Source organism: Janthinobacterium sp. PSPC1-1, assembly GCF_049897625.1.
GTDB classification, from domain to species: Bacteria; Pseudomonadota; Gammaproteobacteria; order Burkholderiales; family Burkholderiaceae_D; genus Janthinobacterium; species Janthinobacterium tructae.
On sequence record NZ_JAFCWP010000005.1, the window covers coordinates 228619 to 459304 of the forward strand.

At 60.6% G+C, this 230686-nt stretch carries 196 protein-coding genes and 2 tRNA genes (1 of these 198 cut by a window edge); 84 read left to right on the plus strand and 114 right to left on the minus strand.

Features of this window, described 5'->3' with window-relative positions:
• Positions 1-35: 35 nt before the first annotated feature.
• Both ACP7EG_RS17705 and ACP7EG_RS17710 read right to left on the minus strand, forming a co-directional pair.
• A complete protein-coding gene (locus tag ACP7EG_RS17705; RefSeq protein WP_426088675.1) occupies positions 36-686 on the minus strand; it encodes a class I SAM-dependent methyltransferase in 651 nt (216 codons plus the stop codon).
• Between the two features lie 69 nt (positions 687-755).
• On the minus strand, positions 756-2819 hold the full coding sequence (locus ACP7EG_RS17710) for a M13 family metallopeptidase (protein ID WP_426088676.1): 2064 nt from the start codon (positions 2817-2819) through the stop codon (positions 756-758).
• A gap of 151 nt (positions 2820-2970) precedes the next feature.
• On the opposite strand from ACP7EG_RS17710, the gene ACP7EG_RS17715 reads away from it, so the two are divergent.
• The 3 genes from ACP7EG_RS17715 to ACP7EG_RS17725 all read left to right on the plus strand — a co-directional run bounded on the left by ACP7EG_RS17715 (position 2971) and on the right by ACP7EG_RS17725 (position 4547).
• Positions 2971-3798: an HDOD domain-containing protein gene (locus ACP7EG_RS17715; RefSeq protein WP_426088677.1), complete on the plus strand. Its 828-nt coding sequence runs from the start codon at positions 2971-2973 to the stop codon at positions 3796-3798.
• 236 nt (positions 3799-4034) lie between these two features.
• A complete protein-coding gene (locus tag ACP7EG_RS17720) occupies positions 4035-4274 on the plus strand; it encodes a flagellar protein FliT (RefSeq protein WP_426088678.1) in 240 nt (79 codons plus the stop codon).
• 120 nt (positions 4275-4394) lie between these two features.
• Entirely contained in the window at positions 4395-4547 is a 153-nt protein-coding gene (locus tag ACP7EG_RS17725; RefSeq protein ID WP_426088679.1) for a hypothetical protein, read from the plus strand.
• A gap of 156 nt (positions 4548-4703) precedes the next feature.
• Here ACP7EG_RS17725 and ACP7EG_RS17730 read toward each other — a convergent pair whose 3' ends face one another.
• Positions 4704-5837, minus strand: coding sequence for a type IV pilus assembly protein FimV (locus tag ACP7EG_RS17730; protein ID WP_426088680.1), 1134 nt, complete (start codon positions 5835-5837; stop codon positions 4704-4706).
• A gap of 172 nt (positions 5838-6009) precedes the next feature.
• Between ACP7EG_RS17730 and fumC the strand changes: the two genes are divergently transcribed.
• The 3 genes from fumC to ACP7EG_RS17745 all read left to right on the plus strand — a co-directional run bounded on the left by fumC (position 6010) and on the right by ACP7EG_RS17745 (position 8132).
• Complete coding sequence (gene fumC / locus ACP7EG_RS17735; RefSeq protein ID WP_426088681.1) at positions 6010-7404, plus strand: class II fumarate hydratase; 1395 nt, start codon at positions 6010-6012, stop codon at positions 7402-7404.
• Positions 7405-7500: 96 nt separating this feature from the next.
• Positions 7501-7722 (plus strand): RNA-binding S4 domain-containing protein, encoded by a 222-nt coding sequence (locus ACP7EG_RS17740; RefSeq protein ID WP_071079051.1) that lies wholly within the window; start codon positions 7501-7503, stop codon positions 7720-7722.
• A gap of 125 nt (positions 7723-7847) precedes the next feature.
• Positions 7848-8132 (plus strand): hypothetical protein, encoded by a 285-nt coding sequence (locus ACP7EG_RS17745; protein ID WP_426088682.1) that lies wholly within the window; start codon positions 7848-7850, stop codon positions 8130-8132.
• A 4-nt stretch (positions 8133-8136) separates the two neighbouring features.
• On the opposite strand, the gene ACP7EG_RS17750 is transcribed toward ACP7EG_RS17745, so the two are convergent.
• The 9 genes from ACP7EG_RS17750 to ACP7EG_RS17790 form a co-directional block, all read right to left on the minus strand.
• Positions 8137-9762 (minus strand): DUF692 family multinuclear iron-containing protein, encoded by a 1626-nt coding sequence (locus ACP7EG_RS17750; protein ID WP_426088683.1) that lies wholly within the window; start codon positions 9760-9762, stop codon positions 8137-8139.
• A 17-nt stretch (positions 9763-9779) separates the two neighbouring features.
• Positions 9780-10082: a BufA1 family periplasmic bufferin-type metallophore gene (locus ACP7EG_RS17755; protein WP_131690123.1), complete on the minus strand. Its 303-nt coding sequence runs from the start codon at positions 10080-10082 to the stop codon at positions 9780-9782.
• A gap of 308 nt (positions 10083-10390) precedes the next feature.
• Positions 10391-10591 (minus strand): YjfB family protein, encoded by a 201-nt coding sequence (locus ACP7EG_RS17760; protein WP_096234204.1) that lies wholly within the window; start codon positions 10589-10591, stop codon positions 10391-10393.
• A gap of 57 nt (positions 10592-10648) precedes the next feature.
• Positions 10649-11185, minus strand: coding sequence for a molybdopterin-guanine dinucleotide biosynthesis protein B (mobB, locus tag ACP7EG_RS17765; protein WP_116743428.1), 537 nt, complete (start codon positions 11183-11185; stop codon positions 10649-10651).
• Between the two features lie 83 nt (positions 11186-11268).
• Entirely contained in the window at positions 11269-12663 is a 1395-nt protein-coding gene (locus ACP7EG_RS17770; protein WP_426088684.1) for an alkaline phosphatase family protein, read from the minus strand.
• Between the two features lie 100 nt (positions 12664-12763).
• Positions 12764-13459: a general secretion pathway protein GspB gene (locus tag ACP7EG_RS17775; RefSeq protein WP_426088685.1), complete on the minus strand. Its 696-nt coding sequence runs from the start codon at positions 13457-13459 to the stop codon at positions 12764-12766.
• Position 13460: 1 nt separating this feature from the next.
• Complete coding sequence (locus ACP7EG_RS17780; protein ID WP_426088686.1) at positions 13461-15098, minus strand: AAA family ATPase; 1638 nt, start codon at positions 15096-15098, stop codon at positions 13461-13463.
• 51 nt (positions 15099-15149) lie between these two features.
• Complete coding sequence (locus ACP7EG_RS17785) at positions 15150-15674, minus strand: hypothetical protein (RefSeq protein WP_426088687.1); 525 nt, start codon at positions 15672-15674, stop codon at positions 15150-15152.
• Positions 15675-15904: 230 nt separating this feature from the next.
• Entirely contained in the window at positions 15905-16192 is a 288-nt protein-coding gene (locus ACP7EG_RS17790; RefSeq protein WP_426088688.1) for a hypothetical protein, read from the minus strand.
• A gap of 345 nt (positions 16193-16537) precedes the next feature.
• Between ACP7EG_RS17790 and ACP7EG_RS17795 the strand changes: the two genes are divergently transcribed.
• The 12 genes from ACP7EG_RS17795 (at position 16538) to ACP7EG_RS17850 (ending at position 29722) form a co-directional block, all read left to right on the plus strand.
• Positions 16538-17410, plus strand: a complete 873-nt coding sequence (locus ACP7EG_RS17795) for a BadF/BadG/BcrA/BcrD ATPase family protein (RefSeq protein ID WP_426088689.1) — start codon at positions 16538-16540, stop codon at positions 17408-17410.
• A gap of 2 nt (positions 17411-17412) precedes the next feature.
• Positions 17413-18147 (plus strand): GntR family transcriptional regulator, encoded by a 735-nt coding sequence (locus ACP7EG_RS17800; RefSeq protein WP_071079320.1) that lies wholly within the window; start codon positions 17413-17415, stop codon positions 18145-18147.
• On the plus strand, positions 18144-19256 hold the full coding sequence (gene nagA, locus ACP7EG_RS17805) for an N-acetylglucosamine-6-phosphate deacetylase (protein ID WP_426088690.1): 1113 nt from the start codon (positions 18144-18146) through the stop codon (positions 19254-19256). The genes ACP7EG_RS17800 and nagA overlap by 4 nt, the downstream gene beginning before the upstream one ends.
• Positions 19246-20259, plus strand: coding sequence for an SIS domain-containing protein (locus tag ACP7EG_RS17810; RefSeq protein WP_096234196.1), 1014 nt, complete (start codon positions 19246-19248; stop codon positions 20257-20259). Before nagA ends, ACP7EG_RS17810 begins: the two co-directional genes overlap by 11 nt.
• Before the next feature lie 137 nt (positions 20260-20396).
• Positions 20397-21656, plus strand: coding sequence for an ABC transporter substrate-binding protein (locus ACP7EG_RS17815; RefSeq protein WP_426088691.1), 1260 nt, complete (start codon positions 20397-20399; stop codon positions 21654-21656).
• Between the two features lie 7 nt (positions 21657-21663).
• Positions 21664-22533, plus strand: coding sequence for a carbohydrate ABC transporter permease (locus ACP7EG_RS17820; protein ID WP_096234194.1), 870 nt, complete (start codon positions 21664-21666; stop codon positions 22531-22533).
• Between the two features lie 12 nt (positions 22534-22545).
• Complete coding sequence (locus ACP7EG_RS17825) at positions 22546-23394, plus strand: carbohydrate ABC transporter permease (RefSeq protein WP_426088692.1); 849 nt, start codon at positions 22546-22548, stop codon at positions 23392-23394.
• On the plus strand, positions 23391-24419 hold the full coding sequence (locus tag ACP7EG_RS17830; protein WP_426088693.1) for a glycoside hydrolase family 3 N-terminal domain-containing protein: 1029 nt from the start codon (positions 23391-23393) through the stop codon (positions 24417-24419). The genes ACP7EG_RS17825 and ACP7EG_RS17830 overlap by 4 nt, the downstream gene beginning before the upstream one ends.
• 57 nt (positions 24420-24476) lie before the next feature.
• Positions 24477-25820: an MFS transporter gene (locus tag ACP7EG_RS17835; protein WP_426088694.1), complete on the plus strand. Its 1344-nt coding sequence runs from the start codon at positions 24477-24479 to the stop codon at positions 25818-25820.
• A 14-nt stretch (positions 25821-25834) separates the two neighbouring features.
• Positions 25835-26968 carry an ABC transporter ATP-binding protein gene (locus ACP7EG_RS17840; protein WP_426088695.1) on the plus strand — a complete coding sequence of 378 codons (1134 nt, stop codon included), beginning with the start codon at positions 25835-25837 and terminating at the stop codon, positions 26966-26968.
• 158 nt (positions 26969-27126) lie between these two features.
• Positions 27127-28443: a tetratricopeptide repeat protein gene (locus ACP7EG_RS17845; protein ID WP_096234191.1), complete on the plus strand. Its 1317-nt coding sequence runs from the start codon at positions 27127-27129 to the stop codon at positions 28441-28443.
• Between the two features lie 79 nt (positions 28444-28522).
• Positions 28523-29722: a DUF5009 domain-containing protein gene (locus tag ACP7EG_RS17850; RefSeq protein ID WP_426088696.1), complete on the plus strand. Its 1200-nt coding sequence runs from the start codon at positions 28523-28525 to the stop codon at positions 29720-29722.
• Between the two features lie 2 nt (positions 29723-29724).
• Here ACP7EG_RS17850 and ACP7EG_RS17855 read toward each other — a convergent pair whose 3' ends face one another.
• The 3 genes from ACP7EG_RS17855 to ACP7EG_RS17865 form a co-directional block, all read right to left on the minus strand.
• Complete coding sequence (locus ACP7EG_RS17855) at positions 29725-30837, minus strand: acyltransferase family protein (protein WP_426088697.1); 1113 nt, start codon at positions 30835-30837, stop codon at positions 29725-29727.
• Positions 30834-32147 carry a glycoside hydrolase family 18 protein gene (locus ACP7EG_RS17860; RefSeq protein WP_426088698.1) on the minus strand — a complete coding sequence of 438 codons (1314 nt, stop codon included), beginning with the start codon at positions 32145-32147 and terminating at the stop codon, positions 30834-30836. Before ACP7EG_RS17860 ends, ACP7EG_RS17855 begins: the two co-directional genes overlap by 4 nt.
• Before the next feature lie 123 nt (positions 32148-32270).
• Positions 32271-34922: a TonB-dependent receptor gene (locus tag ACP7EG_RS17865; protein WP_426088699.1), complete on the minus strand. Its 2652-nt coding sequence runs from the start codon at positions 34920-34922 to the stop codon at positions 32271-32273.
• A gap of 460 nt (positions 34923-35382) precedes the next feature.
• Here ACP7EG_RS17865 and ACP7EG_RS17870 point away from each other — a divergent pair, with 460 nt between their 5' ends.
• Positions 35383-36123, plus strand: coding sequence for a GntR family transcriptional regulator (locus tag ACP7EG_RS17870; RefSeq protein WP_071079073.1), 741 nt, complete (start codon positions 35383-35385; stop codon positions 36121-36123).
• A gap of 191 nt (positions 36124-36314) precedes the next feature.
• On the opposite strand, the gene ACP7EG_RS17875 is transcribed toward ACP7EG_RS17870, so the two are convergent.
• The 9 genes from ACP7EG_RS17875 to rpsP all read right to left on the minus strand — a co-directional run bounded on the left by ACP7EG_RS17875 (position 36315) and on the right by rpsP (position 43410).
• A complete protein-coding gene (locus ACP7EG_RS17875; RefSeq protein WP_426088700.1) occupies positions 36315-37781 on the minus strand; it encodes a nitrilase-related carbon-nitrogen hydrolase in 1467 nt (488 codons plus the stop codon).
• A gap of 2 nt (positions 37782-37783) precedes the next feature.
• Positions 37784-38602 (minus strand): AraC family transcriptional regulator, encoded by an 819-nt coding sequence (locus ACP7EG_RS17880; protein ID WP_426088701.1) that lies wholly within the window; start codon positions 38600-38602, stop codon positions 37784-37786.
• 319 nt (positions 38603-38921) lie between these two features.
• Positions 38922-39257 (minus strand): DUF3579 domain-containing protein, encoded by a 336-nt coding sequence (locus ACP7EG_RS17885; protein ID WP_029496213.1) that lies wholly within the window; start codon positions 39255-39257, stop codon positions 38922-38924.
• 225 nt (positions 39258-39482) lie between these two features.
• Complete coding sequence (locus ACP7EG_RS17890) at positions 39483-40442, minus strand: CobD/CbiB family protein (RefSeq protein WP_141172012.1); 960 nt, start codon at positions 40440-40442, stop codon at positions 39483-39485.
• A 97-nt stretch (positions 40443-40539) separates the two neighbouring features.
• Positions 40540-41199: a CoA pyrophosphatase gene (locus tag ACP7EG_RS17895; protein ID WP_426088702.1), complete on the minus strand. Its 660-nt coding sequence runs from the start codon at positions 41197-41199 to the stop codon at positions 40540-40542.
• 77 nt (positions 41200-41276) lie between these two features.
• Positions 41277-41660 carry a 50S ribosomal protein L19 gene (gene rplS / locus ACP7EG_RS17900; RefSeq protein WP_071079077.1) on the minus strand — a complete coding sequence of 128 codons (384 nt, stop codon included), beginning with the start codon at positions 41658-41660 and terminating at the stop codon, positions 41277-41279.
• Positions 41661-41790: 130 nt separating this feature from the next.
• Positions 41791-42537 (minus strand): tRNA (guanosine(37)-N1)-methyltransferase TrmD, encoded by a 747-nt coding sequence (gene trmD / locus ACP7EG_RS17905; protein ID WP_426088703.1) that lies wholly within the window; start codon positions 42535-42537, stop codon positions 41791-41793.
• 50 nt (positions 42538-42587) lie between these two features.
• Positions 42588-43145 carry a ribosome maturation factor RimM gene (gene rimM, locus ACP7EG_RS17910; protein WP_257571985.1) on the minus strand — a complete coding sequence of 186 codons (558 nt, stop codon included), beginning with the start codon at positions 43143-43145 and terminating at the stop codon, positions 42588-42590.
• Between the two features lie 13 nt (positions 43146-43158).
• Positions 43159-43410 carry a 30S ribosomal protein S16 gene (rpsP, locus tag ACP7EG_RS17915; protein ID WP_010395524.1) on the minus strand — a complete coding sequence of 84 codons (252 nt, stop codon included), beginning with the start codon at positions 43408-43410 and terminating at the stop codon, positions 43159-43161.
• Between the two features lie 277 nt (positions 43411-43687).
• On the opposite strand from rpsP, the gene ACP7EG_RS17920 reads away from it, so the two are divergent.
• Positions 43688-44122, plus strand: coding sequence for an NINE protein (locus ACP7EG_RS17920; protein WP_426088704.1), 435 nt, complete (start codon positions 43688-43690; stop codon positions 44120-44122).
• 136 nt (positions 44123-44258) lie between these two features.
• Positions 44259-44885 (plus strand): glycine zipper 2TM domain-containing protein, encoded by a 627-nt coding sequence (locus ACP7EG_RS17925; RefSeq protein ID WP_426088705.1) that lies wholly within the window; start codon positions 44259-44261, stop codon positions 44883-44885.
• A 75-nt stretch (positions 44886-44960) separates the two neighbouring features.
• On the opposite strand, the gene ACP7EG_RS17930 is transcribed toward ACP7EG_RS17925, so the two are convergent.
• The 6 genes from ACP7EG_RS17930 to ACP7EG_RS17955 all read right to left on the minus strand — a co-directional run bounded on the left by ACP7EG_RS17930 (position 44961) and on the right by ACP7EG_RS17955 (position 52522).
• A complete protein-coding gene (locus tag ACP7EG_RS17930; protein WP_426088706.1) occupies positions 44961-46751 on the minus strand; it encodes an acyl-CoA dehydrogenase in 1791 nt (596 codons plus the stop codon).
• Positions 46752-46840: 89 nt separating this feature from the next.
• Positions 46841-47773, minus strand: coding sequence for an electron transfer flavoprotein subunit alpha/FixB family protein (locus ACP7EG_RS17935; RefSeq protein ID WP_034759881.1), 933 nt, complete (start codon positions 47771-47773; stop codon positions 46841-46843).
• Positions 47774-47849: 76 nt separating this feature from the next.
• Positions 47850-48599, minus strand: a complete 750-nt coding sequence (locus tag ACP7EG_RS17940) for an electron transfer flavoprotein subunit beta/FixA family protein (protein WP_099379460.1) — start codon at positions 48597-48599, stop codon at positions 47850-47852.
• Between the two features lie 267 nt (positions 48600-48866).
• On the minus strand, positions 48867-49094 hold the full coding sequence (locus ACP7EG_RS17945) for a sulfurtransferase TusA family protein (RefSeq protein ID WP_010395510.1): 228 nt from the start codon (positions 49092-49094) through the stop codon (positions 48867-48869).
• Between the two features lie 237 nt (positions 49095-49331).
• The gene (alaS, locus tag ACP7EG_RS17950) at positions 49332-51944 is read right to left on the minus strand and encodes an alanine--tRNA ligase (RefSeq protein WP_426088707.1); all 2613 of its coding nucleotides are present in this window, start codon (positions 51942-51944) and stop codon (positions 49332-49334) included.
• A 119-nt stretch (positions 51945-52063) separates the two neighbouring features.
• A complete protein-coding gene (locus ACP7EG_RS17955; protein WP_426088708.1) occupies positions 52064-52522 on the minus strand; it encodes a Fur family transcriptional regulator in 459 nt (152 codons plus the stop codon).
• 160 nt (positions 52523-52682) lie between these two features.
• On the opposite strand from ACP7EG_RS17955, the gene ACP7EG_RS17960 reads away from it, so the two are divergent.
• On the plus strand, positions 52683-54734 hold the full coding sequence (locus ACP7EG_RS17960) for a TonB-dependent receptor domain-containing protein (protein WP_426088709.1): 2052 nt from the start codon (positions 52683-52685) through the stop codon (positions 54732-54734).
• A 107-nt stretch (positions 54735-54841) separates the two neighbouring features.
• On the opposite strand, the gene ugpQ is transcribed toward ACP7EG_RS17960, so the two are convergent.
• Positions 54842-55585: a glycerophosphodiester phosphodiesterase gene (gene ugpQ / locus ACP7EG_RS17965; protein WP_426088710.1), complete on the minus strand. Its 744-nt coding sequence runs from the start codon at positions 55583-55585 to the stop codon at positions 54842-54844.
• A gap of 198 nt (positions 55586-55783) precedes the next feature.
• Between ugpQ and ACP7EG_RS17970 the strand changes: the two genes are divergently transcribed.
• The gene (locus ACP7EG_RS17970; protein WP_426088711.1) at positions 55784-56887 is read left to right on the plus strand and encodes a sensor histidine kinase; all 1104 of its coding nucleotides are present in this window, start codon (positions 55784-55786) and stop codon (positions 56885-56887) included.
• Positions 56884-57756 (plus strand): LytR/AlgR family response regulator transcription factor, encoded by an 873-nt coding sequence (locus tag ACP7EG_RS17975; protein WP_426088712.1) that lies wholly within the window; start codon positions 56884-56886, stop codon positions 57754-57756. The genes ACP7EG_RS17970 and ACP7EG_RS17975 overlap by 4 nt, the downstream gene beginning before the upstream one ends.
• A gap of 1 nt (position 57757) precedes the next feature.
• Here the strand turns inward: ACP7EG_RS17975 and ACP7EG_RS17980 are convergent, their stop codons facing one another.
• Positions 57758-58084, minus strand: coding sequence for a hypothetical protein (locus tag ACP7EG_RS17980; protein WP_426088713.1), 327 nt, complete (start codon positions 58082-58084; stop codon positions 57758-57760).
• A 173-nt stretch (positions 58085-58257) separates the two neighbouring features.
• Between ACP7EG_RS17980 and ACP7EG_RS17985 the strand changes: the two genes are divergently transcribed.
• Positions 58258-58896, plus strand: a complete 639-nt coding sequence (locus ACP7EG_RS17985; RefSeq protein ID WP_426088714.1) for a hypothetical protein — start codon at positions 58258-58260, stop codon at positions 58894-58896.
• Positions 58897-58900: 4 nt separating this feature from the next.
• Here ACP7EG_RS17985 and ACP7EG_RS17990 read toward each other — a convergent pair whose 3' ends face one another.
• Entirely contained in the window at positions 58901-60184 is a 1284-nt protein-coding gene (locus ACP7EG_RS17990) for an MFS transporter (protein ID WP_426088715.1), read from the minus strand.
• 108 nt (positions 60185-60292) lie between these two features.
• Between ACP7EG_RS17990 and ACP7EG_RS17995 the strand changes: the two genes are divergently transcribed.
• A complete protein-coding gene (locus tag ACP7EG_RS17995) occupies positions 60293-61195 on the plus strand; it encodes a LysR family transcriptional regulator (RefSeq protein WP_426088716.1) in 903 nt (300 codons plus the stop codon).
• A gap of 46 nt (positions 61196-61241) precedes the next feature.
• Here ACP7EG_RS17995 and ACP7EG_RS18000 read toward each other — a convergent pair whose 3' ends face one another.
• From ACP7EG_RS18000 to ACP7EG_RS18015, 4 genes are all read right to left on the minus strand, one after another.
• Complete coding sequence (locus ACP7EG_RS18000) at positions 61242-62114, minus strand: hypothetical protein (protein WP_426088717.1); 873 nt, start codon at positions 62112-62114, stop codon at positions 61242-61244.
• A gap of 19 nt (positions 62115-62133) precedes the next feature.
• Entirely contained in the window at positions 62134-62925 is a 792-nt protein-coding gene (locus ACP7EG_RS18005; protein WP_096234168.1) for a hypothetical protein, read from the minus strand.
• The gene (locus ACP7EG_RS18010) at positions 62915-63427 is read right to left on the minus strand and encodes a hypothetical protein (protein WP_219133177.1); all 513 of its coding nucleotides are present in this window, start codon (positions 63425-63427) and stop codon (positions 62915-62917) included. The genes ACP7EG_RS18005 and ACP7EG_RS18010 overlap by 11 nt, the downstream gene beginning before the upstream one ends.
• A gap of 105 nt (positions 63428-63532) precedes the next feature.
• Positions 63533-63826, minus strand: coding sequence for a DnaJ domain-containing protein (locus ACP7EG_RS18015; protein ID WP_096234166.1), 294 nt, complete (start codon positions 63824-63826; stop codon positions 63533-63535).
• A gap of 161 nt (positions 63827-63987) precedes the next feature.
• On the opposite strand from ACP7EG_RS18015, the gene ACP7EG_RS18020 reads away from it, so the two are divergent.
• From ACP7EG_RS18020 to ACP7EG_RS18030, 3 genes are all read left to right on the plus strand, one after another.
• Complete coding sequence (locus ACP7EG_RS18020; RefSeq protein WP_426088718.1) at positions 63988-65754, plus strand: glutamine--tRNA ligase/YqeY domain fusion protein; 1767 nt, start codon at positions 63988-63990, stop codon at positions 65752-65754.
• A gap of 215 nt (positions 65755-65969) precedes the next feature.
• Positions 65970-67814, plus strand: coding sequence for a CHASE domain-containing protein (locus ACP7EG_RS18025; RefSeq protein ID WP_426088719.1), 1845 nt, complete (start codon positions 65970-65972; stop codon positions 67812-67814).
• A 188-nt stretch (positions 67815-68002) separates the two neighbouring features.
• Positions 68003-68746 carry a glycine-rich domain-containing protein gene (locus tag ACP7EG_RS18030; RefSeq protein WP_426088720.1) on the plus strand — a complete coding sequence of 248 codons (744 nt, stop codon included), beginning with the start codon at positions 68003-68005 and terminating at the stop codon, positions 68744-68746.
• Between the two features lie 87 nt (positions 68747-68833).
• On the opposite strand, the gene ACP7EG_RS18035 is transcribed toward ACP7EG_RS18030, so the two are convergent.
• From ACP7EG_RS18035 to ACP7EG_RS18050, 4 genes are all read right to left on the minus strand, one after another.
• A complete protein-coding gene (locus ACP7EG_RS18035; protein WP_029496207.1) occupies positions 68834-69073 on the minus strand; it encodes a hypothetical protein in 240 nt (79 codons plus the stop codon).
• Between the two features lie 242 nt (positions 69074-69315).
• Positions 69316-69585, minus strand: coding sequence for a hypothetical protein (locus ACP7EG_RS18040; RefSeq protein WP_426088721.1), 270 nt, complete (start codon positions 69583-69585; stop codon positions 69316-69318).
• Positions 69586-69783: 198 nt separating this feature from the next.
• Positions 69784-70044: a hypothetical protein gene (locus tag ACP7EG_RS18045; RefSeq protein ID WP_426088722.1), complete on the minus strand. Its 261-nt coding sequence runs from the start codon at positions 70042-70044 to the stop codon at positions 69784-69786.
• 83 nt (positions 70045-70127) lie between these two features.
• The gene (locus tag ACP7EG_RS18050; RefSeq protein WP_426088723.1) at positions 70128-71045 is read right to left on the minus strand and encodes an SDR family oxidoreductase; all 918 of its coding nucleotides are present in this window, start codon (positions 71043-71045) and stop codon (positions 70128-70130) included.
• A 12-nt stretch (positions 71046-71057) separates the two neighbouring features.
• On the opposite strand from ACP7EG_RS18050, the gene ACP7EG_RS18055 reads away from it, so the two are divergent.
• From ACP7EG_RS18055 to ACP7EG_RS18075, 5 genes are all read left to right on the plus strand, one after another.
• The gene (locus ACP7EG_RS18055) at positions 71058-72083 is read left to right on the plus strand and encodes a CDP-6-deoxy-delta-3,4-glucoseen reductase (RefSeq protein WP_426088724.1); all 1026 of its coding nucleotides are present in this window, start codon (positions 71058-71060) and stop codon (positions 72081-72083) included.
• A 76-nt stretch (positions 72084-72159) separates the two neighbouring features.
• Entirely contained in the window at positions 72160-73431 is a 1272-nt protein-coding gene (locus ACP7EG_RS18060) for an MFS transporter (protein ID WP_426088725.1), read from the plus strand.
• A gap of 38 nt (positions 73432-73469) precedes the next feature.
• Positions 73470-74135, plus strand: a complete 666-nt coding sequence (locus ACP7EG_RS18065) for a DUF1345 domain-containing protein (RefSeq protein WP_426088726.1) — start codon at positions 73470-73472, stop codon at positions 74133-74135.
• A 200-nt stretch (positions 74136-74335) separates the two neighbouring features.
• A complete protein-coding gene (locus tag ACP7EG_RS18070; RefSeq protein WP_034781728.1) occupies positions 74336-74713 on the plus strand; it encodes an HPF/RaiA family ribosome-associated protein in 378 nt (125 codons plus the stop codon).
• Positions 74714-74976: 263 nt separating this feature from the next.
• Complete coding sequence (locus tag ACP7EG_RS18075) at positions 74977-75942, plus strand: GGDEF domain-containing protein (RefSeq protein WP_071079324.1); 966 nt, start codon at positions 74977-74979, stop codon at positions 75940-75942.
• Between the two features lies 1 nt (position 75943).
• Here ACP7EG_RS18075 and ACP7EG_RS18080 read toward each other — a convergent pair whose 3' ends face one another.
• Positions 75944-76573 (minus strand): DUF5610 domain-containing protein, encoded by a 630-nt coding sequence (locus tag ACP7EG_RS18080; protein ID WP_426088727.1) that lies wholly within the window; start codon positions 76571-76573, stop codon positions 75944-75946.
• A 146-nt stretch (positions 76574-76719) separates the two neighbouring features.
• On the opposite strand from ACP7EG_RS18080, the gene sbcB reads away from it, so the two are divergent.
• Positions 76720-78168 carry an exodeoxyribonuclease I gene (gene sbcB / locus ACP7EG_RS18085; protein ID WP_426088728.1) on the plus strand — a complete coding sequence of 483 codons (1449 nt, stop codon included), beginning with the start codon at positions 76720-76722 and terminating at the stop codon, positions 78166-78168.
• A 66-nt stretch (positions 78169-78234) separates the two neighbouring features.
• Here the strand turns inward: sbcB and pyrF are convergent, their stop codons facing one another.
• Positions 78235-79059 (minus strand): orotidine-5'-phosphate decarboxylase, encoded by an 825-nt coding sequence (pyrF, locus tag ACP7EG_RS18090; protein WP_426088729.1) that lies wholly within the window; start codon positions 79057-79059, stop codon positions 78235-78237.
• 157 nt (positions 79060-79216) lie between these two features.
• Between pyrF and ACP7EG_RS18095 the strand changes: the two genes are divergently transcribed.
• From ACP7EG_RS18095 to ACP7EG_RS18115, 5 genes are all read left to right on the plus strand, one after another.
• Complete coding sequence (locus ACP7EG_RS18095; protein ID WP_244199061.1) at positions 79217-79831, plus strand: LemA family protein; 615 nt, start codon at positions 79217-79219, stop codon at positions 79829-79831.
• Between the two features lies 1 nt (position 79832).
• Positions 79833-80669, plus strand: a complete 837-nt coding sequence (locus ACP7EG_RS18100; protein WP_096234154.1) for a TPM domain-containing protein — start codon at positions 79833-79835, stop codon at positions 80667-80669.
• The gene (locus ACP7EG_RS18105) at positions 80669-81190 is read left to right on the plus strand and encodes a TPM domain-containing protein (RefSeq protein ID WP_426088730.1); all 522 of its coding nucleotides are present in this window, start codon (positions 80669-80671) and stop codon (positions 81188-81190) included. Before ACP7EG_RS18100 ends, ACP7EG_RS18105 begins: the two co-directional genes overlap by 1 nt.
• Positions 81191-81213: 23 nt before the next feature.
• Complete coding sequence (locus tag ACP7EG_RS18110; protein ID WP_426088731.1) at positions 81214-81978, plus strand: SDR family NAD(P)-dependent oxidoreductase; 765 nt, start codon at positions 81214-81216, stop codon at positions 81976-81978.
• A 540-nt stretch (positions 81979-82518) separates the two neighbouring features.
• Positions 82519-82944 (plus strand): VanZ family protein, encoded by a 426-nt coding sequence (locus ACP7EG_RS18115; protein ID WP_426088732.1) that lies wholly within the window; start codon positions 82519-82521, stop codon positions 82942-82944.
• Positions 82945-82962: 18 nt separating this feature from the next.
• On the opposite strand, the gene ACP7EG_RS18120 is transcribed toward ACP7EG_RS18115, so the two are convergent.
• A complete protein-coding gene (locus ACP7EG_RS18120; protein WP_426088733.1) occupies positions 82963-83241 on the minus strand; it encodes a hypothetical protein in 279 nt (92 codons plus the stop codon).
• Positions 83242-83461: 220 nt separating this feature from the next.
• Here ACP7EG_RS18120 and ACP7EG_RS18125 point away from each other — a divergent pair, with 220 nt between their 5' ends.
• Positions 83462-83899: a hypothetical protein gene (locus ACP7EG_RS18125; RefSeq protein WP_426088734.1), complete on the plus strand. Its 438-nt coding sequence runs from the start codon at positions 83462-83464 to the stop codon at positions 83897-83899.
• 61 nt (positions 83900-83960) lie between these two features.
• Here ACP7EG_RS18125 and ACP7EG_RS18130 read toward each other — a convergent pair whose 3' ends face one another.
• Positions 83961-85088 carry a M24 family metallopeptidase gene (locus ACP7EG_RS18130; protein ID WP_426088735.1) on the minus strand — a complete coding sequence of 376 codons (1128 nt, stop codon included), beginning with the start codon at positions 85086-85088 and terminating at the stop codon, positions 83961-83963.
• Positions 85089-85714: 626 nt separating this feature from the next.
• On the opposite strand from ACP7EG_RS18130, the gene ACP7EG_RS18135 reads away from it, so the two are divergent.
• Complete coding sequence (locus ACP7EG_RS18135; RefSeq protein WP_426088736.1) at positions 85715-86725, plus strand: LLM class flavin-dependent oxidoreductase; 1011 nt, start codon at positions 85715-85717, stop codon at positions 86723-86725.
• 302 nt (positions 86726-87027) lie between these two features.
• Complete coding sequence (locus ACP7EG_RS18140) at positions 87028-88242, plus strand: MFS transporter (protein ID WP_426088737.1); 1215 nt, start codon at positions 87028-87030, stop codon at positions 88240-88242.
• 148 nt (positions 88243-88390) lie between these two features.
• On the opposite strand, the gene ACP7EG_RS18145 is transcribed toward ACP7EG_RS18140, so the two are convergent.
• The 6 genes from ACP7EG_RS18145 to ACP7EG_RS18170 form a co-directional block, all read right to left on the minus strand.
• Positions 88391-90004, minus strand: coding sequence for a M28 family peptidase (locus tag ACP7EG_RS18145; protein WP_426088738.1), 1614 nt, complete (start codon positions 90002-90004; stop codon positions 88391-88393).
• A 138-nt stretch (positions 90005-90142) separates the two neighbouring features.
• On the minus strand, positions 90143-90979 hold the full coding sequence (locus tag ACP7EG_RS18150) for an HDOD domain-containing protein (protein ID WP_071079117.1): 837 nt from the start codon (positions 90977-90979) through the stop codon (positions 90143-90145).
• Between the two features lie 121 nt (positions 90980-91100).
• On the minus strand, positions 91101-92186 hold the full coding sequence (locus ACP7EG_RS18155; protein ID WP_426088739.1) for a BMP family ABC transporter substrate-binding protein: 1086 nt from the start codon (positions 92184-92186) through the stop codon (positions 91101-91103).
• A gap of 21 nt (positions 92187-92207) precedes the next feature.
• On the minus strand, positions 92208-93137 hold the full coding sequence (locus ACP7EG_RS18160) for an ABC transporter permease (protein ID WP_289950314.1): 930 nt from the start codon (positions 93135-93137) through the stop codon (positions 92208-92210).
• On the minus strand, positions 93130-94206 hold the full coding sequence (locus tag ACP7EG_RS18165; RefSeq protein WP_426088740.1) for an ABC transporter permease: 1077 nt from the start codon (positions 94204-94206) through the stop codon (positions 93130-93132). The genes ACP7EG_RS18160 and ACP7EG_RS18165 overlap by 8 nt, the downstream gene beginning before the upstream one ends.
• A gap of 50 nt (positions 94207-94256) precedes the next feature.
• Positions 94257-95771: an ABC transporter ATP-binding protein gene (locus tag ACP7EG_RS18170; RefSeq protein WP_426088741.1), complete on the minus strand. Its 1515-nt coding sequence runs from the start codon at positions 95769-95771 to the stop codon at positions 94257-94259.
• 446 nt (positions 95772-96217) lie between these two features.
• On the opposite strand from ACP7EG_RS18170, the gene ACP7EG_RS18175 reads away from it, so the two are divergent.
• From ACP7EG_RS18175 to gluQRS, 6 genes are all read left to right on the plus strand, one after another.
• On the plus strand, positions 96218-97030 hold the full coding sequence (locus tag ACP7EG_RS18175; protein ID WP_426088828.1) for an outer envelope protein: 813 nt from the start codon (positions 96218-96220) through the stop codon (positions 97028-97030).
• 78 nt (positions 97031-97108) lie between these two features.
• A complete protein-coding gene (tssF, locus tag ACP7EG_RS18180) occupies positions 97109-98962 on the plus strand; it encodes a type VI secretion system baseplate subunit TssF (RefSeq protein ID WP_426088742.1) in 1854 nt (617 codons plus the stop codon).
• Positions 98926-99972 carry a type VI secretion system baseplate subunit TssG gene (tssG, locus tag ACP7EG_RS18185; protein ID WP_426088743.1) on the plus strand — a complete coding sequence of 349 codons (1047 nt, stop codon included), beginning with the start codon at positions 98926-98928 and terminating at the stop codon, positions 99970-99972. Before tssF ends, tssG begins: the two co-directional genes overlap by 37 nt.
• A gap of 77 nt (positions 99973-100049) precedes the next feature.
• Entirely contained in the window at positions 100050-100415 is a 366-nt protein-coding gene (locus tag ACP7EG_RS18190; RefSeq protein WP_426088744.1) for a hypothetical protein, read from the plus strand.
• Positions 100416-101323: 908 nt separating this feature from the next.
• The gene (locus ACP7EG_RS18195) at positions 101324-101713 is read left to right on the plus strand and encodes a VOC family protein (protein ID WP_426088745.1); all 390 of its coding nucleotides are present in this window, start codon (positions 101324-101326) and stop codon (positions 101711-101713) included.
• A 913-nt stretch (positions 101714-102626) separates the two neighbouring features.
• Positions 102627-103556, plus strand: coding sequence for a tRNA glutamyl-Q(34) synthetase GluQRS (gene gluQRS / locus ACP7EG_RS18200; protein WP_426088746.1), 930 nt, complete (start codon positions 102627-102629; stop codon positions 103554-103556).
• A 76-nt stretch (positions 103557-103632) separates the two neighbouring features.
• Here gluQRS and ACP7EG_RS18205 read toward each other — a convergent pair whose 3' ends face one another.
• Positions 103633-105858 carry a TonB-dependent receptor gene (locus ACP7EG_RS18205; RefSeq protein ID WP_426088747.1) on the minus strand — a complete coding sequence of 742 codons (2226 nt, stop codon included), beginning with the start codon at positions 105856-105858 and terminating at the stop codon, positions 103633-103635.
• 518 nt (positions 105859-106376) lie between these two features.
• Here ACP7EG_RS18205 and ACP7EG_RS18210 point away from each other — a divergent pair.
• Both ACP7EG_RS18210 and bla read left to right on the plus strand, forming a co-directional pair.
• Positions 106377-109052, plus strand: a complete 2676-nt coding sequence (locus tag ACP7EG_RS18210; RefSeq protein WP_426088748.1) for a hybrid sensor histidine kinase/response regulator — start codon at positions 106377-106379, stop codon at positions 109050-109052.
• Positions 109045-109938 (plus strand): class A beta-lactamase, encoded by an 894-nt coding sequence (gene bla, locus ACP7EG_RS18215; RefSeq protein WP_426088749.1) that lies wholly within the window; start codon positions 109045-109047, stop codon positions 109936-109938. Before ACP7EG_RS18210 ends, bla begins: the two co-directional genes overlap by 8 nt.
• Here bla and ACP7EG_RS18220 read toward each other — a convergent pair whose 3' ends face one another.
• The 15 genes from ACP7EG_RS18220 to ACP7EG_RS18290 all read right to left on the minus strand — a co-directional run bounded on the left by ACP7EG_RS18220 (position 109939) and on the right by ACP7EG_RS18290 (position 128272).
• On the minus strand, positions 109939-110373 hold the full coding sequence (locus ACP7EG_RS18220) for a DUF695 domain-containing protein (protein WP_282405984.1): 435 nt from the start codon (positions 110371-110373) through the stop codon (positions 109939-109941). It lies immediately after the preceding gene.
• Positions 110374-110412: 39 nt separating this feature from the next.
• Complete coding sequence (locus ACP7EG_RS18225; RefSeq protein WP_426088750.1) at positions 110413-111060, minus strand: hypothetical protein; 648 nt, start codon at positions 111058-111060, stop codon at positions 110413-110415.
• Positions 111061-111160: 100 nt separating this feature from the next.
• Complete coding sequence (locus tag ACP7EG_RS18230) at positions 111161-111427, minus strand: PAAR domain-containing protein (protein ID WP_426088751.1); 267 nt, start codon at positions 111425-111427, stop codon at positions 111161-111163.
• Between the two features lie 13 nt (positions 111428-111440).
• Positions 111441-113057 (minus strand): type VI lipase adapter Tla3 domain-containing protein, encoded by a 1617-nt coding sequence (locus ACP7EG_RS18235; RefSeq protein WP_426088752.1) that lies wholly within the window; start codon positions 113055-113057, stop codon positions 111441-111443.
• Between the two features lie 58 nt (positions 113058-113115).
• The gene (locus ACP7EG_RS18240; protein ID WP_426088753.1) at positions 113116-115407 is read right to left on the minus strand and encodes a T6SS effector phospholipase Tle3 domain-containing protein; all 2292 of its coding nucleotides are present in this window, start codon (positions 115405-115407) and stop codon (positions 113116-113118) included.
• An 18-nt stretch (positions 115408-115425) separates the two neighbouring features.
• Positions 115426-118221 carry a type VI secretion system Vgr family protein gene (locus ACP7EG_RS18245; RefSeq protein ID WP_426088754.1) on the minus strand — a complete coding sequence of 932 codons (2796 nt, stop codon included), beginning with the start codon at positions 118219-118221 and terminating at the stop codon, positions 115426-115428.
• 72 nt (positions 118222-118293) lie between these two features.
• Complete coding sequence (locus ACP7EG_RS18250; RefSeq protein WP_426088755.1) at positions 118294-119142, minus strand: hypothetical protein; 849 nt, start codon at positions 119140-119142, stop codon at positions 118294-118296.
• 87 nt (positions 119143-119229) lie between these two features.
• Positions 119230-120225 (minus strand): extracellular catalytic domain type 1 short-chain-length polyhydroxyalkanoate depolymerase, encoded by a 996-nt coding sequence (locus ACP7EG_RS18255; protein ID WP_426088756.1) that lies wholly within the window; start codon positions 120223-120225, stop codon positions 119230-119232.
• Positions 120226-120309: 84 nt separating this feature from the next.
• Entirely contained in the window at positions 120310-122514 is a 2205-nt protein-coding gene (locus ACP7EG_RS18260) for a TonB-dependent receptor (protein ID WP_426088757.1), read from the minus strand.
• 148 nt (positions 122515-122662) lie between these two features.
• Positions 122663-123457, minus strand: coding sequence for an alpha/beta fold hydrolase (locus ACP7EG_RS18265; protein ID WP_426088758.1), 795 nt, complete (start codon positions 123455-123457; stop codon positions 122663-122665).
• Between the two features lie 116 nt (positions 123458-123573).
• Positions 123574-124212 carry a TetR/AcrR family transcriptional regulator gene (locus ACP7EG_RS18270; RefSeq protein ID WP_207780977.1) on the minus strand — a complete coding sequence of 213 codons (639 nt, stop codon included), beginning with the start codon at positions 124210-124212 and terminating at the stop codon, positions 123574-123576.
• Between the two features lie 106 nt (positions 124213-124318).
• Positions 124319-125275 carry a bifunctional helix-turn-helix transcriptional regulator/GNAT family N-acetyltransferase gene (locus ACP7EG_RS18275; RefSeq protein WP_426088759.1) on the minus strand — a complete coding sequence of 319 codons (957 nt, stop codon included), beginning with the start codon at positions 125273-125275 and terminating at the stop codon, positions 124319-124321.
• A gap of 98 nt (positions 125276-125373) precedes the next feature.
• Positions 125374-125799: a hypothetical protein gene (locus ACP7EG_RS18280; protein WP_426088760.1), complete on the minus strand. Its 426-nt coding sequence runs from the start codon at positions 125797-125799 to the stop codon at positions 125374-125376.
• Between the two features lie 27 nt (positions 125800-125826).
• Entirely contained in the window at positions 125827-126252 is a 426-nt protein-coding gene (locus tag ACP7EG_RS18285; RefSeq protein WP_426088761.1) for a hypothetical protein, read from the minus strand.
• Between the two features lie 67 nt (positions 126253-126319).
• A complete protein-coding gene (locus tag ACP7EG_RS18290) occupies positions 126320-128272 on the minus strand; it encodes a PKD domain-containing protein (protein WP_426088762.1) in 1953 nt (650 codons plus the stop codon).
• 330 nt (positions 128273-128602) lie between these two features.
• Between ACP7EG_RS18290 and ACP7EG_RS18295 the strand changes: the two genes are divergently transcribed.
• The 3 genes from ACP7EG_RS18295 to ACP7EG_RS18305 are packed head-to-tail and all read left to right on the plus strand — an operon-like array spanning position 128603 to position 130218.
• Positions 128603-129097 (plus strand): hypothetical protein, encoded by a 495-nt coding sequence (locus ACP7EG_RS18295; protein ID WP_426088763.1) that lies wholly within the window; start codon positions 128603-128605, stop codon positions 129095-129097.
• A 51-nt stretch (positions 129098-129148) separates the two neighbouring features.
• Positions 129149-129670 carry a DUF1993 domain-containing protein gene (locus ACP7EG_RS18300; RefSeq protein ID WP_426088764.1) on the plus strand — a complete coding sequence of 174 codons (522 nt, stop codon included), beginning with the start codon at positions 129149-129151 and terminating at the stop codon, positions 129668-129670.
• Between the two features lie 29 nt (positions 129671-129699).
• Positions 129700-130218 carry a hypothetical protein gene (locus tag ACP7EG_RS18305; RefSeq protein ID WP_426088765.1) on the plus strand — a complete coding sequence of 173 codons (519 nt, stop codon included), beginning with the start codon at positions 129700-129702 and terminating at the stop codon, positions 130216-130218.
• 3 nt (positions 130219-130221) lie between these two features.
• Here the strand turns inward: ACP7EG_RS18305 and ACP7EG_RS18310 are convergent, their stop codons facing one another.
• Entirely contained in the window at positions 130222-130938 is a 717-nt protein-coding gene (locus ACP7EG_RS18310; protein ID WP_426088766.1) for an SDR family oxidoreductase, read from the minus strand.
• A 152-nt stretch (positions 130939-131090) separates the two neighbouring features.
• Between ACP7EG_RS18310 and ACP7EG_RS18315 the strand changes: the two genes are divergently transcribed.
• On the plus strand, positions 131091-132395 hold the full coding sequence (locus tag ACP7EG_RS18315) for an MFS transporter (RefSeq protein WP_071079147.1): 1305 nt from the start codon (positions 131091-131093) through the stop codon (positions 132393-132395).
• Between the two features lie 83 nt (positions 132396-132478).
• Positions 132479-133072: a cysteine hydrolase family protein gene (locus tag ACP7EG_RS18320; RefSeq protein ID WP_426088767.1), complete on the plus strand. Its 594-nt coding sequence runs from the start codon at positions 132479-132481 to the stop codon at positions 133070-133072.
• Between the two features lie 151 nt (positions 133073-133223).
• On the opposite strand, the gene ACP7EG_RS18325 is transcribed toward ACP7EG_RS18320, so the two are convergent.
• A complete protein-coding gene (locus ACP7EG_RS18325) occupies positions 133224-133646 on the minus strand; it encodes an SMI1/KNR4 family protein (protein WP_426088768.1) in 423 nt (140 codons plus the stop codon).
• 376 nt (positions 133647-134022) lie between these two features.
• Between ACP7EG_RS18325 and ACP7EG_RS18330 the strand changes: the two genes are divergently transcribed.
• A complete protein-coding gene (locus ACP7EG_RS18330; RefSeq protein WP_099760425.1) occupies positions 134023-135603 on the plus strand; it encodes an isocitrate lyase in 1581 nt (526 codons plus the stop codon).
• A gap of 248 nt (positions 135604-135851) precedes the next feature.
• Entirely contained in the window at positions 135852-136274 is a 423-nt protein-coding gene (locus tag ACP7EG_RS18335; protein ID WP_426088829.1) for a type II toxin-antitoxin system HicB family antitoxin, read from the plus strand.
• A 12-nt stretch (positions 136275-136286) separates the two neighbouring features.
• On the opposite strand, the gene ACP7EG_RS18340 is transcribed toward ACP7EG_RS18335, so the two are convergent.
• The 3 genes from ACP7EG_RS18340 to ACP7EG_RS18350 form a co-directional block, all read right to left on the minus strand.
• Entirely contained in the window at positions 136287-136721 is a 435-nt protein-coding gene (locus tag ACP7EG_RS18340) for an STY0301 family protein (protein ID WP_426088769.1), read from the minus strand.
• A gap of 10 nt (positions 136722-136731) precedes the next feature.
• Positions 136732-137118: a BPSL0067 family protein gene (locus ACP7EG_RS18345; RefSeq protein ID WP_426088770.1), complete on the minus strand. Its 387-nt coding sequence runs from the start codon at positions 137116-137118 to the stop codon at positions 136732-136734.
• Between the two features lie 390 nt (positions 137119-137508).
• Complete coding sequence (locus ACP7EG_RS18350; RefSeq protein ID WP_426088771.1) at positions 137509-140694, minus strand: metallophosphoesterase; 3186 nt, start codon at positions 140692-140694, stop codon at positions 137509-137511.
• Positions 140695-141791: 1097 nt separating this feature from the next.
• Here ACP7EG_RS18350 and hsdR point away from each other — a divergent pair.
• The 5 genes from hsdR to ACP7EG_RS18375 are packed head-to-tail and all read left to right on the plus strand — an operon-like array spanning position 141792 to position 149674.
• Complete coding sequence (hsdR, locus tag ACP7EG_RS18355; RefSeq protein ID WP_426088772.1) at positions 141792-144182, plus strand: EcoAI/FtnUII family type I restriction enzme subunit R; 2391 nt, start codon at positions 141792-141794, stop codon at positions 144180-144182.
• Positions 144183-144211: 29 nt separating this feature from the next.
• Positions 144212-145687, plus strand: coding sequence for an N-6 DNA methylase (locus ACP7EG_RS18360; RefSeq protein WP_426088773.1), 1476 nt, complete (start codon positions 144212-144214; stop codon positions 145685-145687).
• Complete coding sequence (locus ACP7EG_RS18365) at positions 145684-147450, plus strand: restriction endonuclease subunit S (protein WP_426088774.1); 1767 nt, start codon at positions 145684-145686, stop codon at positions 147448-147450. Before ACP7EG_RS18360 ends, ACP7EG_RS18365 begins: the two co-directional genes overlap by 4 nt.
• Before the next feature lie 19 nt (positions 147451-147469).
• Positions 147470-149308, plus strand: coding sequence for a hypothetical protein (locus tag ACP7EG_RS18370; protein WP_426088775.1), 1839 nt, complete (start codon positions 147470-147472; stop codon positions 149306-149308).
• Between the two features lie 18 nt (positions 149309-149326).
• The gene (locus tag ACP7EG_RS18375; protein ID WP_426088834.1) at positions 149327-149674 is read left to right on the plus strand and encodes a hypothetical protein; all 348 of its coding nucleotides are present in this window, start codon (positions 149327-149329) and stop codon (positions 149672-149674) included.
• On the opposite strand, the gene ACP7EG_RS18380 is transcribed toward ACP7EG_RS18375, so the two are convergent.
• Both ACP7EG_RS18380 and ACP7EG_RS18385 read right to left on the minus strand, forming a co-directional pair.
• Complete coding sequence (locus ACP7EG_RS18380) at positions 149558-149800, minus strand: helix-turn-helix domain-containing protein (protein ID WP_426088776.1); 243 nt, start codon at positions 149798-149800, stop codon at positions 149558-149560. The genes ACP7EG_RS18375 and ACP7EG_RS18380 overlap by 117 nt on opposite strands.
• 141 nt (positions 149801-149941) lie before the next feature.
• Entirely contained in the window at positions 149942-150640 is a 699-nt protein-coding gene (locus ACP7EG_RS18385) for a hypothetical protein (RefSeq protein WP_426088777.1), read from the minus strand.
• A gap of 281 nt (positions 150641-150921) precedes the next feature.
• Here ACP7EG_RS18385 and ACP7EG_RS18390 point away from each other — a divergent pair, with 281 nt between their 5' ends.
• Complete coding sequence (locus ACP7EG_RS18390; RefSeq protein ID WP_426088778.1) at positions 150922-151716, plus strand: hypothetical protein; 795 nt, start codon at positions 150922-150924, stop codon at positions 151714-151716.
• Between the two features lie 119 nt (positions 151717-151835).
• Here the strand turns inward: ACP7EG_RS18390 and ACP7EG_RS18395 are convergent, their stop codons facing one another.
• From ACP7EG_RS18395 to acs, 6 genes are all read right to left on the minus strand, one after another.
• Positions 151836-152036 (minus strand): helix-turn-helix transcriptional regulator, encoded by a 201-nt coding sequence (locus tag ACP7EG_RS18395; protein ID WP_426088779.1) that lies wholly within the window; start codon positions 152034-152036, stop codon positions 151836-151838.
• Between the two features lie 136 nt (positions 152037-152172).
• Positions 152173-153039 carry a phage integrase N-terminal domain-containing protein gene (locus tag ACP7EG_RS18400; RefSeq protein ID WP_426088830.1) on the minus strand — a complete coding sequence of 289 codons (867 nt, stop codon included), beginning with the start codon at positions 153037-153039 and terminating at the stop codon, positions 152173-152175.
• Positions 153040-154037: 998 nt separating this feature from the next.
• Complete coding sequence (locus ACP7EG_RS18405; RefSeq protein ID WP_426088780.1) at positions 154038-154676, minus strand: Arm DNA-binding domain-containing protein; 639 nt, start codon at positions 154674-154676, stop codon at positions 154038-154040.
• Positions 154669-155979: a tyrosine-type recombinase/integrase gene (locus tag ACP7EG_RS18410; RefSeq protein WP_426088781.1), complete on the minus strand. Its 1311-nt coding sequence runs from the start codon at positions 155977-155979 to the stop codon at positions 154669-154671. The genes ACP7EG_RS18405 and ACP7EG_RS18410 overlap by 8 nt, the downstream gene beginning before the upstream one ends.
• Positions 155980-156210: 231 nt before the next feature.
• A tRNA-Ser gene (locus ACP7EG_RS18415) sits at positions 156211-156301 on the minus strand.
• A gap of 190 nt (positions 156302-156491) precedes the next feature.
• A complete protein-coding gene (gene acs / locus ACP7EG_RS18420) occupies positions 156492-158498 on the minus strand; it encodes an acetate--CoA ligase (RefSeq protein ID WP_426088782.1) in 2007 nt (668 codons plus the stop codon).
• Between the two features lie 294 nt (positions 158499-158792).
• On the opposite strand from acs, the gene ACP7EG_RS18425 reads away from it, so the two are divergent.
• The 5 genes from ACP7EG_RS18425 to ACP7EG_RS18445 all read left to right on the plus strand — a co-directional run bounded on the left by ACP7EG_RS18425 (position 158793) and on the right by ACP7EG_RS18445 (position 162900).
• The gene (locus tag ACP7EG_RS18425; protein ID WP_071079162.1) at positions 158793-159407 is read left to right on the plus strand and encodes a YqhA family protein; all 615 of its coding nucleotides are present in this window, start codon (positions 158793-158795) and stop codon (positions 159405-159407) included.
• Between the two features lie 82 nt (positions 159408-159489).
• Entirely contained in the window at positions 159490-161031 is a 1542-nt protein-coding gene (locus tag ACP7EG_RS18430) for a fumarate hydratase (RefSeq protein ID WP_426088783.1), read from the plus strand.
• A 72-nt stretch (positions 161032-161103) separates the two neighbouring features.
• On the plus strand, positions 161104-161985 hold the full coding sequence (gene murI / locus ACP7EG_RS18435) for a glutamate racemase (RefSeq protein ID WP_426088784.1): 882 nt from the start codon (positions 161104-161106) through the stop codon (positions 161983-161985).
• A 142-nt stretch (positions 161986-162127) separates the two neighbouring features.
• Positions 162128-162203, plus strand: a tRNA-His gene (locus ACP7EG_RS18440).
• 115 nt (positions 162204-162318) lie between these two features.
• The gene (locus ACP7EG_RS18445) at positions 162319-162900 is read left to right on the plus strand and encodes a hypothetical protein (RefSeq protein ID WP_426088785.1); all 582 of its coding nucleotides are present in this window, start codon (positions 162319-162321) and stop codon (positions 162898-162900) included.
• A 14-nt stretch (positions 162901-162914) separates the two neighbouring features.
• Here the strand turns inward: ACP7EG_RS18445 and ACP7EG_RS18450 are convergent, their stop codons facing one another.
• Positions 162915-163481 (minus strand): recombinase family protein, encoded by a 567-nt coding sequence (locus ACP7EG_RS18450; RefSeq protein WP_426088786.1) that lies wholly within the window; start codon positions 163479-163481, stop codon positions 162915-162917.
• A gap of 115 nt (positions 163482-163596) precedes the next feature.
• On the opposite strand from ACP7EG_RS18450, the gene ACP7EG_RS18455 reads away from it, so the two are divergent.
• Positions 163597-164295 (plus strand): DUF4145 domain-containing protein, encoded by a 699-nt coding sequence (locus tag ACP7EG_RS18455; protein WP_426088787.1) that lies wholly within the window; start codon positions 163597-163599, stop codon positions 164293-164295.
• 189 nt (positions 164296-164484) lie between these two features.
• On the opposite strand, the gene ACP7EG_RS18460 is transcribed toward ACP7EG_RS18455, so the two are convergent.
• Positions 164485-164733: a hypothetical protein gene (locus ACP7EG_RS18460; protein WP_426088788.1), complete on the minus strand. Its 249-nt coding sequence runs from the start codon at positions 164731-164733 to the stop codon at positions 164485-164487.
• 107 nt (positions 164734-164840) lie between these two features.
• On the opposite strand from ACP7EG_RS18460, the gene ACP7EG_RS18465 reads away from it, so the two are divergent.
• The gene (locus ACP7EG_RS18465) at positions 164841-165197 is read left to right on the plus strand and encodes a hypothetical protein (protein WP_076567848.1); all 357 of its coding nucleotides are present in this window, start codon (positions 164841-164843) and stop codon (positions 165195-165197) included.
• Between the two features lie 95 nt (positions 165198-165292).
• Here ACP7EG_RS18465 and tnpC read toward each other — a convergent pair whose 3' ends face one another.
• The 4 genes from tnpC to ACP7EG_RS18485 form a co-directional block, all read right to left on the minus strand.
• Positions 165293-166804, minus strand: coding sequence for an IS66 family transposase (tnpC, locus tag ACP7EG_RS18470; RefSeq protein ID WP_426088789.1), 1512 nt, complete (start codon positions 166802-166804; stop codon positions 165293-165295).
• A 29-nt stretch (positions 166805-166833) separates the two neighbouring features.
• Positions 166834-167181 carry an IS66 family insertion sequence element accessory protein TnpB gene (gene tnpB / locus ACP7EG_RS18475; protein WP_076567847.1) on the minus strand — a complete coding sequence of 116 codons (348 nt, stop codon included), beginning with the start codon at positions 167179-167181 and terminating at the stop codon, positions 166834-166836.
• Complete coding sequence (gene tnpA, locus ACP7EG_RS18480; protein ID WP_244556237.1) at positions 167178-167603, minus strand: IS66-like element accessory protein TnpA; 426 nt, start codon at positions 167601-167603, stop codon at positions 167178-167180. The genes tnpB and tnpA overlap by 4 nt, the downstream gene beginning before the upstream one ends.
• 87 nt (positions 167604-167690) lie before the next feature.
• The gene (locus tag ACP7EG_RS18485) at positions 167691-168098 is read right to left on the minus strand and encodes a hypothetical protein (protein WP_426088790.1); all 408 of its coding nucleotides are present in this window, start codon (positions 168096-168098) and stop codon (positions 167691-167693) included.
• Between the two features lie 538 nt (positions 168099-168636).
• On the opposite strand from ACP7EG_RS18485, the gene ACP7EG_RS18490 reads away from it, so the two are divergent.
• A complete protein-coding gene (locus tag ACP7EG_RS18490) occupies positions 168637-169851 on the plus strand; it encodes a hypothetical protein (RefSeq protein ID WP_426088791.1) in 1215 nt (404 codons plus the stop codon).
• Positions 169852-169858: 7 nt separating this feature from the next.
• On the opposite strand, the gene ACP7EG_RS18495 is transcribed toward ACP7EG_RS18490, so the two are convergent.
• Positions 169859-170308, minus strand: a complete 450-nt coding sequence (locus ACP7EG_RS18495) for a response regulator (RefSeq protein ID WP_426088792.1) — start codon at positions 170306-170308, stop codon at positions 169859-169861.
• Positions 170309-170595: 287 nt separating this feature from the next.
• On the opposite strand from ACP7EG_RS18495, the gene ACP7EG_RS18500 reads away from it, so the two are divergent.
• The 3 genes from ACP7EG_RS18500 to ACP7EG_RS18510 all read left to right on the plus strand — a co-directional run bounded on the left by ACP7EG_RS18500 (position 170596) and on the right by ACP7EG_RS18510 (position 173824).
• Positions 170596-172710: a TonB-dependent receptor family protein gene (locus ACP7EG_RS18500; RefSeq protein ID WP_426088793.1), complete on the plus strand. Its 2115-nt coding sequence runs from the start codon at positions 170596-170598 to the stop codon at positions 172708-172710.
• 256 nt (positions 172711-172966) lie between these two features.
• On the plus strand, positions 172967-173119 hold the full coding sequence (locus ACP7EG_RS18505) for an FxDxF family PEP-CTERM protein (protein ID WP_426088794.1): 153 nt from the start codon (positions 172967-172969) through the stop codon (positions 173117-173119).
• Positions 173120-173374: 255 nt separating this feature from the next.
• Positions 173375-173824 carry a hypothetical protein gene (locus tag ACP7EG_RS18510; protein WP_071079168.1) on the plus strand — a complete coding sequence of 150 codons (450 nt, stop codon included), beginning with the start codon at positions 173375-173377 and terminating at the stop codon, positions 173822-173824.
• A 327-nt stretch (positions 173825-174151) separates the two neighbouring features.
• Here the strand turns inward: ACP7EG_RS18510 and ACP7EG_RS18515 are convergent, their stop codons facing one another.
• The 20 genes from ACP7EG_RS18515 to ACP7EG_RS18610 form a co-directional block, all read right to left on the minus strand.
• On the minus strand, positions 174152-174535 hold the full coding sequence (locus tag ACP7EG_RS18515; RefSeq protein WP_426088795.1) for a hypothetical protein: 384 nt from the start codon (positions 174533-174535) through the stop codon (positions 174152-174154).
• A gap of 143 nt (positions 174536-174678) precedes the next feature.
• Entirely contained in the window at positions 174679-175251 is a 573-nt protein-coding gene (locus ACP7EG_RS18520) for a hypothetical protein (RefSeq protein ID WP_426088796.1), read from the minus strand.
• Between the two features lie 167 nt (positions 175252-175418).
• Complete coding sequence (locus ACP7EG_RS18525) at positions 175419-175766, minus strand: energy transducer TonB (RefSeq protein WP_426088797.1); 348 nt, start codon at positions 175764-175766, stop codon at positions 175419-175421.
• Between the two features lie 60 nt (positions 175767-175826).
• On the minus strand, positions 175827-177566 hold the full coding sequence (locus ACP7EG_RS18530; protein ID WP_426088831.1) for a methyl-accepting chemotaxis protein: 1740 nt from the start codon (positions 177564-177566) through the stop codon (positions 175827-175829).
• 534 nt (positions 177567-178100) lie between these two features.
• Complete coding sequence (locus ACP7EG_RS18535) at positions 178101-178565, minus strand: hypothetical protein (RefSeq protein ID WP_426088798.1); 465 nt, start codon at positions 178563-178565, stop codon at positions 178101-178103.
• Positions 178565-179515, minus strand: a complete 951-nt coding sequence (gene dusA, locus ACP7EG_RS18540) for a tRNA dihydrouridine(20/20a) synthase DusA (RefSeq protein ID WP_426088832.1) — start codon at positions 179513-179515, stop codon at positions 178565-178567. Before dusA ends, ACP7EG_RS18535 begins: the two co-directional genes overlap by 1 nt.
• A gap of 176 nt (positions 179516-179691) precedes the next feature.
• On the minus strand, positions 179692-181524 hold the full coding sequence (gene typA, locus ACP7EG_RS18545; RefSeq protein ID WP_116743332.1) for a translational GTPase TypA: 1833 nt from the start codon (positions 181522-181524) through the stop codon (positions 179692-179694).
• A gap of 207 nt (positions 181525-181731) precedes the next feature.
• Positions 181732-182667: a tRNA pseudouridine(55) synthase TruB gene (gene truB, locus ACP7EG_RS18550; protein WP_282405926.1), complete on the minus strand. Its 936-nt coding sequence runs from the start codon at positions 182665-182667 to the stop codon at positions 181732-181734.
• Between the two features lie 2 nt (positions 182668-182669).
• Complete coding sequence (gene rbfA / locus ACP7EG_RS18555; protein ID WP_034782531.1) at positions 182670-183092, minus strand: 30S ribosome-binding factor RbfA; 423 nt, start codon at positions 183090-183092, stop codon at positions 182670-182672.
• A 117-nt stretch (positions 183093-183209) separates the two neighbouring features.
• A complete protein-coding gene (infB, locus tag ACP7EG_RS18560; RefSeq protein ID WP_099760444.1) occupies positions 183210-186068 on the minus strand; it encodes a translation initiation factor IF-2 in 2859 nt (952 codons plus the stop codon).
• A gap of 46 nt (positions 186069-186114) precedes the next feature.
• The gene (gene nusA, locus ACP7EG_RS18565) at positions 186115-187680 is read right to left on the minus strand and encodes a transcription termination factor NusA (protein ID WP_071079176.1); all 1566 of its coding nucleotides are present in this window, start codon (positions 187678-187680) and stop codon (positions 186115-186117) included.
• Positions 187677-188165 (minus strand): ribosome maturation factor RimP, encoded by a 489-nt coding sequence (rimP, locus tag ACP7EG_RS18570; RefSeq protein WP_071079329.1) that lies wholly within the window; start codon positions 188163-188165, stop codon positions 187677-187679. Before rimP ends, nusA begins: the two co-directional genes overlap by 4 nt.
• 341 nt (positions 188166-188506) lie before the next feature.
• Complete coding sequence (gene rluB, locus ACP7EG_RS18575) at positions 188507-190618, minus strand: 23S rRNA pseudouridine(2605) synthase RluB (RefSeq protein ID WP_426088799.1); 2112 nt, start codon at positions 190616-190618, stop codon at positions 188507-188509.
• The gene (scpB, locus tag ACP7EG_RS18580) at positions 190611-191405 is read right to left on the minus strand and encodes an SMC-Scp complex subunit ScpB (RefSeq protein ID WP_071079178.1); all 795 of its coding nucleotides are present in this window, start codon (positions 191403-191405) and stop codon (positions 190611-190613) included. The genes rluB and scpB overlap by 8 nt, the downstream gene beginning before the upstream one ends.
• A gap of 409 nt (positions 191406-191814) precedes the next feature.
• Entirely contained in the window at positions 191815-192834 is a 1020-nt protein-coding gene (locus tag ACP7EG_RS18585; RefSeq protein ID WP_426088800.1) for a glucokinase, read from the minus strand.
• Positions 192835-193183: 349 nt separating this feature from the next.
• Positions 193184-194146 carry a VTT domain-containing protein gene (locus ACP7EG_RS18590; protein WP_096234050.1) on the minus strand — a complete coding sequence of 321 codons (963 nt, stop codon included), beginning with the start codon at positions 194144-194146 and terminating at the stop codon, positions 193184-193186.
• A gap of 27 nt (positions 194147-194173) precedes the next feature.
• Complete coding sequence (locus ACP7EG_RS18595; protein WP_426088801.1) at positions 194174-195880, minus strand: ABC transporter ATP-binding protein; 1707 nt, start codon at positions 195878-195880, stop codon at positions 194174-194176.
• A gap of 9 nt (positions 195881-195889) precedes the next feature.
• On the minus strand, positions 195890-196999 hold the full coding sequence (locus tag ACP7EG_RS18600; RefSeq protein WP_426088802.1) for an ABC transporter permease: 1110 nt from the start codon (positions 196997-196999) through the stop codon (positions 195890-195892).
• A 9-nt stretch (positions 197000-197008) separates the two neighbouring features.
• Positions 197009-197947 carry an ABC transporter permease gene (locus tag ACP7EG_RS18605; protein ID WP_034782513.1) on the minus strand — a complete coding sequence of 313 codons (939 nt, stop codon included), beginning with the start codon at positions 197945-197947 and terminating at the stop codon, positions 197009-197011.
• Positions 197948-197987: 40 nt separating this feature from the next.
• Positions 197988-199820: an ABC transporter substrate-binding protein gene (locus ACP7EG_RS18610; RefSeq protein WP_426088803.1), complete on the minus strand. Its 1833-nt coding sequence runs from the start codon at positions 199818-199820 to the stop codon at positions 197988-197990.
• A 578-nt stretch (positions 199821-200398) separates the two neighbouring features.
• Here ACP7EG_RS18610 and ACP7EG_RS18615 point away from each other — a divergent pair.
• Both ACP7EG_RS18615 and ACP7EG_RS18620 read left to right on the plus strand, forming a co-directional pair.
• Positions 200399-203068: a TonB-dependent receptor gene (locus ACP7EG_RS18615; RefSeq protein ID WP_426088804.1), complete on the plus strand. Its 2670-nt coding sequence runs from the start codon at positions 200399-200401 to the stop codon at positions 203066-203068.
• Positions 203069-203425: 357 nt separating this feature from the next.
• Entirely contained in the window at positions 203426-206077 is a 2652-nt protein-coding gene (locus ACP7EG_RS18620) for a TonB-dependent receptor (RefSeq protein WP_426088805.1), read from the plus strand.
• Positions 206078-206263: 186 nt separating this feature from the next.
• Here ACP7EG_RS18620 and aroG read toward each other — a convergent pair whose 3' ends face one another.
• On the minus strand, positions 206264-207328 hold the full coding sequence (gene aroG / locus ACP7EG_RS18625) for a 3-deoxy-7-phosphoheptulonate synthase AroG (protein ID WP_426088833.1): 1065 nt from the start codon (positions 207326-207328) through the stop codon (positions 206264-206266).
• 499 nt (positions 207329-207827) lie between these two features.
• Between aroG and ACP7EG_RS18630 the strand changes: the two genes are divergently transcribed.
• Positions 207828-210683: a TonB-dependent receptor gene (locus tag ACP7EG_RS18630; RefSeq protein WP_426088806.1), complete on the plus strand. Its 2856-nt coding sequence runs from the start codon at positions 207828-207830 to the stop codon at positions 210681-210683.
• A gap of 189 nt (positions 210684-210872) precedes the next feature.
• On the opposite strand, the gene tldD is transcribed toward ACP7EG_RS18630, so the two are convergent.
• From tldD to ACP7EG_RS18645, 3 genes are all read right to left on the minus strand, one after another.
• Entirely contained in the window at positions 210873-212333 is a 1461-nt protein-coding gene (gene tldD / locus ACP7EG_RS18635) for a metalloprotease TldD (protein ID WP_426088807.1), read from the minus strand.
• Between the two features lie 157 nt (positions 212334-212490).
• Positions 212491-213291 (minus strand): carbon-nitrogen hydrolase family protein, encoded by an 801-nt coding sequence (locus ACP7EG_RS18640; RefSeq protein WP_426088808.1) that lies wholly within the window; start codon positions 213289-213291, stop codon positions 212491-212493.
• Between the two features lie 30 nt (positions 213292-213321).
• Complete coding sequence (locus tag ACP7EG_RS18645; RefSeq protein ID WP_426088809.1) at positions 213322-217485, minus strand: YhdP family protein; 4164 nt, start codon at positions 217483-217485, stop codon at positions 213322-213324.
• A gap of 261 nt (positions 217486-217746) precedes the next feature.
• On the opposite strand from ACP7EG_RS18645, the gene glnE reads away from it, so the two are divergent.
• From glnE to ACP7EG_RS18670, 5 genes are all read left to right on the plus strand, one after another.
• A complete protein-coding gene (gene glnE / locus ACP7EG_RS18650) occupies positions 217747-220500 on the plus strand; it encodes a bifunctional [glutamate--ammonia ligase]-adenylyl-L-tyrosine phosphorylase/[glutamate--ammonia-ligase] adenylyltransferase (protein WP_426088810.1) in 2754 nt (917 codons plus the stop codon).
• 118 nt (positions 220501-220618) lie between these two features.
• Complete coding sequence (locus ACP7EG_RS18655) at positions 220619-220996, plus strand: hypothetical protein (protein ID WP_426088811.1); 378 nt, start codon at positions 220619-220621, stop codon at positions 220994-220996.
• 511 nt (positions 220997-221507) lie between these two features.
• The gene (locus ACP7EG_RS18660) at positions 221508-224357 is read left to right on the plus strand and encodes a TonB-dependent receptor domain-containing protein (protein WP_244199164.1); all 2850 of its coding nucleotides are present in this window, start codon (positions 221508-221510) and stop codon (positions 224355-224357) included.
• A gap of 102 nt (positions 224358-224459) precedes the next feature.
• The gene (locus ACP7EG_RS18665; protein ID WP_096234039.1) at positions 224460-224915 is read left to right on the plus strand and encodes a hypothetical protein; all 456 of its coding nucleotides are present in this window, start codon (positions 224460-224462) and stop codon (positions 224913-224915) included.
• Positions 224916-225011: 96 nt separating this feature from the next.
• Positions 225012-225776, plus strand: coding sequence for a YoaK family protein (locus ACP7EG_RS18670; protein ID WP_426088812.1), 765 nt, complete (start codon positions 225012-225014; stop codon positions 225774-225776).
• Between the two features lie 54 nt (positions 225777-225830).
• Here ACP7EG_RS18670 and gap read toward each other — a convergent pair whose 3' ends face one another.
• Positions 225831-226841 carry a type I glyceraldehyde-3-phosphate dehydrogenase gene (gene gap / locus ACP7EG_RS18675; protein ID WP_096234037.1) on the minus strand — a complete coding sequence of 337 codons (1011 nt, stop codon included), beginning with the start codon at positions 226839-226841 and terminating at the stop codon, positions 225831-225833.
• Between the two features lie 76 nt (positions 226842-226917).
• On the minus strand, positions 226918-228915 hold the full coding sequence (gene tkt, locus ACP7EG_RS18680) for a transketolase (protein WP_426088813.1): 1998 nt from the start codon (positions 228913-228915) through the stop codon (positions 226918-226920).
• 186 nt (positions 228916-229101) lie between these two features.
• Between tkt and ACP7EG_RS18685 the strand changes: the two genes are divergently transcribed.
• The gene (locus ACP7EG_RS18685; protein ID WP_426088814.1) at positions 229102-229827 is read left to right on the plus strand and encodes a 16S rRNA (uracil(1498)-N(3))-methyltransferase; all 726 of its coding nucleotides are present in this window, start codon (positions 229102-229104) and stop codon (positions 229825-229827) included.
• Between the two features lie 189 nt (positions 229828-230016).
• Here the strand turns inward: ACP7EG_RS18685 and ACP7EG_RS18690 are convergent, their stop codons facing one another.
• A protein-coding gene (locus ACP7EG_RS18690; protein WP_426088815.1) for a TonB-dependent receptor domain-containing protein crosses the window boundary here: on the minus strand, positions 230017-230686 show its 3' portion. The gene runs 2204 nt beyond the window's last position; 670 of the gene's 2874 nt are visible here — the last part of the coding sequence; its start codon lies beyond the right edge, outside the window — the gene reads right to left on this strand; the stop codon is at positions 230017-230019.

Genomic DNA, 230686 nt, shown 5'->3' on the forward strand with positions numbered 1-230686 from the left:
CTGTACGGTTCCTAACACAGTGCCAACATCGTCGATCAGGCCGTCAAATCCTTGCGCCAGACGGTAGCCAGCCATGGCTGCTGGTCGCGCGGCAAGCCCGGTGGACGGTAGTACTGCTCGATCAAGGTAAAACCGGCGGCCTGCACGTACGCGGCCCACGTCGCTTCGTCGTGGTAGCTGCCGTAGCGCGCGCCATTCCAGCCTTCCTGGTTCTGCCCGCGCGGATTCGAGCTGAACAGTACTCCACCGGGCTTCAAGCAGGAATACAGGGCGCGCAGCACGCCGGGCAAGGCCGCGCTGGGCACGTGGAACAGCACGGCATTCGCGAACACACCGTCGAAGTGCGCGGCAGGCAGATCGAGGTCGACGAAATCCTGCTGCCACACGGTGCAGCCGCTGTAGGCACGCGCCATCTCGACGAAGCGGGGGCAGCCATCGACGCCCGTGGCGTGATGGCCCATGGCCGTGAACGCCTTCAGGTCGCGGCCGGGGCCGCAGCCCAGATCGAGAATATCCAGGGGCGCGGGCCGGCCGATGGCGGCCAGCAGCGCGGCGATGTTCTGGCTGACGTCATGCTCGCGCGTGCCTTCGAAAAACTGCTCGGCGCTGGCATCGTAATGGGCCAGCGTGCGCCCCGTGATGGCGTGGATGGGGTCTTGCTGATCTTGCTGCGGGGTCGGCTTCATGGCGCTCCTGTCATCGATGGGTGCATTTTAAGCTGCCGGCCCGCTCCCCGGCCGGCAGCGCAAGCGCACTTACCAGACGCGCACCCGTTGTTCCGGCGCCAGGTACAGCTGCTGCCCCGGCTTGACGTCGAAGGCCGGATACCAGGCGTCGAGATTGCGCACGGTGGCGGCGCGGTATTGCGCCGGCGCATGGCCATCGGTGAGGATTTGCTGGCGCGCCGCCGCTTCGCGCGCCTTGCTGCGCCAGCTGACGCCGTAGCCGATGAAGAAATCGCGGTCCGCGTCCGCCTGCGCCGGCTTGCCCCGCTGCGACAGGGTGAACGCATCATGCGCGGCCGCCACGCCGGCCAGGTCGGCCAGGTTTTCGCTGAGGGTCAGCTGGCCATTCACGGCCAGGTCGGGAAACGGTTTGTAGGCCGCGAACTGCGCCACCAGCTGCTGGGATGCCGACTGGAAATGCGCCAGGTCGGCCGGCGTCCACCAGTCGCGCAGTTTGCCCTGGGCATCGAACTGCGCACCCTGGTCGTCAAAACTGTGGCTGATCTCGTGGCCGATGGTGGCGCCGATGCCGCCATAGTTGGCCGCATCGGATGCCTGCGGGTCGAAGAATGGCGGCTGCAGGATGGCGGCGGGGAAATTGAGCGCATTTTGCAGCGGCAGGTTGACGGCGTTGACCAGCTGCGCCGGCATGGCCCAGGCCTTGCGGTCCGGCGACTGGCCCAACTTGGCCAGTTCCTGGCGATAATGAAACTGTTCCGCCCGCTGCACATTGCCCAGCGCATCGCCGCGCACCACGCGCAAGCCCGCATAGCTGTCCCAACGCTCGGGATAGCCCACGCCCACGTACAGGGTCTTGAGTTTTTCCTGCGCCTGCGCCTTGGTGGCGGGCGCCATCCAGTCCAGCTTGTCAATGCGGCGCGAGAAGGCGGCGACGATATTCGTCACCATATCCTGCACGCGGGCTTTCGATTCCGGCGGGAAAAAGCGTTCCACGTACAGCTTGCCGACGGCGTCGCTCAGGGCCGCATTCGTCGCGGCCAGCGCCCGCTTGCTGCGCGGCGACTGCTGCGGCGTGCCGCTCAGGGTGCTGCCATAAAAGGCGAAGCGCTGCTCGGCGGCCGCCTTCGGCAGAATCGTGCTGAAATGGTTGATGGCGTGGAAGGCGAGGAAATCCTTCCAGGTGGCCAGCGGCACGCTTGCCACCAGCGCGGCGCTGCCCGTCATGGCCGTCGGGTGCCAGACGATGAAGTCCGTCTGCTGGCCCAGGCCGGCCGCCTGGAAGAAGGCTTTCCAGTCCAGGCCCGGCGCCTTGCTGGCGAAGTCGGCGGCGCGCCACGCGTTATTGCCCTTGGCCACATCGGCCGAATCTTCGCGGCTGGCGTGACTGGCGGCAATCTGCTGCTCCAGCGCAAACACGCGCGCGGCGCGGGCCGGCGCATCGCTGTAGCCGGCCTGCTTGAGCATGGCGGCGATATGCGCCTGGTAGCCCGTGCGCAAGCCCTGCATGCGCGCGCTGTCGCCCTGGTAGAAGGCGCGGTCCGGCAAGCCCAGCCCGCCCTGCAGCAGATAGGCCACATTGCGTGTGGTGTCGTTCAAGTCTTGCGCCACCCACAGGCCGAACAGGTTTTCCGTATAAAAATTGGTGGCGTTGAGCGGATCGACATCGGCGCGCAAGCTCTCGCCCAGCGCGCGGGCCAGGCCCGCCTGGTCGCGTATGCCATTGATCTTGCTCAATAGTGGCTTGATCGGCGCCCAGCCTTTCGCTTCGATAGCCGCTTCATCCATCCAGGAACGGTAAAAATCGCTGACCTGGCGCGCGGAGGCATCCGCCTGTGACGCGGCCGCCAGGTCTTCGACGAGGCCGATGATGCGCTCGTTGGTCGCGTTGGCAAGGATGGCGAACGAGCCCCAGCTGCTGCGGTCGGCGGGAATCTGCGTGCTGCGCAGCCAGTCGCCATTCACGTAGTCATAGAAGTCGTCGCCAGGCAAGACTTTGACGGGGACAGCGGCAGTGGAGCCGGCGGCCTGGCCGTGCGCCTGGGCCGGGAAACCGGCCAGCGAGACGCCGGCCAGGGCGAGGACGATGGCAGCCTGGACTGGCGTCCGGGACCAGAAAAAACGCAAACCGTGCATGGCGATCCTTTCGATGAAAATAGCCAAAATCATAGCCTGAAATCATATCTTTTTTGGGCCCGACAACCATCCCCAAACTTTTTTTCATGGGGACAAAAATCGGCTTATAGTTGCACGACCCCGTGCCGCGTGTACGCCAAAGGAGATTGCCATGCAACTGGAAGCGCTGTTCCAGCAACCCCACGCCCTGCCTGTCGCCCCGAAGATCGTCAATGAACTGGTGCGCAGTTTCGACAACCCCGCCATTGCCACCGAAGACATCGCGCGCCAACTGGGAGCGGACCCGGTGCTGAGCGCCAAGCTGCTGCGGCTGGCCAACTCGGCCTATTACCACGTCTCGCGCAGCGTCGGCACGGTGGAAGACGCCGTGCTGATGCTCGGTTTTGTGACCGTGCGCACCCTCGTCATCAGCTCGGGCCTGGTCAGCGGCTACAAGACCGTGCCCGGCCTGGATCTGCCGCAGTTCTGGCGCTACAGCCTGCACAGCGCCGTGTCGGCCCGCTGGATCGCCAGGCAGACGGGCGACAACCAGGACCTGGCGTTCACCGTCGGCATGATGCATGCAATCGGTCAACTGGTGATCCATGCCGCCATGCCCGAGCAAGCCATGCAGCTCGACAAGATCGCGCCGCCGCTCGATGCGCGCCGGCTCGATGCGGAACGGGTGTCGCTGGGCTATGACTATGCGCAAGTGGGCGCCGAACTGACGCGCCGCTGGAAGCTCCCCGCCACCTTTGCCGAGGCCATCGCCGCCTTTCCAGATCCGCTGGCCAAGGCGCCCTTGAACCGCCTGGCCGCCATCGTGCACCTGGCCGCCTGGCGCGCGCGCATCGATGAAAACCAGTTGAGCAATGAAGAAATCATCGCCTGCTACCCGAATGAAGTGGCTGAAGCGCTCGGTTTGCCGCCCTCGGTGCTGGTGGACAGGATGCCGCCGCCTGCCGAACTGAGCGCGGGACTGGAAGAACTCGTCAAATAAACCAATCGCGGCCGGAGTCGTCACCCCAGCATCCATGCGGGTTTTGCGGGCGATTCCGGCGGCCAGCCAAAACCATACACATTATTTTTACTTTTTTTTCAAAAACACCCTCAAGTTCCCGCTGAACCTGCCGCTAATCTGGACAAGCGGTAATCCATTCACTAGTTACGGGTGTGCTCATGACCTCCAACGACGTTCTCTCGATGTATGAAAATATTGCAGGAATGACCAAAAAAATGGTTGTGGCCGCACGTTCGAGCGACTGGGATGGCCTGGATACCCTGGAAAACCAGTGCGCCAGCGCCGCCAGCATGACCATGGCGGGCAGCGTACCTGCCCTGGCGGGCGCCTCGCGCCTGCGCAAGATCGATTTGCTCAAGCAAATCCTGGCGAATGACCGCGAAATCCGCGCCATCACGGAACCATGGATGACGCAGCTGTCGAATTCCATGCCAGGATCGCACGCTCGCATGTAATTCAATATGCAAGCTTGCCACGCCAAAAACGATAAAAGCACCCTCGGGTGCTTTTTTTACGTCTGCCGCCGTGCCAGGGAGCGCGCCATCTGCGGCACTCAAAAAGCAAGGAGGGGAAATTTGGAAGGCGAACCCCAGGTATCTCCTGGGTTCGCCTCGCTGCCGGTTGCATCCGGCGTTCGCGAGCACATCGTCGGCATCGCAAACCGCTTCCAGACCCAGGCGTTTATGCAACGCTACACCTGTTTTGCCGCGCCACACTATCGTTGGTGACTGCGACAGGCTGGGACTGTTTTGTCGTAGAGCAAGTCCACTGAGTTAATCATATCACCATCTTTGAAAAATAGGCAACACGATAGTCAGGTACTTTCTGTCTTTTTTGAATATCTTTTTTTATATCAAATTTTTTAGCGCGGTCTTGCAGCAGCATTAACGCGAGAACGGCTCCGCTTCCGCCTCGGCCACTTCTTCCCCCACCGCCTCCGTCAGCACCGGCACTTCTTTCTTGCGGCCGAACGGCTTGCGCAGCAGGACCCAGTACTTCGACGGCGCGCCCGGCCCCGCCGCTTGCTTGTGCTTGCGCACGACATACACGATGAGCGCCGTCAACAACAGGAAGGCCACGGTGCCAAACCCCAGCCACAGCAAGCCATTGCCGCCCGCTGCCTTGCCCTTGTCCTTGTCGGCTGCCGGCGTCGCGTGCAGGGGCTGAGGCTTGGCATGGGGCGCTTCCGCCACGGCCGGCGCAACAGCAGGGGAAACGGCATCGGTGGTGGCGGCGGGCAGCGCCAGCGCTTTTTGCAAGGCGCCGATCTTGCCTTCCAATTCACCCAGCTTTTCATTCAGGGCCGCGTTTTTCTCATCCAGCGCCACGCACGCTTGCGCCTGCCCAGCATCCACCTGGGGCGCGCAGGCGGCGACGGGCGCCCTGGCGCGGCGCAACGGCGGCGGGCGCAGCGCCGGGGCAGCCGCCATGGGCGCGGCGGGCGGCGGCACAAACACGCGCGCCGGACGCACCAGACCCTCGGCGCGCGCGCGGGCTGCCAGCGCGGCGGCATCGGGCGGCGGCGCGCCGGGCGCAGCGCGCGGCAGCGGTACAGGCACGGGCGCCGGAATGACGGGCCGGACCGGCGCACTGGCAGCGGCGGCGGCAGCGACAGGTGGTGCCGGCGTCAGCCACAACGTACCGAGGCGCACGACGGCGCCGCTACCACTGCCCAATAACAAATACAAATGCACATGACCCGCCTGGATCGCTTGCCGGGTAGTCACGCGCACATACTGCCGCCCACCCCGCTCCAGCGGGCTGATCGTCAAGGTTTGCAAGGCCGGGTCCATGCCGATGCCGCCGCCCCGATACACATCGGGCGAGGCCAGGCGCACGCTTACGCCGTTGACATCTTCGGGCACCAGAGCCGTCAATTCAATCTCGGCCAGCAAGGGCTGCCCCACATGCGACAGCACCGCCATCTCGCCCAGTTCGGCCGCCATCACGGGCGGCAAGGCCAGGCTGGCGGCGGCGCACGCGATCAGGGACCAACGGGGAACAATGCTGCTTTGCATGGACTGATCGCTTTGATAACAAGATAAATAAAGGGAACTCGTCTCTCTTTAACGGCAGGAAATCGCAAAAATATAGATGGGCCATGGCAAAAATGATGCAATACAGCATCATCCTGTGTCTTTTTGACGTCTGGAGTACACTCGATCCACCTCCATCGATGAAAGGGATGCCATGAGTAGCAGAATCGAACGCGACAGTTTCGGCCCGATCGACGTACCCGCCGACCGGCTTTGGGGAGCGCAAACACAGCGCTCGCTTGAGCACTTCCATATCTCCACGGAAAAGATGCCGCCTGAACTGATCGCCGCCCTGGCCACCGTCAAGCGCGCGGCCGCCCACGTCAACCTGGACCTGGGCCTATTGGATGGCAAGAAGGCCATCGCCATCACGCAAGCAGCCGACGAAGTGCTGGCCGGCAAGCATGACGCAGAATTCCCGCTGGCCGTCTGGCAGACGGGCTCCGGCACGCAAAGCAATATGAACATGAATGAAGTGCTGGCCAACCGCGGTTCCGAGCTGATCGGCGGCTTGCGGGGAGAGGCGCGCCTGCTGCACCCGAACGACGACGTCAACCTGGGCCAGTCCTCGAACGATATCTTCCCCACCGCCATCCATGTGGCGGCCGCCCTGAGCGTCGCCAATACGGTCTTGCCGCCGCTGCGCCAACTGCGCGCCACGCTCGACGCGAAGGCCACGGAGTTTGCCGACATCGTCAAGATCGGCCGCACCCATTTGCAGGATGCCACGCCCTTGACCCTGGGCCAGGAATTTTCCGGCTATGTGGCGCAGCTCGACTTTGCCGAGCACATCATCACGGCAGCGTTGCCGCCGCTGCTGCAGCTGGCCGCCGGCGGCACGGCCGTGGGCACGGGATTGAATGCCCACGTGGAATTTGCCGGCCGCGTTGCGGCGGAACTGGCGCGCCTGACAGGCCAGCCGTTCGAGACGGCCAGCAACAAGTTTGCCGCCCTGGCCGCCCACGATGCGCTCGTCGCCGCCCATGGCGCTTTAAAAACCCTGGCCACGGCGCTGATGAAAATCGCCAACGACGTGCGCTGGATGGCGTCCGGCCCCCGTTCCGGCCTCGGTGAAATCACCATCCCTGAAAACGAGCCAGGCAGTTCCATCATGCCGGGCAAGGTCAATCCCACCCAGTGCGAAGCACTGACCATGCTGTGCTGCCAGGTGTTCGGCAACGACGTGGCCATCACGGTGGGCGGCGCCTCGGGCAATTTCGAGCTGAACGTCTTCAAGCCCTTGATTGCGCACAACTTCCTGCAAAGCGCGCGCCTGCTGGGCGACGGCATGCGCAGCTTCGACGTGCATTGCGCGCACGGCATCGCGCCGAACCGTGGTCGCATCGCCGAACTGATGGAACGTTCCCTGATGCTGGTCACGGCCCTGGCGCCCCACATCGGCTACGACAAGGCGGCGCAAATCGCCAAGCAGGCCCAGCATGAAGGCACGACCCTGAAGCAAGCGGCACTGGCCCTGGGCTTTGTGACGGAAGAGCAATTCAGTGCGTGGATCGTGCCACTGGAGATGACGCAGCCCAACAAAAGTTAAGGCTCAGCCTGCATTATCCCTCGCTTCATGTAAACTATGACCTTAGTTGACACTGTCTTTCAGTGTTGAAAACACATCGTTGCAATAAGGGATACAATGCAAAAAGTAAGCTTTGATTTAACATCCGAGTTCGTCGAGCTGAACCAGCTGTTGAAGCTGGTCGGCTTATGCGACAGCGGTGGCGCAGGCAAGGTCATGGTCGATAGCGGCGTGGTGAAGGTCGATGGCAAGAAGGAATTGCGCAAGACAGCCAAGATCCGCGCGGGCCAGGTCGTCAGCGTGGGCGATATCCGTATCACGGTCGTCGCTCCCGCCTGATCCCGGCATGGGGTGCGAAAGCAGACCCATGCGTCCAGCCAACCTGCCTGCCAGCCCGGCTGCCCGGATCAAGCTGCAACACGTCGTTATTGCCAGATAAATATCGATTGCAGAAGGGAAGCGCCATGGACCAGCCCGCACAAGGTACGCGCAGCCAGGAACGCCTGATCGGCGACTTGCGCCAGGTGATAGAAAACGCGGAAGAATTACTGCGTAACACAGACAAGTACACCAGCAGCCTGTATCAGAGCGCGCGCGCCAGGCTGGAACTGGCCCTCGTCGCGGCCACGGCCGAACTGGCCCGCTTTGAAGAGGAGCAAGTGACGCGCATGATGGACGCCACCCTGGCCGCGAATGCCTTGTACCGCGATCAGACGGGCGAAGCGCGCCTGCTGCGGGCCTTCGAGTAAACAGTCACGCCGCCAATACCGCATGCGCCAGCCACTGGCGCAGGTGTGCCGCCAGGTCGAAGGCCGGGTCCCGCTCGAACGCCGCATCGAGCGCGGCGCCAAACGTTTGCCCCTGCCGCAAGGCCAGCAAGGCCGCATGCGCCGCCGCATCCACTCTCAGCACCTGCGCCTTCCAGCGCGCCCGGCATACCAATGTCCAGCTGGCCACCTGCATATCCTGCGGAAACATCCCCTGCTCTTCACCATCCTGATGCGCCTGCCACAGGGCCGCCACTTGCCAGTCGGATGCCAGCAAGGCGCAAGCGGGATGCAAGGCAAAACGGCGCGCCTCCAGTTGATCAGGATGCAAGGCGGCCAGCGACTCGGGCGCCAGCGCCTGCGCATCGGGCGCGTAATGGGCCAGGTGCACGGCCCATTCCAGGCGCGCCATATCGGGCAAATAAGGCAACTCGGCCACAGGTGGAAAACTGCTCAGAAAATCGGCGAAACGGGCGCCAAACTGGTTCAAATCGGCGCTATCTGACGGATACTGGCGCCCATACGCGCGCGCCAGGCCGCCAAAGAATTCCGCGCCCACCAGCGCCAGCACGACGGGATAGGCATGGCCCAGGGTACGGCGCCAGGTGGCGCTCAGATTGCCGCGATACAAAGAGAAACGCTGCGGCACCGCCGCTCCCGCGAACGATGGCAACGTTGCCGCAGTATCGAGCAAGGCCGTGACAAATGCTTGCTGGCCGGCCGCCAGCGCGTCAAGTGACACGGGCGGTGGCGGTAGCGGCACCGGCACCCCATGCCACGGCGAATGTTGCTCGTGCTGCGACAACATCGCTTGCGCCTTGCTTGCCTCGCCCAGCAGGATATCGAGCGGCGGCAAATCCGTATCCCATTCGACCAGGGTGGGCACGGCGCCAAAACGCAGCAAGGCGGCCGCATACAAGTCCCAGACGGGCTCGGCTACTGCGGTGCCATGGTGGTCGATCACGGCGTGCGGCGTCAGCAGATGGCCGCCCAGGTGCAGTTCGCCCACACTGCCCGGCGCGATGCTTTGCATGGCAAGCAGGGCGTCTTCGCCGTGGTTGCACTGGTTCACATACAAGTTGTTGATATCGAGCAGCAGCCCGCAGCCGCTGCAGCGCGCCAGTTCCGCCAGGAATTGCGCCTCGCTCATGGCATCGTCGGCAAAACGCAGGTAAGTGGAGACATTCTCCAGCAAGATCGGCCTTTTCAGCACATCCTGTACACGCCCCACTCTGGCGCACAATAAATCCAGGGCGGCACCATTCAAGGCCAGCGGCAACAGATCATTGAGTTGCTGCTGCGCCACGGCGCCCCAGCACAGGTGTTCCGACACGAGGGCAGGCTCGATGCGCTCCACCACGGCGCGCACGCGCTGCAGGTGCGCTTCGGAAAAGCCGCGCGCGGAACCCAGGCCCAGTCCCACGCCATGCAGGCTGAGCGGGTAATCCTGGCGCAGAGTCTGCAGCACATGACTATCCCAGCCCGATGGCTGCAGATAATTTTCGGTATGTACTTCCAGCCAGCCCACGCGAGGCCGGCGCGCCAGGAAGTCGCGGTAGTGCGCAGCGCGCAAGCCGACGCCGGCACCGGCAAGCGCTGGAACTGGCGGCATGGGCAAGCTGCCGACGCTTACGGCTGCGTCGCCGGTTTGGCGGCCTTGCCGGCCTTGATGGGCTTGACGGAGCCGCCCGCCTGTTCGCACGTGCCCTTGGCAACATAGGTCCATTCCGTGGGCAAGTTGTCCGCCTCCGCCTGGCCCGCGCAGGAATGCGCGCCATCGGACGAGGCGCAATCGTTCTGCCCGGCCTTGGCCACGCCGTAGCATTTTTCCTTGTCGCCGGGGGCGGGACCATCGTGCGCGGCCGCGTTGACGGTGGTACCGGCGCAGATGCCCGCGAGGGCGGCGGCGATGAGAGCTTGACGTTTGTTCATGGGAAATCCTCTTGCATGGGTCAAAGTAATTGCTAAGTAATCGCGGTAAGTAATCACGCGGCAAGTCACGGCACGCACCAGGCTGCACCATGGACAACGCGAGGTGATGGGCGTCATTTTACTGAATCGGCCGTGCCATGGCGAACCATGGTCATTTAGTTAACTTGATGGAGGTGAAAAGGAAGGCGGAATGTCGGGCAGGATGACGATTACAGCGAAGAAAAACAAAAACGCCCACGCGCCACCGTCGGCGACGGTGGTGTGGGCATAGGTATAGCGAGCGCCAGACTGGCGCTACAGACCTGCGCTCAGGCTGTCGTATTGATGCGGTTACCGAGGTGAGCCGGCAGACTCGGCGCCGACTGTATCGGTGGCAACGCTTCCAGCAAGGCAGTGGCGGTCGAACTTTGAATATCCTGGGCTTTTTTCAGGACAGTCAAGCCGACGGCTTGCCGCGTGCCTGTCTCCGCCATCGTGGTTGACAGTTGAGCAATGCTTCCGACGTCCATACATTTCTCCAATGAGGTTCTACCAGTATTAACGGATGGCCGCGGCAAACCTTTAGCTTATTTTTCCAGCTTATTTTCCAACTGCAGCAGCAACCAGGCCAGCACGTGCTCGCGTGCATTCAAGTCCAGCCATTGCACGCCCTCGCGCAGGTCGGCCGGCGCCGGGCTGTCGGAGGCGACGGCGATCACATGCGGGTCATGCGGATACAGGGGCGCCTGCCCCACTTCCGGGCGGAATACTTCCAGCTTGGGAATGGGGTCCGTCTTGAAACCTTCGACCAGGGTCAGGTCCGCCGGCCCCATGCGGGCCAATTGCTGCGCCAGGCTCGGTTCCGGCGCGCCGCGCAACTCATGCACGATGGCAAAGCGGTACGGCGACGCCACCAGCACTTCCGCCGCCCCTGCCAGGCGCAACCGGGCGCTGTCTTTTTGCGGCGGTTCCAGCGCCAGGTCATGGTGGCTGTGCTTGACCAGGTTGACGCGCAAGCCCCGCGCCGCCAGTTCCTTCACCACAAATTCCAGCAGGGTCGTCTTGCCGCTACCGGAACGGCCGATCACACCCAGTACCGGGTGGGCGGGCATCGCATCGTGCATGATCACTCCTTGATTGAGAAGCAGTGATTATACGCAGCCCTACCGGCGCCAGCGCCCGGCGCGGGCGCCATGCATTGCCCAACTCAGGCGGGTGCCGGCTTGCCACCCTGCCGCCGGCGCCGGCCCGCCGGCCCGGGCGCTGCCTGCGCATTCCTGGCCCAGCGCGCCAATTGCCGATGCGCAGCGATCACGCCCGCTTCGGCATCGGATTGCACGGGCACGGCAGTAACAGCGGCGACCAAGCCTTCAGCTTGCGCCAACGGGGCGAAGTCGTGCGCCCGCACATCCGCTTCCCATGCGGCCCGCTGCGCCAGCACAGCAAAGGGCACGACGGGCGCCGCGCGCGGCTGCGCCAGGGTCAGCACGGCGCCCAGGCCGCTGGCGGCCGCCACGCGCGCGCCCATCTGGGGCAAGCCACCATCGGCGGCGCGGCAAAAGCGCTGCAGGATGGTTTTGATGATCGACGTGTGGTCGACTACCTCGTGGCTGACGCTGCCCGGCGCGATCAGCGGTGACACCAGCAGCATGGGCACGCGCACGCCGTACTGGCGAAACGCGGGGTCGTCATCGGCGGCGGCGGGCGGCGGCACATGGTCGAAAAAGCCGCCATGCTCGTCATAACTGAGGATCAGCAAGGTGCGCGGCCAGGCGGGACCGCGCGACAGGGCCTGGTAAACCTGCGCCACCAGCGCCTGGCCGGCGCGGATATCGGCCGGCGGGTGGTCGTCATTGTCGAAGAAATGCGGATCGATCCAGCTGACAGACGGCAAGGTGCCCGCCAGCGCATCGCCGATGAAGCCATAGCGACGCCCGCTGGAGCCGAAGGGCTCATACCACTCGGACGAGCGGTAATGGTCGTCGCTGAAGGCCAAACTCCATGGTTTCCAGTCGGAATAAAATTTCCAGCCGACCTGGGCGCGGTCCAGGTGGCGCACAAAGGACTTGTTCGCATACAGGGGCACGCGCTTGCTGTCGCGGCTGCCGGCTGCCTTGCCGCTGATCGCATACAGGCGGTTGGGCCAGGTGGCGCCCGGCACGGAGCTGTAGCAGCGGTCGCAGACGCAGAACTGTTGCGCCAGGAAATCATACATGGGCAAGTCGGCCGCATTGTAGTAACCCATCACCAGGTCGATGTCGGGGTCGCCCGGATGCGTTTGCGCATAGTCGTCGACGAAGCCGCCGTTATTGTTTTGCAATTGCTGCGCCACGGACAGGCCCGTATGCGACGGGTCTTGCTGCGGGCCGAAGGCCGTGCGCTGCAGATGGTGCACGGGGTAGACCACGCCCGCGTGCAGGTTGGCATGGCGGGCCTGCAAGCCATCGATGTCGGCGCGCCCCCCTTCCAGGCTCAGGTAGCCCAGCATGTGGTCAAACGAGCGGTTTTCCATCATCAACACGACGATATGCTCGATGCGCGCCAGATTTTCCGGCGCATCCGCATCAAGCGCACCCTCACCTGCAGCTGCGGCAGCACTCATGGGAACTCCCCGGCCGCGCACACGGGCGCAGCGACCTTGGTTCGACCAGGCCAGCCCAGGTTGGTTCAGCTATGGTGGCCCGACCTTGATGCGCAACAAGTCAATACGGCACGCGGTAGCGGTAGCCCTTGAAACTGAAGATGGCCGCCTTCGGCTGCAACTTTTCCAGGACCAGGCCCGGAGCCAGCTCCTCGCCCTCGTGGCGCAGCACCTTGTCGATCAGCAACAGACGGTCGGCCGGATTCTTCGAATAGATATAGCCGCCGATGGCAATGGCGGGGATTTGCCGCTGTATCGGCTCGGGCAAGTCGCGCATGCCGGGCACGGTCTCTTCGGCTGCAGGCGCGGGCGCGGCAGGCGCCGGGGCTACAACGGGCGGTGACACGGCCTGACCGGGCATCTCCTGCTTCGGTTCCGCCACGGGCCTGGCATGGTGTACGGGCGCGGCGGTGGCTGCTGGCGGTACGGGAGTAACTTGCGTGACGGGGGCCGCCGCGGGTACAGGGACAGGGACTGCTGGCGGGACGGCTACCGGCATCGGTGCTGGCACAGCCTGGGCCAACACGGCAGGTGTAAGCGCCGGCGCCGTGGCCGCTGCCTGCCAAGGCTGCCACAGCAGCAATGCGGCAGCCACGGCCACCGTCACGCCGCCCAGCGCCAGCCAGACGGGCATGCGCCGCGCAGAAGCGGACGCTGCGCCATCATGCAGCTGCACTTGCGGTGCGTGGATCGACGGCAACTCGCCCAGCTGGCGCTCGGCCTGCGATTTTTTCAATGCTTCAAGTATGTAGGACATCTTATTTCCCCGCCACCATCGCCGTCGCAGCGGACGCTGCCACGGCAGGAGCTGCGCTGCTCAGGCGCGGCTCCGCGTTGTCACCCAGTTGCCTCAGGCGTATATACGTTTTCGGACCTGCCAGGCCATCGGCCCGCAGGTTCTGGCTCTGCTGGAAAGCACGCAGCTGGCCTTGCATCTCGGCATCGAGCGGCAGATTGGCGGCCGGCGCCGGCAAGCCACGCTGCTGCGCCAGGCGCTGCGCCAGCCAGTCCACGTCGGCGCCACGGGCACCCAGCGGCACTTCGTCGCGCCAGCTGCGCGGGGCGCGCCAGAAGGTCGTGAAACTGCCATCGCTGCGCTGCGCCAGCTGGGCCAGCGACAGGCTTTGTTGTTTGCCATCGAGCATCAAGGTGGCCGTTTCGCCCTGCAAGCGCGTCAGCAGCGCCAGCTGTTCTGCTCCTTGCCCATCGCGCAAGGCCAGCATGGCGGGAGTATCCAGCACGCGCAGTTCGGCGATGCCGCCCCGGCTGTGCAGGCAGCGCAGGCCGGCGCGGGCGCCCGCCTGGCAAGCGTCACCGGCCGGCAACTGCTCGCCCCACAGGGCGGCCAGCTGGCGCAGCACGGCGTTGCGGTCCGGCACGCTGGCAGGCGCAGACGCGGCCACCACTGCAAACGCCGCCGGCACGGATGCGGCCAGGGCCGGTGCCGGTGCAGTGACCGCCGGTACGGGTACGCCAGCGTGCGGCATAAAATGCCAGGCCAGCGCAGCAGTCACCAGCGCACCGGCCAGCACGCCGCCGGCCACGTGCGGCCAGCGCAAGCCCCGTCCGGCAGCCGGCTTGCCCTCTTCGGCAAACACTTCCTCGGCGGCACGGCGCAATATCTGGCGCGTCACCTGCGGCTGGTTTTCCACATAGGCACCCAGCAGCGCGCGGTCGCACAGCAGGTTGATGCGGCGCGGCACTCCCTTGCTCAAGGCGTGAATCTGTGCCATCAGGCGCGGCGCGAACGGTGTCTGCGCCGTGCTGCCTGCCACGGCCAGGCGGTGGCGGACATAGCTGGCCGTTTCCTCGGCCGTCAGCGAGCCCAGGTGATAGCGGGCAATCACGCGCTGCGCCAGCTGCTCCAGCTCGGGCCGGGCCAGCATGGCGCGCAATTCCGGCTGGCCGATGAGGATGATTTGCAGCAGCTTGCGCTCGCTCGTCTCCAGGTTGGTCAGCAAACGCAGCTGCTCCAGCACGGCGGCGGACAGGTTTTGCGCTTCGTCAATGATCAGCACATTGTTCTTGCCCTGCGCATGGCTGGCCAGCAAATGCGCATTGATGGCGTCGACATAGCCTTTCACGCTGGCCACGCCGGGCGCCACGGCGATGCGGAATTCCTCGCAGATCGACAGCAGCAATTCCTCGACGGACAGTTTCGGATTGAAGATATAGGCGAGCTGGCAATTGTCGGGAATTTGTTCCATGAAGCAGCGGCACACGGTGGTCTTGCCGGCGCCGATTTCTCCCGTCAGCAGCACGAAACCGCCGCCGCTGCCCACGCCATACAGCAAGTGCGCCAGCGCTTCGCGGTGGCGTTCGCTCATGAACAGGTAGCGCGGATCGGGGGCGATCGAAAACGGCGATTGCTTGAGCTGGAAATAATGCGTGTACATGGAGACCCTGCGGATGAAACGATCAAAATGCGCGGCGGCAAGCCGAACCCCTCAGCGGGTGCGGGCGGGCGGCAACGGCTTGTATTTGGCGCAATACACTTTCGCCTTGCTACGGAAGTAGACGATTTTACTGCCAGGCATGGAACCACGGACAGGAAAGGCGGAATTGTCGAGTTTATTGAAACGCAGGCCCGAGGCGCTGCGAATGGCCGGTTCCAGCTTTTCCGGCGTCGAATCCGCCACCACGCCCATGAAGACGAGGGGGCTGGTGTCGTCGCTGACGATCACGTCGGTAACGGGCGCGCCCCACAAGGTGGCGTCCGTGCGGAACCAGTAGGCGCCGCCTTCATGCTTGTAGGCGGGGCCGAAAGCCGTCAGCAAATAGGCATAGAAGGCCTTGTTGTCGATCTGGTCGATGCACAGCACGGCATTGCCCACCACTTGCCCGAACGTGGACGGCGCGGCCTTTTGCTGCGCCAGCACGCCGGACACGGGGACACCGAAGGCCAGCAGGGCGAACGCCGCCAGCAGGGCCGGCGCACGCCACGGGCGCATCAATGCACGGCGCACGCGCATGATCAGCGCTTGCGCTCTTCTTTCTTGACCTTCTTGGCTTCCTTCTTTTCCTTCATGCTCTTGGCCGGTTCCTTCTTGGCTTCTTTCTTGCTGTCCTGTGCCTTGCTCATCATCTACTCCATGCTTGGGCGAAAATGCCTTGGCCATTATGACACTCCCCCATGAAAATGCCACCCGAAAAGCAAAACGGCCGCACAAGGCGGCCGTTCCAGTCAGGCATCAGCGCACTATCAGTGCAGGCACAGGCGGCGGCGCGTCTTTTCGATCAGCTCCGCATCGTAGGGGTGCAGGTTCTCGATAAAGAACAATTCCGTTTCCGCTTCATCTTCCAGGCACATTTCGAGCATGACCGGGCCATCGCTTTCACGGCCCAGGAAATCCTTCGGCCAGCGGTTCTTGCGGTGCGTGCGCATCATTTCCATGCCCAGCTTGGCCAGCGGCGCCGACACGCCGGCGGCCAGCGCCTCTTGCTGCCAGTCGTCCCAGTAATCGCTCTTTGCTGCCTTGTCGTTCATCATGCTCTTCCAACTCAGGTGTAAAAGGCGGACTTTACTCTTCATGGCGTCCCTTGCCAAGCATGCATACAAGCAATAGCGCAACACCAGACATAGACCAGTCTGAAAAAATTGGCATTAAACAAGGCCAATTTCAATACCATTCACAACACACAAAAAACCCTTTATTAACAGTGACTTGCAATCACCATCCAGGGCATGGCGTGGTATCGCACCACGCATTTGTTAATACCACTTAAATACCTGTTGACAAGCCATCGAGGCGACAATATAGTGCCTTCAGCTTTTTCGCCGCCCGACAAAAAAAAACCAGACAGGCGCAATCAACCAAACGCGGGACTGCATAACATGATCGAATACATAATCGGCGTCGACGGCGGGGGCAGCGGCACCCGCGTACGCCTGGCGCGCCTCGATGGCCAGGAACTGGCGCAGGGACAAAGCGGTCCTTCCGGTCTGATGCACGGCATCGAGCGTGCCTGGACGTCCGTGGCACATGCCGTCACCCTGGCCTTCCGCGCCGCCGGCCTGGAACAGCCGTCGCTGCAGCGCATGGCCATCGGCCTGGGCCTGGCTGGCGTGCACAACAAGCAATGGGCCGCCAGCTTTGTCGAACACAATCCCGGCTATGCCTTGGTGGCACTCGAATCGGATACACTGACCACCCTGCTCGGCGCGCACGCGGGCCAGCCGGGCGTCATCGTTGCCATCGGCACCGGCAGCGTGGGCGAAGTACTGCACGCGGATGGCAGCCGCCACGAAGTGGGCGGCTGGGGCTTTCCCTCCGGCGACGAAGCGGGCGGCGCCTGGATCGGCATGCGCGCCATCAACCATGCGCAGCAGGTAGTCGACGGGCGCGTGCCCGGCAGCGCCTTCGCCACGGCCGTCATCGACGCCTGCGGCGGCCAGCGCAACGCCATGCAGGTGTGGCTGGCGGCCGCCAGCCAGACCAACTTCGCGCAACTGGCGCGGCTGGTGCTCGAACATGCGGCCAGCAACGTGGTGGCGCGCACCATCCTGAGCGACGCGGGCCAGCAGATCGCCCTCATCGCCAGGGCGCTCGACCCGGCCGGCACCTTGCCCGTGTCCCTGTGCGGCGGCCTGGCGGCGCCCTTGTCTGGCTACCTGCCGGCGGCACTGTTGCAACTGGTCGTGCCGGCACAGGGCGACTCGGCCGCAGGCGGCCTGCGCCTGATCAGCAAGCACTTGCAGGAGCAATGACCATGCTGACCAAACTGTCCGCCTTCAAACCGAATCCCGCCAGCGACACGCCGCTCTACATGCAACTGGCGAACATGCTGTCGGACGGCATCGCCAGCGGCGACTGGCGCGCCAACCAGGCATTGCCCTCCGAGCGCGTACTGTCGGACATCCTGGAAATCTCGCGCGTCACGGCGCGCAAGGCCATCGACATGCTGTGCGACCGGGGCATGCTGACGCGCAGGCGCGGCTCGGGCACCTACATCACGCCCAAGCTGGAGCAGCCGCTGTCGCGCCTGACGAGCTTTTCGGAAGAATTGCGCCAGCGGGGCTTCACGGCCGGCTCGCGCTGGCTGCAGCGCGATATCGGCGCGGCGGCGCCGCTGGAACTGCTGTCGCTGGGCCTGTCGCCACACATGCCGGTGGCGCGTTTGCGCCGTTTGCGCACGGCCGACGAAGTGGTGATGGCGATCGAGACGACCACCATCCCCGCGCTGTACATGCCGGACCCGCAGCAGGTGACCGATTCGCTGTACGGCTACCTGGAGTCGCGCGGCACCATCCCGATGCGCGCGCTGCAGCATATCCGCGCCGTCAACGCCACGGCGGAACAGGCCAAGCTGGCCAATATCAAGACGGGTGAAGCCATGCTGCACATCACCCGTGTCAGTTATCTCGACAACGGCGCAGCGGTGGAACTGACCCACTCGTATTGCCGCAGTGATTATTATGAATTCGTAGCGGAGTCGCGCAGATGAGCAGCACTATCAAAGGCAATATCCTTACCCCCGGCGGCTGGATCCACGGCGCCATCGCCTTCGGCGAGCGCGTCGACAGCATCACGGGCGATTCCCTCCACCCCTCAAACAACGGCGACGACTATATTTTGCCCGGCTTTATCGACCTGCACGTGCATGGCGGCGCCGGCAAGGACATCATGGAAGGCGGAGAAGCCGTCTACACCATCGCGGCCATCCACGCGCGCCACGGCACCACCAGCCTCTTGGCCACCACCATGACGGCGCCGCCGGAAGATATCGACGTGGCCCTGACGGCCATCGGCATCGCCGCCAACAACCGCCGCCCGAACACGGCGCGCGTGCTGGGCGCCCACCTGGAAGGTCCGTACATCAATTCCGGCAAGCTCGGGGCGCAGCCGAACTACGCGCGCGCCGCCACGCTGGCCGAAATCGAACGCCTGCAAACCCTGGCCAAGCTGCGCGTCATCACCGTGGCGCCGGAAATCGCCGGCCACCTGGACCTGGTGCGTGCCCTGGCCGACGCCGGCGTGCGCGTGCAGATCGGCCACACGCTCGGTTCCTATGAAGACGGCGTGGCCGCGCTGGAACACGGCGCCATGGGCTTTACACACCTGTTCAACGCCATGAGCGGCCTGCACCACCGCGAGCCGGGCATGGTCGGCGCCGCCCTGGCGCACGCCGAATACGCGGAACTGATCCCCGACCTGCTGCACGTGCACCCGGGCGCCATCAAGGTGGCCCTGCGCGCCATCCCGCGCCTGTACTGCGTCACCGATTCGACCGCCGCCACCGGCATGCCGGACGGCGAATACATGCTGGGCCGCCACGCCGTGCAGAAATGCATGGGCGGTGTGCGCCTGCCCGACGGCACGCTGGCGGGCAGCACCCTGACCCTGGACCAGGCGCTGCGCAACTTGGTGGGACTGGGACTGGACCTGGCCGACGCGTCCAAGCGCGTCTCGACCAACGCCGCCGATTACCTGGGCCTGGAAGAACGCGGCCGGCTGGCCCCCGGTACTTACGCCGATCTGGTGGTACTCGATCGCGATCTCAAACTCAAAGCTGTGTATATAGAAGGAGAAATCTGTGACCTCAATGATGCTTAAAGAAGCCATTTCCGCCGCCGAATGCGTCGCCCTGCAACTGGCCAGCGACACGGAACGCTACGCGGAACTGGGCCGCAAATTGAGGAGCACCTCGTTCTCGACCGCGCTGACCATCGCGCGCGGCAGCTCCGACCACGCCTGCAACTACGTCGCCTACCTGATCATGGCGCGCCTGGGCCGCGTCGTCGCCTCGCTGCCGATGTCGCTGGTGACCCTGAACAAGTCGCCGCTGGTGACGCGCGATACGCTGGCCATCTCGATTTCGCAATCGGGCCAGAGCCCGGACGTGGTCGAGCCGATCCGCTACTTCCGCGACGGCGGCGCCACCACCGTGGCCCTCGTCAACGACATCGATTCGCCGCTGGCGCACGCCGCCGAATGGGCCATGCCCCTGCGCGCCGGCAAGGAACAAAGCGTCGCCGCCACCAAGAGCTTCATCACCAGCCTGGTCGCCGGTGCGCGCATGGTGGCCCAGTGGCAGAACGACCCCGAGCTGCAGGCGGGCCTGGAAGCGTTGCCCGAAGCGCTGCTCGAAGCGACTCGCATCGACTGGTCGCCGGCGATTGACGTGCTGGCCCCGGCCCGCAACATCATGGTCGTGGGGCGCGGCATCAGCTTCCCCGTGGCGCTGGAAGCGGCACTGAAATTCAAGGAAACCTCGGCCCTGCAGGCGGAAGCCTTCAGCGGCGCCGAAATCAAGCACGGCCCGATGGCCCTGATCGAAGACGGCTACCCGCTGCTGATTTTTGCCACGCGCGGCCCGACCCAGGCCGGCCTGCTGCAACTGGCGACGGAAATGCGCGGCCGTGGCGCCAAGGTCTTGCTGGCGGCGCCCGCCGACGTGGCCGAGCGCGACCTGACCCTGCCCGTGGCGGCCACGCCGGATCTCGATCCGATCGTCGCCATCCAGTCCTTCTACGTGATGGCGGCAAAACTGTCGGCCGCGCGCGGCATGGACCCGGATGCGCCGCGTCACCTGAGCAAGGTTACGAAGACCAATTAAGTAGTACCCGGCAGCTTCTTCCCCGGTATGGGACGAAGCTGCCGTCCGCAATATGCGAAAAGAATATAAGCGACGGCAAGGGCATGTACCCGCGCCGCGGACTCATGGACATTGGAGCGCCACGCTCCAGGATAAAAATGACGATCAAGAGACTGTTGGCGGTGTTTGCCTGCGCGGGCCTGCTCGCGCCACAAGCATGGGCTGCCGAGAAAATCGAATTCTGGACCTTCAGCATGAAGCCCAAGTTCACGCCGTATTTCAATGCGGTGGTGGCGCGCTATGAAGCGCAGAATCCCGGCGTCAAGATCGAGTGGATCGACTTCCCGTGGGACGTCATCCAGACCAAGCTGGTCACGCGCATCGTGGCCGGCACGCCGCCCGCGCTGGTCAGCCTGAACGTGCCCTGGGCTGATGAATTTGCGCGCGACGGCTTGCTCACACAAGTCGATGGCCTGATCGCGCCAGCGCGCGCCAGCTACATTCCCAGCGCCCTGGCAGACTTGCGCTTCAAGGGCCGCACCTATGGCTTCCCCATGTACAGCAATGTCGCGGTGATTGCCTTCAATACCGATATTTTCAAGCAGGCGGGCCTCATGCGCGGCCCCGCCAGCCTCGATGAACAGCTGGCGTTCGCGCGCCAGATCGCGCAACGCACGGGCAAGGCCGGCATCGCGCCCGCCCTCTCCAAGATCGACGGCCTGTTCATGCAGCAGGGCCTGGCCGTCATCACCGACAACCGCGCCGTCTTCAATTCGCCGCAGCACGTGGCGCTGGTGCAAAAACTGGCCGACACCTACAAGGTCGGCGGCCTGCTGAAGGAAAGCCTGTTCGCCGAAGATAATTTTCCGGCCGTGATCGACGCCTACAAGGGTGGCCGCCTGGGCATGCTGCTGGCGCCCCCCACGGCCATGCAGCGCATTCGCGGCGACGCGAAAGACATCTACGCCATCACCGACGTGGCGCCCGCGCCGCTGGGCCCTACCGGCATCGCCGACGGCGGCTGGCTGGTGCACTTCGCCATTCCGAAAGGCGTGCCGGCACACTTGCTGCCATCGGTTGGCAAGTTCGCGCGCTTCCTGACGAATGACACCAACCAGCTGGCCTTCGCCAAACAGGCCAGCGTCTTTCCCACCACCGTCAAGGCGGCCGCCGACCCGTTCTTCCTGGCCACGCCGCAGAACGCGGGCGCGGCCGAGAAAGCCGTCGCTGCCGGTGCCCTGTCGATGGGCCACTCGCGCACCCTGTACGTGGCCGGCATCGACGACTACGACGAATTGCGCCGCTCGCTGGTCAAAGCCGTCGAGGCGGGCGTGACGGGCAAGCAGGACGTGAAACAGGCGCTGGACCAGGCCGTCGCCATCTGGAACCGCAAGCTGGCCACCCTGCCACGTCACTGAGGACAGCATGAAACTCACCCACCGCCACACCCTGCAAGCCTGGCTGTTTCTCGCCCCCGCCCTGCTGCTGCTGGCCGCCTTTTCCTTCTGGCCCGTCGGCTACGGCTCCGTGCTGGCGTTCACCGACTACAGCCTGATACGCGAGACGCGCTTCGTCGGCCTGGATAACTTCCGCTACATCTTCAACAACGAGATGTTCGTCTCGGGCCTGAAGAATTCGCTGATGTTTTTGCTGATGGTGCCCTTCGTGCAGGTGGGCGCCATCGTGCTGGCCGTGCTGGTGAACAACCGCCTGCCCGGCATCCGTTTGTTCCGCGCCGCCTTCTACGTACCCGTGGTGACCACCGTGTCCGTGGTCGGCATCATGTGGGGCTTCATGTTCCATGAACAGGGCGCGCTCAATTACGTGATGCTGACCCTGAAACTCGTGAATGCGCCCGTGGGCTGGCTGACGAACGACAGCCTGGCCCTGTTTGCCGTCATGTTCGTCACGCTGTGGCGCGGCCTGGGCTGGTACATGGTGATGTACCTGGCGGCGCTGCAGTCGATCCCGTCGGACATGCAGGAAGCGGCCATGCTCGATGGCGCCAACCGTTGGCAGCGTTTCTGGAAGATCACCGTACCGATGCTGCGCCCCACCATCATGCTGTGCTCCATCCTGTCCGTGCTGGCGGCCCTGAAGGCTTACCAGGAAGTCGACGTACTGACCCAGGGCGGTCCGATGAACTCGACCTTCACGGCGCTGTACTACGCCTACGACCAGGGCCTCAAGCACTTGAAACTGCCGCGCGCGCTGGCCGCCAGTTTCGTCGTCTCGCTGTTCTGCATAGCCATCGCCCTGCTGTGCCTGCGCTATCTGAAACCCAAGCATCGCTAAGAGGGAATGACCATGAAACTCCGTTCCCGCCCCCTGAAAACGCGTTTGCAACGCATAGTCCAATATGCGGGCCACTATGCCGTGCTGTGCGCGATCGCCGTCGTCTGCGTCTTCCCGTTCTGGTGGACCCTGGTGACGGCCATTTCCACGCAAGGCAATATCTTCGCCTTCCCGCCCACCTTCTGGCCGAAGGCGCCGTCTTTTGAGAACTTCATCGAAGTGTTCAATGCGATTCCCATCTGGTCGTTCTTCAAGAACTCCGTGCTGATCGCCGTGTTCACCGTCTTCTGGAAACTGCTGCTGTGCTCTTTGGCCGCGTATCCGCTGGCGCGCCTGAAGTTCCGTGGCCGCAAACTGGTGTTCGGCCTGATCCTGGCCACGCTGGTGCTGCCATCGGAGGTGAATTTTCTCGTCAACTTCATCACCATCACGCAAATGAGCCTGGTCGACACCTACACGGGCGTGATCCTGCCCAACGTGGTGACGGCGGTGGCCATTTTGCTGCTCAAGCAGGCGTTCGAGGAAGTGCCGCAAGACCTGATCGACGCGGCGCGTGTCGATGGCGCCTCCGAGTGGGTCATCTTCAGCCGCATCATGCTGCCCCTGATCACGCCATGGCTGGCCACCGTCGGCATCCTGACGGCCGTCGAATCGTGGAATGAATACATCTGGCCCTCCATCGTCATGAGCAAACCCGACGAATTTCCCCTGTCGGTGGGCGTGCTGTATTTGCGCGGCACCTTCGGCAGCAGCACGCGCGTGATCGCCGCCGGCACCCTGATCACCATCGTGCCGACCCTGCTGGCGTTCCTGTTCACCCAGCGCTTCTTCATGCGCGGCATGGACGGCGCCGTCAAATGAGCGCCGCCATCGCCACCGACCTGCGCCGGCTTGCCGGGCAACTGCTGATGACGGGCATCCCCGGCACCGAACTCGATGCGGCCACGGCGCAATGCCTGCAGCAACATGGCATCCGTGCCGTGTGCCTGCACGCGGCCAATCTGCGCGATGCCGCGCAGCTGACGCGCCTGAGCGCGGACTTGCGGCGCGCCCTGGGTCCGCAAGCGCTGATCGCCATCGACCCGGCCGGCATGCCTACGGCTTGCCCGGACTGGCTGCCCCAGCCGCCGGGCGCCATGGACCTGTGCGCCCTTGGCGATGCAGAGCTGGCCAACGGCACGGGCGCGGCGACAGCGCGCGGCTTGCGTGCACTGGGCATCAACTGGCTGCTGGCGCCCCTGATCAATCTCGACACCGGCGCCGCACAGGCGCCTGGCGCGGCGCAGGCGTTTGGCGGCGATCCGGCACAAGCGGCCGCCATGGCGCAAGCCTGGACGGCGGGCTGTCAGGCCGAGGGCGTGGCGTGCTGCGCCAGGCTGTACCTGCCGCAGCACGCTGCCGGTGGCCAGCTCCCCAGCGTCGACAAGACCCGCGCGCAGCTGGAAGAACATGATTTCGTGCCGTTTCGACAGGCTGCCACGCAGACGGCCTCGATGCTGAGCGCACACGTGACCTATCCAGCCCTCGACGCAAGCCAGCCCGCCAGTCTGTCGCACGCGGTGATGCATGGCTTGCTGCGCCAGCAGTGGGGCTATGGCGGCGTGCTGCTCACGCCCGGCATCGACGCGCACGGCGGGCATGTCGGCGCACGCGCCCTGGCCGCCGGTGCCGACATGGCCCTGCTGGCCGATGCCGCGCAGTTGCCGGCCGCGCTGGACGACGTCAGCGCCGCGCTGGCATCGGGCGCCCTGCCGCTGCAGGCGGTGGGCGCGCGGCTGCAGCGCCTGGCGGCGATGGCCGCACGCTACCCGGCCGCCAGCGGCGTGTACGCGCAGGAGGCGGCCGACCGCATCATCATGGCCGAGGCCAGGCGGCGCTGCCAGTGAGCGCCGCCCTTGCCACCGAATCAAACCGCACTTTCAAGACGACCCGAGGAAGCATCCATGAACGACAAGACCAGCAGCAACCGTAGCAAGGGCGGCGTCCGCAGCCCGATTTCGTGGGTGCCCACCTTGTACTTCGCCCAGGGCCTGCCGTTTTACGCGGTGGCCCTGGTGGCCGGCCTGATGTTCAAGAGCATGGGCGTGCCGAACGACCAGATCGCCCGCTGGACGGGCCTGATCGGCTTTGCCTGGGTCTTCAAGTCGCTGTGGAGCCCTTTCCTGGAGCTGGCGTCGAGCAAGAAAACCATGGTGGTGCTGTTCCAGTTCCTCGGTGGCCTGAGCCTGGGCCTGATCGCGCTGGCGCTGCAAACGCCGCTGTGGTTCGCCGCCTGCATCGCCGTGCTGTTCGTCGCCGCGCTGGCTTCGTCGACGCACGACATCGTCTGCGACGGCCTGTACATCGCCAGCCTGTCGGACAAGCAGCAAGCGGCCTACGCGGGCTGGCAGGGCGCCTTCTTCAACGCGGGCAAATTCATCTCGCTGGGTGGCCTGGTGATCCTGGCCGGCTACCTGGAAAAAAATATCGGCGTCAAGCCTGCCTGGTCGGTGATTTTCCTGATCATCGGCGCCATGATGCTGTCACTGGCCGCGTATCACCTGTGGGCGCTGCCGCAGGTGCGCAACGCGGCCGTGGCCGACAAGAGCGTGGCCGGCATCAGCAGCACCCTGTGGGACGTGCTGGTGGACTTCCTGAAAAAGCCCGGCATCTGGGGCATGATCGCCTTCATCATCCTGTTCCGTGCCGGCGAGGCGCAAGTACAGACCATCGGCCCGCTGTTCCTGCGCGAAGCGCGCGAGCTGGGCGGCCTGGGCCTGTCGACGACGGAAGTGGGCGCCGTGTACGGCACGGCCGGCACTGTCGCCTTTTTGCTGGGCAGCGTAGGCGGCGGCTATTTCACTTCCTGGCTGGGCCTGAAACGCGCGATGCTGTTCCTGATCCTGGCCATGAACTTGCCGAACCTGGTGTTCTATTACCTGAGCCACAGCATGCCCACCGACCTGACCCTGATCACGGCCGCACTCAGCGTGGAAATGTTCGGCTACGGCTTCGGCTTCGTCGGCCTGATCCTGTTCATGATGCAGGTGGTCTCCGTCGGCAAGTACCAGACGGCCCACTATGCGTTCGCCACCGGCGTGATGCAGCTCGGCTTCGTGCTGTTCAAGATGATCAGCGGCGACATCCAGACGGCGCTCGGCTACAAGACCTTTTTCCTGTGGGTGCTGGTGTCGGCCCTGCCCGTCCTGATCCTGTCGCGCTTCATGCGCATCGGCGCCAAGGCCGATGCCGGCACGCCTGACCTGAGCAAGGCCGATTCCCCCCAGGCGCCAGCCAGCGCCAGCTAGGATAGAACCACTTCATGGCACATATCGTTTTAAAGAATATCGTCAAACTGTATGACGACAAGCACCCCGTCATCCACGGCATCGACCTCGCTATCGGCGACGGCGAATTCGTCGTCTTCGTGGGGCCTTCCGGTTGCGGTAAATCGACCCTGCTGCGCATGATCGCCGGGCTGGAAGACATCACGGACGGCGAGCTGCATATCGGCGGCAAGCTGGCCAACGATATCGCGCCGGCCGAGCGGGGCCTGGCGATGGTCTTCCAGAGCTATGCCCTGTACCCGCACATGACGGTGTACGAGAACATGGCCTTCGCCCTCAGCCTGGCCGGGCACAAGAAGGCGGAGGTGCGCGCCGCCGTCGAGCGCGCGGCCGAGATCCTGCAGATCACGCCTTTGCTCAAACGCAAACCGAAGGACCTGTCGGGCGGCCAGCGCCAGCGCGTGGCCATCGGCCGCGCCATCGTGCGCAAACCCAAGGTATTTTTGTTCGACGAACCGCTGTCGAACCTCGACGCCTCGCTGCGCGTGCAGATGCGCGTGGAGATTTCGCGCCTGCACCAGGAACTCAAAACCACCATGATCTACGTCACGCACGACCAGGTCGAGGCCATGACCCTGGGCGAGCGCATCGTCGTCTTCAACGGCGGGCGCATCGAGCAGGTAGGTAGTCCGCACGAGCTGTACAACCATCCCGGCAACCTGTTCGTGGCCGGCTTCCTGGGCGCGCCGAAGATGAACTTCATCGCTTGCGAGGCCGTCGCCTGCGGTCCCGGCTCGGTGGCCGTGCGCCTGCCCGGCGGCGCCGTGATCGAGGTCGAGGCGCACGGTGACGCCGTGACGCCGGGCGAGCAGCTGACCCTGGGCGTGCGCGCCGAGCATGTCAGCCTGCGCGCGCATGCCCATGCGGGTGACAACGTGGCCGAGGCGGCCGTCAGCCATGTCGAGTACCTGGGCGACGTGGCCATCGTCTACGCCAGCATGCCGGGGGTAAACGAGATGCTGGCCGTCAAGCTGCCGGCCGAGGAGGGCTTGCGCCAGGCAGGCGAGGCCCTCTGCCTGCACTTGCCACGCGCGCACTGCCTGCTGTTCAATGCGCAGGGCCAGGCGCTGCCGCGCACGTTTGGCGCTCCAGCCCAGCCGTTTATGTGACAATAGCCTTTGTTTACCATGCTGCCGCCCTTTGACTTGTGCGGTCAGGATGGCAGAATACGTGTTTTTTTAGATTCCCTGCCCCCGGTAATGCCACCGCACCCTGTTGCGGCAAGCAGTACCGGAGCGTATTTTTGTTATTGATTGAAGGATAACCCATGTCCCAATTCCGTCTTGCCCGTCTCAGCCTGCTCCTGGCCGCCATCGGCCTCAATGTCCTGCCTGCCCTGTCGCACGCGCAGGATGCCAAGCCAGCCGCTGCCGCCGGTGCGCCCGCCGCCGTGCCCGCAGACACGGTGCGTCCTGAAGTATTCAAACTGCTCGATCCGACCGCCGTCAAAGCCTCGATGGATGCGAAAAACTATGCCGACGTGCAAAGCCGCATCGACCAGGCAGCCGCCATTCCCGCGCTGACGCCCTACGAATTGTTCGTGCTGAACCGCCTGCGCGTAGCGTTGGCCTCCACTACCAACAATGCGGCTATGGCCATGACGGCACTGGAAGCGGTGATCGAATCGGGCAAGCTGGACAAGAAAGCCCAGGGCGACTTCATCCAGGCGCTGGCGAACTACCACTACAACGCCAAGGATTACCCGAACGCCATCAAGTGGTTCACCCGTTACCAGACGGAAACAGGCGACGTGGCCACCGTGCGTCCCTACATCATCCGCGCCTATTACTTCAGCAACGATTTTGCGCGCGCGAAACAGGAACTGATGGCCGACCTGACGGCCAAGCAGCAAGCGGGCAAGACGCCGACCATCGAAGAACTGCAATTGCTGGCCAATACGGGCTCGAAAAGCAAGGACCCGGCCACCTACCTGGTCGCCATGGAAAACCTGGTGCGCTACTACCCGTCGGATGACTACTGGAGCGATTTACTGAGCCGCACGCAAGGCAAGGCCGGCTATTCGGACCGCTTCGCGCTGGACGTGCTGCGCCTGCAATTCAAGGCCGTGGGCACCATGTCGCCGCAAGATTACAGCGACATGGCTGAAATCGCCTTGCAGAACGCCTTCCCGACGGAAGCGAAAAAAGTCCTCGACGCCGGCTTTGCCAAAGGCGTGCTGGGCACGGGCGCGAATGCCGCCAAGCACAAGAAACTGCGCGACCAGGCCAACAAGGCTGCCGCCGACGATGCGAAAAGCATCGCCAGCGGCGAAGCTTCGGCCATGAAGAGCAAGGATGGCACGGGCTTGATCAATCTGGGCTACGCCTTCGTGACGATGGACCAGTTCGACAAAGGTATCGACCTGATCCAGAAAGGCATCGCCAAGGGCGGCTTGAAGCGTCCAGAAGACGCCAAACTGCGCCTCGGCTATTCCTACGCCATGGCGGGCAAGAAAGACGACGCCATCAAGGTCCTGGAAACGGTCAAGGGCGGCGACGGCGTGGGCGATCTGGCCCGCTACTGGATCCTGTGGCTGAACCGTCCTGCCACGGCAGCGGCGGCACCGGCAGCAGCGGCGCAGTAATTCCTGCTCCCCGTAGCATGCGCAAAGCAGTTCCCGGCTCAGGCCGGGGCTGCTTTTTTTTCGACCTTTTCCTCCTTCCATGCCGCCAGCCACCGCCCCCGCACCTGCACCTGAACGATTGACCAGCCTGGATGCCTTTCGCGGCTGCGTGATCGTCACCATGATCTGGGTCAACTACCTGGCCGGCATGCCAGGCATCGCCTTCTGGCTCGAACATGCGGGGCCGCGCGCCGACGGCATCACCGTGCCCGACCTGGTCTTTCCCGGCTTTCTGTTCATGGTCGGCATGGCCATTCCGCTGGCCTTGCAGCGCCATTGCGGCCACGTCACGCCAGGCTTGCTGGGACGTTTGCTGTGGCGCTCCGCCAGCCTGATGCTGGCCGGCGTGGTGCTGGCGAATGCCTACCGCTACGATGCACAGGCGGCGTTGCTGCCGCAGGCCGTGTACTTGCTTCTGTTTTATATGGCCATGATGCTGCTGTGGCGCCAGGGCGCGGGCAAGCTGGAGCTGGCCGCAGGTGGAGCCCTGATGCTGTTTCTGCTGGCGACGTTCCGTGGCGAACTGAACAGCGAGTTTTCCAGCACCTGGCTGCAACCGTCGTGGTGGGGCATCCTCGGCATGATAGGCTGGTCCTACCTGCTGTGCAGCCTGCTGTACCTGGCGTGCCAGGGTAGCGGCACGGCGCTGATGGGCATGTTTGCCCTGCTGCTCGTGCTGTACATGGGTGGTGTGGCAGGCAGCCTGGATTTCCTGCCGGCAGGCATCAATGCCATCGTCAACGTGCCGCAAGTGCTCGGTTCGACGGCGGCCAATGTGCTGGCCGGCACCCTGGTGGGCCAGCTCTTCCTGCGCGGCGCCGCCCTGAGCCATGGGCAGCGCATCCGTTTCATGGCGTGGTTTGCGCTGGGCCTGCTGGCGGCCGGCCTGCTGCTGCGGCCATATCACCACATCAACAAGATCGCCGCGACGGAATCGTACACCCTGGTCTGCAGCGCCATCATCCTGGCCCTGTTCCTCGTGTTTTACATCGTCATCGATGTGTGGCGCTGGCGCGCCTGGGCGGTGGTGCTGTTGCCCGCCGGTACCAATGCCCTGTTCGCCTACATCGTGCCCGACCTGTGGCAGCAACTGGCGGCCGTGCTGCACCTGCCGCGCTTCTGGTGGCCGTATCTGGCAACGGGCGGCGCGGCCGGCCTGTGGAATGCCGCCGCCGTCACCGCCCTGATGCTGCTCTTCACCACGCTGGCCACCCGCTACGGCCTGAAGCTGAAGTTCTAGCGCTAGACCTTGATGTAGATCTTGCGCTTGTCCATGGCGTAGGCGATCAGCCAGCACAGCAGCATGAAGCTGACGGCAAACAGCAGCGAGCCCACACGCGCCGGCGCCCAGCCCGTAAACCACTGCTGGTACAGCCACTGGTACAGGTTGCCGCTGCCGATACGCATGGTAAACGCGATGATCACCAGCACTTCCGACACCAGGTAAATGAACAAAGTGTTCTTGCCAAAGACTTCAAAGAAATACGTCCAGCCCGTGATCTTGCGCACGTCGATGATGAACATCAGCAGCGCCAGCAGCAGCAAGTCCAGGCCGATGCCCAGCATCACGTAAGAGCTGGTCCACAGCTTCTTGTTGATCGGAAATACTTCATTCCAGCACAGGGCCACCGCCACGCAGATGACGCCGGCCACGGCCAGCTGAAGCAAGCTGTAGCGCAGCCGTGCCGGCGTCGCCTGGCGTAAAAAACTGCCCGCCAGATAGCCGGCAATCACATTGACGATGGCCGGCAAGGTGCCGAGAATACCTTCCGGATCGAAGGCGAGGCCTTCGCCGTGATACAGGTGGCTGTCGCCCAGCAGGATCAGATCGAGCTTGGCCGGCGCATTGCCGTGCAAGCTGTAATCGCCCCAGGTCGCCAGGATGGCCCAGTAGCCGAGCAAGGCGCAGGCGCAAAAGACCAGCGCGCCCCGTGTCTTCCAGTAATGCAAGATCAGGGCGGCGGCCAGGTAGCACACGGCGATGCGCTGCAGCACACCGGGAATGCGCGTGTGCGACAGGGGCGACCAGGCGAACTGGCCCGCATCGTCGATCTTGAAGAAGGGGAACCAATACAGCAAAAAGCCCAGTAAAAAGATCAGCGCGCTGCGCTGGCACAGCCTGGCCAGCACGGCGCCATGGCCCAGGTGCTCATATTTCCCCAACGCAAACGCCAGCGCATTGCCGACGACAAACAAAAAGCTGGGAAACACCAGGTCCGTCAGAGTAAAACCATGCCATTCGGCATGCAGGAACGGCGCATACACGCTGCCCCAGTCGCCCGGCGTATTGACGACGATCATCAGGGCCACGGTCAGGCCGCGCAGGACGTCGAGGGCGAGGTAGCGCTGGTTCATGGCTGCGCCCCCTGCAGGACAGGCGCCAGGGCCGTGCCCAGAACCTGCTGCGCATCGCCGCTCAATTCCCAGAACATGCCACCGCGCAAACCCTTCTCGCGGATATAGCGCACTTTATGCGCCACCGACTGCGCATCTTCATAGCTGATGAAGACGCCGCTGTCGCGGTTGTACAGATACGGTACTTGCGACGCGCCATTCCAGTAGCGCCGGAAGCCGCGCGCGCCCTCGCCATCGACCAGGTAGCCCTGCTCCAGCAGATGCCGGTAAGTGAAGGTCGGCGTAGCGTCATTGCCGCTGGCCGCGCCCTGGCACGGCTGATACAGGCCGTCACTGCGGGGACCGGCGGCGCACTGCTTCCAGCCATAGCCATAGAAGGGCACGCCCAGCACCAGCTTGGCGGCAGGCACGCCGGCGCGCAGGAAACGCGTCACGGTGGCGTCCGCATACAGCTGCTTGTCGCGCTGCGGGTCGGCGGGATCGGCATACAGGGGTGCCAGCTGGCCACTCTCGACATCCCACACGCCACGGTAGTCATACGTCATCAGGTTGACCCAATCCAGCTGCGCCGCCAGGCGGACGATCCAGCCCGGCGCAGCATCGCTGTCATCGCTGTCATCGCTCAGGCTGGCATGCGCGCCGGCGGCGATGGTGATCAGGTAATGGCGGCCGGCCGCCTGCTTGCCAGCCTGGTCGAAGGCGCTGCGCAGTTCGCTAACCAGGCGCACATAGTTTTCCTTGTCGCCGCTGCGGTGGCAGACCTTGCCTTCGATACAGGGAATTCCCCCCGTGGCCGGATGTTCCCAGTCGATATCGACGCCATCGAGGCCATGCCGGCGCACCAGTTCCAGCGCGGAAGCGATAAACGCCTGGCGCGCAGCCGGCGTGGCGGCCACGTCCGAAAAGCGGTTCGACCAGATCCAGCCGCCCACCGACAGCAGAACGCGCAGCCGTGGATGACTTTGCTTGAGCGCATTGAGCTTGCGCAAGTTGTCGGCATCGGCTTGCGGCGCCGGCAGCACGATGCTGCCATTGCCCGGCCGGGACGGCTGGCCCTGCGCATCCAGGCAGGCGCTCACGCCACCGCCCTCGGGTGCGGGATTGCCATGTTCGCCATCCCAGCAGATGTCGGCGAACGCGTACTGGATCAGGCTGACATTGGCGGCGCGAATATTGTGCTCGCTCACGGGAAAATCGGCCGATTTCCAGCCGGGATAATAAGCCACCACTTCCGGCGCGAAGGCCGGCGCGGCGGAGGCGGCCAGTGGCAGCGCGCAGGCGCAGCAAGCCAGCATTGCATGTAATGTCATCGGAGCTATCCCACCATATAAAGAAAACCATCTTGCAATAAAAAAATGGCGGAGCCAGCTGCGCTCCGCCATTGTCATGCCATCCCGGGTGTCCGCCGGGAGGCATCAACTACATACAACGTCTTACATCTTGCCTTGCAATGCCAGGTAGATCTGACGGCCGTTCTTGTAGAACGCGCCTGGCATGTCATCCGAACCAGGGGTCTTGATGATCGAACGCGACAGTGGATTGTTCAGATCCTTGCCGTCCAGGGTGATGGCCAGGTTTTCCGTCAGCTGGTAGGCGATCGATGCGGACAGGCCGCCAATGCCAGCCTGGTAGGCGGCGCTGCGACGCGAGGTGCCGTTCAGGAATTGCGAACGGTAGCTGTACGTCAGGCGCGCGCTGAACTTGTCGTTCTCAAAGAACGCGCCAATGTTATAGGCGTTTTTCGAGGTGCCGATCATGGTGCATTCGCCGAAATCACCGCATGGCGAACCCTTGACGTTGCCCGTTTCCTTGCCATCGGTATAGGTGTAGTTGGCGTTCACACCAAAGCCTGCTGGCAATGCTTGTACATACGACAGTTCCAGGCCCTTGACTTCCGCCGTGGTATTGGTTGGCGTGCCAACTTCATACTGGGTGAACTTGTTCTGCAATTGGTTGTAGAACGTCGTCACACCTTTGCCGTAGGTCACATAACCATCGAGCGACGAGTAGAAGATGCCAGCCGAGACCATCGATTTTGGCGCGAAGTACCATTCCACGCCGATGTCGGCGTTGTTCGAGCGGATAGGACGCAGGTTAGGATTGCCGGCGTTGCCGTCGAGCTGGTTGTCGCGCAGATCCAGGCCCGCCATCATGCCCAGTTCAGGACGAGCCATGGTGCGGCTGATGCCGAAACGGCCGATGATATCCTTCGTCACATCCAGGCGGAAGTTAGCGCTAGGCAAGAAATCATTATACGTGTTGGTGTAGTTCTTGATTTCGTACTGGGCAGCCGGGTTCAACTCGTAGCGGTTGACATCTTCCTTGGTATGCACATAGCGCACGCCGAAGTTACCCGACAGGCCTTCCGTGCCGAAGTTCGCCATCGCGTACACCGACTGGGTCGGTTCCTTGATGTTGAACTCGGATTGGCGCATGTTGCCTTGGTACGTGGCATTATCCTTGAGCCACTGATTGACGCTCGCTTGCGAGAACGTCCAGTAGCCGGCGCCCTTCACACCCAGGTCGTTGAAGTTGCTTGGGAACGAGGTCAGGCCATTCATCGGCAGGTTGGCGGTGACGCCCAGCGAAGGCTTGGCAACGATGCCGATCTGGGTCAGGTCACGCTTGTGCTCTGCAACGCGGGCGCCGAATTCCACCGACGAGATCGCTGGCAGGTCCAGTTTCAGGATACCGTCGATCTGGCCATAGGTTTCCTTGTCGTTCGCGGTAACGTGCGAACCGTAGGTGTAAGGCGTTGCCTGACGGCCGCCGATCGAGAACTTGTCCGCGCCCGGCGTATCGTAAATCACGCCATGGCTGGCACCGCTCTGGGTGTAGCCGCCGCCCGTCCAAGGCATCCAAACGCCCAGCGCGCCGCTTTCCGTGTTGCCCACGCCCTTGGTCGTGCCGACCTTGCCCGAGAAGGTCAGGCGGTCGTTGACGCGGTATTTGGCATCGATATTGAAGAAGTCGGACTTGCTTTCCGCCACAGGACGGCTGAACTCTTCCTGCACGGCAGTGGAATAACCTGCGCAGACGGCGCCGCAGTTCGGTGGAATCGTGGTGTGCAGGCTCGTGACGACGCCACCCTTGTAAATGCCGCTGACGTTGCCAACAGGGTAGCCGCCCTTGTTGCCCGTTTCCAGGCCCACGGTCTGGATGAAGTTATGGTTGATGTTCGGTGCGTCGAGTTCGGAGTGGAACAGGGTGAAGTCCAGGGTCAGTGCGCTGGTCGGCTTGATCTGCACGTCGATCAGGCCGCCCTTGCGGGTACGTTCCTGTTCGAACCAGGCGGTGCCGCCCATGTAGTTGACGCGGCCACCGGCCGAACCTGGCAAGGCGCCAGCAACTGCCGAATCCGGCTTGACTTCGTCATACCAGACGCCATTTTCCTGGCCGACACGGCTCAGTTTGCGCTTCTGATAGAAACCCTGCACCATCACACCCATGGTGTTGGCATCGTTCTTCCAGTTCAGCATGCCGCTCACTTGCGGATCTTTCTTGCCCGAGTTGGACGAGTACACGGCGCCCAGGCTGACCTGACCCGTAATTTGTTTCTTGAAGTCCAGCGGTTTGCGCGATTCGATATCGATCACGCCTTGCGCGCCGCCTTCCAGCAGGTTCGCTTGCGAACCTTTGTGCACGGTGACACGACCGATCAGTTCGGATGGGAACAACGAGAAGCTGACGCTGCGGCCGCCGCCGATGATGTTGTCGGCAAACCAGTCGCCGCTGCTGACCGAGTGGCCATTGAAGGTGGTCAGGGTCAGGCCGAACGGTGTGCCGCGCAGTGCCACGCGGTCATTTTCGCCAAAGCTGCCTTCGTTGCCGCCCGCAGCGGCAACGCTGACGCCTGGCACGCGTTGCAGCGAGTCGGCGATGTTTTTGTCAGGCATCTTGCCCACGTCTTCAGCCGTGATCACTTCGACCAGGCTGTCGGAATTGCGTTTTTGATTCAAGGATTGTTGCAGCGATGCGCGGATACCCGTCACGACGACGGTCTGGCCTTCATCAACTTCAGCCGTTGCTGCCGGCTTGGCCGCCACGGCTTCCTGCGCATGCACCGAGAAACTCGCGCCGGCCACCAACATAGCCACAGCAGCGGCGATAGGCGTCAAATTGCGTGCTGCAGAGCTAGCTGTCAAATTGCGTTTCATGTACTCCCCCTTGATTTAGGCTCCAGGATTGGACCCTTTTCATTTTTAACGTAGATCTTCTTTCCAGCCCGCCCACTCTCGCCGGCATGCTGCAGACCCTTCGGTACAACCACTTACAAAACCAATTCAACGCCAATATACTACTATCCAATACCAGAACACTACCAGTTGCAACTTTTTTTTTATAACGTTGTTTGAATCACACAGACCACTTCACCTGAATCAATCCGTAGCCCGTATGAGCGAGGTAAATACCAGCGAGGCCAGGCATAAATTGCCGGCCTGATAATTCAAATTGGTTTTATAACGGTCTTTTTTGGTATTATCCAGCGACACAAAACAGATACAGAGCGCGTCTGCAACGCGCCGTAACGGAGACCCTCAGCGTATGACAACCCTGGCTCACATCATGCAAGGCCTGGGGCAGACGAGTAGCCTGCCCCTGTACCAGCAACTGCAGCGCGCGCTGCGCGAAGCGATCGACAAGCGCATCCTTGGCCCCGAGGAAGCTCTGCCGGCCGAGCGCCAGCTGGCCAGCGACCTGTCCGTCTCGCGCATCACCGTGCGCAAGGCCATCGATGGCCTCGTCAACGAGGGCTTGCTGGTGCGGCGCCCCGGCTCGGGCAATTTCATCAATACGCGCATCGAGAAGAATTTCGCCAAGCTGACCTCGTTTTCCGAGGACATGCGGGCGCGCGGGCGCACGCCCCGCAGCGTGTGGCTCAAGCGCGCAGAGGGCACCGTCACGCCGGAAGAGGCCTTGCGCCTGCGGCTGTCGCCGGGCGCGCCCGTGTACCGCTTCCACCGCATCCGCTATGCGGACGAGATACCGATGTGCCTGGAGTACGCGACCATCGTCGCCAGCTGCCTGCCGGCGCTCGACGCCGTCGACGTGTCCATGTATGACGCGCTGGAACAGGCAGGCAACCGGCCCGTGCGCGCCTTGCAGCGCCTCAGCGCACTTTTACTGACGGGGGAACAGGCCAGCCTGCTGCAGGCGCAGGAAGGCGACGCGGGCTTGTCGGTGGAAAGACTGGGCTTTTTGCGCGATGGCCGCGCCGTGGAATTTTGCCGCTCCTACTTCCGCGGCGATATGTATGACTTCGTGGCCGAATTAAGTACCAATTAATACCAGCCGCCCGCATTTCTCAATACCAGATAACACCACTTATTGCAGTGCAATATATATACCGGCAACGCGCCTATATATGCACGGCGATGGTGCAATCATCGGCGGCGATTATGTGGCTGCGTGCGGAGAATATAAAAAAGGGCGCATAACGCGGTTTTGCGCATTGCAGCAAAACGTGCCGTTATGCGTCAGGCAGCGGGCACCGCGCGGCGGCCCAGGCACAGCAAAATCACGCCCAGCGCCACGCACAGCCAGCCGAACAGCGGCCCCAGCCATCCCGCCCAGGTGGAGACGGACGGATGCGCCGGCAGCGGCGCCAGCAAGGTGCTGCCCGGCATGCTGCTGCTGGCCCGCTCCGCCAGTACCCGTCCATACGCATCGCTGACCGTCAGCACGCCCTCACGCGCCGCGCGCAGCACCGCGTAGCCGTTTTCCACGCCGCGCACCACGGTCATGCGCGCGCCCATCCAGGCGTCAAACTGGAAATCCCAGGCCGGCACCAGCATCGCCTGCGCCCCGGCTTTACCATATGCCAACCCCAGCGGCGCGAAATGCATGTCCTTGCAAATGGCCAGGCCCATGGCCTGCCCCGCCACCGGCTGCACGGCATACGCGCTGCCAGCAAGAAAATCGCGCTCGGGCGGCGCCAGATGATGTTTTTGATAGCTGACGGGCGCGGCACTATCGGGAGAAAACAGCCAGACCAGGTTGCGCCGGCCGGTAGCGTCGTGCACGCCGATGCCCACGGTGATCCACACGCCCGCACTGCGCGCCAGCGCCTGGAAACGCTGCCGCACGGCATCCGCCTGCGCGGGCGCCAGCACGGCGATCTTTTCCGGCAACAACACCAGCCTGGCGCCCTGCCCGGCCAGCTCTTCAACGTGGCGCACGTACTGGTCCCAGATGGCTTGCGCGCGCGCCGGCGGCGTGGCCGGGCCGATAAAGTCATCGATGGCCACCAGCCCTGCCAGCGGCCCGCTTGGTGCCGACTCGCTTGATGCCGACACGCCCTGCACGCGCCAGGCGCCACCAGCGAACGCGGCCGCCAGCAACAACACGGTCAGGCCCGCCGCGGACGTATACGCACGGCCGCCCGCCAGCAGCAAGGCCAGCGCGGATGGCGCCAGGCACAGCAAAAACAGCAAGCCGGGCACGCCAGCCAGGGCCGCCACCTGCAGCACGGCAACGTTATCCGCTTGCGAATACGCGAGGCTGCCCCAATTACCATCCGGCAGCAGGGCCGCCATCAAGGTATCGATGGCTACCCACAACACGGGATAGGCCAGCACCGTCCAGGACGCCCGGTAGCGCAGCACGAGGCGCCGCGTGGCCAGCACTACCAGCAGCCACAGCAATGCCTTGATGAGCATCACGGCCAGCACGGCCGGCAAGGGCATGAGCAGGCGGAAATAGGCAAAGTTGGATGACAGGCCCAGCATGGCGGCCAGGAACGTCATCCAGGCGGCATCGCGGCGCGACGAGCGCAGGGCCAGCCACAGCACGGGCAACGGCGCGCACCAGGCCAGCCAGCCCAGCGGCTGCGGCCCCAGCACCCAGTACAGGGGCAGGCCCGCCGCCAGCGCGGCGGCGGTTTGCAACAGGCGCTGGCGCAGCGCGGTGGCGCCGGCAGTCGGCGCAGACAAGGTTGGGAACATGCTCAGGCTTTCAAGGGGAGCCAGATTTCCACGCCGCCGATGCCGCTGGCAGGATCGAAATGCTGGTCGTAGCGTTCAAAATCGGGCGCGTCGGCCACTTCCAGCCCGGACTGTGGCAGCCACTCGTTCCACACCGTATGCCAGGTGACGCGGATGGTGGAAATATGCCCGCGGTGGTGAAACACGGCATAGCGCTGCGGCGCGATGCGCAGCCGCGTCCAGCCGTCGGGGGCCTGGGAAAAGTCACTCACCGGCATGGCGCACAGGTAATCGAAATTGCCCGCATCGTCATTGTTGCAGCACACGCCATACACCAGCTGGCCGGGCGCCACGTGGGGCAGGAAGCGCTGCCACAGGGCGGGAATGCCGGCAGACGTTTCCGCGCGATAACGTTCGACCAGGCCCGCCACCAGCAAGGCGGGCCCCTGCTCGAAACGGGGTGCTTCCAGGGGCACGCCAGGCGCCACGTCCATTTTGATGGCCCCCACCAGCGCGAGGTTGGCCACATGGCGCTGGGCCCGCACTCTTTCCGGCGTCATCTGGAACTGTTCGCGGAAAGCCCGTGTAAATGCTTCGTGGGAACTGTAGCCAGCCTGCAGCGCAACACTGAGAATGTCTTGCGCGCCCTGCGCCAGCACGAGAGCGGCTTCGCTGAGCCGGCGCGCCCGCACATAACGCATCACGGAGTGGCCCGTGGCCAGGCCAAACGCGCGCGTCATGTGGCACGGCGAGGCGCCGCCCATGTGGGCGATATCACCGAGCGAGATATTCTCCGCGTAATGCGATTCGATATACCAGAGTGCTTTGGCCAGATAGTGCATGAACGCTTCCCATTGAACGAGCAGCGACTGTAGCATTTTCAGCAAGCCGTGACTTGACCGGAATTGCGCAATACCGGGCGAGCGGAACACCTGACAAAGCCGTAGCGAGCGGCAGTGATTTGTGGCTGAGAAGCGCAACCGTACTCTGTATGGGGGCGCCGAGCCGGTGAGCATCGCCGGCCGCAAAGCGCGACGCGATGGATGGTGTGCAGGGTACAGATGTCGCCGATACGCATGTCGCCACTGCGTTTGAGGCAGAGTGCCCACGCTACGCCGTCCCGCCGTGGCGGGCTTTGCGCCAGCTCAAATGAAACGGGTCTTACTTTTCTTCAGGAGGCGGCAAGAAGCAGGCTTCGACGATCTGCAGGTCGTTATCCTTGGCGAACTCGCGCACGAAGTGAAACGCCATCGGCTCGATCTCTCGCAGCTTGGTGTTGACCACCACCGACTTGACGCCATTGACGACGGTCGGGCGCACGTAGGGCGAATACTGGAGGTGCGCATTGCGCCCGCCACCTTCGGGATTGAAACAGGACATCACTCCGCAAAGGCGCTCGGCCCAATCGCTGGGTCGGAATTGCTTGCCATTGCTGGTGAGACCAAGGATGAAGAACTCGTCTGAGAGTTCCCCTGTTTTTTGAGATAACTCGGCCATGTGGCTTGTCGGGACTGGATTGCGTGAATGGCCCCGGCGGGTAAGCCGGGCTGGTAATTCAACTACGTTTGCTGCGGTAAGCCAGTATTATATCTTATAGAAGACTTGGGTTCTACCTCGATCTGCCCTGACGCTGCAAACAGGGGCCGGCACGCGTAACGCGCCAGCCCCTATTTTAACCTTGTTCCACGCGCAAGGCGCATGAACAGCGCGTGTGCGCCCGCGTCAGCCGAGGAAAACGGCGCCCGACATCAACAGCAGCAGCAGCATCCACAGCAGCAAGGCGCGCCAGACCAGGCCCACCGTGCTCTGCAAGGCGCGCGCGCCCGGCTCTTCGCCGGGCAGGATATCGCTTTCGCTGTCGCTGTCATCGACGGCCATGTCGGGGGTCACCAGCACACGGGCCGCCGTTTCCGCTGGCGTGCCCAGGCGCACGCCCATGGCGCCGCCGCCGGCCGTCAGGATGATGCCGATGGCCTCGTCCTGCCAGCGCTGGGCGAAATTGCGCCAGGCATAGATGGCATCTTCGAAATTGCCGACCACGGCAAACGCCACGGCCGTCAGGCGCACGGGGATCCAGTCGATCCAGTAAAAGGCGCGCGCGGCGAACTGGCCGAACGCTTCATTGCGCATGTGCTCGGGCTCGTTCCAGGCGCGCGCCAGGTATTCAGCCACGCGGTACATCACGGCGCAGGCAGGGCCCAGCGGCATCAGGAACCAGAAGAAGACACCAAATACATTGCGATGCGTGGTGATCAGGGCTTTTTCCACGGCGATGCGGGCGATTTCACTCGCTTCCATGCCCACCGTGTCGAGCTTGGTCCAGTCGGCCAGCAAGGTACGCGCGGTCGCTTCATCGCCGGCGCTCAGGGCCAGCTGGATCGAGGTGAAGTAGTGGCTGTAATGGCGAAAACCCAGGGTCAGGTAGACGATGAGGACGTTCCAGGCAAAGGCCAGCAGGGTCAGCTGGTAATGCTGCAAGAGCCAGTACACGCCTGCCGTCGGCACCATCAGCACGCCGATCATGAGGAACCAGCCCATGCGGCCATGGTTGGCATGGCCGGCATTGAACCAGGTCTCCATGCGCATTGCCAGGCTCTTGATTTCGGCGTAGATCGGATTGTCCGCGCGCAAAGGTTTGAGCTGCTCGATCAGCAATGCGCAAAGTATGGAGAGAAATGTCATCAAACGTCCTTTTTGTCTTTTTCAGCAATACCGCAATGCCCGCTACGATAGCGCAGTGCCGTGCTGGAATCAAACTTATTACGTGCGCGGCACCATTTTACGCGCGCAAGAGGTGAAACAGATTGCGCAGCATGCCGGCAGTGGCGCCCCAAATGTAGAAGCGCTCGTACGGCATGGCGTAGAACGAGCGCCGCCCGCCGGGCAATTCCACCGACAGGCGCTGGTGGTTCAGGCCATCCATCAGGAAGGCCAGCGGCACTTCGAAGATTTCCGCCACTTCGGACGGGTCGGCGCGCAGTTCGAACGGCGGCGTCACCAGGCCCACCACGGGCGTGACCTGGTAGCCGGTGCCCGTCAGGTAGTCGGGCAGGCGGCCCAGCACTTCGATGTGCTCGCGCGCCAGGCCGACTTCTTCCTGCGTTTCGCGCAGGGCCGTGGCGATGGGCGACGCATCGAAGGCTTCGCTGCGCCCGCCGGGAAAGCTGACCTGGCCCGCATGGCTGCTCAGGTTGTCCGTGCGCATGGTCAGCAAGATGGTCAAGCCATGCGGCCGTTGCACGAGGGGAATGAGCACGGCGGCGCGCACGGGCACGGCGCGGGCGGAGAGGAAATCCTGGGTAATCTCGGGTTGCCAGTCAGGCTGTTCGGCCAGGCGCTGGCGCAGCCAGGCGGGCGTCAGGCGCACGGCGTCCAGCGCCGCCTCGCCGGCGATCGAATCGATGGCTAGTTGTTGTGGATCAAATGCGATGGTGGCCATGCAGCTTGTCCCATAGACAATTCGGAATAAAAAAGGGGCGCCGAGAGGCACCCCTTTTCCCAACGCAGACGCTGATATTACGCGCTTGCTTTCGCCACAACGCGGCGATTTGGCAATTTTTCTTTGATACGCGCCGATTTACCCGAACGCTCACGCAGATAGTACAGCTTGGCGCGGCGAACATCACCACGGCGTTTCACTTCGATCGAAGCGATCAGCGGCGAGTACAGTTGGAACGTACGCTCGACGCCTTCGCCGGACGAGATCTTACGAACGATAAAGTTCGAGTTCAGGCCACGGTTACGACGGGAGATAACGACGCCTTCGTAAGCCTGGGCGCGCTTGCGCGTACCTTCGACTACGTTGACGCTGACGATAACGGTATCGCCTGGTGCGAAGTCAGGAATGGTTTTACCCAGACGAGCAATTTCTTCCTGCTCTAATTGTTGAATCAAGTCCATTTTTAACACTCCGAAAACCATCATGCCGGCGCACTGTGGATAGCAAGTATCCGCCCGGTAGAGGATGGGTAACACAATTTGGGCAACATGCCCGGCACTACTGACCACCCTGCCGGCCGTCAGAGACGGCTTACAGGCTGGCCAAGAATTTTTCGTCGGTCTTGCTGAGCAAGCCGGCGGCACGCGCACTGACCAGCAGGTCAGGCCGCTTCGTCGCGGTCGCTTCCAGCATGCGCTGGCGGCGCCACTTGACGATCTCGGCATGATTGCCACCCATCAAGACGGGCGGCACGGCCATGCCTTCATATGTTTCCGGCCGCGTGTAATGCGGCGAATCGAGCAAGCCATTGACGAAGCTGTCCTCGATGGCCGATGCCTCGGTGTTCAAGACACCCGGCAACAGGCGGATTACCGCATCCATCAGCGCCATGGCGGGCAATTCACCGCCCGACAGGACAAAGTCACCGACGCTGATTTCTTCGTCGACGCAACGGTCCAGCAAACGCTGGTCCACGGCTTCATAGCGGCCACACAGAATCACCAAACCAGGTTCGGCTTTCAACTGGGTGACGCGCTCGTGCGTCAGCGCACGGCCTTGCGGCGACATGAACACCACGCGGGGCGCCGCCAGGCCGAGTTCGGCTTGGCGTTGCTTCGCGGCATTAATTGTCGCTTCGAGGGGACGCGCCATCATCACCATGCCGGGGCCGCCGCCATACGGGCGGTCATCCACGGTACGGTGATTGTCGGTCGTGAAATCACGGGGATTCCACAGCGACAAGCCACATTTCCCCTGCTCGAAGGCGCGCCGGGTCACACCCGACTGCGTCAGCGCGGCAAACATTTCCGGGAACAGGGTCACGACATCAAATTGCATCGCTCACCATCCTGCAATGTTTGCCCGGCGCAAAATTATGCGCAGGCGGTTTAATAATCGAGGCCCCAGTCGACCGTGATCTTGTTGGCGGTCTTGTCAACATTAATGACAAACTGGCCAACAAACGGGATCAGGCGCTCAGGCGCCTTTTCAACGGTCTCATCGGCAGTGGCGACGGGCGTAACGCGCAAGATCGACTGCGGACCATTGCTCATCATGTCGTGCACTGTGCCGAGGCACTCGCCTTGCAAATTCTCAACTGTCAGTCCGATCAGATCGGACCAATAAAATTCATCGGCCGTCAGCGTCGGGAAATGGCTACGCGGAATTTGCACAGAGACGCCTTTCAGCGCTTCTGCGGCATCCCGCCCGACCACACCCACCAGCTGGGCCACGACGTCGCCGCCGTGTAACTTCGCCTGCCTGACTTCAACATCATGCAAGGTCGGTTTATCAAACCACCAGGTTTTGACGCTTAATAATGCATCCGCGTCGTCGGAGAAAGGAGTGATCCTGACCCCGCCAGCAATGCCATAAGCACCGGAGACATAGCCTACCTGTACCAGGTCATCGGGGACTTTCACCCCGGATGCAGTCTTGACCGTCAAACCAGTGATCTAATTAAGCTGCTGCTTTGTTGTTGCTGGCTACCAGGCGAGCAACGGTTGGCGACAATTGTGCGCCAACGCCTTGCCAGTAGGCCAGACGGTCTGCGGTGATACGCAGTGGAACTTCGCCACCTTGCGCCATCGGGTTATAAAAACCGATACGCTCAATGAAGCGACCATCGCGGCGATTGCGCGAATCAGTAGCGACGATGTTGAAGAACGGGCGCTTCTTGGCGCCTCCACGAGCTAAACGAATAACGACCATAATATTTCCAAAAAGTGTGCTGAGGCGGAAAAAGCCGCAAATTATAGCGCGCTTTACCGCCAGGCAGCAAGCGTTATGATGACGGGCGTGTAATTTGGGCTAATCAAACATTATGACCAGTCATGGCCGAAGACGCAATAGGCGTCTGCGCCTATCGTGCCGGCCATGGCTGGAAATCACGCCAAATCATTGTATAAACGCCACAGGAAAGTGCTATCGTTGTGCGAGACAATGGCCGATACTGGCAATCTTTACCGATGAGCAACTCTGGAGTCCCATGACCACCGCTACCATTTTGCAACAGTCGCACAAGAACAAGGCCTTCACGACACTGCTGGCCTTCCTGCTGGGCATGCTTGGCGCGCACCGCTTCTACCTGCATGGCAGCAAGGACCGCTGGGGCTGGCTACACCTGGCCGCCCTGCCCGCCACCGTGCTGCTGCACCAGCTGTTTCCCGAGGCCGACTGGTTTTACCAGATCTTGCCGCTGACCCTGTCCGCCCTGGGCGGTTTCCTGGAAGCGCTGGTGCTGGGTCTGATGCCGGACGACAAGTGGGATGCGCGCTACAACACCGCCTCCGGCCGCCTGTCGGACACGGGCTGGCCCCTGGCCGTGGTACTGGTCGCTACCTTGATGCTAGGTGCAGGCGTGCTGATCGCCACCATGGCGCGCCTGTTCGACTTGCTGTACACAGGCGGTGCCTACGGTTAATTTCCATGTAAAAATCACTTTAAATAGCGCACGCCGCACGCACATGTAAGTGTTGGTAAGCAATCATGATTTTCCTCTATACTGCATTCACAATGCCGACATTACTGGCTCATTTAACACCCCCTAGGAGAAGATCATGATTCGTCGCCCACTCATCCTCGCAGTCGCCATCACGGCCCTGTTCAGCACATCCGCCTTCGCGCAAAACCTGTCGCCGAAGGCGCAATACGCCTACGACACGAAGCAAGCCAGCACGCGCTATGCGGACGACAAGAAACTGTGCGCAGAAGAAACCAGCTCGAAAGCCCGCATGCAATGCCTGCGCGACGCCAAGGGTGAATACGACCAGGCCATCATCAACGCCAAGGCCGCGCAAAAAGCGGGCAATTCCTACGCCAGCCAGCCTTCCAAGCAGCCACAGCACCAGATCTGCGCCGATTGCGGCAAGGTGCTGGCAGTCAATGTCGCCGAGAAGGCCGGTGAAGGCGGCGCGCTGGGCATGATCGGCGGCGGCGTGGCTGGCGCCCTGCTGGGCCGCCAGGTCGGCGGCGGACGCGGCAAGGACCTGGCCACCCTGGCCGGCGCCGCTGGCGGCGCGTATGCCGGCAAGCAAGTGGAAGGCCACATGAAGAATGCCAAGACCTGGACCGTCACCGTGCAATATGAAACGGGCGCCAAGGCTGACTTCGCGTTTGATCAGGACCCGGGGCTGGCTGCTGGCGATCTGGTGCGCAACTCCGGCAATGGCATTGCCAGAAGGTAAGCTGAACCCAAAAGCAAGGACTGGGGTCGGACCCTCAGGGTCCGACCCCGGCATTTGCAGTTGGGTTAGCTAAGCTTAAAACTGCTCTTCCGACAAGGCCATCACGCCGGCACTACCATCGATGATGGTAGCGCGCAAGCCTGGCGCCTGCGACAGGATGTGGTCGGCAAAGAAGCGCGCCGTGGCGATTTTTGCCTTGTAGAACGAGGCGTCGCCGCTGCCTTCTCCCAGCCTTTGCTGCGCCACCACGGCCGCGCGCGCCATTTGCCAGCCGCCCAGCACGATGCCGGCCAGTTTCAGATACGGCACGCTGCCCGCGAAGACGGCCTTGATATCCGTCTTCATGTTCGCTACCACGTACTCCACCACCGCTTCGAGCGCGGCACTGCCTTCGGCCAGGTGGCGCTGCATGGCCTGGAAGTCGGCACCGGTCAGCTCGCCCAGTTGGGCTTCCGTGGCGCGCACCTGGGCGATGATGGCTTTCGCCACGGCGCCGCCGTCCCGCACCGTCTTGCGGCCCACCAGGTCGTTTGCCTGGATGGCCGTCGTGCCTTCGTAGATGGTCAGAATCTTGGCGTCGCGGTAATGCTGGGCGGCGCCCGTTTCCTCAATGAAACCCATGCCGCCATGCACTTGCACGCCGTCGCGCGTGACATCCTGCGACATTTCCGTGGCCCAGCCCTTGATGACGGGCACCAGGTATTCATAGGTGGCCAGGCTTTCCGCGCGCACTTCGGCCTCCGGATGGTGGTGCGCCACGTCGCTGATGGCCGCGCCCACGTAGGCCAGCGCGCGCGCCGCCTCCGTCTGCGAGCGCATCGACATCAGCATGCGGCGCACGTCCGGGTGGTGGATGATGGACACCGGGCCGGGCGAACCGGCCAGGTCGCGCGACTGCACGCGGTCCTTGGCGAACGCCACGGCTTGCTGGTAGGCGCGCTCGGCCAGGCCGATGCCTTGCAAGCCGACGCCGAAGCGGGCCGCATTCATCATGATGAACATGTATTCGAGGCCGCGGTTTTCCTCGCCCACCAGGGTGCCGATGGCGCCGCCATGGTCGCCGAATTGCAATACCGCCGTCGGACTGGCCTTGATGCCCAGCTTGTGCTCGATCGACACGCAATGCGCGTCATTGCGCGCACCAAGGCTGCCATCGGCGTTGACGAGGAATTTCGGCACGATGAACAGCGAAATGCCTTTCACGCCAGCGGGCGCGTCCGGCGTGCGGGCCAGCACCAGATGGACGATGTTTTCCGCCATATCGTGCTCGCCATACGTGATGAAAATCTTCGTGCCGAACACTTTATACGTGCCATCGCCCTGCGGCACGGCGCGCGTGCGCACGGCGGCCAGGTCGGAGCCCGCTTGCGGCTCGGTCAGATTCATGGTACCCGTCCACTTGCCCGAGACCAGGTTTTCCAGGTAGACCGCCTTCTGCTCATCGCTGCCGGCCGTCAGCAGCGCTTCGATGGCGCCGTCCGACAGCAGGGCAACCAAAGCGAACGAGATGCTGGCCGAGTTGAGCATTTCGATGCAGGGCGTGGCCAGCAGCTTCGGCAAACCCTGGCCGCCGAATTCGGTCGGATGCTGCACGCCCTGCCAGCCCGCTTCGCCGTAGGCCTTGAAGGCTTCCTTGAAGCCTTTCGAGGTGGTCACTTCACCGTCGTGCCAGTAGCTGGGCTCCTTGTCGCTGGGACCGTTCAGAGGCGCCACCACGCCGCCGCAGAATTTGGCGTTCTCTTCCAGCACGGCTTCGGCCGTGTCGGGCGTGGCGTCTTCACAGCCAGGTAAAGTATGGATCTCGGCCAGGCCGGCCAGTTCGTTCATCACGAACAACATATCTTTCAGCGGGGCTTGATAGCTCATCTATTTCTCCAAGAAAAAAGCCACGCGCGGCTCGCCGTGTGGGGCGGGCCGGCGTGGCTTTGTCAGTAACAAAACCGGAAGGGGTTTAATTAACCCAGTTCTTTGACCAGTTGCGGCACGATCTCGAACAGATCGCCCACGATGCCGTAGTCAGCCACGGCAAAGATCGGTGCTTCCGGATCCTTGTTAATGGCGACGATGGTTTTCGAGTCTTTCATGCCGGCCAGATGCTGGATCGCGCCCGAGATACCGACGGCGATGTACAGCGATGGCGCGACGATCTTGCCCGTCTGGCCCACTTGCCAGTCGTTCGGCACGAAGCCGGCATCGACGGCGGCGCGCGAAGCACCCATGGCGGCGCCCAGCTTGTCGGCCAGCGGTTCCAGGATGTGGAAGTTCTCGGCCGAACCCATGCCACGGCCGCCCGACACGATGATTTTCGCGGCGGTCAGTTCAGGACGGTCGGACTTGGCCAGCTCGCGGCCCACGAAGGCCGATTTGCCGGCATCGGCAACGGCGGCGACGGTTTCGGTGGCAGCCGAACCGCCGGTGGCGGCAGCGGCGTCGAAACCGGTGGTACGCACGGTGATGACCTTGATCTTGTCGCCAGATTGCACGGTGGCAATCGCGTTACCGGCGTAGATCGGACGCTCGAACGTATCTGGCGAGTCGACCTTGGTGATTTCCGAGATTTGCGCCACGTCCAGCTTGGCAGCGACGCGCGGCAGGATGTTCTTGCCGTAGGCGGTAGCTGGCGCCAGAATGTGGCTGTAGTTGCCGGCGATGGCCAGCACTTGCTCGGCCACGTTTTCGGCCAGGCCGTCGGCGAAGTATGGCGCGTCGGCCACGATGACTTTCGTCACGCCGGCGATTTGCGCGGCGGCAGCGGCGGCAGCCGAGGCGTTCGAACCTGCGACGAGTACGTGCACGTCGCCGCCGCACTGGGCAGCCGCGGTCACGGTGTGGTGGGTGCTGCCCTTTAAGGTAGCGTTGTCGTGTTCAGCAATAACTAATGCGACCATGATTATTCCTAGTAATGTGCAAGTGCCGGGGGTCGGACCTTCCAGGTCTGACCCCAGTTTTTGTCTTGGGGTATGTTTAAATAACCTTGGCTTCGGTGCGCAGCTTGGCAACCAGGGTAGCCACGTCCGGCACCTTGATGCCGGCCGAGCGCTTGGCTGGCTCGACGACTTTCAGGGTCTTCAGGCGTGGCGCAACGTCGACGCCCAGGTCTTCCGGCTTGACGGTCTCGAGCGGCTTTTTCTTGGCCTTCATGATGTTCGGCAAAGTCACATAGCGTGGCTCATTCAAACGCAAGTCGGTGGTGATGATCGCTGGCAAGGTCAATGCCAGGGTTTCCAGGCCGCCGTCGACTTCGCGCGTGACGGTGACTTTGCCGTCTTCCAGCACGACTTTCGAAGCGAACGTGGCTTGCGGCCAACCCAGCAGGGCTGCCAGCATCTGGCCGGTCTGGTTGCTGTCGTCATCGATGGCTTGCTTGCCCAGGATGATCAGTTGCGGCTGCTCTTTCTCGGCCAGGGCTTTCACCAGCTTGGCCACGGCCAGCGGTTCCAGTTCGGTCGTCGTTTCCACCAGGATGCCGCGGTCGGCGCCGATGGCCATGGCGGTGCGCAGGGTTTCCTGGCACTGCGTCACGCCGCAGGAGATGGCGACCACTTCAGTGACCTTGCCGGCTTCTTTCAGACGCATCGCTTCTTCCAGCGCGATCTCATCGAAAGGGTTCATCGACATTTTGACGTTGGCGGTATCGACGCCAGTGCCGTCACTCTTGACGCGGACTTTGACGTTATAGTCGACCACGCGTTTGACGGGTACCAAGACTTTCATAGCTATGCCTTTGGGAAATTATAAAAATGACGGATCAAGTGCTGACTGTGTGTTCGATTATAAGAGAAATTTGAATCCTGAACCGAATTTAAGCACGATCGTGCGATTTTTTGTTAGAGCAATCCATCTAAACTGTCCAGCTTCGAGGATTTCAGGGGAGTCTGCCGCTACGCTGCAGGGCAGCAAAAGGGCGTGAAAGTGACGCAAAAATGACGCAGCAAGGCAAGATACAAGCAGGCCGCGCCACGGCGGCCCCGGCAGGCAGAATTATTTGCGTTGCATCAGGAAGACGAATTCGGTACCCGTCTGCACATGCGACAACAGGGCATTGCCCGTTTGCTTGGCGAAAGCCTGGAAGTCGCGCACGGAACCGGGATCGGTTGCCATGATGCGCAGCACTTCCCCGCTCTGCAGCTCTGACAAAGCCTTTTTCGCCTTCAGAATCGGCAACGGGCAATTCAAGCCGCGCGCGTCGAGTTCTTTGTGAAATTCCATAATCTCGGTATCAAGTAGTGTGTCGCTCATCATCAATATCCCACCATTGTTTTGTTGTACTGATTTTCGACATACTACTCTAAATCAGGGGCATTGACGCGCTGCACCAAAATAGTTCATCGGCTGTTGTGGTGTCACAACGAGATTCCACACGGCAAAACGGCCCGCAAACATCGTCTGCGGGCCGTTTTCAAGGGGCGATGGGGCGCAAACCCCGCATATCCTCTAGCTTACGCCTTATTTCGCGCGTTCGCCGACCCAGGCCGGTACGCCGGCCAGAGCGTTCGCCAGACCACTCGGATCGGTACCGCCCGCTTGCGCCATATCGGGGCGTCCACCGCCTTTTCCGCCCACTTGCTGTGCAACGAAGTTCACCAGCTCGCCCGCTTTGACCTTGGAAGTCGCGTCCGCCGTGACGCCGGCGATCAGGCTGACCTTGCCGTCCGTCACGCTGGCCAGCACGATGGCTGCCGTCTTCAGCTTGTCTTTCAGCTTGTCCATGGTTTCGCGCAGACGGGCCACGTCGGCGCCATCGAGCACGGCGGCCAGCACCTTGATGCCGTTCACATCGACAGCTTGCGTGACCAGCTCATCGCCCTGGCCGGAAGCCAGTTTCGATTTCAGCGCAGCCAGTTCCTTCTCCAGCGCCTTCACATGGTCCTGCACCTGTCCGATACGGGCAGTCAGCTCTTCCGGCTGCGCCTTCAGCGCTTGCGCCGCTTCGACCAGGCGGCGGTTGATGGTTTGCACCAGCGCCAGCGCGCCCTCGCCCGTCACCGCTTCCACGCGGCGGATGCCGGCGGCCACGCCGCTTTCGCCGATGATCTTGAACAGACCGATATCGCCCGTGCGCTGCACGTGGACGCCGCCGCACAGCTCTTTCGAGCTGCCGATGTCGAGCACGCGCACTTCGTCGCCGTATTTCTCGCCGAACAGGGCCATCGCGCCATGCTTGACAGCATCGTCAAACGACATCAGATGGGCCTGCGTGGCGCGGTTTTCCAGGATCTCTTTATTGACGATGGTTTCCACGGCGACGATCTGTTCCGCCGTCATCGGCGCATGGTGGCTGAAGTCGAAACGGGTCTTGTCCGGATCGACCAGCGAGCCCTTTTGCGCCACATGGCTGCCCAGCACTTCGCGCAAGGCCTTGTGCATCAAGTGCGTGGCCGAGTGGTTGCGGATCGTGCGCGCGCGCTTGGCCGTATCGACTTGCGCCGAGACGGCGTCGCCCACTTTCAACACGCCGGATTCGAGCACGCCGTGGTGGCCGAATACGTCAGCCTGGATTTTCAAGGTGTCGCTGACGGCAAAGCTGCCCGCGCCCGAGGCGATCACGCCCTGGTCGCCCACCTGGCCGCCCGATTCCGCGTAGAACGGCGTGGTGTCGAGCACGACGATGCCCGTGTCACCGGCCTTGAGTTCCTGCACGGGCGTGCCGGCTGCGTACAGCGCCACGACCTTGCTGCTGAACGTCAATTGATCGTAGCCGACGAATTTGTTTTTCTCACCCGTGTACTCGACCTTGCTGTCCTTGTGCGTCTTGCCGCCCTTGCGCGACAGTTCCTGGCTTTCTTTCAGGGCCGCGTCGTAGCCCACCTGGTCGAATGTGATATTGCGTTCGCGGCAAATGTCGGCCGTCAGGTCCGGCGGGAAGCCGTAGGTTTCGTACAAAGTAAAAGCGGTGGCGCCGTCGATGCCCGTGGCATCCTTGGCCAGCTGCGCTTCCAGCACTTTCATGCCCGTTTCCAGCGTTTCGCCGAAACGCTCTTCCTCGGCTTTGAGCATGTTGGCGACATTGTCTTTCGCTTCTTCCAGCTCCGGATAGGCGCCGCCCATCTCGATGGCCAGGTCTGCCACCAGCTTGTAGAAGAACGGTTTGGTCTGGCCCAGCTTGTGGCCATGGCGCAGGGCGCGGCGGATGATGCGGCGCAAGACATACGCGCGGCCTTCGCTGCCCGGAATGATGCCGTCGACGATCATGAAGGCGGCGGCGCGGATGTGGTCGGCGATCACGCGCAGCGACTTGTTTTCCAGGTCGGTGGCGCCCGTTTCGCGCGCGGCGGCCTTGATCAAATGCTGGAACAGGTCGATTTCATAGTTCGAATGCACGTGCTGCAGCACGGCGGCCAGGCGCTCCATGCCCATGCCCGTGTCGACGCAAGGCTTCGGCAGCTTGTGCATGACGCCCGCTTCGTCGCGGTTGAACTGCATGAACACCAGGTTCCAGATTTCAATGAAGCGGTCGCCATCTTCGTCCGGCGAGCCCGGCGGGCCGCCAGGAATGTCGGCGCCGTGGTCGTAGAAGATTTCCGTGCATGGACCGCATGGGCCCGTGTCCGCCATCTGCCAGAAATTGTCCGACGCGTAGCGCGCACCCTTGTTGTCGCCGATGCGGATGATGCGCTCGACAGGCACGCCGATTTCTTTCGCCCAGATATCGTACGCTTCGTCATCTTCGATGTAGACGGTGACGGTCAGCTTGTCAGCCGGCAAGCCATACACCTTGGTCAGCAATTCCCACGCGTATTGAATCGCGTCGCGCTTGAAATAGTCGCCGAAGCTGAAGTTGCCCAGCATTTCAAAGAACGTATGGTGGCGCGCCGTGTAACCGACGTTTTCCAGGTCGTTGTGCTTGCCGCCGGCGCGCACGCAGCGCTGCACCGAGGTGGCACGCGTGTACGGACGGCTGTCCGTGCCCGTAAACACATCCTTGAATTGCACCATGCCGCTGTTCGTCAACAGCAAGGTCGGATCGTTGCCTGGCACCAGGGAGCTGGAACGGACGATGGAATGGCCCTTGGATTCGAAAAATTTGAGGAACTTGTCGCGGATTTCAGATGATTTCATGTTTTTTTGGCAAAGAGTGGCGGCAGCTTTAAAGGGAAGATTATACGTGATATGGGGTGCGGCAATGACGGCTGGCCAGGGCATTGTTGCGCCCGTGCCAACACGAAGGGCTGGACCACTCAGGCCGGGTCGTGGCCGCTGGCGCAGGCGTGCACAGTGGTGGCAACGGCGGCGCTCCCCGCTGCGGCCGTGGTGCCGGCGGCGGCATTGCAATCGGCGCAGCGGCCGTACAAGGTCAATTCGTGGCGCTCGACGACAAAGCCTTGCGGCGCCATGCGCTTCAAGTCGCCCGGGCAATCATGCACGTCGAACACGCGCTGGCACGTGGTGCACTGGAAATGGTGGTGGTGGTGATTGGCAGCCGTGTTCGACTCATAGCGCGGGTTTTCTCCCGGCAAGGTCACCACGTGCACTTTTTCCTCCAGCACCAAGGACTTCAAGTTGCGGTAAACGGTGGCGATGCCCAGCTGCGTCACCTGCAAGCTGGCCTGCTCGAGAATTTCCTGCGCCGACAGGGGGCGCTGGGCCGACTCGATGGCGGCTTGTATAGCGGTTTTTTGACGTGTTGTGCGTTCCATAGCCGACAGAATACACCATCCGCCTTCTTCCACCGCCCGGAAAAACTGTCACACGGTAATGATAATGGGTTATCATTATCATCTTCGGGCAGTCACCCCATCCGGCAAGCGCCTGCCCAAACCCCGCAAACACCGATAGCCGATAAAGGAACTTTTGCCCATGTCCGTCCGTCCTCAACAACCCACTCCCCTCGCGCTGGCCATCATGCTGGCCTTTGCCGCCCCTGCCAGCGCCCTGGCGCAGCAAACAGCCACCTTGCCTGCCGTCACCGTTTCGGCCAGCGCCCTGGCGCTGGGCAGCGACGACATGAGCACGCCAGTGACCGTGCTGGAAGGCGAAGCACTGGTGCTGGCAAGAGCTGCGACCCTGGGCGAGACCCTGGCGGGACAGCCCGGCATCACCTCCAGCCATTTCGGCGCCGGCGCCAGTCGTCCCATCATCCGTGGCATGGATGGCCCGCGTGTCAAGGTGCTGTCCGATGGCGCCGAAGTGCAGGATGCCTCGACCATCAGCCCCGACCATGCTGTCGCGGCCGAGCCGATGCTGTCGGAACAGATTGAAGTCTTGCGCGGCCCGTCCGCGCTGGCCTATGGCGGCGGCGCCGTCGGCGGCGTGGTCAATGTGATCGACAAGAAAATCCCCACGCGCGTGCCAGCGAAAGGTGTCGAAGGCAGCGCGGAAGTGCGCGCCAATTCGGCCGCGCGCGAAAAAGCGGGCGCCTTTGAAGTCACTGGCGGCTCCGGCAACATCGCTGTCCATGCGGAAGGCGTCAAGCGCGATGCGAAGGAATACAAGGTCGGCAGCGGCTGGGAAGGCGGCTCCAAAGTGGCCGGCAGCTACAACAAGACGGACACGGGCAGCGTGGGCGTATCTTGGGTGGGTCAACGCGGCTTCCTGGGCCTGGCCTTCACCAGCCAGCATGCGGAATACGGCTTGCCTGGCCACAACCATGAATTCGAGAGCTGCCACCCGCACGGCACGCACCTGCATTGCGGCGGCCACGACGGCCACGACCACGGTGCTGAAGAGGAACATGACCACGAGCACGGCAGCGTGCCCTACGTGAAGCTGAAAAGCGAGCGCTGGGATGTGCGCGGCGAATTGCGCGATCCCGTGCCCGGCTTCGCCAAGCTGCGCCTGCGCGCCGCGTTCACCGACTACAAGCACGACGAAATCGAAGGCACGGAAATCGCCACCACGTTCAAGAACAAGGGCCACGATGCGCGCCTGGAAATGGAACACCATCCCGTCTTCGGCTGGCGCGGCGTGGTGGGCCTGCAAACGTCGAAGCGCGATTTCTCCGCCCTGGGCGAAGAAGCGTATGTAGCGCCAACGGTGACCAAGAAACACGCAGCTTTCCTGGTGGAAGAATACAAGCTCAACCAATGGCGCTTCGAGGCTGGCTTGCGCCACGAATGGCAAAACATCACGGTCGACAGCGCCACCCTGCAAGACCGCAGCGCCAAGGGCACGTCCGTCTCGCTGGGCGCCGTGTGGAAATTCGCGCCCCAGTATTCGCTCGGTTCGACCATTTCCCGTACGCACCGTTTGCCCAGCGCCGAGGAACTGTATGCGCACGGCGTGCACATGGCCACGGCCACCTATGAACTGGGCAACCAAAACCTGAGCAAGGAAACGTCGAACAATATCGACTTGACCTTGCGCAAATATGCGGGCGCCACGACCTTCTCGGCCAGTGCCTACCGCAACAAGGTCGACAACTACATCTTCGGCTCCACGCTGGACAACCACGAAGGCTTCCAGCTGATCCAGTACGCCCAGCGCGACGCCACGTTCACGGGCGTCGAAGGCCAGATCCGCCAGCAGCTGAACCCCATGTTCGGCGCCAGCGTGTTCGGCGATTACGTCAGGGCCAAGCTGGCCGACGGTGGCGGCAATTTACCGCGCATCCCCGCCCAGCGCGTCGGCGTGAAGCTTGACGCCAACTGGCAAGCGTGGAGCGGCGTGGCCGAGTTCTACCGCGTGGGCAAGCAGGATAAAGTGGCAGTGTTTGAAACGGCAACCCCGGGCTACAACATGCTGAACCTCTCCGCCAACTACGACACGCGCATCGGCACCACGCCGGCCCAGTTCTACATCAAGGCGAACAACCTGACGAATGAACTGGCGTACAGCCATACTTCGTTCATCAAGAACGCGGCGCCTTTGATGGGGCGCAATGTCACGGTCGGCATGCGCGTGACTTTCTAAGCTGTTTGAAACGTTGGTCGGCTTAGCGCGCAAGCGCGTAAGCCGACAACACCAATAACGTCAACAATGTTGTCGGATTACGCGGGGCTTTGCCCCGCTAATCCGACCTACGCCATGGATGGAATAATATCTATCCTGTCCGTACAAAACCCATCCACGCCCCAGGCCAGCAGCTCGCTGGCCCGTTCCGGGGTGTTGACGGTGTAGCAGAACAGCCCGTATCCTGCCGCCTTTACCTCTCGCGCCAGTTCCGGCGTCAGCTGCTGATGGTCGCAATGAATCGCCGCCACGTCCAGCTCCTTTGACTTTTGCGCCCAATCAGATGGTATCGCTTCGACCAGCCAGCCGCGCGCCAGTTCCGGCGCCGCCTGGCGTGCCGCTTCCAGTGCGGCGATGCTGAACGACGATAGCAGCGGCAATAACTCTCCTGCAGCAATTTCCTTCGCGAAATAATCGCGCGTGGCCCGCGCCACCGCCGCGCCCGTGGCCACGTCAACGCCGGGTGCCGGCTTGATTTCGACATTCATCCAGATGCGCTGCGCCTTGCAATACGCCACCACGGCGTCAAACGTGGGAACGCCTTCGCCCGCGAACTGCGGGCCGAACCAGGCGCCCGCTTCCATGGCGCCCAGCTGCGCGGCCGTGTAATCGTTGACATGGCCGCTGCCGGCCACCGTGCGGCCCAGTTCCGGGTCGTGCACGACGACGGGCACGCCGTCGGACGCCAGCATGACGTCGAACTCCACGGCACGGTAGCCGTAGGCCAGGCCGCAGCGCAGGGCGGCCAGGGTGTTTTCAGGCGCCAGGGTACCGCCGCCGCGGTGCGCCAGGGTGCGTGGGTAGGGCCACATGCTGTTCCTTTATCGTGATGAGGTTGTCGATCAAGACGTCGTGCCATCATCGCGCGCAAGCGCCACTGTGTAAAGGACACGATCAGGCGATTGGCGCCACATCCGCACGGTTTCGTCGCAACCGCGTTGCGCCCGCGTGCAGAGCCGCCCATAATTGCCGCATTGCCAACCCGAGCGCCCACCTGAAAGCAGTCCCGCATGCACACTACCGACGCAGCCCCCCGCAAGACGGGCTTTCCCTACCGGCGCCTGCTGGCCGATGCCCGTTATGCGCTGCTGCTCAATGTGCTGTGCGCCCTCTTCGTCACTTTCGTGCTGAGCGGCGGGCAAAGCTTCTGGCTCAACCTGCTTGCGTCCATGTGCATCGGCGGCATCGTCTTCCTGCTCATCGACGGCATCCGCCTGGCATGGTGGGGCGAACAGCGGCGCGCCCCGTTGCTGCCGTTCAGCATCCTCGTCATCGTCAGTGCCGCCGTGGCGCAGGTGGCCGGCACCATGCTGTTCGGCTGGCTGGCCAATATCGACGTTCCCGCGCCCGTTTCCATGTCGCCACGCAATGTCGGCATGACGGTGTTCACCTTGGCGGCGGCAGGAGCGGCCATCCTGTTCTTTGGCAGCCGCGAAAAGATTGCGCGCCTGCAAATGGAGGCGGCCCAGGAAAAGGCCCGCGCCGAATCCGTGGCGCGCCAGGCCATGCAAGCGCAACTGCAGCTGCTGCAGGCGCAGATCGAACCGCACATGCTGTTCAACACGCTGGCCAATCTGCAGGGCCTGATCAGCTTTGATCCGGAGCGCGCCCAGCTGCTGCTCGATCAATTGATCCAGTATTTGCGCGCCACCCTCTCTTCCTCGCGCGCCGGGTCCACCACCCTGAAACAGGAGTTTTCCTTGATGCAAGCCTACCTGGGCCTGATGTCCACCCGCATGGGCGCGCGCCTGTGCTTTACGCTGGACTTGCCCGAGGCCTTGCGCGATATCAAAGTGCCTCCCATGCTACTGCAGCCGCTGGTGGAAAACGCCATCCAGCATGGCCTGGAAGCAAAGATCGAAGGCGGCCATATCCACGTGCAGGCGTCCACTGACGACGGCGTGCTGATCCTGACGGTTGCTGACGATGGCCTGGGCCTCGATCATCCGGGCCAGACCAAGGGCACGCATCTGGGCGTGGCGAATATCCGCGAACGCCTGCGCGGCATGCATGGCGATGCCGCCAGCCTGTCGCTGGCCGCCAACCATCCGGCAGGCGCGATCGCCCGCCTGACACTCCCCCTTCCACCCACCATCACGAGTCCCCTCGCATGAGCCACCACACCCCGCGCGCCCTGATCGCCGAAGACGAACCCATCCTTGCCGCCGCCCTCGCGCACGCCTTGCAACGGCTGTGGCCGGAACTCGACATTGTCGCCACCTGCGCCAACGGCGTGGAAGCCTTGCGGCAAGGCCTGGCACTGCAGCCCGACATCCTCTTTCTCGACATCAAGATGCCAGGCAAGACGGGCCTGGAAGCGGCCGAGGAATTAGCAGAACAGTGGCCCGACGGCGTGCCTTTCCCCCACATCGTGTTCGTCACGGCCTACGATGAATACGCGCTGGCCGCCTTCGAGCACGCGGCCGCCGATTACGTATTAAAACCCGTCAACGATGCACGCCTGGGAAAGACGGTGGAACGCCTGCAGCAGCGCTTGCGCGACAGCAGCGTTGGCAACGGCAACGGTACAACAACAGCAACGCCAGCGGCATCCACCACGACAGCACCCTTGGCGACGACGGAAACAACAGCGTCCGCCAGCGATGACAACCTGGCCCGACTGTTGAGCCAGCTGCAAGCCATGCTGCCGCCCGCGCCGCGCCTGCAAATGATACGGGCGGCCGTCGGCAACAGCGTGCGCATGATCGCGTTGGCCGACGTCGTGTATTTCGAAGCGCTGGACAAATACATCAACGTCGTGTGCCAGGACAGCGAAGCGCTGATACGCACTAGTCTGAAGGAGTTGCTGCCACAGCTGGACCCGCAACAATTCTGGCAAATTCACCGGGGCACCATCGTCAATGCCAGCGCCATCGCCACGGCCGTGCGCGACGACGCGGGCAAGCTGTCGCTGACCCTGCGCCAGCACCCGGCACAGCTGCGCGTCAGTCCGCTATATGCCCATCTGTTCCGCCAGATGTAAGCTAGTGCATTTGGTGTTTCAGGTCCGACAATTCATCGTGCACCTTGAGCACGGCGCTCTTCATTTCCGGCGTCACGCTGGACGCCGTGCCGCAGGCCCGCTTGGCGCGGTCGCCCAGCGATTCCATCTGGTCGACCGCCTGGCGGATGCGCGCATCGTCTTGCGTGTCGATGGCTTGCCGCACGGCGCTCTTTTGCTGCTCCAGCTGGTTGATGCAATCCTTCAAGTCCATGGGCATGCCCTGCTGTTTGCCGCACAGCTGGGCCGCCTGGCCGATCGCGTGTTCGATGGCGCCAAAGCGCCGTGCCACTTCCTTTACCTGCATCATGATATGTCCTCCCATGCTATCTGCAGTTGGATCGTCAGGCCGATCCAAGGTTCCCCACCGCCCGCCAAGGCATTGAAATTTCCATGAGGCACTTTTTTGTAAGCGCTTGTGACATTTTAGATAATAATCAAATACCTCAGATACATTGGCGTACCTGAACCACCATGCCCTCCATGACCTCTTTGCCACCTCTGCCCCGCCGCGCGCCCGGCCTGCTGCTGATCGTCCTGCTGCACGCGGGACTGGCCTATGTCATCGTGCAGTCGCGGCCCCGCCTTGCCTCTGACGAGAACCTGCCGCAAGGTCCGGCCATCAGCTGGCTGCGCCACACGCTCCCGGCGCCGCCCAAGCCCCTGCCGTTGCCAAGCATCAAACCGGCCGCCGCGCGCCCGCCGCGCCAGCCAATGGCGGCGCCCGTCAGCCGCCCCTTGCCCGCCCCCACCGTCGAGCAGGTGCCAGCGCCGGCTACGCCGGAAGCGATCACGGTGACGCCAGCGCCCAGCGCGGCCGAGATCCTGGCGCAAGCCAAGCGCGACGTGGGCAAGATCGACAAGGATTTACGCAAGGAATTCCCGCAGCGCGGCGAGCAAAAACTGGACGACACGGGCTTCAAGCGTATGCAGCAAGGCTTTGCCGAGGCCTACGCGGCCGTGCCGCCGAAATGGTATGAAGCGTCAAAAATCGAGGAAGTGGGCGCGAATGCGGCCAAGGGCAGCCGCACCTACAAAATCACCAGCGCGCTGGGCACCTTGTGCGTGACCACGGGCGCAGGCAGGAATGGGGAAACGATGATCGGCAACTGCCCCAAATAGCCGCTCAACCCACCGCTTCGCGCGCGCCCAGCGGTTGCAGATGGCGCAAGCGCAAGGCGATCAGCACGCCGCCGCCCAGGCACAGGCCCAGCATGATGATGACGCCCGTCCAGCCATCGAAGCCCCACATCATGCCCGAGGCGGAACCGATCAGGCTCGATCCCAGGTAATAGAACAGCAGATAGAAGGCCGAAGCCAGCGCCTGCGGCGCGCGCGCGCGGCGGCTGACCCAGCTGCTGGCGATCGAATGCGAGGCAAAGAAGCCGAAGGTGGCCAGCGCCATGCCGATGACGATCAGCGGCAGCGAGTCGAACAGGGTCAATAAAATACCGGACAGCATCAGCAACAGCATGATCCACAGCACGCCGCGACGCCCCAGCCGGTCCACCAGGCGGCCCGCCCAGACGGAACTGAAGATGCCGATCAGGTACAAAAAGGCCAGCAAGCCGACCGTGCTCTGGCGCAAATTGAACGGCGCGGCCAGCAGGCGGTAGCCGATGTAGTTATACAGGCTGACAAAACAGCCCATCAGCACGAAAGCCAGGCAGAACAGCCAAGGCAAGCCCCGGTCGGAAAAATGCTGTTTTATCGCGTGCGGCAAGGCATTCCAGCCACGGGTACTGGGCACGAAATTTTTCGATGCGGGCAGGCTGCGCCAGAATTCCGCCGCCGCCAGCACGCCGGCCACGCCCAGCACGCCCAGGGCCCAGCGCCACGAGAGGAAATCGCTGAGCATCGAAGCGATCAGGCGCCCCGACATGCCGCCAAACGCGCTGCCGGCAATATACAGCCCCATCGACAGGCCCAAGGACGGGCCCTCGATTTCCTCGCCCAGGTAAGCCATGGCCACGGCCGGCATGCCGCCCAGGGCCACGCCCAGCGCGGCGCGGATCGCCAGCAGCTGCGCGTAATCCTGCGCGAAGGCGGACAAAATCGTCAATATGGCGGCGGAAAACATCGACGCCACCATCAAGGGCTTGCGTCCCACTCTGTCCGAGACGGCGCTCAGCAGCACCAAGGAAATGGCCAGCAAGCCGCTCGACACGGACAGGGACCAGCTGCTTTGCGCCGGCGTCAAATGGAATTGGTGCGACAGCAGCGGGAACAGGGGCTGGATGCAGTACAGCAAGCTGAAGGTGGAAAAGCCGCCGAAGAACAGGGCGCGGTTGCTGCGCTTGAATTCGATGGACCCCTTGGCGATGGCCGTGCGGGGAGCGGGAGCGGCGGGAGCAACAGGAGAAAGCCCCGGGGTGGCGGCAGAGGCATAAGCGAGCGATGAATCAGACATGGCCGTGTTTCAAAAGAGAAGCGAATCTGCATGTTAGGATTGCCAACTCATATCGTCCAATATATATTTAAGGCCCAACTCATACTTTAAAACGATTACTGGACGAACATGGAACTGCGCCACCTGCGTTACTTTGTCGCCGTCGCCGAGGAACTGCACTTCACGCGCGCGGCCGAGCGCCTGCACATCGGCCAGCCGCCGCTGAGCCAGCAAATCCAGGCGCTGGAAGCGGAACTGGGTGCGCAGTTGTTCGAGCGCAACAAGCGCTCCGTGCGCCTGACGCAGGCGGGCGCGCTGTTCCTCGACGATGCGCGGCGCATACTGGCCCTGTCGGAACAGGCGGCCGTCACGGCGCGCCGGGCACAGCGGGGCGAAGCGGGCGAATTGCGCATCGGCTTCACGTTTTCCACGCCGTTTACGCCGTATTTCGCGACCGTCATCAACCGCTACCGCCAGCAATTCCCGCACGTCACCCTGACCTTGCATGAAATGGCCACATTGCATCAGCTGGAAGCGATCTCGGGCAGGACGATGGACCTGGGTTTCGTACGCCCGCCGGAAACGACGTATCCGGACGACATCCGCCTGACGCAATTGCGGCAAGACCCGCTGTTCCTCGTGCTACCTGTCGCCCACGCGCTGGCGGCAAAACAGGCGATTGCCATTGCCGATATGGCGGGCGAAGGTTTTGTGATGTACCCCAAGGATGCGGGCACGGGGATTTATCCGCAGATCTTCCGCCTGTGCAAGGCGGCCGGCTTCGTGCCCCAGGTGACGCAGGAAGCGGGCGAAGCGTCGACCATCATCGGCCTGGTGGCGGCCGGCTGCGGCATTTCCGTGCTGCCCGCCTCGTTCGACCGCATCCGCATGGATGGCGTGTGCTACCGCCCCATCGCCGACCCGCAGGCGACCACCAGTTTGTTACTGGCACAAAGGGAAGAAGAGACGTCGCCGCTGGTGGCGGCATTCGTCAAACTGGCCGAGGCAGCGGCGCTGGAAGGGGGAGCGTAGGTCGGATTAGCGGTGGCAAAGCCGCCGCGTAATCCGACACCAGCGGTCACGAATAATCCGCATCCAGCTCCGAACCCGCGTAGTTTTCCAGGTCCTCGAACAGGCTCTTCATGCTGGCCCGCGTGAGGATTTTATGCACCACGGTGCAGCTGCGGCGGTAGGATTCGATACGCTCGAGCAGCACCGGGTGATGCTGCACGGGCACCTTGGCCACCAGGGCGGCCCAGCCTTCCTCGAAGTCGGGCTTGTTCTTGCGCACGGAACGCACGAAGCGTTCAAACTCCTTTTGCCCCGTACGCGCCATGATGCGTCCGCCGCCTTCGATGGCGAAGATGATGGCCACGGCAATCACACCCTCGGCATTCAGGTCGCTGTCGCTGACGGGGCCATTGTCATGGTGGCGGCGCAGCCAGCTGGCCAGACGCACGACGGCTTGCACTTCCTTGCGCTGTTGCAACTGCACCGCATACTTTTCATAGCCGGCCCAGTTCTGGTTCGGGTCGGCCTGGCAAATATCGATGAACAGCTCGCGCAAACGGCGCTGCAGGTAGACGGGGTCCTGGTCGTATTCACCGACCAGGGCGTCTTCCGGCAGCTGCGACAATTCCTTGATCAGGCGAAAGCCCACCTGGAATGCGTGCTCGGCGCCGTGCTCGACGAGGAAATCGAGGGCGGCCTGGTCGCCTTCATGCGTGACGGCCTGCTCCAGGCCCAGCGAGACACCGCCCACCGTCAGGAACAGCGCTTTCTGGATGCCGTCGGCCGTGCGTTCATTCGTGAACTTCTCGGCCACCATGGCCGTGATGCCCGTCAATTCGTCGGCCAGGTCCAGCGCCGCATCCTCGCGCGGGTCGTTCGGCAACAGCTTGATGGCGCGCACTAGGCGCGGAAGATTTTCTACAACAATTGCTGGCAGCATTAGACGTTCCCTGCTTTCATTACGAGAAAATGCCGGTGCCCAGGCTGCGGCGCGTACTGGAACGCGGCGCGCTGCGCGTGCTCGGCACTTGCTTGCGCAGGCGGTACAGCAATTCCTTGGTACTGCGCTGCAACATGGTCGGTTCTTCGTCCGGGTCGTCCGAATATTCGGCATCGGCCAGGTCGGCGCTGTGGCGGAAGTCGGGGAACAGTTCGAAAAGCGAGCGGTCCCAGCCGTCTTCATTGGCTTGCGCCAGCTCGATGGCCAGCGGCACGATGTCGTTGTCGGACGAGGTCACGCCCGTCACGTACGGTCCCTTGATGACGATTTCGCCCGCCACTTCGAGGATTTCCTTCGGCGCCATCGAGAACAGGATGGCGAACGCGGTGGCGCCCCAGTCGGTGGCGGACGCTTCGAGCAGCAGCTCGCGGCGGCGCTCGGCGTCGTCGGTGGAAAACACCACGCCGTGGATGTGCGCGAACAGCGATTCGGCGATGCGTTCCGGATCATCTTCGATCTGGTCGTCGCTCCAGGTGGCGGCGATGAAAGCCAGGCTGTCAGCCCACGCCTTCGGCGGCACCAGCAAGGTGGCCAGCGACATCTTGCCGCCGTCAAAGCCGGCCAGGTGCAGGGCCGTCACTTGCGGCGGGATGGCATTGAGCACTTCCACCACGGCCAGATCGCCGTACTGGTCGGCAGCATCCGCAAACGCCTGCTCGGCGTGGCCCAGCGAACCGGACAGCACCAATTCCATGACCTGCTTGGTCAGCGCGGGCAGGTTGCTTTTTTGTTCATCCTTGTTATCGGCCATGGTCGTCTCCATCCTGGTCAAACATCTGGGCGAAATCATCGGTGGCTTCGTCGTCATCCATCTCGTCGTCGCCGTCGTCATTGGCCGCCAGCTGGTCGAGCGACTGGTCGTCGTCGTCCCACAGGCGCGGGTTCTTGTGCAAAAAGGCCGTGATGATGGCCTGGCGCGCCAGGTCGGGGAAGCTCTCTTCGATGGCGGCGTACATCTTTGCCGCTTCCGGCGCGGCGCAGGCGGCCATGGAAAACACGCGGGCCGGGTCGCCGAACTCGTAGTCTTCGCTTTCGGCCAGCAAGCCTTTCGGGTCGCTGAAAGTGATGTGGTCGACCAGCGCGAAGGCCAGCATGTTCACGTCTTCGATGCCGCCGCCGCTGGCGTACTCGCTCACCAGCGCGTCGACCATGCTTTTATAGTTCTTGCGGTTTGGCGGGTCGCCGAGGATGCCATCGATCTGGCCTTCCAGCTCGCGCGACTGGTACGCGAATTCAGGGTGTACTCTTCTCATGCTGTGCTTTCCAATGTAATGCTGGGTACTTTTACATAAAAGTAAAAGCACCATTGTTTGTTGTTTTTCAAATCATTCAGGCTGGCCGGGCGACCGCCAGCAGGCTTAGTCTGCTGGCAGTACTGTGCCATGCAGGCGGAACACGCCGCACCACAGGGCATACGCTTCCGCTTCCGGATCGATGATGATGCGGTGGTTCACGCTCTGGTCGTATTCGGCGCGCTTGACCGGGTCGGCCAGGATTTCATACGCTTTGGTGACGCTCTTGAAGCGCGCCTCGGCGCCGGGGGCCTGGTTGCGGTCGGGGTGGAAGCGCATGGCCAGCGAACGGTAAACCTTCTTGATTTCATCGTCGCTGGCATTGGGCGCGACACCGAGGACGTTATATAAATTTTCCATAAATGGCTCCGGGGTCACGTTTTGTTTGCTAATTAAAGGCAGATTATCCTATAGAACGGCGCCCGCGTCGCTTGCATGCTGGATATGGAGGCAAATACGTGCTTATAAAGCGCTTGCGGTACGGTAAAATGCTTTTTACTGTCACTCTTCCGCATTGATCAATGAGCAACGATAAACCGAATACCGCCGCGCCAGCGCTGGCGCCCAATTTCTTGCGTAACATCATCGAAGCCGACCTGGCTGCCGGCGCCCACGTGCGTCCCGGCCTGCCCCAGGTGATCACGCGTTTCCCGCCGGAGCCGAACGGCTACCTGCATGTGGGCCACGCCAAGTCGATCTGCGTCAACTTCGGCCTGGCGCGCGATTACGCCGGCCAGTGCAACCTGCGCTTCGACGACACCAATCCGGCGAAGGAAGAGCAGGAATACGTCGACACCATCATGGACAGCGTGAAATGGCTGGGCTTTGACTGGGAACCGAAGCATGCCGATGGCCAGAGCCACCTGCACTACGCGAGCGACTATTTCGACCAGCTGTACGCGATGGCCGAGTACCTGATCACGGCCGGCTTTGCCTATGTGGACAGCCAGAGCGCCGAAGACATGGCCGCCAACCGGGGCAATTTCGGCCAGGCCGGCAAGAATTCGCCGTTCCGCAACCGTCCGCGCGACGAATCGCTGGCCCTGTTCCGCGCCATGAAGGCGGGCGCATTCAAGGATGGCGAGCACATCCTGCGCGCGAAAATGAACGAAGATGCCATGCGTTCGCCGAACATGAACTTGCGCGACCCGGCCATCTACCGCATCCGCCATGCACATCACCATCGCACGGGCGACGCCTGGTGCATCTATCCGATGTACGACTACACGCACCCGATCTCGGACGCGCTGGAAAACATCACGCATTCGATCTGCACGCTGGAATTCCAGGACCACCGCCCGTTCTACGACTGGCTGCTGGAAACGCTGTCGGCCGGCGGCTTCTTCCAGCAACCGGTGCCGCGCCAGTTCGAATTCTCGCGCCTGAACCTGACCTACATCGTCACCAGCAAGCGCAAGCTGCGCCAGCTGGTCGAAGAAAAAATCGTCGACGGCTGGGACGACCCCCGCATGCCGACCCTGGTGGGCATGCGCCGCCGCGGCTACACGCCGGAAGCGATTCAATTGATGTGCGAACGCACGGGCGTGACCAAGTCCGACGGCTGGATCGACTACAGCGTGCTGGAAGGCTGTTTGCGCGAAGACCTGGACCCGAAGGCGCCCCGCACGGTGGCCGTGCTGCGTCCGTTGAAATTGATCATCGACAATTTCCCTGAAAACGACAGCGTGGAATGCACGGCGCCCGTGCACCCGCACTTCCCGGAACGGGGCTTGCGCACCTTCCCCATCTCGCGCGAGCTGTGGATCGAGGAAGACGACTTCATGGAAGTGCCGAACAAGGGTTACTTCCGCCTGTATCCACCGATCGACGACAAGCCGGGCAGCCGCGTGCGCCTGCGCTATGGCTACGTGGTCGAGTGCACGGGCTACGACAAGGATGAAAACGGCAAGGTCATCGCCGTGCATTGCAATTACTTTGAAGACAGCAAGTCGGGCACCGAAGGCAGCTCGACCTACAAGGTCAAGGGCAATATGCACTGGGTCAGCGCGCCGACGGCGATTCCCGCCGAAGTACGCCTGTACGACCGCCTGTTTACAGACCCGCAGCCGGACGCGGGCGGCAAGGACTTCAAGCTGGCCCTGAACCCGCTGGCCAAGGAAGTGGTGCAAGCGTGGCTGGAACCGGGCGCGGAACTGGCTCAGCCGGAACAGCGCTTCCAGTTCGAGCGCCACGGCTATTTCGCGGCCGACCGCGTCGACAGCCAGCCGGGCAAGCCCGTCTTCAACCGCATCGTCACCCTGAAAGACAGCTGGCAGCCCGCCAAGTAAGGCGCCGGACGAGCCACAAAAAAAACCGCTGCGGCGGTTTTTTTTCGTTCTAGCAACATAGCCACCAGCAAAATATTGCCTGTTGACTATATTCACGATAATTTTGTATATTAGGCAGCTATTGAGCAATTTGCAATGCCGATAGTGATTATGCAACTCAGTACAGCCTCCAGCACACAGGCGGCACCCGATTCCTCTTCCTGATGCGGATGGCGATGTCTATTACTGCCGGCAAACACTTATCTGCTGAAAAAAAACCGCTCTGGATGCTCGGCGTCGTGATGTCGCTGATGGTGGGCCTGCTGTTCTACATGGCCGCCTCGCTGTCGATCGAAAACGATGCCAGCGAGCTGTTCAACAATCTGTCGCGCAATACCCAGAAAACCATCACATCGCGCCTCAAGTCGTATACCAACTTGCTGCGCGGTACGGCCAGCCTGTTTCACGCGAATGAACACGTGAGCCGCGAGCAATTCCACCGCTACGTGGCAAACATCGCCTTGCAACAGAACTACCCGGGCGTGATGAATCTCAATTACAGCCGGGAACTCGACGAGTCGCAGCGCGCCGCCTTCGAAGCGGCCATGCAGCGCGACTATCCGCCCGGGCGCGACGGCTATCCGGCGTTTGCCATCCATCCGCCCGGCCCGCGCCCCCATTATTCCGCGCTGGTCTACATCGAGCCGATTGCCAGCGCTGCGGAAAAGTATGGCTATGACATCGCTTCGCGGCCCCTGATCGCCGAAACGCTGGCGCAGTCGCGCGATACCGGGCAGATCTGCAATTCCGGCGCCCCCGTGCCGATGGAAGGCCGGCCGCAGTTGACGGGCATGGCCATGCGCCTGCCCGTGTACCGCTTCGGCATGCCGACCGATACGCTGGAGCAAAGGCGCGCGGCCTACCAGGGTTCCGTTGGCATCGGCTACGACCTGGTGACGATGATGCGCAGCGCGCTGGCCGACATGCCGGTACACAATGTCCGCCTGACCCTGTTCGATATCGGCCAGCAGGCGCTTGAACAGCCGGACTTGCCGCACGATATGCGCCCCATCTTCGACAGCACGACGGCGGGCATGCATGCGCCATGGTGGCTGCCCGGCAACTCCGGACGCTACCTGAGCAGCACGATGCTGATCGAACACAATGGCCGCGTCTGGCAAGCGCTGTTCAGCGTGCGCAAGAGCGACCTGTATACGCGCTTCGATGCCTTCCTGCCGTGGCTGGCCCTGCTGACCGGTTTTGCCAGCGCCATGCTGCTGTACATGCTGTTTCACACTCTGGCGTCGTCGCGCCGGCGCGCCATCCAGTTGGCGACGGGCATGACGGAGGAATTGCGCGCCAGCCAGATCCGCCTGCAGCTGTCGCACCAGAAACTGCGCCGCCTGGCGGCCCACGCCGACCGGATCAAGGAAGAGGAGCGCAAGCGCATCGCGCGCGAAATCCACGACGACCTGGGACAGAATCTGCTGGTGCTGCGCATCGATGCCGACATGCTGGCCTCGCGCACGCAGCGCCGCCATCCGCGCCTGAACGCCCGCGCCCGCTCGACCCTGGAGCAGATCGACGCCACGATTAAAAGCGTGCGGCAGATCATCAACGACTTGCGTCCAACCGTGCTGGATCTGGGCGTGAATGCGGCCGTCGAATGGCAGGTGGCGCAATTTCGCCAGCGCACCGGCATCGCCTGCGAAATCAGCGAAAGCCATGACGATATCTATTTGAGCGACCAGTGCGCCACGGCCCTGTTCCGCATCCTGCAAGAGTCGCTCAGCAACATTTCCCAGCATGCCAATGCCAGCCGCGTGCAAGTCAAGCTGGAAAAGTGCCGCGACACCGTGTCGATGAGCGTCAGCGACAACGGCGTGGGCGCGGCCATCGACGGACGCAACAAGCTGGGCTCGTTTGGCCTGGTGGGCATCGAGGAGCGCATCAAGTTGCTGGGCGGTACTTTCTACATCGAAAGCAGCCCCGGCGCAGGCATGAGCGTGCATGTCAGCGTGCCGCTGGGTGCGGACGCCACGGCATTTCCCTACCAGGAAGACAGCCGGGCCAGCACCTGACAGGCACGTCCCGCATGAAACAAGCTCAGCTTGCGTATTTTGTAATTAGATGCAATATTGATGTAGAACAACTCAGCACCTGCCCGCCATGGGCTAGGCATTCCTTAACTATTTACCAGGAGTACACCCCCACCACTCTCCCTTGTTGCACTGTATTTCCCACAACGCTCTTTACCACAAGGACATTCATGGATACGAACGACAGTTTCAAGGCAATTGCCGATTTGAATTTGGACGCGATCAAAGTCAAGCTGATGCACCGAGAGTCAGGCGAAGGATGGAGCCTGGAGAAGGCCAATGCGGTGGAGTTCGAGTACCGGCGCTTTCTGATCCTGATGAAACAGTTTCCGCAAGAAGAAACAGCGCCGCTGATGGATGTCGATACCTTCTGGCACTACCACATCCTCGACACCCTGAAATATGCGGCGGACTGCGAACAGGTCTTCGGCTACTTCCTGCATCACTTTCCGTACATCGGCCTGCGCGGCGAAGACGACGAAGCGGCGCACCAGCGCGTGGGCGAGCGCATGAAGCAGCTGTATGAGCAAACGTTCGGGGAAGATTATATCCGCGCAGAAACGGCGTATTCGGGGCGCGCCGTACAGGCGGCGTATTCAGGACGGGCTGTACAAACAGCATTTTCCGGTGCCGCAGTGCAAGCGACAGCGTACTCGGGCCGGGCCGTGCAGACGGCGTTTTCCGGTGCAGCGGTGCAAGCGACAGCGTACTCGGGCCGGGCCGGGCAGACGGCGTTTTCCGGTGCAGCGGTGCAGGCGACGGCGTATTCGGGCCGCGCGACGGGCGCTGCCAGCACGGCATTTTCCGGCGCGCCCGCCACCTTGGCAGCAGCGGTGCTCAAGTCGTCTTCGACCAGCCTGGAAATGGGGCGTTTCTATGTCGATCGTCCGGTACTGAACCGCGCCCCGCAATAGAAAAACGGAAAACAGATGTGGCTGCCGCACGCGGCAAGCCTGACGTACCCAGACGGCACCTCTCAGTTTGCCGTCTGTCAGGCGCTCTTAGGCAGCCATCAACTCGCGCAGTTCACGAATGCTGAAATCGCTGATTTCATGCATGCGGATGAGGATCGTGGCGCCGATCGGCAAGGTGTTGTGACGAATCTTGCTGATGACCGGTGGCGCCACTTCCAGCGCGCGCGACAGGGCGGCATCGTTTTTCAGTTGCAGCTTGTCGATGATCGCATCGAGGACGCGATTCGGGTTGTAGGTAGGCAAAGAGGTAATTTGTTTGAGAGACATGATCAAAAATCCGTACTTGTTGTATTAGTGCACAAAGAAACCGAATGTCTCTTCTGCAATAATTCAGGGTAAACACACTAAAAAGCGCCATCACTTATGCGGCCTTTACGCCACAAACAATATAATACACGCTATTGTTGATTTTTGCGTAACTTAAAGCAAAATTGTGATAATTGAAGAGAATTGACGCACTTGGAATGTGCTAGAGGATAACTCAAATCGGAGAAATTTGCTGCAAGTCATCAATTTTTACAATGAGGAACACCGCTGTGTATCAGCCAGGCAATCGCCATGAGCGTGCTCAGGCGGGCCATGTCGGCGGATAAATGCCAGCCTTGCGCGGCCACGCCGGCCGGCGTGGCCGGAAGGCAAGTGCCGGGGAAGGCGTCCACGCGGCACCAGGCCAGTTGCCTGCGAATTTCATCGGGCGGCGGTGGCGGCTGCAGCGCACGTTCGCGACGCCGCATATAGGCACGCACCTGTTCCTTGCTGGGGTGACTCGTAGCTCGCATGGTTCGCTCCTGCTGGCGGGAAACAGCGTCGCGCTATGTAGGGCCCGCCACAAATAGCCAGGCCGCGTGACGACATTGCTCACCATATCGCCAGCTCGCCATGACGTGTTTGCGTTGCATCAAATGGCAAGGCTCCGGTGTTGCGCCGAAGCCCACACTGCGCCATGCTCCAGCGGCCTGGCGGCCGATGGCTTGCTCTTATTTCTTTTGCTGGCGCACGCGCTGTTGCTGTTTTTCCTGCGTTTGCTGGCGATTCTGCTTGCGCTCGAACAGGGTGACCGCATCTTTCTTGGCTTGCTCGGCGGTACGCATTTCCTCATGCGCATCGTGCGGAACAAAAAATTCGGTATCCTGCGCCGCGACGACCAGCTTGATGGCGGCGTCGTCGTCGAGGTCATACAGTTCCGTCAGGACGGTGGTGACCTCGTCCAGGTATTCTTCGTAAGTGAGGGTGGTCATGCTGTAGTCCTTAAGTGAATGGCGCACCGCCGCAACGGCGCGCTGCGCACCGGCCCGGCAAAGTGCGCAGATAACCGGCCATTTTACCCGATGCCGGCCGTATCGGCAGACAGCGACTGCAAGGCATCGGCCACGCGCGCGTTGCGCAGGCGCACGCCCAGCTCGCGCTTGAGGCGCGTATTGTGCAGGCGGCGCGATTCGGACATGAACGACAGCAGCATCGGCGTGACCACTTGCCGCAGCTCGGCACGCGGCAGGCGCGGCGGGCGCGGCAGGCCAAACGTATCGGCCACGGCATCGAAATATTCCGCCATCTTGAGTTCGCTGTCATCGCTGGCGTGATACACGCGTCCCGGCTTGCCGCGCCACAAGGCCCGTTCGATGATGCGCGCCAAATCATCGGCATGGATATGGTTGGTGTACACATCGTCGCCCGCAGCCAGGGCCGGCGTACCTTCGCGCAGGCGCTTCAGGGGCAGGCGGTCGGGCGCATAAATGCCGGGCACGCGCAGGATGGCCACGCTGGCGCCGCGGCGCGCGCCCCAGGCACGCAAAACCTGTTCCGCATCCACGCGTCGCTTCGCCCGCGCATTGCCCGGCGCCGTCGGGCGCGTCTCATCGACCCAGGCGCCGGCGCAATCGCCATACACGCCGCTGGTACTCACATACACCAGGCGTGCATGCTCGGGTAAAATGGCGGCCAGATTGCGCGTGCGCCGGTCCAGCAAGCCCGATGACAAGGGCGGCGCCAGATGCACGATCATCGTCGCCAGTCCCGCCAGCCGCTTCAGGCTGGCGCGGTCGTCGAGGTTGGCCACGATGGGCACGGCGCCAGCCGCCCGCAGCTGCGCGCAACGCGCTGGCTGGCTGGTGACGGCAAAGACGCGAAAGCGCGCGCGCAGCAGGGGCAGCAGACGCATGCCGATGTCGCCGCAGCCCAGGATCAGCAGGCGCGGCAAGCCCACCGGCTTGCGCAAAGAGTGCATTAACATATTTTTCATCTCAAGGATTGTATGACTTTTCAAATTACTGTTCAGCCCAGCGGCCACCAATTCAGCTGTGAAGCGGACGAAACCGTCCTGTCGGCAGCGATCCGCGCCGGCGTGGGCTTGCCGTATAGCTGCAAGAGCGGCGCCTGCAGCTCCTGCAAGGGCAAGATCATGTCCGGCAGCGTACAGCATAAGCCATACCAGGCCCGCTCCCTGACGGAAGATGAAGCGGCCGCTGGCTACTCGCTGCTGTGCTGCGCCGTGCCGCAGGGCGACCTGGTGGTGCAGGCGCGCGAAGTGGCGGGCAGCAGCGACTACCCGATCAAGAAAATGCCGTCGCGCGTGACCACCATCGAAAAAGTCGCGCCCGACGTCGTCGTGCTGACCCTGCAATTGCCGGCCAGCGAGCGCCTGCACTACCGTGCCGGACAGTATATCGAAATCATGCTGCGCGATAACAAACGCCGCAGCTACAGCATGGCCAGCGCGCCCGTCGACGGCGGCCCCGTGAGCCTGCACATCCGCCACATGCCGGGCGGCCTGTTCACCGACCAGGTATTTGGCAGCATGAAGGAGCGCGACATCCTGCGCTTCGAAGGCCCGATGGGCACCTTCTTCCTGCGCGAAGATTCCGACAAGCCCGTCGTGCTGCTGGCCTCGGGCACGGGCTTTGCCCCCTTGAAAGCCATCGTCGAGCACATGATCAACGAGCAATCGCCGCGCCCGATCACCCTGTACTGGGGCGCACGCCGTCCGCACGACCTGTACATGGATGCGCTGTGCCGCCAGTGGGCCGCCGACTTGCCGCAGTTCACCTATGTGCCCGTCGTCTCGGAAGCCTTGCCGGAAGACGCCTGGAGCGGCCGCACGGGATTCGTGCACCAGGCCGTCATGGCCGACCTGCCCGACATGTCCGCGTATCAGGTGTATGCCTGCGGCGCACCGATCGTCGTCGAATCGGCCAACCGCGATTTCGTACAATTGTGTCAACTTCCAGCCGACGAGTTCTACGCGGACGCCTTCACCACGGAAGCAGACCTGGCCAAGTAAGCATCCAGACAGCGGGGGCTGCTGGCGCGGCGTCCGCTGCCGCCACCGCTCCACCCCGCTGTTCCCTGGAAATCTCATGTCCCTCGCGTCCGCCGGCAACGGCTTCAGCATCCTGCGTCACCGCAATTTCGCTTTTTACCTGTCCGCACGCGTGCTGGGCACCTTGGCCGTGCAGATGCAAAGCGTGGCCATCGGCTGGCAGGTGTACCAGATCACGGGCAGCCTGTTCGACCTGGGCCTGATCGGCCTGGCGCAGTTCGCCCCCTTCCTCGTGCTGATCTTGCCGGCCGGCCACGTGGCCGACCGCTACAACCGCCGCAACATCATCGCCTGGTGCCTGGCGGCGCAGCTCGCTTGCGCGCTGGCCTTGCTGGCGTTTACGTTAAGCAATATTTCCATCGTCTGGCCCGTGTTTGCCGTGCTGGTGCTGTTCGGCAGCGCGCGCGCCTTCATGATGCCGGCCACGCAAGCCGTGCTGGTAAACATGGTGCCCACGCAACACTTCAGCCGCGCCGTCGCGCTCAGCTCGTCGAGCTCGCACGTAGCCATCATCCTGGGGCCTACCCTGGGCGGCTTGCTGTATTACTTCGGCCCCAAGGTGGTGTATTTGATCTCTTCGGCCTTGCTGGTGCTGTCCGTCCTGCTGATGCGCGCCACCACGCCGGCACCGCAAGTGGTGCAGCGCGCCCCAGTGAGCTGGCATACCCTGCTCGAAGGCTTGCGCTTCGTCTGGTCGAAACCTATCGTGCTGGGCGCCATTTCGCTCGACCTGTTTGCCGTGCTGTTCGGCGGCGCGACGGCCCTGCTGCCGGCGCTCGCGCATGACGTGCTGCATATCGGCCCCAGCGGCCTGGGCCTGCTGCGCACGGCGCCGGGCGCCGGCGCCGCCCTGTGCTCGATCGCGCTGGCCATCTTTCCCATCACGCGCCGCGTGGGCGCGTGGATGTTCGGCGGCGTGGCCGTCTTCGGCCTGGGCACCCTGGTGCTGGGCAGCACCAGCTATTTCCCGCTGGCGCTGGCGGCGCTGTTCCTGATGGGCGCCGGCGACATGGTCAGCGTCTACATCCGCCACCTGCTGGTGCAGTTCGAGACGCCCGACGAGATCCGCGGCCGGGTCAGCGCCGTGAATGCCGTTTTCATCGGCGCCTCGAACGAGCTGGGCGAATTCGAATCGGGCCTGACAGCCGGCTGGTTCGGCCTGGTGCGCGCCGTGCTCTTCGGCGGCGCCGCCACCCTGGCCGTGACGGGCGTATGGGCCGTGCTGTTCCCCGTGCTGTCGCGCATGGACCGCTTTCCCCACCACGAAAAGGAAGCGGCCGCCAGGACGGCCACCGCGGCAGGCACATAAGCTATAAGATGCGCTATTGCCACTGACTGACTTGCAGCATGAAAATTACGTTTCCCTTGCACAGCTTCATCCGCAGCCGCCCCCACCTGAGCATGGCCACGGCCATCGGCGTGACGGCCGGCCTGCTGCTACCCTCGTCCTGGCAACAGATGACGCGTTTATTGACGGCGTGGAATGTTGCCGTCTGGTTCTACCTGGCGACGATGGCCTGGATGATGATGCGCGCCAACCATCACAAGGTGAAGGTGATGGCCGCGCGCCAGGATGAGCGGGCCACCACGGTCCTGTCGGCCCTGTCCGTCGCATCCGTGATGAGCCTGGTGGCCATCGTCTCGCAGCTGTCTTCGATGAAAGACATGGCGCCGGATGAACGCGCGCTGCACTACGGCTTGACGATCCTCACCCTGGTCGGTTCCTGGTTTCTCGTCGGCACCCTGTTCTGCTTTCATTATGCCCACCTGTATTACCAGGCAGACCCCACGCTACGCCCCCTGAAGTTTCCCGACGACGAGCAAAACCCCGATTACTGGGATTTTCTGTATTTCGCCTTCACCATCGCCGTGGCCGTGCAAACGTCGGATGTCTGCGTGCAGACGCGCCTGATGCGGCAGATCGTGCTGGGACAATCCGTGCTGAGCTTCTTCTTCAACCTGGTCGTGCTGGGCCTGTCGATCAATATTGCCGCCGGCCTCATCAATGGATAAGCGGACGTCGGCCTGAAAAGATTCTGCGAGGAAACTTGACCTGGCTGAAGGGTTAAGCTCATCTTAATCGTGCGCACCCTCTTGAAATACCAGAAAGAGGAGTAAGATAAGTTCCATGCACAGAGGTCATGTGCATGAGGCAGCAACCAGGCCGCAGCACGCCTGAGATGGGTTTTTTTTGAATTGACAGGAGTAAGCATATGCAAATCAATATTCATACCGACAGCACCATCGCCAACACCGCTGGACTGAACGAACATGTGCAATCCGTACTTGAAAGCGCACTGAACCGCTTCCGCGACAACCTGACCCGCATCGAAGTCCACATCAGCGACACGAATGGCCCGAAAGGCGGCGCTGACGATATCCGCTGCGTCATGGAAGCACGCGTTGCTGGCTATCAACCGATTGCCGTGACCGAACAGAACGCCACCGTGCATCAATCCGTTGCCGGCGCCACCGACAAACTGAAACGCGCCATCGATAGTGCCCTGGGCCGCCTGCAAGACAGCAAGCGCCACGCCACCGGCAAGAATGCCGTGATCGATACGGCTGAAGCGGAAGAAACCGCCGAGTAACTCCCCCCACTGCAGCATTCTTCAGAGACCAAGGCAGCCGTTCAAGGCTGCCTTTGCACATTCGCCCCGCCTTTCGCGCGCGGCAACAAGAATGCCAAAACCAGCAGCATTCCAGCGCATGGACGCGAGAATGAAATAATTGTCGTATTTCCCACAGTAAGTGACATCAAGCAAGCCTTTGCCGTTACAGCCAAGGCCGCTTTACGCTATCATGAAGATACCGGTCCTCTGCTCGCGCGCACCGGCTTTTTGAAAGTATGATTGTGGAACAGATCGGCAACTTCGGCGCTTCAGGCTGCAATATCGGCGATTTACAGCTATTTAGCGATGCTGCGGACAGCCAGACGGCCGCCATGCTGGCGCCCTGCCCCGTCATGCGCCTCGAAGCGGGCGAAGCCATTGCCGACAGCCAGGGCACCAGCCTGTACATCGTCCTGCGCGGCTCGCTGGCCGTCGCGGCCGACACCCATACGGGCATGGATGACGGCACCGTCAGCAAGGTCTTGCCCGGCGAAAGCGTGGGCGAACAATCGGTGCTCGATGAAGCGAGCAACCTGGCCGCCATTTCCGCCCTGGAAGAAACCGATTTGCTGGTGATCGACGCGGCCGTCGTCTGGGAATTGATCGAACAATCGAACGGCCTGGCGCGCAACCTGCTGCGCTTGCTGTCCTTCCGCATCCGCGCCGCCAATGCCCTGCTGCGCCGGCGCCAGAAACTGGGCGAATTCTACCGCCAGCTGTCGATGGTCGACAGCCTGACGGGCCTGTACAACCGCGCCTGGCTGACCGACTTACTGCCGAACATGATCATCACCGCCCACGCCAGCGGCTCGCCGCTGTCGCTGGTGATGATAGACCTCGACCATTTCAAGCGCTTCAACGACACGCACGGCCACCAGGCGGGCGATCAGGCGCTGCGCATCGCCGCGCAAGTGCTGGGTGCAGCCCTGCGGCCGACGGATTTTGCCGTGCGCTATGGTGGCGAGGAAATGATGGTGATCTTGCCCGATACCAACGAACACGTGGCCCTGCGGGTGGCCGAGCGCCTGTGCGAACGCATGCAGCACGCCGTTATCTTCGCCGACATGCGCAGCGCGCTGCCGCACATCACGGGCTCCTTCGGCGTGGCCAGCCTGGCGGCCGAACAGGACGATGAGGCACTGATCGCGGCCGCCGACGCGGCGCTTTACCGCGCGAAGGCAAGCGGGCGCAACAGGGTCATGCTGTAGCTCAGGCAGCCTTGCTGTCGGCCGGTTTGCTTGCATCCGGTTTGGCCGCATCATCCTTCTTGCTGCTGTGCGCGGCGATGAAATCCGCATAGCCCTTCTGCACCAGCTCGTACGTCTTGTCGATATTGCCGGCGATATCGCCATTCAGTACTTTCAAGCCGTCCAGGATGTCGCGCGCTTCCTTGAAGCCTTTTTCCATGCCCCCGCTGATGGTGTCCATGAACTTGGTCAGGGCCGCATCGTCGTCCATGCCGGGATTCTGTTTTTTGAACGCGTCAAAAAAACCCGTCGACAGCGATACGATGCGGCTCGCCGTCGCTTCGGCGCTATTGTCTTGCGAGGCAGCGTTCTGGATCGCATCGTCGCCGTACTGAGCCTTCAGCGCTTCATTGATATTCGTGATGGCTGTCTTGTACAGCAGCGCCAGCGGCTCGTTTTCCGAACCGATCGAGACATTCAGCGACGCCTGCATGATGGAGGCGTTCAACTGCAGCTTGCTGCGCTCGTTCACGCTCATTTCAGTGTTGACGCCGTCCTTTTTCTGGACTTTATCGTCCTTGCCGGCAACGCCCGTACTGACGGAAGTCACGGAAGGGGTGGAATTGCCGCTTGCGGCGATGGGAATTGACACGATAGACCTCCTTGAACGGGCAATATATGCCACCATGCGGGAAACGCCATGATGACCATCCTCTCGTGTAGTATCGGCAGGTTTTCAGAAAACTGTAGCAGCGACTCTTTGAGCGGCCCAGATAACCAATTAAGCAACGACCATCAATGACTACCCAGACTTTCCTTTGGCACGACTACGAAACCTTTGGCGCCCAGCCGCGCCGCGACCGCCCGGCCCAGTTCGCAGCCATCCGCACGGATGCCGAACTCAACGAGGTCGGCGAGCCGATCATGCTGTATTGCCAGCCTGCCAATGATTTCCTGCCAGACCCGCAAGCGTGCCTGATCACGGGCATCACGCCGCAGCAATGCTTGCAGCTGGGCGTGCCCGAGCACCAGTTCGCCGCCACCATCGAAGCGGCCTTTTCGGAACCGGGCACCATCGGCGTAGGCTACAACACCATCCGTTTCGACGATGAAGTCACGCGTTTCCTGTTCTGGCGCAACCTGATCGACCCGTATGCGCGCGAATGGAAGAACCATTGCGGCCGCTGGGACATCCTCGACGTGGTGCGCATGACGCACGCGCTGCGCCCGGAAGGCATTCAATGGCCGAAGCGCGACGATGGCCAGACCAGTTTTAAACTGGAACACCTGAGCAAGGCCAATGGCCTGGCCCACGAAGCGGCGCATGATGCGCTGTCCGACGTGCGCGCAACCATCGCCCTGGCCCGCCTGATCCGCGAAAAACAGCCGAAACTGTTCGAATTCTGCCTGGCCCTGCACAAGAAGGACAGGGTCGCCAGCGAAATGGGCATGCACCTGGCCGCCGCCGAGCGCCAGCCCTTCCTGCACGTGTCCGGCATGTTCCCCGCCGAACGGGGCTGCCTGGGCGTCGTCTGGCCGCTGGCCACGCACCCGAGCAACAAAAATGAAATCCTCGTCTGGGATTGCGCCTACGATCCGCGCGAACTGTTCAGCCTGGACGCCGACACCATCCGCACGCGTTTGTTTACGCGCAAGGAAGCCATGCCGGAAGGCATGACGCGCCTGCCCGTGAAAAGCGTACATTTGAACAAATCGCCCATGCTGGTCGGCAATTTAAAGACCCTGTCGCCGGCCATGGCCACGCAATGGGGCATCGACATGGATGCGGCGAAGGTCAACGCCCAGCTGGCCGCCACGGCGCCGAACATGGATGCGATCTGGGCCGAAGTGTTCCAGCGCCCGGGCGCGAACGTCGCGCTGGACGTGGATGAAGATTTGTACAACGGTTTCGTCAGCAACGACGACCGCCGCCTGCTCGAATCGCTGCGCCGCGATACACCGGCCAAGCTGGCCACAGCCCGCCCCTCGTTTGCCGACGAGCGCTTGCAGGAATTGCTGTTCCGCTACCGCGCCCGCAATTTCCCGCAAACCCTGAGCGAAGCGGAAAGCCTGCGCTGGGAACAGCACCGCGCCGCCCGCCTGTTCGACGGCGACGGCGGCGCCCGCACCATCGAAATGCTGTTTACGGAGATCGACGTGCTGTCGGAGTCGGTCGATGAACGGGGTGAGGAGATATTGGGCGAGCTCTACGATTACGCGGAGATGGTGGCGCCCATGCGCGACTGAAACCCTAATGCAGAGACTGGGGTCGGACCCTGAGGGTCCGACCCCGGCATTTAAGGTGTTGGGTTTTTATACAGAACGATGCGCATTGATCGCATCGCGCGTCTCGATCGCCACGCGGCGTGCGGCGGCGGCAAAATCTTCGCCCGCCTGCGGCGTGGCGTAGATGATGGCGCGCGACGAGCTGATCATCATGCCCATGCCGTTCGCCGTCTGGCCCGCGCCGACGGTCGCGGCAATATCTCCGCCCTGGGCGCCGATGCCGGGCACCAGCAGCGGCATGTCGCCGACGATGGCGCGCACTTGCGCCAGTTCTTCAGGGAAAGTGGCGCCGACGACGAGTGCGCACTGGCCATTCTTGTTCCACTTCTCGGCCACCAGGCGTGCCACGCGCTGGTACAGGGGCACGCCATCCGTGTCGAGAAATTGCAGGTCCGAGCCGCCCGGGTTCGAGGTGCGGCACAGGATGATCACGCCGCGGTCCTTCCACGCCAGGTAGGGATCGAGCGAATCTTCGCCCATGTAGGGATTGACGGTGACGGCGTCGGCGCCATAGCGCTCGAACGCTTCGCGCGCGTATTGTGTGGCCGTGGCACCGATGTCGCCCCGTTTCGCATCGAGGATCAGGGGGATGTGCGGGTAATGTTCGCGCACGTAGCGGCAGATGTCTTCCAGCTGCTTTTCCGCGCCCAGCGCGCCGAAATACGCGATCTGCGGCTTGAAGGCGCAGGCCAGGTCGGCCGTGGCGTCGATGATGCGCGTGCAAAAGGTGGTGATTCCATCGGGCAGATCGCGCAGTTCGGCCGGCAGTTTCGCCAGGTCCGGGTCCAATCCCACGCACAGCAGGGAATTATTGGCCGTCCATGCGGCGGATAATTTATTGATGAAATTCACGGCACACCTTCTCTATATTCAGTTGCAAACCCCGTATTGTAACGCGGCGCGGTCCCATCGAGTCAGCCTGTGCTGGCGGCCGGCGCTGATTAAACCGACATTGCAGGCCGTTTCAGGTATATTTGCCGCATCCCTTTTACTCTGCACGGAACCCATCATGCAAATCACCAAACAATTCACCCAATGGCTGCGTCTGACGCTGAGCATCACCGTCCTGGCCGGCATCCTGACGGGCTGCGGCTACAACGACTTCCAGAGCAAGGATGAAGCCACCAAGGCCGCCTGGGGCGAAGTGGTCAACCAGTACCAGCGCCGCGCCGACCTGATCCCCAACCTGGTCAATACCGTCAAGGGCTATGCCACGCACGAGCGCGAAACGCTGGAAGCGGTGACCAAGGCGCGCGCCGCCGCCACCAGTTTCCAGATCACGCCCGAAGTGCTGAACGACCCGGCCGCGTTCGAGAAATTCCAGCAAGTGCAGGGCCAGCTGTCGTCGGCCCTGTCGCGCCTGATGGTAGTGTCCGAGAAATACCCGGACCTGAAGGCCGATACCAGCTTTCGCGACTTGCAGTCGCAGCTGGAAGGCACGGAAAACCGCATCACTGTGGCGCGCCAGCGTTACATCGTCGCCGTGCAGGATTACAACGTGCATGCGCGCAGCTTCCCGAACAACCTGACGGCCATGGTCTTCGGCTACAAGGTCAAGCCATCGTTCACGGTGGAAAACGAAAAAGCCATCTCGACCGCACCGACCGTCAACTTTGGCAAATAAGATGAAAGCCTGGTCCTACCTCGCGGCGCTGGCGACGGCGCTGCTGCTGTGGACGATGCCGCCGGCCGGCGCGCAGGGCTTGCAGCCCGTGCCGCCGCTGGCCGCGCGCGTGACGGACAACGCCGGCATGCTCGATGCGAAGCAAAAAGCGGCGCTGGAAGGCGTGCTGGCCGATTACGAAGCCAAGACGGGCAGCCAGATCGCCGTGCTGCTGGTCAAGAGCACGGAACCGGAAGCCATCGAGCAATACAGCATCCGCGTGACGGATGCCTGGAAGCTGGGCCGCAAGGGCGTCGATGATGGCGTGCTGCTGATGGTGGCGAAAGACAATCCATCCTCGCTGCGCCGTCTGCGCATCGAAGCGGGCCGCGGCGTGCAGGGCGTGCTGACGGATGCGCAATCGAAACGCATCCTGCAAGACGTGATCGCCCCGCACTTCAAGCAAAACGATTATTACGGCGGTCTGGTCGCCGGCGTGGGGTCGATTGCCACCTTGCTCAACCAGGAGCAATTTCCCGCGCCCGCTCAGCAAAAGGCCCCGGCCACCGTGGAAGCGGGCGGCCTGACCTTCTGGCTGCCGCTGCTGTTCTTCGGCTTTCTTGTGCTACTGACCGTGTTCCGTTCGCGCGGCGGGCCTAACAGGCTGCAGCGCGGCAGCAACTGGTCCAGCGGCGCCACGGGTGTCGTGCTGGGCAGCATTTTGAGCCAGGCGCTGAACAACCGCGGTGGCGGCGGAGGCTTCGGCGGCGGCGGTGGTTTTGGCGGTGGCGGTGGCGGCGGAGGTTTCGGTGGCGGCGGCGGCGGTTTTGACGGCGGCGGCGCCTCGGGAGATTGGTAATGACGAAACAACTGACATTCGGACAACGCTGCGGACGCGCTTTAAAACATTTGCGCGGCACGCCCGCGACGGCGCGCCAGGCGTTTCCAGAACGCACCCTGAAAGCCATCGAGACGACGATTGCCGATGGTGAAGCAATGCACCAGGCGGAAGTGCGCCTAATCGTCGAGGCGGCGCTGACGCCTGGCATGGCCTACCAGGGCGTGAGCAACCGCGAGCGGGCGCGCGAACTGTTCGCCCAGTATGGCGTGTGGGATACGGAAGATAACGTTGGCGTGCTGATCTATATCAACCTGGCCGAACATCAGGTCGATATCGTCGCCGACCGCAACGTGGGCCGCCGCGTCACGCCGGAACAGTGGCAAGGCGTATGCCGCACCATGACACGGGGTTTCAAGGACGGCAATTATCACGACAGTACGCTGGACGCCTTGCAGCAGCTGAATGGTTTGCTGCAAAGCCACTTCCCCGCCGATGGCACGCGCGGCAACCAGTTGCCGAACGAACCCATCCTCCTCTGACTCCTTCCCGCCGAGGCGATTACATGAAACTAATCAATAAAACCGCCATCGTCACGGGCGCCACGCAAGGCATCGGCCTGGCTTGCGCCACCCGCCTGATCGCCGAAGGGGCGCAGGTGATGCTGGTCGACATCAAGGAAGAAGGCGCGCAGGCGGCGGCCGCCCTCGGCCCGCAGGCGCGCTTCTTTTGCGCCGACGTCAGCCAGAAGGCGGACGTGGACGCCATGCTGAAGGAAACGCTGGCGCAGTTCGGCCACATCGATATCCTCGTCAACAATGCGGGCGTGACGCACGCGGCCGATTTCCTCGATGTCTGCGAAGACGATTTCGACCGGGTCATGCGCATCAACCTGAAATCGATGTTCCTGTGCGGCCAGGCCGTGGCGCGCGAGATGGTCAAGCGCAACAGCGGCTGCATCATCAACATGTCCAGCGTGAATGCGGAGCTGGCGATTCCGAACCAGGTGCCGTACGTGGTGTCGAAAGGCGCCATCAACCAGCTGACCAAAGTCATGGCCTTGAATCTTGCCTCGCATGGCGTGCGCGTCAACGGCATCGGGCCGGGCACCATCCTGACGGAACTGGCCAAGCAGGCTGTGCTGTCGAGCCCCGAGGCGCGCCACACGATCCTGTCGCGCACCCCATTGGGCCGCTGCGGCGAACCGGAAGAAGTGGCCGGTATCGCCGCCTTCCTGGCCAGCGACGACGCCACCTACATGACGGGCCAGACCATCTATGTCGATGGCGGACGCATGGCACTCAATTACACGGTGCCCGTGAAGGAGTGAAACAAGCGAGTTATATCAAAAAAGCATAATAGATATCTAAAAAGACCATTAGACACATATCGTGCGACGCAGCATAATGCACCTGTCTCCACTATTCTCCTCCAAGAAAATAGTTTTAAGCCCGCTTTCACCAGCGGGCTTTTTTTTTGCTGTCACTCCTGAAACATGGCAATTCTTGCCATGCCGTCCGGTTTTTCAGTAACTATGCCGGCGCTGCAAAAAATGTTGCGGCGTGTCATCGGCCCGTCATGTTCGCCCCCTATACTTGCTTCATCTGCTGTACAGGCAACCGATATGCCTGACTACAGACAGGTGTGCCGCGATGGCACACCACTCCCCTTTCATGACCGTGGCGCGCGCCGGCAAGGCGCGCGACATGGTGAGCACCGAGCAACTCTCACTCTTGACCCATTTCATTTGGGTTTTTGGCCCGCGTCTCCGCGGGCCTTTTTTTGCCTGTCCATTAAGCTCTTGCGCAAAAACATGGTGACCCGCCACGCACATGATATTGTGACTGCCTTTCCACCGTCCTGACGCACCATGCCTGCACCCTTGCTCGAACTGTGTTTTGCCGACCGCCACGCACGCCTGCGCTACCGCACCGCGCTGCTGCTGTATGCCCTGGTGATTTTGATCGGCGATATCCCGGGCGTGCGCGCGGACGTGGGCCAATATGCGTCGGGCGGCGTGCTGCATTCCTTCGGCTATGGCGTACTGGCCCTGATCCTGTTCAGCGGCACGGACGGTGGCATGGCGCGCCGGGCGCTGCTGTCGGTGCTGATGGTGGCGGCCATGGGCGCGCTGGACGAATTCATCCAGAGTTTCCTGCCTTACCGCCGTGGCGCCGTGAGCGACTGGGTGGTCGATATCACGGCCGCGGCGGCGGTCTGCCTGCCGCTGTGTTTCCTCTGGCCCAAAATGGTCGCCTCTGCCCTCGGCAAGGGAACGCCGCAACCGAATGCCTGAATGGGGTATGACCGCCCGTCAGGCGCGGTCCGCTTCGCTATCCTGTAATGCCAGCGGCAACTGCCCCTGGCTGCCCGTGCCCAGGCGCCGCATCAGGGCACGCGTCTCGCGCCGGCTGCCAGCCCCCATGGCGCGTGCCGCATCGCGCTGCATGTCCAGCAACTGTTCCGAGCGCGCCAGCCGCACCAGGCCATGCAAGGCCTGCGCCAGTACATGGCGCGCACGGGCATCGCGCGCGGTGCCGCCGACGGCCAGCACCAGTTCATCGATCAGTTTTGCGGTAGGACCAGATGGCATTTTTTCTCCCGATTCAACAGTGAGGAAACGTGCGGGCGCACGACCTAGTGATTACCAGCATCGTTTATACCAAGCACGGCAATTAGACGCTTGATCTAGCTCAATCGCTCATGACGGCGGCAGAACATCCCGGTGCCGCCATGCTCTTACATGCAGCAATCGCTGCTATCCGCGTCATCGCGGGTGCCGATCCTGAGTGTTCGACCATGAGGAGACCAAGATGAGATCGAAAAAAACCCTGCTGCTTGCCGGCCTGGCCTGTACCTTGCTGGTGGCCTGCCATTCCACGGACAGTACCAGCCTGGCGCGCAGCAATGGCGGCGAAACCTACGCCACACCGGCCGGCACTGCGCCGCAAAGCAGCGTGCCAGCGAGCAGCATGCGCAGCGATACGGATCAGTCCGGCATGAACATCAGTTCAGCGACGGTGCAGTCGATAGAAACCGTACCGCGTGGCATGGATCAAGGCAGTGCCGACATGCAGGCGGGTACATCGGGCACCGCCGGCAGCACCTCGGGTGCGGCGGGCAATATGCTGTACCGCGTCACCTTGCGCCTGGACGACGGCACGACGCGCACCTTCATGCAAAATACCCAGCCCGTCTTCCAGATTGGCGACCGGGTCAGCGTGCAAAAAGGCGTGATGCAGCGCTATTGACAGGTGCCGGGGCTTGCCGGGGCTTGCCGATCCCTGCCGATGGCTACTGCACAGGGCCGCATCAGGCCAAGGCCAGGGTCAACGGGCGGCTGCGCCCCTGCACCATGGCCGAGGGCCAGGCCGGGTCATGCGTCAGGTTGTGTAATTGGTTGCCGTCGAGCAGAAAGGTGTCTTCCACCGTGCTGCCGGGCAGGCTGGGGTGGAAGGCCAGCGCCATGCCCCGCTTGAGGATGATTTCCGTGTGCGCGCCGGCCGCCACTTCGGGCGCCAGGTAGCCATGGATGCCACCTTGCCGGCTGGTACGCACCGTATCGGGCTGGCCGGCATACGCGTAGGCGCTGTCGAGCGCGTGATACACCATGCTCAGCGCGTGGCCCGTTTCGCAAGCGTCGAGCGCCACCGCTTCCAGCGCCAGCATGGCGGCATCGGCATCGTCCATGGCCACCGCCGCGCCATCGGCGCGATGCTGCGCCGGGCCGAAGCGGCGTTGACGGCTCAGGCTGGCGCACAGGCCGAAACGCCGCGCGCACAGGGCCAGTACGGCTTGCGTGCCCAGCACCACCTGGGCCGGCGGCGCGCGCCGATACCGCTGTTGGCGCTCCGCGCCGCTGACCAGCACATGCACGGCCTGCAAGCCCCGCAACCACAGCGCGCGCACGCAGGCGGCAGCCAGTTCCTGCTCGCTCCAGTCGGGGCGGGCCTGGCGCAGCGCATCGGCGGCCGCGCCGGCAGCCAGCTGCCCCACCTGGCGATAGCGCTGCTGCTCCGATTCCAGCAGCACCAGCCGCTCTTCGCGCAGGGCCACGGGCAGGCTGCGTTCGTGCAAGCCTGGCCGGTCGGACAAGACAGGCGCGCCGCCGGCCACATGCTGCACGAAATGCTCGCGCAACTCATACAGCTGCGGCTGCATCCAGGGCGACACTTGCCACGTCCATGGCCCGCGCACTTCTTCCTCGCGCATGCGCATGGCTTCGGCTTCGTCGGTCAGGATATAGGCCGCGTCGCGCGTCACCAGCACTTCCGCACAGCCGCACTCGGCCGCATGGCTATGGCTGTTCGACGCGCCCGCCGTGGCCCATGCAAACCAGTCCACGCCGCGCAGGCGCACGGCACCGGCACGTTCCTGTTCCAGCCAGCCCCGCATCTGTGCCAGCTTGTGCGCCACTTCCAGTTCCAGCGGCCAGTTCATGACCACTCCTTGTCCGGGTTCAGGCGCGGCACCACCCCGCCTGCCCTGCCTGGCGCCAGCCGGGCCTCCTGTTGTGCATGCATAGCTGCTCCCTTCCTATATGGAAACGTCAGACCCGCATGCGCATAAAAAGTTCGGCGCCCGGATTCGTCTCAGGCTTGCAGTCTATGACTTCCGTCTATTTTTGCAAGCAGCTATTTCGCCAGCTCGCTCAAGACAGCCGTGTACATTTGCAAGCTCAACAGCAGCTGTTTTTCCGTGATGAACTCGGGTTAGCAATGCCCCGTGGACATCGCCGATCTGCACCTGCAGCGCTGCCGGCACCACCGGGGATGGTGATGCTGACCTGCGGCGGCGTATGGGTTTTCAGGAACGGTTGCAACGCTTCCCAGTCCATTCCTCCTTGTACACGTACAACTCAATGCGCTTGCTCAGCGGCCCCTGTTTATCCCGGATCGCGTTCATCACATACCGAGTTTTTTACCGATCAGTACGCAAATTCCCGATTCGCATTATCATGTACACAGCCTGTCTTCCCCGCCATGCTGCCATGGGTGACCCTGCCAGCGTCAGGGGATAGACAAATCGTCCATTGTGATTTTCCACCACGTCCCGATATCGCTACCATGATTCCATTTTCCATACTCGACCTCGCGCCCATCGCCGAAGGCAGCAACGCCAGCCAGTCGTTCAAGAACACGCTGGACCTGGCGCAGCACGGTGAACGCTGGGGCTACAACCGCTACTGGCTGGCCGAACACCACGGCATGCCCGGTATCGCCAGCGCCGCCACGGCCGTCGTCATCGCCCATGTGGCGGCCGGCACGACAACCATCCGCGTGGGTGCGGGCGGCGTCATGCTGCCGAACCATTCGCCGCTGGTCATCGCGGAACAGTTCGGCACGCTGGAAGCGCTGCACCCGGGCCGCATCGACCTTGGCCTGGGCCGCGCGCCCGGCTCCGACCAGACCACGGCGCGCGCGCTGCGCCGCGACTTGCAGTCCGACGCGGAACAGTTTCCGCAAGACGTGCTGGAATTGATCGACTACATGTCCGACGAGCCGCGCCAGCGCGTGCTGGCCGTGCCCGGCAAGGGCGCGAAAGTGCCCGTGTGGATACTGGGGTCGAGCCTGTTCGGCGCCCAGCTGGCCGCCCACCTGGGCTTGCCGTATGCGTTCGCTTCGCACTTCGCGCCGCAGATGATGCTGCAAGCCGTGGCGTATTACCGCGAACACTTCAAGCCGTCCAAACAATTGGCCAAACCGTACGTGATGCTGGGCTTTAATGTGTTCGCCGCCGACACGGATGCCGAGGCACATCTGCGCGCCACCTCGATGCAGCAGGCGTTCGTCAACCTGCGCACGGGCCGCCCGTCGCGCCTGCAGCCGCCCGTGCCCGGTTATCTGGAGCAATTGGGCCCGCAGGAACGCGCCATGCTCGACTCCGTCCTGTCGTGCACGGCTATCGGCGCGCCGGAGACCGTCAAGGCGAAGCTGGCCGCCTTCATCGCCGAAACGGGCGCCGACGAACTGATGATCACCTCGCAGATCTTCGAGCACCAGCACCGCCTGCGCTCGTACGAAATCACGGCGCAGGTGCATGCGGAGCTGGCAAGCGCTCATAAAAACGTTTTCTAAACTGTCGCGAGCGGAAGTGAGTTGTGGACGAGACGCGGAACTGTGCGGATGCACGGGGCCACCGAGGCAGTGAGCATCGCAGGCCGCGACTAACGACGCGCAGTAAGTTTAGAACACGTTTTATCTTCCTCCCTCGGTATATCCCCGTATACCCTTTTCCCGGCCGTCGGCAACGATCGCCGGGATTTTTTTGCCTGCCTCTTGTCTACGTTACAGCCGAAAAATCGGCCCTGCCCGGCAGGAAATGCGCAGCCCCGCTATCATGCTGATCCAAAAGCGTCATTCCAAGAAAGTTGTATCGCATGAAATCCGCACCCTCTCATATCGACGCCAGCAGCCTGCTGAGTTCCACCCGCATCCTGTTGTTCGCCCTGTCCGCCGGCGTGCTCGTCGCCAGCCTGTACTACGTGCAGCCGCTCACCTCGATGCTGGCCGCCTCGTTTGGCGTGAGCGTGCCGCAAGCGGGCTACCTGGTCACGGCCACGCAGATCGGCTATGTGCTGGGCATCGTGTTCCTCGTGCCCCTCAGCGACGTGCTGAACCGCCGCCAATTGCTGACATGGATGCTGATCGCCAAGATAGGCGCCCTGCTGCTGGCTGCCACCAGCCAGAACATCATCGTCTTTGCCATCGCCAGCGTCTTGATGGGAATCACGGCCAGCGCCTTGATGGTAGTGACGGCCATGGTGGCCTCGTATGCGCCCGACCATAGCCGGGGCCGCATGGTGGGCACCGTCATGACGGGCTTGTTGCTGGGGATCTTGCTGGCGCGTACCGTCTCCGGCACGGTGTCGCAGATCAGCGGCGGCTGGCGTACCGTCTACGTACTGGCCGCCATCGTCGTGGCCGCCTTGCTCGTCATGCTGCGCCGCATCCTGCCGAACGAGGCGCCGCGTGGCAAGCTGCAATACGGCAAGCTGATGGCCTCCTTGGCCGACATCATCCGCCAGGAACCCTTGCTGCGCCAGCGCGCCCTGTTCTCGGGCCTGGGCCTGGGCACCTTCAGCGTGTTCTGGACGGGCCTGACCTTCTTGCTCAGCGGCGCGCCGTACCACTATTCGGAAATGCAGATCGGCCTGTTCGGCCTGGCCGGCGCCACGGGTGCCTTTGCCGCGAATACGGCTGGCCGCATGGCCGATCGCGGCTATGCACGGCAGGCCACCTGGCTGCTGGCTGTCGCCTCGATCGCGGGCTGGGCCCTGATCGGCTTCGGCGCCCATTCGCTTGTGCTGCTGTTGATCGGCATCGTCCTGCTGGACATGGGCGTGATGGGCCTGCAAGTGACGCACCAGTCCATCATCTATAAATTGGCGCCGCATGCCCGCGCGCGCGTCACCACCGTGTTCATCGCGGGCGGCTTCATCGGCGCGTCGGCCGGTTCCGCGCTGGCCAGCGCCAGCTTCGCCGCTGGCGGCTGGCCGGCCCTGTGCATGGTGGGCGGCGCCATGCCGCTGTTGCTGCTGCTGGTGTGGAGCAAGTACCGGCATACACAACGGCGGCTGGAACGGACGGCTTGATCTGGCGCTGCGGCGCCAACCGTGTTGTCGGATTACGCGCGGCCTCGCCGCACTAATCCGACCTACGCCTGTTCGCTTGGAGCAAGTGCGTAGGTCGGGTTAGCGCGCCAGCGCGTAACCCGACAACATTGTTGGCGCAAACCACCCCTTACTTTGCAGCCTGCTCACGCGCCTTGCCAAACGCGTCGCCCGCCTTCCACGCCGGCATTTTCGCCGCGTTGGCCACAGCTTGCCCCAGGTTCAACGTGAATTGCGCCTGCTGCGTCATGCCCGACAAATCCCAGCTGGCATCATACTCATCGGTGACCTGATGGTAGCGGGGGCCGTAGGCGGCCGCCTTGGCTTTCGACGCCGCCACATCCTTGATGTACTCGCGGCCGCCATTGATGGAAAACGCGGGCACGCCCGCCTTGGCAAAACTAAAATGGTCGCTGCGGAAATAGCCGCCGGCCAGGTCGGGACGCGCGGCAGCGATATGCATGCCCATGGCTTTGGCGGTCGCCGCCGCCATCGCGCCCAAGTCCGTGCGCTCACTGCCTTGCGCGCCGATGTCATGCGTGGCGGCGACGAAATTCAAGCTGTCGAGGTTCAGCGCGGCCGCCGTCTTGTTCAAAGGCCACAGCGGGTCGGCCGCGTAGGCAGCGCTACCCAATAAACCCTGCTCTTCGGCCGCCACCCACAGGAAAATCTGCGTGCGCTTCGCCGGATTTTTCACAGCTTCCTGCGCCATGGCCAGCAAGCCGGCCGTGCCCGAGGCATTGTCGACGGCGCCGTTGTAAATCGTATCTCCGCTGTCACCTTGCTTGCCCAGGTGGTCCCAGTGGCCGCTGTAGATGACGGCTTCATCCTTCAATACCGGGTCCGTACCCGGCACCATGCCGGCGATATTGAACTGCTCCACCTTGCGCACGACCGATTTCATTTCGCCCGACAACTTGGCGTCGAGCGCGACGGCCTTGAAGTCCTTGCTTTCCGCCTGCGCGCGCAAGGCGTCCAGGTCCTGGCCACCGGCCGCAAACAAGCGACGCGCCGCATCTTCCGCGATCCAGCCCTGCAGGGGAGTGCCGGCAGTGCGGTCCGCCAGCTGGAAGCGCTCGCTACCGCTCCAGCTATTCTGCACCACGCTCCAGTCGTACGAGGCCGACGGTTTCGTGTGGATCAGCAATACGCCAGCCGCGCCCTGACGCCTGGCTTCCTCGAATTTGTACGTCCAACGGCCGTAATACGTGAGTGCCTTGCCGGCGAAGCGGTTCGGATCAAGAGTGGTCGGTTGCGGGTCGTTGACCATCATGACGACGATCTTGTTTTTGACATCGACGCCCTTGAAATCGTTCCAGCCCTCTTCCGGCGCCGTGATGCCGTAGCCGACGAACACCAGCGGGGCGTCGAAGGTGTGGGCGGCAACGGAGTCGCCCGTGGCCCAGACCCAGTCCGGGCCGAACGCCAGCGGTACGGCCTTGCCACCTGCCAGCGCCTGCAGGCTGCTTGCGGCAGGCAGCGACTTCACGCCGGCGATTTGCACGCTCTGGCGGTAGCTGTTGCCGCGCACGGGACGCAAACCGGCCATCTGCGCCTGGGTTTCCAGATACGCCACCGTCAGGTCGGCGCCCCGTTGGCCCGTGCCCCGGCCTTCCAGCAAATCGTTGGACAGGAAGGCCAGGTGGGCGCGCAGCGGCGCTTCCTGTACCACGGGCAAACCGGCAGCGGCGTGCGCGGAAAACGCCAGCGCAGTCAAGGCGAGGGAAGAAAACAGCTTCTGCATAAGATCCTTTGGGTAAGAGGAGACATTCAGTCCGGCGGATAGCCGGGCCGGCGATTGTATGCCATGGGGAAAGATGGATCAAAATGCGGACGAAAAAAATCCCCGCGGCAAAGGCGGGGATAGACGATGGAAAAAGCGTCAGACCAGCAGGGCCGCCGCCAAGGATTCGATCTCTTCGGCCGATTCCTCGAGTATCGTGTGCAGGGTGCTGCCACCAATCCCGAAGTCGATCTTCGCCGCTGCCAGGCGCCGCTCGGCGCTTTCCGGCGGGTGCAGGGGCGAGCCGACGGGCGACAGATCGTTGGCCAGCACCAGGGTCGCGCCCAAGGTGCGGGGCGGGAACGGGCTGCCGCCGTGCCACATGCCTTCCACTGCCTGCAAAACCATGTCCGGTACTTGCAGCTGGCGCAGCACGCCGCGGCCGATCAGTTTTTCGCCGTATTCGATCCAGTCTTCCGTGTTGTCGTCGAGCAAGCCCGGATATTCCTCGGCGCGCGACAGCAGATAAAAGCCGCCCACCTCGTGCACGATGGCGGCGAACATGGCCGTTTCCACGTCCACATGCGTGACTTTCCGCGCGATGACCTGGCTCAATGCCGCCACGTGGGCCGTGTGTTCCCACAGCTTGGCCCCCTTCGCGCGCAATTGCGGGTCGGTAATCTGGCTGCCCAGCTGGCGCACGATGACGGACGCCACCATCGACTTTAAGGTGGCAAAGCCCAGGCGCGAAACGGCTGCGCGCACATTGGCGATTTCATTGCCGGAACGGTTGTAGGCGGCCGAGTTGGCCAAGGCCACGACCCGCGCCGACAGCAGCGGCTCGGCCATGACCATGCGGGCGGCCGCTTCGATATGGCAATCGGGGTCGTCCAGCGCTTCCTGCAGCTTCAAGGTGGCCTTGACGTTGGCGGGGAACGTCAGCTCGCCCTTGCTCGCTTGCAGCGCGATAATCTTGAATACTTCCAATCTGTCCATGAGTCGATCTCCGGTACGGGCCTATGCAGGCTCTGCTATGTGGATGGGCCGGGAATGCGCATGTATCCCCGGCCTTGCTCCCGTTTCCGGCAATATTACAGCAAGTTCAAATTCAAACCTATTACTTTCCGGAAACTTTCCCTGCCACGCCTTCGACAAAATAATCCATCTTCGTCAGCGCCGCATCGTCCAGCACGCCTTTCTCCAGGCGCACCTTGCCATCGTTATCCTTGATCGGCGCGCTGAAAGGATTGAGCTTGCCAGCCACCAAGTCTTTCTCGCGCGCCAATACAAACTGTTTCACATCGGCGGGCACGGCGGCGTTGATGCCTTCCAGCTTGACCATGCCATCCTTGATGCCGCCCCAGGTGCTGCTGGACTTCCACGTACCGTCCAGCACGGCCTGTGCCTGCTTCGTATAGTACTCGCCCCAATGGTGGGTGACGGCGGCCAGCTGCGCCTTCGGTCCGTACTTTTTCATGTCCGAGTGGTAGGCGATCGCATACTTGCCCTTTTCTTCCGCCGCCTGCACCACGGCGGTCGAGTCCGTGTGGTGGGTGACCACGTCGGCGCCCTGGCCGATCAGGGTGATGGCCGCGTCGCGTTCCTTGCCCGGGTCGAACCAGCTATTCACCCACACCACTTTCACTTCCGCCTTCGGGTCGACGCTGCGCATGCCGCGCGTGAAGGCGTTGACGCCCTGCAACACTTCCGGAATGGGAAACGCCGCCACATAACCGGCCACATGCGTCTTGCTCATCTTGCCTGCCAACACGCCGGCCAGGTAGCGGCCTTCGTAAAAACGGGCGTTGGTGTTGGCCACGTTGACGGCCGTCTTGTAACCAGTCAGGTGGATGAACTTCACATTAGGAAATTGCTTCGCCACTTTCAAGGTGGGATTCATGTAACCGAACGAGGTCGTGATGACCAGCTTGCTGCCCGTTTGCGCCAGGTCACGGATCACCCTTTCCGCATCAGCGCTTTCCGGCACGTTTTCCACAAACTTGGTGGTGATCTTGTTGCCCAGCGCCTTTTCCATTTCCTTGCGCGCCTGGTCGTGCTGGGTGGTCCAGCCCGCATCGCCGATGGGGCTGATGTAAACAAAACCGACGTTCAATGGAGCGGCGGCGGGCGCGGCGGCCATGGCAGGCATGGAGGACATCAGCGTGGCACTGCAAACGGCGGCGCACAGTAATTTCTTGGACATGGTTTTCCTTGTGGTGAGTGATTAATTTCCGGGATTGAAATTTTTCCCCAGCGAAGCGGGCATGTTGAGCTTGATGTAATTGGCATTGCTGGAAATGAGCACGAGCACGACGATGGCCGCCACATACGGCAGCATCGACAGCAGCTGCGAGGCGATCGGCACGCCCAGCGCCTGCGCATGGAAGGTCAGAATGGTGATGCCGCCAAACAGGTAGGCACCGCCCACCACGCGCGCGGGGCGCCAGGTGGCAAACGTGGTCAGCGCCAGCGCGATCCATCCGCGCCCCGCCACCATGCCCTCGACCCACAGCGGCGTGTACACGAGCGATAAAAACGCGCCGGCCAGGCCACAGCAGGCGCCGCCGAACAGCACGGCCGCCAGGCGGATGCGGCGCACGGGATAGCCGAGTGCATGCGCGGACGCGGGAGATTCACCCACGGCGCGCAGCACGAGTCCCGCCCGCGTGCGGTACAAAAACCAGGCGATGGCCACGCACAGCAGCAGCGACAGATACACCATCGGATGCTGGCGGAACAGGGCCGGCCCCAGCACGGGAATGTCTTCCAGGAACGGGATGCCGAAGCGGCCATTCTGCAAGCTGTTGCCCACATACTTCAGACCGATGTAGGTGGACGCGCCCGCGCCGAACAGCGATAAAGCCAGGCCCGTCGCGTACTGGTTCGTGCCCAGCCATACGGTCAGCCAGGCAAAGAAGCCGGACAGCACCATGCTGGCGCCAGCCCCCGCCAGAAAACCCAGGGTGGGGCTGCCCGTGTTGACGGCCACGGCAAAGCCCGTGATGGCCGATACCAGCATCATGCCTTCCGCGCCCAGGTTCACCACGCCAGCCTTTTCGTTGACGAGCAAACCGAGCGCGGCGAGCATCAGCGGCGTGCCCGCATTGATGCTGGCGGCGATCAAGGGCGCTATCGTCAGGGCCAGGTTATCCATGTTTTCTCCAGCGCAGTTTGTATTGGATCAGCACGTCGCAAGCGAGCAAGGCGAACAGCAAGATGCCCTGGAACACGCCCGTGATCGCGCTGGGCAACCCCAGGCGCGATTGCGCCAGTTCTCCGCCGATATAGAACAGGGCCATGACGAAGCTGGAAAAGAGGACGCCGACGGGATGCAGCCGTCCCACGAAGGCGACGATGATGGCGGCAAAACCGTAGCCGGGCGAGACCGTGGGCGTGAGCTGCCCCATCGGTCCCAGCACTTCACAGGCGCCCGCCAGGCCGGACAGGGCGCCGCAGATCAGCAGGGACGACCATAAAGTCTTGCGCGAAGAAAAGCCCGCATACCGCGCGGCGGCGGGCGCCATGCCGCCCACGCGCAGGCGGAAGCCCGAAATGCTGCGCGACAAATACAGCCAGCCGCCCAGCGAGGCCAGCAAGGCGAAGATGATACCCACATGTAGACGCGTGTCGCTGATCACCATCGGCAACAGCAAGCCGTCGGACAGCAGTTTCGACTGAGGGAAGTTGAAGCCTTCCGGGTCGCGCAGCACGCCGTACACGAGATAGCTGAGCAGCAATTGCGCGATGTAGACCAGCATCAGCGAGACGAGGATTTCGCTGGCGTTGTAGCGGTCGCGCAGCCACGCCACCAATCCCGCCCACGCCATGCCGCCCGCCATGCCGGCCAGCAGGGACACGCCGATGACGGTCGCGCCGCCCACGCCATCGTCGAGGTACAGGGCTGCCGCGCCGCCGCAGATGGCGCCCAGGGTCAGCTGCCCTTCCGCGCCGATGTTATAGATATTGGCGCGAAAGCAGATGGCCAGGCCCACGGCGATCAACAGCAGCGGCGCCACTTTGATGCCCAGCTCGGACCAGCCGTGCGCGTCGCGCAAGGGTTCCACGAAGAAGACGGCCAGTCCCGCGAGCGGATCGTGTCCAAGCGCAACAAATAGCAGCGCGCCGCACAGCACGGTCAGCAGCACGGCCAGCACGGGCGACAGCCACGACATCAGCCGCGACGGGGTAGGCCTGGCTTCCAGGCGCAAGGCAAACTTAGCCATGGGCCGCCCCCTTCGGGTATACCTGACGCTTTTCCAGCTGCAAGGCAAACTTAGCCATGGACTACCTCCTGCGGCCACAGCCCGCTCATCCATTGCCCCACCTGCGCCACGCTGGCCTCGCCCACATCGAGCGATGGTGAAATTTTTCCTTTCGCCATCACCAGCAAGCGGTCACTGATCTCGAACAATTCATCGAGTTCCTCAGAGACGACCAGCAGCGCGCAACCGGCGTCGCGCAGCGCCAGCAATTCGGCACGGATTTGCGCGGCCGCGCCCACGTCCACACCCCAGGTCGGCTGCGCGACCACCAGCACGGTGGGCTCGCGCATGACTTCGCGTCCGACTATATATTTCTGCAAATTGCCTCCAGACAAGCTGCGCGCCAGCGCCTGCGGCCCGCCCGCCTTCACCTGGAAGCGGGCGATGATGGCGGCCGCCCGCTGCGCGATGACGTGATGACGCACGAAGCCGTGGCGGATGGTGGCGGGTGTCTGCAAGCTCAACAACACATTGTCGGCCAGCCCCATGTCGGGCACGGCGCCGCGTCCCAGCCGCTCCTCCGGCACGAAGCCGAAGCCCAGGGCGCGGCGTCGCCCCGGCGGCAAGCGTCCCGCCGGCGTGCCGTTCAGCACGATGCTGGCGGGGGCCGCACGCATGTCCTCGCCCGACAGCGCGGCCAGCAATTCCTGCTGGCCATTGCCGGACACGCCCGCGATGCCGACGATCTCGCCCGCGCGCACGTCGAAATTGATGTCCGTCAACTGCGTGGCAAACGGGTGGCTCTTCGGCAAGTCCAGCTGCCGCACGCTCAGCATGACGGCACCGGGCGTGCGCGCCACGCGCGTGACGGCGGGCGGCTCGGCGCCGATCATCATGCGTGACAGGCTGGCCGCCGATTCCTGAGTGGGATCGCACACGCCCGCGTTCTTGCCGGCGCGCACCACCGTGCAGGTATGGCACAGGGCGCGGATTTCGTCGAGCTTGTGGCTGATGTACAGGATGCTGCAGCCTTCGGCCGCCAGCTGGCGCAAGGTAGTAAACAGTTTCTCCACGGCGCCCGGCGTCAGCACGGAAGTCGGTTCATCGAGGATCAACAGTTGCGGCTTGGCCAACAGGGCGCGCACGATTTCCACGCGCTGGCATTCGCCCACCGACAAGGTGTGCACGTGGCGCTGCGGTTCCAGGTCCAGGCCGTACTGGCGCGCCGTCGCCTCGATGCGCTGCGCCAGTTCCGCCATGTTGGTGCCGGCGGGCAAACCGAGGGCGATGTTTTCCGTCACGGTGAGCGTGTCGAATAGGGAAAAGTGCTGAAACACCATGGCGATGCCCAGCGCGCGCGCAGCCGACGGGTTGGCGATCTCGACCTCGCGGCCATTCCACAGGATGCGTCCGCCATCGGGTTGCACGGCGCCATAGATGATTTTCATCAAGGTCGATTTGCCGGCACCGTTTTCGCCGAGCACGGCGTGAATTTGTCCGGGCGCCACGGTGAGGTGGATGCCGTCATTCGCCACCACGGACGGATAGCGCTTGCTGATGTCATGTAATTCGAGACGTGCCGTCATTGTTTTTTTCGTGCCTCGCTAAGTTGTCCGTCTATCGATCGGCGCGGCATCAAGCCATCGCGATAGCTATCGTATCGGCATCCGCGGATGCTTGGGGGCTGGCATTTGGCAGTCCATTTCTATTTCTACAAAAAAACAACACCTGTATACAATTTTGAAAAAAATTAGCTGCTTTGCAGCCCCCGCCTTGCCCCACAGGGGCTGGAAGATGCGATGATTATATGCAAGAAATGATAGTAAGTATGTAAATACTGCATATTGTCTGATGCCGCGCCTCTCGCATCATGGATTGAACGGCGCGCATTCTGCGGCAACGCAGCGCATCATGCGCTCTACGCGCCCCGCCATCCCTTGTATCCGTTTTCCAACACCGCCATCAGGAGCCGAAAGTGCCAAAAATCTTACCGTGTCTGTTGCCTTGCCTGTGCCTTGCCACGACCCTGGGCCTGGGAGCGACCGCCCAGGCTGCCGAATGGAGCGACACCGCGCTCAGCTGGCGCGCCGGCAGTGACTACCGCGAGCCGTTCAATCCCGATGACATCAAGAAAAACATCTTTGCCATCACGCACGCCAGCGGCTACAAATACGGCAGCAACTTCGTCAACCTCGATTTCCTCATGTCCGACAGCAAGGACCCTGGCGCGCTGGGCAAGACTTCCGGCGCACAAGAGGCGTATCTGGTGTACCGCAACACCATCGACATCGGCAAGGTACGCGGCAGCGACATCAAGTTCGGCCCCGTGCGCGGCGTCGGCGTCACCCTGGGCTTCGACGTCAACACGAAAAATGACGTCGGCTATAACTCGCGCAAGCGCATGCTGGTGGCCGGCCCCACCCTGATGTGGGACGTGCCCGGCTTCTTCAACACCAGCCTGCTGTTGCTGCGTGAAAGCAATGCCCCCAGCGGCGCCTTCCCGCCCATCTCGCAAGTGACGGGCCGCTACACGTATAAAACGCACGCCATGCTGACGGGCGCCTGGGGCATTCCTCTGTCGCCGCTGTTCTCGTTCGAAGGCTTCTTTAACCTCATCGATTCAAAAGGCAACGATGAAGTGGGACGCAAGACGGCGGTGGAAACGAATATCGACATGCAAGTGATGTACGACGTGGGCGCGGCCCTGGGCAGCGCCAAGAACACCTTCCGCGTGGGCCTGGAATACCAGTACTGGAAGAACAAGTTCGGCAACTCGCCCGCCACCACGGGCAATGTGGGCCAGACGGCGAAGACGCCGATGATACGCGCGGAGTACCATTTCTAAAATTCATTGTTACGCATCAACACCCACGTTCGCGCCTGATGCCAGCATGAAGCTTTCCTGCTGGCGGAGAGCGCGACCGTGGAACAACTATTGCCGTATTACGAGCGCGAGCTGGGCTTGTTTCGCCAGTACACGCGCGAGTTTTCCAGCCGCTATCCGAAAGCGGCCGGGCGCCTGCTGATCGCCGGCGACACCTGCGAAGATCCGCATGTCGAACGCCTGATCCAGTCCGTCGCCCTGCTCACGGCCAGGGTCGCCAAGCGCCTCGACGACGCCTATCCGCAATTCACCCATGCCCTGCTCGACACCCTGTATCCGCACTATCTGCGGCCGTTTCCCTCGTGCTCCATCGTGCGCATCGCTGCCGACGAAGCGCCCGGCGGCGGCCAATTGGCCCAGCTTGTGCATGTCCCGCGCGGCACCGTGCTGCGCTCGCAGCCGGTGCAAGGCGTGGCCTGCAAATTTACCAGCGCATATGACGTGACCCTGGCGCCGCTGGCCATTTCTAGCCTGCATTTTTCAGCCATCATCGACGCGCCGCCTGGCCTGCGCCTGCCCGACGGCGCCAGCGCCCTGCTCAGCATTCACTTCACCAGCAGCAGCGACAACTACCACTTGGACCAGGCCGGCTTTTCCAGCCTGCGCCTGTTTGCCGATGGCGAACCCTCCGTGCGCGCGGCCCTGCTCGACGCCCTGTTCCTGCGCGGCGCGGGCGCGTACGTGGCGCTGGACGAACACGGCCCGTGGCTGGCTGTCGATGGCACGCTGTTGACGCCGGCCGGCTATGCGGAAGACGACGCGCTGATCCCCATTTCCGCCCGTTCGCACCCGGCCCTGCGCCTGCTGACCGAGTATTTCGCCTTTCCGGAAAAATTCCATTTCATCGATATCGCCTGGTCCAGGCTGGCGGCCCTGTTGCCGAAGCAATGCCGCCAATTCACCTTGCACCTGCCCCTCAAGGGCGTGCGCAGCGACAGCCACGAGGCGCGGCTCTTGTCCGGCGTCAGCCGCGACAACCTCTTGCTGGGATGCACCCCTGTCGTCAACCTGTTCGCCAAGTCCGGCGTGCCGATCCGCCTCACGCATACCGAGCCCGACTACGCCCTGCTGGCCGATGCCACGCATGCGTTTGCCTACGACATCCACAGCATCGAGGCCGTCACCGTGGTGCGCAAGGATGAGGCCGGCGAGCGCCTGAGCACCTTCTTGCCGCTGTATGCATCGCTGCAGGGTTCTCAGGCAGAGCATGGCCCAGAGCAAGGACAGTATTGGCTGGCGCGCCGCGACGAAGCGGTGGCGGCCATCAGCCCCGGCCATGAAATGCGCCTGAGCCTGATCGACCCGCAATTTTCGCCGGGCAGCGCGGCCTGCGCCACCGTCTCGACGCAACTGCTATGCAGCAACCGCGACTTGCCCACGCAGTTGCACTACGGCTTGCCCGGCGGCGACCTGCTGGCCGAAGACGTGCCCGACGGCATCCCCGCGCGCTTCCTGCGCAAGCCCACGTCCAGCATGCGCTTCCTGGCGGACACGCACTGGCGGCTGATTGCGCACCTGTCGCTCAATTACGCCAGCCTGACGCAAGCGGGCCTGGGCGAATTCCAGAAAATGCTCAGCCTGTACGACCTGCCCCGTTCGCCCACCACGCAGCGCCTGATCCAGGGCATCGTCACGCTGGAACACGGCAGCACGCGCGCGTGGATGCCGACTGTGCCGTTTCCCAGCCTGATGCCCGGCATCGCCGTCCGCCTGGGCATCGACGAACAAGCCTTCGTCGGCAGCAGCATCTATATTTTCGCCCAGGTGCTGCAGCGCTACTTCGCCCTGAACAGCCAGCTCAACTGCTTTAGCCAACTGACGCTGCTGTCGCAGCGCAGCGGCGAGGAACTCATCCGATGCCCGGAACGCAGCGCCGACGCCACCCCAGCGTGATCCAGCAATTGCTCGACGCGCCGCAGCGCTTCGAGTGCTTCCAGGCGCTGCGCCTGCTGCTGGCGTGGCTGGCCGAACACGGCATCGATGAACACACGGCGCTCGCAAAGATCATGCGCTTCGACAACAGCGTCTCGCTGCGCTTTCCCGCCAGCCAGATCGAGGCGCTCACGACAAACGGCATCGCTGATGCCGATGCCTTGCTGCAAGCGCTGCTGTCCGGCCACAGCCAGCACATCCACCTCACGCCCGCCTTCATGGGCCTGCTGGGCTGCCAGGGCAGCTTGCCCAGCCACTATTCGGAGCGCATCGCCGCGCACCAGCATAGCGAACGCGACACCAGCGCGCGCGCTTTTCTCGACCTGTTTTCCAGCCGTGCCGTCACCCTGTTTTACCAGGCGTGGCAAAAATACCGCATCGAGCAGGCCGGCCACAGCGGCGCCTTCCTGTCGCGCCTGCTGGACCTGGCCGCGTGCCAGCCGAGCCAGGGCCAAGACCAGGCGGCGATCGGCCTGTACAGCGGCTTGCTCCAGCAACGCAACATCTCGTCCATCGTCATGGCGCGCATCCTCGGCGACCACTTTGGCGTGGCCTGCCACATCGACGAAGCGACGGGCGCCATGGACACACTGGCGCTGCGCGAACAAACGGCGCTGGGCATGGCCAATGCCGTGCTGGGCCAGCGCGCCACCATCGGCGAGCGCTGCCGCCGCCCGGACCTGGCCGTACGCCTGCGCCTCGGTCCGCTCACGGCGCAACAGCACGCCAGCTTCCTGCCGCGCGCCCCTGGCAGCGAGGCACTGAGACACATGCTGATGCTGTTCGGCCAGCCGCTCGTGCGCTACGAGATCGTGCTGGTGCTGCACGCCAGCGAGGTGCGGGGACTGGCATTGACGACCGCGCCACAAGGCGGACTCGGCTGCAACAGTTTCCTCGGCGCTGCAGCATCACCGCGCCACCGCGACGACATGCATTACGAAATGCAATTGATGCCCTCACTCAAAGATTGAAGCTTGCGGCGGCGCAAAACGCTTGTGTTCGCTATTGCTACAGTCGCTCAACGATTCCTACCGTGAAGCGATGCGCGATGAGCCAGTTCCCCGATACGACAGCGGCATGGACGGCATTAGTGGACGACATGCAGGGCCAGCGCCTGCTGCGCCTGCACTTCCCGCATGGCGACGGCCCTACTGACATCCAGTTCCTGGCCAACAGCCTGGCCGCCAGCGAAAGCCTGTCGCGCGACTTTTCTCATGTGGTGGAAGTGCTATCCGACAACGCCGCCATCGCGCTCGACAAGGTGATGGGCAAGGTGATGGACAAGGTGCTGACTATCGAACTTTTACACACAAATCACCCGCACAAAATATTGAGTCCAACAAAGAAATTAAAGAAGAAAAATTTATGGAAAAAGTCCGGAAATTTGATGAAAAAATTCTGGGAAATATTTTAGATACACAACAATTACCTATATTGAATTTGAAAAAAACAAAAAAATATTGAGGATTTTGAAATATTAATTAGGGACGACAATCAACAAATCGAAATAATTTTTATGCCCAATCTTGCCCCAGGAGAACACCAAAGTTTAGGAGGAAAAACATCCTTAGGATACGCAGTAACATATTTTATTTCAAAAAAAGACTACATCATTATCAGATCATATCGTCATAGATAGCCAAATTTTAAAAATTAAATAAATATCACTTGCATAACGAGTGTTTAAGCTATCAATAAATTCAAAAATATTAATATAACACAACGCGTACATACCGCCTCAAAAAACTATACCATCAAAAATGGAAAACTCAGAAAATGCGAATTATATGATATTAGGAAAATATTTTATATATTCCATTATAGCCTATGAGGATTTTGAAAAAAACAAAAAATATTGAAGATTTCATTATCCACATAAAAGATGAGGATAATAAAATATAAGCATCGTTCTGCCGCAAGCAGGGCCATGGGGGGAAATAGACGTCTGTCACGATCCACATAATCAAACCACATCAGTTTTTTGTACCTACCAATAAAAACAATATTGAATTCAGCTAACTATGTGCATGAATATTTCAGATATTGGACACGAGATGTCAATTTTAAAAATTCCATCAAATGCTTTCTCGATTGGCGATCCGACTCAGGATGGGAGTCTGTGCATCGGAGAAAAAAATGGATGTTGGGAGGTTTTTTACTATGAACGAGGAATAAAGACAGGGCTTCGCGTTTTCAAAGAAGAACATGAAGCCTGTGAAAATTTTTTATCCGCAGTAAAATCCTAGTTTATACAATTTTAAATAATATTTTTCGTATTTATCCTCTCTCCCAAGGATAACCATGAAATCCAGAAAAAATCACATGTTAAATACTATCAATATAGGAATACTTTGCCTGAATTTTAACGAAGCAAAAGAATTTTACATTGACAATCTCGGATTCTTTATTACGATGGATAGCATCATTCAGTGTGATTCAGGTAACAGTCGCCGCCTGACAATGGCGCACGAGTCCAACAAAAAATTCTCAATAGAATTCATGCCTCCTTCAAACATTGAGCAAGCACATCGCGTAGGTAGCAAAGGTGGTACGATCAATCTACTCACTTTACCAACGAAAAATATTGACACGCTCAAGGAACGACTGGAAAAAACTGCTTTTTTCGTCAGTTACGTAGAGACTCCCTACGCAAGTTTTCTGAACGTCGAAGATCCGATGGGGAACAATATTTGCCTCTACGAACCGTGTTGAATCACTGCAATAATTCATACGAGATGCCTCATTCGAAATTCCGCATAACAGAATGAAAAATTTGAAATCCCGGGCTGTATTTTTGATTTCATTGATGGATTACTGCTCGTCAATGGATGGGTAGGCGATTACGTTGTCGAGTTAATTATTATAAAGGAAAATTCCCCAGTAATAGATTACATAATAATGCATTACTTTGAAAATAATTCTGTAGGCAACGGCGTGAGTGAGTCATCGCTAGTCAAACAAATTCAAAGAAAGTTGGGAATTCCCGGCCAGGTGAAAGGACTATCAGAAATAGCATTTCAATTTTCGTAGGGAAGCGTTATCGTACAGCATGACATAAAAATATCCTCATCATGCATAATCTTGCAGTATAAAATAGCCAGAAAATCGCCCATCCGATTGAAAATGAATGATCATTGTGAATCGTATATCAATCTAGATAAATCTATAGAAGTGCAGCAACGAATAATAGAATCCATAAAAAATAGTGATACTTTTTTCCCAAAAGCAAGTGAGATACGATGGTTGAATTTATTGAAGAAGCTACCTCGAAAATTAAAAATCTGTCTTCTCGATGAAATTTCTTTGGGAAATGCATTGATAGCATTGCATTCTTCAGGCTGGCCAGATGAGGGGAGCGTTGTAGCACTGCTCAGTAACAAGTTTAGCACGAAGGAATTCGACAAGGATTTACATTTCAGAGCGCTGAATGACGCGCATTACTGCAAGGAAGAAATTTCATATGTTAAAGATAACGTTACGCATTTAATTATCAATTAGGCAATAATGAGAACAGCCCAGGATTTGACTTGCCCATCGCCCTGCACGATACTTGCCGCTGTCACCAAAGCTCCCCATCCTGAGCAATAAGCCATCAGCGCCTGTCACCACCGCCTACACTCACAGCATGCCGTCTCCGAACTCTCCCACCGCCCCCTACATCGGCCGCTTCGCCCCCTCTCCCTCCGGTCCCCTGCACATGGGCTCGCTCGTTGCCGCCATGGCCAGCTATCTCGATGCGAAGGTGCATCGCGGCACTTGGCTGCTGCGCATCGAGGATCTGGACTATGACCGCAATGTCGAGGGCGCCGATATGGCGATCCTGGCCACCTTGCAGCGCTGCGGCATGACGTGGGATGGCGAGGCGACGTGGCAGAGCCGCAGGCTGCCGCTGTACCAGGCGGCGCTGAAGCGCTTGCAGGACGCTGGCCTCGTGTATGCGTGCGGCTGTTCGCGCAAAGAAATCCACGATTCGGTGCTGCAGGCAGGTGTCCCCAAGGGCGCCGCCGCCGTATATCCGGGCACTTGCCGCCACGGCCTGGCGCCGGGCAAGGCGGCGCGGGCCTTGCGGTTGCGCGTGCCAGAGGGGCCGCAAGCCGTATATGACTTTGCCGACCGCTGGCATGGTCCGCAGCGGCAGGACCTTGCCGGCGAGGTGGGCGACTTTATCGTGCTGCGCGGCGATGGTTACTGGGCGTACCAGCTGGCCGTGGTGGTTGATGATGGCGTGCAGGGCATCACGCAGGTGGTGCGCGGCGCGGATTTGCTCGATTCGACGCCGCGCCAGCTGTATCTGCAAGATGTGCTGGGCTTGCCGCATCCGGGCTTTCTGCACGTGCCTGTCGTCAACAATGCCAGCGGCGAGAAACTGTCGAAGCAGACGGGCGCCCTCGCCTTCGACACGGGTACGCATGCCGCCGAACTGCTGGCGTCGGCGCTGCTGCCGGCCGCCCGCTTCCTCGGTCTCGACGTGCGCGCCGACGACGTGGAAGACTTCTGGCGGCAAGCCATTCCCGCCTGGGCGCAGCGGCTGGCGCAACTTCCCGGACACAAATAAAAAAACCCGCCGCGGCGCGAGCCGGGCGGGTAACAATGCAGGCGCCAGCACATGGCCGGCGCCTGGTATCAGGCAATTAGAAGTTGCCCTTGAACTGCACACCAAACTGACGTGGCTCATTGATGAAGCCCGTGCGGTTGTTGAAGTCGATGGCGCCCGTGATACGCTGGGTGTCGGTGATGTTGCGGCCAAACGCGGCCACTTCATACTTGCCAGCATCCCAGGTGTAGCCCACGCGCAAGCCGCCTTCGACCATCGGCTTGCCGGTGAACTCGGTGGACTCGTACAGGAAGAAGTTGATCTTGCTGCGGTAAGCCCAGTCCGTGAAGACGAAGAATTCGCCGTTTTCCATCGGGATCGAATAACGGCCCGTGGCCGTGACCGTCCACTTCGGCGCTTGCGGCAGCGCATTGCCATTGATGATGGCGAAACCGGCGGCGTTTTTCGGATCGGTCACGGTGCAGCTGCGACATGTGGCCACCGACAGGGATGGATCCTTGATTTCCGTGAAGTTGTAGCTGCCGCCCAGGGACATCTTCAGGCTAGGCGTGACAAAACCTTCCAGTTCCAGTTCCGCGCCGCGGCCATTCGTCTTGGCTGCATTGATCAAACGCGTCACGTTCGAGGTGCCGCCAACGACCGTCAATTGCTGGTTTTTCACCTGATAGTTGTACAGGCTGAAAGCAACCCGGGCGCGGCGCTCGAACAGGTCGGCCTTGATGCCCGCTTCGAACGAGGTGATCGTTTCCGCATCGGCCACGGTCACAGACACATCCTTGCTGGCTGGCGCGATACTTGGCGCGCGGAAACCGGTGGCGATACGGCCGTAGAAGTTCACGTCCTTGTTGTACTTGTAGGTACCGCTCAGATCCCAGTTGACCTTGGCTTTGCTGACATCGGCGCTGGTTGGGTTGATTTGCGGGACGTTGTTCGCTACTACTGTGTTGAAATCCTTCTTGTCCTTGGTGTAGCGCAAGCCGGCACGCAGCATGAAGTCATCGTTGACGGCATAGTTGACGGAACCGAAGGTGGCCCAGGCCGTGTTTTTCTGGCGGCTGGCCAGGTGCGAAACGAGCGCATGGTCGCTACCGCCGAAGTTATCCGTATAGCCGTTGGCATCTTCGTTGAAGTAGTACACGCCAGCCTGCCAATTGAGCGGACCGGCATTTTTCGATTCGGCGCGGAATTCTTGCGAGTACTGTTTCACGCTGCTGATGCCGCCAGCGGTTTCCACCGGGAATGGAATCGCTGGCACCATGCCTGGTGCGCCACCGTCGATGTCGCCATGCGACACATACTTGCCCACGCGTTCGAAACCAGTGATCGAGTACAGTTTGACGCCGTCAAGTTCCCAGCTCAGGCGAGCGCTGGCGCCATTGGTGCGCAGCTCCTGGAAGTTCAGGGCATCGGTGTAGGATTTGGTCGGATCGAAACCGTCGACCAGGTCATTCGTGCCAAGCTTGATGGCGTTGGCGAAGAACACGCGCGCGCTACCCGTGGTGCTGCGCTGATGCACATTGAACAGAGCGTTGAACGTACCGTTCGGCGCATACATCAATTGCACGCGTTCCGCGTGTTCGTTGTAGCCGTCCAGGGCGTTTTTCTTGCCCGTAAACGTGTTGTCGACGTAGTCGTCGCGATGCTGGCGCAGGGTCGAGACACGCATGGCCCATTCTTTGCTCAGTGGCACGTTGACGGCGCCATCGAAATTGGTCGTGTTGTGCGTGGCGGCGGAGACGTTGTAATAGCCTTCAACCTTGTCCAGGTTCGGCTTGACGGATTCGAACTTGACCACGCCGGCAGGGGTGTTGCGGCCGAACAAGGTGCCTTGCGGGCCGCGCAGCACTTCCACGCCAGCCACGTCGAAAATCGGATAGCCCTTGAGGATCGGATTTTCTTGCACGACATCGTCGTAAATCAGGGAAACAGGCTGCGATGCAAAGATGTTGAAGTCGGTATTGCCGTAGCCGCGGATGTAGAAGCGGGGAAAGGTGCGGCCATTCGACGATTCCACGTTCAGGCTAGGCACTTTGCCGGCCAGCACGCGGATGTCTTGTCCGCCGGATACCAGCACGTCGAGCTTCTCGTCGCGCAACAGCGATACGGAGACGGGCACGTCGCGGATATTTTCCTTGCGGCGCTGCGCCGTCACGGTCACAGTTTCCAGCTGGCTGGCGGCAGGGGTCGTATCAGCAGCGACTTCATCAGCATACGCCGAGCCGATAGGCAAGGCAGCGGACAGTGCCAGCATGGCGGCGCTTTTGGCGCACAAACGCTGGTGCATCTTGGACATCTTGATCATGTTGTTTCCCAGAAGTTTAAAAAAGAATTGCGAAATCTGTCTCCAACCTGTCTCCGGCTTATGTACGGCGCTGGCGTTCTCTGCACCGTCATGGTGCAGCAGCGCGAGCGGATGTTTCTCCGGTCCTGGCGTCACTGGCTCTGCCCTGGCTGTCGTCCAAGCTGACAGCGGTGGCGGCCGCATCTCTGGGATGTCTGATGAACACCAACTTTTAAGTAAGGCGCCAATTTAATTCAAGCGCCTTATGCGCTGCAAGAATATTGTTATGTAAAATATTCATTCATCAACATAAAGGGCTGACTAGTGGTTATTCAGCCACAACAACGCCAGTGCCTTGCTGTTTCACCCGATGATTTGCCGCACGACGCGCCTTTTTCTCGTGGCCTGCAGAAAGCAGAATTGGCGTCCTGCAAGACAACCCTGAGGGTAAAAATAGTTGTAATATCGCCAGAATTGAGCTGCCATGCCGCCCCATCCCAGTGCGGCGGCGGTACCCCGCACCATCGTCGATCGCCTCCATGCCAGAACCGAGCCAGCCCAGCACCGCCGTCCCGTCCTCCATCGCCGCCGCCCAGGCCGCCCATTCGCTGCTGCGCGCCCATTGCGACATCGTCTGGAGCACGAAAACCTTCGGCCAGTTCGATGCCGACCAGCCCTCCTGGCGCGCCTTCACGGGCCAGACCGAAGCCGAACTGCTGGGCCGCGGCTGGCTCAATGCCCTGCATCCGGACGACCGCAACTTGCCTTACGTCATGCCGTCACATCTGACGAGCGTGTTCGAAGCGGAATACCGGCTGCGCCACGTCAGCGGCACCTACCGCAATATGGTCGTGCGCATGCTGCCTGTGCTGGCGCCCGACGGCAGCATCGTTGAATGGCTTGGTTCGCATTGCGACGTGACGCAGCAACGGCAGACGGAACAGCGGCTGCGCCTGGCCATGCAGGGCGGGCGCATGGGCACGTGGGAGATCGACCTGGGCAGCGGCAGCATGGCCTGCTCCGACGCATTCAAGGCCAATCTGGGCCTGCCGCCTGCCAGCCACATCGACTACGCGCAACTGACCGGTTCCATGCTCGACGGCGAGCTGCAGCACTGGCAAACGGTGGTGCACGCCGCCATCGCCAGCGCCAGCGATTTCGAGATCGACATCCGCGTGCGCTGGCCCGATGGATCGCTGCACTGGGCGCACATGCGCGGCACCTGTACCAGCGACGGCGCCGGCAACGTGATCGCCTTGTCCGGCATCTCGCTCGACTTGACGGCCAGCAAGCAAAACGAGGAAACCCTGCGCCTGACCCTGGAGGCCGGTGAAGTGGCCACCTGGAACTGGGACATCGTGGCCGACCGGGTCACGGCCGACAGCAACATGGCGCGCCTGTTCCCCGTCAATGCCGGTGCGGCCACGGCGGCGCCGCTGGCGCGCTACCTGGACATCATCCATCCCGATGAGCGCGAGCAAGTCTGCGCGCAGATTACCCAGGCGCTGCAAGCGCACACGCCGTTCGAGGCCAGCTACCGCATCGGTTCCGGCGATGGCCAGTACCGCTCGGTCATCGCGCGGGGCCGCGCGGAATACGCACCCGATGGCACGCCCTTGCATTTTCCCGGCGTCCTGCTCGACGTCACGCGCCAGAAACAGGTGGAAGATGCGCTGCGCCGCAGCGAGGAACGCTACCGCACCCTGATCGAGCTGATGGACCAGGCCTTTTGCGTCATCGAAATGCTGTACGACGAGCAAGGCCGCCCCGTGGACTTCCGCTACCTGGAAGGCAACGCCGCCTTCGTCAAGCAGTCGGGACTGGATAATGCCATCGGCAAGACCATCCGCAGCTTCGTGCCCGAGCACGACCAGCACTGGTTCGACCTGTACGACCAGGTCGTCAAGACAGGCGAGCCCGTGCGCTACGAAAACGAAGCCGTGGCCATGGAGCGCTGGTTCGAAGTCTTCGCCGCGCGCCTGGGCGGCCCCGGCAGCCGCCTGCTGACGGTGCTGTTCAGCGACATCAGCGAGCGCAAGCGCTCGGAGCAGCAATTGCGCCAACTGGCCGACAACCTGTCCGAGATGGACCGGCGCAAGACGGAATTTCTGGCCACCCTGGCGCACGAACTGCGCAACCCGCTCGCGCCCATCCGCAACGGCTTGCAGATCATGCGCCTGGCTGCCGACAAGCCCGCCACCATGGCGCGAGTGCGCGACGTGATGGAGCGGCAAGTCAATCAGATGGTGCACCTGGTCAATGATTTGCTGGACGTGGCCCGCATCACGCGGGGCCAGATCGAACTCAAGCTGGAACGCGCGGACTTGAAAACCATCATCGCCAGCGCCGTGGAAACGAGCATGCCGCTGATCGAAGCGGGCCACCACCAGTTCCAGATGCAACTCGCTGAAGACCCGCTGCCGCTCGATGCCGATCCCACGCGGCTGGCGCAAGTACTGGGCAATTTGCTCAACAATGCCGCCAAGTACACGCCCGCCGGCGGCCATATCAGCTTGCGCGCGGTACGTGATGACAACGAGGTCTTGATCGAGGTCAGGGACAGCGGCGTGGGCATTCCCGCCGAGTCGATCGCCACCGTCTTTGACATGTTTACCCAGGTGGGGCAAAACATGGGCAGGGCGCAGGGCGGGCTGGGCATCGGCCTGTCGCTGGTGCGGCGCCTGGCCGAGCTGCATGGCGGCAGCGCCACGGTGGCCAGTCCCGGCACCGGCCTGGGCAGCACCTTCAGCGTGCGCCTGCCCCTGCTGGAGGAGGAAGCGAAAGCGTCCGCCGCACCGGCCGCGCCGGTCCACAGCGCCAGCGGCCCCCACTTCCGCGTGCTGGTGGTCGACGACAATATCGATGCGGCCGATACCCTCGCCGCCGTGCTCGACATGATGGGCCATGCCACGCAAGTGGCCCACGATGGCGCGCAGGCGCTGGCCATGGCGCCGCAATTCTTGCCAGACGTTATCTTCCTCGACATCGGCTTGCCCGGCATGAACGGCTACGAAGTGGCGCGCGCGCTGCGCCGCATACCGGCCGGCGCCAACGTCGTGCTCGTCGCATTGACGGGCTGGGGCGCCGAAAACGACCGCAGCCAATCGAGCGCGGCCGGTTTCGACCACCATCTGACCAAACCGGCCAACCTGCTCGCCATCGGCGAACTGCTGGCCACCCTTTCCACACCAACAACACCGACAAACCATGACTGAATCCCCGAACCACATCCGCCGCCACCTCCTGCTGGCCAGCGGCGCCGCCATGCTGTGCCCCGCACCGCTGCTGTTTGCCGCGCCCGCCACCAGCCTCACCGCCGCCCACACGCAGCTGGCCGCGCTGGAACAAGCCTCTGGCGGACGCCTCGGCGTGGCGGCCTGGCGCCAGGGCAGCGAGCTGCGCGTTGCCTATCGCGCCGACGAACGTTTCCCCCTGGCCAGCACCTTCAAGGCGATGCTGGCGGCCGCCGTACTTGCCCGCAGCGTCAGCCAGCCGGGCTTGCTGGATCAGCACGTGCGTTACGAGAAAAAGGAACTGGTCACGTATTCACCGATCACGGAAAAGCATCTGGCCGACGGCATGAGCGTGGCCGACCTGTGCGCCGCCACCTTGCAGTACAGCGACAATAGCGCAGCCAATTTCTTGATGACATTATTAGGCGGGCCGCAAGCCGTGACGGCGTTTGCGCGCAGCATCGGCAATACGGTATTCCAGCTGGAACGCTGGGAAACGGAGCTCAATAGCGCCATCCCCGGCGACGTGCGCGACACGGCCAGCCCTGCGTCGATGGCGCACAGCTTGCAGCAATTATTGTTGGGAAATAGCTTGCCGGCGCCGCAACGCCAGCAACTGGACGCCTGGATGCGCGGCAACACGACGGGCGACAAACGCATCCGCGCCGGCGTACCGGCCGGCTGGCAAGTGGCGGATAAAACGGGCTCGGGCGCGTATGGCAGCGTCAACGATATCGGCGTGGCCTACCCGCCAAGCGGCGCGCCGCTGGTCATCGCCGTGTACTACACGCGCGAACAGAAAAAAGCGGACACCAACCAGGACATCATCACGGCCGCCACGCGCATCGTGACGGCCGCGTTGGTCTGATTATTTCGGTAAGGCCGCCATGAAACCCGCGTAAGTCGACCAGGCGGGGTCGGCCGCGCTGCGGATTTCAATCGGGAATTTCGGGCGCGATGCCAGCGCCGTGTTGAGGCGGTTGAAAAACTCTTCGCCCGACTGCGTGTAATAAATCCATTCGCGCAAGTTTTCACCGGTCGACACCAGTGCCAGCGTGGCGAAGCCGCCCTCTTCCACCACGGGTGCCAGCGCCGCTTCCAGCTCTTCCATATGCTCGCGCTCATTCGGCGCGGGCATGCCCGTTTCATCTTCATAGCGCCAGGCGATGATGATGCGGTCCGGCTGCGACGACAGGTCCCAGTCGTCATGGAAGGCCTCGACATAACGGTAGATGATGGCCATCTCGTCGCTATGCGTGACGATGGTGCCCCAACTGCGGGCGGAAGTGGAATTTTCGTTCATGGTTGCAACAGTCAAAAAAATCAATCGAGGGGGCGCAGCTTACAGCACGGGCGGGCAAGTCACATTCCAGGCGTCATACTGGGCGCCGCTCTTGCGCAGCCAGACGCGGGCGTAGCTGTCGCGGTCGCTCTTGAACACCAGCGCATAACGCTCTTCTGCACGCGGTGCGGCGGCGCCCACATCGACGGCCGCCAGCGTAAACTTCAGCGCGCGCAGCGGCGCGCAGGCCGTGTTACCCGCCATCAATAATCGCGCCCGCTCCAGCAGTGGCTTCTGGTACAGCAACACGCCTTCCAGCTCCACATCGGGGATGCGTTGCAGCATGCGCACGGGTTCGGCCACCGCGCGGCAAGTGCCACGGTCGAGCCAGGCGTAATACTCCATGCCCGCCTCCTGCCAGCGCGCCTGCTTGCCCTCGCCGTGCAGCACGAACTTGGTGCGCTGCGTACGGCACAGCGCGCCATGACCACGATACGGCGGCGTTTCCACGCTGCCCACCACTTCGCGGCCACGACTGCCCACCACGGGCACGCTCTCGAACACGGTGCGCGCAGCGGGCTCGCCCGGATATTGCTGCGCATAAAATTCCAGCAAGGACGCGCGCTGCTGCGCATCCACTGCCACCACCTCGGCAGCGCTGGCTGAGATGCACACGGCCGATACGGTAAAGAGCGCTACAGAGCGCATGAAATATCCTGGCATGGCATTCCTTCAATCGACGTTCAGGGGCGGGTATCGCCCAAGCGCAGATTATATAGTTACCAGGAAATACCGGGAGCGTACGGCGTCAGGCCGTGCGGAGGTTGACACCTCCAGCGAGCAACTTGGCGCCGCAGGTGGTGGTGTCGCCTTCGAAGGCGATGGCGATACCGTTGATGCTATGCCGGGATGAGCCGCTGGCAATCTTGCAGCCCTGATGCCCCTTGATGGGGCAGCTGCACAAGTCCCCGACACAGGCGACGGAGACGCCTTTGACCGTAAAATGCGTGGCGGCACAACTGAGCACCTTGCCGCCATGCGAAGTGGCGTCGCCCAAACGGATGACTTTGCGCATGCTGCCTCCAGAATTATTGCCCAGCCTGACTTTCCAGGATGGCTTCCACCGATGGCGCCGCGTAGTTGGCCGGGTCGACCGCCGGCGTGACGCGGCTGCGGAAGATATCGCCGCTGGCATCCTGCTGCTGGCGTTTCGCATCCGATGGCGGCGTGATGAAGATGATGCTGGCCTCATTGCTGTCACGTAAATTAATCGCCGCACTGGCGCCACCATCGCGATAGCTACCCATCACGCCGATGGCCATCTGCATGAACCAGGTGGCTGCACCCGTGTTGCCCAGGCGAAGATCCGTATTGATGAACTGCGCGCTCTTGCCGCTGTCGATTTCCGGTCCGCCTTGTGACGCATAATCATGCAACAGGCCTTCGAGCATCAGCAACTGTTCCGGCTGATTTCCCGTGCCAGCCACGATTCGCGCCGGCCCCTTGCCGCGCTCCGCTTCCGGCAAGGTCTGCAGCGCCTGCTGCCAGCCTGCATTGAATATCTTCTGGCGAGCGTCGCGCCGCGTGACGGGCTTGCCTTCCTCGTCCGCGAACTTGACGAACACGGGTCGGTGCACGAAACCGAATGAGGGCAGGCGGTCAAATGTTTCCATCTGCTCCCGGTTCCACGGAATGGGAAACCACGGCGTCGGCTTCCAGTCGCGCGGGGGGCGATTTTCCCAAGGGTTGAGCTTGCCGAACGCCTGCAAACCGATGCCGCGGATATCGGGACGCTGGGCGAAGGCGGCTGCGGCGGTGAGCCATTCGGCGACGGTGGGTTGACGAGGCATGCTAAAACTGGACCATATTGATTTGACTGGCCTGGCCAATGAACTCTTCAAATCGTAATACATGGCCTTGAAGTGCCCCTGTACAAACTTATTCTCGGGATCCTCCCATACGTAAGGCCGCAAAGGATCTATTCTTTCGCGGCGCGCCAACACAAACACGGCGGTGGCATCGGGCATCTCGGGGATGTAATAGCCATCCTTTAGTCTCATCGCATCACCCGGCTTGCGACTTCCATCGCGCGTACCCACACTATCTTCGGAATGTACGACAACATAAGGCAGCTCTGGATGTTGGTCGAAAAATTCAAAGACTTCAATCAACAAGCGATCCGGTCTCTCATCCAATTTCCAAGGACCTATCGAAAATAAATGTGCCGGCAGGCCAATTGTCGATGCACCCGCTACCAGTCCAGCCATCGGCTCGTACAAACTGGGTTGCTCATCAGGATCAAGAATGGGAGAACCAGCATAAAACGATGGCAAGCCCCAATACATGGGTGTGAAATTAACGCCGTTTTCCAATGCGTCGCAAGCTCGGCCTCCCCCCTGCCCATCCTTATCCATCCCTTTCCACGGATACTTCGTCGGATCCTGCTCACGTATGCTGGTATAAGCACTTCCTTTTTGTAAGATATCCCACAGCTTTCCTTGTCGATACTTATCCAGGGTAACGCCCAGTCCAATCACCTCCAGTACATACTCCCGCACCGGCTCCACAGGCACCTTTAGCTGTTTCGCCTGCAACTGTGACGCAATTTCACGTGCCTGACTCTTAGAAGCGGCGCCTAGCCATAACCAGCCAGCAAATAAAATTACAACAACTATCGATATCCCCAACCAACGAAGCATCATCATAGTTCTCACCTTTTGGGTCAGCAATTCCGAAGGAAGCACAATCAGTCCAAATAACCTGTTATCGATGCGTCTTGGACACGCTACTTATCTTTTTTTCAGCCACTATTTTCATACTTTTTGTTTGCGATACGACAATCTTCCACAAGGCGCCCGACAATAATGGTAGTCCTGCAGGCAAACTTCCGCTGTTGTAATAGCCAATATTTCCTTCAATAATTGATTGCCGCCATGCTGGCTCAACATCCAGATAAGAAGAATACAAAGCACGAAATCGATGCATTAATAGTATTCCGTCTCTCGGTTGCTCACCTTTCTTCAGCATCTTTACCCGCCAATCCGCCACCGCACATAGATACGCATAGAACAGCGGATCGGATGACGCCTTACCGCTGCCAATCGCCACGTCATACGCGGTCACCTGACTATGGTTTTTCGCGCTACCGATAATGGAACTGTGGAAAGATTTGGCACTGACTTCCCGCTGCCAGCGCAAGCGCGCCTCGTTCGGGCTTTCCTGAATTTTCGCCACGACATTACTGTCTGGGTAGCGTTTCGCGGAAACAACTTCGCGTTGATCGAGCTTGTCTTTCACGTCCAGTCCTTTTTCCTTGTTGTAGCTAGCCGTCATCAATGCCAGCTCTCGTGGACTGAGGTGCTCCTCCCGCTCGGGAAACTTTTGGTAGCCTCCCGGATCAGGACGATACTCGCTGCGTAACTGCATGCCGCTCCCGCTAGTCGGTGCCACCGACGCATCGCAGGGATCGACTTCTTCCGCAGGTCCCTGATCGGCAACAGGACGATTTCTCATCATGGAAGTTGCCGGGATATTCACCGGATCGATTTGCGATGTGCCGCGCAGGTCGGCGGCTACAGGCTGTTTCAATACTTCGCCCGTGATGGTGCGTATGCCATTGCGCTGCTCTATCTTGCTCAACCTGGTATTGACAGGCCAGGCCACCGCTTTATGTTGTGCACGGTGTTTTCGCAGAGAAACCTCCACATGCGACTGCTCGGTTTCCGTCGGCAGGCGCAACGGAAAGTCAAAAGGTGGCGGCTTGCCTACCAACGACACCGTAGTCTTGCCCGTGGCCGGATCAAGGCGGGTCTTGTCGCTGAATACCCGTTGATAGAATCTGCCGCCCAGTTCCGCCAGCGCGCCGCGTACCTGCTTGTGTTCCACCATCTTGGTATGTCCGGAGGAAATACTGTACCCATCAAGACTGGATGTCTCCTCTTCTTCCACCAATTCACTTCCCAATGCATGATCGGGCACGCCATCCCACCCTATGCCCTGGATGTTATCGAGCGCCACCGTCATGTCTTCAGGGCAAAAATACAGATAAACCTTGCGGCGGTTGTCGCGGTCTTCGGCGCTCTGCCAGCGGCTGCCGACCATGCCGCGATGCTCATCCTTTTTCAAGTCGGCAAACGACGGCTGGCAGGCCTGGCCACTGCCTTTTGCCACACCGGCCACGATATTCGCCAAAGTCTTCAGGCGCGCTCCCATGGTCTGCGCACCACTGAGCAAATGGTAATAGGACTTCATCGCCGCATCTTCGCCACCATCGAACCAGGCAGCACCTCGCATCAACAGAGGCAGGCTGTCCACCAAGCTGTACGGCGGATGTGTGAGTATCAAATTATCGGCCGGCGCCAGCCCCTTTTCCATCAGCATGGCTTGCGCCAGCAGCGACAGCAGGCAACCCTGGCTGTGCGCAACGATGCTGACGGTATCATCCGCGTCGTAATCGCGGATCATGGAAATGAGCGCGGCCAGCCGCTGGGCTGCCAGCACCATATACATGCGTCCAGGCGCCGTCCTCAGCGGGCGCAAGGCATCGCCCATGGGATCGGCAGGCGCATACATGCCGGGACGCCACATGTCGGGCAAGCTGCTGGTGGCGTTGCCGAACGGCCCGCCTTCCTTCGACAGATCCTTGTCCAGCCGGTTGCCGTAGCGATCGACGAACTGACCATTGACGGTACTCGTCTTACCTTCAACTTCACGGTAGCCCCAGTAAAACGGAATCACGGGACTGTTGGTATCCTTGGCTATCGTGCGCTTGAAAAAGACGGCGTCGGGATCATCTTCCAGCTTGTCCTTGTCCGCCGCCCCGGGCATGCGGTAAGTGGCCGGCGTAAAGCCGCGCCCCAGCCTTTGCTTCAAGCCCTCGCACAAGCCGTGCTCCACCGCCTTGTAGCTGACACCCACATCGTTGACGCCGTGAATGACGATGATATTTCCCGGCAAATTGCGGCGTATCTTGACCTTCTTGCAGACGGTGCGTTCGCAATGCAGGATCGTCACGTCTTCGCCCACCACGTACGGCACTTTCGGATAGCTGCCCATCGCACTCTCCTGGCGTCATCAATCCTTGTTGTTGAACACTTCGATGGCGGCCAGGTGCATCGCTGCACGCTCCAGCACCTCCGTCTTGCCGCCTCCATCGCTGCGGCCATCGGCCGATGAACCATCGCCCAGCTTCACGGCGAAGTGTGCCTGCGGTGCCAACTGCGGTTGTTGCGGCCCGCCATCGACGGCGCTGTCGTCGCCCTCATACTGAAAAATGAATTGCTGGTCGGCCTTGCCCTCGGCAAAGTTTGGCAATTGCACCTCCATGCTTTGCGGGTCGTTGAAGACGAAGTTTGGCGCATTGAAGTTCAGCGGCGACTTGCTGCCGAAGGTGATGCCGTCGGCGATGCGGATGAAAGCGCCATGCTTGGAAATCAACACGATTTCATCGGCCATGCCCGTCAGCTTGCCTTCGCTGGCGGTCAGCTTCAAATTTTTTCCCGCATTGAGGTCCATGTCGTCATGCTGGCTTTGCAGCAAGAACTTGCCATGATGGGCGATGGCGCGGATGCCATCCGCATGGGCAAACAGCGAGATGCCCTTGCCCGCGTTCACGCTGTAGCGCTGGCCTGCCACCGCTTGCAGGTGCTGCTGCGCCACCGTATCGATATTGCTGACGGCATAGCTGACGATGGCCTTCGAACTGGCAAAGCTGATGCCGGCCGGCGCCGTGACGGCAATCGCCGCCGCACCGCCAAATTCGGAACGGGGCTGCGTATTGCTACCACCTTCCCAGCTTTTCAAGCTTTGCTGCAACTCCTGCTGCGCTTCGTCGGCGTTCTCCAGCGCCTGATGCGTGGCGGCATAACTGCCCAGCGAGCGAAACAATTCCAGACAGTTTTCCATCAGGCCCAGATATTCGCTGCGCGCCATGTGGCCGCCATCGCCGTTCAGGCGCTTCCAGGCCGAGAGCAGCATGCCCTTGCCCGCACGCATGGCCAGTTGCTCATCGGTGCGCAGCTCGGCCCCCTCGCCGCGCGCGTCGCCCTGGCCGTTGCGCCGGTCCTGCGTCAGCCAGCCCAGGTTGAGCTGGCTGGAACCGTGATCGCTGGCAAGCTGGGCGTTGATTTGCCCATGCACATCGTCAAAGCGCAGTTGGTTGGCGCGCGTGCCCTTGATCTCGCGACTCTTGATGCCGGACAAATAGCGGTTACCCGGCAGGTCGCCCGCCTTGCTCAAGGCAACCGGCTGCGCATTATGGTTGTACAATTGTCCCACGATGATAGGCCGGTCCGGATCGCCGCCCAGGAAAGCCAGCAAGACTTCGCTGCCTACGCGGGGCAAGCCCAGGTAGCCGCATTGCTGCATGCTGCCAGGTCCGTTTCCCGCCCAGCTCGACGCAACGCGCACCCAGGCCGAATCGGCATCCGTGTCGGAGGCGCCCGTGCCGCCTGCATGCTCATGGTCCAGCTTGCGTGTGGCGGGAAAGCGCACCTTGACCCGGCCCATCGCATCGCAATGGACTTCCTCATTCGCCGGCCCCACCACCATGGCGCTTTGCATGGTGACTGGCGGCAAATCACTGCGCGTGTCGTAGGCCGGCACGATGGCCACGCCGCGCCGCACTGCCGTCAGTTCGATACGCATGCGCAAGGCGCCACCGTCCACGGCCGACGCCAGTTCGCGCTGCGGCAGCAATGCGTCATCGGCCAGCCAGCGGTTGCGCGCAAACAAACGCGCCACCCGGGCGGCCAGCTCCCTGGGTAAATTATTTTGCGCCGCCACATGCAGCGACGTGACGACAAAATCGCGCGCGGCCGCTGGCAAGGCGTCAACGTCCGGATGCTCGGCCAGCGTAAAGTATTCACCCGGACACAGGTCGCGCACGCTGCCTTCGGCATGAAAGCAATGGCTCTCGTAATCGTGCTGCTGCATGGCCAGCATGCCCAGCTGACACAAGGCATCATGATCCATGCCCGCGCGCGGCGGCAGCACGCGATAATCATCAAGGGTAGCGGCAATGGCATTGCCATGCATGCCTTGTGCCCCCTGCCCCAAGGCATCGGCGGTCATGAACGGCCGCGCGCGCGGATGTTCCTCGTTCCAGCTATGGCGCGTAACCTTGCCCGCCTGCAGCTTGCGCACTTCGTTCCACGACGTCAGGGTGTCGCGCTCTTCAGTTGCCCGGTCCGCGTGATAGCGCACGGTGTCCGCCATGTTCTTTCGCAAGCAATCGGCGTGGTTGAACAGCACCAGGGTATGCGCCGGCTCGGCATGTGCATTCGTATTGCCCTCGGCACGAAAAAACCAGGCGACGCCGCTGCGCTTGAGCAGGCGCCGCACGAAGGCCGCATCGGATTCATTGTGCTGCATGACAAATTCACGCTGCGGATACGTCTGCGCCTCGAAGAAATCGGCAAACGCATACTGGAAGGCATGCGCCATTACCGTATTGCTGCGTATCCACTCATCGAGCAGGGTCTTGACGATCTCGATATCCGTGAGGCGCCGGAAGACGCGCGTATTGCAGCGTTTTTCCATGATGGCGAAGGCGTCCGTCAACACCAGCTGATAGCTGGCCAGCGCGCCATCGCTGTCACCGGCGCTCGCTTGCGTGATGAGGCCGCAGATGCTGCGCAGCTGCCCTTGGTCGGTGACTATATCGATAGCGGCCGGCAAGGCAATCAAACTATTGAGCGGCAAATCCGCATGCGTCGAGACGCACAGCACACGGTATTCAATCCCGCCACAGATGGCCTCGCTGCCGGCGATGCGCTGCGGTATCAGCACACCGGCAGGTACCTTGGGCGAGATACCCAGGCGCAGGCGCAAGGGACGCTGGGTACCCGATATCAACTCATCATCGTCCATGGCGTTCTCCTCGTTCCTACATCAAGCTGGAGAGCCGACAATGCCATGGGATGGCAAGGAAATACTTGATATTTAGTAAGAATCCGCCAAGGTTCCCAATACTTCCCTCAACTTTTTCCGCTTGGCCAGCAGGACGGGATCAAATGCTGTCCATTGCTGCAGGCGCACGGTGTAAGCCGGCGTCATCATCCACCCGAACACTTCCGCCTTGTCTTCCTCGGGACCGTAAGCGGCGTACAGGCTGACGAGGCCAGGCTGCGGGTGGCCCAGGTTCTGGAAGCCCTTGCCATAGGCCGTGGCGCCGCCCTGGCCGTAGGCTGTTCCGGGCGGGTTCAGGGCCAGCCAGGCGGGGTCGCGGTAATAGAAATCGTTGAACAGGCGGTATTCGATGAAGTGGTAATACTCGTGGTGCACGCGCAGCTCCATGCCGGATGGACACAGGGCGGCCAGCAGATTGTCGGCGTAGACGACGCTGTCGATTTCCGGCGCCGGCATGGCCAGGCGGCGCTGGCCGTCTACGCTCAGATCCTTGACAAGGACGACGTGGCGCAAGCCCGTGCGCGCGAAGACGCCGACCGGGTAGCGCTCCATGGCGGGCAGTACGATGCTGAGCAACAATTGCAGCCCGGCGCGGTCTTGCTCCGACTCCGTAAAGGCGCGCGCCGCGCTGTCGGGCATGGCCAGGGTCCAGGCGGGCAGCAGTTGCAAGGCCCCCAGGCGCGCCGTGGCGATCGCCTGCAGTTGCGCCACGCTGGCGTCCTTCGGTGCGACGGGCGCATAGCGCACGCTCCAGTCGCATTCGCTGCGCATGCTGTCTTGCTGGGCAGCACGCTCGAACGCCTGCACGTCGGCCGTCGATGGCGCGGCCGGGCCGACACTGGCGCAAGCGGACAGCAACGCAACGGCAATACAGGACAACATGCGGCAAGCAGGCATGGGAGCTTTCACAGGCATAAAGTGGGGCGCAATCGCTGCGCCCCATTGTACAAGCCGCAGTTCCTCACGCCATCAGCGCTGGTAATGCTTGAAGAAATTCCAGCTGATCACGGTGGCGTCCGGGCCCAGTTCATCGCTGAATGGCCAGCCGGGAGGACCACCACTCCACGCGTGATTCATGCCCTCGACCGTGTACTTTTGCGCGATGACGGTGCCGTTGTGCAGATACGTGTCGATGGAATAGCTGCGGCCGTACGGCACCGTCTGGCGCACGATGCTGTCGGCACGGTAGCGCACGCTGTCATTGTCGAGGCCATCGTCGCCATAATCACTGGTCTGCAGGAATTGCTCGATGGTTTGCTCGCCGTTGACGGGGTTGACGACGATGTCGGAAGTGCCGTGGAACACCATCGTCGGCATCAGGCGGCGCGGCGAACCGGAGCAGCGCCAGGCATCCTTGCCGCGTACTTTCGGGTCGAACGAGCTGCCGTTGAACAGCGAATCGGCGGCCGTGAGCATGCCGATGGCGCCCTTGTACATGCCGCCCGAATGCACCATCACGGCAGCGAACACGTCCGAATAGCAGGCGGCCATGATGGAAGCCATGGCGCCGCCCGCCGAGATGCCCGTCACGTACACGCGGCTGTCCTGTACCGCATACTTGTTCTTGACCTTGTTCAAGATGCCCATCAGCACGGCCGGCTCGCCCGTGCCCCGTTCCTGGTTCAGCGGCAACATGAAATTCCAGCAGCGCATGGGGTTGGCCGTGGCGTTCTGGCGCGGATAGACGACGATGAAGTTTTCGCTGTCGGCCAGCTGGTTGTAGCGGCTGACGGCGGCCATGCTGTTGGGCTCGGAACCGCAGCCGTGCAGCATCAGCACCACGGGCAGCGGTGTGTTCGGATTGTAATTGCTCGGTAGCCAGACCTGGTATTCGCGCGTGCCCCACAGGCTCGCGTACAGGCCGAAATCCCACTGGCCAGCGGCAGCCGGCAGCGCGGCCAGCATGCCGCAGGCGGCGATGATTGCGGATAAGAAGTGACGCAGTTGCTGATGCAGATGTGCCATGCCAGTCTCCTGATTGTTATTAAGGACGAAAACAGTGACAACGAACCGGCTTGATGCACATCAAGCCGGTACTTCTACAACTTCTTAAAATTTATAGCCAGCCTTGGCGATGATCTGGCGCGGCGGGCCATAGAAACCGTCTAGGATGAAGACGGCGGGAATGTTGTAGCCATCCGTGCGGTAGCGCTTGTTGCCCAGGTTGCTGCCGTGCAGGCTGAAGGTCCAGTTCTTCGGCGCTTCCCACACGACACCGGCCGTCCAGATGCTGTAGCCGCCTTGCGCCAGGGTTGCGCTCAAGTCCGTGGTCGGGTAGACCTTGCTGCGATAGCCGTAGCCGACCATGCTGCGCAGCGCGCCGCCGAAGACGTCGCGGTCCGTGCGCGTCACATTCAAACCCACTTGCCGCGCTGGCGTATTGCTGAACTTTTGCGTATCCGCAATGTTCTTGCCGCCGCTCATGAACTCGTCATAGTGGGCATTGAGCAAGGCGAGGAAACCGTTGACTTCCCACTGGCGATTCGGCCGCCACGAGAATTCGAATTCCGCGCCTTTCACCGTCGCCTTGCCCGCATTCGTGAAGTCGCCATAGAAGCCAGGCACGCCGCCCGGCTGCACATAGCTGGTAAACACGGACAACTGAATATCCTTGTAGCGGTTGGTGAACAGGGCCACATTGGCGTCGAAGGTATCGTCCGGCGCCGCGTATTTCATGCCCACTTCCAGCGCGTCGAGTTTTTCATCCTTGTAAGGCCGCGCGGAGTCGGGCACCACCAGGTTGTTGGCACGCACGTTGTAGCCGCCCGATTTGAAACCGCGCGACAGGTTGCTGTAGAAATTCGTCGTCTTCGACGCTTCGTAGCGCACGGAGATTTTCGGCGAGGTATTGCTGACCGACAAGGACTTGTCGAAGTCGGCCGCCGTCTGGATGGGCCGCGTGAAGCCCACGTCGGCAAAAGCGCGGTTCAGCACGATGGCGCGCTTTTCCTCGCGCGTGTGGCGCAAGCCCGCATTGATGCTCCACACCTTGCCCAGCGGCCAGGTCCAGTCCGTGTACAACGCCGTGCTGTCCGTCTCCACCGTGCTGACGGCGGCCGTGAACTGGCGTCCCAGGAAGTTGTTGTAGATGCCGCCGCCGGCCGTGCCTTCGAAGCGGTACAGGCCGATCACGCCGGCGCCATAGTCGCCGCTGTACGAGGCCTGCAATTCCAGGCTTTTCTGTTCGTCGCGCGAATCGCCGAATACGTCGGCAATCGGTTGCGGCAAGCCGTCGAAGTCGATGGTTTGCTCGGACGTGCTGCGCCGCTTGGCGCCAATCACTTTCACGGACCACTCGTTCGACAGCGTGTAGTTGGCCACCAGCGAGCCGCCCCGGTTATGCGTGAAGTTGTTGCCCGGCATGCCGCTCTGGATGTCATACGCATCCGTGCTGGCGGGACGCTTGAGCGGGTCAAAGGCGCTCACGCCCATGCGCTGGAAGCCGCGCACGCCCGACTTGTCGTCCGTGGCGTCCAGGCTCAGCACGACAGTCAAGGGTATGTCCTGCGGAAAGTAGCCGACGGACAGGCGCGCGGCCGTGCTGTCCTGGTCGCTGACCTGTTCGCCATTAAAGGTGTTGCGGCCGAAACCGTCGCGGTCCAGCTTGGCGGCCGCCAGGCGCGCGCGCCAGGTGCCGCTCTCGTTGGCCAGGTTGAAGGCGGCCTTGAAGTTGCGCTGATTGTAATTGCCGATGCCCACTTCCGCCGAAGCGCCGTTTTCCTTCGCAAGGGGGCGCGAAATGTACTTGATGGCGCCGCCGATGGTGTTCTTGCCATACAGGGTGCCTTGCGGGCCGCGCAGTACTTCGATGCGCTGCACGTCGAACACGTCGAGCAGTGCGCCTTGCGGACGGGCCATGTAGACGTCGTCAAAATAGATGCCCACGCCCGGATCCACGCCCCAGACGGGGTCGGCCTGGCCCACGCCGCGAATGAAGGCCGTCAGCGTGGTATTCGTGCCGCGCGAGGCGTACACGGTCAGGTTCGGCACGCGCTCCTGCAAGTCGGCCAGGTTCTGGATATTCGCCCGTTCCAGGGCCTTGGCGGAAAACGCCGTGACGGCCAGCGGCACGTCCTGCAGCCGCTCTTCGCGGCGGCGGGCAGAGACCGTCACGGTTTCCATGCGTTCTTTCGCATCGCTGGCTTCCTGGGCCGTTCTGGCAGCAGCGGGAGTGGCTTCCTGCGCCTGGGCCTGGGTAGCAAAGGCACCGGCAACGGCGAGGGCGGCGGGCATTAATTTCAAAGCAAGTTTCATAGCGTCTCCAATGTCAGGCTTGCTTGCCACCAGGGCAGACGGCCGGATTCCAGAAGCGCAAGACGTAACGGTACCGGCGCGCAAAAAGCATGCACCTGCCCTGCGATGACTGTTTCCCGGCCCTCGGCCCGTGCGGCGAGTGGCCTGTTTATTTTGAATGTGTGGCGAGGAAGGACTGCAACAAGGTATTCACACGCTGCGCCTGGTCCAGGGGCGTGGCGTGGCGCGAGTTCGCGATAATCTCGATCTCGCACTGCTGAAACTGTGCGGCAAAGGCCCGCTTGCTGGCGACGGGCGTGTAATCCTGGTCGGCCGCCATGATGAAGACGGGCATGGCCAGGGCCGGGAAATGAATGTCGATATCCCAGTGGAAAATGGCGTCCAGCGCGGCCAGATAGGCGCGCTTGTCCATGCCTGCCATTTGCGTGGCGAAGCGCTCGACCAGCGCTTGCTGCGACGGATCAGGAAACAGTTTCTTGCCGATGATCTTGCCCATGGCTTTCAAGCCCAGGGTGGCAATCACGGTACGGCGCAGCCAGTAGGCAAACAGCAAAGACGCCGGCTTGCTGCCCTGAAACGGTTGCGAGTTGATCAGGCACAAACTGGCTACCCGGCCAGGGGCGCGGTTGGCCATTTCAAGACCCACCATGCCGCCCAGGGAAAAGCCGACGATGTGCGCGCGCGGCACGTCGAGCTGGTCCATCAAATTGAAAAGGTCGTTGGCAAAGTCGCCGATCTGCCAGTCGCCGCCCGGTGCGGGACTGCGGCCATGGCCGCGCATATCGGGCACGATCAGGCGATAGCTGCTGCCGAGGGCGTCGATTTGCGGGCGCCAGTCTGCGGCGCAGGAACCGAGGCCGTGTAACAAAAACACGGGCTCGCCCTGCCCCTTGCCCAGGTCGAGGTAATGCAATGGAACATCGGATGTCGTGTGACGCCGCATTCTGTCTCCTTGCTGTTGAACATGCTTTGTGTTCAGGTGCAGGAATATGTTTTCCTGCTGTTGGAAAACATAATACGGAATCCGAATTCCGATTTCAAGTTAAATCGCTAAATATCTTAGGTCAGGTAATTTAAAGCAACACGCACCAGTTCATCTTCCAGTGCCGCGCCCGATAAAAAGGACAGCGAACCCGTCAGGGTATGCTGGTTCAGGATGCCCAGCAGTACGGGCGGCACCACCATCATCGCCTGCGTGGGGTTCGGGTGGCGGATGCTGGCCGACTTGCTGGCCAGCACGGCGACCGTGCGTTGCGAGATCAAATGATTGATCTGATGCACCCTGTCGCGAAATTGCGCATCCTGCGACGCGCGCGTGATCAGGGCCCGCAAGACGCCGCTGCGCCCGCCATTCACGGCCACGAACATGGCCACCATGGCGCGGATGAAGTCTTCCAGGCTGCGCCCTTCCCACTGGCGCAACTCCGTCAGGGTCTCGACCTTTTCCACCATGTCGGAAAAAAAGCGCTGCAGCAGCAAGCGGCTCAGGGTGTCCTTGTCGCCTAATAAACGGTAAAAGGTGCCGACAGATGTTTCCGCCAGCCTGGCCAGGTCGGCCACGCCGATTTCATCGAAACGGTTTTCCGCCAGCAACTGTTCGCCCACCAGCAGCAGGCGCTCGAACGCCTGCTTGCTGCGCGCCTGGGTGGGCTCCGGTGGAACGATCATCTGCGGGAAGGGCATCGGGAAGGAAGGCATGCGGCGTCGGCGTCTCGAATAGTGGAACCTGAGTTCCGTTATGGGTGCGCGTATTGTAACGCGGGAGACGGCCGATGGGGAGCGCCGCGTGGCGGCATCAAATTCGCTACCGGCCCTGCCACTCCATGTAGACGTCGGCGCGCTGGTAATGCGCGTCGCCGGCGGGCCGCGCCACGTGCGCAAAGCCGCTGCTTTCGTACAGGCAGATGGCCGGCGCCAGCTTGCTGTTCGACTCCAGGAACAACAGTTGCGCGCCGCTGGCCTCGAAGGCGTCGAAGGCCCGCTCGATCAGGCGGCGCGCGATGCCCAGCCCCTGGCATTCTGGCGTGACGGCCATCTTCGACAGCTCGATGCTGGCGTCGCCAGCGCGGATCAGGGCGCAGGTGCCAACGATTTTTCCATCGAGGCGCGCGAGGAAAATCTGCCCACCGTCGTCGAGGATCGAGCGTTGCGGATCGGACAGCACCTTGTCGTCCAGCGCCTCGACATAGAAATAGCGTTCCAGCCATGCGATATTCAGGCGCTTGAAATCGGCCGCGTAGGGTGCGGCGTAGTCGATGATTTCCACGGCGGCCCGCTCGCGCTGGCGCCGGCAGGCGGCGATCGTCTCGCCAAAGCCTTGCGATTGCAAGCGCGCTTCCGCCCGGTCGAGGCTGGCCATCAGTTGCGGCGTGCCCTGTTCGAACACGGCATCGACGGCTGCGCGCACGTCATCCCACAGGGGCGCCATGCTGCGCAGCAAAGCTTGCCCCGCGTCGGACAGCGCCAGCAGGCGGCGCCGCTCATCCTTGGCGTCCGGCAGCTCCGTCACCATACCCGCGTCGAGCAACTTGCGCCCCAGTTGCACCACCACCGGATGCGTCTGCCCGATCTGCGCGGCCAGGGCCGTAATCGCCGTGGGACCGTTGTCGCGCAGCAGCAGTAACAGGGGGAAACAGCGCGACGTCAGTTCGACGCCAGCGGCCAGATAGCTGGTATCGACACCGGCATACAGTTGATCGGAAAGACGACGCAGGCGGCTGGCCAGCATCAGCGAGCCGTAGGTTTGCAAATTGGAGGACATGATTATGGGGATATATGTAAGTAGTTACGTATACCCTAACGTAAACTGGCTTTCCAGGTCAAGGGCCAGCGACCACCCTGCAACAGGCCACGTCGATGTCAGAACACGCCCGCCTTACCCGCATCAAAGGCTTCCTTCCACAGATGGTAGCCCTCCAGTTCGCTTTCATGAACAGGTTCATGGCCAATCAATGACTGCCCCGCCGCCGCGCCCGGACTGCGATTCGGAGCATGGCCTATCCTGACCGTCCAGTTGCCGTCCAGCGCAGCGGCCTGCGCCTCCTCGGCCGTGTCGAACTCGTATTCGCCGTATGCACAGCCGATGATCAACAGGTAATCGTCCTCCGTTGCCACGATGTCCTTGCCGCCCATGTAAATCGCCTCGCCGCGGCCGACCTCGACTGTATCTATCTTCAACACCTTGGAAACAGAAAACTTGCCGCCCTCGTCTTGAGAAAGCAGCAGATCTCCTTGCTTGAAAGGAAAAGTTTTATAGTCGGGAGGGAAGAAATTTCCTGCAATCATGTGTATTCCTGTCAGTTTATAATTACATCAATCTTCATCGGCCAGCGCCGCTTGCAGCCTGGCCGCAAATACCTGCCCGATCAGTTCTCCCAATCCCGGCCACACCTGCGTCAGCCAGCGCTTGCCCTCCTCGCTCGGCACCACATACGGCGCGTCGCGCCTGGTGTACGCCAGGCCGATATCAATGACTTGCTCCGCATCGTCCAGGCCGCCGGCGATCATGGTGTCGATAGGCATGGCGATCAGCTCGGCGGTCAGATGCGGACGCAGCAGGCAGGCGGGGGCGATGATGGCGAATGACGCCTCCATGTAACTCCAGCAGTTGGTGGGCCAGTGGGCAGCCTTGACGGCGTCGAGGAAGGCCGCGTCGCTGAAGGCATCCGGCTGGGCTTGCGCTTGCGCATAGAAAGCGGCAAGGACGACGAGTTGAGGCGGGGAAGTCCAGGTGGGCATGGGATACACAACCAAGAAGGGCTGGCGAACGCGGGACCGAAGCCCGGCGTTCGCCATATTACATCACTTAGTTGGACGTGAAGTCTGCGTTATAAACGAAAGACTGGCCCGTTTCCGCCACAAAGAACTTATAGCTCAGTTTAGCGGTTGCGCCATTCGTCTTGGGCGACACCAGCGAAAAGGTGGCGCTGCTACCGGCAGGAATGACCTGGCCCGACACCAGACCGACGATGGCAGGAACGACCTTGCCGGTACTGTCGACAGCCGTCACATTGGTAATCATGAAGCTCGTCCCGGCAGCGGCCACCTTGAAAGTATCGACCGTAAAGTTGGCCGCACACGATCCTGAGCACGACTTCTGTACCGTTGCATTGGTGATGTAAGGCAGGCCGGCCTGCGTTTCAACCGAACCAGCCCCATTGTCCTGCACCTGGTACAAATTGAGCAGATTCGGCGTCGCCGTCACCGTGACATTATCTTCGCCACTATTCACCGAGCCATCGTTGACGATTAATGTCGCGACATAATCACCGGCCATATCCGCGACAAATGTCGGCTGCGCGGCAGTCAGCGATGACAGCATGGCCGTGCTGCCGAAAGGCTTGCTCTTCAATTGCCATCGGTATGTCAAAACATCGTGTTCTATATCTACACTGCCAAGTCCTGTCAAACGCACGGTCGTTCCCGGCGCGACAACCTGGTCTATGCCCGCATTGGACATCGGCACGCCATTGGTCGAGCTTGCAGTGGCAATAATGGTGGCGGTCGATGGTGCACTGTCGACCGTACCGTCATTGACGACAAGGCTGACGACATAGGTTCCCGGCACATTCGCCCAAAAGCTGCTGACTGCCTGGCTGCGGTCCCATGCGCCGGGAAATGGTTGCAGCATGCTATTTGCAGGCACGGAGATGAACGTCCACTTATAACTGAGATTGTCGCCGTCCGCATCCGTGCTGCCCCTGCCGTCGAGGGTCACGATATTCGCGCCTGCCAATACATGCAGATCCACCCCGGCATTCGCCACCGGGGCGGCATTCGTAGACGTCGCCGTTATCGTGACGTTCATTGAGGAGCTCAGTGTTTTATCGTACACACTCAGCGTGGCGACATACGTGCCAGCCTTGTCAGCAATAAATGAGGGTTTCACCAGCATGGGAGACGACAGCGTGGCCGTGCTCCCCACAGGACGCGAAGTCAGCGTCCAGTAATACGTCAGGGTATCGCCATTCGCATCGGAACTTGCGCTGCCGTCGAGAGTGACGGTGCTCCCCTTGAGTACGTTCTGCGCCGCGCCCGCATTGGCCAATGGCTCGGCATTGGCGACAACCGCCGTCATCGTCACGAAAGCCGGCGCACTATCCACCTTGCCGTCGTTGACAATCAGGCTCACTTCATATGCACCAGGCAAATCCATAGAGAGATACGGGCGCACCGAGTTGACATCCAACAACTGCGCAGTGCTGCCGGCCGGCTTCGATACCAGGCTCCATTTATATATCAGGATATCGCCATTCGCATCGCTGCTTTCGCTACCGTACAACATGATGCCCATCCCCGCAACGACGCTCATTGCACGGCCCGCGTGGGCGACCGGCGGGGCATTGGCTACCGATGCGGTGATCGTGACCGAAGACAGCTCGCTGCTGATCTTGCCATCACTGACCAGCAAGGTGGCCACGTAAGTGCCAGCCACATCAGCGGTAAAGGTCGGTTTCACGGCGGATAAGGCATCCAGGACGGCGGCACTGGTGACGGGTTTGGAACTCATCACCCATTTGTAGGTCAAGGCATCGCCATTCGCATCGGAGCTGGTACTCGCATCCAGGGTCACGACGCTGCCAACCACCACGCTTTGGGCTGGGCCGGCTTGCGCGACTGGCTGCGTATTGACCACGGTGACGGGGGGAGTAACGGGCGGCACAACTGCGCCGCTATTCTCCGCAGCGTCATTGCTCCCGCCGCCACAGGCCGACAAGGCAGCAAAAGCCAGCGCACAAAATAAAATTCTACTATTCACGTGATATTCCGATCAGGTTAATGACATTTCACTCGACCCGAATTATTCACGATAAATAAAAAATATGATAGGCAAGCGCTGAATTGAACGGCATAAAAATATCTTAATTCCAGCGCCGCATTCTTATTATTCATTTCAAGCAAAGAAAAACAATCACATTGCAACCATCGACCAACTTTCATTTGTAACGATGAGTTACCGCCGCCAGTAAAATCAAGAAATAGAAGAACAAGGATGATTCCTTTTCGCCGAAAAGAAATCTATTACTGTGAGTAAAATATGGACACACAAGTCATAATGACAGCCCATCGCGATCATTTCATTCATTCCATGCCACCCTCATTCGAACGCTGGAAAGCCGAACTTTTAATTGTGGGCAACATCGTCCAGGATGACGATACCTCCACGCCGCCCGATGAAGCCCAGCGGCGTTTCCAGCGCTACTGCGCCATGCTCGATGCGCTGACGGGCACGGAAGGCGCGCACTATGCGCTGGCCATTGTGCAATCCGTGCAGGCCGGGCACGATTACGGCGCCTACCAGACGGCCAACCGCGCCGCCTGGCGCTTCGGCGAAATGGCGTATTGCGCTGCGCTGCTGCAGGAACTGCCGCGCCTGATCGCCACCCTGCCCGACTGGGCAGGCGAGTTTCTCGTCGGCATCGCCAACGGCGCCGGCACACCCCACGCCTCGGCCATCACCTGCGTCAACACCCTGCTGGCTGCCGCGCCACCCGCGCATCAAGCGCTGATCGCGGCTTTTATTGCACAGGAAGAAGATGACGGCTGGCTCGAGCATTGCCCTGGCGTGCTGGGGCATCCGTAGGGGCTACCGGCCTTTCCACTCCCTGTCCATTTAACTACATGAGGACTATCCATGTCGGTCTACGCCATTACCATCCCCTGCTTTGCACAGATGCTGCGCTCCCTGACGACGCTGTTAAATAAAGGCGAAGAACACGCCCAGGCGCTGGGCTTCGATCCGCAAAACCTGCTCGTATCACGCCTGGCGCCCGACATGCACACCCTGGCGCGCCAGGTGGAATTTACGTGCACGCAGGCACAGGAAGCCGTGTGCCTGCTGACGCAGAAAGCGCTGCCCCGGCTCGCCACGCCCACCGACATGCGGCAAGCCAAGGCGCTGATCGAGGACACCCTGGCAATGCTCGCTGCGGCGGATCGCGCAGCGGTCGATGACAGCGCGCAACAGCAAGTATCGATCACCCTGGCCGGCGGCCTGAGCTTCGACATGACAGGCCAGGAATACGCGCTCAACTGGGCCACGCCGCAATTCTATTTTCACCTGGTGACGGCCTACAACATCCTGCGCCATAACGGCGTGCCGCTCGGCAAGGCCGAGTATGTGCAGCATATGTTTGCGTATGCGCGCCAGGCATAACTACTTGTATATGTGAAGGAAGAAAACCCATGCTGTTAGCACTCGACGATCCCATCTGGCCCACCCTGGAAGGCGGCTACCGCATGCCCTACGACGTGGCCGCAGCGCTCAAGGCCATGCAGGCGGGCGAAGACGTCTGGCATGAGCTGTGGGAAGAGCTGCACCACCAGGGCGACGTGGGCATCGCCTCGTATGCGGCCGTGCCCCAGCTCGTCCACATGCTGGGCAACGCAGCGTCGCGCGAGGAAGATTTTTATGCGCTCATCGCCCTGATCGAGCTGGAGCGCCACCGCAAGCACAATCCGCCGCTGCCGGAGTGGCTGGCCGGCAGCTACCATGATGCCTGGGCGCAGCTGCCCGCCATCGCCGCGCGCGACCTGCAAGGCCAGTTCGATCCCGTCATGCTGGAATCCGTGTTCGCCGTGCTGGCCCTTGCCAATGGCAAGCTACGGCTGGGCGCTGCCCTGCTGCACATGGATAGCTCGGAGGTGGACGAGTGGCTGGAAGAGCGTCTCGGCTGGTCCGAGGTCTACGGCGCGGACGCGTAACAGTCAGAAACGCTCGTCGCGCAGTGCCGGCAGCACCAGTTCGCGCACGAACGAGGCATTCGACAGGCTCAACAGCATGCGCACGACGGCAACGACGTCATGCACGGGGATCAGCTCGCCCTCGCCCCGCGCGGCAGCGTCCGCCAGCGGCACGGACAAGCCATCATAGGTATTCAGATAGCCCAGCTGCAACGCCGTCACGGCCAGTCCCTGTGCGCGGAAACCTTCGCGCAAGGCATCGGCGATGCCGTTCAAGGCGAATTTCGAGGCGCTGAACGTCACTTCCGGGCGGCCGCTCTGGCGCAGGCCAGACGTCGACCCCGTGAGTATCAGCTGCGGCTTGCTGCTGGCCAGCAAGCGCGGCACCAGGCGCTTGAGCAGCAATATCGTCGCCGTGATGTTGGTATTGACCATGTCGACGATGGCCTCGTCCGCATCGCCGAGAAAAGCGTAGTCATCGCTGAAGGCCTTTTCTTCCCACACGCCCAGGTTGTAGATCACCGCGTCCAGCACGGCCGGCGCTACACGCGCGATGCATTCGACGGCCTCGGCGGGTGCGGCCAGGTCCGCCGCGATCCATTGCAGCTGTGTGCCCTGGCCAGCAGGCAAGTCGGCGGGTTGCTGGCGCGATACGCCGATGACGGTATGTCCGTCAGCGAGCAAACCGTCCACCAGCGCGCGTCCCAGGCCCCGGCTGGCGCCCACGATCATGATGTGCATTGTGTGTCCTTTCCAATGAAGTCAACGCTGATGATAGCGGCGTTGTATTAAGCGCAGCTGAGGCTGCTCCCCATACGCGCCGCATTTACTCACGCGGCGGAAATGCGTATGCTAGGTCTGGCAATCTCCGATAACACACAAGAACGAGACACATGCCTACTTCCAACACCGCCGCAATCAACGCCGCAAGCCGTCCCCTCACCAAACAAGACTACAAGACCCTGTCGCTGGCCGCCCTAGGTGGCGCGCTGGAATTCTACGATTTCATCATTTTCGTCTTCTTTGCCAACGCCATCGGCCAGCTGTTCTTCCCGCCGGAAATGCCGGAATGGCTGCGCTTGCTGCAAACCTTCGGCATCTTCGCCGCCGGCTACGTGGTGCGTCCGCTGGGCGGCATCGTCATGGCCCACTTCGGCGACTTGCTGGGCCGCAAGCGCATGTTCACCCTCTCCATCCTGATGATGGCCGTGCCGACCCTGCTGATCGGCCTGCTGCCGACCTACGCCACCATCGGCCTGGCTGCACCGCTGCTGCTGCTCCTGATGCGCGTCTTCCAGGGTGCGGCCGTGGGCGGCGAAGTGCCGGGCGCCTGGGTGTTTGTGTCCGAACACGTGCCCAGCCGTTTCACGGGCTTTGCCTGCGGCGTGCTGACGGCCGGCCTGACTGTCGGTATTTTGTTGGGTTCGCTCGTGGCGACGGGCCTCAACACCGTCTACACGCCGGCAGAAATCACCGATGGCGCCTGGCGCTATCCGTTCTTGCTGGGCGGCCTCTTCGGCTTTGGCGCCATGTATCTGCGCCGCTGGCTGCATGAAACCCCCGTCTTTGCGGAAATGCAGCAGCGCAAGGCGCTGTCCACGGAAATGCCCTTGAAATCCGTGCTGCGCAGCCACCGCGGCGCCGTCGCCGTGTCGATGCTGCTGACCTGGATGCTGTCGGCCGGCATCGTCGTCGTCATTTTGATGACGCCTGCCCTGCTGCAAAAGATCCACCACATCGCGCCGCGCACCACTCTGGTGGCCAATACCGTCGCCACCCTGTGCCTGGCCTTCGGCTGCATCATCGCCGGCATGCTGGCCGACCGCCTGGGCGGCAAGCGCGTGATCTTCGTCGGCTCCGTGCTGCTGGCCATTTCCACGTACATCTTCTACACCACCGTCGGCAGCCGCCCCGACCTGCTGCTGCCCCTGTACGCCATGACGGGCCTGTTCGTCGGCGTCGTCGGCGCCGTGCCCTACGTGCTGGTGCAAGCGTTCCCGGCGCAGGTGCGCTTCTCGGGACTGTCGTTTTCCTACAACTTGTCGTACGCGATTTTCGGCGGCCTGACGCCCGTGGTCGTGACCCTGATGCTGAAAAACAACGTGCTGGGCCCCGCCTATTATGTGATCGGCGTGTGCGTGGTGGGCATGCTGACGGCCCTGTTCATCAAGGACCAGCGGCAGACCGTGGGACGCTAGATTCGCGCCCCTGCGGCAATCACTGCAGCACTGTTTCCCCAGGCAGGCGCCAAGTGCGCCTGCCCCCCTCCCAAGCTACCAACATGCATGCCCACCATCCCGCACTCATCATCATCGACATGCAACAAGGCATGGCCAGCCCCACTGCCGGAAGCCGCAACAATCCCGGCGCGGAACACCAGATCGCCACCCTGCTGCAAGCCTGGCGCGCAGCGGACGCCACCGTCGTACATGTGCGCCACATTTCCAGAACGCCAGGCTCGGCCTTCTGGCCCGGCCAACCCGGTGTGGAATTTCAGGCAGCGCTGGCACCTTTACCGGAAGAGCATGTTGTGGAGAAAAATGTGCCGGATGCCTTCATCCACTCGGGACTGGAACGCTGGTTGCGCGTACGCAGCATCAGCAAGCTGGTCATCGTGGGCGTCAGCACCAACAATTCCGTGGAGTCAAGCGCGCGCACGGCGGGCAATCTGGGCTTTGCCACGCAAGTCGTCGCCGATGCGTGCTTTGCGTTTGCTCAAGTCGATTATGCGGGCACGCCAAGGACGGCGGACGAGGTGCATGCGATGGCGCTGGCCAATTTGCATGGCGAGTATGCGCAAGTGGTGGCAACGGCGGACGTGATTGACGCACTGTCCCGCCCTTGCCCTGCGCCAGCGCCCCACCTTGTCCGCTAAGCTGTGGCCGGCATACGACATCTGCGCTGAAAAAGCACCCCGCACGGTCCTCCACACATTGCCAGCAGGCATACAAGCCAGCGCCACAATATGTCGCGCCGCACCACAGTCTGAAAAGGCGTTTCACATCAGCAGCTGCCCCGGCAAGCTATCAAGAAAATAGAAACAGGAAGTCTTCAAAGGAGTTTGAAATCTTTCGCCAGTAATCATCGTCCCATAAGATGACAGAGGGCGCGCTCCGAGCGCCCCTGAAATCAAAACAGAATTGACTCCCGTCACCGGCCATGCCGAAACAAATGATTTCTGTAAAATCAACGATGTCCGGAATGGCTCCCGGGCCGGCACTGACACTTCCAGGCTCTCCATAGCAGCCATCGTCGACGAAACACGCGCCAAGCTTCGCTGTCTGGGCAGTCAATTCGACGACATGCGTATAGATTTGAGCCAGTTCCGTCTGCAAGACGCCACCGAAAGAATCGAGCTCTTCTTTCAGTCTCAAATTACAAAATCCTTCCGCATCCCGATATCTTGCTGCAAAAGCAACATACTCGACGGGTAAATCCATACCGTTCATCTGCATTGCTGACTTTACCTTTCACAATCGGATCATGATATTAAAACAAAATTGCTTCTACGCCACCTTCGGGTGGTTTTTTTCGCCCCGATATGTCGCGCTGCACCAAATTCTGAAAAGGCGTTTCACATCGCGAAATTTCAAACAGCGGACTCAGCCATTGATGCTCTCACTTTTTGAAAATTCATTTCACATCCTGAAAAATCATAATTAAGCCATTGAAAAACAAAGACTTAATTTAAGTTATATGTCTTATATAAGACTTGAACATTGGCGCGAATCGGCCTACTATTTAGTCATGCAGTTTGCTTCGACAAGACGTTGTGGCGCACTCGGCGATTTTCTCAAACATAGCTTTTCTTTTTAGGAGATTCACATGTCCCAATATCAAGACGACATCAAAGCTGTTGCTGGTTTGAAAGAGCAACAAGGCAGCGCCTGGAACGCCATCAATCCCGAGTCCGCCGCCCGCATGCGCGCCCAGAACAAGTTCAAGACTGGCCTGGACATCGCCCGCTACACGGCCAAGATCATGCGCAACGACATGGCTGCCTACGATGCGGACCCATCCAAGTACACCCAGTCGCTCGGTTGCTGGCACGGTTTCATCGGTCAACAGAAGATGATCTCGATCAAGAAGCACTTCAACAGCACCGACCGCCGCTACCTCTACCTGTCCGGCTGGATGGTCGCCGCCCTGCGCTCCGAGTTCGGCCCGCTGCCAGACCAGTCGATGCATGAAAAAACCGCCGTCACCAGCTTGATCCGCGAACTCTACACCTTCCTGCGCCAGGCCGATGCCCGCGAACTGGGTGGCCTGTTCCGCCAGCTGGACGCTGCCCAAGGTGCTGAGAAGCAAGCGATCCAGGCCAAGATCGACGGCCACATCACCCACGTCGTGCCCATCATCGCCGACATCGATGCCGGTTTCGGCAATGCCGAAGCGACCTACCTGCTGGCGAAACAGTTCATCGAAGCGGGCGCCTGCTGCATCCAGATCGAAAACCAGGTATCGGACGAGAAACAATGCGGCCACCAGGACGGTAAAGTCACGGTACCGCACGAAGACTTCCTGGCCAAGATCCGCGCCATCCGCTACGCCTTCCTGGAACTGGGCGTGGACGACGGCATCATCGTTGCCCGCACCGATTCGCTGGGCGCCGGCCTGACCAAGCAGATCGCCGTCACCAATGAACCAGGCGACCTGGGCGACCAATACAATTCCTTCCTCGACTGCGAAGAAGTGTCGGCCGACGCGCTGGGCAATGGCGACGTCATCCTCAAGCGCGAAGGCAAGCTGCTGCGTCCAAAACGCCTGCCAAGCAACCTGTTCCAGTTCCGCGCCGGTTCCGGCGAAGAGCGTTGCGTCCTCGATTGCATCACCTCGCTGCAAAACGGCGCCGACCTGCTGTGGATCGAAACGGAAAAACCGCATATCGCGCAAATCGGCGGCATGGTCAGCGAAATCCGCAAGGTCATCCCGAACGCCAAGCTGGTGTACAACAACAGCCCATCGTTCAACTGGACCCTGAACTTCCGCCAGCAGGTGTATGACATCATGAAGGCCGACGGCAAGGACGTGTCCGCCTACGAACGCGCCCAGCTGATGAGCGTGGAATACGATCAGACGGAATTGGCGATCACGGCCGACGAGAAAATCCGCACCTTCCAGGCCGACTCGGCCCGCGAAGCCGGCATCTTCCATCACCTGATCACCCTGCCTACTTACCACACGGCCGCCTTGTCGACCGACAACCTGGCCAAGGAATACTTCGGCGACCAGGGCATGCTGGGCTACGTTGCCGGCGTGCAGCGCAAGGAAATCCGCCAGGGCATCGCCTGCGTGAAACATCAAAACATGTCCGGCTCGGACATCGGCGACGATCACAAGGATTACTTCAGCGGCGAAGCTGCATTGAAGGCAGCTGGTAAAGACAACACCATGAACCAGTTCTAAGCTTTTGGTTTGGCTGTAGAGTGAAAAACCCGCTTCGGCGGGTTTTTTGCGTTTGCGCTGCGGGCAGGCGGCAATTTCGTAGGTCGGCCTAGCGGACCGCGTAAGCCGACATGCACAGCCGCAGGCGCGGCTTGGTGGGGTTGCTTATTGAGTGCAAAAAACGCTTCCGCTATCTTTATTGCGTTTGAACCCTTGCAGCGCAGCGACTGGCCTGAAATACACGCTCAGCTCAATCACAGGGAGCGGCCCTGTATATCCCCGTTGTCATTTTCAAAGATGAGGCTAGCGTGTACGGTGTGAACGTCCCCGATATCAAAGGCGTCCACTCGTGGGGCGATAGCGTGGAAGACGCGCTCAACAACGTCTGGGCAGCCATCACCAGTCACATCGAGACATTGCTGGAACTGGGCGAGCCCTTGGATATCACGCAAAGCAAGATCGAAGCCCTGCAGGACTATCCTGAGCATGCGGGTGGCATCTGGGCACTGGTCCAACTCGACCTTGAAAAACTCGATAGCAAGCCCGAACGCATCAACATCAGCATGCCAAGCTTTGTGCTCAGCAAGATCGACCGCTATGCGGCGGTGCGGCACGAGACGCGCAGCGGCCTGCTGTCGCGTGCGGCGCTCGGCTTGATCGAGGCCGAAGCCAAGAGTGGTGGAGCGCGGTGATGCCAAAATGACTTAACGGCAATCGATATCGATCTCGTTCTGCCCAGCCTTGCTGCCCTTTCTGTAGGTAAATTCGCACAGGCTGACACTATCGTCCATTCGCCTCGACAGTGTTACTTCTCCATGCACGCCATAGCTGCATTGCAGCCACTTGCCATCTGGATAGCGGCCTTCCAGACGGTAGCTGAGCGTCGTTTGCCCTTTCTTCTTGCGCTCCCCGCTGGGCACCAGCTGCCCCCTGCGCTCCGGTGCGCCATCGATCGGCGCTGCGGCACTCAGGTAGAGCGGACTGCCGATATACGGCGTCCAGCCGTCCGGCACGGCATCCAGTTTGATTGATGTTGCTGGCACGCTTTCCGGGCAAGCATATGAGGCGGCCATGGCTGCCTGCGCGAGCACCGGGAAAATACAGCAGGCGACGCCGGTCAACAAAGGTTTAGGTTGCATGGATGCTCCCCTATTCGATGACGAAAAAAGCATCGGCATTGTTGCTGGGGTCGATATGCAAGCCATTCTTGTACTGGCCTTTGGCACGCAAGGTGCGCGAAGTCACGATGCCCAGGCGCTTGCCCGACCACTGATCCATGACAATGATCCCGTCCAGCGTCTGTCCCATATACAGGGCTGCGTGATTGCCTTGTTGATGATTCGCATACTTGCCGTTGATAAACGTGGCAATGGCCGTGCCTTTGCGCAGCAAGCGATTTCCCAGCACTGCTTCCCCCTGCTTCCAGGCCAACGTGGCCGGCGCACCCGCGTAGTAGCGGACCAGCGCAACGCATTGATGATTGCCGACCATGGTGGTTTTTTCCAGGTCGGTGACTTTGGTGTAGGCGTAGGACATGGGGGTTCTCCGGGGTTGGTGGGAGAGGCTTACGATACATGCGGGAAACTGTGCGGAGATTGAGGAGCCGCAAGATTTGAAGGGGGAGTCGGCTATTTCGTGTGAGGGGTCAACAAGCTCTGAGACAGGCTCGTCCTTCAAAGTGACACAACTTTATGCGGAAATGGCATCTGAATAACGCGGCAGGAAACAAGATTAAGTAAATATTGCTAGGTAAAGCATTAGATAAATAGCTGAGGTCGTGTTCGAATGGCAGACGTGACCCTGCGGCTGCCTGACCCTGCGGCTGCCACATGAGTGCCTGCATCGGTGCAGATTGAGATGGCCAAGGCTGAGATCGTGTATAAATGGCGGACCTAACCCCAGCGTCCGCTGTGATCTCAAAAAAAGTCAATCCTCTTGTGACTGTTTTTTCTTGGAAAACTTGGAAATTACAACATCAGTCGCACTTTTATTCCTAAGTAGAAAAGAGTGTTGTAACTTACCAAGCAGGCTTCGTGCATGTTGAGGTTGATGAGTTCGACCAGAAACTTTTTTAACATCTGCCGATCTAAACGCTATCGAATTTTGTTGGCGCACACCGACTCCTGCAGCATCCGCAAGTCGTTGCCTTTGATCATATGGCAAAGAAAACATATAGAGGTGCCTGCTAACTATTCCCTGCAAAAGGCGATAGCCAAACACGTTGTCCTTCAATTTTTCAGCGTATTCTTCAACGGCTCCGAAAGGCGGATCACCTGGATAACTAAGCTGAGCAGCTATCGCGACAAGCTTATACGTAACATTCTCTGAATTTTTACTTACATAATCAGTCGTTGCTTTAAGCGTTGGGGCACCGATAATTTCCCCTTGGCGCGCAATAAGACTATCCGCCATAGATCCAATTGAAGAAAAAATTAGTCGCTGGGCTAAACGGTCTGCATCTTCCTTGAGTAACGATGGTGAGCGCTCCAGGAATTTCGAGCTCAAATCTTCCAATAAAGCAGCGGGATCTTCGTTAACTACCTGAAGAAAGTAATTTATACCTCTTAATGGCCCATCGAAAAGTTCCTTCATTAGATCTTGCTTAAAGGTTTTATCAAGAGAACCATATCTGTTTTTCAATATCTGACCAAGTATTTCACCCGTTTTAAAAAGCAGGTTTATTTGCGATGCAAAGTCAAGATCAGAGATTGAGTTCAACTCAGATTTTTGTTCTACTTCCACCCTACTTGCTGCCTTGTCAGCAGCAACGCGCTGCTTATCACGATTATTTTTTATATTTGTCGTATCCACAATTAACTGAGCAGTTTTTGTCACCCAACCATTTAGTACCTTAGTATCAGAAACTATATTGAGAGGAGAAATACCTTCCAATATTTTTTTTAGAGTTTTCTCAATCTCACGGATTATCCATTTATTTGGAGCATGATGAGAAAGAAAAAGAATTGTGTTGGCATTTTCACGAAGATATAAATGATTACAGGCATGAATTACGTAATCCTTAAGATCCACTTCATCATCGACATGGTCGGCAATATATTTTGCAGAAAAAAAGTATTTTATATAGTGATATCTAAAAGAATATGTATTACCCATTACAGTTAGAATTCTGCATTTAACTAAAAAATCCATTCTACTGGAAAATTCAGTTTCCAATACATGATTGGAAAAATACTCGTTAAAGCTTATCAAGTCTGTGGCATCTAAGCTCTTAACTCGAAGCTTTGTAAAATGCCAAGCAAGATAAGAAATGTAACTAAAAATCTCATCAAATTGTTCTGCCCTAAGCTTTGCTTGAAAAAGGCTTCGGCGAATGAGAAACTCGTAATATTGTGCCATTCCAGCGTTCGCTAGAGTCCCCTTTGAACCTGCCTCCATCGACTGAAGTAAAATTAGTACATTAAAAGCAGTGGTAGGAACCAGACCTTTTCCTATTACAGTATCGATAGTTTGTTCAGACGCATGACAAAGTGCTTGCAACTCTGATTCAGTCAAGGCTTGGCCGACAGATAACCAGCGAGCAATTAGTTCACTTCTCAGCTTAAATCCGAACCCACTAAACCGATAATGATGAAATGATTGCGCAGCTTCTACCGTTTTTGAAGAGGTGGCTTCTGCCATATCAAAGCGTTCGCTAACGGTCACTACAGAATAACTAAAATGTCGTGATATTGAATTTAAGGCTCGGGCAATCGCATCGGGATGCAAACCAGCGCGGTCAAGATCATCTACTAAAAGTATTTTCGATTCTTTATCTAACTGACCATAGGTATTTATTGATTTTTTTCCATACTGGTTCTCTACGGCAGCAATCAATTTTCTCTGAAATTGCTCATCATTTGTATTTCCAATATCTTTCCCATTAACAAGCAAAGGAACATATCCAATATTCAAATAATTTTGATAAAGCGTGTGAAGTAACGCAGATTTTCCAAATTGATCATCTCCACGAAGAACTGCTTTTCCTATTTTCAATATGTCGGTTGCAAAAATTTTTCCGCTTACGATTTCTGTAGTATCGTCAACAGGATCAATTTTAGTTAATTCTGGATAAACATAGATATCAGAAAGAACTAATTTTTCTTTATTAGGATGAGTAAATGTTGCTCCAACATCTTCAAGCCGCCTTCTAAATTCAGCGTCGATTGCAAAAAGCTCATTTTTCTTCTTTGGAAGTGGATTAAATGAATCCCAAACTGCTTCACCTTGGCTTGGCATATAACAATTATCCTTCCAAATGAATTTTACTTTCGCAAATTCTTGGGTTGAAAGATCAAGAGTTATCACGCAAAACTCCGAATCGCCGCTCTTATGGGGCCATAAAGCTCCACACTCAAGCATCAGGTTCTCACCAATATCCAATTCTTTAGATAAAGTAGCACTACTCGTGTGTTCATGTCCCGACATTACAATTTCGTACTGTGACCGGCAGAGTGCTCGAAGAGGGTGATAAGTTGCTTGCGAATACCAGTTTAACGGGTGATGTATAAGAGCTATTCGAACATCGGCTTTGGCTTTGGCTTGATCGGCGTATCTATCCACTGGAAAAACCAGCTTTCCAGGCTCCTCTGGAACTTGCGACATCCAGCTAACATTTATTGCGCTTATGGAAATTATTTTATCATCAATTTTTATTGAATGTTGTTTCCATAACGGATCAGAAAATTTATTGAATTCATTAGGTAAAGAATTCTCAAAATCGAAGTAATTTTTTTGTGGTGCTGATATTACCTCAATAACACTATCATCGATTTCTTGATTCGCAATAACGGTCTCAATTAACCCTTTTCGTGCTCCCGACGAATGTTTGAATTCGCCATCATGATTCCCTGGAACAACTACCATATAGACAACCACATCATCAGCAACGCGAGATTTAATGCACGTAATTAGAGCATCAAAAAATTTCTTCGCCAATACATATTCCTCTTTTGTTCCGGAAAAAGCAATGTCACCAGTCACGGTTATAAGCACCCCTCGTACGTCAGGCAATAACGTATTGACTGTTGCGCAAATTTTTTCAGCTCGGGTAAGAATAGGGCAAGAAACATGCTGAATATGGATGTCACTGAGATGCAGTAGCGCAATTTTCATAGTTACCTCGAAACGGAAATCCCATTGTGACATTGATCAATATTTTTCGGAAGTAACTCTTACGTCTTAAATATTTTTGCAGCAGATGTTGTAACTTCACATCGCGCTATCTGCGCTGATACGCAGAGACAATTTGCACCCATTCCTTAGAAGTTGCAGAGCCGGGGTCACAGAGCCGGGGTCAGGTCCGCCATTTGGACACGGACTGATGCATTGGGCGTCGTAGAAGCTTGCTCAGTCGAAACCTAATTAGAACCACGAACGCGCGCCGCAGGCGCGCGGAGCTGCCGCGCAGCGGCAGCAGTCAGCATGCCGGGGTCACAGCATGCCGGGGTCAGGTCCGCTATTCGGACACGGACTGATGTATTGGGCGCCGTAGAAGCTCGCTCAATCGAAACCTGATTAGAACCACGAACGCGCGCCTACGGCGCGCAGGGCTGCCGCGCAGCGGCAGCAATCAGTGGATTCGGAGAGGGCCGGGCCGGTAGGCCCGCCCCTTCGAATCCCCCGCGCACGCCCCGCAGGGGGCTTGCTTCTCTCCGCGTACAGACGAAAAAAAAAGCTACCCGAGGGTAGCTTTTTCTTTTTCGTCTTTGGCGGAGAGGGGGATTCGAATCATTACTGGCAGCGCGCATAGGTGGCTGATTTCGACGGATGGTAGACTGAAGAATCCCCCCAACGATGCCCTTACCAAAAAGTTGCATACCTGCACTATAAATTAATGTAACAAAAAATACCCATTCGAGCTAAGGATTGAAGATCCTTGTGTCGGTGGTTCAATTCCGCCCCGGGCCACCAAGAATATAAAGGATTACGGCGCCAGCTTGATCTGCAAGCACGATTGCTTACACGTACCCTAACGCTTGCCACGAAAAATGGCGATGAGCAATATCAGCCGCACCTCAGACTCAAAAAATTGGCAATCATTCAACTGCCTGTTAGAGTGTTGCTTGCACGCACTATGCAAGGCGCAGCGACCTGTTCCGCAAATGATGTTGGTGGCTTGACCGGTGCGCATGCCCTTGTACGAACTCCCCACAACCCGGCTACAGGCGCCAAGTCCGGGTGCGGGCAATGAAATGATGAATGAGGCCACCATGGATAAGAAACTGCTTTCGGAACGCGACATCTGCACCAAGTACATCACGCCTGCCGTTACTGGCGCGGGCTGGGATTTGCACAGCCAGATTCGGGAAGAAGTGTTTTTCACCAAAGGCCGCGTCATCGTGCGAGGCAAACTACACACCCGTGGTGAGCGCAAGTTCGCCGATTACGTGCTGTATTACAAGCCAAACATTGCGCTCGCAGTGATCGAAGCGAAGGACAACAGCCACAGCGTGGGCGCTGGCATGCAGCAGGCATTGAATTATGCCGAAACTCTGGGTGCGCCATTTGTGTTCAGTTCTAACGGCGATGCCTTCTTGATGCACGACCGTACCGGGCTGCCTGGAAAAATCGAACAAGAACTGGCGCTGGATGCCTTTCCGTCGTCAGATCAACTGTGGCAGCGCTATTGCCAGTGGAAGGGGCTGGAAACTGAGGCGGCTCGCCATGTCGTCGAGATGCCATACCACGACAATGGATCTGGTCGCGCGCCCCGCTACTATCAGGCCAATGCGATTAATAACACGGTGGAGGCTGTTGCCAGGGGCCAGCAGCGTATCTTACTGGTGATGGCGACAGGTACCGGCAAGACCTATACCGCATTCCAGATTATCTGGCGCCTGTGGAAATCCGGCGCAAAGAAACGCATCCTGTTCCTGGCTGACCGAAACATTTTGGTGGATCAGGCCAAGAACAACGATTTCAAGCCGTTCGGTAGCAAGATGACCAAGATCAGCAAGCGCAAGATCGACCCCAGCTATGAAATCTATCTTTCGCTGTACCAGGCGGTCACCGGCAGCGATGACGAGCAGGATATCTACAAGCAGTTTTCGCCCGAGTTTTTCGACCTGATAGTGATCGATGAATGCCATCGCGGCAGTGCTGCGGAAGACTCCGCATGGCGCGAAATTCTGGCATATTTTTCTTTCGCCACGCATGTTGGTTTGACCGCCACGCCGAAGGAAACAAAGGACGTTTCCAGCATCTATTACTTTGGCGATCCGGTCTATACCTACACACTCAAGCAAGGTATCGAAGACGGCTTCCTGGCGCCATACAAGGTCGTGCGTATCGACATCGATAAGGACGTGCAAGGCTGGCGTCCCAGCAAGGGCCAGACAGACAAGACCGGGCAGCTGATTGAAGACCGCGTGTACAACCAGATCGACATGGACCGCACGCTGGTGCTGGAAAAGCGCACTGAGCTGGTCGCCAGGAAGATCACCGAATTTTTGGTCGCTACCGACCCCTATGCCAAGACCATCGTGTTTTGCGATGATATCGACCATGCCGAGCGCATGCGCCAGGCGCTGGTCAATCTGAATCCCGAACGCGTGTTGCAAAACCGTAAGTATGTGATGCGCATTACCGGGGATGAGCAGGAGGGAAAGGCTGAGCTGGACAACTTCATCAACCCGGAAGAGCCTTACCCGGTGATTGCCACCACGTCCAAGCTCATGACGACGGGTGTGGATGCGCAGACCTGCAAGTTGATTGTCCTCGACCAGCACATCAAGTCGATTACCGAGTTCAAGCAGATCATCGGACGCGGCACTCGCATCAATGAGGACTACGACAAATACTGGTTCACCATCATGGATTTCAAAAAAGCGACCGAGTTGTTTGCCGACCCGGCGTTCGATGGCGACCCGGTCATGATTTATGCGCCGAAAGGCGACGAATCGCCGGTGCCGCCAGACGAAGTGCCAGAAATCATCTTCGACGAGGACGGTAATCCCATTCCAGCCGGTGATCCGCTTGGCGATGACAGCGGCGACTTGGGCGGTGAGGGTGACGGCCTGGGTGGTGACCGCCCCGGTCCCGGGCGTGTAAAATACGTGCTCGGCGATGTGACGGTATATGTCGTTGCCGAACGCATCCAGTATTACGGGCCAGAAGGCAAGCTGATTACTGAATCTCTGAAGGATTACACACGAAACACGGTGCTCAGGGATTATGCCTCGCTTGACCAATTCCTGCTGCGTTGGACGGGCAGCGAGCGCAAGGCTGCCATCCTGGCTGAACTGGAGCAGCACGGTGTGTTTTTCGAGGCACTGGCTGACGAAGTGGGCAAGGATTTCGACGCCTTTGATCTGATCTGCCACGTCGCTTTCGACCAGCCGCCGCTGACCCGCCGCGAGCGTGCCGACAACGTTAAAAAACGCAATTACTTCGCCAATTACGGTGAACAGGCGCGCCGCGTTCTCGAAACGTTGCTGGAAAAATATGCCGACACCGGCATCAGGAATATCGAAGACATCAAGATATTGACGCTGGACCCGTTCAAGAACATGGGCACGGCCAGCGAACTGGTGTCAGCCTTCGGCGGCAAGACAGGCTACATTGCCGCCCTCGATGAATTAAAAACCCGGCTCTATGCCTGAAACAACCTAATAGAAAAGCATCACGAATTATGAGTATTTCTTCCACCATCAAATCGATCCAGGACACCATGCGCAAGGATGTCGGCGTCGATGGTGACGCGCAGCGCCTGAGCCAGCTGGTCTGGATGTTGTTCCTGAAAATCTTTGATGACCGCGAAAGCGAGTGGGAGTTGCTGCAAGATAATTACAAGTCGCCATTGCCGGAGCGATATCGCTGGCGCAACTGGGCAGCCGATGCCGAGGGCATGACGGGCGACGAGTTGAAGCAGTTTCTCGACAATGAGCTGTTTCCGAACCTGCAACAACTTCAAGCCAAGGGCAACGACCAGCGCGCTCATGTGGTCCGTTCGGTATTCGAGGATGCCTACAATTACATGAAGTCGGGCCAATTGATCCGGCAAGTGATCAACAAGATCCAGGAAGGCATCGACTTCAACAAGGCGCAGGAGCGCCACTTGTTTGGCGACATGTACGAGCAATTGCTGCGCGATCTGCAGGCAGCGGGCAATGCCGGCGAGTTCTACACACCGCGCGCCGTGACAGAATTCATGGTACGCATGGTCAACCCGCGCCTCGGTGAAAAAGTGATGGACCCGGCTTGCGGCACCGGCGGCTTCCTGACTTGCTCCATCGAGCACATCCGCAAGCATGACGTCAAAACAGTCGATGACGAAGCGCAACTGCAAGCGGCCATATTCGGTATCGAAAAAAAGCCGATGCCGCATTTGCTGTGCACCACCAACATGATCTTGCATGGCATTGACGTCCCCAGCAATATCCGCCACGACAACACCTTGGCGCGCCCGCTGATCAGCTGGGGGCCAAAGGAGCGCGTCGATGTCGTCGTCACTAATCCACCATTCGGCGGCATGGAAGAAGACGGCATCGAAACCAACTTCCCCGCGACTTTCCGCACCCGCGAGACGGCCGACCTGTTCCTGGTGCTGATCATGCAAATGCTCAAAAACGGCGGACGGGCGGCACTGGTGCTGCCGGATGGCTTCCTGTTCGGCGAAGGCATCAAGACCCGCATCAAGGAAAAGCTGCTCGAAGAATGCAATCTGCACACCATCGTGCGCCTGCCTAATGGCGTGTTCGCGCCTTACACCGGCATCAAGACCAATCTGCTATTTTTCAGCAAGGGTACGCCGACGACCGATATCTGGTTCTACGAACACCCATACCCGCCGGGCGTGAAAAGCTACAACAAGACCAAGCCGATGCGCATCGAAGAATTCGACGTCGAAGCCGCATGGTGGGGCAATGAAGCCGATGGCTTTGCCAGCCGCGTTGAGAACGAACAGGCGTGGAAAATCAGCGTAGCTGACATTAAGGCACGCAACTACAACCTCGACTGCAAGAATCCGCACATCGGCGAACAGGAGATCCATGACCCGGACCTGTTGCTGGCCCAGTACAGCGCGATGCAAGCCGACATCGCCGCGCTACGCACAACATTGAAAGACGTACTGGCCGAAGCACTGCAACGCGGTGAGCCGGCATGAACCCGATCCAGCGGCTGTTGACCGAGAACATCGGCTTGTGGACCGGCGCCGACACGGCCAAGAAAACGGGACGCGGTCGAGCTTCCGGCAGCGCCGGCACCGTGTACGGCATCAAGAAACTGCGCGAACTGATACTGGAGCTGGCTGTACGTGGCAAGCTGGTTCCGCAAGACTCAGACGACGAGCCGGCCAACGCATTGCTGGCGCGCATACGGGAAGAGAAGGCCAGACTGGTTCTTGATGGAAAGATAAAGAAAGACAAGCCGCTGGCTGCGATAACGGATGATGAGAGACCGTTTGAATTGCCACAGGGGTGGGAGTGGTCGACTCTCGCCACCATATCCCAAGTAAACCCTAGAAATATTGCAAACGATAATTCCACTGTATCGTTTGTGCCGATGACAATGATTGGTGCGAGATTTAATTCATCGCATGACCAAGATATCCGACTTTGGAAAGAAGTAAAGCAAGCATTTACTCATTTTGCAGAAGGTGATATTGGGATCGCAAAAATAACGCCATGTTTTGAAAATAGTAAGGCATGTGTTTTTTCTGGGCTGCAGAACAAAATTGGCGCAGGGACGACCGAGTTGCACATTATACGCCCAATCAATTCCACTCTTGCACCACGATATGTCTTGGCTTATTTGAAGTCTCCACAATTTTTATTGGTTGGAGAGACAAGAATGACCGGTACTGCGGGGCAGAAGCGACTGCCAAAAGAATTTGTCGAGTCAAATCCATTCCCGCTACCGCCGCTCGCAGAGCAACACCGCATCGTCGCCAAAATCGATGAACTCATGGCGCTGTGCGACCAACTGGAAGCCGGTCACGTCGATGCCGTCGATGCCCACGAAACGCTCGTCAGCCACCTTTTGGCCACGCTGACCGGATCGAAAGACAGTGCTGATTTCAGCGCAAGCTGGCAGCGCATTGCTGCGCATTTCGATATGCTGTTCACGACCGAAGCCAGCATTGACGCGTTGAAGCAAACGCTGCTTCAACTGGCGGTGATGGGCAAGCTGGTGCCACAAGACCCCAGCGACGAACCGGCTAGCGCATTGCTTGAGCGCATACAGGTTGAAAAGGCCAAGCTGGTTTTTGAAGGCCATATCAAGAAGGACAAACCGCTGGCGACAATACCGGGAAATGATAAGCCGTTTGAGCTGCCGCAGGGGTGGGAGTGGACGCGTATGATCAATTGCGCCAAACAAATCACCGATGGAGAACATTTAACTCCCGAGCGAACTATAGATGCCACCCAAATACCACTGGTGACGGCAAAAAATGTACGAGATGGAAATATGGATTACAGCGTTACAGATTATGTTCCTTTGGATATTGCAACTAAGTGTTGGAATAGATGTAGGCCAGAACCTAATGATATTTTGATAGTTTCTGTGGGAGCAACGATTGGTCGGCTTACAATTATCGATGATCATCAGGATATGGTGATAGTAAGAAGCGTGACTTTGATTAAACCTTTATTGATAAAAGTTAAATATCTCGCGTTAGGACTGCGCAGCCCCACCTTGCAAGAGTATATCTGGGGCGGAGTGAAGAAAAATGCACAACCGTGTTTATATTTATCAGTATCAAATAGCCTACCAATTCCAGTACCTCCTCTATTAGAACAGGAACGCATCGTCGCCAAAGTCGATGAATTGATGGCGCTGTGTGACCGGATGAAAAAGCGCATCGCCGACGCAGGCGCTTTGCAGCGCAAGCTGGCCGACGTGATAGTGGCGCAAGCCGTCGCGTGATCGAAGAAAAGGGCTGGCGATGAAAAAAGAATTGTCGTTGACTCGCGTTTTCCAGAAGCAAGCCATCGAGATCGGCGCGACATTGGCTAACAAGACGTCGCTTGCTCTGGAGGAGGCGAAAAGTGGTTTGAGGAAACTCGATGACAAGCACGCCATCACCGATAAGTTGAAGAAGACGGGCGACACCATTGTCGCGCTGGCGGAGCAAGTCGAGCAGCGCCATGACATTTCCGGCAAGGCTGGCATCGCCATGAAAGCGGCCACTGTCACCACGCTGCAGACTAAGGATGTCGCCCTGCGCATGGCGGAAGAATCCGGCTTGAACCGGCACTTGGCCACGGTCGGCGATGCAATCAAGACCCATGTGGCAGATCCTACGGCCGAGTTAATCAGCAAACATGAACTGGCTAGACGTTTGCAATCTGTGGGTAATGTGCTGGAGCGTGGCTACGGTGCGACCCGCAGCATCATCAAGCCGTATTTTGCTGCGGCCAATGTCGATGAGCTGCTGCGCAATACCAGGAACGAACTGAATCACATTTCCGCCTGCATCATGCAAATTAGCGCGGGCGAAGCGGAAAAGGCGGCAGGGCAATTTGGCGCTGCCATCGCCTCGAAAATCACCGGCGTAGCGACGACGGGCGCCTTGCTGGCATTGGTTGGTACGTTCGGCACGGCGGGCACCGGCACGGCGATCGCCAGCCTGTCGGGCGCGGCTGCGACCAATGCCACGCTGGCCTGGGTTGGCAGCCTGTTGGGTGGCGGCATGGCGGCAGGTGCAGTACTAACCGGCGGCCTGAGCATCATCGCTGGGCTTGGCGCCTACAAATTGCTCGGTTCCGAACGACGCGCGTTTGAGAGCTTGCCTGATGTCGAGCAGCGCATTGTTCAATCCTGCTGGTTCCTGATCGCCATGATCGATGACCTGTTGGCGGATGAGTCCCGTCGCGTCGATGCCGATGTCGCAGTGGGTTTGCTGAACAATACGCTGCTACCCTTGCAAGCCCTGCTGACCGAGCATGCCGATGCCATTTGCGGCAATCTCGATGGCAAGCATGCAGTGGCGTTCAGGCAGCATGTGTTGGTCGACGTCCAGCGCGTGGTGATCGGCGGTTTCAATCAATTCATCGGGTCCGGCAGCGCGGCCAAATCGCGCTCCTACGAAAACGTGATCGGCGGCGTGTTCTATGCGCTGCTGACGCGCACAGCCGTCGATGAGAGCGTCGAAAGCCAGTTGGTGCTGGATGCGCTACGACGCTCTACAGCGAGCCTAGGCGGCGCATCCGAAGCCGAACTGAGCGATTATCTCGACGGCTATGATGCCGACCAATTGAAAGGCATCGCCAACAACATCAAGGGCATCTATCATGAGGTGCTGTGGGTGCGTCAGTACAACGATACACACGAAGACACCTACGCCGCACTGTTTGGCGCGACCAATCATGCTGGCGCCGATATCGAGATAAAATTTTCCGGTACGGATGAAGTTGTCGATACCATCCAGTTGAAGGCGACCGACAGCGTGGCTTATGTGAGGGAGCATTTGGAACGCTACCCGGATATCGATGTGCTGGTGACCAATGAAACCGCCGAACGCATGAGTGGAGTGCACTCCAGCGGCATAGACAACGTTCAAATTACAGGACAGGTCAATCATGACCTTGAAGCAATTGCCGCCAACACCGTGGGCGACCGTGTGCTCAATTCTGCCGAGTTGTCAGCCGCGATCAGTACCGGATATGAGTTGATCTCTATGCTGAATGGTAAAAAGGACTTTCCGCAAGCGGTGAGCGATACGGTGCAAAGGGTGGGCACCGCAAGCGCTGCCACGGCCATTACGGCTTACCTGTTCAGTTAGTTTTCACGATGGGCCGGGTTGGACGCCGCGCTGGCGGTGGGCGGCTGGCTCGCGTTCACCAACGAAGGCGTTATTGTGAACCACTTTGATGAACTCAATGGCGCGACGGCCAAGACGCGCATGGTAACGGCCAAGCATGTGGCGCATCACCGGAATGTGGGCGCCACGGTAACGCAAGCAGCGTTACAAGAAAAGTACAGCAGCGTTACGCTAAAGGCCGATGACCATATATCGCCGGGGTATTTCCAATTACAGACCTGCATCTTTAATCAGTTTTGTCACGGATGTGTTGAGGGCTGCAACTATTCTCACCAGATGAAGCAAACCGCAGTTCTGCTCGCCCCGTTCGATAGCGCCAAGATATGAGCGGTCGATGGCACAGAGATGTACCATTTCCTCCTGGGAAACTCCTCGCGATTTTCGCATTGCGCGCAGAGCATGGCCAAAGGCAACTAAGGCGTGATCTTTTGCGTTTAGCGGAGAGATAGGCATCGGCCCATATTCTCGTTATGATGCCAACAGTGTCGGGCACAATCGACGGCAAACGGCTGCCAACAACGGTCATTCGCCGTTCCGCCAAAAGCCGCTGGCGACGATCTGCGGCCGACGCAGAGCTAGCAGCTTGACGGTGAACTACTCACAATTTAGCAAGCTATTATCGTGGGGGAAAAAAACAACACTTCGATGTCCAACAGAGTAGGCACCATTACCAGTCTGGCGCAACTTGCCATAGGTAGACAATCGCTTCAAGCGTTCTTCTTTAGTGAGGTTCGGAGCGCAATGATCAGGGCCAGTTTCGGCAGAAGCCTCAGTCGGCGCCGCGGCCGCCGGTAATTCGGTGTTCAGATTCCACTGAACGTCCAACTTTGAAAAGGTCGCGTACTTCGCCACGTCCAAGTACTCGTCCGCCTCGAAATTCAAACCAACGGCTTTTCCTGTGGCGTCAACGACGTTGGTCATGCTGCTGAGCGGGATAGATTTCGAGAAGACTTTGAACCCGTCCTTGTCCACGAAATTCAAATATAACCCTTTGTTCTCGTCTTGGCGTGCGGCAATGCGTTGGTATTTCATGTATGGGGGCAGAGAGTCGGTGGTAACAATTAGGTGAAGGCGCCCGTCCACCATTTTCGTACGTGCGTTCAAAGAAAATTGAAGGATAGAATTTAGATCTGAAGTCCAAGTTTTAGCTGTCTCGTATTCTTTAGCTTGTATCTTTTGCCACTGGTAATACCCGGCAGTCCCTAAGCCAAACACCACCACCAGTGCAAAGACGGAAAGAAACAGGGCAGTTGCCAGACGCATTGTTGACTTCAAATACGCAATTATCTTCATGGGGTAGTTTCAGCGAGTAGGGAGAGACGATCTCATATTCTAAATTGAGTTTGATTCCTACAGTCAATTTATTGTAGATGAAGCAGTATTTTGCGCACGCGCTTCATGCACGACACCAAACATCGACTGGGCGCGACTGCTGCAGGTTAGATATGGCCACACCCTTATCAACTCGGTCAAACTAGTCAAGGCTGCCGTGGAGCTATAATTAACAAAAAAACACATCTCTAGGTTTTTGACTTATCACTTGAATTAATGCCAGCTTTGCTCACGGAGTCGCTATGGGTTTGCTTTCAGAGTGCCAGTTCTGCCATCAATTCTTTTCCACCAAGGGAATGGCAGAACACGTCCGAGCCAAGCATGGCACCGACGTTCGCGCACGAACCATCACTGTGCAGACCCGCGCAAGCCCGGACAACGCGTCGGCGAGTAAGTTGCGCGGCCATGAAGCTAATCAGAACCGAAATTCATCTCAAGCAAACTTCGGCAGCCGGCTTACCAAGGCAGAGGAGGCGCAGAAAGTTCGACACGAACTACAGGGGAGAAAAAATGATGCGACGGCCGCGTTCATCAAACGGTCGGCGCAGCAAAAAGCGAACATCGAGCCACTTAGCTCGGTGTGGAAAGAGCAGGTGGCCAAGTTGTCGCCTCTCAAAGCGAAGGTGGCCACCCGGCCTTCCGCGAAAGTGAGGCGCCAAGAACATAGCTATTCGTTGCAGCTTGGAAGAGTGCCAGCCCGAAACGTACCCGCGCCCGTGACGCCATCGCCCACACAGGTGGGGGAATCGGCTAGGCAGGCGCTCATGCCGCGCCCCTCGTCATCGGTGGATGTTCCGTGCTCTTGCTGCGGTGAAAATGAGCGCTGCTTCCGCTGTGATGGCAAAGGCTACTATGAAGTGAGCGAGGAAAAAGCAGCTCGTATGGCCAAGCTCGCAACCAGTTCCCCAACGCCGGTACGCAATGGCCCAGTTGGCTTCGCATCAGATACGCGTGGAGCCGCTTATGGATTGCGAGAGCAGGGGCGCTTCGCCAGCGCGCCTCTCCATGACGATTTCGGCGACGATTCGTCCAGCTGATCATGCGATGTTGTATAGCACTGCGCGCCGACAACTCCGCGCCGATCAGGTATGCAGCTGGGGCGCGATGCTGCCCGCTGGGGCGACCGAAGCACCGTGCACCTCTTATTAACTCCCACTCAAGCGATTCCACGCCTAGCGTCAATACAGCGCTGCTGCCATTCCGCAATTTCGGCTGCGTCCCAGGCAACAGACTTGGGGCCGATGGGGATAGGCGCTGGCAACACGCCTGCCTTCACCTTGCGCCAGATTGTGGCGCTCGACCAGCCGGTAGCCTCGATGACCGCAGGCAAGCGGAGGAATTTTTTAGTCGTGGTCATACGATTCTCCTTCGATTGATGAACAGCAAACAATAGAGAATCATGCCGACTCTCCGCGATCATTCCGGCAGCGCCAGGGCTGCACCCCTTACATATCTTCCGCTCCATACGCTGCGCCTCTGATACAAGTGGGCAGTCATCTGCCCAGATAGATGGAAGTGACCTGTTCGCGGCCATGTCCCATCTCCGCCGAAATCTTCATCCGCGCAGCGTGATCTGCAAGTTTTTGTGAAGCATCCAGCTGTCTGGACGTCGGGCCGCCACAGGCTGGACTAGGTCGGCCAGTCAGCTCCGCATAGCGCCGCTGCGCGTACTCATGGCGCAGACCATGCACGCCATGAATGCCAGCCTTGTCGCACTGCGCCCGAAAGCGGTTCAACTGGTCCCGATACCGCAACTCCGCCGGAATCAAGCTGCCTTTGCCCGCCAGCGCCTTGGCCGCGTCCAGCATGGCGCGCTGCTGCATGGTGGCAATCGGCACTTCCCGGTACTTGCCGCCCTTGGTCCAGCTGTCAAGCAGCCGCAAGACGCTCCCGCCATCGGCCCATCCCGGCTTGATCTTGATACTTTCCTCGCGCCGCAAACCAAACGCCGCCTGCAGCTGCAGGGACATGCGCGTATACGGATCATTCACGCGGGCCAGCGTGTCGGCGTCGAGCACCTTCGCCTTAGAAACATTGGTGACAAACACCCGCTCCGCGATGCCGTATTCGCCGTTGGTGCGCGCAATGATGTTTTCCTTACCGATCTTCTCGGCCCACCAGCGCAAGGCGCTCATGCGATTCTTGATCGTGCCGGTACTGACGCCATCCTGCTTCCACTTGTCTAGCAGCGCCGCCACATGCTTCGGTTTCAGACTGTCCACGCTCATATGCTGGAAGCCCCGTTCCGCCAGGTCGTTGGCGCACAGGTTTAATAGGCGCTCGCGGTCGGCCTGCGTCGCAAAGCTGCCATCCCGGTTGCGGTGACACAGTTGCTTGAGCTGGTAGTTCAAGTCGCGCATGGCAAAGTCATCCCTTCGATCTTTGGTTTTCACATCGATGCTGCGTGGTGTAATCCTGTCTGGTAAGTGTTTCTGGCCACCCTCACTGCCTCGGCAGAAAAGGTTGAATCAAGGGCCTCGGGACACCACTCCCGTGTATGCGGTTGCTGTTACTGCCTGCCCGCGCCGCATGCGCGTGTGGCACCGCTGCGCGCTCCCGGAGGAAGCCGCCGCAGCGGGGACCAATCACCCAGGGTCCATGGAGTGCACCTCGCGCACGGATCAACTTCAACTAATCAGCCCGTTGCGGGCAAAGGACATCGCAGGGCTTGCCTGCGATGGGGGGCGCCTGGCCCCGTCACTGAACAACATCACGCGGTGGAATTCCGCTTGCCGCCTGGGCCTATGCCGTCGGCGGCGCGTCGTCACTGGCAGCACGCCGCCAGTAACGACGCGTGCACGCAGCCATGGCAGGCGACGGCATATAAGCCAGCATCTCACTCGCGGTGACGATACTGGCGACTCTGAAGCACATGCGCTGGCAGCAGCCGCGATGGCATCGCATCGCTGGCATTTCTGCTAACGGTGCGGCTTGCGGCAAAGCCATGCTGTGCTTCATAAGGTGCGCTACCTCGCGGGGCATGCGAACCAATCAGGGCAGGAGTCTTGCTCCTGTTTGAGGAAGCGCCCATCGGGCGCAATCATCCAGGCAATCCGACTTGCGGATTGTGGGATATGAAGACGCTGAAGGCAGCGCTTTATCTTGCCGAGATGTGCATGCTTCTGCATGGCCCGGCGATTTATCTAGCAGAAACTGCTAAGTATCATGGTGGCGGGTGACGACCGCAACGCCTATGCCGCTAAGCATAGGGACATGCTCGATGCATGCCCTCGTGGGAGCGATTCCCACATAAGAGAGCTTCATTCTATGCCTGATATCGACTTTTGCAAGCGGTTCGTTTCGTCAAGTGCGCTTTTCGTAGTACGCAGAATTGCAGCCCGGACAAAGGCTCTGATAGCTACTGCATGTTGTCGCCCTGGTGACGTACCCGCCTCCTTGACTCCTTCATCGCACTAACCAATTGGTCCATGCTCATACCGTTACGTAAATAACTAGCAGCGAGCGCCGTCGCGACACCCTCCAGCTGACCGGAGACGACCTGCAAACCAGCCTGTTCAATTTGCCGAATGGCTGCTTGCTGGATACTGTGCTGTGCTTCACTGATGGAAATGCGCTGCAATGCCGGAAATAAGGCGGTTTCGAGGTGACGGATAGCGAGCAGGGTCGCCCTCCGGATACTGGTCTGCACATGAACCCACTCCGGCTCATCGAATATTTCGTCGATTGGCATAGGCTTTGGCAGTGGATGCAATTTTTCTCGATTGAATTCTGTGTGCGGGTCCTGCTGCCGCTCCAGCAGCTTATGCGCTGCAAGCCTGTGTTCTCTCGCTTTGGCAATGGAAACTTCAGGGTACCGGCCAAAAGTCAGAACGCTTTCGCCACCGCTTTGCTGGAGATACTTCATGCGCCAGACCTTGCTGCCGCTGGGCTGCACTGCGATGTACAGACCAGCTCCATCGAATAGTTTGTATATTTTGTCCTTCGGAACAGCTTGCTTGATAAGCTCATCCGTGAGGCGCAATACATACTTAGACATGGTGCCCTCCTGTTCCTCCATCCCGGCCGAATTCGCCACTGACAAGCGTTAATCTTGGCGTCTGCGGCGGCGCTCCCTTGCCGCTGACGGCATCGATATAGTCGGCCCAATCCTGCATCATCCGGCGCCGCTCCGCCAGGAACTGGGCGCGGTCATAGGCGCTGGCCACCTTATCCTTCGGTGCATGTGCCAGCTGCCGGTCCACGACTTCATGCCGGTAGCCCAGGCGCTCCTTGATGGTGCTCATGGCCAGCGCCCGGAAGCCATGGCCGGTCATCTTGCCCTTGTATCCCATGCGTCCAAGCGCCACCAGTATCGTGTTATTGCTGATCGGCTTTTCGTGGTCGCGCTGATTCGGGAACAGGTACTTGCTGCGGCCCGTGATCGCGTGCAGTTCGCGCAGCAGCTCCAGCGCCTGGCGCGACAGGCATACGTGATGGTTGGTCATATCCGGATTGACGGTCAGCTTGCCGCGCTTCATGCGCTGCCATGGAATGATCCACTCGCCGCGCTCCAGGTCAATTTCACTCCAGGGCGTTTCGATCAACTCGCTGGTACGCACAAAGCACAGCAGCATCAGCCGCAGCGCAATGCGGGTCGGCGCGAACATGCGTGCTTCGTTGCGGTCCAGAATGGCCAGGAAATGCGGTAGCTCGTCGGCGTTGATGGCGGCGAAGTGTCCGGCGCGGACGGTCTTCAGCACATCCTTCATATCGGTGACCAGATTGCGCTCTGTGAATCCGCACTGAATCGCGTAGCTGAAAATTGACGAACATACCGCTCTCTGGCGATGGGCGACCTCGCTTGCGCCGCGCTCCTCGATCTTGCGCAGTGCGGCGATCACATCGAGGTGCTTGAGTTCATCGATGGGCTTGCGGCCAATGGCAGGAAAGATATCTGCCTCCAGCCGTTGCAGGACGTTCTTGGCGGTGCGCTCGCTCCAGGTCGGCACCCTGTTGGCATGCCACTCGCGGGCGATTTTTTCAAAAGTATTGGCGGCGCGCTCTTTCAACAGTCGTTTGGCGTCGTCGCGATGCTTGGCCGGGTCGATCCCTTGCAGCATCAGGCGCCGCGCTGCCAAGCGCTTTTCACGCGCATCCTGCAACGTAATTTCCGGATAAGGACCAAACGTCAGTGCGTTCTCCTTACCGTTGGCCTGGCGAAACTTCCAGCGCCAGATGCGAGACCCGCTCGGCATGACTTCCACGAACAGGCCACCGCCGTCGGATAACTTGTATGGTTTATCCTTTGGTTTGGCGTTTTTGACCTGGAGTTCGGACAGCGGTACGATGAGCTTTGCCATGGTGGCCTCCTTCGCAAATGCGTCTGAAACCACTATAGGACAGTTATGCGGGAATGGTAGTCAAGGATGGGGGAATCCGGCCCGGCGCTTTCCCTCAAAAAAGTTAGACGTACTGAAACGTCTTGGCACATTTCGAGACGCCGAAAAACGAAAAAACCGCTTAGAATCAATGATCTAAGCGGTTTTTGAGGGACTTCCTGAGACGTCCTGATCTTACTTAATTACTATCCGTGGCGGAGAGAGGGGGATTCGAACCCCCGATAGAGTATTACCCTATACACGCTTTCCAGGCGTGCGCCTTCAGCCGCTCAGCCATCTCTCCTGAAGGCAATGCGCGCGTCTTGCTTGCTCACATTGTGTACTGCATATCGCTTGTCGCGAAGCCGCAGATTATAGCAAAGATTCTACAGACTGCCAAAGTTATTTACCCAGGGGTAAAAGTTTGGCCAGGCCTGCCGGAAGGATGCGCCACAGTGGTGCGCACGGGCCTTCCGGCGGGCCAGGCCTGCCTGTTAAGACGTTTCTTTCAACTGATCCAGAATCGCCGGGTTTTCCAGGGTCGAGACGTCTTGCGTGATCGTCTCGCCCTTGGCCAGCACGCGCAGCAGGCGGCGCATGATTTTGCCGGAGCGGGTTTTTGGCAGGTTGTCGCCGAAACGGATTTCCTTCGGTTTCGCAATCGGGCCGATTTCCTTGCCGACCCAGTTGCGCAGCTCCAGCGCCAGTCGTTTCGCTTCCTCGCCCGTCGGACGCGCTTGCTTCAGCACCACGAAGGCGCAGATCGATTCGCCTGTCGTGTCGTCCGGGCGGCCCACCACGGCCGCCTCGGCCACCAGCGGGTTGGCCACCAGGGCCGATTCGATTTCCATCGTGCCCATGCGGTGGCCCGACACGTTCAGGACGTCATCGATGCGGCCCGTGATGGTGAAGTAGCCCGTTTCCTTGTTGCGGATGGCGCCGTCGCCTGCCAGGTACATCTTGCCGCCCAATTCTTCCGGGAAGTAGCTCGACTTGAAACGCTCGGGGTTGTTCCAGATCGTGCGGATCATCGATGGCCATGGGCGTTTCACCACCAAAATACCGCCCTGGCCGTTCGGCACGTCGTGGCCCGCTTCGTCGACGATGGCAGCCATGATGCCCGGCAATGGCAGGGTGCAGGAACCGGGGACCATCGGCGTGGCGCCTGGCAACGGGGTGATCATGTGGCCACCCGTTTCCGTTTGCCAGAAGGTATCGACAATCGGGCATTTCTCGCCGCCGATGTGCTTGTAGTACCACATCCACGCTTCCGGATTGATCGGCTCGCCAACCGTGCCCAGCAGGCGCAGGCTGCTCAGGTCGTAATTCTTCGGATGGACTTTCGGGTCCACATCGGCTGCCTTGATCAGCGAACGGATGGCCGTAGGCGCCGTGTAGAAGATGCTGACGTTGTGTTTCTTGATGGTTTCCCAGAAGCGGCCCGCGTTCGGGTAGGTCGGGATGCCTTCGAACACCACTTGCGTGGCTCCCACGGCCATCGGGCCATACGCGATGTAGCTGTGGCCCGTCACCCAGCCGATGTCGGCCGTGCACCAGAACACGTCGTCGGGCTTGATGTCGAAACTCCATTTCATCGTCAGCGCGGCCCACAGCAGGTAGCCGCCGCTCGAATGCTGCACGCCCTTCGGCGTACCCGTCGAACCGGAGGTATACAAGATGAACAGTGGATGCTCGGCATCGACCCATTCCGGCTCGCATTGCGCGCTCTGGCCTTCGACCAGGTCGTGCAGCCACGTGTCGCGGCCGGCCACCATCGGCAAGTCGCTGCCCGTGCGCTGGTAGACGATGACGTTTTTCACGCACTCGCAGCCGCCCAGCGCCAGCGCTTCGTCGACGATGGATTTCAATGGCAACTTCTTGCCGCCGCGCAATTGTTCGTCGCCCGTGATGACGGCCACGGCGCCCGCGTCGATGATGCGTTCCTGCAGCGATTTCGCCGAGAAGCCGCCGAACACGACGGAGTGGGTGGCGCCGATGCGCGCGCAGGCTTGCATGGCAGCAACGCCTTCGACGGACATCGACATATAGATGATCACGCGGTCGCCCTTGGCGATGCCCTTGGCTTTCAGGCCGTTGGCGAACTTGCAGACTTTTTCGTGCAGCTCTTTGTACGTTGCCTTGGTGACAGTGCCGTCATCCGCTTCGAAGATGATGGCCGTCTTGTCGCCCAGGCCATTTTCGATGTTGCGGTCCAGGCAGTTGTAGGACACGTTCAGCAGGCCGTCTTCGAACCACTTGTAGAACGGCGCGTTGTCTTCGTTCAGGGTGCGGGTAAACGGCTTTTTCCAGCTCAGGTTTTCGCGCGCCAGCTTGGCCCAGAAGCCTTCGTAGTCGCGTTCGGCATCGGCCACCATGGCGCGGTAGGCGTCCATGCCGGAAATCGTTGCCTGTGCGGCAAACGCTGCCGACGGTTGAAATACGCGCGACTCTTCCGGTCCCTGCTGCTCAGTGCCCTGCCCTTGGTTCTCTATAGCGGCCATGCTAGTCTCCAGTGTAGTAATTGTTTGGTAACACCATATTCCTGCTGTCTTACGGACGCCTTACATGCAGCGTTTTCCTCGATCCATTCTAACCATAATCGCCACTGCCGACGGGCGTCAAGCGTACGCCGCCCAGCATTCTGGATGGAAAAACTGATAACAAGTCAATTAGTTGGCGTCGCTTTGTGTTTCATCAAGGCCAAGAATCCAAATCGAGGGCATGCGCAGTGATCAGCAGCGAGTGTAAAATGTCGGGCATACCAAAAATTGGTATTTACCCCCAGGAAACTCCAGATGATCGACCACTCACAAAAGCCCTCTCATAGCAAACTGCATCCCCTGTCCGCCTTCATCTTCATGTCGCGCTGGCTGCAGCTGCCGCTGTACCTGGGCCTGATCCTCGCGCAATGCGTGTACGTATTTCATTTCTGGGTGGAACTGTCGGACCTGATCGGCGCCGTATTCGGCAATGATGCGGCCCTGCAGCACGTCTTGACGGCCGTGGCCGTACCAGGCAGCGCCCTGCCAACCAAGCTCAATGAAGCGACCATCATGCTGGTGGTATTGGGCTTGATCGATGTGGTCATGATCTCGAATCTGTTGATCATGGTCATCATCGGCGGCTATGAAACGTTTGTCTCACGCATGCACCTCGATGACCATCCGGACCAGCCGGAATGGCTGTCGCATGTGAATGCGTCCGTGCTGAAGACGAAACTGGCGATGGCCATCATCGGCATCTCGTCCATCCACCTGCTGAAGACCTTCATCAACGCCAACTCGTACAAGATCGAAGTGATCATCGCGCAAACGGTGATACATATGGTCTTCATCCTGTCGGCGATGGCGATTGCGTACACGGACCGCATTATGACGGTCACGCAAAACCAGGCCAGAGCACCACACTAAAGAAAAGAAGCCCATGGCTGCCAGCGGCGGCCATGGGCTTTCAGCAAAGAGTCCTACCCTTCTTATCCACCGCGAGAACACCATGACTGTCATAAAGCAAGAAGACCTGATCGAATCCGTCGCCGCAGCGTTGCAGTACATTAGCTACTACCATCCTGCTGATTACATCGAGCACCTGGCGCGCGCCTACGCGGCCGAGCAAAGCCCGGCGGCAAAAGATGCGATCGCGCAAATCCTGACCAACTCGCGCATGTGCGCGGAAGGCAAGCGTCCTATCTGCCAGGACACGGGTATCGTCAACGTCTTCCTGAAAATCGGCATGGACGTGCGCTTCGAAGGCTTCTCCGGCACGGTCACCGACGCCGTCAACGAAGGCGTGCGCCGCGCGTACAACTTCGACGACAACAAGCTGCGCGCCTCCATCGTGGCAGACCCGCATTTCGACCGCAAGAACACCAAGGACAACACGCCAGCCGTGGTGCACATGGAACTGGTCGAAGGCAATACCGTCGACGTAAAAGTCGCTGCCAAGGGCGGCGGTTCGGAAAACAAATCCAAGATGATCATGATGAACCCGTCCGATTCGCTGGTGGACTGGGTCATGAAGACGGTGCCAACGATGGGCGCCGGCTGGTGCCCGCCTGGCATGCTGGGCATCGGCATCGGCGGCACGGCCGAGAAAGCCATGCTGATGGCAAAAGAGGTGTTGATGGAAGACATCGACATGTTTGAGCTGAAACAGCGCGGCCCGCAAAACAAGCTGGAAGAACTGCGTATCGAACTGTGCGACAAGATCAACTCGCTGGGCATCGGCGCGCAAGGCCTGGGCGGCCTGACGACCGTGCTCGACGTGAAAATCATGATGCACCCGACGCACGCCGCGTCGAAGCCGGTCGCCATGATCCCGAACTGCGCCGCCACGCGCCACGGCCACTTCGTGCTCGACGGCTCCGGCCCCGCCTACATGACGCCGCCGTCGCTGTCGTCGTGGCCGGAAGTGCACTGGACGCCGGACACGGAAAAATCCAAGCGCGTCGACCTCAATACCCTGACGAAAGAAGAAGTCGCTTCGTGGACGCCGGGCCAGACCTTGCTGTTGAACGGCAAGATGCTGACGGGCCGCGACGCCGCACACAAGCGCATCCAGGACATGCTGGCCCGTGGCGAAGAATTGCCGGTCGACTTCAAGAACCGCGTGATCTACTACGTCGGCCCAGTCGACCCCGTGCGCGACGAAGCCGTCGGCCCGGCCGGTCCGACGACCGCCACGCGCATGGACAAGTTCACCGACATGATGCTGGAAAAAACCGGCCTGATCGCCATGATCGGCAAGGCCGAACGTGGCCCCGTCGCCATCGAATCGATCCAGCGGCACAAGTCGGCTTACCTGATGGCTGTGGGCGGCGCCGCCTACCTGGTGTCGAAAGCCATCAAGCACGCCAAGGTGCTGGGCTTTGCCGACATGGGCATGGAAGCGATCTACGAATTCGACGTCGTCGACATGCCGGTGACGGTGGCCGTGGATGCGAAAGGCACTTCGGTGCACAATACGGGTCCGAAAGAGTGGCAGGCGAAGATCGAGCAACTCAATAGCGTCAGCAAGATTCCCGTGACGGTCGCTTAAACAAGCTCTACCATAGACGCCGCGCGGCAACATAGCGCGGCGTTTTTTTATTTTCATCGGCTTCGGCTTAATATGACTTTTACCTCAAGTAATAGCGCAAATCTGGGGTCAGACCCGACGGGTCTGACCCCAGCAGTCAAGCTGCCTGTCGGCATTTTTGATTCCGGCGTGGGCGGCCTGTCGGTGCTGCGCCATATCCGCGCGCAGCTGCCGCAGGAAGACCTGATTTACTTTGCCGATTCCGGCTATGCGCCGTATGGCGACAAGACGGAACAGCAAGTGGTCGACCGTTCGCTGGCGATCACCGCCTTTTTATTGCAGCAAGGCGCGAAAGCACTGGTGGTGGCGTGCAACACGGCCACCATCGCCGCCATCAAGGCGCTGCGCGCGCGCTATCCCGACCTGCCCATCGTCGGCGTCGAACCGGGCCTCAAACCAGCGGCCAGCATCAGCCGCAACGGCAAGATCGCCGTGCTGGCCACGGAACGCGCCTTGCGCGGCGACAAGCTGCTGGCCCTGCGCGAACAGGTGAGCGCCGCCACGGGCGCCACGTTCATCTTGCAGCCCTGCATCGGCCTGGCCGACCGCATCGAGCAGTGCGAGCTGGGCAATGATCCGCAGGACGCCACCAGCGCCATGCTGGAACGCTACATCGCGCCCATGCTGGCGCAAGGCGTCGACACCCTGGTGCTCGGCTGCACGCACTACCCGTTCGTGCAGGACGCCATCGTACGCACGGTGCGCGCGCATACGCAGGAAACGATTACCCTGGTGGACACAGGCGACGCCGTGGCGCGCCAGCTGGCCCGCTTGCTCGACGCAGCAAGCCTGCGCCGCATCGAAAACGAGGCCCCACAGCTACAGGGCTACACGACGGCCAAGGTCGAAGCATTGGCGAAAGCCTTCGCCGGTTTGCTGAACTTGCAGCCGCCCGTCACACACCTGTCCGTGTGAGCGGTGTGAGCAAAAGCGACCGTTTTCATGCAATCTTTCGATTCTTTAAAAAAGACTGCATTTAGATTTGCCACTTCGCCGAGTTCTTTGTATAATTCGGCACCTGTTCAGCAAAACAGCTAAACAGGCAAGTAAGACAGTGGTGGCTGTAGCTCAGTTGGTAGAGTCCAGGATTGTGATTCCTGTTGTCGTGGGTTCGAGCCCCATCAGCCACCCCACAGAATGCGTAGGAAAATCAAAGGGTTACATGCTTCGGCTTGTAACCCTTTTTTGCGTTTCATTAACCTGCATAATCCATGTAGGCACTGTGTAGGTTTTACCTAAGGAGCAGTGATGAGAGATATCAATTCTGTAGTGGATGTTTTTTTGGCGCTTCGTGAAAGGTGCATGTGGCTTGACAGCTGTTACACAACTTTTTCGTCGTTGTATGAAAGCGGAGACGACCGTCGCAAACTCTTGGGGTCAACCGCACCAGGCTTTTTCATGGAGCACAATCAGGTACTTCAGCAACATTGCATTTTACAGGCATGCAAATTGACTGACCCAGCGGTTATGATGGGCAAAAAAAACTTAACATTGAGCCATGTTAATAATATGCTTCGAGCAGCCAATCTCCTCACACCAGAGATTGAAGAGCTCAGCGCGAAAATGGCGTCATACCGCAAACTGGTTCTCGATTCGCGCCATTGGATCATTTCACATCATGACCTTGAGGCGACAATGCTTGGAGAGCCAGTTGGGGCGCACGAAAAAGAGGACTGGACGGTGTTTTTGGACAGCATGTATCGCTACACTGATGCTGTCGGTGAAGCTGTCGGAGTCGGCCCTTTGAACTATCGAGGCTGCACAGGGCCGGGGGATGCGAATGACTTACTGAAGCACCTGCGAAACAGCATAAATCACCCCGCAAATTGAGTATATGCTTCGGTTCAAGTTGGTTTAACTACCCCGAGAATATTTGCCCGCGAGACTTCATACATGCGGGCCAGTGAGCTGATGCTTTCGCCGGTAGCGTACTTGCCAATTATGTCTGCGCGCTGCTCGGGTGTGGTCTTCGACGGCCGGCCCAGCGTCTTGCCTTCACTCTTGGCGCGAGCCAGGCCAGCTTGCGTGCGCTCCACCAGCAAATCGCGCTTCATCTCGGCCACAGCTGCCAACATGGTCATCATCATCTTGCCTGCTGGCGAAGTCAGGTCCAGCTTGCCCAACTGCAGCACGATGACGGCAATCTTGCGGGCGGCCAGCAGCTTGACGGTGGCGCCGACGTCCTGCGCGTCGCGGCCGAGGCGGTCCAGCTTCGCCACTACCAGAGTTTCGCCATTGCGAATCTGGGCCAGCAGCGCGGCGAACTCCGGGCGTTCGCTGGCGCTGGTTTTGCCGCTGATGGTATCCGCATACCAGTAATCGACCTGGTGGCCGGCCGCTTCGATTTCCATCTTCTGGTTGTCTGCGGTTTGCTCTTTGGTGCTGACGCGGCCGTATGCGAAGGTTGCCATGGTGTTGCTCCGGTTAAGACTGTTAGAAATAGCAATCCCTATATTTCCAACATGGATTTATGTTGATGTTTGTAGATGTTAGAAATCGTTCGTTTTCTAACAGGGAGGTGAGCCAATGGACGCCCACAAGCTGAATATGCAAGAATGGCAACATTCAATGACTGGAGTTATCGTGAACATCGTGCCTGCTGATTTCAATACAAAATCATTCACATGCCCGCACTGTGGAGTACTCGCGCGGCAGCGCAAGTGGGGCTATGACCTTGCTCATCCGATGCAGGACTATTGGCAGGAAGTTCAAATCCAACATGCATCCCTCAAGATTAGTTTGTGCGAGCATTGCGCGAAAAATTGCCTATGGGTGAACGAAGATTATGTGTACCCTCCAACAACTTCTGCGCCGCGTCCGAACCCTGACATGCCCACTGAAATAATGGCGGATTACTTAGAGGCGGCTGGAATCTACAGACAGTCGCCACGTGGCGGTGCTGCACTTCTGAGACTGTCCATCCAGAAATTGATGGTTTATTTGGGCGAGCGCGGGAAGAATATCAACGAAGACATTGCAGCGCTGGTAGCAAAGGGGCTGCCAAAACAGGTACAGCAGGCTTTGGATATCGTCAGAATCACAGGAAATAATGCAGTGCATCCTGGCCAATTGGATGCAGACGACGTTGGGATTGCTGAGCAGTTATTCCCTCTCGTGAATATCATTGTCGAGTATCAAATTTCGATGCCAGCTCGCGTGCAAGAGCTATACGATGCCTTACCCGCAGGTGCTTTAGCCGGGATTGCAAAGCGCGACGCAACGTAGGGTGACAGACGGGGAGCGTTTCGCCCCCCTTGTTTTCCAGCGCCAGCAGCGATTGCCGGCCGATGCGCACGCTGAATCATCGCGAAGGGCGCGAGGGAAAAACAGCGCTCACTTCAATCTTGCCTGCCGCCGACTTGGTCCCCAACACCGCCACGAAGGTGCTCACTTTCCCCGAAGGCGCTCACACAATTAAGTGAGCACCTTCGGCGTTTCTTGGTAAGCGTCTTCCCAGCGCCGTCTAGACTGTCTGACCACCACCAGTGCTCGTCCGCGCCCGTCCATGCTGATGGGTATGCGTTCGACCACCGGGCGCGGCACCTTGCGCACCAGCAGAAAGGCGGCGGCGCTGCGCTGGCCGTAAGTGAGGGCCCATTCCAGGCCCTGGCGCACGATCGACGCATGGCGGGCATCGGTGCGCGGAGTTTTCTTGATATCCATCCCATCACTATCGAATACGCGACGATGGCGCACGGTACGGCGGCGTACAGTGCGAGGGTTCTTCCAGTACACTGCTTAGCTCGACTACAAAGCCAGGAAAAAAGACAATGTTACGTTTGATGTTGCCACTGCTGGCCTGCGCGTTACTGGCCGGCTGCGCCCTCACCCGCGTTTCCGACGCCACGCTGGCGGCCGAAGTGGACCAGCTGCACGCGGTCGGCCTGACCATGGACGCGGCCAGAAAGGTCGCCACGGAACAGGGCTTCGAGTGCAGTCCGTACATCAACCGGGACGTCTCGGTATCTACCCCGCAAGGCACGCGCAAGACCGACATGCTCGAATGCAGCAAGAAGTCGCTGGAACTGGTCTGCCCGCAGCGCCGCTACGTGGTGTTTAATATCGAACCTTCTACCGGCTTGGTGCGATCGGTTGGCAAGCGGTTCAACCAGAATTCATGCTTTTGATGTCCAGATCAGCGTAAGCGTCCGCTCAGCGCCTTATTGAGTGCAGGGGCGTTTTGATCGATGATGGCGTCACACCGCTGGGAAGCGGCGTGATCTCAAAGGGCTGCTGGCAGGTTGCAGTTCCAGGGCAAGAAATCATCAACCCGATTGACGGGATGATCGGCGATATGCGTCAGCACGTGACGCAACCAGGCTTCGGGGTCGACACCGTTCAGCTTGGCCGTGCCGATCAGCGAGTAGATCGCGGCGGCGCGCTCGCCGCCGCTGTCGGCGCCGGCGAACAAGTAATTGCGGCGGCCGATGGCCACGCCACGCAAGGCGCGTTCGGCCGCAGAGTTATCGATCTCGATGGCGCCGTCGTCGCAATAGCGCAGCAGCGCGGGCCACAGCTTGAGCGCGTACAGGATTGCTGCCGCCGTGTCGGACTTGCGCGATAAAGTATCGAGCATGCTGCGCAGCCAGCGCTCCAGGTCGTCGAGCAGTGGGCGCGAGAGGGTTTGTCGAACTTGCCTTCGTTCGTCGGGTGGTTTGCCCCGGATCTCGCTCTCGATCAGATAGAGCTCGGCGATCCGGCGCAGCGCCTCGGTGGTCAGCGGCGTTGCGCGCGCTGCGTGCAGGTCGTGAAATTTGCGCCGAGCGTGCGCCCAGCAGGCCGCTTCGCGGATCGTGCCGTCGTCGAACAAGGCGTTGAAACCCGCATAGGCGTCCGCTTGCAGCACTCCCTCAAACTTGGCCAAGTGGGTTTGCGGATGGATGCCCTTGCGGTCGGGCGTGTAGGCAAACCAAACGGCCGGTGGCGTCGAGTCGCCGGCTGGCCGGTCATCGCGCACATAGGTCCACAAGCGCGCCGTCTTGGTTTTGCCATTGCCGGGCGCCAGCACCGGGATCGGCGTGTCGTCGGCATGCAGCTTCGAGGCCGCCAATACGTGGCGGCGAACGGCGTCGACCAACGGGCGCAGCAACGCGCTGGCGGCGCCGACCCAGCTCGCCAGCAGCGCGCGATCGAGGTCGACACCTTCGCGGGCGTAAATGACGGCCTGGCGGTACAGCGGCAGATGATCGGCGAACTTTGCCACCAGGATGTGCGCCAGCAGGCCGGGGCCGGCGATACCGCGCTCGATCGGACGGCTTGGCGCCGGCTCCTGGACGATGGCGTCGCAGCAGACGCATGCCAGCTTGGGGCGTACATGACGGATCACGCGGAAGCTCGCTGGCACGAATTCCAGTTGCTCGGCGACGTCCTCGCCCAGCGGCCGAAGGCCGCCACCACAGGCAGGGCAGGCATCGGCCGTCGGCGCGTAGACCTTCTCGTCACGCGGCAAATGATCGGGCAAGGGACGCCGCACTGACTTCTTGCGCGCCGCCTCGGCCTCGTCGGCCTGCAAGTCTTCCAGCTGCAACTCCAACTGCTCGATCTGATGATCCAGCTTTTCCGACTTGCGGCCGAACTGCATGCGCCGCAATTTGGCGATCTGCAGCTTGAGGTGCTCGATCTCGACGGCGCGCGTGTTCAGTTGTTCACGCAGCCCTTCCACCACCTCGTCCTGGGCGAGCAGCAGCGCTTTCAAGGCGGCGATGTCGTTGGGGAGGTCGGCTGGGTTGAGCATGCGCCAAGTTTACGCGAGGCTTCTACCGTTTACAAGGCCGACGTTGGTTTACAGGTCCGCTCCGGCCTCCGCCAGTCTATGCCCTCAAGCAGCATCGACAGCTGCGCCTGCGTCAGCGCCACCGAACCGTTGCTGGCCTGCGGCCAGATGAAGCGCCCGCGCTCAAGCCGCTTGGCCAGCAGGCACAAACCATCGCCGGTCCACCACAATAATTTGATGAGGTCGCCGCGCCGGCCCCGGAACACAAATACGTGGCCGCTGAACGGATCTTCCTCCAGCGCCGTTTGCACTTTGGCCGCCAGCCCATTGAAGCCGGAGCGCATGTCGGTGGTGCCAGCGGCCAGCCACACCTTGGTGCCGGCTGGTAGGCCGATCATCGCAGCACCCGATCGAGCACCTGCGCCAGGACGGCCGGGTTGGGCTGGCCATCGATTCGCACCAGGACCTGGCCCAGCTCAAGCACGATCGTGCCGATGGCGTCGCCGTCGGCCGAGGCCTTGCCTGGAGCAGGCGCCGTCGGCGCCAGCACCACCGGCAACAAGCCATCGTCGCGCATCAACGCAGGCACGCCGAGGCGCCCTTGTTGATAAAGGCGGCGCCAGCTGAACACCTGGTTCGCGTTGACGCCGTGTTCGCGTGCAATGCGAGCGACGGAGATGCCCGGCTCCAGCGCCAGAGCCACCAATGCGCGCTTGAACTCCAACGAGTGCTGCCGATAATGACCGCGCGCGTTCTTGGAAGTGATCGGTTGAAAATTTGTGTCCATAATCAGAATTTGTGGGCACAAATGCTGTGCCAAAATTCGATCATGAATGGTGGTGATCAGACAGTCCAGACGGCGCTGGGAAGACGCTTACGTTTCTTGAGCACCTTCGGCAATTACGGCTCACAGCCGCCAGGTCCACCCTTCTTTCATCCCGCCTTTAATTACCATGATGCCCAAGGACTTTTGTGCCCGGCGAACAGTCGCCCAGGCATAGCCAGCGCCGTCCGCATCAGCTTTGATTTGCCGTGTCGGCAGCGGCCCATCCGCCAGCAGCCCGCGCAAGAACTGCTCGACATCCAGGCGCTCATCGCCGCCCTCGCTGTCGGCGTGCTTCACATCTCCAAGAATCTCCCGCGCCGTGCCCTCAATGATGCCTTCCCAAACAGCGTGCGTCATCTCTATACCGACGGCAATCGTCACCAAGTCGAGCGAGTAGGCCACGCCGCCATCATCTGGGGTAATGTTCGACTTCGCCTTGGCCATCACACGCCGGTTGCTGCCTTCCTCCTTTGCCGTCACCAGCACCATGCGCGCCAGAGCGCCCAATGCCTGCGAGCCGATAACCCGGTCCTGCGGTGCTTTCCCGGCGCCGCCCTTGGCAAAGTGCTTGATGCCGATGACGGCGCAGCCGTGTGCGTCCGCGAAATCAACTACTCCGTTAGCCAGCTCATCGGAGTCCCGCCATACAGATAATGTGGAGAGCCGACAAACGTGCTGCGGCCCTTGGCGCGTCCGTGAGCGGCATGGAGTGCTAAGAGGGGGACTCGATACACTCAAGCGACGGCGCAACAATACTTATATCGCTTGCATGCAGAAAATTACCAACGATAACACTGCCTCCCACCACGGCCATTGTATTGCCCTCCATACCATGTGCTTCATGGCAAACCTCAATCAATGAAAAAAAAGAGGTGCCAGCATTATCATTGAGAAGCAATACAGTATTCAATCGACAATCTCATTTCGTTTAGCTGGAAAATATGCTTTTATTTTCTCTAAAATTCAGCTAACTTAACAGGCTGTCATTTACTCGCCATCCTAACCACTAAAGAACGGATCATCTGACGTGAGCAGCTTATTTACAGGCATACAATCATGGTTCGACAGCAAGAATCACGGACGTTATCTAGCATTGATTTTAAATGAAATAGGAGGTCGCAGACCGGAGCCGCTACTGGCCTTTGTGGCGAAAGCATGCAAAATAAACCGAACAGCATTGAAAGGCGCAAGCTTCCAGACGGAATACAGTTTTAGAGGAAGTAAAGGAATTCGCCGTGCAGACCTCGCAATATTTTTAAAAGACGAGGATAATTTCCCGGCTATTCTTATCGAAATCAAGTATCACGACAAGCCCCTCAAGGAAACCGAAGCCAAGCCCGCACAACTTGAAGACTACGTTGTTTGGAAGGATGAACACCCAGACAGAAAGGTGCTGATATTGTCACGCGAACTTTTTTGCGCCACTGGTTGCATTACCAGAAGGTGGGGAGATCTGGCACGTGAACTGCGGCCGTATTGCGACAAATCAGATCTGATAGCCATGCTGGTCACTTATCTCGAAGAACAAGGAAACGTTATGCAAGATATAAATAACAAAAATTTGATCGGTTTTTTCAAGCGCCTGGTTTGTGGAGGCAATGCCGGTACGCTGGCGAACAATCTTGACGGCCCGGCAGAATTCAGCAAATTTCTTTCCAATATGCGCTTGTTGGCCGTCACGTTTGATCACCAATTTAAAAGCGCGTGGAACAATGCCATCGAAAATAGCAACGACACTGAATTTACCAATGGCACCAGAATTGCCACTATTGATTTCCGGATAGTGAACCGGACAAGCACCAAAGACGAGAACAGGGCTTTTGAGGAAGACGATGACAGTCAAAGCTGGCTGTCCCAATCAGTCAAAAATGGAGGCCGGATCATGGCCTTTGCGCGTCACGCACTGGGCCATGGCCACGGCAAGTATATGCGTATTGAGTATGGCTTCATTTTTGACGTGGAACCGCGCGAAGAGACTAGAGTTAGTTTATATGCCCAAACCCATGGAAGTCTCTTTGGTACCGACTCGACCACGCCGCATATTTTCCACCAACAAGAAATTCATCTTGAACATATCACCAAGCACGCAGAGGTGAACGGTGAAAAGACCGAAATAAAATTGAGCAAACTGCTCGGCAAACTGATCGATGAAGTGCTGTTGGATCCGAGCAAGCTCTACAGCCAACAAAAAGAGACACTCAAATCGTTGAGAAAATCATTGGCTGCGAGCCGGGATTTCTAGTCCATCCTTAAACACCCGCCAGCACCGACTGCACCGTCGTCGCCAGGTCTTCCAGGCGCACGGGTTTGACGAGGAAGTGGCGGAAGCCCACGGCCAGCGCGTCGTCCATGTACATGGGCAGGCTGTGGCCGGTGACGGCGATCAGGACGGCGTTGGCCGTCTCGGGATTGTGGTGCAGGCGGCGGCCGATTTCGATGCCGCTGATGCCGGGCATTTCGATGTCGAGGTAGACGGCGTCGGGCACGCACAGCTTGACTTGCTCGACGGCCATCTGCCAGTTGCGCACCACCACCGCGTGGTGGCCCAGCGCTTCGAGCAGCATGGCAAGCGATTCGCCCACTTCCTGGTTGTCGTCGACCACCAGCAGATTGAGTTTGCGCGCAGCACTTGCCGGCTGGTCGTCCTGGCGGCGTTCCACGGAGGAACTGCCTGGTGTCGTTTCAGTTGTCTGGCTCATTGTACCTTCACGTCTGACGGCTGCAAAAACGGCAGTATACAAGAAGCGCGCGCAATGCCGTCGCACCCCAGCAATGCTGCCAAGCAGCAATCCAGGCCCCCCGCTGTACCGCGCCAGCAACACTTCCCCACCCCGCGCGGAGAAAGCCAGCCCTACGCAGTTTGCGCAATTGACGAATAAAATGAGAATCATTATCATTCTTATCCCCTTGCGCCGGATGTCCACGCCACGCTGTTGTCGCGCCGCCTGATTGCCCGCGCAAACATTGTCATTACGGAGATCCATGCATGGCCGCCACACTTCCCACACTGCCGTTTTCCCTGCGCCCCTGCGCGCTGGCCATCGCCCTCGCCTGCCTGGGCACTTCCCTTGCCGCGCAGGCGCAGGATGCCAATAGCGCCAGTACAGCCGATAGCGCCGGCCCCATCCTGGAATCGATCCAGGTCAGCAGCAACCTGCTGGGCACCAGCATGGCCGCCAGCACGAAGAATTTCGCGGGCGCGCGCACGGTGGTGCAAAAGGATGACATCGAAAACTCGGGCGCGACCAGCCTCAGCGATGTGATGCGCCGCATTCCCGGCGTGCAGATCAGCGACAACTCGGGCAGCGCAGGCAGCGCCATCGCCCTGAATATCGGCGTGCGCGGCCTGGCCGGACGCTATTCGCCGCGCAGCACGGTGTTACTTGACGGCATCCCGATGTCGGTGGCGCCGTATGGCCAGCCGCAACTGTCGTTCGCGCCCGTCAGCCTGGCCAATGTCGAAACGGTCGACGTGGTGCGCGGCGGCGGCGCCGTGCGTTTCGGTCCGCAAAACGTGGGCGGCATCATCAACTTCAAGACGCGCCGCGTGCCCACCACGCCAGGCATCACGGGCGATGTCAGCGTGCGCTACAACTCTTACAGCGAAGTGGGCCACAACACGCAGGCCAGCGTGTTTGCCGGCACCCAGCTCGACAGCGGCCTGGGCCTGGCGGTGCTGTACTCGGGCATCCGCGGCAGCGACTGGCGCGTCGGCAGCGACGAGAAGGTCAACGACTTCGCCCTGAAATTGCGCTACGACCTGAGCCCCACGGCCGAGGTGTACGCCAAGCTGTCCTACTACGACGTGACGTCGCGCACGCCGGGCGGCCTGACGGCAGCCCAGTACAAGGCGGATCCGTTCCAGAACACGCGTCCGACCGACTTCTGGAGCGGCGAGCGCAAGGCCTTCGACATCGGCTATCTGAATGCCCTGTCCGGCACGCAGGAATTCGAGGTGCGCGCCTATTACAACAAGAGCTCGCGCGAAAGCACGCTGATCAGTGGAAAGAACCTGGGCCACCAGCCGCGCAACTATGAAACGACGGCCCTCGAGCCGCGCTACACGCAGCGCTTTACCACCGGCAAGGTTTCGCAGGACGTCACCATCGGCTACCGCTACCTGGCCGAACGGGCCGATGAAACCATCTACAACGTGGTCATCGCCAGCGGCGTGCAACAAAAGCCGACGCGCTTCGCCAACAATTCGACCGATGCACAGGCCGTGTATATCGATGACAAGATCGCCATCGGCGCCTGGCGCATCACACCCGGCGTGCGCTACGAGCACATCAAAACGGAACGCTTCAACCACTTGCCGGTCGACCAGAAGATCGAGTTGCTCAACAACAAGGCCTTGCCCTCGCTGAACGTGGCCTACTTGCTGAGCAACAACGTGACCCTGTTCAGCAATTACAACAGCTCGTTTGGCGCCGTGCAAAATACGCAGCTGAACTCGCAGTCAAGCAAGAACCCGTTGCAGCCGGAACTGGCGAAAACAGCCGAGCTGGGCGCGCGCTGGAAGAGTGGTCAGCTGTCGGCCGAAGCGACCTTGTTCAACATCAAGTTCGACAACCAGATCCAGTCCGTCGGCAGCGGCGAGAACGCCGTCTTCTACAACGTGGGCGCCACGCATCACCGGGGCCTGGAAACGGCCGTCGATTACCATTTCGACCAATCCGGCCCGCTGGCCGGCTTGAACGCCTACGCCACCTACACTTACACCAAGGCGACCTTGCAGGATGGCGTGAACGCAGGCAATGACGTACCCTTCTATTCGCGCACCACGGACACCGTCGGCGCCCACTACCAGCTGGGCGCCTGGGGCTTCGATTTGTCGAGCAGCCACCAGAGCCGCCAGTTCGCCGACGAGGCCAACACCGTGGCGGAAAACCCGGCCGGCAACTTGGGCCTCATCCCAGGCTTTCGCACCTGGAACACGCAAGTAAAATGGAAAGTGCCGGGCCAGAAGGGCCTGGAGCTGGTCGCCGGCGTCAACAACCTCGCCGACAAGCGCTACTTCACACGCACTTCGGACGGCAACCTGGGCAAGCTGGTGGGCGCACCGCGCATGGTCTATCTGCAGGGCCGCCTGGCGTTCTGAGCGCTGCATGCGGCAGTGCCTATCGAATCGATATGCCGCCGCAGGCGCACATACCCTCAAAGAAACCTGCATCATTGTTGTTACGATGCAGGTTTTTTTACGCCCTGATGTTACAAAAATACTGCCATGCAAGAAGGTTCGAAGTCGCGCTCGCCTTGCATCACGGCAGTAATTGCCTCGCCATACAAATTAATTGCATTACAGACATAAATGATTTCACAATTGCAAATATTTTAATCGGCCCTGGTTTTTTGGCGTGAGTATCGGCCCGGTCTCCGCACCGGCCTATGGTTCCTACCTGGACAATGTCTCGGTGATGGCCGCCGTGCCGGAACCGGAAAGCTACGCCATGATGCTGCTGGGCCTGGGCTTGCTGGTTTTCATGGCACGCCGCAAGACTGCCGCCTGAATCCAGGGTCGTTGGGCAACAGCCGCTCCGCCACCTGGCCGGGCGGCTTTTTCATGGGCAAACGGGTGCCTTACCTCAGGAAATGTTGCAAGGAAGAATTAAATTGGCGCTACAATAGCGGGGCATCAAGCAATGCCAAGCATCGCACCGCCAGGGCCCCTACCCCGCCCTGATTATCAGCACGCATTTTTTGAACAGGATGACTGGCGCTGCCGGGCCCGATTGCGCTCCCGGTACGGCCACCACACACGCACCATGTCTGCAGAGAAACCCATTACCGAAACCAGCTCCTACGGCAAGGATACGCCCGTGGGACGTCCCGACATCGATGGCCGCGCCGGCATTTTCGTGCCCACCGCGGAATTTGACCTCGACAACACCACCACCATTCGCAAGGGCGCGGGCATCGTCGGCTTCGGCAACCTCGATGGCACCCTGACCGTGTATTTCGAAGCCAACCGCTTCGACGAAAGCAATCTGCACAAGTGGGAGCACAAGGCGCGCAAGGCGTATGACCGCATGGTCATGGGCGCGCCCACGGTGTCAAAGGCGAAAATCGATGCACGCATGCTGGAACAGGTCGGCATCATCGATGGCATGGGCATCAATCTCAAGCATCCGGAACGCCTGACGCACTGGCTGGCGATCTCGAACGTGCCGGACACGGCGCCGGAAGAGCCGGTGGTGCGCTGGAAAAACCGCTAAGTAATCCTCAGGCGGGAGAGCGAGGCGGGGCGCCAGGCACGAGGTGTTGTCCTACATCGCGGCGGACATTCATCCGATGCCCCAGAGCATCGACTCAACCTATGATGAAAGCCTGACCACACATTCCCCACCACTCAGGAGTACGACATGTCCCGCCTCATCCCGATCAGCTTTGGCGCCTTGCAAATAGGTCTGGCAGCGGCGGCGATGTATATCCTGTGCTCGGCGGATGTGCTGCACCAGAGTTCGGTATATTTCCACTAGTAAAATGACAAAGCCGGGCAAGCAACGCTTGTCCGGCTTTGTCCTGCATGCAAGCGCAAAAGATTAGCGGCGGCCGTGGTAGCGGCCATGCCCGCCCCAGCCGCCCCGGTGTCCACCGTAGCGTCCAAAACCAAACATGAAGTCCAGCCCGATCGATACGGGTGGATTGTAATAATACGGTTGTGGCGCGTACACGGGTGCCGGTACATACACAGGTTGCTGCACGTACACAGGCTGCTGCTGCACGTAGACGGGCTCATTCGTGTATTCCACGCGCGGTGCGCTCATCACGCGGCCCGACTGCACCGGCTCGGACGAGACCGTATGCCATTCATAGGGATTGTAGGCCCCCTGCGGCGTGCGCGAACCGTAATACGCGGGACCGGGGGGCGCCACGGCGCAGCCACCCAAGGCGGCCAGCGAGATTACTGCCAACAGGGTTTTCATCGCAATTCTCCTAATGTGTACTATCAGTACTATAAGAAATTACGCCGAGCTTTGCTGCGCTTTTACCGATTGTTACACGCCGACGCACGCCGCAACATGAAATGTGGCAAAGCGGCCACAAGCGGGCCAGACGGCGTGTTTCCTCAAATAAACGGAATCGCGCAGGTGTCGATGACCTTGCCGGCGGCATCGTAGCGTTGCACGCACACCTGGTAGCGCACGCCGTAATCGAGTTCGACTTGCTCGACCTTGCCATACTTCAATTTCCAGCTGGGCTGCACGCGCTGCTTGCCCGCCAGCGCGGCCACATCCTGCGGAATCGCCATCGCCGTTTGCGTCTCGCCCTGGCGCGCATCCTGGCGCCGCGCCACGTCGATCGATACGCTCACGGCCAGGTCGACCCCGCCGTCCACATAGGCCAGCGTGGGCGCGCCGCGCTGCGCCCGCATCACGCCCCAGGCGCAAGGCTTGCCGTCCGTACCGCATTGTTTCAATTGCGCCAGCGGAAAATACTCAGGGGCAATCTTGCCATCCTTGATGGGCCAGCTGGTGCGCACGCCGTCGCGCTTGCCCGTCAGGGGATTGTCCCAGCTCAGGCTATTCACGACGGCCACGGTCTGCCCCGCCTGCAAGCCCACAGGCGTGCCCAGCGTTGCGCAAGCGGAAAGCAGCAAGCCGCTGGCGGCCAGGGTGGAAAGTGTCAGGATGCGCTGCATGGTAAGCCTCTTGTGATGGGATTTCCCGAAGGTATATTTCGAGGGTAACAGAATCGGCAGCGACGGTGCCGTTGGCTGGCACACATAACAGAACGGGCGGCACCCTTGCAGGCGCCGCCCGTAGCGGAATGGCCATGCCGGGAGCGACGCTCCCGGCGCTACGTGGATCAGTCCAGCTTCCAGGCGTAATCGACCTTGGTCCAGGTTTGCGCTGCGGCGCCATCCTTGGTGCCCGGCTTGAACTTGCACGCGGACAGGGCCTTGATGGCGGCCTTGTCCAGGTTCTTGAAGCCGCTGCTCTTGTCGAGTTTCGAATCGGCAACGCTGCCATCGGCATTGATCAGGAAGGACATCGTCACGGTGCCCTGCTCTTCGTTCATCAGCGACGCTTTTGGATAGTCGGCCTTGCAGTTCTTGGCATCGAACGACGCCGGCACCTCGGCCGCGAAGGCGGCGGAAGAAACGGACACCAGCAAGGCTGCTGCAACACTCATCAAACGCTTATTCTCAAACATGTGCTTCCCCATGATTATCAGATACGGTAATTACAATTTCCTGTGCGCCGTTGGCTGCGCTTAAAACTCTTCCCACTCGTCATTGCTGCCGGCGCCTGCCGCCTTGCGTGGCGCAGGAGCCGCTGCGGGAGCGGACGCTTCCGTCTTGCGTGTCAGCGACTTGACCGGACGCAATGCCGGCGCCGGCTTGCGCGCGGCCACTGGTGCGGCGGCCACGGGTGCCGGCACATACGCTGCCGGTTTCTCTTCGCCTTCGACCAGTTTGAAGATGCTGACCACGTGGGCCAGTTCGGCCGCCTGGTCTTGCAAGCTTTGCGCCGCAGCGGCCGCCTGTTCCACCAGGGCCGCATTTTGCTGCGTCATGCCATCCATCTCGATGATCGACAGGTTGACCTGTTCGATGCCGGCGCTTTGCTCCTGGCTGGCACTGGCGATCTCGCTCATGATGTCGGTGACGCGGCGCACGCTGTCGACCACTTCACCCATCGTTACGCCAGCCTGACCGACCAGTCGCGTACCACGTTCCGTCTTCTCGGCCGAATCGTCGATGAGGATCTTGATTTCCTTGGCGGCGCCAGCGGAGCGCTGGGCCAGGTTGCGCACTTCCGAGGCCACCACGGCAAAGCCGCGGCCTTGCTCGCCGGCACGTGCCGCTTCCACGGCCGCGTTCAGCGCCAGGATGTTGGTCTGGAAGGCGATGCCATCGATGACGCCGATGATGTCGACAATTTTCTTCGCCGATTCATTGATCGAGCTCATGGTGTCAACCACTTGCGACACCACGGAACCGCCCTTCAGGGCCACGTCCGAGGCGGTGGCGGCCAGCTTGTTGGCTTCGCGCGCATTGTCCGCATTCTGTTTCACGGTCGAAGTCAGCTCTTCCATGGCCGATGCCGTTTTTTCCAGCGCACTGGCCTGCATTTCCGTACGCGACGACAAGTCGATATTGCCGGCGGCGATCTCGCGCGACGCCGTGCCGATGGTTTCCGTGCCGACGCGTACCTGGCCGACGATGCCTACCAGGCTGTTGCGCATTTCCTTCATTTCCGCCAGCAGGCTGGACGTATCGGACGGCTCGGTGTGAATGCCGATCGACAGGTCGCCATTGGCGATGCTGCCGGCGATCGATGCCGTGTAGTCAGGCTCGCCGCCCAGCTGTTTCAGCAGGCCGCGGGTGATCACCAGTGCCGCCGCCACGCCCATCGCCACGGCCAGTACGCCGAGGATGATCATGAACAGGCGCGCACTGTCGAACGCCTTGCGGGCATCCGATTGCATCTGCTCGTTCAACTTGTCTTCCAGGGTGGCCAGTTGCTCCAGCGCATCCATCCATTTTTTCTGTACCGGGCGGATTTCCTTGATCATCACGCGCGTGGCGCCTTCCGCATCGTTGGCCATCCACAGTGCCGACGCCTTGGCGATGGCCGGCATGGCGGCCGCCTCGTATTCCTTGATCGAAGCGAGCAAGGTTTTTTCTTCGGCAGTCGACTCGACGGCGAATTTCTCTTCGAGCTTTTTCTGCGTTTCCTGATAGGTGCTGGTCTGCGTCTTGATACGCGCCATTTCCGGCTCCATATCGCTCGCGTCGGTCATCAGGGTAAGGATGCGCAGCGAGGTGATGCGGTCGCTGACGTTGCCACGCATGTCGATCACCAGGCGGGTGACGACATTGTTGACATTGATCACGTGATCGAGACGTTCCTGGATTTGCGCCATGCGCGCGATGCCGAGGACGGTCACGGCCACCAGCAGAACCAGTACCAGGGCGAATCCCAGGCCCAGGCGGGTACCAACCTTCATTTTTGCTAAATTCATTTCGGCTCTTCGTAAATGAAACTATTGATAAGAATTTTTGCCCGGCACGACAAGACGAAGGCCGCGAGACACCGGTATCCGCCCTTACCCATTGGTATGCTGGCGGTATCCGGCCGCACGCAGCCTGGGGTACTTCCTGGTCTACAACAGCCCTGAAAACGCCAGTGACTGCGAATGCAAATTTGTTCCACAGACTGAATTGTTGACACCGTTAATATGAAATCAACATCAAAAATTCATATGAGAAATATTTGTCTATAATCAATTATAGGTGTAAATTTTGCCTCAAAGCAAGCAATAAGTACCTGAATAAATGCCTGATTAACTTTCTTCGGGGAAATGGCAACAACGCCGTTTCTTGCCCCATAGAAATGCCCCACGACAGAGCGGGCGTGCGCCGAAACAGCGCATTTACAACACATGGCGTAGCCATATTGCATCGTTTTTGGAGAGGTACTCAGAGGAGGGGGTAGTGCGGACAATACCAGTGCGCAAGGGCACCGGTATAGACAAGTTGGATTAGCGGTCCCAGCTGCAACGCATCACATAGGCGTGACACTCTGTGCCAAAGACAAAGACGCTCCAGATGGCGCCCAATTGACTGGCCAGGCTGCGCTGGCCCGATGATACCAGTTGATACCAGTGCGGCTCGCTACCGAACAGTTCGGCCAGTTCGGCCTCGAAACCATCATATAAACGGGCGTCAAGCGGCGCGCGGTCCGCCTCGCTCATCGGCAGCAAGCGCTCGAGCAGCCACTGGCGCGGCGTGCACAAGGCGCCGCTACATACCATGCTCTCGATCGGCTGCAGGCGCATGCCGTCCGGCAGCAACTTCAGCGTGCGGCACAGCGCGTCGAGCGATGCCTGCGGCGCGACGGACCCCAGATACTCGCACAGAAACAGGCTGCCATCATCCTTCAATGCTGTGACGGCCTGCAGGTAGCCATGCAACTGCTGCGCATGGGCGTGGACGTCGCCGCGCATCAGGCGGGCAGAGACAGGCGCGCCGCCGCTTCCAGCAGCAGGCGCGGGTCGCCCGAGGCCAGCTTCTTCGAATCGGACAGGGTCTGGCGGAAACCGCGCGCGCCAGGCAGGTTTTGCATCAAGCCCAGCATGTGGCGCGTGATGCTGTTGAGCTTCAGCCGCCCCGCTTCCTTTTCCAGCTGCGCGCTAATATACGGAATCATCGCTTCAAGCACCTGTTCGCGCGTTTTCACGGGCGTGTCGTCGCCGTAGTAGCGCTGGTCGAACTGCGCCATCACGTACGGATTGTGATACGCCTCGCGGCCCAGCATCACGCCATCGAGGTGCTGCAGATGCAGGTCGATCTCGTCCAGGGTCTTGATGCCGCCATTGATAATGAACTCGAACTGGGGAAACTCGCGCTTCAAGCGGTAGGCATAGTCATACTTGAGGGGCGGCACTTCGCGGTTTTCCTTCGGGCTCAAGCCTTTCAGGATGGCATTGCGCGCATGCACGATAAACGTCTTGCAACCGGCATCGGCCACGGTGCCGACGAAATCGCGCACGAAGTCGTACGACTCGCTGTCGTCGATGCCGATGCGGTGCTTCACCGTGACGTCGATATCGACCACGTCGCGCATGGCTTTCACGCAGTCGGCCACCAGTTGCGGCTCGGCCATCAGACAGGCGCCAAACGCGCCCTTCTGCACGCGCTCGGACGGGCAGCCGCAATTGAGGTTGATTTCGTCATAGCCCCATTGCTGGCCCAGCTTGGCGCTGGTGGCCAGGTCCTTCGGGTCGCTGCCGCCCAGCTGCAGCGCCACCGGATGCTCTTCCTCGTTGAAGCGCAAGTGGCGTTCCACGTCGCCGTACACCAGCGCGCCCGTGGTCACCATCTCGGTGTAGAGCCAGGTGTGGCGTGTGATTTCGCGGTGGAACTTGCGGCAGTGGCGGTCGCTCCAGTCCATCATGGGGGCAACGGACAGGCGGCGGGAAGGCAGGGTTGGGACGGTCACAATACGCTCGCTACAAAAAAGGGAATCCAGAACGGCAAACCCGCTGCGTCGCATCACCGCAAGGTTATGCAAGCACAGCGGGTCTGGTTGGCGCGGCGACGCAGCGCCGCACCACTACACCACTACAACAATTACGCGTCGCGGCCGGCGCGCTTACGCTCGTTTTCTTTCAGGAAGCGCTTGCGCAGACGGATCGATTTAGGCGTGATTTCCACCAGTTCGTCGTCAGCGATGAATTCCACCGCGTATTCCAGCGACATTTGCACTGGTGGTACCAGGCGCACTGCTTCATCGGTACCCGACGAACGCACGTTGGTCAGCTGCTTGCCCTTGATCGGGTTGACGACCAGATCGTTGTCACGCGAGTGAATACCGATGATCATGCCTTCGTACACTGGATCGTTGTGGACCACGAACATGCGGCCGCGATCTTGCAGTTTCCACAGGGCGTAGGCAACAGCGGCGCCGTCATCTTGCGAGATCAGCACGCCGTTACGACGGCCAGCCATTTCGCCACGGGTGTTGTCGACTGGCGCGTATTCGTTGAATACGTGGCTCATCAAGCCGGTGCCGCGGGTCAGGGTCATGAATTCGCCCTGGAAGCCGATCAGGCCACGCGCCGGGATCAGATACTCGAGACGCACGCGGCCCTTGCCATCCGATTCCATGTTTTGCAGGTCGCCACGACGACGGCCCAGCTCTTCCATGACGCCGCCCTGGTTGACTTCTTCCACGTCGACCGACAGGTTTTCAAACGGCTCGTGGCGCACGCCATCGACCATCTTGTAGACCACGCGCGGACGCGATACGGCCAGCTCGAAGCCTTCGCGACGCATGTTTTCCAGCAGAATCGTCAGGTGCAATTCACCGCGACCCGATACTTCAAAGATCGTGTCGTCGTCGGTCGGCGCTACGCGCAGAGCAACGTTGGCTTTCAGTTCGCGGTCCAGACGGTCACGCAATTGACGCGAGGTCACGAACTTGCCTTCGCGGCCAGCCAGTGGCGAGTTGTTGACCATGAAGTTCATGGTCAGGGTTGGCTCGTCGACGGTCAGCATAGGCAGCGCTTCCGGGGTGTCCAGTGCGCACAGGGTCGAACCGATGCCGATTTCGTCGATACCGTTGATCAGGCAGATGTCGCCGGCAACGGCTTCGTCTACCAGCACGCGCTCCAGGCCCTTGAAGTTCAGCACCTGGTTGATGCGGCCTTTGATAGGCGTGGCGCCTGGACCGTTGATGACCAGCACGTCCTGGCCGACCTTGACGGTACCGCGGTTGACGCGGCCAATGCCGATCTTGCCGACGTACGACGAGTAGTCGAGCGAGGTGATTTGCATCTGCAGCGGGCCTTCCGGATTGTCATCACGGACAGGCACGTGTTGCAGGATCGCATCGAACATCGGCTTCATGTCGCCGCTGCGTACGTCTTCGGTCAGGCCGGCATAGCCGTTCAGGCCCGAAGCGTAAATGATAGGGAAATCCAGTTGCTCGTCGGTAGCGCCCAGTTTGTCGAACAGTTCGAACGTCTGGTTGATGGCCCAGTCCGGACGTGCGCCTGGACGGTCGATCTTGTTGACGATGACGATAGGCTTCAGACCCAGTGCCAGCGCTTTGCGCGTGACGAAACGGGTTTGCGGCATCGGGCCTTCTTGTGCATCGATCAGCAGCAGAACCGAGTCAACCATCGACAGAACACGTTCCACTTCGCCGCCGAAGTCGGCGTGGCCTGGGGTGTCGACGATGTTAATGTGGGTGCCTTCGTACTCAACAGCGCAGTTCTTCGACAGAATCGTAATGCCGCGCTCCTTTTCCAGGTCGTTCGAGTCCATGACTCGGGTGTCGACCGCTTGGTTTTCACGGAAGGTGCCGGATTGGCGCAGCAGCTGATCCACCAGCGTGGTTTTGCCGTGGTCAACGTGGGCGATAATGGCGATATTACGAATTGCGCGTTTTGTATTTGACATGGTCGTAGTAGTTACTGAAAAACTGCGGAGTGCGTACAAGGTGTACGAGATACCCGAATGCTAATCTATTTCCGGAACCGCGTAGTATAGCATGTTGCGTTGCAACGCTATCTAAAAATGCTGGCGGCTCCCGCAGTCGGGGACGATTTGTTTAAAAAAGCGACACTGTTTAACGAGTGTCGCTGGGTAATATGACGTTGCTGTGACTTATTGATGTGCCGTGGCAATCAAGCGTTCCGGCGCCAGGATGCTGTATTCCTGCAACTGGCCCGTGCCCAGCAGCTTGCTGTCGTGATACACGCGCACCCTGCCCGGTTCGGCTGGTACGGCGACCTCTTCCTTGCCCAGTGCGATGCGCTGGCCATGCAGGAAACGCTTGGCCAATTCTTCGGTCAACTGGACGGCGGGGAAACTCGACAACAATGCATCGACGGGCGCCAGCAAGCTCAGCGGCGCGGCATGCGCCGTCAGCTCGTCCAGGGTGACGACGCCGTCCAACGTCAGGCTGCCCACCTGCGTGCGGCGCAAGGCGTTCAAATGGCCGCCGCAACCGAGGGCATGGCCGATATCTTCGCCCAGCACGCGGATATACGTGCCCTTGCTGCACATCACGGACAATTTCAGGAACGGGGCTTCATAGCCGAGGAACTCGAGCTTGTGGATGGTCACCGGGCGCGCTTCGCGCTCCAGGGTGATGCCTGCCCTTGCATACTCATATAAGGGCTTGCCGTCTCTTTTCAAGGCCGAGTACATGGGCGGCGTCTGCAGGATAGGCCCGCGAAACTGCGCCAGCACGGCTTCGATCTGCTCTTCGGTGACGTTGACATCGCGCGTTTCCAGCACTGCGCCCTCGGTATCGCCCGTATCCGTCGTCTGCCCCAGGTGCACCAGGGTTTCGTAGGTTTTATCGGCTTCCAGCAAGTCCTGCGAGAACTTCGTGGCCTCGCCAAAGCACAGCGGCAGCAAGCCCGTGGCGAACGGGTCCAGCGTGCCCGTATGGCCCGCTTTTTTTGCATTCAGCACGCGCTTGGCCTTGATCAGGGCATCGTTGCTGGACCAGCCCACGGGCTTATCAAGCAGCAAGACGCCATCGACCAGGTCGCGCACCCGCTTGATGCCGGGTGGTTTCTTCGGACCCGCCACGTTTATTGCTCGTCCGCTTTGTCAGCAGGCTTTTCGTCCGGCTCGGCGTCGGCCGCGCGCGTGGCGTTGGCCTTATCGATCAGCAAGGACATTTCCATGCCGCGCGAAGTCGAGCTGTCGTGCACGAAATGCAGCATCGGCAGGGTATGGATGTGCAGGCGCTTGCCCAGCAAGCCACGGATGAAGCCAGACGCGGCCATCAAGCCTTCGGTGGTGTTCTTGATGGCTTCCTTGCTGTCTTTCAACATCGTGAAAAACACCTTGGCGTGCGCGTAATCGGGCGTGATCTGCACTTCGGTGATGGTGATCATCGTGCCCACGCGCGGGTCTTTCAATTCGTAGGCGACGATTTCAGCCAGATCGCGCTGGATCTGGTCGGCCACGCGCAAGCCGCGCGCTGGCATGGTTTTGCTATGTTTAGCCATGATTTTATGCTGTCCTAAGTGCCGCAGGGCGCATGAGTCAAACGGTTGCCCGTTGACCAATGCGCCCCACGTGTTTGCGCGGACATCACTATGCCCGCGCCATTGTTCTTGCTGAGATTACAGGGTACGAGCGATTTCCTGGACTTCGAACACTTCCAGCGTGTCGCCAACCTGAATGTCGTTGTAGTTGCGCAGCGACAGGCCGCACTCCAGACCGGCACGAACTTCTTTCGCATCGTCCTTGAAGCGTTTCAGGGAGTCGATCTCGCCGCTCCACACCACGATGTTGTTGCGCAACAGGCGGACGGAAGAAGCACGCTTGACCACACCATCGGTGACCAGGCAACCGGCAATCGCGCCCACTTTCGAGACCAAGATAACCTGGCGGATCTCGACCTGGCCGATGACGGTTTCGCGTTTCTCTGGTGCCAACATGCCCGACAACGCCGAACGGATCTCGTCGATCGCATCGTAAATGATGTTGTAGTAGCGAATGTCCACGCCATTCGACTCGGCCAGCTTGCGTGCCTGGGCATCAGCACGGGCATTAAAGCCGATGATGACCGCTTTCGAGGCGACTGCCAGGTTGACGTCCGATTCCGTGATGCCGCCGACGGCCGCGTGGACAACTTGTACGCGCACTTCGGAGGTCGACAGTTTCTGCAGCGAACCAACCAGCGCTTCTTGCGAACCTTGCACGTCGGTTTTGATGATCAGCGGCAAGTTTTTCACTTCGCCTTCGGCCATCTGGTCGAACATGTTTTCCAGTTTCGCAGCTTGCTGCTTGGCCAGTTTCACGTCGCGGAACTTACCTTGACGGAACAGACCAATTTCACGCGCCTTGCGCTCGTCAGCCATGACGACGACTTCTTCACCGGCAACCGGCACTTCCGTCAAGCCCTGGATTTCGACCGGAATCGAAGGACCCGCTTCAGCGATGGACTTGCCGTTCTCATCCAGCATGGCGCGAACACGGCCATACGAAGAGCCAGCCAGAATCACGTCGCCGCGTTTCAAGGTACCGGACTGCACCAGGATCGTCGCAACAGGACCACGGCCCTTGTCCAGACGTGCCTCGACAACCAGGCCGCGCGCAGGCGCATCGACCGGTGCCGTCAGTTCCAGCACTTCGGCTTGCAACAGCACTTGTTCCAGCAGATCGTCGATACCCTGGCCCGTTTTGGCCGACACCGGCACGAATGGCGATTCGCCACCGTATTCTTCCGGCACGACTTGCTCGGCGACCAGTTCCTGCGTCACGCGGTCCACGTTACCACCCGGTTTGTCGACCTTGTTGATCGCCACCACCAGCGGCACGCCGGCTGCTTTCGCATGGGCAATCGCTTCTTTCGTTTGCGGCATCACGCCATCGTCGGCGGCAACCACCAGAATAACGATGTCGGTTGCCTTGGCGCCACGGGCACGCATGGCGGTAAACGCTTCGTGGCCCGGGGTGTCGAGGAAGGTGATCATGCCGCGTGGCGTATTGACGTGGTAAGCGCCGATATGCTGCGTAATGCCGCCCGCTTCGCCGGAGGCAACCTTGGCGCGACGGATGTAATCGAGCAACGAGGTCTTGCCGTGGTCGACGTGACCCATGACGGTGACCACCGGTGCGCGCGGCTTCGACTCGAAGTGCGCGTGCTCGCCCACATCGGCCAGCAACGCTTCCGGATCATCCTGCTCGGCGGCGAACGCCTTGTGGCCCATTTCTTCCACCAAAATCATGGCGGTTTCCTGGTCCAGCACCTGGTTGATCGTGCACATCTGGCCCAATTTCATCAAATGCTTGATGACTTCGGATGCCTTGACGGACATTTTGTGTGCCAATTCGGCCACGGTGATCGTTTCCGGTACGTGCACGTCTTTGACGACGGCTTCCGTAGGCGCCTGGAAGTTCGATTCACGGTCGTCATGGTGCGTCGGGCGACGGCCCTTCGCGCCACCGCGCCAGCTGTCACGGCCGCCTGGGCCGCTATTGCCGCGTGGCTTGGGACCACCGGTGGTGCCGCGTTTTTTCGCGTCATCGGACCAGGTGGACGACACATTGGCCGACTTGATGGATTTCTTGTCTGCAACAGCAGGCTTCTTGTCGCCCGGCTTGTCGCCAGGTTTCTTGTCAGCAGGCTTGTGCAGGGTGCCTTCCGGCGCCTTCGGCTTGACCGGAACCGGTACGGGTTCCGGTGCCTTGATGGCGCGGCGTGGCGCGTTCATCATGGCCTTGATCTGGGCAACTTCGTCGGCAACAGCCTTGCGTGCACGGTCCGTGGCTTCCGCTTTGTCAGCGGCTTCCTTGGCGGCAACAGCGGCGGCAGCGGCCTTCTTCTTCGCTTCTTCAGCGGCAGCAGCTTTTTTCGCTTCGGCAGCGGCGTCGTCAACGACAGGCGCAGCGGCGCTGGCGACAGGCGCAGCAGCAGCCTTGGCAGCCGCTTTCTTCGCTTCCGCGTCAGCTTCTTTCTTCGCAGCCAATTCAGCCTGTTGCGTGGCTTTCGCCTGGGCTTCTTTTTCCGCGTCGAGCTTGGCCAGACGTTCTTGCTTTTCGCGCAGATCGGCTTCCTGGCGGGCGATCAGTTCAGCCTGTTTACGGGCATCTTCTTCACGGCGCGCCACGTCGGCGGGATCGATCACCGGTGCGGCAGGCGCGACCGGTTCTGCTGCGACCGGCGCAGCTTCGTCACGCTGGACGAAAGTGCGCTTCTTGCGCACTTCCACCTGGATGGTGCGCGACTTGCCGGTGGCGTCAGCTTGCTTGATTTCAGTCGTTTCCTTGCGGGTCACGGTGATTTTTTTCTTTTCTGTGTCAGCCGCTGCGCCGTGTGTGCGGCGCAGATGATCCAAAAGCTTGTCCTTATCATCTTTCGACAATGGATCTGACGTCGAACTTTTCTCGACGCCGGCAGAACGCAGCTGCGTCAGCAGCAAATCTGCAGGCATCTTCAGTTCGGTGGCAAATTGGGCTACGTTGTTACTCGCCATTCAGTCCTCTTTTCTATGTGTCGCGGAGATGATAAAGATACTCAAATTAAGCCTTTGCGGATTCGGCCAGACTCCATGCCTTGGCTTGCAACGCCTTGGCACGATCGTCATATTTCGAGTCAACCAACTTCATCTCATCGTCGGTCACATCTTTAAATTCACTTGTAATCAGTTCACGCGCACGGTCCGCAGACAAGGCCAGGATTGCGCCAAATTCGTCGTATGCCAGTGCTGCAAATGCTTCAACGGTCTTGATACCAGCCAGACCCAGCTTGCCGGCGGTAATGCGGTCCATGCCTTCCAGACCCACCAACGCCTCGTCCATGCCTTCCAGACCCTCTTCCGAAGCAATCGCTTCGGTCACGAGCGCATCACGCGCACGGGTACGGAGTTCATTGACGGTATCTTCGTCAAACGATTCGATTTCCAGCATTTCGGAAATTGGCACGTAAGCGATTTCTTCCAGACTGGCGAAACCTTCTTCTACCAGAATATCGGCCACTTCCTGGTCGACATCGAGCTTTTCCATGAACAGGATGCGCACGGCAGCCGTTTCCTGGGCAGCTTTGTCAGCCGATTCTTCGGCCGTCATGATGTTGATCTTCCAGCCGGTCAGGTCCGAGGCCAGGCGCACGTTCTGGCCGGAACGGCCGATCGCGATTGCCAGGTTTTCTTCATCCACGACGACATCCATCGCGTGTTTTTCTTCATCGACCATGATCGACGACACGTTCGCCGGCGCCAGGGCGCCGATGACGAACTGCGCCGGATCTTCCGACCACAGCACGATGTCGACACGTTCGCCACCGAGCTCGCCGGTAACAGCCTGCACGCGCGAACCGCGCATGCCGACGCAAGTACCGATCGGGTCGATGCGCTTGTCGGCCGTGTAGACGGCGATCTTGGCGCGTACGCCGGCATCGCGGGCTGCGGATTTGATTTCCAGCATGCCTTGCTCGATTTCCGGCACTTCCAGTTCAAACAGCTTCATGATGAATTCTGGCGCGGTGCGCGACAGGATCACTTGCGGGCCGCGCATATTGCGGTCGATGCGCAAGATGTATGCACGCACACGGTCGCCGATACGCAGATTTTCTTTCGGGATCATCTGGTCGCGTGGCAGACGCGCTTCGATCTTGCCCGATTCGACGATGGCGTCGCCGCGTTCCATGCGCTTGATGGTGCCGGTGACGAGCGAATCGCCACGTTCCAGGAAGTCGACCAGGATCTGTTCACGTTCGGCGTCACGCACGCGCTGCAGGACGACCTGTTTGGTATCCTGGGCGAAACGGCGGCCGAATTCAACGGATTCGATCGGCTCTTCGATGTGGTCATCGACTTCGATATCGGAAATCTGTTCTTTTGCCTCGAAATGCAGGATCTCCTGATCCGGCAATTGCAGGCCAGCTTCATCGGGCACCACGTGCCAGCGGCGGAACGATTCGAATTCGCCCGTTTCGCGGTCGATCGAAACGCGGATGTCTACCTCACCCTCATACCGTTTCTTCGTGGCTTGCGCCAACGCGAATTCGAGGGCGCCGAAGACGACATCTTTATCGACGTTTTTTTCGCGCGCCAGCGCGTCAACCAATAATAAAACTTCGCGGCTCATGCTTTGCGTCCCTTAAAAACCACCTGCGGCACCAAGCGTGCCTTATCCACATCCGCGAGCGTAAATTCCAACATCGCCGGACCATCCTTACCTTCAAATTCCAACGACAATTTATCGCCCACGGGTTCTTGCAAGATCCCCTGGAACGATTTCCGGTTGTTCGTACCCGGCATCGCCACATTCAGCTTGACGATGATTTCCTGGCCTGCGAAACGAACAAAGTCTTCCAGCTTGCGCACCGGACGATCCAGACCCGGGGAAGAAATCTCGAGACGCTCGTAAGGAACGTTCTCTACCGTCAACACATGCGATAACTGGTGACTCACCGTGGCACAGTCTTCGACCGTGATCGGACCTTTTTCAGCGGCATCGGCGGCGCTGAAATCAATAAAGACGCGCAGCATTCCGCGCTCGGCACGTTCAACATCAACGAGCTCATAGCCCAGACCTGTAACTGTCTTTTCAATTAATCCCAACTGCTGCAAGAAATTCTCCAGAAATAAGGCCCGTTTTCGGCATGACAGCGCCGCATTGAGCGCCGACAACATGCAAAAACACGCATTCAAGTCATATATGGCCCCTTGCGGAGCCATGACAAACGGTTCAACAAAAAAAAAATGGGCATCTGCCCATCTTTCTGTATTTCCCCAACCAGATAAGCACTCCCCGCCAAACAACCCTGCGGAGAACTTTTATTAGGCTGCAGATTATAACCTCTTATTAACTTCGCCGCAATGCCGCACACAAGGAGCGGCCCGGCTTACAACAGTTACAAGAGCGCGCGCACGCAGCAGATTAGCGGGCGCGCAAGAAGAAATCCCCTGATTTAACCTTTGCTGCGACGGCGCGGCATGCCATCCATGCCGCCACGGTCCATGCCGCCACGCGGCTGACCACCGGAACGCGCTTGCCCACCTGCACCGCCCGCATTGCGGCGCGGACCCGTGTTGGCAAAGCCGAAGGTCGTTTGCAGCGGATCGGGCTGGCGCGGAGCGCGCTGCGGCGCGCGGCCTTCACCACCGGCCGGACGTCCCTGCCCCTGGCCTGCCGCACGCGGCGGACGACCCTGGCCTTGCGGCGCACCTTCGAACGATGCCGACGAACGCGGCTGGCCGCCCTGGAACGGACCTTGCGGCTGGCCACGGCCAGGACCACGCGCTTCGCCTGGACGGCCGGTGCCGCCTGGACGACCCTGGCCTTGCGGACGTGCAAACTGGCCTTGCGGCTGGCCACGGCGCGGCGCGACCGGGAATGGATCGGCGTTGCGGTTGCTGACATCGATGCGATTGCCATTCGGCTCGTCATCGCGGTCCTTGCGTTCGACCTTGCGCGCTTCGCGGCCCTTGGCTGCGCCAGCGGCACGGGGGTCGCCCGATGCCGGCATTTTCTTTTCGATACCATAGGCGGTCAACAGATCGCGCACGGTATTTTCTTCCATTTCTTCCCAACGGCCGCGCTTCAAGCCGCTCGGCAGGGTCATGGCGCCGTAACGGGTACGGATCAGGCGCGAAACGGTCAGACCGATGGCTTCGAACATGCGACGCACCTCGCGGTTACGGCCTTCGCCGATCACCACGCGGTACCACTTGTTGATGCCTTCGCCGCCGCCATCGGCGATCTTCGAAAATTGCGCCAGGCCGTCTTCCAGCTCGACGCCGGCCAGCAGCTTCTGGCGCATGCCCTCTTCCAGCTCGCCCAGGGTACGCACGGCGTACTCGCGGTCGATGCCGTAGCGCGGGTGCATCAGGCGGTTGGCCAGGTCACCGGAGGTGGTAAACAGCAGCAAGCCTTCCGTGTTGAAGTCGAGGCGGCCAACGGCCAGCCATTTGCCGGCTTTCATGGTCGGCAGGCGGTCAAACACGGATGGACGGCCGTCCGGGTCGTTGTGGCTGACGATTTCGCCGGCCGGCTTGTGGTACACCAGCACTCGTGGCGGCTTCTTGCTGACGCGGCGCTGGATCAACTTGCCATTGATGCGCACGTGGTCGCTTGGCAAGATACGCTGGCCGATGTGGGCCGGCTCGCCATTCACGGACACGCGGCCCGAGACGATCAGGTCTTCCATGTCGCGGCGCGAACCGAGACCGGCTTCGGCCAGCACCTTGTGCAGCTTCGGCGCGTCGTCGTCGGACGTCAGGTCGCGGCGCACGGCCACTTTCTGCACGCGGCCCGCACCGCCTTCTTCGCTGTCGAACGCGTCGGAGGTGACGAACGAGAAGACCGCGTCGGCGTCACTGAGCTTACCTGGCGCAGCCTGACGGCCCTTGCCCTTTTTACGGCTCTTGCCGGCATTCTTGCCGGCGCCCGGCACGTCGTTGCGCGGACCGCGCGGCAGGCGCGGGCCGGACACGAGGTTGCCTTCGGCATCGAACACATCGGCGACAGGCGCGGCTGCTTGCTCGGCGGCAGGCGCTGCGGCAACGGCTTCGGCCGCCTGCGGCGCTTCGGCGCGCGGCGGCTGGCGCAGTGCGCGTTCCGCCTGCACGCCACGCATCTGGCGCGGACCACGGGTCGGACGCGCTTCGGCCGGCTTGTCAGCGACGACTTCCGGCGCCGCTTCAGCGACGGCGGCAGCGGCCTTGGCGGCGGCGCGGGCACGCGGCGGACGCGGCGCCGGGGTGCTGGCAACTTCGGCGACCGCTTCGGCAGCGGCTTCCGCGGCGTCGGAGACGGCTTTCAGGGCCGGCTTGGCGCGGGTTTTCTTGACGGCTGGAGCAGCTTCGGCAGCAGCAGCGACGGAGGATTCAGCAACTGAGTCGGCGGCCACGTCGGCTTTGGTGCGGCGCTTCGGCTTGGCAGCGACGCTGTCGCCGGCAGCCACCGTTGCAACGGCAGCAGCCGCATCGGCTTCGATTTGGGCCTTGGTGCGGCGCTTGGGCTTGGCAACGATGGCTTCGTCGCTGGCGATTACTGTCTCGGGTGTGTTCGGATTATTCATTCTTCGTTTCTTGGCTGTGCTGACCTGGCGCAGCGTCAACCGTTAGTTCTGGCGCAGGGTCGTGAGTGTAGGCTTCGTCCGTGGGCGAAGCATCGGGGCCGGTATCAAGGCTTGCTGTCACATCTACATCTGTCACAGCCGTATTGCTACCTGCACCAAGCTGGGGGACAAGCTCATTGCTTGCCTTGTCAAAATTTTCTTGCAGGGCCGCTTCCAGGGCTTCGAGCCCATTGCCCTGCATTTCACTGATTTGCTGCAAAGGCGGCAGTTGGGACAGCGAATGCAAACCCAGGTCATCCAAAAACTGCTTGGTGGTGGCCAGCAAGGCCGGCCGTCCCACCACGTCGCGGTAGCCGATGGCGTCGACCCAGCCACGGTCTTCCAGCATCTTGATCGTCTGCGAATTGACGGCAACACCGCGAATCTCCTCGATATCGCCGCGCGTCACCGGCTGGCGGTAGGCGATGATGGCCAGGGTTTCCAGGGTCGCCCGCGAATACTTGGGCGGCCGCTCGGGCGTCATGCGATCCAGATACATCTTCATTTCCGGGCGGCTTTGAAAGCGCCAGCCCGAAGCCAGACTGACGATTTCGATGCCGCGCCCTTCCCACTCCTGCCGCAATTCTTCCAGCAATTGCTTGATCGTGTCGGCACCAACGCCGACACCGCGCACGCGACCGTTCTCGTCCGCATCGACGAACAGCTTTTTCAGGCTGTGGATCGTCAGCGACTCACGAGCGCACAGCAACGCGGTTTCGAGGACTTTTTTAGCCTCAATTGTATTCATAGCAATTCTGTGCGGATGTGTATTGCAATTCGTAGGCAGAGAAAGAAATCAAAAACGTTCATTTCAACGTAACAGATGGCAGACATCGATGATGACGCCGTGCTGGGTTACAAGTTGAGGCTGTTTTTCCGACGCCTTGGCCGATGCGCGCAAAGCGGGATTAAAGCGGATGCAGTGAAAGTCCTGCCATCCATGGTGCTGGCCTTAAATAACCAGCAATGAAACGAACTCCGGAGCTGCTGCTATTCCCGTGCTATTCCCGTGGCGAAGATTCAGCCAGACAGGATAGCGACAGTCGTCGTTTCATCCAACGATGCCAATTGTACCTGATAAAAAGCGGAAAAGCGCAAAACCGGGTAAAACACGCGTTTTACCCGGCCCTGGCGCGACACATCACCCACTGCCCGTATCACAGGGAGGCGAGTTTCTCCGAGAGAATGGCCGATGCACCCAGGAAAGCTGGATACTGCGCCGTGATGACGAAGGTCGGCACTTGCGAGACATAATTGGCAAAGCGGCCCTTGCGCTCGAAGCGGGCGCGGAAACCGGAACGGTCGAAGCGCGGCCCCAGGCGTGGCACGATGCCGCCGCCGATATAAATACCGCCGAGCGCGCCCAGCGTGACGGCGACGTTGCCCGCCACCGTACCCAGCATGCAGCAGAACGCTTCGATGACGTCGTCGCACAACTGGGATTCGCCGGCCAGCGCGCGGCGCGTGATTTCCGCCGCCGGCAAGGCTTCGGCCGGCACACCCGCGCGGTCGGCCAGGGCGCGGTAGATCAGTTCCAGGCCATCGCCGGAAATCAGGCGTTCGGCCGAAACGTGCTCGTATTCGCGCCAGGCAAATTGCAGAATGCTCACTTCCACTTCATTGAACGGCGCAAAGCTGACGTGGCCGCCTTCGCTTTGCAGGGCGATCCAGCCGCCGTGCGAGGGAATCAGGCCCGACACGCCCAGGCCCGTGCCGGCGCCGATCAGGCCGATGGCCGTGTTCGGTCGGGCCGTGCCTGCGCCCACCTGGTGCTTTTGCTCGTTCGACAGCTGCGGCAAGGAACGCGCCAGGGCCGTGAAATCGTTGACCACGTCCAGGGTCGTGAAACCGCACTCTTCGCGCATGGCGCGGATCGAGAACGACCAGTGATGGTTCGTCATGCTGAGGAAATCGCCGTCGACGGGGTTGGCGATGGCGATCACGGCATGGCGCACGGCTTGCCCGCCGGCGGCAGCGATGTGCGGCAGGGCCAGGTAGGCTTGCAGGGCGGCGGACAGGCTCGGGTAATCGGCACAGGGCAGCACTTCCACCAGGGTGATGTGGCCAGCGGCCACTTCCAGGGCGAAACGGGCATTGGTGCCGCCCACGTCGGCCAGCAGGCGCGGTCCATCGGCGAAGGCGGAAGTCGGCAGTACGGGAGAAGACGAAGCGCTCATGATTTTAAATGATGAAGTGGGACGCATGGGACGCCAAGCTTAAAGGATGAATGCGCCCGGAGGCAAGCAAAGTTTGTAGTTTAAGTACATCAAAATCAGCCTTTATTGGTAGTTCCACTCCAAATGCAACAAGTGGCACCAAAATTACTCAAAAACAATGATTTATAGTAAGTACTTGCACTCAGCAAGCGCCCGAAAAGCATGCTGCACAGCAGCAGGAGTCGCCCTTCACGGAGAGTATGCCGCAGTTTGCGCAAAGGCGCTTTGTATGGAACGACGCAGGCGTGACGCTGCCGTCCCGGTGGCCCGGCGACGGTGTTTTCGTATTATTACTACCGGTTTTTACTGATCAGGTGGGCATGCCTTCGCCCAGCAGGCTGGCAGGCGCCGGCTGGTCGGAGCGGTAGGCGGCATTCCACGCATCGAGGCCGCCATGCAGGGGCTTGGCCCGGTGAAAGCCGTGCTGGTGCAGCAGCTTGGCCACTTGCGCGGCCGTCACGTCGTTGGGGCAGCTGCAATACACGATGATGTGGCGGTCCTTGTCCATGGCGATCATGGCGGGCACCGGTTCCTTGCCATTGAAGAACAAGGCGCCCGGCACGGCCGGCTCCAGCGCTTGCGCCGTGGCGCTGCGCGCGTCGACCATCAGCGGTTCTTCGCCCTGCTCTATGAGTTCGAGCAATTCATCGATGCCGATGCGCTCGATCTGCAAGGCCTGACGGAAACGCCGGCGCTCGAGGAATTTATACAGCAGGAACAAGCCCAGCAAGGTGGCCAGCATCAGCAAGGCGGTGCTGCCCATGGTGCTGAGCAAGTCGAGCACCTGCTGCACGCTGGCATGGAAAATCACGCCAACGACGATGCCCGTGCCGCTCCACAGCAAGGCGCCCAGGCCCGCGTACAGGAAGAACAGGCCCGGCGGCGTACCCAGCGCGCCCGACATGGGCGCGGCCACGGTATTGAAGCCCGGCACGAACTTGGAGACGATCAGGGCTTTCGGCCCCCAGCGCTTGAACTTGTCTTCCGTCTGGCTGACGCAGTAATCGGGCGACAGCGAGATGCGGCACAGCAGCCGCAGGATGCGCTTGCCGAAATGCCGGCCCGCGCGGAACCACGTGAAGTCGCTGATCAGGCAGGCACCCAGCGCGGCGGCCAGCACCAGCCCCCCATTCATGTCGCCATCGACGGCCAGCGCCCCCGCCACCACAAGGATGGGAAAGGCAGGAATCGGCAAGCCGAGCTGCTCCACCAGCACGATGCCAAAGACAATCAGGACACCGTAATGTTCGAGCAGATAAATGAGGTTGGGCATGGCCGCTATCTTACCGTAAAAATCCCCCTACAATTGCACGCCCTTCGGGATAGCACTGAGCAAGGTGCGCGTGTACGGATGCACGGGATTGCGGTACAGCTCATCCGAATCGGCCAGCTCCACCACCTGCCCCTTGTGCATCACCATCACCTGGTCGGCGATGTATTTCACCACCGACAAATCGTGCGAGATGAAGATGTACGACAAGCCGAACTCATCCTGCAAGTCCTGCAGCAGGTTCAATACCTGCGCCTGCACCGACACGTCCAGCGCCGAGACGGATTCGTCGCAGACCAAAATTTCCGGCTGCATGGTCAGGCAGCGGGCAATCGCGATGCGCTGACGCTGGCCGCCGGAAAACTCGTGCGGATAGCGGTGGAATGCCTGTTCCGGCAAGCCCACCTTGTCGAGCAGCCAGTAGGCCTTGGCGATGCGTTCCTGGTCGTTCGCGCCGATCTTGTGGATGCGCATCGGTTCGAGCAAGATCTGCCCCACCGTAAAACGGGGGTTCAGCGAGGCGTATGGATTCTGGAAGATGATCTGGATGCGGCGTTTATACGGCAAATACTCCTTGTTCGGCATGGCAATCAGGTCCTTGCCGTGGAACATGGCCGTGCCGCCCGTCGCCTGGTGCAAGCGCAGCAAGGTCAATCCCACCGTCGTCTTGCCCGAACCGGATTCGCCCACCACGCCCAGTGTTTTTCCGCGTGGCAAAGTGAACGACACGTCCTTGACGGCCTGGAATTCGCGCTTGCCGAACAGGCCTACACGCGTATAAAAGCTTTTACTTAAGTTATTCACCACCAGCACCGGTTCGTCGCCCGGGGTGTAGCCGCGCGTGCGCTGCTTCATGTCGATGCCGGGGCCGGCCTTGATTGCCTCATGCTTACCATCCATGTAATCGGCGATCACGGGCAAGCGCCATGGGCGCTCGTCCAGCGAGGGACGGCAATGCAGCAGGGCTTTCGTGTAGCTGTCTTGCGGCGCTTCAAACACTTGCCGCACTTCGCCCGTTTCGCGCACTTCGCCGTGGCGCATGACGATGACCTGGTCGGCGATCTCTCCCACCAGGCCCAGGTCGTGGGTAATGAAGAGCACGGACATTTGATGTTTCTTTTGCAGCGCCGCGATCAGGTCCATGATCTGCTTCTGGATCGTCACGTCCAGCGCCGTCGTCGGCTCGTCGGCAATCAGCAGTTTCGGTTCGCAGGCGATCGCCATGGCGATCATCACGCGCTGCTGCTGGCCGCCCGACATCTGGCTCGGGTAGGCGTCGATCTTGGTGGCGGGATCGGGTATGCCCACTTCTTCCAGCAACTCCAGCGTGCGCGCGCGCGCCTGCTTGCGGTTCATGCCCATGTGCTGGCGCAACACTTCGGCGATCTGGAAGCCGACCGTGAAGACGGGATTCAGCGACGACATCGGCTCCTGGAAGATCATCGAGATATCCTTGCCGCACATGGTGCGCCGCTCGGCGATCGACAGTTGCAGCAAGTCGCGCCCGCCGAAATGGATGCTCGATGCAGGATCGATGATGGTGTTATCTGGCGGCAACAAGCCCATCACGGCCAGCGAACTGACGGACTTGCCGCTGCCCGATTCGCCCACCAGGGCCACGGTGCTGTTGCGCGGCACGTTGAACGAGATGCCCTTGACAGCTTCGAACGTGGTCTTCTTGTCCAGGCGGAAGGTGACGCGCAGGTCGCGCACTTCCAACAAGTTATTCTGGTCCATGAGCAACTCCTATTTCACTTTGGGGTCGAGCGCATCGCGCAAGGCATCGGTAAACAGCGAGAACGCCGTCACCAGCACGGCCATCGCCGTGGCGGCGGCGGTCAGCTGCCACCATTTGCCCAGGATCAGTTCATTTTGTGCCTCGTTGAGCATGCTGCCCCACGAGACGGTGCCCACCGGCACGCCAAAGCCGAGGAAACTCAGAATCACTTCGGCCTTGATGAAGCCCACCACCAGAATCGACATTTGCACCAGCGCCACGTGACTGACGTTCGGGAAGATGTGCGAAAACATCTTGCGCCAGTGCGAGGCGCCGATGGCGTCGGCCGCCATCACGTATTCGCGCGCCTTGTGCTTGATGTATTCGGCGCGGATCAAACGGTATGGCCCCGTCCAGCCGGTCAGCCCCAGGATCAGCACGATGGTCAGCACGCCCTTTTGCTGCAGCACGGCCGCCACAGTGAGAATCATGAGGATCGATGGAATCGACGTAAAAATGCTGTAGAACCAGTTGAAGAAATCATCGACCATGCCGCCGAAGTAGCCGGACACGGCGCCAAACAAGGTGCCCAGGACCACGGCCAGCAAAGCTGCCACCAGGCCCACGACGATCGACGTTTCGCCGCCCTTGATGGTTTTCTGCACGATATCGTGGCCCCACTTGTCGGCGCCGAACGGTAACGTTGCCGCCTTGTGCGTGACGAGTTTCCTGGCCTTGCCCATGCCGGCGCGCAAGGCCGTCAAGTCGTCGGCCAGCGGGTCGGTGACGCCGTACATCTCGACGCCAGCCGATGGGTTGCTGCCCATCTGCGCGCGCAGTTCGGCGATATCGTCGGCCAGCGGATCGAGCACGTTGACGGGTGTGGGAGCGCTGCGCTCGTCCGTCACGGGCATCGCGCCATCGGCGGCGACATCCTTGTCGGCGCCCACAAACGTGGGCGGCGCATAGCTGACGGCCACTTCGTCTTCCCAGTTCGAGGCCACCAGGCCGCTGGCGGACGCCAGCACCAGCAGGAAAAAGGCGCCGACCACGGCCAGCGATACCATTGCAATCTTGTCGCCGCGCAAACGGCGCCACGCCAGGGCCCACAGGCCGGGCGATGTATGAGGTTTCGACATCGTCTCTTTCTACTTCAGTTGTACGCGAGGATCGACCGCCTGGTACAGCAGGTCGGTGAGCAGGTTGAAGAGCATGGTGGCGGCGGCAACGTACACGGTGATCGCCTTGATCACCGGAAAGTCGCTGCGCTCGACGGCCAGGATCACTTCACGCCCGATGCCGGGGATGCCGAAAAAGCGTTCCAGCAGGAAAGCGCCGATCAGCAGGGCCGGCAAGTTCGACATCACATAGGTAATGATGGGGATGCCGGCGTTGCGCAGCACGTGCACCCACATGATGCGGCCTTCCTTGAGACCCTTGGCACGCGCCGTGCGTACGTAATCCTGGTTCGCCTCGTCCAGCACGAAGGTGCGGAACAGGCGCAGGGTCGGCGCAATCGACACGGCCAGGCCGATCAGAATCGGCAGGGTCGAATAGCGCAGCAGGTTTTCCCAGAAGCTGTCACCCCAGCCCTGCACGGGGAACAGGCCCAGCTTGTAGGCAAAGCCGTACTGGAAGACGATGATGTAGACGAGGATGGAAATCGACATGCCCACCGTACAAGCGATCATGACGGCGCGGTCCGTCAGCGAGCCGCGCACGAAGGCGATGGCCAGCGCCAGCGCCACGCCAAAAAACGTTTCCAGTACGGTCAGCGGGATCAAGACCATCATCGACGGACCCAGGCGCGACGTAATGATGTGCGACACGGATTCCCCCGTGGCCCAACTCTGGCCGAAGTCAAACGTGACGATCTGCTTGATGAAGATCCACAGTTGCACGTAATACGGCTGGTCGACACCGAGCTGGCGGCGGATGTTGGCGATGCTTTCCGCACTCGACATCTTGCCGGCCAGGATGTAGGCGGGGTCGCCGCCTACCCAGTTGAACAGGATAAACACCAGCAGGACGACGCCCAGCATGGTGGGCAGCATCTGCCACAGACGGCGCAGGATATAAGCGAACATAATAATTCCTTGTTGTATATGTTGTTATAAGCGGCTGCGCTTATTTGGCGGCTGGCGCCGGAACTGGTGCGCCATTGCTGTCGATATCCATATACGCCCACTCCTGGAACAGGATCGGGTGCTTCTTGTAGCCTTGCACCGTCTTTTGCGCCAGCATGTTGCGGTAGCGCGCATAGCCGATCAGGGCGCCCGCATTCACTTCCAGGCGGCGCGCCATCTTGTGGAACAGCTCATCGCGCTCGGGGCTGGCCGGCATGGCCTGGCTGGCCGCGTACCACTTGTCGTATTCCGGGTCCTGGTAGCAGCCGTTGTTGTTCTGGTGCGTGTTCGGGCCGTAGAACAGCTGCATGAAGTTGTCGCCGTCCGGATAATCGGCCAGCCACGGCGCCGTGCGCGTCTGCATCTTGCACTGCTTTTCCGTTTTCAGAATGTCAGAAAAGATCATGCGGTCGTTTTCCATGCGGATGCCCAGCGAGTTGTACGTCTTGCGCCACATTTCCGCCTGCAGCACGCCATTGGCTTCATTGCGCGAGGCGTAGCGGATCAGCAGCGGCTTGCCATCTGGCAAAGTACGCCAGCCATCGGCGCCCTTCTTGTAGCCGAATTTATCCAGCAGTTTATTCGCCAGCACGGGATCGTATTGCAGCAGGGATTTGTAATGCGGATCGTAGCCGACCACGCCCGGTGGAATCGGATAGTCGAGGCGCTTGGCCTGGCCATTCCAGATGATGCGGATTTCTTCATCGATATTGTGCGCCATGGCAATGGCGCGGCGCAGGGCGATCTTTTCCTTGCTGAAGCCGCCCAGAGTCGGGTCTTGCATATTCCAGTAGTAATAGCTGATTTCCGGATCCAGCAGACGCGACAGTTGCACGCCCTTCTCCGCCAGCTCGGGACGCAGCTTGCCGTTGAGCAGCGCTTTCGGCGCCAGCGGGCCGTCGAGCCAGAACACATCCGTGCCGCCGCTCTGGAACGACAGCCAGCGCGACTGGTCTTCGATCATCACGGAAATTTCGATGCGGTCGATGGCGGGAATGCGCTTGCCCTGCATCTGGCGCACGATGCGCTGATCATCCGGGTCGTCGCCGGCCATGAAATTCCACGTCTCGGGCAAGTGCTGCGGGTTACGGTTCAGGACGATGCGGTTGCCGCGCGTCCACTCACCCAGGGTGTAATAGCCGGTGCCGACGGGATTCGAGCCCACTTCGCCCTTCACGTCGCCATACTTGTCCACCACTTCGCGCGCCACGGCGGCCGTCGGCACGTAGGCGAGGATCATGGGGAAGTTGAAATCGGTCTTGGTCAGCGTGATGCGCAAGGTGTACGGGTCGAGGATTTCCAGGCCCGCCACCTTCTTGTTGAAATCGAGTTTGTTCGACTTGCCTGCTTCCTTGGCCAGGTCGTCCAGGCCCACCACCTTGCCTTCAAACAGCCAACTGTGCGGCGAGGCCAGGCGCGGGTCGAACAATCGCTTCCACGAATACACATAATCGGCCATCGTCAGTTCGCGGCGCTTGCCGCCGAACGCGGCGTCGGGCGTAAACAGAATGCCTTTTTTCAGGCGGATGGTGTAAGTCTTGCCGTCGCTTGATACTTCCGGCATGGCGGCGGCGGCGCCCGGCACGACCTTGACGGGGCGCGCCAGGTAGTCATACGTGTACAGGGTGTCGAAGACGGCCTGTGTGATGTGGTTCGAATACAGGTCGCGCGCGGTGGCCGGATCGAAGCCCGTCTCGGCGGCCGGCAGGATATAGCGCAAGGTTTTGACCGGTGCGGCCGCAGGGGTGGCATCCGCGGCAGCGGCAACGGCCGCCAGCGGCAGGGTGGCCAGGCAGGCGAGCAGCGCCACGCGCCGCATCCATGGTGACTTCATGTAATACCCTTCATCTCGATTATCTGTCGCACCGTATTGGTGCGCTTGTACTGGCTTCCCCCTGGGATACAGGATTCCACCGCCAAAACCAGTCCATCCTCGCAAGATCTGTGCCTTGTTCGCAGCCGTCTCGACTGCCTGAAAAACGCGTAACGATAACGCAGTTTCGCCCTCGCCGACAAAGAGAAATGCAGGGGCCGCCACTCCCGGCCCGCTCCCCGTCCGATTTTGCTGCATTGCACCACACCCGATTTTCATCGGCAAGGAAAAGACCGGCCGGACATCTACGCTGCAGTACAGCATTCGCTGCCGGGGCGCACGCTACGCAGCAAAAAACAGTTTCGGCGGGGAATACATCACCAAACGAGGACACTTTGTTTCAAATCAATATCACTGAATGGAAGCCGTTGTTTAAAAACACAAAGTACAACACCCTGTTGACAAAGAGTTTTGTTAATCATTACATTCAATCAATTGAAAAGAGATAAATCATTTCGCATTTTCAATATTCTCGGACGTGCTTACCGGCGCGGCCGTTCTTGCCCTTTTAGCCAACCGCTTTATCAGGAGTCTTGAACATGATTAGAGAAATATGCCTGTCCCGCTCCATCCGTTTGATCTGCGCCGGCGGCCTCGCCGCCGGCATCCTCAGCCAGCCGGCACTGGCCCAGGAAACCGGTGAAACAACCGGCATGCAGCGCGTAGAAGTCACAGGTTCTTCCATCAAACGGCTGGTTTCGGAAACAGCCACCCCTCTCTCCATCTTCAAGGCCGAAGACTTTGCCAAGCAGGGCCTGACCACGGCCCAGGAAGTGCTCAGCAAGATACCCTCGAATTCCTCCAGCATGGGCAGCGGCAATGCCGTCGGCGGCAATACCAGCGGCTTGCCCACAGGCGGCCAGGCCAGCGCCGACTTGCGCGGTCTGGGCGGCGACAAGACCCTGGTGCTGCTCAATGGCCGGCGCATCGCCAACCATCCGTATGACGGCGCCAGCGTCGACCTGAACATCATTCCCATCGCCGCCCTGGAGCGCGTCGAAGTGCTGCGCGACGGCGCTTCGGCCATCTACGGCACGGACGCCATCGGCGGCGTCATCAACTTCATCACCAAGCGCTCCATCAACGTCACGAACATCACCGCCGAGGTCGTCGCGCCCGAACACAAGGGCGGTGGCGAACACCGCATCAACCTGTCGACCGGCTTCGGCAAGCTCGATACGGACGGCTACAATATTTTCGGCGTGGTCGATTACCACAAGCAAAATGTGCTGACCTCGCAAGACCGCGCCTTCTCGGCAACGGGCATCATTCCCGAGCGCGGCCTGTCGCTCACCAGCGGCACCACTTTCCCCGGCAACTACTTCGATGCCGCGGCCAACGGCGGCAAGGGCCTGGCCGGCAATCCGTATGCGGCCACGGGCTGCAACCCGCCCCTGTCCGTGGCGGCTGCCAACGGCACCTGTCGCCAGGACTACACGCGACAGATCGACGATCTGCCGGCACAGGAGCAGGTGGCATTCTTCGGCAAGGGCGCCTTCAAGCTGGGCGGCGGCCACCTGGCCACGCTCGAATACTTGCATTCGGAAAACAAGGTGAAGGCGCGCACGGCGCCGCCACCACAAACGGCCTTGATCCTGCCCATCAGCAGCAAATACTACCCGGGCAATGCGGGCGGCGTGCCGGCCCAGCCGGGGCTGTCGGGACAGCCGCTGAGCGTCAACTGGCGCCCCGTGGAAGCGGGCCAGCGGCAGATCGATTCCACCGGCAAGGCGGACCGCCTGGTGCTGGCGCTCGAAGGCGAGCTGGCTGGCTGGGACTACAAGACGGGCCTGAGCCATGCGATCAGCAAGTCGTCCGAGAAATTTACGGGCGGCTACGTGCAGGATGCGGGTTTTGCCGCTGGCGTGCTGAACGGCATACTGAACCCGTTTGGCGTGCAGGATGCAGCCGGCAAGGCTTACCTCGACAGCACGGCCCTGCGCGGCGAAGTGCAGAGCGCCAAGGTCACCACCACGGGTTTCGACATCAAGGGCAGCCGCGAACTGATGCAACTGGCCGGCGGCCCGCTGGCCATCGCCTTGGGCGGCGAACTGCGGCGCGAAAAAGCCGACTTCAATGTCAACCGCGAGATCGCCAGCCAGGCCACCAGTTCCGGCCTGTCCGGTTCGCTGTCGAAAAGCGGCTCGCGCACGATCCAGGCCGTCTTCGGCGAAGTCAACTTGCCATTGATCAAGGATCTGGAAGTCCAGCTGGCGGCCCGCTTCGACCATTACAGCGACGTGGGCAGCACGACCAATCCCAAGCTGGCCCTGCGCTACCAGGCCAGCAGCGCGCTGGTGCTGCGCGGTTCGGCCAGCACGGGTTTCCGCGCACCGACCTTGTTTGAAAAGAACGCGCCGCCGTCGAAGAACGATACCAACGATTCCTACGACGACCCCATCCTCTGCCCGGGCGGCGTGCCGCAGCCGGGCGCCAATCCCCTGCGCGATTGCGACTTGCAGCAATTCAAGCTGCAAGGCGGGAATGAAAAGCTGAAACCGGAAAAATCCACCACGTTTGCTTTCGGCCTGGTGCTCGAACCCGTCAAGGAAGTGACGGTGGCCATCGATTACTGGAACATTCACCTGAAGGACAAGATTTCGTCCTTGCCCGAACAATCCATCTACGGTAACTACGAAAAATATAAGGCCTTGTTCCTGCGCAATCCCGACGGTTCGCCTTTCGCCATCCTGGACTTGAACGACAACCTCGGCGAAGTAAAAACCGACGGCATCGACGTGAGCCTGAATGCACGCCTGGGGCGCGGCGCCTACGGCGATTTCAGCGTGTCGGTCGACGGCACCTGGACCCACAAGTATGACTACCAGAATGAGCGCGGTGGCGAATTCATTGCCAACGTCGGCCGCTATGCGGACAACAATCCTGTGTTCCGCTGGAAACATACGGCGGCCCTCAACTGGCGCTTGGGAAACTGGGGCGCCACCGTGTCGCAATCGTTCAAGTCCGGCTATACGGATCAGAACCAGGTCGATCCGCAGTACCGGCACGATGTACCCTCCTACAGCCTGCTGAACGTGTCGGGTAGCTACGTATGGAAAGGCTTGCTGCTGACTGCCGGCGTAAAGAACCTGTTCGACAAGGAACCACCGTTCTCGAACCAGGGCACCCTGTTCCAGAAAGGCTATGACCCGCGCTACACGGATCCGATCGGGCGCGCGTATTACCTGCGCGGCAGCTATACGTTCTAAGGGAGATGGGCTGAAACAGAGATAAACGGGGCAGCGCTGACCAGCGTTTGCCTGCAGCACGAAGGACGGCGCCAGCAGGTATGCTGAGCGCCGTTTTATTTTACGCGCCTGACCGCGCCTGACAAGGGTTGGCGATACTTTATTCCTGAAGTAATGCAAAAAAATTAGCAATATGTTGCATTTCGTCCAAAAAGTCTGCACGAAATTGACAATCTGAATCGTGAATGTTTTGATGAGGGCCCAGGAAATTTACAAAATTTTCATTGGTGGTTTTGCAAAAAGGCAAATAAATTGTTAGTAAGCAACAAGTTATTTCAAAATAATTGCCGCCTTTATCACAATAATAAGGAATTTCAGATGATGATAGAAAATGTAATATCGCGGTCGCTGCGCCTGATGTTTGCTGGCGGCATGGCCCTGAGCATGCACGCTGCATATGCGCAAGAAACAACAGATGGCGCCATGCAGCGCGTGGAAGTCACAGGTTCGAGCATCAAGCGCCTGGCATCGGAGACAGCGCTGCCGATCACCTCGATCAAGGCCGATGATTTCGCCAAGCAAGGCTTGACGACGGCACAGGAAGTCCTGTCCACCATTTCCATGAATCAGAGCTCGCAAAGCAGCTCGCAATCCGTAGGCTCCGGCACGGGCGGCCAGTCCGTCGCCGACCTGCGCGGCATCGGCGGCGACAAGACCCTGGTCCTGCTGAACGGCCGCCGTATCGCCAGCCACCCATTCAACGGTTCGTCCGTCGACCTGAACATCATTCCGATTTCGGCCCTGGAACGCGTTGAAGTGCTGCGCGACGGCGCCTCCGCCATCTACGGTACCGATGCCATCGGCGGCGTGATTAACTTCATCACCAAGCGTTCCGTCAAGGGCGGCTCCGTCACGGTCGAACATTACGAGCCACAAAAAGCGGGTGGCGGCGACGAATCGCGCCTGAACCTGTCCGGCGGCTACGGCGATCTGAACAAAGATGGCTTCAACGTCTTCGGCGTGGTTGACGTACATCGCCAGTCGGCGCTGAGCACGGCCGACCGTTCCTTCTCGAAGAGCGGCTACATCCCAAGCAAGGGCGTGGATAACCTGAGCGGCACCACCTTCCCTGCCAACTTCTACGATACCGGCAATGGCCTGATCGGCAACCCGGCCTTTGCCGGCGGTTGCGTGGGTGAGAACCTGTACAAGAATACTTCGGGCAAGAGCACCTGCGCCATGGATGTCACACCATTCATCCAGGCCATCCCGAAAACCCAGCAGGAATCCTTCCTCGGCAAGGCCAGCTTCAAGCTGAACCAGGATCACCTGGCCACCATCGAATACCTGCACTCGCGCAGCACCAACGAGGCGCGCATCTCGCCGCCGCCGATGTCGAACATCGGCATCCTCATGTCGTCGAGCTCCCCTTACTATCCAGGCGGCAGCGGCGGTGTACCAGCCATGGCGGGCCTGTCGGGCGAGCCGCTGGACATCAGCTGGCGTCCGGTGGCGTCGGGCCAGCGCAGCGGCTTCGACACCAGCACCTCGGACCGCCTGGTACTGGCTTCGGAAGGCGTCCTGGGTGCGTGGGACTACAACGTCGGCCTCAGCTACTCCGTCAGCAAGGCCACCAGCGCCTTCACGGGCGGCTACCTGAATGACCAGCGCATCATCGACGGCATCGGCAATGGCATACTGAACCCGTTCGGCGCGCAGAGTAGCGCTGGCGATGCGTACCTGAAGGACTCCGTCCTGAAAGGCGAATACCTGAGCGCGAAGATGACCAGCACTGCGGTCGACGCCAAGGTCAGCCGCGAGCTGTTCAACCTGCCGGCTGGCGCCGTCGGTTTCGCCGTCGGTACGGAATTCCGCAACGACAAGGCCGAGTACAACGTGAACCGGGATCTGGCCGGCCAGGCATCGAGCTCCGGCTACGCCGAAGCACAGAACCAGTCGGGCAGCCGCAATATCGCCGCCATATTCTCGGAACTGAGCATTCCTGTCGTGAAAGACCTGGAACTGTCGCTGGCAGCCCGTTATGACCACTATAACGACGTCGGCGGCAGCTTCAATCCGAAGGTCGGCGTGCGCTGGCAACCAACGAGCCAGGTGCTGCTGCGCAGCTCCTACAACACAGGCTTCCGCGCGCCAACACTGTATGACCTGCATGGTCCGCAAACCAAGACCTTCACGGCCAACAAGTACGACGATCCACGCCTGTGCCCAGGCGGCGTACCGATTCCTGGCGCCAACAGCAATGTCGCCTGCGGCGCGCAGCAGTACATCCGCTCGGGTGGCAATCCGGAGGTCGGCCCGGAAAAATCGAAAACCTTCAGCGCCGGTATCGTCATCGAACCTACCAAGTCGCTGACCGTCTCGCTCGATTACTTCCAGATCAAGCTGCGCGACAAGATCGGTACCGTGGCCGAACAGACCCTGTTCGACAACTACGCCAAGTATCAGAACAACTTCATCTATACCGCTGATGGCAAGCTCGATTACGTGCTGGCCACCCTGGGCAACCTGGGCGAAATGCACACCTCGGGCATCGACTTGGGCCTGAACTGGAAATTGCCACGTAGCCAGTATGGCAACTTCACGTTCGCCTTTGACGGCACCTGGGTACAGAAGTATGAGTACCAGAACGAACGCGGCGGTGAATTCGTGCAAAACGTGGGCGTGTATGGCGACAATGCACCGGTATTCCGCTGGAGACACAATGCCTCCCTGCAATGGAATATGGACAAGTGGAATGCCACGCTGTCGAACAAGTACATGAGCGGCTACCGCGACCAGAACTATGTCGATCCGCAATTCGAGCAAAGCGTCAAGGCTTACTCGGTATGGTCGCTGTCGGGCGCGTACTCAGGCTTCAAGAATACCGAAGTCACCGTGGGCGTAAAAAATCTGCTGAACGAAGATCCACCGTTCAGTAACCAGATCGGCACCTTCCAGTCCGGCTACGATCCGCGTTACACTGATCCGCTGGGCCGCACCTTCTACGTGCGCGCCACGTACAAGTTCTAAGTACACCTGACAAAAGCTACTGCGCGTCGCGATTTGCGGCCTGCGATGCTCACTGTGCTCAAGCACAGTTCCGCGTCTCGGCCGCAACTCGTTGCCGCTCGCTACGCTTTTGTCAGGCGTCTTGAATTAAGTAAAAAAGCCCGGGAAGCTTAGCTTTCCGGGCTTTTTTTCATGCTGCGCGCCACCTTATTGCGCGTCGCCCTGCAGGCGGCGCTGCTTGACGGCCTCCGCCAGGTTTTCCAGCACGGCCACGCTGGCGCTCCAGTCGATGCAGCCATCCGTGACGGATTGGCCGTAGATCAATTCCTTGCCCGGGATCAAATCCTGGCGCCCTGCCACCAGGTGCGATTCCACCATCACGCCGACGATGCGGCTGTCGCCGCCCGCCACCTGGCTGGCGATGTCGGCACACACGGGGATCTGGTTTTCCGGTTTTTTCGAGCTGTTCGCATGCGAGGCGTCGATCATCAGGCGCGCTGCCAGGCCTTGCGCCGCGATCGCCTTGCAGGCCTCGTCCACGCTGGCCGCGTCATAGTTGGGCGTCTTGCCGCCGCGCAAGATGATGTGGCAATCTTCGTTGCCGTTGGTCGAGACGATGGCCGAGTGGCCGCCCTTCGTGACGGAAAGAAAATGGTGCGGCTGCGAGGCGGCTTTGATGGCTTCCACGGCGATTTTCACATTGCCGTCCGTGCCATTCTTGAAGCCGACCGGACAGGACAGTCCCGAGGCCAGCTCGCGGTGCACCTGCGACTCCGTGGTGCGCGCGCCGATGGCACCCCAGCTGATCAGGTCGGCGATGTATTGCGGGCTGATGACGTCGAGGAACTCCGTGCCAGCCGGCAAGCCCAGCTCATTGATATTGCGCAACAGTTCGCGCGCCATGCGCAAGCCGTCGTTGATGCGGAAGCTGTTGTCCATGTACGGGTCGTTGATCAGGCCCTTCCAGCCCACCGTGGTGCGCGGCTTCTCGAAGTAGACGCGCATGACGATTTCCAGTTCACCCGCGAAACGCGCACGCTCCTTGACCAGCAGGCGCGCATATTCCATCGCCGCCTTGGTATCGTGGATGGAGCAAGGCCCGATGACCACCATCAGGCGGTCATCCTGGCCGTGCAGGATGCGGTGCAGGGCGATACGGGCGCTGGCAGCGGTCTGTTCGGCTTGCTCCGAGCAGGCGAATTCGCGGATCAGGTGGGACGGCGGGGTCAATTCCTTCATTTCGCGAATTCGCAAATCATCGGTGCGGGGCATCATTTTCTCCAAAATTTAAGGAAGGGTAAAACATCTGGGTAAAAAAAAACCGCCATCAGTGGCGGTTTTTTAGAATTTGCTGGGATCTCGTTTTTTGCTGCTACGTGAACCGACCGCTACTCCACCGCCTTTGGGTTGGAATTGCTAAAGTAAAAATAAGCGGTAAAAAAGTGGCGAGCGAACATGCGAGTCATCCATAAGTGATGAACGACTATAAACCTAAATTGCAAGGATTGGCAAGTATATTTGTCGGCAAAGCCGCATGCCGCTGCCGTTTTAGACGGCAAAGCGCGTAAAAAAGCATAAAAAGTTGCGCGCCGTTAGACCGGCATGGTCAGTCCAGTGCTGAGCCCGTCGTGGCACGCACACCACACAACGCCCATTGCGGCGACGGCAAGCGACACACTACTGATCAAGATCTAATCCCGGGCAGACCGGACGGACAAGACTCAAGGACGCATCGACGACCTTTGATTGCCTGACCTTTCCGGAGAACACAATGAGCCCTACCCCCTTGCTTCAGCCCGCTGCCTTTTCGCCACCACGCCTGGGCCTGGCACTGGCCAGCGCACTGCTGAGTCTACCCGTCCTGGCACAGGACAATGCTGCACCCGCGCCCCTGCAGCGCGTGGAAATCACCGGCTCGAACATCCGCCGCGCCCAGGCTGAAACAGCCTCGGCCGTGCAAACCCTGAGCGCTGCCGATATCGAGAAATCGGGCAAGGCCAGCGTGGCCGAACTGCTGCAAACCCTGGCCGTCGACAACCAGGGTTCCGTCCCTACCAGCTTCAGCGGCGGCTTTGCCGCCGGCGCGTCGGGCATCTCGCTGCGCGGCCTGGGCACGGCGTCGACCCTGGTCTTGCTGAACGGGCGCCGCGTGGCGCCCTACGGCCTGGCCGACGACGGCCAGAAAGTGTTTGCCGACCTGAACATCATCCCCCTGGAAGCGGTGGAACGCGTGGAAATCCTCAAGGATGGCGCCTCGGCCATCTACGGCTCGGACGCCATCGCCGGCGTCGTCAACGTGATCCTGCGGCGCGATTACCAGGGCACGGCAGTGAAGGGCAATTACGGCAAGACCAAGGACTGGGACGGGCGCGAGGCGCGCGCGTCCATCACGCACGGCTTCGGCGATATCGACAACGACCGCTACAATGTACTGCTGAACCTGGAATACAGCGAAAAAGGGGCAATCTCGAACCGCGACCGGGCCGGACGGGGCGCCGTCGGCCGCAGCGACTTGCGCGACCTGGGCTTCAGCGCGCAGGAATCGCTCAGTGGCGCCGGTGCCATCACCGACAACAATGCGGCCGGCAGCGCCGTCAACGGCAATGTGCGCAATCCCGACACCCTCGATTACTATAACCGCGGCAACTTGGCCGGCGCGGGCTTTACGCGCACCTTCCCCGGCGCCGCCTGCGGCAATTTCACCACGCACCCGCAAGGCGATCCGGGCGGCGGCTGCCTCATCGATGCGGCGCAGCAATACGGCCAGATCCAGCCCAAGCAAAAGAACATCAATTTTTTTGGCCGCGGCGCCTGGCAACTGACGCCGGCACTGCAAACCTATGTGGAACTGAATCTGTATCACAGCGAATCGCGTTCCGTCACCACGCCGTCGACCATCAGCGGCTCGGTGGGTTTTCCGGGTGGCCCGGTCAGCAATGCGGCCGTGGCGCTGGGCGCCGGCCATCCTGACAATCCCTACTTCGGCCGCGATGCACGACTGCGTTACCTGGCCGCCGACGTCGGCCCGCGCACCTCGGAAGTCGATTCCACCTTTGCGCGCTTCGTCGCCGGCATCAAGGGCAGCGTGGCGGGCTGGGACATCGACAGCGCCCTGCTGTACTCGCAAAACAAGGTCGCGAACGAGCAAGGCGGCTTCCTGCAGCGCGACGTGGCCTTCGCCCTGCTCAACCCCAGCGACGCCAATGTGGCCGCAGCCCGCCTGAACCCGGCCTATGCGGCCCTGCCTCCCGGCAGCGTATGGCGCATCGCGGAAAACGCGGGCCTCAATTCGCCCGCCCTGTACGCGGCCCTGTCGCCGCGCATCTCGAACGACGCCAAGACGCATATCGCGCAGATCGACTTCAAGGCCAGCCGCGAAATGGGCCAACTCGAGGGCGGCAAACTGGGCGTGGCCGTGGGTGCGGAATTCCGCCACGAAGCGACGGAACTCAAGCCGACCACAGGCACGGAACGGGGCAATATCATCGGCCTCGGTTATTCCGCCTACAAGGGCAGCCGCAACGCTTCGGCCCTGTATGCCGAAGTGCTGGCGCCAGTGCTGAAAAGCGTGGAACTGTCGGGTGCCCTGCGCGCCGACCATTTCACCGACGTGGGCAATTCCTATACACCGAAAGTGGGCGTGAAATGGACGCCACTGCGCGAACTGGCCCTGCGCGGCACCTTCGCCAAGGGCTTCCGCGCGCCCGGCGCGGCGGAAAACGGCGTCGGTGGCCTGGCCGCGTTTTCCACCGCCAGCGACCCGCTGCGCTGCGCGCTGGGCGTGGAGGTCGCGTGCGACCCGGCATCGATCGCCGTCATCACCTCGCCCAATCCCAAACTGTCGCCCGAGCGTTCGCGCAGCTATTCCGTGGGCGCCATCTGGGATCCGCTGCCGCGCACCAGCCTCTCGGTCGACCTGTGGCAAATCCGCCGCAAGAATGAGATCAACCAGGAACAGACGGACACGGCGATTGCGCAGGGCCATGTGGCGCGCGACCCCTCCACGGCCAGCGACAAGCCCGGCGATCCGGGTGCCATCACGGCCGTGCTGGCCAGTTATGTCAATTCCGCGCAAACGACGGTGCGCGGCATCGATATCGACGCGCGCCAGCGCTTCAACCTGGGCGGCGACTATGGCAACCTGGTGTTCGACCTGAAGTGGACGCATCTGTACAAATGGCTGCGCACGGAGCAGGATGGCACGCAGCGCGATTTCGCCGGCACGCACGGCAATTGCGATGTCTCCAACTGCATGGGCACACCCGGTGACAGGGTCAACCTGAGCGCCACCTGGGAGCGTCAGAAGTGGCGCATCTCGGCCAATGTCAACTACCGCGCGCCGCTCGACAATATCAGTTTCAAGAACGATCCGGACGGCTGCGCCACGCATTTCGCCGACGGCACCGATGCGCCGCGCGGCTGCCGCATCGCCTCGTTCACGACGGTGGACCTGACGGCCCGCTGGCTGGCCACGCCCAAGCTGGAAGTGTTTGCAACGGTGCAAAACCTGTTCGACAAGATCGCCCCGCTCGACCCGCTCACGTATGGCGCCACGGGCTACAACCCGCTCGACTACGCGGGCGCGGCGGGACGCTTTATCAGTGCGGGGGTGAAATACAAGTTCTGAGAAATCCAGCAACCGTGTTGGCACGGCCGGTGGTGTTGGCGTGATGGTGGTGTCGGCGTGATGGTGGTGTCGGGTTACGCGCTTTGCGCTAACCCGACCTACGCGCGCGCCATGTCAGAAAAAAGTAGGTCGGATTAGCCCGGAGGGCGTAATCCGACAACCGTGTTGGCCGCGCCGTGTCCAGAAAAATCAGGCCGTGCCGCCGACGGTAATGCCATCGAGGCGCAGGGTCGGCTGCCCCACGCCCACGGGCACGCTCTGCCCCTCCTTGCCGCACACGCCCACGCCCGAATCGAGGCGCATGTCGTTGCCGATCATGGAGACGCGGTTGAGCACGTCCGGGCCATTGCCGATCAAGGTCGCCCCTTTGACCGGATAGCTGAGCTTGCCGTTTTCGATCATGTACGCTTCGCTGGCCGAGAAGACAAACTTGCCATTGGTAATATCGACCTGGCCGCCGCCAAAGTTGACGGCATACAAGCCATTTTTCACGGAAGCGAGGATGTCACCGGGGTCCTTGTCGCCGCCCAGCATATACGTGTTCGTCATGCGCGGCATGGGCAGGTGGGCGAACGATTCGCGGCGCGCATTGCCCGTCACGGGCATCTTCATCAGGCGCGCATTCATCGTGTCCTGGATGTAACCCTTCAGGATGCCATCCTCGATCAGGGTTGTGCACTGCGTCGGGTTGCCCTCGTCGTCGATATTCAGGGAGCCACGCCGGCCAGCCAGGGTGCCGTCATCGACCACCGTGACGCCCTTGGCCGCCACGCGCTCGCCGATGCGTCCGGAAAACGCGGACGAACCCTTGCGGTTGAAATCGCCTTCCAGGCCATGGCCGATCGCCTCGTGCAGCAGGATGCCGGGCCAGCCCGGTCCCAGCACGATGGTCATGGGGCCGGCGGGTGCGGGACGCGCTTCCAGGTTCACCAGGGCCGAGTTGACGGCGTCGGACGCGTATTGTTCCAGCACGGCATCACTGAAATAGTCATAGCTGAAACGCCCGCCACCACCGGCTGAACCCGTTTCGCGGCGGCCATTCTGCTCCGCGATCACGGTCAGCGAGACGCGCACCAGCGGGCGGATGTCGGCCGCCAGCACGCCGTCGCTGCGCAGCACCAGCACCACGTCGTACTCGCCCGCCAGGCTCGCCATCACTTGCACGACTCGGGGGTCTTTCGCCCGCGCCATCTTTTCCACACGCTCGAGCAATTGCACCTTGGCCGTGGCATCCAGCGAAGCGAGCGGATCATTGGGCAGGTACAAGGAACGCCCGCCCTGCGGCTGCATCTGGCCCGCGATCTTGACTCTGCCGGCACCCGCGCGCGCGATGGTGCGCGTGGCCGCTGCCGCTTCCAGCAAGGCCCGCTCGGAAATATCGTCGGAATACGCAAAGGCCGTCTTGTCGCCGGACACGGCGCGCACGCCCACGCCCTGGTCGATGGAAAAACTGCCCGTCTTGACGATGCCCTCTTCCAGACTCCAGCCTTCGCTCCTGGTCGACTGGAAATACAGGTCGGCATAGTCGACCTTGTGCGTAAACATCGTGCCCAACGCTTTGAGCAGCTTGTCTTCGTCCAGGCCGAACGGCGTGAGCAGGATCTCGCGCGCCACAGCCAGGCTGGACAGATTGGGTTCAAATGGCTTCATAACTTTGCACTCGCTAATTATATTCAACTCATTCTCAGTACCTGACAGAAGCGTAGCGAGCGGCAGTGATTTGTGGCCGAGAAGCGCAGCCGTGCTTGAGCACGGTGAACATCGCAGGCCGCAAAGCGCGACGCGCAGTAGCTTATGTCAGGTACCCTCACATAGTGCGGTGCGCTAGGGCAGGCAGCGATTCGCGCACGCCCGCCAAAAACACCAGGTCGATCTCGCCGCTGACCACGCCCTCGCCTTCGGGCAACACGGCTTTCACTTCGCCCCACGGGTCGATCAGCATGCTGTGGCCCCAGGTGCGCCGGCCGTTCGGATGCAAGCCGCCCTGCGCCGAGGCCAGCACATAGCACTGGTTTTCGATGGCGCGCGCGCGCAGCAGTACTTCCCAGTGGGCGCTGCCCGTCGTATGGGTAAATGCGGCAGGCACGACGATCAGCGCGCAATCGCCCATGGCGCGGTACAGCTCGGGAAAGCGCAAGTCATAGCAGATGGACAGGCCGACGCGGCCGAACGGCGTCTCGATCGCGCGCACTTGCGCGCCGGGCACGATAGTGCGCGATTCATTGTACGACTCGGTGCCGCGCGTAAAACCGAACAGGTGGATCTTGTCGTAGCGGCCGGCCGGCTCGCCTTGCGGGTCGTACACCAGCGTGGTGTTCAAGACCTTGCCCTCCTCGCCGGAGATCAGGGGCAAGGTGCCGCCGATCAGCCAGATGCCGTGCTGGCGCGCCATCTGCGCCATGTCATCCTGGATCGGTCCGCTGCCGGGCTGTTCCGCATGGGCCAGCTTGTCCGTTTCCTGCTGGCCCATGATGGCCCAGTATTCAGGCAACACCACCAGCTGCGCGCCAGCGGCGGCAGCCTCCGCCACCAGGCGTCGCGCCGTGGCCAGGTTGTCTGCCACGGACGGCGAAGAAATCATTTGTATTGCTGCAACTGTATGCATCATTGCCACCTCTTATCCATTCGAACGCCTCGCCTATTTCGCCACCGCCTCCACGGCCGTAGCGGCAGGCACGGCGACAGGCTCCAATTTACCACCATCGAGCTTGGTCACGACGGGCGACTTCCACGGGCCGGCGATCTGCATGTGATAGGTGAGCGCCTTCATCACGGGGGCACGCAGGAACAATTGCGCCAGGAAACTACCCAGGCCGATGACGGGGTTGACGGCCAGCGCATACACGAGCGGCCCCGTGCCCAGGTTAAATTCGGGGATCACCACCACGTGCAAATTTGTCGTTTCATTGGCGATGTCGGCCTTGCCATCCATCAGCACGGTGGCCGCCACGCCGTGCATCTTGAGGTTGTCGGTGCTCACCACTCCGCGCTTGATGCTGGCGTTGGCCGTGATGCCGTCGAAGGCCAGCCCTTCCGAAAACACATCGTGGAAATCGAGTTTCAGCAAACGGGGCAAAGCTTGCAGGCTGAGCACGCCCAACAGCTTGGCCGCGCCCGGATCCTGCTTGAGGAACTGGCCCGATTCCACATTCATTTCGATCTGCCCCGACAGGGTGGGAATGTCGAGCGAATACGGCAAGCCGTTCCAGGCGATGTCGCCACTCAGGCGCCCCTTGCCGCGACGCACCGTATCGGCAAAGCCGAAGCGGTCAAGCAACTTGCCCGCATCGACGATATCGAGGCCGAAACGCAGACTGGTCGTGCTTTGCCCATCCTTGATGACCCATTTGCCATTGCCGCTCAGCGCACCATCGGGATTCGACAATTGCAGCTTGCCCACGCGCCACTCGCGCCCGCCCGCCGCCATGGTGTTATAGGCCTGCAACTCCAGCCGGCCGATCTTCTTGTTGAACAGTTCAAATTGCTCGGCGATGATATCGAGCGACGGGATCGACTGGGCGCCGCTCTTGCCTTCCAGTAAGCTCTTCACATCGTTGGCGGCCGATTCCGGAATGATCAGCGACGACAGGCGCGCCGTCATCTTGCCCAGGCCGGACGGCGTTTCCAGCCACGTCACATAGCCCGATACTTGTTTCGCGTCAATATTGGCTTGCCACACATCCTTTTGATGCGTGGCGCCCACCACCACGTTTTCCAGCTTGCGCTCGCCCAGCATCAGTTCGCCGGCGCGCGCCGCCATCATGTCCGGCACCACATATTGCCCGATATCGGGTGCGTCGTCGGCATTGCCACTGGCATCGGCCGGCGCCGTGGCGTTGCCGGCGATTTCGCCGCCGACGTCGATCCAGCTGTCCACGTCCAGGGTTTTCATATTCACGTTGAGCATCATGCCGCTGTCCGGTTCCGGCGCCGGCACGTTCACGCCGATGCCGCCGCGCAGCAGGCGCCATGCATCCTTGCCCTGCTTCTGGCGCTGGTAGCGGGCGGTGATGCCAGACCCCAGCGCGATGCGGATATCGTCCGTGCGCAGGCCGGCGCCGTTCGCCGCATTGCCCGTCAAGGTGAATTTCACGGGCAGGCTGTCGCCGGCCGCCTTTTTCAGGGGCGCGGGGAAATCCAGGCCCAGGCCCGTCAGCGGCGACTCGACATTGACCACCACCTGGTGGTCGCGCGCCGTGATCAAGCCGCTGTAACGGGCGCCGCCATTCAAATGTTTCGCCAGGCGCTGCAGCACGGGCGCCGGATACGTCTTGCGCAAGCCGTCGATGGTCATGTTGCCGGCAATTTTCACCTGGATGGAATTGTCTGCCTGCGTGCCGCCCGAGATGGCCAGCGGCCCGCCCAGCAGGCTGCCATTCAAGCCATTCAGATTGACGCCCTTTTCGTTGAATTCGATCTTGCCCTGCGTGCCCAGCACGGGCGGCATGTCGTGGAACAGCACCACGTCGTTGCCCGCCAGCTGCAAGCTGCCCTGCACGGTCGCCTCGAGCATGCGCTCGATCGGCAAGTGCAATTTGAGGGCGAGCCTGGCGTTGCCCGTCGCCGTCGTTTCGTCCGTGAAATGCTCGATCCAGCCCAGCACGGGGCTGGCCGTCACGTACTTGAGGAATTCCTGCATCGGGCCGGCCGCATTGCCCTCGATATCGAGCAAGGTGTCGAACACGGTCAGGTCGGGGATCACGGCTTTGACATTTGTCAGAGCCACGCCGCCCGTGGTGGCCGTGTCGCCGCGGATTTCCATGCGCGCCCGCTCGAAAATAAAGCTGCCCTTGATTTTTTCCGCCTGCGGCCACAACGGCGCCTTGCCCGCCAGCGGTCCGTTTTCCGCCAATTCGCCCGGTGCATAATTGAGGATGCCGTTCTCGAGCTTGCCGGCCACGCGGAAGTCGCCGCGATTGCGCTGGGCGGGCGTGTCGGCCTTGAAGGGGAAATGTTCGAGTTCGCCGCGCAAGCGCAGGCTGACATCGCGCGCCACGCCGCCTTCCAGCGCGCCCGTCAGCCAGTGGCGCAGGTGCTCGGGCGTTTGCAGCGGCAGATAGCGGCCGATGGTGTTGATCTGGAAATTGTCGATCGTGCCCGTCAAGTCGACCTGGCCCAGATTCTTGCCATCGAGCGGCATGCGGTGCGTGCCCTGCAAGGCGACGCGCAAGCCTTGCTGATCGAAGTCCAGCTTGTCCAGCCCGACTTGCAGCATATTGCCCGCTTCAAAGGTCCAGCGCGCCTGCATGGCGAATTGTTCGAACGGCAAGGCCGGTTCGCTCAGGTAGGTGGGGAACTGCAACACCAGGTCCTGCGCGTCGATGGCAATGCTGCCGCCCTTGTCATTGGCGTCGATGCTGCCGGTCAGGTGGTCGAAGCCGGGAATGGCCGGCGCAGCCGCCTGTGCAGGGCTGCTCGCCGTCTTCGCCACAGCCAGGCGCGCCGGCTGCGCATTCAGGCCCAGATCGATGAGCTTGCCGCGCAAACGGTAGCTGGCGGGCGTGGCCATGTCGCCTTCCCATTGCGCTGAAAAATCCTGCAAACGCCCTCGTGGCGCCAGGGCGTCGAGGCGCTGGCGCTGCTGCTCGCCCAGCGGCAGCTTGTCGGCCAGCGCGGCCAGGGTTTGCAAATCGAGCGACTTGGCCGTGATTTCCGTACGCGCCGGCTTGCGCTTGGTGGCTGCAACAAAGCGTTCGGACAGGGTCGTGGGCGGCAGGCTGAGGCCATCGCGGGTTTCCACCGCAAAATTCGTCAATTCGACCTGGTGTCCATTCGCGCCAAAGGTTGGCTTGCCGTCCGGCACCTGCGCCGACAGCTCTTCCTTTGCCGAAATGCGCCCGCTGACCGACAGCAAGTCGAGCGGCGCGATATGCTCGCCCAGTTGCGCCTGCACATCCGTCAAGCCCACATCGGCCGTGAAGCCGGCCAGGCGCGCGTGATCCAGGCTCAGCCAGGCGCGCAGGGCGCCCTTGCCCTGGCTTAATTCAAACGGGTAGTCGAGATAGCGGCGCCAGGCGGCCAGGTCGGCGTTTTTCAGGTCGGCGTACAGCTCGCCCTTCCACATCGACACATCGGAGATGCGCGTGCTGAAGGGCGGATGCGTGAAGTGAGCGCGCACATCGACAGGGGCGGCCAGGCTGGCGGGCGGCGTGGCCTGCAAGCCCAGCCGGTGGCTGCGCCAGCGGTTGCGCAGCAGCAAGTTGACCTGGCTTAAAGCCAGCTCCGGCGTGCCGCGCGCTTCGTCGGTCCAGCGCACCTTGCCGTCGCGAATGATGATCTCATGCTGCGACAGCAGCCAGTCGGCACCCTTGCCATCGCTGCCTTGCGTGCTGTCGACCAGTACGCCTGCCACATACAGCTTGCCATCCTTGCTGCGCCGTACGTCCAGGTCGGGCCGCGTGATTTCCAGTGCCTCGAAGCGCACGGAACCGAGTACGCTCCACCACGACACGGTGGCCGAGACGCTCGGCAGGCTCAGCACCTGGCGACCCGCCTGGTCGCGCAGGCTCACGTCGCCGAGGAAGAGATTTGGCCGCACGCCATGCCAGGAGGCGTAAATACGCGCGATGCTGACAGGGTTGCCCAGCGCGCGGCTGGCCGCCCGCTCGATATTGCCCTTGTAGTAATCGATATTCGGCAAGATGGCGTAGCGCAGGAATAAAAACAGCACGGCGAAGGCGAAATACGCCAGCAGCACCAGTTTGATGGTAAAACCCAACACATGATGGGTGGCCAGATTGGCCATGCGATAGGCGGCACGCAGCCGCTGCCAGCGCAGGGCCAATGGCACATGTTCTGTCACGCTTGCTTCTGGCGGTTTTTGCATCAATAAGCTAATAAACTGGCCCGGCGTCAAATAATGGCAAAAATCGTCTGCATTCGTGGTGCGCGCCTGCATCCTTGCGCTTGCTTCTGAGCAAAGCCTCCCTTACCATCGTCCGGAAGAGCATGCACTGCCGGCGGCATTCCCGCCGGCGGCACAATTTTACCGCATCCCCCGCCGTTCGCAGCCAAGTTAAACAAGAACCATGCAAGCAGCATTCAAGAGAGCCTTACCGACACCATGAGCACACAGCCTTTGATCTCCGCCTCCCGTTTCTACCAGCGCTGGCTGGGTGCCGCCCCCGAGCGCGCCGCACAGGTAGCGCAGCTGGTGCGCGCGCCGCTGGACAAGCTCGACTTTGCCGCCGCGCTGGCCGACCAAGCGAACGCCGCCACGCCGCCGCTGCCGGCCGAGCGGGCCATGCGCCGCCTGCGCAACCTGCTCGTGTGCGGCCTGATTGAGCGCGACCTGGACGGCCAGGCAGACTTGAACGAAGTCGTCACGGCCATGACGGGCTTTGCCGATTTCGCCATCCGCACGCATGTGGACGCCATCATGGCCGAGATGGTGGCCTTGCACGGCATGCCCGTCGGCGAAGAATCGGGCGAGGAACAGGCCTTGATGGTGCTGGCGATGGGCAAGCAGGGCGGCGGTGAGCTGAATGTCTCGTCGGATATCGACCTGATCTTTGTTTACCCGGAAGATGGCGACACGCAAGTCACCGCGCCGGGCCAGCGCAGCCTGTCGAATCACGAGTTTTTCATTCGCATGGGCAAGAAACTGATCGCCGCCATGGCCGAGATCACGCAAGACGGTTTTACTTTCCGTGTGGACATGGCCTTGCGTCCGAACGGCAACTCGGGTCCGCTGGCCGCCAGCCTGGGCATGGTGGAACAATACCTGATCGTGCAAGGGCGCGAATGGGAGCGCTATGCCTGGGTCAAGGCGCGCGCCGTGACGGGCAAGCCGGAAGACATTGCGTCGCTCGACGCCATCGTGCGCCCGTTTGTCTTCCGCCGCTACCTCGATTTCGGCGTCATCGATGCCATCCGCACCATGCATGGCCAGATCCGCGCCGAGGTCAACCGCCAGGAGCGGCTGCATCCCGACCGCAGCAACAACGTCAAGCTGGGCCGGGGCGGCATCCGCGAAATCGAATTCCTCGCGCAAGTGTTTCAATTGATACGCGGCGGGCGCGATGCCGAACTGCGCGAGCGTTCCACACGCGCCACCCTGCGCACAGTGGCGGACAAGGGCTTGCTGGAACCGGCTATCGTGGAGCAATTACTCGGTTCCTACACTTTCCTGCGCAACCTCGAACACCGGCTGCAATACCTGGATGATGCGCAAACCCATACCCTGCCCGCCAACGAGGCCGACCGCCTGGTGGTGGCGCAGATGATGGGCTTGCCCGACACGCCTACCCTGCTGGCCCAGCTCGAAGCGCACCGCGTGTTTGTCGCCGGACAATTCGACGAGATGTTCAGCGACAAGAGCAGCGGCGCGCCGCCGGCCGACACGGGCATCGACCCGCAGACGTCGAACGACTGCGCCGCCTCGGACCAGCAGGAAGCCATCGAGGCGCGCTTCGCCGCGCTGGGTTTCCACGAGCCGGCCGCCTGCGCGCGCCGTTTGCTGGCCACATGGCAGGCGCCGCGGCTGCAATCATTGCCCGAGGCGAGCCGCACGCGTTTGGTGGCCCTCGTCAATTCCGCGCTGCCCCTGATCACCGATTGCTCCGTTTCCAATGGTAACGCCAGCCAGCTGGCCACCCTGGGCCGCCTGCTCGACTTTTTGGAAGCCATCGCGCGCCGCTCGGCCTATCTGTCGCTGCTGACGGAATATCCACATACGCTCGAGCGCGTCGTGCGCATGGTGTGCGCCAGCGGCTGGGCCGCCACCTTCCTCACGCAACATCCTATCCTGCTCGACGAACTGCTCGATGAACGCATCCGCAACACAGTGCCCGATCCAAACGCGCTGGCGCTGGACCTGCAGCGCCAGCTCGACGACGCGCCCGGCGACACGGAGCGGCAGATGGATATCCTGCGCGAAACACACCATGCGCAGCTGTTCCAGTGCCTGGCGCAAGACCTGGCGGGCGACCTCAGCGTGGAAAAGCTGGCCGATTACCTGTCGCAGCTGGCCGACATCATCGTCGCCGCCACCGTCCAAGCCGTGTGGCAAACGTTACCTACGCGCCACCGCGACGTGCCGAAATTCGCCGTCATCGCATATGGCAAGCTGGGCGGCAAGGAACTGGGCTATGTCTCCGACCTCGACGTCATCTTCCTGTTCGACGACGACGACCAGGAAGCGCCCGGCCTGTATGCCAAGCTGGCGCAACGTTTCATCACCTGGATGACCTCGCACACCTCGGCTGGCATCCTGTTCGACATCGATATCGCCCTGCGCCCCGATGGCGCCTCGGGCATGCTGGTTTCCAGCGTGCAGGCATTCGAGCGCTACCAGGGCAGCGCGGCCTGGGTGTGGGAGCACCAGGCGCTCACGCGCGCGCGCTTCTGCGCCGGCGACGTCGCCATCGGCAAGCACTTCGAACGCATCCGCGACACGATCTTGCGCAAGGAGCGCCCGGAAAACGGCCCGCTCAAGGGCGAAGTGGTGGCCATGCGCAAGAAAATGCTGGACGCCCACCCGCCCCGCCCTGGCAGCTTTGATTTGAAACAAGATCCGGGCGGCATGATCGACATCGAGTTCATGGTGCAATATCTGGTGCTGCAGCATGCGGCGCAGTATCCGCAGCTGACGGCCAACTCGGGCAATATCGCCCTGCTGCGCCTGTGCGGCGAACTGGGGCTGATCGACGCGCAGCTGGCCGCTCTGGTGGCCGACGCGTACCGCGCGCTGCGCAAGCTGCAGCACCAGTTGCGCCTGCAGGGCCACGACCTGGCACGGGTAGAACCGGAAAGAGTGCGCGTGCATGCGGACAATGTGCGGCGTTTATGGCAAGCCATCTTCCAGGATGCGCGCTGATAGGTCTGCCGTAACCTGCCCTCCCGTTCGCTGCTGTCGCAAACTTACCACAACGAACGGAAGAATCTCTCGCCTCTGAGCCAGGTCCAACATGCCTCCCTTGCCGCGCCAGCGAGCCATGAACGCAGTACCAGGCGCCCAGACAAAACGAATCAAGCACGCCAAGCCACTGCATTTCTGGCAACGCTCATTATCCTCGTTAACACGCAATAAAAGTCCGCAGATTCCCGTCGCACGTTGTTTCTCAATAAACATCATGAGCGCGGGCCACATTTTATTCATACCAAAAAATAATCAAATTATTCCCCGCCTGTATATCGGCGATAACTGCCGTGAACGAGCGATAGCCGCATGCGAAAGGCGCTATCCATTTCCAGTTTCCACCACATCACCGCCCACTGGCACGCAGGAGAAAAAATGTCATCAAACCACCTATGCTCTCTATATGCGAGGATTGCAAAAGAATATCAAAAGTTTCAAAATTGCAATATATTAAATAAAAAATAAAATATACTAATTAATATCCATTAATCCGAAATTAATCACCACAATAAAATATCAATAAATTAAAGTTAATTTAAAAAAAAGTTCCCAAACAAGGCCGATTTAATCTTTCCGGGAAAAAAAGAAGACGGCATTCCCCCCTCTTCACCGCATATTGTCTAGACAGGCAAGGCAAAAATTCAGGCATTGGGTGCGGCAGAGTTTTTAGTGAACGAAAATATTGCCTGCGCTTTCATTGCAGTTACCGCTGCATGAATATTCATGTTACTCATCATGAAAATATATGCGACTGCACAAAAAGTTAATTCAAATGCAACTTTCCGTTATTCTTAAATATTGCAAGTATTAAATTGACTTGCAACTTGTGCCTAGGTACAGTCAATCGTCGTAAAGTTCTTAAAACATAACTATTAACTTACAGCACAAGGGAATCGACAATGTTGAATGAAACAGTTCTAGCGCGTTCAGTCAGGCTCATATGCGCAGGCAGTATCGTGCTCACCATGCACTCCGCATTTGCTCAGACACAAGAGGAAAACGTCACCAGGGTGCAAGTCACCGGTTCGCGTCTGACCTCGCCAAATGCCGTATCACCATCCCCGCTGCAAATCCTGACATCGGCCGATATCGCCGCTTCCGGTGCCACCAACTTGCAGGAACTGTTGCTGAAAAATCCAACATTAGGCACGCCAACCATCAGCCGCACCAATTCCAACTTCCAGACCGCCAGTGTCGGCGTGGCTACGGTTGACCTGCGCAACCTGGGCACGTCGCGCACCCTGGTGCTGGTCAACGGCCGCCGCTTTGTCTCCGGCATTCCAGGCGAATCCGCGGTCGACATGAACACCATTCCGACCGACTTCATCGAACGTGTGGAATTGCTGACCGGTGGCGCGTCCGCCGCATACGGCTCGGACGCCGTGGCAGGCGTAGTCAACATCATCTTGAAACGCAACTTCAATGGCGTACTGGTCGATGCATCGCTGGGCCAGAGCGACCACCACGACGATTCGAAGAAAAAACTGGCCATCACCTTCGGCACCAGCAGCGCAGACGGCGCCAGCAATGTCATGGGCCACTTCGGCTACTCCAAGCAAGGTGCCGTGTACTCGCGTGACCGTAATGGCACCGATGTCGACAACCAGTCGAAAGCAGCCATCACAGGTAAAGCTGCCGACATCTTCACCCCCATCTCGCCGTTCTACTCGAGTATCTCGCCACAGGGTCGTTTCTTCCATGACACAGGCGATTTCACGTACGACAAGGCCGGCAACGTCATTCCATGGAGCACCAACGGCACTGCCGCCCTGGCGGCGACGGGCTTCAACCGCAATGCCTTCCGTACCATCGCCGTACCGACCGAACGTTTCCTGTTTGCCACCAATGGTACCCATGCCTTCGATGAGAATCACAGCGCCTTCTTTGAAGGCACGTATTCGTCGACCAAGGTGACATCGCGCATCGAACCATTCGCCCTGCAAGCGGGCGACATTTTCCCGGATACGGGCCAGGTTCCTGCCGGCACCCTCGTCAATGGCGTCGTGGTGCGCAATCCACTGGTTCCGCAATACCTGTATGACCGTATTACCGACAACGATGGCGATGGCATTCCCGATTACTCGTTCACGCGCCGGCTGTCCGAAGTCGGCACGCGCGGCAGCACGGCGGAACGCGATACCTTCCGCCTGGCGACCGGCTTGAAGGGCACGATCATGGACTGGAACTATGAAGCCTTCGTGTCGTACGGCAAGACCAAGGAAGCACAGAATTCGAGCGGCCAGGTGAACGTGCAAAACTTCCGCAATGCCTTGCTTGGCACGCCTGACGGCGCCGGCGGCGTGCAATGTTCGGATGCCATCGCGCGTCAGCAAGGTTGCGTGCCAATCAATATCTTTGGCTACAACACGATTTCGCCCGAAGCATTGAAATACGTCACGGCGCCAGGTTCGTTGATCACCTCGACCACGCAAAAAATTGCTGGTGGTAACTTGAGCGGCGAATTGTTCCAGCTGCCAGCGGGTAAAGTCGGCCTGTCCGGCGGTTTCGAATGGCGCCAGGAAGAATCGAGCAGCATACCCGATCCGCTGACGCAAGCTGGATTGAATGCAGGCAACGCTACGCCGCCGACGTACGGCAAATTCAATGTCAAGGAAGCCTACCTGGAAACCTTGGTACCGCTGCTGAAAGACAAGTTCCTAGCGAAGCAGCTCGACTTCCGCGCCGCCTACCGCGTCGGTGACTACTCCACCGTCGGCCACACCAACAGCTGGAATATGGGCCTGGAATGGGCGCCGACGTCGGATGTGAAGTTCCGAGCCACACGTTCGATCTCGACCCGCGCGCCGAACATCAACGAACTGTATTCGCCACCGAGCCAGGACTTCCCAAGCGGCCTGACCGATCCATGCCTGGGCGTCACGGCCGGCACGCCTGGCGCAACCGCAGACGCATGTCGCGCCAATCCTTACGTCTTGGCTAATATCCAGGCAAATGGCACGTTCAAGCAGTCGCAATCGGACTTGCAGGGCATCAGTGGCTACAACCGCGGCAATCCTGACCTGAAGGCCGAGCAAGGCCGTTCGACAACCGTCGGCGTGGTACTTACCCCGCGTTCGATCCCGATGCTCAGCAAGTTCACCTTCACGGCGGACTACTTCGACATCAAGATCTCGGATGCCATCGTCAGCACGCCGCGCCAGTATGCCCTGAGCCAATGCTACGGTGGCGGCAACCCGGCATTCTGCAGCTTCATCACGCGCCGTGCCGCTACCAGTGGCGACAACAACGTCGGCGCCCTCACCTATATTGACTCGGCCGTGTCGAACAGCGGCGGCCTGGCCACTGAAGGTGTCGACTTGACCGCATCTTGGGTCGATATGGTTGGCCCAGGCCGTCTGAGCGCCAAGATTCAATATACGTATGTCAAAGAGGGTTACGTCATTCCTCTGAAAGATGCGGACAAGAGCAAGGAAAAAAGGGATCTGTTTGCGGGCGAAATCGGTGCAGCCAAGAACAAGGCTAACCTGAACCTGGCCTACAAATGGGGCACCTTCGGCATCAGCAGCACCACGACCTTCATCGGCAGTTCGGCGCTGGATGATCAGTACCTGGCACAGTTCAAGCTCCCAGCCGACTCCATCAAGGTTGGCTCGCGTACCTACCAGGACTTCCAGCTCACCTTCGACGTGAAGAAGCAAGTGCAACTGTATCTGGGCATCGACAATGCCTTCGACACATCCGCACCAATGATCTTGAGTGGCGTGACCGGCAACAGCACCGGCACCAACACCAACGCGGGTACGTATGACCCGATTGGCCGCCGCTACTATGTCGGCGTACGCGTGACGATGTAATCCTGCACGGGATGGCGGGCTTGACGGCCAGCCATCCTCGCAACAACGGTGCGCTACGGCGCGCCGTTTTCATTTCCGCAGAAGAAAACAAGGGGAACCGACATGAGAAAATTATTACTGTTGCTGGCAGTTTGTGGCCCCGCCCAGGCCGACGATGCGGCAACCTTGCGCTGTCGCACGCTGAGCGACGGTGCGGCACGACTGGCCTGCTATGACGCCATGCCCGTCGGCGGCCCGGCAGTGGCGGCCGTGCCTCCCACCGTGGAACAGCAAAAACAGGCATTTGGCATGGAAGGCAGGCAAAAGCGTGCCATCGATGCCATGCCGGCGCCGCAGCTTGCCAGCCTGAGCAGCCATATCCCGGGTAAGTTCGAGGGCTGGCAGCCGGGCCAGACCATCACCCTGGCCAATGGCCAGCGCTGGAAGGTGGTTGACGGCAGCGATGGCGTGGTGGTCGGCAAGGATTTGAAAGCGACACTGGTGCGCGGCATGCTGGGTGCCATCTATCTCGACATCGAAGGGGCGTCCCGCTCACCCAAGGTGGTACGCATCCAGTAGCGGGCACCCATTGAAAGTTTATTTGAAGATATTCCACGGCCACGGCAGGGCGTATGATGGAGGTCACTGCCGCGTTGACGAAGGAAATCTACCGCCATGCCATTGCACTACCTGTCCCGCCTGAGCGGCGCGGCGCGCGACACGCAAGCCAATTTGCAACTGGGCTGCGTGCTGGCGCTGGTGGCCGGCGCCGTGAATGCGGGCGGCTTTCTCGCCATCGGCGGCTATACTTCGCACATGACGGGCATCGTTTCCGGCATGGCGGACGACCTGGCGCTGGGCAATATCACGCTGGCCCTGGCCGCGCTGGGCGCCTGGCTGGCCTTTGTCAGCGGTGCGGCCGTGACGGCCATCATGGTGAACTGGGGCAAGCGGCGCCGACTGCACAGCCAGTTTGCCGCCAGCCTGCTGCTGGAAGCGACCCTGTTATTGCTGTTCGGCTTGACGGGCAATTATCTGGCCACCATGCCCGACGTGCTGGGCCCCGTCACCATCTTGCTGCTGTGCTTTGTCATGGGTCTGCAGAACGCCATCATCACCAAGATTTCGGGCGCCGTCATCCGCACCACCCACGTGACGGGCCTGTCCACCGATATCGGCATCGAACTGGGCAAGATGGCGTATTACAACCGGCGCCACCTGCCGGACCGGATGGTCAAGGTCAACCGCGGCAAGCTGAGAACGCACAGCCTCTTGATCAGCTGCTTTTTCATCGGCGGCGTCAGCGGCGCCCTGGCCTTCAAGCACATCGGCTTTCCGGCCGCCACCATCCTGCTCGCCGGCGTGCTGACCCTGCTGTCCGGCGTGCCCGTGCTGCGCGACTTGCGCGTGCTGTGGCGCTTCTACCGCCGGCGTTTTTAATCATACAGACGAAAAAAACGCCCCGAAGGGCGTTTTTTGCAGGCTAGCCAGGAATTACTTGGCCGACATCAGTGCGACGGTGGTGTCGAGCATGCGGTTCGAGAAACCCCACTCATTGTCATACCACGACGATACTTTCACCAGACGGCCCGATACCTTGGTCAGGGTCGAATCGAAGTTCGACGAAGCCGGGTTATGGTTGAAGTCGATCGATACCAGCGGTTCGGTCTGGTACGTCAGGATACCTTCCAGGGCGCCTTCCGACGCGGCTTTCATCAGCGCGTTGACTTCTTCCACGGTGGTGTCGCGCTTGGCGATGAAGGTCAGGTCGACCAGCGACACGTTGATGGTCGGCACGCGGATGGCGAAGCCGTCCAGCTTGCCATTCAGCTCAGGCAGCACCAGGCCAACGGCGGCAGCAGCGCCCGTCTTGGTCGGGATCATGCTCATGGTGGCCGAACGGGCGCGGCGCAGGTCTTCATGCATCACGTCGGACAGCACCTGGTCATTGGTGTAGGCGTGCACGGTGGTCATCAGGCCCGTTTCGATGCCGATGGCGTCGTTGAGTGGTTTGACCAGCGGTGCCAGGCAGTTGGTGGTGCACGATGCGTTCGAGATGACGGTGTCGGTCGATTTCAGTACCGAGTGGTTCACGCCGAACACGACAGTTGCATCGACGTCCTTGCCGCCTGGTGCCGAGATGATGACTTTTTTCGCGCCGCCCTTCAAGTGAGCCGAAGCTTTCTCTTTGGTGGTGAAGAAACCCGTGCATTCCAGCACGACGTCCACGCCCAGCTCGCCCCATGGGATTTCAGCAGGATTGCGCTGTGCAAACACGCGGATCGGATCGCCATTGACGATCATGTTGTCGCCTTCGACGGTGACCGTGCCCGGGAACTTGCCGTGCGCGGTGTCGTAGCGGGTCAGGTGGGCGTTCGATTTGGCATCGCCCAGGTCGTTGATGGCAACGATCTGGATATCCTGTTTCTTGCCGCCTTCGTAGAAAGCGCGCAATACATTACGGCCGATGCGGCCGTAGCCATTGATTGCAACTTTGATCGTCATACTCTGCTCCTGATTAAAAAAGAAGGTACATGCACGCCCCTGGCGAGCACATCGCCAGGACCGTTAAAAATCAATATTAGCCTGCGATAACGGCTTTCACCTTGGCGACAACGTTCTCGACCGTGAAACCGAAATGCTTGAACAGCACGCCGGCAGGCGCCGATTCGCCAAACGTGTCGATACCGACCACGGCGCCTTCCAGGCCCACGTATTTGTACCAGAAGCTGGTCACGCCAGCCTCGATGGCTACGCGCGGCACGCCCTTCGTCAGTACGCTGGCCTTGTAGGCGGCGTCCTGGCGATCATACACGTCGGTCGATGGCATCGACACCACGCGCACGTTGATGCCTTCCGAGGCCAGCGCGCTGGCGGCAGCGACAGCCAGTTCCACTTCGGAACCGGTAGCGATCAGGATCGCCTTGGCGTCCGCCACGTCGTTCAGCACATAGCCGCCGCGGTAGATATTTTCAATTTGCTCGCTGGAACGCTCCTGGTACGGCAGGTTCTGGCGCGAGAAGATCAGGGTCGACGGGCCATCCTTGCGGCGCACGGCGGCGCCCCAGGCAGCAGCCGACTCGACGGTATCGCATGGACGCCAGTTGTCCAGGTTCGGGATCAGACGCATCGACGAGACGTGCTCGACCGATTGGTGCGTCGGGCCGTCTTCGCCCAGGCCGATCGAATCGTGGGTGAACACGAAGATCGAACGCAGTTTCATCAGCGCGGCCATGCGCAGGGCATTGCGGCTGTAGTCGGAGAACGTCAGGAACGTGGCGCCGAACGGGATGTAGCCGCCGTGCAAGGTGATGCCGTTCATGATGGCGCTCATGCCGAATTCGCGCACGCCGTAGTTGATGTGGTTGCCTGGCTGGCCCGAACGCACGGCCACGCATTCTTTCCAGTTGGTCAGGTTCGAACCGGTCAGGTCGGCCGAGCCGCCGAGGAATTCCGGCAGCGACGACGCCAGTGCCTGGATGGCGTTCTGGCTGGCCTTGCGGGTGGCGATGTTTTCTTTCTTCTCGACGCAGGAAGCGATGGCGGCGCTCAGGGCCACTTCGAATGCCTGTGGCAACTCGCCCTGCATGCGGCGGGTCAGCTCAGCGGCTTGCTGCGGGAATTCGCGGGTGTAGGCGGCGAAGCGCTCGTTCCAGTCCGCTTCCAGCAGGGCGCCTTGTTTCTTGGCATCCCAGGCTGCGTACACGTCGGCCGGCATCTCGAACGGTGCGGCATCCCAACCGATGTATTCGCGTACGGCAGCGATTTCCTTGTCGCCCAGCGCGGCGCCGTGGACCTTGTCGCCGCCTTGCAGGTTCGGCGAACCCTTGCCGATGATGGTCTTGCAGCAAATCAAGGTTGGCTTGCTGGCGGTCTTGGCGGCGGCGATGGCGGCAGCCACGGCGGCAACATCGTGACCGTCGACAGCGCGGATGACGTTCCAGCCGTACGCTTCGAAGCGGGCCGGGGTGTCGTCCGTGAACCAGCCTTCGACTTTGCCGTCGATGGAAATGCCGTTGTCGTCGTACAGAGCGATCAGTTTATTCAAGCCCAGCGTGCCGGCCAGCGCGCACACTTCGTGCGAAATACCTTCCATCAGGCAACCGTCGCCCAGGAAAGCATAGGTGTAGTGATTGACGATGTCGTGGCCAGGCTTGTTGAATTCAGCGGCCAGCAATTGCTCCGACAGGGCCATGCCGACGGCGTTGGCGATGCCCTGGCCCAGCGGACCAGTGGTCGTTTCCACGCCTGGCGTGACATCGACTTCCGGGTGGCCCGGGGTTTTCGAATGCATCTGGCGGAAGGCCTTGATGTCATCCATCGACAGGTCGTAACCGGTCAGGTGCAGCAGCGCGTAGTGCAGCATGGAGCCGTGGCCGTTCGACAACAGGAAACGGTCGCGGTTCTGCCATTTTGGATTCGCGGGATTGTGGCGATAGTGACCACTCCACAGGGCAACTGCGATCTCGGCCATGCCCATCGGCATGCCTGGATGGCCGGAGTTGGCCTTTTGTACAGCGTCCATTGCCAGTGCGCGGATCGCATTGGCCATTTTGGTAGTCGGGAGCGTAGTTGTCATGATGGTGTGGGTCAGTCGCGAGTTTGGGATTCGTTTGCAACAGCGCGGACAGGGAAGCCGGCTGCTTTCTGTAGTCAACTATTTTACCAGACTGGGGGGCTGCAAATTAGAATTGCGGCGTACTGGCCCGCCAAATGGCTATACTTTGACGTCTTTCCACCCCACTTACCCCCGTTGAGGATTTGCATGCCGCGTTTTTTCTGCCCCCAGCCGCTCGTCGCCGGCGCCACCGTCTCCCTGCCGGAGGCTGTCGCCCACCATATCCAGGTCGTGCGCCTGGCGCCGGGCGACGTCATCACCCTGTTCAATGGCGAAGGCGGCGAAGTGCAAGCCAGCCTGGTGGCGGTCGCCAAGCGCAGCGTGACGGCGGAAATACAGGCGCACGTGGCGCGCGAAGCGGAACTGCCGTATGCCGTGACCCTGGCGCAGGCGCTGCCGGAAGCATCGAAAATGGACTGGATCATCGAAAAAGCCATCGAACTGGGCGCGGCGGGCATCGTGCCGCTGGCGGCGCAGCGTTGCGTGGTGCGCTTGTCGAGCGAGCGGGCCGAGAAAAAGCTCGCGCATTGGCAAGGCATCATCGTCTCCGCATCGGAACAATGCGGCCGCAACCGACTGGCCCAGCTGGCGCCATTGCAGGATTTTAGTAGCTGGAGCAGCCAGCAAGATCTGCATAAGCGCATCATTTTGACGCCGCGCGCGGAGCAGTCGCTAGCCGACTGGGCGCGTCACCAGCCGCCGCAAGCGATCACCGTGATGGTGGGGCCGGAAGGCGGGTTTACCGAGGCGGAAGAAAAAGCCGCCATCGCGGCTGGCGCCATCGGCTTGGCGATGGGGCCGCGCATCCTGCGCACGGAAACGGCGGGATTGACGGCGCTGGCGACGCTGAGTGCATTGTGGGGTGGGATGTAGCGAGGTTTCGCCCACAACGCACGGATCCGTGCTGCGCCAGTGGCTCGACGTAGCAGCGACGTCCCGCCAATTTGCAATATGGAGTTGCAGATGCGTCCGGCAACGGACGTAGAAAGCAAAAAGGTCCACCAGGAAATCCTGGCGGACCTTATTCAAACGTTCATCAGATGCTCCTTGCGGAGCCTCAGATTAGAACGACTGGTTGTAGCGAACGTAGACGAAACGGTCGATAGGCAGGTTAGGATCTACCGACGACGACGACGATGCACCGGCGTAATTGCTGTTGGCGCTGTACACGACCGCTGGCTTCTTGTCGAATACATTATTCGCGCCGACCATGATGCGGCCCTTCCAAGGCGTCGCATAAGCAACACTCAGGTCGCTATACACCGTGGCGCCGACCTTGTTGTACGCAGTACGGACTTCAGTAGCCGGGTTCGAGCACTCGATGGCCTCACCAAAGGCGCAATCAGCCTTGGTGCCGGAGATGAAGCGCGACGTGAACGAAGCACTCCAGTTGCCCATAGCCCAATCCAGGGTCAGATTCGACTTCAGGCGTGGCGTATCGAAATCGCCGGTGGACTCGTTCCAATCGGACGTCGCCGAGCTCTTGGTCCTGAAAGTCTTGACCCAGGTCGACTGCGAATTGAGCGTGAACTGGCCGTATGCCGTACGCGGCAGACGGTAAGACAGACCAATATCAACGCCTTCGGTTTCCATCGTACCCAGGTTGGTGTTGCCGCGATTGAGGCTGATGATGGCGCCTGTCGTATCACGTTTCAGGTTGTCGCAGAACGCTTGAACGCCGTACTGGTAGCACTGGCTCAAGGTGTAAGGCGTACTCACTGCCGTGATGCGA

Coding starts and splice junctions, on each gene's coding strand:
- ACP7EG_RS18065 (WP_426088726.1), top strand. CDS start 73,470: ATGAAAATTACGTTTCCCTTGCACAGCTTCATCCGCAGCCGCCCCCAC.
- ACP7EG_RS18145 (WP_426088738.1), bottom strand. CDS start 90,004: ATGCAGAAGCTGTTTTCTTCCCTCGCCTTGACTGCGCTGGCGTTTTCC.
- ACP7EG_RS17825 (WP_426088692.1), top strand. CDS start 22,546: ATGAAACTCCGTTCCCGCCCCCTGAAAACGCGTTTGCAACGCATAGTC.
- alaS (WP_426088707.1), bottom strand. CDS start 51,944: ATGAAATCATCTGAAATCCGCGACAAGTTCCTCAAATTTTTCGAATCC.
- ACP7EG_RS18160 (WP_289950314.1), bottom strand. CDS start 93,137: ATGGATAACCTGGCCCTGACGATAGCGCCCTTGATCGCCGCCAGCATC.
- ACP7EG_RS17745 (WP_426088682.1), top strand. CDS start 7,848: ATGGACCAGCCCGCACAAGGTACGCGCAGCCAGGAACGCCTGATCGGC.
- mobB (WP_116743428.1), bottom strand. CDS start 11,185: ATGCACGATGCGATGCCCGCCCACCCGGTACTGGGTGTGATCGGCCGT.
- ACP7EG_RS17975 (WP_426088712.1), top strand. CDS start 56,884: ATGAGCCACCACACCCCGCGCGCCCTGATCGCCGAAGACGAACCCATC.
- ACP7EG_RS18325 (WP_426088768.1), bottom strand. CDS start 133,646: ATGAACGGTATGGATTTACCCGTCGAGTATGTTGCTTTTGCAGCAAGA.
- ACP7EG_RS17800 (WP_071079320.1), top strand. CDS start 17,413: ATGCTGACCAAACTGTCCGCCTTCAAACCGAATCCCGCCAGCGACACG.
- ACP7EG_RS18135 (WP_426088736.1), top strand. CDS start 85,715: ATGATTCCATTTTCCATACTCGACCTCGCGCCCATCGCCGAAGGCAGC.
- fumC (WP_426088681.1), top strand. CDS start 6,010: ATGAGTAGCAGAATCGAACGCGACAGTTTCGGCCCGATCGACGTACCC.
- acs (WP_426088782.1), bottom strand. CDS start 158,498: ATGGCCGCTATAGAGAACCAAGGGCAGGGCACTGAGCAGCAGGGACCG.
- ACP7EG_RS18195 (WP_426088745.1), top strand. CDS start 101,324: ATGTTAAATACTATCAATATAGGAATACTTTGCCTGAATTTTAACGAA.
- ACP7EG_RS18465 (WP_076567848.1), top strand. CDS start 164,841: ATGTTACGTTTGATGTTGCCACTGCTGGCCTGCGCGTTACTGGCCGGC.
- ACP7EG_RS18030 (WP_426088720.1), top strand. CDS start 68,003: ATGGATACGAACGACAGTTTCAAGGCAATTGCCGATTTGAATTTGGAC.
- tkt (WP_426088813.1), bottom strand. CDS start 228,915: ATGACAACTACGCTCCCGACTACCAAAATGGCCAATGCGATCCGCGCA.
- ACP7EG_RS18665 (WP_096234039.1), top strand. CDS start 224,460: ATGAGAAAATTATTACTGTTGCTGGCAGTTTGTGGCCCCGCCCAGGCC.
- tssG (WP_426088743.1), top strand. CDS start 98,926: ATGCCCGGAACGCAGCGCCGACGCCACCCCAGCGTGATCCAGCAATTG.
- ACP7EG_RS17830 (WP_426088693.1), top strand. CDS start 23,391: ATGAGCGCCGCCATCGCCACCGACCTGCGCCGGCTTGCCGGGCAACTG.
- ACP7EG_RS18110 (WP_426088731.1), top strand. CDS start 81,214: ATGAAACTAATCAATAAAACCGCCATCGTCACGGGCGCCACGCAAGGC.
- ACP7EG_RS18520 (WP_426088796.1), bottom strand. CDS start 175,251: ATGCAGCGCATCCTGACACTTTCCACCCTGGCCGCCAGCGGCTTGCTG.
- ACP7EG_RS17750 (WP_426088683.1), bottom strand. CDS start 9,762: ATGCCGCCAGTTCCAGCGCTTGCCGGTGCCGGCGTCGGCTTGCGCGCT.
- ACP7EG_RS18120 (WP_426088733.1), bottom strand. CDS start 83,241: ATGCCATCTGGTCCTACCGCAAAACTGATCGATGAACTGGTGCTGGCC.
- glnE (WP_426088810.1), top strand. CDS start 217,747: ATGAGCACACAGCCTTTGATCTCCGCCTCCCGTTTCTACCAGCGCTGG.
- murI (WP_426088784.1), top strand. CDS start 161,104: ATGACTTTTACCTCAAGTAATAGCGCAAATCTGGGGTCAGACCCGACG.
- ACP7EG_RS18360 (WP_426088773.1), top strand. CDS start 144,212: ATGAGTATTTCTTCCACCATCAAATCGATCCAGGACACCATGCGCAAG.
- ACP7EG_RS18410 (WP_426088781.1), bottom strand. CDS start 155,979: ATGGCAAAGCTCATCGTACCGCTGTCCGAACTCCAGGTCAAAAACGCC.
- ACP7EG_RS18015 (WP_096234166.1), bottom strand. CDS start 63,826: ATGGAAAATTTATATAACGTCCTCGGTGTCGCGCCCAATGCCAGCGAC.
- ACP7EG_RS18460 (WP_426088788.1), bottom strand. CDS start 164,733: ATGGATATCAAGAAAACTCCGCGCACCGATGCCCGCCATGCGTCGATC.
- ACP7EG_RS18455 (WP_426088787.1), top strand. CDS start 163,597: ATGGACGCCCACAAGCTGAATATGCAAGAATGGCAACATTCAATGACT.
- ACP7EG_RS17920 (WP_426088704.1), top strand. CDS start 43,688: ATGACCACCGCTACCATTTTGCAACAGTCGCACAAGAACAAGGCCTTC.
- ACP7EG_RS18225 (WP_426088750.1), bottom strand. CDS start 111,060: ATGCGCTCTGTAGCGCTCTTTACCGTATCGGCCGTGTGCATCTCAGCC.
- ACP7EG_RS18405 (WP_426088780.1), bottom strand. CDS start 154,676: ATGTCTAAGTATGTATTGCGCCTCACGGATGAGCTTATCAAGCAAGCT.
- ACP7EG_RS18320 (WP_426088767.1), top strand. CDS start 132,479: ATGCATGCCCACCATCCCGCACTCATCATCATCGACATGCAACAAGGC.
- ACP7EG_RS17935 (WP_034759881.1), bottom strand. CDS start 47,773: ATGGTCGCATTAGTTATTGCTGAACACGACAACGCTACCTTAAAGGGC.
- ACP7EG_RS18045 (WP_426088722.1), bottom strand. CDS start 70,044: ATGACCACCCTCACTTACGAAGAATACCTGGACGAGGTCACCACCGTC.
- hsdR (WP_426088772.1), top strand. CDS start 141,792: ATGGATAAGAAACTGCTTTCGGAACGCGACATCTGCACCAAGTACATC.
- ACP7EG_RS18670 (WP_426088812.1), top strand. CDS start 225,012: ATGCCATTGCACTACCTGTCCCGCCTGAGCGGCGCGGCGCGCGACACG.
- ACP7EG_RS17710 (WP_426088676.1), bottom strand. CDS start 2,819: ATGCACGGTTTGCGTTTTTTCTGGTCCCGGACGCCAGTCCAGGCTGCC.
- sbcB (WP_426088728.1), top strand. CDS start 76,720: ATGACTACCCAGACTTTCCTTTGGCACGACTACGAAACCTTTGGCGCC.
- ACP7EG_RS17785 (WP_426088687.1), bottom strand. CDS start 15,674: ATGCGCGTGCGCCGTGCATTGATGCGCCCGTGGCGTGCGCCGGCCCTG.
- ACP7EG_RS17780 (WP_426088686.1), bottom strand. CDS start 15,098: ATGTACACGCATTATTTCCAGCTCAAGCAATCGCCGTTTTCGATCGCC.
- ACP7EG_RS17840 (WP_426088695.1), top strand. CDS start 25,835: ATGGCACATATCGTTTTAAAGAATATCGTCAAACTGTATGACGACAAG.
- ACP7EG_RS18055 (WP_426088724.1), top strand. CDS start 71,058: ATGACTTTTCAAATTACTGTTCAGCCCAGCGGCCACCAATTCAGCTGT.
- rluB (WP_426088799.1), bottom strand. CDS start 190,618: ATGAATAATCCGAACACACCCGAGACAGTAATCGCCAGCGACGAAGCC.
- ACP7EG_RS18295 (WP_426088763.1), top strand. CDS start 128,603: ATGCCACCCTCATTCGAACGCTGGAAAGCCGAACTTTTAATTGTGGGC.
- rplS (WP_071079077.1), bottom strand. CDS start 41,660: ATGGACTTGATTCAACAATTAGAGCAGGAAGAAATTGCTCGTCTGGGT.
- ACP7EG_RS17985 (WP_426088714.1), top strand. CDS start 58,258: ATGACCTCTTTGCCACCTCTGCCCCGCCGCGCGCCCGGCCTGCTGCTG.
- ACP7EG_RS18365 (WP_426088774.1), top strand. CDS start 145,684: ATGAACCCGATCCAGCGGCTGTTGACCGAGAACATCGGCTTGTGGACC.
- ACP7EG_RS17795 (WP_426088689.1), top strand. CDS start 16,538: ATGATCGAATACATAATCGGCGTCGACGGCGGGGGCAGCGGCACCCGC.
- ACP7EG_RS17755 (WP_131690123.1), bottom strand. CDS start 10,082: ATGAACAAACGTCAAGCTCTCATCGCCGCCGCCCTCGCGGGCATCTGC.
- nusA (WP_071079176.1), bottom strand. CDS start 187,680: ATGAGCCGCGAAGTTTTATTATTGGTTGACGCGCTGGCGCGCGAAAAA.
- ACP7EG_RS18125 (WP_426088734.1), top strand. CDS start 83,462: ATGAGATCGAAAAAAACCCTGCTGCTTGCCGGCCTGGCCTGTACCTTG.
- ACP7EG_RS17940 (WP_099379460.1), bottom strand. CDS start 48,599: ATGAAAGTCTTGGTACCCGTCAAACGCGTGGTCGACTATAACGTCAAA.
- ACP7EG_RS17895 (WP_426088702.1), bottom strand. CDS start 41,199: ATGGCCACCATCGCATTTGATCCACAACAACTAGCCATCGATTCGATC.
- ACP7EG_RS17760 (WP_096234204.1), bottom strand. CDS start 10,591: ATGGACGTCGGAAGCATTGCTCAACTGTCAACCACGATGGCGGAGACA.
- scpB (WP_071079178.1), bottom strand. CDS start 191,405: ATGAATACAATTGAGGCTAAAAAAGTCCTCGAAACCGCGTTGCTGTGC.
- ACP7EG_RS18205 (WP_426088747.1), bottom strand. CDS start 105,858: ATGATCAAGATGTCCAAGATGCACCAGCGTTTGTGCGCCAAAAGCGCC.
- ACP7EG_RS17860 (WP_426088698.1), bottom strand. CDS start 32,147: ATGACATTACATGCAATGCTGGCTTGCTGCGCCTGCGCGCTGCCACTG.
- ACP7EG_RS17870 (WP_071079073.1), top strand. CDS start 35,383: ATGACAACCCTGGCTCACATCATGCAAGGCCTGGGGCAGACGAGTAGC.
- ACP7EG_RS17845 (WP_096234191.1), top strand. CDS start 27,127: ATGTCCCAATTCCGTCTTGCCCGTCTCAGCCTGCTCCTGGCCGCCATC.
- ACP7EG_RS18605 (WP_034782513.1), bottom strand. CDS start 197,947: ATGTTCGCTTATATCCTGCGCCGTCTGTGGCAGATGCTGCCCACCATG.
- gluQRS (WP_426088746.1), top strand. CDS start 102,627: ATGCCGTCTCCGAACTCTCCCACCGCCCCCTACATCGGCCGCTTCGCC.
- ACP7EG_RS18340 (WP_426088769.1), bottom strand. CDS start 136,721: ATGCAACCTAAACCTTTGTTGACCGGCGTCGCCTGCTGTATTTTCCCG.
- ACP7EG_RS18250 (WP_426088755.1), bottom strand. CDS start 119,142: ATGTTGTCCTGTATTGCCGTTGCGTTGCTGTCCGCTTGCGCCAGTGTC.
- ACP7EG_RS18655 (WP_426088811.1), top strand. CDS start 220,619: ATGAACGCAGTACCAGGCGCCCAGACAAAACGAATCAAGCACGCCAAG.
- ACP7EG_RS18660 (WP_244199164.1), top strand. CDS start 221,508: ATGCACTCCGCATTTGCTCAGACACAAGAGGAAAACGTCACCAGGGTG.
- ACP7EG_RS17715 (WP_426088677.1), top strand. CDS start 2,971: ATGCAACTGGAAGCGCTGTTCCAGCAACCCCACGCCCTGCCTGTCGCC.
- ACP7EG_RS18140 (WP_426088737.1), top strand. CDS start 87,028: ATGAAATCCGCACCCTCTCATATCGACGCCAGCAGCCTGCTGAGTTCC.
- ACP7EG_RS18620 (WP_426088805.1), top strand. CDS start 203,426: ATGATGATAGAAAATGTAATATCGCGGTCGCTGCGCCTGATGTTTGCT.
- ACP7EG_RS18285 (WP_426088761.1), bottom strand. CDS start 126,252: ATGCCCACCTGGACTTCCCCGCCTCAACTCGTCGTCCTTGCCGCTTTC.
- ACP7EG_RS18500 (WP_426088793.1), top strand. CDS start 170,596: ATGGCCGCCACACTTCCCACACTGCCGTTTTCCCTGCGCCCCTGCGCG.
- infB (WP_099760444.1), bottom strand. CDS start 186,068: ATGGCGAGTAACAACGTAGCCCAATTTGCCACCGAACTGAAGATGCCT.
- ACP7EG_RS18235 (WP_426088752.1), bottom strand. CDS start 113,057: ATGATGATGCTTCGTTGGTTGGGGATATCGATAGTTGTTGTAATTTTA.
- ACP7EG_RS18330 (WP_099760425.1), top strand. CDS start 134,023: ATGTCCCAATATCAAGACGACATCAAAGCTGTTGCTGGTTTGAAAGAG.
- ACP7EG_RS18400 (WP_426088830.1), bottom strand. CDS start 153,039: ATGCGCGACTTGAACTACCAGCTCAAGCAACTGTGTCACCGCAACCGG.
- ACP7EG_RS18155 (WP_426088739.1), bottom strand. CDS start 92,186: ATGTCCAAGAAATTACTGTGCGCCGCCGTTTGCAGTGCCACGCTGATG.
- ACP7EG_RS18165 (WP_426088740.1), bottom strand. CDS start 94,206: ATGGCTAAGTTTGCCTTGCGCCTGGAAGCCAGGCCTACCCCGTCGCGG.
- ACP7EG_RS18390 (WP_426088778.1), top strand. CDS start 150,922: ATGGGTTTGCTTTCAGAGTGCCAGTTCTGCCATCAATTCTTTTCCACC.
- rpsP (WP_010395524.1), bottom strand. CDS start 43,410: ATGGTCGTTATTCGTTTAGCTCGTGGAGGCGCCAAGAAGCGCCCGTTC.
- ACP7EG_RS17775 (WP_426088685.1), bottom strand. CDS start 13,459: ATGTCCTACATACTTGAAGCATTGAAAAAATCGCAGGCCGAGCGCCAG.
- bla (WP_426088749.1), top strand. CDS start 109,045: ATGACTGAATCCCCGAACCACATCCGCCGCCACCTCCTGCTGGCCAGC.
- ACP7EG_RS18265 (WP_426088758.1), bottom strand. CDS start 123,457: ATGCGGCGTCACACGACATCCGATGTTCCATTGCATTACCTCGACCTG.
- ACP7EG_RS17820 (WP_096234194.1), top strand. CDS start 21,664: ATGAAACTCACCCACCGCCACACCCTGCAAGCCTGGCTGTTTCTCGCC.
- ACP7EG_RS18305 (WP_426088765.1), top strand. CDS start 129,700: ATGCTGTTAGCACTCGACGATCCCATCTGGCCCACCCTGGAAGGCGGC.
- ACP7EG_RS18255 (WP_426088756.1), bottom strand. CDS start 120,225: ATGGCACATCTGCATCAGCAACTGCGTCACTTCTTATCCGCAATCATC.
- tnpB (WP_076567847.1), bottom strand. CDS start 167,181: ATGATCGGCCTACCAGCCGGCACCAAGGTGTGGCTGGCCGCTGGCACC.
- ACP7EG_RS17955 (WP_426088708.1), bottom strand. CDS start 52,522: ATGGAACGCACAACACGTCAAAAAACCGCTATACAAGCCGCCATCGAG.
- ACP7EG_RS18275 (WP_426088759.1), bottom strand. CDS start 125,275: ATGTCCTCCAATTTGCAAACCTACGGCTCGCTGATGCTGGCCAGCCGC.
- tnpC (WP_426088789.1), bottom strand. CDS start 166,804: ATGCTCAACCCAGCCGACCTCCCCAACGACATCGCCGCCTTGAAAGCG.
- ACP7EG_RS18310 (WP_426088766.1), bottom strand. CDS start 130,938: ATGCACATCATGATCGTGGGCGCCAGCCGGGGCCTGGGACGCGCGCTG.
- ACP7EG_RS18280 (WP_426088760.1), bottom strand. CDS start 125,799: ATGATTGCAGGAAATTTCTTCCCTCCCGACTATAAAACTTTTCCTTTC.
- ACP7EG_RS18245 (WP_426088754.1), bottom strand. CDS start 118,221: ATGGACGATGATGAGTTGATATCGGGTACCCAGCGTCCCTTGCGCCTG.
- ACP7EG_RS18370 (WP_426088775.1), top strand. CDS start 147,470: ATGAAAAAAGAATTGTCGTTGACTCGCGTTTTCCAGAAGCAAGCCATC.
- ACP7EG_RS17970 (WP_426088711.1), top strand. CDS start 55,784: ATGCACACTACCGACGCAGCCCCCCGCAAGACGGGCTTTCCCTACCGG.
- ACP7EG_RS18150 (WP_071079117.1), bottom strand. CDS start 90,979: ATGGACAGATTGGAAGTATTCAAGATTATCGCGCTGCAAGCGAGCAAG.
- ACP7EG_RS18105 (WP_426088730.1), top strand. CDS start 80,669: ATGACGAAACAACTGACATTCGGACAACGCTGCGGACGCGCTTTAAAA.
- ACP7EG_RS18380 (WP_426088776.1), bottom strand. CDS start 149,800: ATGCCTATCTCTCCGCTAAACGCAAAAGATCACGCCTTAGTTGCCTTT.
- ACP7EG_RS17770 (WP_426088684.1), bottom strand. CDS start 12,663: ATGAGTGCTGCCGCAGCTGCAGGTGAGGGTGCGCTTGATGCGGATGCG.
- ACP7EG_RS18525 (WP_426088797.1), bottom strand. CDS start 175,766: ATGTTTGAGAATAAGCGTTTGATGAGTGTTGCAGCAGCCTTGCTGGTG.
- ACP7EG_RS18610 (WP_426088803.1), bottom strand. CDS start 199,820: ATGAAGTCACCATGGATGCGGCGCGTGGCGCTGCTCGCCTGCCTGGCC.
- ACP7EG_RS18115 (WP_426088732.1), top strand. CDS start 82,519: ATGCCTGCACCCTTGCTCGAACTGTGTTTTGCCGACCGCCACGCACGC.
- nagA (WP_426088690.1), top strand. CDS start 18,144: ATGAGCAGCACTATCAAAGGCAATATCCTTACCCCCGGCGGCTGGATC.
- ACP7EG_RS18230 (WP_426088751.1), bottom strand. CDS start 111,427: ATGCGCAAAGTCATCCGTTTGGGCGACGCCACTTCGCATGGCGGCAAG.
- ACP7EG_RS18345 (WP_426088770.1), bottom strand. CDS start 137,118: ATGTCCTACGCCTACACCAAAGTCACCGACCTGGAAAAAACCACCATG.
- ACP7EG_RS17880 (WP_426088701.1), bottom strand. CDS start 38,602: ATGCACTATCTGGCCAAAGCACTCTGGTATATCGAATCGCATTACGCG.
- ugpQ (WP_426088710.1), bottom strand. CDS start 55,585: ATGTGGCCCTACCCACGCACCCTGGCGCACCGCGGCGGCGGTACCCTG.
- ACP7EG_RS17740 (WP_071079051.1), top strand. CDS start 7,501: ATGCAAAAAGTAAGCTTTGATTTAACATCCGAGTTCGTCGAGCTGAAC.
- ACP7EG_RS18040 (WP_426088721.1), bottom strand. CDS start 69,585: ATGCGAGCTACGAGTCACCCCAGCAAGGAACAGGTGCGTGCCTATATG.
- ACP7EG_RS17995 (WP_426088716.1), top strand. CDS start 60,293: ATGGAACTGCGCCACCTGCGTTACTTTGTCGCCGTCGCCGAGGAACTG.
- rbfA (WP_034782531.1), bottom strand. CDS start 183,092: ATGGCTAAACATAGCAAAACCATGCCAGCGCGCGGCTTGCGCGTGGCC.
- ACP7EG_RS18270 (WP_207780977.1), bottom strand. CDS start 124,212: ATGCCTTCCTTCCCGATGCCCTTCCCGCAGATGATCGTTCCACCGGAG.
- ACP7EG_RS18000 (WP_426088717.1), bottom strand. CDS start 62,114: ATGCTGCCAGCAATTGTTGTAGAAAATCTTCCGCGCCTAGTGCGCGCC.
- ACP7EG_RS17730 (WP_426088680.1), bottom strand. CDS start 5,837: ATGCAAAGCAGCATTGTTCCCCGTTGGTCCCTGATCGCGTGCGCCGCC.
- ACP7EG_RS18450 (WP_426088786.1), bottom strand. CDS start 163,481: ATGGCAACCTTCGCATACGGCCGCGTCAGCACCAAAGAGCAAACCGCA.
- typA (WP_116743332.1), bottom strand. CDS start 181,524: ATGTCAAATACAAAACGCGCAATTCGTAATATCGCCATTATCGCCCAC.
- gap (WP_096234037.1), bottom strand. CDS start 226,841: ATGACGATCAAAGTTGCAATCAATGGCTACGGCCGCATCGGCCGTAAT.
- ACP7EG_RS17990 (WP_426088715.1), bottom strand. CDS start 60,184: ATGTCTGATTCATCGCTCGCTTATGCCTCTGCCGCCACCCCGGGGCTT.
- ACP7EG_RS17960 (WP_426088709.1), top strand. CDS start 52,683: ATGTCCGTCCGTCCTCAACAACCCACTCCCCTCGCGCTGGCCATCATG.
- ACP7EG_RS17705 (WP_426088675.1), bottom strand. CDS start 686: ATGAAGCCGACCCCGCAGCAAGATCAGCAAGACCCCATCCACGCCATC.
- ACP7EG_RS18005 (WP_096234168.1), bottom strand. CDS start 62,925: ATGGCCGATAACAAGGATGAACAAAAAAGCAACCTGCCCGCGCTGACC.
- ACP7EG_RS18190 (WP_426088744.1), top strand. CDS start 100,050: ATGAGCCAGTTCCCCGATACGACAGCGGCATGGACGGCATTAGTGGAC.
- ACP7EG_RS18315 (WP_071079147.1), top strand. CDS start 131,091: ATGCCTACTTCCAACACCGCCGCAATCAACGCCGCAAGCCGTCCCCTC.
- ACP7EG_RS18300 (WP_426088764.1), top strand. CDS start 129,149: ATGTCGGTCTACGCCATTACCATCCCCTGCTTTGCACAGATGCTGCGC.
- ACP7EG_RS18050 (WP_426088723.1), bottom strand. CDS start 71,045: ATGAAAAATATGTTAATGCACTCTTTGCGCAAGCCGGTGGGCTTGCCG.
- ACP7EG_RS18260 (WP_426088757.1), bottom strand. CDS start 122,514: ATGAAACTTGCTTTGAAATTAATGCCCGCCGCCCTCGCCGTTGCCGGT.
- ACP7EG_RS18590 (WP_096234050.1), bottom strand. CDS start 194,146: ATGCCCAACCTCATTTATCTGCTCGAACATTACGGTGTCCTGATTGTC.
- ACP7EG_RS17720 (WP_426088678.1), top strand. CDS start 4,035: ATGGTTGTGGCCGCACGTTCGAGCGACTGGGATGGCCTGGATACCCTG.
- ACP7EG_RS18385 (WP_426088777.1), bottom strand. CDS start 150,640: ATGAAGATAATTGCGTATTTGAAGTCAACAATGCGTCTGGCAACTGCC.
- ACP7EG_RS18685 (WP_426088814.1), top strand. CDS start 229,102: ATGCCGCGTTTTTTCTGCCCCCAGCCGCTCGTCGCCGGCGCCACCGTC.
- ACP7EG_RS18350 (WP_426088771.1), bottom strand. CDS start 140,694: ATGAAAATTGCGCTACTGCATCTCAGTGACATCCATATTCAGCATGTT.
- ACP7EG_RS17925 (WP_426088705.1), top strand. CDS start 44,259: ATGATTCGTCGCCCACTCATCCTCGCAGTCGCCATCACGGCCCTGTTC.
- ACP7EG_RS18170 (WP_426088741.1), bottom strand. CDS start 95,771: ATGACGGCACGTCTCGAATTACATGACATCAGCAAGCGCTATCCGTCC.
- ACP7EG_RS17930 (WP_426088706.1), bottom strand. CDS start 46,751: ATGAGCTATCAAGCCCCGCTGAAAGATATGTTGTTCGTGATGAACGAA.
- ACP7EG_RS18535 (WP_426088798.1), bottom strand. CDS start 178,565: ATGCGCGGCGACGTCCACGCCCATGCGCAGCAGTTGCATGGCTACCTG.
- ACP7EG_RS18020 (WP_426088718.1), top strand. CDS start 63,988: ATGAGCAACGATAAACCGAATACCGCCGCGCCAGCGCTGGCGCCCAAT.
- ACP7EG_RS18600 (WP_426088802.1), bottom strand. CDS start 196,999: ATGTCGAAACCTCATACATCGCCCGGCCTGTGGGCCCTGGCGTGGCGC.
- ACP7EG_RS18615 (WP_426088804.1), top strand. CDS start 200,399: ATGATTAGAGAAATATGCCTGTCCCGCTCCATCCGTTTGATCTGCGCC.
- ACP7EG_RS18425 (WP_071079162.1), top strand. CDS start 158,793: ATGATCGACCACTCACAAAAGCCCTCTCATAGCAAACTGCATCCCCTG.
- ACP7EG_RS17980 (WP_426088713.1), bottom strand. CDS start 58,084: ATGATGCAGGTAAAGGAAGTGGCACGGCGCTTTGGCGCCATCGAACAC.
- ACP7EG_RS18640 (WP_426088808.1), bottom strand. CDS start 213,291: ATGATGCATACAGTTGCAGCAATACAAATGATTTCTTCGCCGTCCGTG.
- ACP7EG_RS17790 (WP_426088688.1), bottom strand. CDS start 16,192: ATGATGAACGACAAGGCAGCAAAGAGCGATTACTGGGACGACTGGCAG.
- ACP7EG_RS18095 (WP_244199061.1), top strand. CDS start 79,217: ATGCAAATCACCAAACAATTCACCCAATGGCTGCGTCTGACGCTGAGC.
- ACP7EG_RS18130 (WP_426088735.1), bottom strand. CDS start 85,088: ATGAACTGGCCGCTGGAACTGGAAGTGGCGCACAAGCTGGCACAGATG.
- ACP7EG_RS17850 (WP_426088696.1), top strand. CDS start 28,523: ATGCCGCCAGCCACCGCCCCCGCACCTGCACCTGAACGATTGACCAGC.
- ACP7EG_RS18515 (WP_426088795.1), bottom strand. CDS start 174,535: ATGAAAACCCTGTTGGCAGTAATCTCGCTGGCCGCCTTGGGTGGCTGC.
- ACP7EG_RS18070 (WP_034781728.1), top strand. CDS start 74,336: ATGCAAATCAATATTCATACCGACAGCACCATCGCCAACACCGCTGGA.
- tldD (WP_426088807.1), bottom strand. CDS start 212,333: ATGAAGCCATTTGAACCCAATCTGTCCAGCCTGGCTGTGGCGCGCGAG.
- ACP7EG_RS18485 (WP_426088790.1), bottom strand. CDS start 168,098: ATGGTGCTGGTGACGGCAAAGGAGGAAGGCAGCAACCGGCGTGTGATG.
- ACP7EG_RS17835 (WP_426088694.1), top strand. CDS start 24,477: ATGAACGACAAGACCAGCAGCAACCGTAGCAAGGGCGGCGTCCGCAGC.
- ACP7EG_RS18630 (WP_426088806.1), top strand. CDS start 207,828: ATGAGCCCTACCCCCTTGCTTCAGCCCGCTGCCTTTTCGCCACCACGC.
- ACP7EG_RS18100 (WP_096234154.1), top strand. CDS start 79,833: ATGAAAGCCTGGTCCTACCTCGCGGCGCTGGCGACGGCGCTGCTGCTG.
- trmD (WP_426088703.1), bottom strand. CDS start 42,537: ATGCAATTTGATGTCGTGACCCTGTTCCCGGAAATGTTTGCCGCGCTG.
- ACP7EG_RS18530 (WP_426088831.1), bottom strand. CDS start 177,566: ATGAAGGTTGGTACCCGCCTGGGCCTGGGATTCGCCCTGGTACTGGTT.
- ACP7EG_RS18010 (WP_219133177.1), bottom strand. CDS start 63,427: ATGAGAAGAGTACACCCTGAATTCGCGTACCAGTCGCGCGAGCTGGAA.
- ACP7EG_RS18445 (WP_426088785.1), top strand. CDS start 162,319: ATGAGAGATATCAATTCTGTAGTGGATGTTTTTTTGGCGCTTCGTGAA.
- ACP7EG_RS18025 (WP_426088719.1), top strand. CDS start 65,970: ATGTCTATTACTGCCGGCAAACACTTATCTGCTGAAAAAAAACCGCTC.
- ACP7EG_RS18210 (WP_426088748.1), top strand. CDS start 106,377: ATGCCAGAACCGAGCCAGCCCAGCACCGCCGTCCCGTCCTCCATCGCC.
- ACP7EG_RS18240 (WP_426088753.1), bottom strand. CDS start 115,407: ATGGGCAGCTATCCGAAAGTGCCGTACGTGGTGGGCGAAGACGTGACG.
- ACP7EG_RS18220 (WP_282405984.1), bottom strand. CDS start 110,373: ATGAACGAAAATTCCACTTCCGCCCGCAGTTGGGGCACCATCGTCACG.
- ACP7EG_RS17890 (WP_141172012.1), bottom strand. CDS start 40,442: ATGACATTTCTCTCCATACTTTGCGCATTGCTGATCGAGCAGCTCAAA.
- ACP7EG_RS17810 (WP_096234196.1), top strand. CDS start 19,246: ATGATGCTTAAAGAAGCCATTTCCGCCGCCGAATGCGTCGCCCTGCAA.
- ACP7EG_RS18430 (WP_426088783.1), top strand. CDS start 159,490: ATGACTGTCATAAAGCAAGAAGACCTGATCGAATCCGTCGCCGCAGCG.
- ACP7EG_RS18060 (WP_426088725.1), top strand. CDS start 72,160: ATGTCCCTCGCGTCCGCCGGCAACGGCTTCAGCATCCTGCGTCACCGC.
- ACP7EG_RS18510 (WP_071079168.1), top strand. CDS start 173,375: ATGTCTGCAGAGAAACCCATTACCGAAACCAGCTCCTACGGCAAGGAT.
- dusA (WP_426088832.1), bottom strand. CDS start 179,515: ATGATGGACTGGAGCGACCGCCACTGCCGCAAGTTCCACCGCGAAATC.
- ACP7EG_RS17855 (WP_426088697.1), bottom strand. CDS start 30,837: ATGAACCAGCGCTACCTCGCCCTCGACGTCCTGCGCGGCCTGACCGTG.
- ACP7EG_RS18595 (WP_426088801.1), bottom strand. CDS start 195,880: ATGGACCAGAATAACTTGTTGGAAGTGCGCGACCTGCGCGTCACCTTC.
- ACP7EG_RS18585 (WP_426088800.1), bottom strand. CDS start 192,834: ATGAGCGCTTCGTCTTCTCCCGTACTGCCGACTTCCGCCTTCGCCGAT.
- ACP7EG_RS17875 (WP_426088700.1), bottom strand. CDS start 37,781: ATGTTCCCAACCTTGTCTGCGCCGACTGCCGGCGCCACCGCGCTGCGC.
- ACP7EG_RS18495 (WP_426088792.1), bottom strand. CDS start 170,308: ATGAGCCAGACAACTGAAACGACACCAGGCAGTTCCTCCGTGGAACGC.
- ACP7EG_RS18035 (WP_029496207.1), bottom strand. CDS start 69,073: ATGTCTCTCAAACAAATTACCTCTTTGCCTACCTACAACCCGAATCGC.
- ACP7EG_RS17945 (WP_010395510.1), bottom strand. CDS start 49,094: ATGGAATTTCACAAAGAACTCGACGCGCGCGGCTTGAATTGCCCGTTG.
- ACP7EG_RS18395 (WP_426088779.1), bottom strand. CDS start 152,036: ATGACCACGACTAAAAAATTCCTCCGCTTGCCTGCGGTCATCGAGGCT.
- ACP7EG_RS17885 (WP_029496213.1), bottom strand. CDS start 39,257: ATGGCCGAGTTATCTCAAAAAACAGGGGAACTCTCAGACGAGTTCTTC.
- aroG (WP_426088833.1), bottom strand. CDS start 207,328: ATGCCCCGCACCGATGATTTGCGAATTCGCGAAATGAAGGAATTGACC.
- ACP7EG_RS17815 (WP_426088691.1), top strand. CDS start 20,397: ATGACGATCAAGAGACTGTTGGCGGTGTTTGCCTGCGCGGGCCTGCTC.